The organism is Streptomyces sp. SCSIO 75703 (assembly GCF_036607905.1).
Lineage (GTDB): Bacteria > Actinomycetota > Actinomycetes > Streptomycetales > Streptomycetaceae > Streptomyces.
This window is the reverse complement of record NZ_CP144555.1, coordinates 2120742-2351427: the sequence shown is the minus strand read 5'-3', so window position 1 is coordinate 2351427 and position 230686 is coordinate 2120742. Positions and strand designations below refer to the sequence as shown.

Genomic DNA, 230686 nt, shown 5'->3' with positions numbered 1-230686 from the left:
AGAAGGACCTGGAGGACGCGCTCAAGCAGGCCGAGGAGGCCCAGGCCCAGGCCGCCCGCGGCGGTGAGGGCCAGAGCGACGGCAAGAGCGGCGAGAAGGCCGGCGACGGCAAGAACGCCTCCGATGGGTCCGCCTCCGGAAAACCGGCCTCCGACACCTCCGGTGACGGCGCGTCCGGAGGAGACAAGGACAAGGGCGGCGGCTGACACCGCGCCGCCCGGCAGGTCAAAGCCCCACCTCGCGCCGTGATACCGTGGTGAACACAACGGCGCGGGGTGGAGCAGCTCGGTAGCTCGCTGGGCTCATAACCCAGAGGTCGCAGGTTCAAATCCTGTCCCCGCTACTCGTCTCGTGGGCTCGGCTCACGAGGAGAAAGGGCCCGGATTCCTTACGGAATCCGGGCCCTTTCTCGTGTGCGGAGGGATACATCCGGGCGAGCGACGGCCGCGCCGCCGACGGGAGTTGGGCGATCTGTGTTTGACTTGTCTCCCTGTGGGCATGTCGACAAAACGCTGAAGTGACCTCACTGGCTGCGGTATACCAGGTGTACCCGGGTTGCGGGTGGTGCGACGATGGACGTTATGGGGGACATGGCAACTCTGTTCGAGACAGGCCGTTTTGCGCAGCCGTCCGGTCGGGAGGAGACCGGCGACGAGGCACAGGAAGCCGCCGAAGAGGTGCGCCGGCGCATCGCCGCCGAGGCCGGCGACGTCGAGGCGATGAGCGTCCTCGGTGCCCTGCTGCTGCGCCGGGGCGATCTCGACGGAGCCGAGTCCCACCTCCGCGCCGCCACCGCCGCCGGAGACCGCGCCGCCGCCAACAACCTCGGCGTCCTGCTGCACCAGCGCGGGTACGCCGACGAGGCCGCCGGCTGGTGGCGCATCGCCGCCGTCGCCGGTTCCGCCGCCGCCGCCCACGCCCTCGGCCGGCACTTCCGCGAGCGCGGCGACGAGCCCGCCGCCGAGTACTGGCTGCGCCAGTCCGCCGAACAGGGACACGTGCTCGGCGCCTACGCCCTCGCCGACCTGCTGGAACACCGCGGTGACAAGGACGGCGCCGCACGCTGGATGCGGGCCGCGGCCGAGCGCGGGCACCGCGAGGCCGCGTACCGGCTCGCCCGGATGCTGGACCGGCGGGCCGGCCGCGACGGTGACCGGGGCGCCGGCCCCTGCCTGATCGGCGGGGCCGGCCGCGCCCCGGACGCCGAGGACGACGGCGGCTCGGAGCAGTGGTACCGGCAGGCCGCCGCGCGCGGACACCGGCGGGCCGCGCTCCACCTCGGCGCCATCCTGGAGCGGCGGGGCGAGCTGAAGGAGGCCGGCCGCTGGTACCTGACCTCCGCCAAGGACGGCGAGCCGCGCGCCGCCTGCGCCCTGGGCTTCCTGCTGCGGGACGCGGGCGACACCGAGAGCGCCGCCATGTGGTGGCTGCGCGCCGCCCAGGAGGGCGACGGCAACGCGGCCAACGCGCTGGGCGCCCTGCACGCCGAGCGCGGCGAACCGCAGACCGCCGAGCGCTGGTACCGGGCCGCGATGGACGCCGGGGACGACAACGGCGCGTACAACCTCGGGCTGCTCTGCGCCGAACAGGGCCGCACCGCCCAGGCCGAGCAGTGGTACCGGCGGGCCGCCTACGCCGGACACCGCGAGGCCGCCAACGCGCTCGCCATCCTGCTGCTGCGCGGCGGCGACGAGACCGGCGCCGAGCCCTGGTTCTCCAAGGCCGCGGAGGCGGGCAGCGTCGACGCCGCCTTCAACCTCGGCATCCTGCACGCGGGCCGTCGCGAGGACACCGCGGCACTGCGCTGGTACGAGCGGGCCGCGGCGGCCGGACACACCGAGGCCGCGCTCCAGGTGGGCATGGCCCGGCTGCGCCGGGGCGACGAGCGGGGGGCCGAGCGCTTCCTGCGCTGCGCCGCGGGGGGCGGCAGCGCGGAGGCGGCGTACCGGCTGGCGACCCTGCTCGACGCGCGCCGGCCGCCGGCTCCCGCGCACGAGCTGGGCGAGCCGGCCCACCGGAAGACCGAGTGCGAGGAGTGGTACGAGCGGGCGGCCTCCCAGGGTCACCGCCGGGCCCAGGTGCGGGTCGGGATGCTGGCCGCGGCGCGCGGGGACGCGGGGGAGGCGGCCCGCTGGTACCGGGAGGCGGCCGAGGCGGGCTCCCGCAACGGCGCCTTCAACCTGGGGCTGCTGCTGGCCCGGGAGGGCAGCGAGCCCGAGGCCGTGGTGTGGTGGCGCAGGGCGGCCGAGGCCGGGCACGGGCGGGCCGCGCTGCGGCTCGCGCTGGTCTCCGCCCGGCGCGGCGAGCTGGACGAGGGCCAGCAGTGGGCCGACCTGGCGGTGTCGCTGGGCCCGCGGGAGGTCGGCGAGCGCGCGGCCCGGCTGCGGGACGCGCTGCGCCAGGAACTGTCCGCCTAGATGTATTGATCACGAGCGGTGGCCCGTATGGCCCCGCGGGGTCCGGCCCGGGGCTCGCGGCGGCCGTGCGGGGAGAGGCGATTTGCCTCCCGGTGACGGCGTGCCGTAACGTTGCGTTCATCGCCGCGGGGTGGAGCAGCTCGGTAGCTCGCTGGGCTCATAACCCAGAGGTCGCAGGTTCAAATCCTGTCCCCGCTACTGATGGCCGAGGGCCGGAATCCGACAGGGTTCCGGCCCTCGGCATGTTTCCGGCGCCCGAAGGCGACCCGCGGGCCCCGTACGGCACGGCGCGGCCCGGCACGGCGCGGGGACCCGGCGGGGTGCGGCGGCACGGGGTGGCACGGCATGGAGCCCGGCACTCTCAGGTGCCGGGCTCCATGCCGAGCGGATCAGGCCGTGGCGCAGGTCGGGCAGGTGCCCCGGTAGGTCACCTCGACGTCCGACACGGTGAAGCCGAAGCGCTCCGAGTCGGGGAGGTCGGCCAGCGGGTTACCGATGGGGTGCACGTCCCGGATCGCGCCGCAGCGCGCGCAGACCAGGTGGTGGTGGGGCTTGTGGGCGTTCGGGTCGTACCGCTTGGCGCGCTTGTCGGTCGCCACTTCCAGCACCTCGCCGAGCGAGACCAGCTCACCGAGCGTGTTGTACACGGTCGCGCGGGAGATCTCGGGCAGCTTGGCGACGGCCCGCGCGTGCACCTCGTCGGCCGTCAGATGGACGTGTTCGCCGTCGAGGACCTCGGCCACGACGCGCCGCTGCGCGGTCATGCGCCATCCGCGTCCGCGCAGCCGTTCCAGTAGGTCGCTCATGAAGACCAGCCTAACAGCAGGGGGACCAAGTCCCGAACGAGTGTGACTTTGGAGTGTTGCTTGACTTAGACATTGTCCATTGTAGGATTGCGATCGGCATTGGCAAGAGACAGGTTCGTGGATTGGCGCAGGAGGCGTACGTGACTGTGGGACCGCTGACGACCGAGGCCGGAGCTCCGGTAGCCGACAACCAGCAGAGCGAGACCGCCGGTGTCGGCGGCCCGGTGCTCGTCCAGGACCAGCACCTGCTGGAGAAGCTGGCGCACTTCAACCGTGAGCGCATCCCGGAGCGCGTGGTACACGCCCGCGGTGCCGGCGCCTACGGCACCTTCACGGTGACCGCCGACGTCACCCGGTACACGCGGGCCAAGTTCCTCTCCGAGGTCGGCAAGGAGACGGAGACCTTCCTCCGCTTCTCCACCGTGGCCGGCAACCTGGGCGCGCCGGACGCCGTGCGCGACCCGCGCGGTTTCGCCCTGAAGTTCTACACCGAGGAGGGCAACTACGACCTCGTCGGCAACAACACCCCGGTGTTCTTCGTCAAGGACGCCATCAAGTTCCCCGACTTCATCCACACCCAGAAGCGCGACCCGTACACGGGCTCGCAGGAGGCGGACAACGTCTGGGACTTCTGGGGCCTGTCGCCCGAGTCCACCCACCAGGTGACCTGGCTCTTCGGCGACCGCGGCATCCCGGCGTCCTACCGTCACATGGACGGCTTCGGCTCGCACACCTACCAGTGGAGCAACGAGGCGGGCGAGGCCTTCTGGGTCAAGTACCACTTCAAGACGGACCAGGGCATCAAGTGCCTGACCGCCGAGGAGGCCGCCAAGCTCGCCGGTGAGGACCCCGACTCCCACCAGCGCGACCTGCGCGAGGCCATCGAGCGCGGCGACTTCCCGAGCTGGACCGTCGGCGTGCAGATCATGCCCGTCGCGGACGCGGCGACCTACCGCTTCAACCCCTTCGACCTCACCAAGGTGTGGCCGCACGCGGACTACCCGGTCATCGAGTTCGGCAAGCTCGAACTCAACCGCAACCCGGAGAACATCTTCGCCGAGGTCGAGCAGTCGATCTTCTCCCCGGCGCACTTCGTGCCCGGTATCGGCCCCTCCCCGGACAAGATGCTCCAGGGCCGCCTCTTCGCCTACGGCGACGCCCACCGCTACCGCGTCGGCATCAACGCCGACCACCTGCCGGTGAACCGCCCGCACGCCACCGAGGCGCGCACCCACTCCCGTGACGGCTACCTGTACGACGGCCGTCACAAGGGCGCGAAGAACTACGAGCCGAACAGCTTCGGCGGTCCCTTCCAGACCGACCGCCCGCTGTGGGAGCCGGTCGCGGTCTCCGGTGTCACCGGCGACCACGTGGCCCCCTCGCACGCCGAGGACAACGACTTCGTCCAGGCGGGCAACCTGTACCGGCTGATGTCGGAGGACGAGAAGGAGCGCCTCGTCTCCAACCTGGCGGGCGCCATCTCCGGCGTCTCGCGGGACGACATCATCGAGCGCGCCATCGGCAACTTCCGCCAGGCGGACGCCGACTTCGGCAAGCGGCTGGAGGCCGCGGTCCAGGCCCTGCGCGGCTGACGACCGGCACCGGACCGCTCACCCGGCGGCGGGCCGGATCCCCGGGAACGGGGGTCCGGCCCGCCGTTCGTGTGCCGTCCGCCGTCCGCCGTGTGCCGTCCGCCGTGCGCGGTGCGCCGCACGGCGCCGCCGCATCGCCGGTCAGGCCGTGACGGCCGGGCTGGCGCGGCGCGCGCGGGCCGGAGCCCAGCAGCGGATGATGTCGCGCACCGAGACCACGCCGACCGGCTCGTCGCGGTCCAGGACGATCAGGTGGCGGAACCCGCCGTGCGCCATGGCCCGCGCCGCCTCCTCCACCGTCCAGGTGGGCGCGGCGAACACGACGTCGGTGGTGGTGTGCGCGTGCGCGTGCTCACCGTCCGGGTCCTGGCCCCGGCCGACGGAGTCGAGGATGTCCCGTTCGGTGAGGATGCCGATGCCCCCGGCGTCCGGGTCGTGGACCACGGCCGCGCCGACCCGGCGCGCGGACATCAGCGTGGCGGCCTGGCGCAGGGTGTGGGCGGGACCGATGGTGAGGACGACCTTGCTCATGGCGTCACGGACGAGCATGGGGTGAGCCACCTCCTGCCGGAGAGCCGGAATCCGGGGAGACCCGGGATTCACGAGTTCACAAATGGGGTTCCCCAGAGTGGCAGGTAAAGAGGGACCCAACAAGGGGGCGCGTAGGGGGAGAAAAGGGGCGCTCAGGAGCGTCGGCCGAGGTACCCCAGCAGTTCGTCGTGGAGCAGCCCGTTCGACGCCGCCGCGTTGCCGCCGTGCGGACCGGGACGGCCGTCGAGGCCCGTGAAGGAGCCCCCCGCCTCGGTGACGATGATCGCGTTGGCGGCCATGTCCCACAGCGACAGCTCGGGCTCGGCGCACAGGTCGACCGAGCCCTCGGCGACCATCATGTACGGCCAGAAGTCGCCGTACGCGCGCGTGCGCCACACCGAGCGGGACAGGTCGAGGAAACCGTCCAGCAGCCCGCGCTCCTCCCAGCCGCTCAGCGAGGAGTACGCGAAGGAGGCGTCGGACAGCCGCGACACGCTGGAGACGTGCAGCCGGGACGCCGAGGTCAGACTGCGTCCGGAGAAGGCGCCGTGGCCCAGCGCGGCCCACCAGCGGCGGCCCAGCGCCGGGGCGGAGACCACGCCCACGACCGGCCGGTAACCGCCCTCGGCGGCCTCCATCAGGGAGATGAGGGTGGCCCAGACGGGCACCCCGCGCACGTAGTTCTTGGTGCCGTCGATCGGGTCGATCACCCAGCGGCGCGGGCCGGTGCCCTCCACGCCGTACTCCTCGCCGAGGACGGCGTCGCGGGGCCGGGCGCGCTGGAGGTGACCGCGGATCAGCTCCTCCGCGGCCTTGTCGGCCTCCGTCACCGGCGTCATGTCCGGCTTGGTCTCGACCTTCAGATCGAGGGCCTTGAAGCGCTCCATCGTCGTGGCGTCGGCGGCGTCCGCGAGGACATGGGCGAGGCGGAGATCGTCGAGGTAGTCCGGCATGCCGTCACGGTATCGGCCGGACGAGGGGCGCGGCCACCAGGGTCGCCCCGCACGGCGTGGCACGGCGGCGCGAGGAGCCTTGACAGGGGTCCCGGGCGCGTCAAATCTGGGCGCACAGCCGCTCGGCCCGTCGGAGGCGCTGATGCCCGGAGCCCGGGAGTCCCTGCTCGACGCCGCGTCCGGGGCGTTGACCCGACGCCCCTGGTCCGCCGTGCGGATGGTGGAGGTGGCCGCGTCGGCCGGCGTGTCCCGGCAGACGCTGTACAACGAGTTCGGCAGCAAGGAGGGCGTCGCCCGCGCCCTCGTGCGCCGGGAGGCGGACGCCTACCTCCAGGGCGTCGACCGCGCCCTGTCCGGGGCCGGCGACGCCCGTGAGAGCCTCGCCGCGACCGCCCAGTGGACCGTGGCGGCGGCCCGGGGCAGCGCGTTGGCGCGGGCGCTGCTCACCGGCTGCTGGGACGCCCGGCTGCCCCGGGTGACGCTGCGCGCCGTCCCGTCCTCCGCCCTGGTGCCGGCGCAGCGCCGCGCCGACGGTCCGCTGCCCTCGCCCGCCGACCTGGTGGCCGTGGTCCGCGACCGCGCCGTCGCCGTGCTGTCCGGGCCCGGCACCTCCCGCGCGGAGGCCGCCGACCTCGCCCGTGCCGCGGAACTGACGGCGCGGCTCGCCCTGTCCTGCGTCGCGGCGCCGCCCGAGGGCGGGGTGACGGAACTGCTGCGGACCGCCCTGCCGCGGGGACTGGCGTGGTGAGGGACGCCCGAACTCAGTGCGCCGAGCCCGAGAGTTGCAGGCCGACCACGCCGACAATGACCAGGGTGATCGACACGATCTTCAGCGTGGAGACCAGGTCGCCGAGGAACACCATCCCGTAGATGGCGGTGCCCGCCGCGCCGATACCGGTCCACACCGCGTACGCCGGACCCACGTCCAGCTTCTTCAGCGCGAGCGTCAACAGGCCGAAACTGCCCAGCGCGAAGGCGCAGAAGGCGACGGTCGGCCAGAGCCGGGTGAAGCCGTGCGAGAGCTTGAGGCACACGGCGAAGCCGGTTTCGAGCACCCCGGCCACGATGAGCAGCAGCCACGCCATGTGTCGTCCTCCCGTAACCCCGTACCGTGACCGCTTCGTCAGGTTTTACTCGTGCTTGCATCCGGCTTGGTGCGATTATGCACTTACCGGTGGCGGGGCATGGCAAACCACGCGAGGTCAGTCGCCTTCCTTCCGCTCCCGCGTCGCCAGCAGCCGCCGCAGCGAGTACAGCCGCGCCGGGTCGGCGTGTCCCTCGGCGACCCACGCGTCCAGCGCGCAGTCCGGTTCGTCGTGGCCGCACGCGCGCGGGCAGCCCGCCGTGCCCGGCTCCAGGTCGGGGAAGGCGTGGATGACCCGGGACGGGTCGACGTGGGCCAGGCCGAACGACCGTACGCCCGGGGTGTCGACGACCCAGCCGCCCCCGTCCGGCAGCGGCAGCGCCAGCGCGGAGGTCGTGGTGTGCCGGCCGCGTCCGGTGACGGCGTTGACCCGGCCCGTGCTGCGCCGCCGGTCCTCGGCCACCAGGGCGTTGACGAGGGTGGTCTTGCCGACGCCGGAGTGCCCGACGAAGGCGGTGACCTTGCCGTCCAGGTGCTCGCGCACCAGGTCGGCGGCCTCGCCGTTCGCCAGCCCCTCGCGGCTGGTGACGACGTGCGGGATGTCCAGGGCGCCGTACAGCTCCAGGAGTTGTTCCGGAGGGGCGAGGTCCGACTTGGTCATCACCAGCAGCGGCGTCAGCCCGCCGTCGAACGCGGCGACCAGGCAGCGGTCGATGAGCCGGGGGCGCGGCTCGGGGTCGGCGAGGGCGGTGACGACGGCGAGCTGGTCGGCGTTGGCGACGACGACGCGTTCGTACGGGTCGTCGTCGTCCGCGGTGCGGCGCAGCACCGACGTGCGCTCCTCGATGCGGACGATCCGCGCGAGGGTGTCCTTCCTCCCGGACAGGTCGCCGACCAGCGCCACCCGGTCGCCCACGACCGCGGCCTTGCGGCCCAGTTCGCGGGCCTTCATCGCCACCACGACCCGGTCCCCTACGAGACAGGTCAGCCGGCCCCGGTCCACGGTCAGCACGAGGCCCTCGGAGGCGTCCTCGTGCTTGGGCCGCAGGTGCGTGCGCGGCCGGTTGCCCCTGCGGCTGGGCCGGGTGCGGATGTCGTCCTCGTCGGTGTGCTTGCCGTAGCGGCGCATGACGAACCGTCCCTACGCCCCGAGCATCCCGGTCCACAGGTCGGGGAAGTCGGGCAGTGTCTTCGCGGTGGTCGCCACGTTCTCGATCTCCACGCCCCCGACGGCGAGGCCGATGACCGTGCCGGCGGTGGCCATGCGGTGGTCCTCGTAGGTGTGGAAGACGCCGCCGTGCAGGGGGCGCGGGCGGATGTGCAGGCCGTCGGCGGTCTCGGTGACGTCGCCGCCCAGCGCGTTGATCTCCTTGGTGAGCGCGGCCAGGCGGTCCGTCTCGTGCAGGCGCAGGTGGGCGACCCCGCGCAGGGTGGAGGGGGAGTCCGCGAGGGCCGCGACGGCCGCGATGCCGGGGGTCAGCTCGCCGACCTCGCTCAGGTCGACGTCGATGCCGTGCACCCGGCCCGTGCCGGTGAAGACCAGGCCCCGGTCGGTCAGTTCGCAGGAGCCGCCCATCTCCGTGAAGATCTCGCGGAGCCGGTCGCCGGGCTGGGTGGTGCGCGCCGGCCAGTCCGGGACGACGACCTTGCCGCCGGTGATCAGGGCCGCCGCGAGGAAGGGCTGCGCGTTGGAGAGGTCGGGCTCGATCGTCAGGTCGCGGCCGAGCAGCGCGCCCGGCGTGACCCGCCAGACGTCGGGCTCGCCGCCGGACTCCGGGGTGTCCACCTGGGCGCCGGCCGCGCGCAGCATGTCGACGGTCATCCGGATGTGCGGCATCGACGGCAGCGCCGAACCGGTGTGGCGGACCTCGACGCCCTGGTTGAAGCGCGGGCCGGAGAGCAGCAGGGCGCTCACGAACTGTGAGGAGGAGGACGCGTCGACCTCGACCGGGCCGCCCTCCAGGGCACCGCCGCCGTGCACGGTCATCGGCAGGGCGCCGCGCCCGTCGTCGTCGATACGGGCGCCGAGGGCACGCAGCGCGTCGATCACGCCGTGCAGGGGGCGCTCGTAGGAACGGGGGTCGCCGTCGAAGCGGACGGGGCCGTCGGCGAGCGTGGTCACCGGCGGCAGGAAGCGCATGACCGTGCCGGCGTTGCCGACGTCGACGGTGGCCGGTCCGCGCAGCCCGGCCGGGATGACCCGCCAGAACTCGCCGGTGCCGTCCGGACCGACGCCCTCCTCGATCTCGACGCCCAGCGTGCGCAGGGCCTCGGCCATCAGCAGGGTGTCGCGCGAGCGCAGCGGGCGGCGCAGCCAGCCGGGCTCGGCGGCGAGGGCGGCCAGCACCAGTGCGCGGTTGGTGACCGATTTCGATCCCGGCACATGAACGGTGGCGTCGACGGCGCCGCTCGCGTGGGGAGCGGGCCAGAGGGCGGACTGCGCGGAATTCACGGTCATGGGCCCCACTTTAGTGGCTCCCCGGGAACGGAGATCTTGATCGAAGTTGGCGGAACCCGACCGAACCGCGAACACCTGGGAGGTACCGCGCGGATACACGTGAGCGTTCCCCTCTTTCGAGTGTGCTCGCCACGGGACCGTCGCCGTCCACCGGACGGGTCCGCCGCCCCGGGCGCGCGGGTACCTCCGTGAGACGGCTCACAGACCCAGCAGCCACCGTCCGCCGCCGAGCAGCGAGCACAGCGACACCGCGTGGAAGAGCAGGAACCACACCGCCGCCGGGGCGTGCGTCAGCCGGGCGAGCTGGTCCGCGTCCGAGTCGCCCGCGCCGCCCCGGGACCGCATCACCTGGAGCTCGAACGCCGGCCGCACCCCGCCGAGCAGCAGGAACCACACCACCGCGTACGCGAACGCCGCCTGCACCTGCGGACCGGTCAGCCACGACACCAGGACGAAGGCGCCGCCGCTCAGCAGCACCGTCAGCACCCCGTACGGATTGCGGATCATCACCAGCAGCGCCAGCAGCAGCGCCGTCGCCAGCCACAACAGCAGCGTGATCCGGCCCGAGGCCAGCAGCGCGGCCCCGCCCAGCCCCAGCAGCGGGGGAGCGGTGTACCCCGCCACGGCGGTGAGGATCATGCCGATCCCGTGCGGCTTGCCCCGGCTGACCGTGAGGCCGCTGGTGTCGGAGTGCAGCGTGATCCCGGTCAGGGTGCGGCCGGTGAGCAGCGCCACGAGCCCGTGGCCGCCCTCGTGCGCGATGGTGATCGCGTTGCGGGCCACCCGCCAGGACCCGCGCAGGGCGACCACCGCGAACGCGGCGGCCAGCGTCACGATCACCACCCACAGGTCGGGGCCGGGCTGGGTGCCGGAGACCTCGTCCCAGAGGGTGGCGAGCGAGGCGGATGCGCGGTGGTCCATGGGGGGCGGGGACTCCTCGGGTGCGCGGACGATCAGGTGGGGGTGCCGGGCCCTGCCGGGAGCCGGCGGCCCGGACAGGGGCGGGCCTGGCAGTGTGGCACGTCTGTGCGGACGGTGGGTGAGACGCCGGGGCGGCGGCGATCGTTCCCGCCGGCCGTGCGGTCCGCGGCACGCGGCGCGCGCTCGCGGGCTGCCGCCCGGCGCCTGGCCACGGCGGCGGTGCCCTCGCGGCCGGGCCCGCGGGCGCGTGGTGCGCGGGACGGGGCCGGCCGGGCGGTGGGGCCGGCGGGAGGGACCGCCCCGGCCCCGGCGGGCCCGGCCGCGGGGCCGGGGCCCCGCCCCCGGCGCACACCCGCCCGGCGCCGGGAGGTCACGGCCGGCCGGCCCACGGCCGCCGGCACCGGGTACGCCGCGGCCGTGCCCGGACACCGTCTGGCACCCTTGGTCGTCTCCCGGTGACGGGAGCGCGGGACCGGGAGCCGGGCGGACCCGGGCCGGCACCTCACCCCGGACACAGCGGGCCCGGCGGCCGGGGCGACGGACGCGGCGCGGGCCGGCGCCCCGCCGGCCGGGCCGGGGACCGCCCGGCCCGGTGTCCGCGCGGGTGCACGGTTCACGGGTTCACGGGTTCACGGGTTCACGAGGGGTGGTTTTCCAGCATGTGCGGACGGTACGCGGCCAGTCGGGGGCCCGAGGAGCTCGCGGGTGTCTTCGGGATAGAGACCTGGGAGCCCGAGGAGACCCTGGAGCCCGACTACAACGTGGCCCCGACCAAGGAGGTCTACGCGGTCCTGGACCGCCCCCTGAAGGGCAGCCCCGACCCCCGGCCCTCCCGGCAGCTGCGCCGGCTGCGCTGGGGGCTGGTGCCCTCCTGGTCCAGGACGCCCGAGGGCGCCGCCCGCATGATCAACGCCCGCGCGGAGACGGTCCACGAGAAGCCCTCCTTCCGCCAGGCCTTCGCCACCCGCCGCTGCCTGCTCCCCGCCGACGGCTACTACGAGTGGGTCACCGGCCGCCAGGAACGGGAACTGGAGGTCGAGGGGCGCCGCAAACGCCCCCGCAAGCAGCCCTACTTCGTCACCCCGGCCGACGGCTCGGTCTTCGCCATGGCGGGGCTGTACGAGTTCTGGCGGGACCCCACGCTGCGGGGCGGCCACCCCGGGGCCTGGTGGGTGACGTGCGCGGTGATCACCACCGAGGCGGAGGCCACCCCCCTCGCCGCCGCCCCGGCCGACGGCCCGGCCTCCCTCGCCGAGATCCACCCCCGGATGCCGCTGATGCTGACGCCGGACCGGTGGGACGACTGGCTCGACCCGGCGCGCACCGACCCCGGCGACCTGGCCGCGCTGCTGCTCCCGCCGCCCCCCGGGCTGCTGCGCGCCCACCCGGTCCCCACGGCCGTCAGCGACGTCCGCAACAACGGGCCGGAGCTGCTGACGGAGCTGGAGGCGCCGGAAGAGGGCACACTCTTCTGACGTGACGAGTGCGACCGGCGGGACCACGCAGACCCTGGAGACCGACGCGGGCACCGCCCGCCTCACCTGGCACCGGGCCCCGCGGCCCCGCCTCCTGCTGGCCCTCGGCCACGGCGCGGGCGGCGGCATCGAGGCGCGCGACCTGCGGGCGCTGGCCGGGGCGCTGCCCGCCCACGGCGTCACCGTCGTCCTCGTCGAACAGCCCTGGCGAGTGGCCGGAAGGAGACTGGCGCCCGCCCCGAAGACCCTGGACACCGGCTGGCGCGGCATCCGGCCCGCCCTGGCCGCGACCGGGCTGCCGGTGATCTCCGGCGGGCGCAGCGCCGGGGCCCGGGTCGCCTGCCGCACCGCCGCCGAACTGGGCGCCCGCGCCGTCCTCGCGCTCGCCTTCCCGCTGCACCCGCCCGGCAGGCCCGAACGGTCCCGCGCCGGGGAACTGCTCGCCGTCGGCGTGCCCACCCTCGTCGTCCAGGGCGCCAGGGACCCCTTCGGCCGCCCGGAGGAGTTCCCCGACGGACCGCACCGCCTCGTCGCCGTGCCCTCCGCCGACCACGGCTTCGCCGTTCCCCGACGGGCCGGAATCGGCCAGGACGAGGCCCTCTCCCTCGTCACCGACGCCGTCGCCGACTGGACCCGGTCGCTCGCCTGACGCCCCGGGAATGTCCGGGGCCCCGGCACTGTTGTGCCGTATGTACCGAGCTGACATCAGCGCCGACGCCGTAGGAGAGGAAGTCCGCCGCATGGGTTCGACCTTCTGCCCACCCGTCCCGCAGTCCCCGGTGGGCGGATCGCGCCCGGCGGGAGCGGAGACGGGCAAGGACGGCCGCTCCGGCCTCGACTGGACGGTGCTCCACGCGGCCCGGACCACCCCCGTTCGAGCGGCGGGCGGGACGGATCGTCGTCTATCCTCCGATTCGAGTGGGACCGTTTCCGGCTCCACGACGACACTGGAGGAGGTGGGTCCGGTCACTGGGACCGACGCAGGGACCGAACACGGCCAGGCGGAGCAGCCCGAGGGCCGGGGCACGGGCACGGAGTCGGCCGCCGAGCGCAGCGCGCGCTTCGAGCGGGACGCGCTCGAATTCCTCGACCAGATGTACTCGGCCGCGCTGCGCATGACGCGTAACCCTGCCGACGCGGAGGACCTGGTCCAGGAGACCTACGCCAAGGCGTACGCGTCCTTCCACCAGTTCCGCGAGGGCACCAACCTCAAGGCGTGGCTGTACCGGATCCTCACCAACACCTTCATCAACTCGTACCGCAAGAAGCAGCGCGAGCCCCAGCGCAGCGCGGCCGAGGACATCGAGGACTGGCAGCTCGCGCGCGCCGAGTCGCACATGTCGACGGGGCTGCGCTCCGCCGAGTCGCAGGCACTCGACCACCTGCCCGACTCGGACGTGAAGGAGGCCCTCCAGGCGATCCCGGAGGAGTTCCGGATCGCCGTGTACCTGGCGGACGTGGAGGGCTTTGCGTACAAGGAGATCGCGGACATCATGGGGACACCCATCGGTACGGTGATGTCCCGTCTGCACCGGGGCCGCCGTCAGCTCCGCGGGATGCTGGAGGACTACGCCCGCGACCGCGGACTGGTCCCGGCCGGCGCCGGAGAGTCGAACGAAGCGAAAGGCTCGGGGTCATGAGCTGCGGAGAGCCGCACGAGACGGATTGCAGCGAAATCCTCGATCATCTCTACGAGTTCCTCGACCGGGAGATGCCGGATTCCGACTGCGTGAAGTTCGAGCACCACTTCGAGGAGTGCTCGCCCTGCCTGGAGAAGTACGGGCTGGAGCAGGCCGTCAAGAAGCTGGTCAAGCGGTGCTGCGGCCAGGACGACGTGCCGGGTGACCTGCGCGCCAAGGTCATGGGCCGCATCGACCTGATCCGCTCGGGCCAGTCCGTGCCCGAACACGACGTCACCGCCGCGCCGCCGGCTCCCCAGGAGTCCTGAACCGGACGCCGCGCCCCGCGCCCCCGGACCCCGGGGGCCCGCGCGTCGCCTCCGACGAGCCCATCACTCGTCCGTGCTAATCCGAGGCTTATCGGCCCACACCGCCCCCCTGCCGTCCTAGGCTCCGAGCCTGACAGGCATGGCCGGGGGAGGGGCACATGGACGTGGTACCGGCACGGGCACGTGTCTACGTCGCCGGTGCCGCCCTCGCCGCCCTCCTCTGCCTCTGCCCGCTCGCCCCGCTCCCCCCGGCCCACCCGCACGGGTGGGCCGTCCTGCTGCTCGCCGGGCTCTACGCGGGCGGCGAGCGGATCGCCCGCTCCCGCTCCGTCGGCACCTGCTACCCCATCCTGCTCACCGGCGCCTTCCTGCTGCCGCCGCCCGCCGCGGCCTTCGTGGCGCTGCCCGGCGCGCTGCTCGCCCCGGCCGGGCCCCCCGCCGAGCGGGACTCCCGGCTGCGCCGGATCTGGCGGGCCGCGCAACTCGTCCTCGCCGTCTGCGCCGCCGCCCGCACCCACGACGCGTTCGGCGGGCAGGACGCCGTCCTCGGCCCCCGCTTCCCCTACGCGCTGCTGCCGGCCGGCGCCGCCGTCCTCGCCTTCTGCCTGGTGCTGACGCTCCTCGACGGCGGCATCCTCGCCCTGGCCGAGCGGGTCCCGGCCCGGCGCGCCTGGCGGGGGCACTTCCTGCGCTCGCTCGCCCCGATCACCGTGCACGGGCTCGCCGCGCTGATGATGGCCGTCCTGTGGCACAGCCCGTACGGGCCCGTCGCCGCACTGCTGGTACTGCCGCCGATGTGGGTGTCGTGGTGGGCCTTCGCCCAGTACGACCGCGAGCGCGCCGCCCACCAGGCCACCATCCGCGCCCTGGTGCAGGCCGTCGACATCAAGGACGGCTACACCCGCGGCCACAGCGAGCGGGTCGGCCGCGCCTCGATGATGATCGCCCGTGAGCTGGGCATGGACGACGAGCGGGTCGAGACGCTCCGCTTCGCCGGCATCCTGCACGACGTGGGCAAGCTCGGCGTGCCGACCCGGCTGCTGCGCAAGGAGGGACCGCTCACGCCCGAGGAGCGGCGCGTGATCGAACTGCACCCCGAGTACGGGCACGAGATGGTGCGCGGCATCCGCTTCCTGGGCGAGGCGCGCGCCGCCGTGCTCCACCACCACGAACGCCTCGACGGCAGCGGCTACCCCTACGGACTGGCCGGCGGCCAGATCCCCGAGTCGGCCCGGGTGGTCGCGGTCGCCGACGCCTTCGACGCGATGACCTCCACCCGCTCCTACCGCCGGGCCCGCCCGGTCCCCGCCGCCCTGGAGGAACTCCAGCGGTGCGCGGGCTCGCAGTTCGACCCGCGGATGGTCGGCGCCCTGGTCCGGGCGCTGGGCAGCCACGGCTGGCAGCCCGCGGTCACCTCCGACGCGGCCCCGCCCGCCGCCCCCTCGCCGCGGACCGCCGGGCCGGAGGACGCCGCCGCCCGCGACCGCGTCGGACGGGGCACCCGGTGACGCGGCCCGCCGCGCGCCCGCTTCCGCCGCGGGCGGCCCGCACCGCTCGCACGGCCGGCGCCGGAGCGCCGGCCCGCAGGGCAGGCCCCGGCAGCGCCGGAGCACCGGCACGCACGCGGGCGCGCGCCCACCGAGCCGTACGCCCCGGCGCTGCCACGCCTCCCGGGCCCGCCGGCCGGCAGGACGCCCGGTGACGGCGGCGCGGACGCCGGCCGTCCTCGTCCTCACCCGTGCCTGTGCCGTACTCACCGCCGCCGGCTGCCTCGCGCGCGTGCTGTGGACCGGAGTGGCCGACCGGCCCGTCGCCCTCGCGTTCGGGCTCCTCGTCGCCCTCGGCGAACTCACCCGCCGCACCGGCGCCGAGACCCGCGAGACCGCGCCCCTCGCCGCCGCCGGGGGCCTCGCCTACGCACTGCTCGGGGAGATCGGCGCGGAGCCCGCCCGGCACGGCGTCGCCCAGACCGTCACCGTCGTGCTCGCCGCCTCCCTGCTCGGCAGCGTGCCCTACATCGCCCGTGGCCGCGGCCCCCTGCTCGACCAGCTCACCCGCCGCGTCCTCACCGTGGCCTTCGCCGCCGTCTGCTTCCAGCCCCTCTCCCACCAGGGCGCCTTCCGCGACTGGGGCGGCCTGGGCCACGCCCTGCTGCTCATCGCCCTGCTCGCCCTCACCGCGCTCTGCGACGCCGTCCTCGCCGCGGCGCCCGCCCGCGCCCGCAGCGGCTGGCCCCTCGGCCCGCTGCTCCGCGAGGAACTGCGCGGCATGGCCGGCATCACCTCCGCCGTCTGCGCGACCGGCGCCGTGATGGCACTCGCGGTCGCCGTCGCGGGCCTGTGGGCGCTGCCCGTCCTCTCCGTGCCGCTGCTGCTCACCCAGCTCTCCTACCGGCGCTACGCCGCCGTCCGCGCCACCTACCGGCAGACCATCGCCTCGCTCGCCCGCGCCACCGAGATCGCCGGGTACACCCCGGCCGGGCACGCCCGGCGCGTCGCCGAGCTCAGCGGGGCCGTCGGCCGCGAGCTGGGCCTGTCCGGGGGCGCACTGACCGTCCTGGAGTACGCCGCCCTCATGCACGACATCGGACAGCTCAGCCTCGTCGACCCGGTCCCGGCCGGCGCCACCGCCGCCCTGCCGCTCGCGGAACAGCGGCGGATCGCGCTCCTCGGCGGCGCCGTCGTCCGCCAGACCGGCGTCGACGCCGCCGTCGCCGTCGTCGTCGAACGGCAGGCCGACCCCTGCCGCGACCAGCCCCTGGCCGCGCGGATCATACGGGCGGTCAACGCCTACGAGGAGAAGGCCCGGGACGCCGGACCCGGCGGCAGCCTCACCGCGCTCGAAGAGCTGCGCCTGGCCGCCGCGGGCGACTACGCTCCGGAAGTCGTGGAAGCGCTGGCCCGAGTGCTCTCCCGCGGCAGCCTGACCGTGCCCGCCGAGGGATAACCCATGGGTAATGAGCGCCCCCGCGGCCGTACATGGTTTGATGCGCAGGAGAGGGTGTCCGGGGGCACGGAAAGGCACGGCCAGCCCACCGTACGGAACTGGCAGGCGGGAATCGTGAGGATCTTCGGCAAGGGACGGCACCGGCCCTCCGCCTCCTGGCGGCAGGCCACCGACCGGGCGTTCACGCTGATCGGCGACGGTCGCTACGAGGACGCGGGGGCACTGCTCACGCGGGCCGCCGACCTGGAACCCTGGCTGTCGGAGTCGTGGTTCAACCTGGCCCTGCTGCACAAGTTCCGGCACGACTGGGAACAGGCCCGTGCCGCCGGGCTGCGGGCCGTCGCCCTGCTCGACCGGGACCTCGGCGCTCCCGACTGGTGGAACGTCGGCATCGCCGCCACCGCGCTCCAGGACTGGCCGCTGGCCCGCCGCGCCTGGCAGGCGTACGGGCTGCGCACCCCCGGCGAGGCGACCGACGCCGGCGAACCGCTCGGCATGGACCTCGGCAGCGCCGCCGTACGCCTCTCCCCGGAGGGCGAGGCCGAGGTGGTGTGGGGCCGGCGGCTGGACCCGGCCCGGATCGAGGTCCTCTCCATCCCGCTGCCCTCCTCCGGGCGGCGCTGGGGCGAGGTCGTCCTGCACGACGGGGTGCCGCACGGCGAACGCACCACCGCCGCCGGGCACGCCTACCCCGTCTTCGACGAGATCGAGCTGTGGGCGCCCTCGCCCGTGCCCACCTGGGTGGTGCTTCTGGAAGCCGCCACCGAGGCCGACCGGGACGCCCTGGAACAGCTCGCCGCCGACGCCGGTTTCGCCGCCGAGGACTGGTCCTCCTCGGTCCGGCTGCTGTGCCGGATGTGTTCCGAGTCCCGGATGCCCTCCGACGAGGGCGACGGCGAGCACCTCGACCCGCACGACCACAGCGAACCGGGACACCCGGGCCCGCTCGGCCACCGCACCGACGGCCAGCTCTGGGTGCCCGAGCGCGAGTGCGGGGTGGCCGCCCCGGCCGCGCTGGTGCGGGGGCTGCTGGACGGCTGGGTCGCCGACAGCCCCGACTCCCGGGACTGGCGGGACCTCGAAGAGGTCTGCTGACCCCACGGCACCCGCCCACGAGGACCCGCCGAGCCGATCCTCGCCCCACCGTGGCCGCCGGGGCCGGACCGTCTCCCGCCGGGGCCGGACCGTACGCCCGCCGGGGCCGCCGAGGCCCGGACCGAACCCCGCGGGGGCCGTGCGCCCGGACCGTGTCCCGCCGGGGCCCGGCCCCCGTACCCTGTATGCAGCATCGAAAAGGGTCACAGTTCAGGAAGGCGTTCGTCGGTCATGGCGCAGCAGGACACCGATCAGCAGCACGCGGGCGTGCTCCCCGTGGACGACGACGGCTATGTCGTCGACACCGACGACTGCGAGGAGCGCGAGACCGCCTGGCGTGAGCGCGGCACCTCGCGCCCGATCACCGTGGTCGGCCACCCGGCCCTGCACAAGGAGTGCCAGGACGTCACCGACTTCGGCGAGGAACTGCAGCAGCTCGTCGCCGACATGTTCGCCAGCCAGCGCACCGCCGAGGGCGTGGGCCTGGCCGCCAACCAGATCGGCGTCGACCGCAAGGTCTTCGTCTACGACTGCCCCGACGACCAGGGCGTCCGCCACGTCGGCGTGGTCTGCAACCCGAAGCTCGTCGAACTCCCCGCAGACCGGCGCCGCCTGGACGACAACAGCGAGGGCTGCCTGTCCGTGCCGACCGCCTACGCGCCGCTCGCCCGCCCCGACTACGCCGAGGTGACCGGGCAGGACGAGAAGGGCAACCCGGTCAAGGTGCGCGGCACCGGCTACTTCGCCCGCTGCCTCCAGCACGAGACCGACCACCTCTACGGCTACCTCTACATCGACCGGCTCTCCAAGCGCGAACGCAAGGACGCGCTGCGGCAGATGGCCGAGAACGAGCCGCGCTACCCCGTCGTCGCCAACGACTGAGGTACCCCGGGGCCCGGCCCCGCGCACGGCGCCCGTTCGGTATCGGCCGAACGGGCGCCGTCTTTTCTCCGTCACCTGTTCGAACCGTCCCCCCGGCCCCGATTCCGAAGCTGCCACACACCAGGAGAAGTCCGGCACCGACCGGTGATGGTTGAAGCAAATCCGTTCCCAGGACGGTCAGTTGTGGTGCTGAATGGGAAGTGCGGGGATACGCAACGGCGCACGCCCCGCTCAGTGGGAGGGTGCGCCACCGGCGGCTGAGAGGGGTTCAGTTCGTGCATGCTTTCTCACACGGCACCACAGCGACACCTACCGCGACCGCGGTAGTACCACCACGGCTCGCGCTCCCGGTGATCGAGGCGGAATTCCCCCGCCGGCTCCACCCGTATTGGCCCAGACTCCAGGAGAAGACCCGCACCTGGCTGCTGGAAAAGCGGCTCATGCCCGCGGACAAGGTCGAGGAGTATGCCGACGGGCTGCGCTACACCGATCTCATGGCGGGCTACTACCTGGGCGCCCCCGACGCGGTCCTCCAGGCGATAGCGGACTACAGTGCCTGGTTCTTCGTCTGGGACGACCGCCACGACCGCGACATCGTGCACGACCGCCCCGCCGCCTGGCGCCGGCTGCGCCGGCACCTCCACGCGGCACTCGACTCCCCGGCCGACCACCTGCACCACCGGGACACGCTGGTCGCCGGGTTCTCCGACAGCGTGCTGCGGCTGTACGCCTTCCTCCCGCAGACCTGGAACGACCGCTTCGCCCGGCACTTCCACGAAGTGATCGAGGCGTACGACCGCGAATTCCACAACCGCACCCGGGGAATCGTGCCCGGCGTCGAGGAATACCTCGCCCTGCGCCGTCTCACCTTCGCCCACTGGATATGGACCGATCTTCTGGAACCCAGCGCGGGATGTGAACTCCCGGACACCGTGAGGAAACATCCCGCATACCGGCGGGCCGCACTGCTCAGCCAGGAATTCGCCGCCTGGTACAACGACCTCTGTTCGCTGCCCAAGGAACTCGCCGGAAACGAGGTCCACAATCTCGGGATCAGTCTCGTGACGCACGAGGGGCTGACCCTCGACGAAGCGATCGACGAAGTCCGGCGGCGGGTCGAGGAATGCATATCCGAATTCCTCGCCGTGGAACAGGACGTCATCCGACTCGCCGGCACACTCGCCGACGGAACCGTCCGGGGAGAGGAACTGAGCGGCGCCGTGCGGACTCATGTGGCCAATATGCGGAACTGGTTCAGCTCTGTCTACTGGTTCCACCACGAATCCGGCCGCTACCGGGTCGAGAGCTGGGCCGACCGGTCCACGCCCCCGTACGTCAACAACGAAACGGCAGGTGACGCATGACCGTCGAGTCCGTCGACCCCGGCACCCCCCGCACGACCGGGAGCCCCGCGGCCGGACTGCGCGAACCGCCCGTCGCGGGCGGCGGCGTGCCGCTGCTCGGCCACGGCTGGCGGATGGCCCGCGACCCGCTCGCCTTCATGGCGCAACTGCGCGACCACGGCGACGTCGTCCGCATCAGGATCGGCCCGAAGACGGTGTACGCGGTCACCACCCCCGCGCTCACCGGCGCCCTCGCCCTCAGCCCCGACTACCACATCGCCGGCCCGCTGTGGGAGTCGCTGGAAGGACTGCTCGGCAAGGAGGGCGTGGCGACCGCCAACGGCCCGCTCCACCGGCGCCAGCGGCGCACCATCCAGCCCGCCTTCAAACTGGACGCCATCCCCGCCTACGGCCCGATCATGGAGGAGGAGGCGCACGCGCTCACCGAGCGCTGGGCCTCGGGACGGACCGTCGACTGCACCTCCGAGTCCTTCCGCGTCGCCGTGCGCGTCGCCGCCCGCTGCCTGCTGCGCGGTCAGTACATGGACGAGCGGGCCGAGCGGCTGTGCGTCTCCCTCGCCACCGTCTTCCGCGGCATGTACCGCCGGATGGTGGTCCCGCTGGGACCGCTGTACCGGCTGCCGCTGCCCGCCAACCGCGAGTTCAACAGCGCCCTGGCCGACCTGCACCTGCTGGTCGACGAGATCGTCGCCGAGCGCCGCGCCTCCGGCCGGCGGCCGGACGATTTGCTGACGGCATTGCTGGAGGCGAAGGACGACAATGGCGATCCCATCGGGGAACAGGAGATACACGACCAGGTCGTGGCCATCCTCACCCCGGGAAGCGAGACCATCGCCTCCACGATCATGTGGCTGTTGCAGGCGCTCGCCGCGCACCCCGAACAAGGCGACCGTATCCGCGACGAAGTCCGGGCGGTGACCGGCGGACGTCCCGTCGCATTCGAGGATGTCCGCAAGCTCACCCACACCAACAATGTCATCGTCGAGGCGATGCGTTTGCGTCCGGCCGTATGGGTATTGACCCGGCGGGCCGTGGTCGACACCGAACTCGGTGGCTATCGCATTCCAGCCGGTTCGGACATCATCTACAGTCCGTACGCGATCCAGCGCGATCCGAAGTCGTACGCGCGGCACCTGGAGTTCGACCCCGACCGGTGGCTTCCGGAACGCGTGACCGAGCTGCCGAAATACGCCATGCGGCCGTTCAGCGTCGGCAATCGCAAGTGCCCGAGCGACCACTTCTCGATGGCGCAGCTCACGCTGATCACCGCGGCGCTCGCCACCGCGTTCCGTTTCGAGCAGGTGGCCGGTTCGAAGGACGCCGTCCGCGTGGGCATCACCCTGCGCCCCGACGACCTGCGGGTGCGGCCCATACCCAGGTGACGGCGCCGGCCGGTGGCCCCCCGGCACCCTCGCGGGTCCGGGGGGCCACCGGCCGTGGTGGGGTCCGGTGTCGGACGGGAGCCTCAGAAGTCCTCGTCCAGGTCGACGGTGCCCTCCACCGCCACCTGGTACGCGGACGGACGGCGCTCGAAGAAGTTGGTCAGTTCCTGCACACCCTGCAGCTCCATGAAGGAGAACGGGTTCTCCGAGCCGAAGACCGGGGCGAAGCCCAGGCGGGTCAGGCGCTGGTCGGCGACGCACTCCAGGTACTGCCGCATGGACTCGGTGTTCATGCCGGGCAGGCCGTCACCGCACAGGTCGCGGGCGAACTGCAGCTCCGCCTCGACGGCCTCCTTCAGCATGTCGGTGACCTGGCGGCCCAGCTCCTCGTCGAAGAGGCCCGGCTCCTCCTTGCGCACGGTGTCCACCACGTCGAAGGCGAAGGACATGTGCATCGTCTCGTCCCGGAACACCCAGTTGGTGCCGGTGGCGAGCCCGTGCAGCAGGCCGCGGCTGCGGAACCAGTACACGTAGGCGAAGGCGCCGTAGAAGAACAGGCCCTCGATGCAGGCGGCGAAGCAGATGAGGTTGAGCAGGAAGCGGCGGCGGTCGGACCGGGTCTCCAGCCGGTCCAGCTTCTCGACCGAGTCCATCCACCTGAAGCAGAACTCGGCCTTCTCCCGGATCGAGGGGATGTTCTCCACCGCGGCGAACGCGGCGGCCCGGTCCTCGGGATCGGGCAGGTAGGTGTCGAGCAGCGTCAGGTAGAACTGGACGTGCACGGCCTCCTCGAAGAGCTGGCGGGACAGGTACAGCCGCGCCTCGGGGGAGTTGATGTGCTTGTACAGCGTCAGCACCAGGTTGTTCGCCACGATCGAGTCACCGGTGGCGAAGAAGGCCACCAGCCGCCCGATCAGGTGCTGCTCGGCGGGGCTCAGCCTGGCCAGGTCGGCGACGTCCGAGTGGAGGTCGACCTCCTCCACGGTCCAGGTGTTCTTGATGGCGTCCCGGTAGCGCTCGTAGAAGTCCGGGTAGCGCATCGGGCGCAGCGTCAGCTCGAAGCCGGGGTCGAGCAGGTTCTTGGTCTGGCTGGTCATCACTGGCAGGCCTCGCAGGACTCGGGGTTTTCCAGGGAGCAGGCGACCGCCTCGGGGTCGGGCGTCGCCTGGGCGGGGACGGCGGCGCGGGCGGCCCGCGCGATCCGGGTCGCGGGACGGGAGCGCAGGTAGTACGTGGTCTTCAGGCCCTGCTTCCAGGCGTACGCGTACATCGAGGAGAGCTTTCCGATGGTCGGCGTCTCCAGGAACAGGTTCAGCGACTGCGACTGGTCGAGGTACGGGGTGCGGGCGGCGGCCATGTCGATGAGGCCGCGCTGCGGGATCTCCCAGGCGGTGCGGTACAGCGCGCGCACCTCGTCCGGGACCCACGCGAAGCCCTGCACCGAGCCGTTGGCCTCCCGCAGCGCCTCACGGGTGCGCGCGTCCCAGACGCCGAGCCGCTTGAGGTCGTCCACCAGGTACGAGTTGACCTGGAGGAACTCGCCGGAGAGCGTCTCGCGCTTGAACAGGTTGGACACCTGCGGCTCGATGCACTCGTACACGCCCGCGATGGAGGCGATCGTGGCGGTCGGCGCGATCGCCAGCAGCAGCGAGTTGCGCAGGCCGGTGCGGGCGACGCGCTCGCGCAGCGCCTCCCACCGCTCGGGCCAGGCGTGCTCCACGCCGTAGTGGTCGGGGTGCAGCACGCCCCGGGCGGTACGGGTCTTCTCCCAGGCCGGCAGCGGGCCGTCGCGCTCGGCGAGGTCCGCGGAGGTCTCGTACGCCGTGAGCATGATCCGCTCGGCGATCCGGGTGGAGAGGGCCTTCGCCTCGGGGGAGTCGAAGGGCATGCGGAGCCGGAAGAAGACGTCCTGGAGGCCCATCGCACCCAGGCCCACCGGGCGCCAGCGGGTGTTGGAGCGGGCCGCCTGCTCGGTCGGGTAGAAGTTGATGTCGACGACCCGGTCGAGGAAGGTGACCGCGGTGCGGACGGTGGTGTCCAGCCGCTCCCAGTCGATGTCGTCGCCGCTCACGAAGGCGCCCAGGTTCACCGAGCCCAGGTTGCAGACCGCGCTCTCCCCGTCGCTGGTGACCTCCAGGATCTCCGTGCAGAGGTTGGAGGAGTGGATGACGTGGCCCGGTTCGGCGGTCTGGTTGGAGGTGCGGTTGGAGGTGTCCTTGAAGGTCATCCAGCCGTTGCCGGTCTGCGCCAGGGTGCGCATCATGCGGCCGTACAGCTCGCGGGCCGGCAGCGTCTTGCGGGCCAGGCCGGCCGCCTCCGCCGCGCGGTAGGCCGCGTCGAACTCCTCGCCGTACAGGTCCGGCAGCTCCGGCACGTCCGAGGGCGAGAACAGCGACCAGGTGCCGTCGGCGTCGACGCGCCGCATGAACTCGTCCGGGATCCAGTGCGCGAGGTTCAGGTTGTGGGTGCGGCGGGCGTCCTCGCCGGTGTTGTCCCGCAGCTCCAGGAACTCCTCGATGTCGGAGTGCCAGGTCTCCAGGTAGACCGCCGCCGCGCCCTTGCGCCGCCCGCCCTGGTTGACCGCGGCGACGGAGGCGTCGAGCGTCTTCAGGAAGGGGACGATGCCGTTGGAGTGCCCGTTGGTGCCGCGGATCAGCGAACCCCGGGAGCGGACGCGGGAGTAGGCGAGGCCGATGCCGCCGGCGTGCTTGGAGAGCCGGGCGACCTGGAGGTAGCGCTCGTAGATGGAGTCCAGCTCGTCCCTGGGGGCGTCCAGGAGGTAGCAGGACGACATCTGGGCGTGCCGGGTGCCGGAGTTGAAGAGGGTGGGGGAGGAGGGCAGGTAGTCGAGCCGGCTCATCAGCCCGTAGAGCGCGGCGACCTCGGCCACCGAGCGGTCCGAGTCGTCCGCGGCGAGACCGGCGGCGACGCGCAGCATGAAGTACTGGGGCGTCTCGACGACCTTGCGGGTGATCGGGTGCCGCAGCAGGTAGCGGCTGTGCAGGGTGCGCAGGCCGAAGTAGCCGAAGCGGTCGTCGGCGTCCGGGTCGACGAGCGCGTCCAGGCGCTCGGCGTGCAGCCGGACGAACGCGGCGGTGCGGTCCGCGATCAGCCCCTCGCGGTGACCGGTGGCGACCGACTCGGTGAAGGACGTGACGCCCTGGGAGGCCGCCTCGGCGCGGATGCCGAGGGTGAGCAGCCGGGCCGCCAGCCGGGAGTAGACCGGGTCCTCCGAGATCAGTCCGGCCGCCGCCTCCGTGGCGAGGTCCCGCAGCTCCGCCTCGTCGGCCCGCGCGGACCGGCCGCGCAGCGCGGCGGCGGCGACCCGGCCGGGGTCGGCGTCGGGGAGGTCGGCGGTCAGCGCGGTCAGGGTCCGCAGCAGCGCGGCACCGGGTCCGTCGGGTTCCGCGGACACGGGGGTCGCTGAGGCCGGATCGGCTGGCGCGATGGTCACGTGGGGCACTCCCTCGCTCGGCACGGGGCCTGGCGGAGGGCGGAGGCAGCTCACGAGCGCACGGGGGCGTCGCGTCCACCGGCCCATTCCACGAGGCCCGGACGTCATGGCACCCTGGCCGGACGGCCGGGGCGCACTGTCGGCAGGTCCTCGGACTGAAGCCTGTGCGGGCCACGCGAACACGCACAAGTACACCGTTGCGGGACAGTTCCGGATTCACACCGGATTCCCCTGCGGCGACAGCGAGCATGAGCATACATCTTGTGCCAGGCCCCGGGAGCACCCCCAGATGTTGTGTCAGGCTGGTATCGGAGGGGCGACGCGGGGTGAGTAGAGTGACCCCCGGACCGTGCGTCCGGGACACCCCCGGGCCCGCCGCCGGGCGGGCTTCGGACCGGGCCGACGGGCTTGCCCGGGCCCGGGCACGGGGCCTTCCGCGGGCGTCCGGCGGACGCGCCCGTACGGCCGTCGGCGCCCCGGGGACACGCCCGGCAGGCGCCCGTCCCCGCAGCACGGCGCCCCGGCACGCCGACCGCGTCGGGCCGGCACGCCGAACCGGCCCCGGAGGCGCCGGGCCGGTTCGCCGCGGACAACCCGAGGGGCCCGGCACGCCGAGCCGGCCCGCCCCGGGGCGTTCCGAAGGCCCCCCGACACGCCCGGCGGCCCTCGGCCCCGCCCTTCGTCTTGCCGTCAGCGTGTCGGTTCCGCCGTGGCCGGGGGCAGCTCCGCCTCGACGCCGGGATCGCCCACGTCCGCCGTGTAGTCGCCGGGGCGGGTCTCGTCGACGCCCTCGGGGGCACCCGCGGCCTTGAACAGGACCGTCGCCACCACGGTCACGAGGACGTTGAGCACGAACGCGGTGAGCCCGATGTAGCCGATCTCCCCGATGCCCGGGATCTCCTTCGCCGAGCCCCCGAAGTGCTTCTGCGTCGGCGAGGCCACCCCGTACGCGGCGACCGTGCCGTAGACCATGCCCACCGCCCATCCGGCGAGCAGCGCCCAGCGGTGGAACCAGCGGGTGAACAGGCCGCCGACCAGCGCCGGGAAGGTCTGCAGGATCCAGATGCCGCCGAGGAGCTGGAAGTTGATGGCGACCGTCTTGTCCATGCCCAGCACGAAGACCAGCGCGCCCACCTTCACCAGCAGCGACACCACCTTGGACACCCGCGTCTCCTGGTGCGGCGTGGCGTCCGGCCGGATGAAGTCCCGGTAGATGTTGCGGGTGAACAGGTTGGCCGCGGCGATGGACATGATGGCCGCCGGGACCAGCGCGCCGATGCCGATCGCCGCGAACGCCACGCCCGCGAACCAGTCCGGGAACATGTCCTCGAAGAGCTGCGGGATCGCCAGTTGCCCGTTGCTCACCCGGACCCCGGCGGCGATCGCCATGAAGCCGAGCAGGGCGAGCATGCCGAGCATCAGCGAGTACAGCGGCAGGATCGTGGTGTTGCGGCGGATCACCTCGCGGCTGCGCGAGGAGAGCGTCGCGGTGATCGAGTGCGGGTACATGAAGAGCGCGAGCGCCGAGCCGAGCGCCAGCGTGGCGTACGTCCACCGGCCCGCCTCGCCGGGTGCCAGCGCGCCCCGAGGCTGCCCGGTGGCCGGGTCGGTCTGCTCGAACGCCGCGCCCGCCTTGGCGAAGACGGCGTCGAAGCCGCCCAGCTTGACGGGGATGTAGATGATCGCCACCACGATCACCAGGTAGATCAGCGTGTCCTTGACGAAGGCGATCAGCGCGGGCGCCCGCAGCCCCGACGAGTAGGTGTACGCGGCCAGCACGCCGAAGGCGATCAGCAGCGGCAGGTCCTTCACGAACCAGTGGGTGTCCTCGCCGCCCCCGACGCCCATCACGTCCAGCACCGCCTGGATGCCGACGAGCTGGAGCGCGATGTACGGCATCGTCGCCAGGATGCCGGTGACGGCCACCGCCAGCGAGAGGCCCTTGGAGCCGAACCGGCCGCGCACGAAGTCCGAGGTCGTCACGTAGCCGTGCCGGTGGGAGACCGACCACAGCCGGGGCAGGAAGGTGAAGATCAGGGGGTAGACCAGGATCGTGTACGGCACCGCGAAGAAGCCCGCCGCGCCCGCCGCGTAGATCGCGGCGGGGACGGCCACGAAGGTGTAGGCCGTGTACAGGTCGCCGCCGAGCAGGAACCAGGTGACCCAGGTGCCGAACGACCGGCCGCCCAGTCCCCACTCGTCGAGGCTGTGCTCGTTCGCGGCCCGCCGCCAGCGCGCGGCGACGAAGCCGAGGACGGTGACGAGCGCGAAGAAGAAGACGAAGACGACGAGCGCGACGACGTTCACGCCGCCGTTCACCGCGGACCACCGCCCGTGCGGGCGCCCCGCGCGCGCTGGTCGCGCCGCCAGAGCGTGTACGCGGTCGCCGTCAGCGCCGTGGACAGGAGCACCCACGCCATCTGGTACCAGTAGAAGAACGGGATGCCGAAGAGGGCCGGGTCCACTCTCGCGTAGGAGCCGACCCACAGCATGGCGACGAACGGTGCGAGCAGGCACAGTCCGATGACGACGCGCGACGGTGTGACCGTCGGCGCGCGGTCGGTGTGCGGGGAATCTGGCATACGGTGGGCTCCGTCCCCTCGTGATCACCTGGTGCGGTGCGCACGAAAATGTAGGGGACGGCCCCGGGCCGGCGGAAGACCACGTCCGGGTGGGGGTGCGGACGGGCCCCGGACGGGTCGCCGGCCTGCCGGCGACAGGCGCCGGCCGGTCGAACTCCCTCAGTCCTGCGGGCGCTTGAGCCGGGCGACGAACTTGTAGCGGTCGCCCCGGTACACCGACCGCACCCACTCCACGGGGCGGCCGGAGCGGTCCAGCGAGTGCCGGGAGAGCATCAGCATCGGCAGCCCGACGTCGGTGCCGAGCAGCCCGGCCTCGCGCGGGGTGGCCAGCGAGGTCTCGATGGTCTCCTCGGCCTCGGCGAGATGGACGTCGTACACCTCGGCGAGCGCCGTGTAGAGGGAGGTGTACTTCGCCAGGGAGCGGCGCAGCGCGGGGAAGTGCTTCGCCGACAGGTGGGTCGTCTCGATGGCCATCGGCTCCCCGTTGGCCATGCGCAGCCGCTCGATGCGCAGCACCCGGCCGCCGGCGGTGATGTCCAGCAGCCCGGCGAGCCGGTCGTCGGCGGTGATGTAGCCGATGTCCAGCAACTGCGAGGTGGGTTCGAGGCCCTGCGCCCGCATGTCCTCGGTGTACGAGGTGAGCTGGAGCGCCTGGGAGACCTTGGGCTTGGCGACGAAGGTGCCCTTGCCCTGGATGCGCTCCAGGCGGCCCTCCACGACCAGTTCCTGGAGCGCCTGGCGCACGGTGGTGCGCGAGGTGTCGAACTCCGCGGCGAGCGTGCGCTCGGGCGGGACCGGGGTGCCCGGTGCCTGGGTCCGGACCATGTCGAGCAGGTGTTTCTTCAGTCGGTAGTACTTGGGCACGCGCGCGGTACGGACGCTCGCCCCGCCCTCGTTCTCCGCACTGCTGACGTCGGTGCTCATGGTCTGCCTTCCCGGCTCCGGGTCCCGAAACGACCGACGTCCCTCATCGGCCACGGTGCACATCGTGGCACGGCCGCGCACCGGCACGGTCCGGCACGCTCCGTGATCCCCTCTGTATACCCGCGCGCCCCCCGTTGGTCTAGTCCATATCACGGGCTTCCGGCTGTCGTTCCCGGTGGTGGGGAGGGCGGTGGTCCACCCGTCCGCCGCGGGGCCGACACGTGACCCCGGTCTGTCCGAACTGTCCCTTGGGGAATGAAAGGTCCCTGCATATCTCGGTCGCATCACGGACGCCCGGAGCGCGCCTGATCACCCTTGACAGCCCTATTGGTCTGGGCCAAGCTCCCCGTGCTGGTCTACACCATTGGTCCAGTCCCGGCCCCAGGAGCGGTACGCGTTCACGCTCGACCGCAGGGAGGCAGGGGGGTTTGTGGCATCCCTGAGGAGGGTGGCGTGAAGCGCAAGCTGATAGCCGCGATCGGTATCGCGGGCATGATGGCATCCATCGCGGCGTGCGGGGGCTCCGACGACAACGCGTCCAAGCAGGACCCCAAGGACCGCAAGGGCGACCTCACCGTCTGGCTGATGGTGGACGCCCAGAGCAGCTGGCCGGAGCTGGTCAAGCAGACCAACGCCGACTTCAACGCGAAGTACCCCGGGGTCAAGGTCAACGTCCAGTACCAGCAGTGGGGCGACAAGACCAAGAAGCTCGACGCCGCGCTGTCCGGCGACAAGTTCCCCGACGTGGTCGAGCTGGGCAACACCGAGACGATGACCTACATCCTCAACGGTGCCCTCGGCGAGATCGACGCCAAGAAGTACGACAACTCGGACACGTGGATCGAGGGCCTCAAGGACACCTGCTCCTACGAGGGCAAGCTCTACTGCGTCCCGTACTACGCCGGCGCCCGCGTCGCCATCTACAACAAGGACATGTTCAAGGAAGGCACCGGTTCCGACCAGTTGCCGGCCACCGAGGACGAACTGTTCAAGGCGCTCGACAAGGTCCAGGACAAGTACAAGAAGGACAACGCCTTCTCGTCGCTGTACCTGCCGGGCCGCTACTGGTACGCCGCCATGTCGTACGTCGCCGGGTACGGCGGCGAGATCGCCACCTACGACGAGGGCAGCAAGGAGTGGAAGGGCGCCCTCTCCACGCCGGAGGCGCAGAAGGGCATCCAGCACTTCGTCGACCTGGTCAAGAAGTACAACCACGGTGACCAGACGAAGGACGAGCAGGACCACGCCAACGTCATGGCCAACGAGAAGGCGGCCCTGCTCTACGGCAACGGCTGGGAGGCCGGCAGCGTCGTCGACTCCGAGAACAGCGGCAACCCGAAGCTGAAGGACAAGATCGCCACCGCGGGCATGCCCGGCCCGAACGGCAAGACCCTGCCCTCCTTCATCGGCGGCTCCGACCTCGCCACCATCGCCAAGTCCAAGAACCAGGACCTGGCGCAGGAGTGGATCTCCCTCTTCACCAACGAGAAGGCCCAGGCCGCCCTCGCCGAGAAGGACATCCTCCCCAACAACACCAAGCAGCTCGAACCGCTGAAGAACAAGCCGGAGACCGCCGCGAGCGCCAACGCGGTGCCCGACGCCTGGTTCACCCCGATCGCCCCCGGCTGGGCCGCGATCGAGAAGAAGGAAACGCTCGAGATCATGCTGCTCGACATCCTGAAGGGCAAGTCGGTCGCCGACGCCACCAAGGCTGCCGACGCGGAGATCAACTCGCTGATCAACGAGGTCTCCTGACCGAGGCGCACCACCCTCGCCGACCTCCGGTGCCCGGTCCGGCCCCCGGCCGGACCGGGCCGGTGAGGCGGCCGGCGGCCCTCGGGCCGCCGGCCGCCCGCCCGACGCAGAACCCTTCGAACGGAAGGCCCGCACAGTGAGTGCCGCCGACATCAAGACAGCCGGCCCGGAGGTGTCCGTACCGCGGGCGCCCGACGGCGACGGGCCGGCGCCGTCCGCACCCCGGAAGAGCGGGTGGGCCAACGGTCCACTCCTGCCCTACCTGCTGATCGCCCCGGCGGTCGTGGCCATCGCCGCGGTGTTCGTCTGGCCCCTGATCAAGACCGTGATCATGTCCTTCCAGGACGTGGGCCGGCGCGAACTGTGGAGTGGCGACGCCGCCGACTGGGTGGGCTTCGAGCAGTTCACCAACATCCTCGGCGACGGCGAGTTCTACGACGTCGTCTGGCGCACCGTCCTGTTCATGGTCGTCTGCGTCGTCACCACCCTGGCCATCGGGCTCTTCCTCGCCCACGCCATGCAGCGCATGAGCAAGGGCGTACGCCTGCTGCTGACCGGCGCCCTCATCGCCGCCTGGTCCCTGCCGCTGCTCGTCGCCACCTCGATCTTCCGCTGGTTCGCCGACTCCGACTACGGCGTGGCCAACATGGTGCTGACCAAGTACCTGGGCTTCGACTTCCAGGGCCACAACTGGTGGCTCGACCCCAAGCAGGGCTTCCTCATGATCGGCGCCGTGGTGGTGTGGGGCGCGATCCCGTTCGTCGCCGTCACCCTCTACGCCGCGCTCACCCAGGTCCCCTCCGAACTGGAGGAGGCCGCCAAGCTCGACGGCGCCGGACGGCTCGGCGTCTTCCGCTACGTGACCTGGCCGGTCATCAAGCCCGTCTTCCAGATGGTCGCCACGCTCTCCGTCATCTGGGACTTCAACGTCTTCGGCCAGGTCTTCCTGATGCGCGGCAACAAGCCCGAGAAGGAGTACAACCTGCTCGGCCTCTACTCCTACGAGAAGGCGTTCGAGTCCAACTCCTTCAGTCAGGGCGCCGCCATCGCCCTGATCACGGTGCTGCTCCTGTCCGGCGTGGCCGTCTACTACCTGCGCCAGCTGCTCAAGATCGGAGAGGTCGAGTGAGCCTCACGACCGCCCCCCGCGCCACGGCGCCCGGCTACCGCCCCGACCGCAAGAAGCGCAGTCGGCACCTGTACAACGCCGTCGGAGTCGTCGCCTTCCTCGTGATGGCCTTCCCGGTCTACTGGCTCGTCGTCAGCTCCCTGCGCCCCAACGCGGAGATCCGCTCCTACGACCAGAAGCTCTGGCCGACCTCCCTGACCTTCGACAACTTCAGCCGGGCCATCAACGCGCCGAACTTCGGCAGCGCCATCCAGTCCAGCCTCATCATCTGCGTGACCGCCGTGCTCGGCGCGATGGTGCTCTCCACGATCGCCGCCTTCGCCATCGGACGCTTCCGCTTCCGCGGCCGCAAGATCTTCATGATCGTGCTGCTGGTGGTGCAGCTCCTGCCGCCGACGGCCATGCTCATCCCCCTCTACATCCAGCTCAACGACCTCGGCGCCGTCAACGAGTACTGGGGCGTCATCGTCATCTACCTCGTCTCGACGCTGCCGTTCGCCACCTGGATGATCCGCGGCTTCGTGGTGAACATCCCCCTGGAGCTCGAAGAGGCCGCCATGGTCGACGGCTGCACCCGGATGGGCGCCTTCTGGCGCGTGATCTTCCCGCTGCTCGCCCCCGGCCTCGCCGCCGCCTCGATCTTCTCCCTGATCAACGCGTGGAACGAGTACCTGCTCGCCTACATCGTGTTGCAGGACAACGACAAGTACACGCTCAACGTCTGGCTCATGAACTTCACCACCTCGCGCGGCACCGACTACGGGGCGCTCATGGCCGCCTCGACGCTGATCGCGATCCCGGTCGTCGCGTTCTTCATGATCGTCCAGAAGAAGATGGCCGCTGGTCTCACCTCCGGCGCAGTGAAGGGATAACGCCACCGATGACGACGCTCGCCAGCGGTACCGACACGCTCACCCGCGACGCGCTGACCGTCCTCCAGCCCGGCTTCGAGGGCACCACCGCCCCCGACTGGCTGCTGCGCCGGCTGGGCGAGGGACTGGCCTCCGTCGGCCTGTTCGGGCGGAACATCACCTCGCCCGGACAACTGGCCGCGCTCACCGCGCAACTGCGCGCCGAACGCGAGGACGTGCTGGTCGCCATCGACGAGGAGGGGGGTGACGTCACGCGCCTGGAGGTCCGCGACGGCTCCTCCTTCCCCGGCAACCACGCCCTGGGCGCGGTGGACGACGTGGTCCTCACCCGGGAGGTGGCCGCCGAACTGGGCCGCCGGCTCGTGGCCTGCGGGGTCAACCTCGACTGGGCGCCGTCCGCCGACGTCAACTCCAACCCCGACAACCCGGTGATCGGCGTGCGCTCCTTCGGCGCCGACACCGACCTGGCGGCCCGCCACACCGCCGCCTACGTCACCGGGCTGCAGTCGGCGGGGGTGGCCGCCTGCACCAAGCACTTCCCCGGCCACGGCGACACCGCCGTCGACTCCCACCACGCGCTGCCCCGCATCGACGTGGACGCCGAGGTCCTCGCCGAGCGGGACCTCAAGCCCTTCCGCGCGGCCATCGCCGCCGGCAGCAGGGCCGTGATGAGCGCGCACATCCTGGTGCCCGCGCTCGACGCGGAGCGTCCGGCAACGTTGTCCCGCCGCATCCTGCTCGACCTGCTCCGCGGCGACCTCGGCTTCGACGGCCTGATCGTCACCGACGGCATGGAGATGCGGGCCATCGCCGACGCCTACGGCATCGAGCGCGGCAGCGTCCTGGCCATCGCGGCCGGCGCCGACGCCATCTGCGTGGGCGGCGGGCTCGCCGACGAGGACACCGTCCGGCGGCTGTGCGACGCCCTGGTCGCCGCCGTGCGCTCCGGCGAACTGCCCGAGGAGCGGCTGGCCGACGCGGCCCGGCGCGTGCGCGACCTCGCCGACTGGACCGCGCGGGCCGCGGCCGGCCGGACGGACACGGACGCCGGCGACCCGGAGGTGGGCCTGCGCGCGGCCCGCCGCGCCCTGCGCGTCACCGGCGCCGAGGGCTACACGCCGCTGACCGCGGCACCGTACGTGGCGGCCTTCACGCCGGTCGCCAACATCGCGGTCGGCCACGAGACGCCCTGGGGCGTCGCGGCCGAGCTGGGCCGGCTGGTCCCGGGCACGGAGACCGGCGGCTTCACCGGGCCGGACGCCGGACGCGAGGCGCTCGCGGCGGCCGGATCGCGCCGGGTGGTCGCCGTCGTCCGCGACGAGCACCGGCACCCGTGGATGACCCAGGCCCTGGAGGCCCTCCTGGCGGCCCGCCCCGACACCGTCGTGGTCGAGATGGGCGTGCCCCGGGCGGAGCCCCGTGGCGCGCTGTACGTGGCCACCCACGGTGCGGCCCGGGTGTGCGGCAGGGCGGCGGCGGAGGTCATCGCGGGGGTGTGACCCCCGTACGCCCGCGGCACGCGCGAAGGCGCCGGCCCCCTTGCGGAGGGGGCCGGCGCCTTCGGCCGTACCGGGCGCGGGGCGCCGGTCAGATGCCCTGCCAGTCGGGCTTGTGCGCGAAGGAGTACCGGAAGTAGCCGGCGTACGTCAGCTTGCTCGCCGCGGCCTCGTCGACGACGACCGTGGCGTGCGGGTGCAGTTGCAGCGCGGAGGCCGGGCAGACGGCCGCCAGCGGGCCCTCCACGCTCGCGGCGACCGCGTCGGCCTTGGACGCGCCGGTGGCCAGCAGCACCACGTGCCGGGCCTCCAGGATGGTGCCCACGCCCTGCGTGATGACGTGGTGCGGGACCTGCTCGACGTCGCCGTCGAAGAAGCGCGCGTTGTCGGCGCGGGTCTGCTCGGTCAGCGTCTTGATGCGGGTGCGCGAGGACAGCGAGGAGCAGGGCTCGTTGAAGCCGATGTGCCCGTCGGTGCCGATGCCCAGGAGCTGGAAGTCCACGCCGCCGGCGGCCGCCAGGGCCTTCTCGTACGACGCGCAGGCGCCCACCACGTCCTCGTCCGAGCCGTCGGGGCCGAGGAACGCGTCGGCCCCGAGCCCGAGCGGCTCCAGCACCTCGCGCCGGAGCACCGAGCGGTACGACTCGGGGTGGTCCACGGGCAGCCCGACGTACTCGTCGAGCTGCGCGATCCGCGCCTCGGAGACGTCCACCGCGCCCGAGCGCACCCGCGCCGCCAGCGCCTCGTACACCGGCAGCGGGGTCGAGCCGGTGGCCACCCCCAGCAGGGCGTCGGGCTTGCGCCTGAGCAACCGCGCCATGGCCTCGGCCACGAGTTCGCCGCCTGCCTTGGCGTCCGGAACGATGACAACTTCCACGCTGGCCTGCCGTTTCAAGAGAGGGACCCACCCGGTGCCCGGCCCCGGCGGTGCGGGTGCGGACCACGGATTCCGATGCCGTGCGTCCCGAGGGTAAAGGGCTCGGGGCGCCGGGCCCGGAGGCGGGGACCCGAGGACGATGTGGTTTAGACCAATCTAACAGAGGGGGCCACGGGAACACCGGGCTCCGACACCCCCGCGCACCGGCGCCGCCGGTGTTCCGCGCCCCGCCCCCACCCTGCCCTCGCGTCGACTGGGCCCGGCCCTGCCGCCCCGCCTTCCCGCTCCCTCCCTCGCGCCGTCCTCGCGCGCCTTCTCGCGCCGGCGCGCGCGGTGGCGTGGGGCGGCGTGGGGCGGCGCGGTGGCGCGGTGGCGCCCGCACGCGCTCCGGGCCGGCGCCGTCTCGCCGGACCTCTCGCAGGCCCCCTTTTCCGGGCCGGCGGGTTAGGCTTCTGCCGGACGTCCGGCCGTCGGAGAGCCGGGTCCGAAGGCGGCGCGGACAAAGAGGGTCCGCCGCATGGACACCCGCAGTGGTCTAGTCCACAATGGCCACGACGGCACGCACGCCGACCGCACACACCGAACATCGGACGTCCGCCTTCCCCGCACAGGAGGGCGGACCGAGGAACCGCGGCTCTCTGCCCTGACTGCCCGGCTCCTCACCCCTCGGCCGAACGGGACCGCACACCCCCGGCCGATGGTGCTCCGGGCTGCGGTGCCGGGAGGGTCGAGGGTCCCTCCCAGGCGCCGCGGCCCGCGGCTGTTCCCGCGTCCCCGGGCCGCGTCCGGGCCGCCTTCCCTTGCCGGGCCGCCTGCATCCTCGGGCCTCTCCTGCCGCCGGGCCGGCTCCGCTTCCGGCCGTCTCCCCTTGCCGGACCGCCGCCACGCCCAGGTCACCGCCCCACTGCCGGGCCGGCTCCGCACGGGCGCCCGGTCTCCGCGCCCCCGGACCCGGCTCGGCGCCGGCCCCGCCGCGCCGCCTGGCCGGAAACAGCCGCCGACCGGCCGGTTCCCGTCGCCGTTCCCGCCGGCGGGTACGCTCGGCCCGTGCCCTCCATGAACGAACTCGTACGCCAGCACACGCTCCTCGACGAATCCGACCTGGAGTGGCTGCACCTGCTGGTCTCGGAGTGGCAGCTCCTCTCCGACCTCTCCTTCGCCGACCTCGTGCTGTGGGTCCCCACCCGTGACGGCACCCGGTACGTCTCCGTCGCCCAGATGCGGCCCAACACCGGCCCCACCTCGTACCAGGACGACATGATCGGCCACCTCGTGCCGCGCGGCCGGCGGCCCCTGCTGGACGTCGCCCTGGACGAGGGCCGGATCGTGCGCGAGGGCGACCCGGAGTGGCGCGAGGAGGTCCCGGTCCGGGTCGAGTCCATCCCCGTGCGCCGCCAGGGACGCGTCCTCGGCGTCATCGCGCGCAACACCAACCTGCTCACCGTGCGCACCCCGAGCCGGCTGGAGCTGACATACCTCCAGAGCGCCTCCGACCTCGCCCAGATGATCGCGGCCGGCGCCTTCCCGTTCGAGAACCAGCAGGTCGACATGGACGCCTCGCCGCGCGTCGGCGACGGCCTCATCCGGCTCGACGCGGACGGCGTCGTCCAGTACGCCTCGCCCAACGCCCTCTCCGCCTACCACCGCCTCGGGCTCGCCGCCGACCTGGTCGGGCACCACCTCGGCGAGACCACGGCGGAACTCGCCCCGTCCCGGGTCCCGGTGGACGAGGCGCTCGCCAAGCTGGCCAGCGGCTGGGCGCCGCGCGACTTCGAGGTCGAGGCGCGCGGCGGGGTGATCCAGTTCCGCGCCATCCCGCTCAAGCCCAAGGGGACGCGCATCGGCTCCCTGGTCCTGCTGCGCGACGTCACGGAGCTGCGCCGCAGGGAACGCGAGCTGATCACCAAGGACGCCACCATCCGGGAGATCCACCACCGGGTGAAGAACAACCTCCAGACCGTCGCCGCGCTGCTGCGGCTGCAGGCCCGCCGCATCGAGTCCGAGCGGGGCCGCGCGGCGCTGGAGGAGGCGGTGCGCCGGGTCGGCTCGATCGCCATCGTGCACGAGACGCTGTCTCAGAACCTGGACGAGAGGGTGGAGTTCGACGAGATCGCCGACCGGGTGGTCGCGATGGTGGCCGAGATCTCGCCGGGCAAGGTCACGGGCCGGCGCTCCGGGCGCTTCGGCATCCTGGACGCCGAGGTCGCCACGCCGCTGTCGATGGTGCTGACCGAGGTGCTGCAGAACGCGCTGGAGCACGGCTTCCGCGAGGGCGACACCGGCACCGTCGAGGTCACCGCGGTCCGGGGCGGCACGAGCCGGGAGGCGCGGCTCCTCGTCACCGTCCAGGACGACGGGGTGGGCCTGCCCGCGGACTTCGACCCGCACCGCTCGGGCAACCTGGGGCTCCAGATCGTCCGCACCCTGGTCGAGGGCGAGCTGGGCGGCTCCTTCGACATGGTCCCGGCGCCGGAGCGCGGCACCCAGGTGATCCTCGACATCCCGGTGCCGCCGCGGAAATAGCGGGGGAGGGGCGGAGGCCCCGCACGTCGGCACTCGAGGGGTTCCCGGAGGGGCCGTGACCGGGCTCCCGGAGGGATTCCCGGCGGAAGAGGGCTCCTGACGGGAGGAAGCCCCCGACGGGCACGTGTCCCCGGACGAGCGAAAGGCCCCGGACCGTTGACGGTCCGGGGCCAGTTGCCCGTGCGTGGGTCCCCTGCTCGGACGAGACGAGAACTCGGGAGCATCGGGGATACTGCGCGCTGCGGCTCGGGGGCGGGAGTTGCGTACTCGCTGTACGCGCCGCCCAGCTCAGGCTGTCAGCAGGGGTGGTTGGTCAGGCGGAAGCCTGACGAGCCCGGTTGCGGGCGGCACGGCGCTTCATCGCGCGGCGCTCGTCCTCGCTGAGACCACCCCAGACGCCGGAGTCCTGACCGGACTCGAGCGCCCACTGCAGACACTGCTCGATCACCGGGCAGCGACGGCAGACGGCCTTGGCTTCCTCGATCTGCAGCAGCGCGGGACCGGTGTTGCCGATGGGGAAGAAGAGCTCGGGGTCTTCCTCGCGGCAAACGGCGCGGTGACGCCAGTCCATGGCTGCTACCTCTCCTTGGTATTACGTGCTGGGTGCTTGTGAATGTGAACGCTTTCACGAATCCCTCAACAAGTGAAGGGGCTACCGCCAGGTTCCCTGGCGTAGTCCTGTGGTTTGAAGAGGGGTTCTGGTGATCTGTGGGGGCCGGTGTTGCGGGCCGTCCCGATCGCCACGTAGAGACTCGCAAACCTCAGCGGCGGATACAACCCCTTCCGGAAAGTTTTTTTTGATTCTTCGGTGTCGACTAGGTCACAGCCGTACTTCCATGGGGTGGACCCTGGCCTAAACGTTCGAGTGAAAGGACTTTCGCCGCTTCTGCTCACACAATCACACGCAGTGCCCGGCGTACGCCTGTGAACGTCACGCTGGTACGCAGCCCCAGGTGGTCACCGTCCATCTGGAGGGGCAGTGGCGCCTTCGAATGCAAGGTGAACTCGGTCAGATCGTGCAGGGACACCGCATGCCGGCCCCGGGGTCCGCGCTCGGGGGACGAAGTGAGCAACTGGGTGCCATACCGGGCAACCGCGGCCGTCGACAGGCGGCTGAGGCCGAAGAGGTCAAGCCCGGTATCGAACGAGGCTTTAGGCGACGCGTAGATCGGGCGATTGCCCAGAAACGTCCAGGGGCACGTGTTCGAGACTATGGAGAGCACCAGATCGGTGACCGGCTCGGCACCGGCCCGCTCCAGCGTGATCATCCCCTGGCGGCGATGCGGCTCCCCGATGAGCTGACGCACCACCTGGCGCACGTACAGGGCGTGGGTGGACTTGCGGCCCTGCTCCCGGTGCTGCTCGACCCGGCCGACCACCCCGGCGTCGAAACCGAGCCCGGCGTTGAAGGTGAACCAGCGGGCCGGCACGCCCTCGTCGTCGGTGCCCGGGGTGCCGGAGGCCAGACCCAGTCCGACGGTGCGTTCCCGGCTCTCGCGCAGCGCGTCCAGCAGGGCGCCGGTGGCCTCCACGGCGTGGTTGGGCAGGCCGAGGGCGCGGGCGAAGACGTTGGTCGATCCGCCGGGGACCACGGCGAGGCCGGGCAGCCGGTCCGGATCGGGCCCGGCGTGCAGCAGGCCGTTGACGACCTCGTTGACGGTGCCGTCGCCGCCGAGGGCGACCACGAGGTCGATGTCGTCGCCGCGCGCCGCCTGCCGGGCGAGGTCGCGCGCGTGGCCGCGGTACTCGGTGGTGACGGCCTCCAGCTTCATCTCGCTGGCGAGCGCGTGGATCAGCACATCGCGCGTACGCGCGCTCGTGGTGGTTGCCGCCGGGTTGACCACGAGAAGTGCACGCATGGGGTGCAGGGTACCTACTGGGTGGTACCCCGGCCCAGCCCGAGGGCGGACCGGGGCCCGCGCCGGAGCGCGGGCGGGCCGGGCGCGGGGGCCGTGGCCCGCCGTGGGGCGGGGGCTACCCTTCAGGGGTGAGCAGTGAGCAGACCCCCAGCCCCGAAGCCGCCCCGGACGCCGCCGAGGGGGCCGCGGGCGCCGACGCCCGGCCCGGCCGGCTGACCGCCGCGGCGGCGCTCGCCGCGCTGGAGGGGCTCGCCCTGGTCGTCGGCGGCGCCTGGATGCTCGTGGGCGGCCTCGTCGGCCACCCCGACGACCGCACCTCGGCTCTCACCGGCGGTGTCACCCTGATCGTGCTCGCCCTGCTGCCGCTGCTCGCCGCCCGGGGGCTGCTCGCCCGGCGCGGCTGGAGCCGCGGCCCCGCCGTCATCACGCAGATCATGGCGCTGCCGGTCGCCTACAGCCTGCTCCAGGCGGACAGCGTGGCCATCCCGGCGGGCATCGCCCTCGCCGTGGTGTCCGTCACCGCGCTGGTCCTGCTGCTGAACCCGGCGACGACGAAGGCGCTCGGCATCCGGGGCCCCGGCAACGCGGACAGGTGAGCGCCGCGGCTCCCGGGCGACGCGGGGTGGGCGCCGGGGCCCGCCCGCACCGGGCCGCGTACCGGCCCGGAGCCCGGGGAAACCGCCCGCCGCTACTCCTCGACCAGCAGCTTCTCCCGTAGCTGCGCCAGCGTGCGGGCGAGCAGCCGCGACACGTGCATCTGGGAGATGCCGACCTCCTGCGCGATCTGCGACTGGGTCATGTTGCCGAAGAAGCGCAGCAGCAGGATGCGCTTCTCGCGCGGCGGCAGGTCCTCCAGGAGCGGCTTGAGCGACTCCCGGTACTCGACGCCCTCCAGCGCCTCGTCCTCGGCGCCGAGGGTGTCCGCGACCGCCGGCGACTCGTCGTCGGTGTCGGGCACGTCCAGGGACAGCGTGGAGTACGCGTTGGCGGACTCCAGGCCCTCCAGGACCTCCTCCTCCGAGATCGCCAGCCGCTCGGCCAGTTCGTGCACGGTGGGGGAGCGGCCGTGCAACTGGGACAGCTCCGCGGTCGCCGTCGTCAGCGACAGCCGCAGTTCCTGGAGCCGGCGCGGGACGCGCACCGCCCAGCCCTTGTCCCGGAAGTGCCGCTTGATCTCGCCGACGACCGTCGGGGTCGCGTAGGTGGAGAACTCCACCCCGCGCTCCGGATCGAAGCGGTCGACCGACTTGATCAGCCCGATGGTGGCGACCTGCGTGAGGTCGTCCAGCGGCTCGCCGCGGTTGCGGAAGCGGCGCGCGAGGTGCTCGACGAGCGGCAGGTGCATGCGGACGAGCCGGTTGCGCAGCTCCGCGTAGGCGGGGCTGTCCTTCTCCAGCGTGCGCAGCTCGGCGAAGAGCGCCCGCGCCCCGCTGCGGTCCTGCGGATCGTGCCGCGTGCCGCCGGCGCGTGCCGCCGGCGCCGCGTCCCCGGAGTGCCTCTCGTGCTCGCTCATCGTCCCGCCCGTCACCCTTTCCCGAGCCTCCGCCTCCGCGCGGACCGGCCGGACGGGGCCGCCCCCGTCGTGCCCGCCCGCGGGCGTGCTCGGTGCGGCGGCGTCCTCCGCCGCCCGTCCTCCGCCCGCTCCGACGGCCCCCGTGGAGGTGTCGTCCTCGGGATGCGGCCGGGCCTGCTCGGGGATGCCGTCGATGCCCTCCCCCATGCGCCGGGCCTCGTCCGGAGGGCGTGCGCCCCCGGCCGGAACCCCCCGTGTGCCGCGCTCTTCGTCCCGCACCGGCCCGTCCCCGTTCCTCACGTCGGCCCGGGTCCCGCGCCGCGCTGTTTGTAGAGGCTGATCGACACGGTCTTGTCCTCGTCCACGGCGGAGGAGACCTTGCCGGCGAGGGCGGACAGGACGGTCCAGGCGAACGTGTCCCGGGAAGGGGCGTGACCGTCCGTGGTCGGCGCCGATACGGTGACCTCCAGCGAGTCGTCGACGAGGCGGAAGACGCAACTGAGCACCGAGCCGGGCACGGCCTGCTGGAGCAGGATCGCGCAGGCCTCGTCGACCGCGATGCGCAAATCCTCGATCTCGTCGAGGGTGAAGTCCAAACGCGCCGCGAGACCGGCCGTCGCCGTACGCAGCACCGACAGGTAGGCACCCGCGGCCGGCAGCCGGACTTCGACGAAGTCCTGGGTCGCGGGCTCGCCTGCGATCTGGGACACCCTCACCTCCAAGGTGGAACAAGCGCTACGGAGCCGAGGGCCGCCCCCCGGGGTAACGCGATACGTGGTTCAGCGGTGACGTTATCGCGCTCCGAACGGTCCTGTCCGCGAGACCCCAACCCCGTGCCGTCACTCATGGTAAACACATGCGTACGCACAGTGGCTAGAGGTGTGGCGGGCCCAAATCGGAAGAGCGCGCGCCGCATTGACGTACCCAGCCCTCAGACGGTCGAACCGTCCCGGCCGGAGGTCACACGAGCACGTGGTCGACGAAGCACCAGCGCCAGCTCTCCCCGGGTTCGTGGGTGCGCATGACCGGGTGCCCGGTCTCCGTGAAGTGCGCGGTCGCGTGCCGCTGCGGCGAGGAGTCGCAGCAGCCGACGTGACCGCAGACCAGGCACAGCCGCAACTGCACCGGGTCCGTTCCCTCGGCCAGGCACTCCGGGCACGTCTCGGTCCGCGGCGCGGGTTCCGGGTGCGGCAGCGTGTCCGCGTGCGTGCACTGTCTCATGCTGGCCAGGTTACGACGGGTCCCCCGGTGACCGCGCGGAAGCGGGCGCCGCGTGGGGCGGCCGGGGGACCCGCCGGGGCCGGCCGGCGGGCGGGCCGGCCCGCCGGGACCCCGCCGGACGGGCGAGATCCGCGGACCGGGGACGGGACCGGCCGGGCGGGCGCACCGGACGGGAGCGGCGCGGAGGGCAGGATCGGCGGGGCGGCCCGGACGGTGCGGGCCCCGCCGGCGGTGCGGGCGGGGCCGGTGGCGCGGGACGGGCCGACGGGACCGGCAGGGATGGCGGGGCCGGCAGGGACGGCACGACGGGCGAGGGCGGGCGAGGACGATGGACGTGATGCCGCTGCTGTTGCTGGTGGCGGGCAGCGCGGCGGTCGCCGCGGCCGGCCGGCGCCTCCCGGTGCCGGTGCCGCTGCTCCTGGTGGCGGCCGGGCTCGCGGTCAGCTACCTGCCGGGCGTCCCCCGGTACACCCTCGACCCGCACGTGGTGCTCCCGCTGCTGCTGCCCCCGCTGCTGTACACGGCCGCCACCGACAGCTCCTACCTGGACCTCAGAGCCCAGTTCCGGCCGGTCGCGCTGCTCTCCGTGGGCTACGTCCTCTTCGCCACCTTCGTGGTCGGCTGGGCCGCCTACCTGATCGTGCCCGGCCTCCCGCTGACCGCGGCCCTGGTCTTCGGGGCCGTGGTGGCGCCGCCGGACGCCGTCGCCGCCACGGCGGTCGCCCGCCGGGTGGGCCTGCCCTCCCGGATCACCACGATCCTCCAGGGCGAGTCCCTGGTGAACGACGCGACCGCCATCACCGCCTTCCGGGTGGCCCTCGCCGCCGCCGTGGGGGAGGGCGCCACCTGGGCCGGCGGGATCGTGGAGTTCCTGCTCGCGGCGATCGGCGGGGTCGGCGTCGGACTGGTGCTGATGGTGCCGATCCACTGGCTGCGCACCCACGTCACGGACGCCCTGCCGCAGAACACCCTCTCCCTGCTCATCCCGTTCGTCGCCTACGCCGTCGCCGAGCAGGTGCACGCCTCCGGGGTGCTCGCCGTGGTCGTCGTCGCCCTGTACCTGGGCCACCGCGCGTGGGAGGTCGACTTCGCCACCCGCCTCCAGGAGGAGGCCGTGTGGAAGATGGTCGCCTTCCTGCTGGAGTCGGCCGTCTTCGCCCTCATCGGGCTCCAGCTCCCGGTGGTCCTCAGGGGGCTCGGCGCCTACCACGGGACCGACGCCGTCTGGTACGCGGTCGTCCTCTTCCTGATCGTCGCCGTGGCCCGGTTCGTGTGGGTGTTTCCGGCCACCCTGGTCCCGAGGCTGCTCTCCGCCCGGATCCGCGAACGGGAGGAGGACCCCGGCTGGAAGGTGCCCTTCGTCATCGGCTGGGCCGGCATGCGGGGCGTGGTCTCGCTGGCCATCGCCTTCTCCATCCCGCTCACCGTGCAGGGCGGCGGCCCCTTTCCCGAACGCAACCTCATCCTCTTCCTGACCTTCACCACGGTCATCGGCACCCTGGTGGTCCAGGGCGTGTCCCTGCCGCCGCTGATCCGCCTGCTGAACTTCCCCGGCCGGGACGTCCAGGCGGACACGCTTGCGGAGGCGAACGCCCAGGCACAGGCTTCCCGGGCCGCGGAACAGCGCCTGGACGACCTCCTCGCCGACGAGCGCAACGCACTCCCGGGGCCGCTCGCCGACCGGCTGCGCTCGGTCATGGAACAGCGCCGCAACGCCGTCTGGGAACGGCTCGGGCAGACCAATCCGGTCACCGGTGAGTCCGCCGACGACACCTACCGGCGGCTCGCCGGCGAGATGATCGGTGCCGAGCGGGACGTCTTCGTCCGGCTGCGGGACGCCCGCTACATCGACGACGAGATGCTCAGGACGCTGCTGCGCCGCCTCGACCTGGAGGAGGCGGCGGCGTACCGGGAGGCGGGATGAGGGCCCACGGGACGAGACGGGGGCTCATCGGCGCGGGCTCGTCCCGGCTGTGGCTCGGTCTCGTCCTGGCAGTGGCCCGGCCTTGTCCCGGCAGACGCTCGGCCCGGCCCCGGCCCCGGCCCCGGCAGCGGCTCGGTCCGGTCCGGTCCCGGCAGTGGCCTGGTGGCGGGGCTGTCAACGGGGGCTCTTCGGGGAGAGCGGGCCTCGTCGGGGGAAGGGTCCGCCCGTGACGACCGCCGCCAGCGACGTCCCGCGCGGGAAGGCGCCCTCGCGGGCCATTGTGAGCAGTCCGAGGAGCATCTTGGCGACGTAGACGCGCTCCAGGGGCACTCCGTGGCGCCGTTCGAAGTCGTCGGCGAAGGCGTCGAGCGCCAGGGTGGTCCGCGCGTAGCCGCCGCAGTGGAAACGCTCGTCCAGGCTCCAGTCGCCGCGCGGCCCGCCGAAGGCGTCCTCCTGGAGCCGCCGGACCTCCTCCCCCAGGAAACCGCCCCTGAGCACGGGCACGCCGATCACGCGCCCCGGGGTGAAGCCCGCCGCGAGCCCCGCGAGGGTGCCCCCGGTGCCGCAGGCCAGGGCGGCCACGTCGGCGTGGCCCGACAGTTCCTCGCCGAGGGCCCGGCAGCCGCGGACGGCGGCGGCGTTGCTGCCGCCCTCGGGGACGACCACGGCGTCCTCGGCGCCGGCCGCGCGCAACAGCGCCGCCAGCGTCCCGGGCTCGGCCTTGTGACGGTAGGCGGCGCGGTCGGCGAAGTGCAGCCGCATGCCGTCGGCCGCGCAGCGGGCCAGCGAGGGGTTGAGCGGGCGGCCGGCCAGCTCGTGCCCGCGCACCACGCCGACGGTGGCCAGGCCGAGCAGGCGCCCGGCGGCGGCCGTGGCGCGCAGGTGGTTGGAGTAGGCCCCGCCGAACGTGACGACCGGGCGGCCGTCGGCGGCGGCGAGGTTCGGGGCGAGTTTGCGCCACTTGTTGCCCACCAGCTCCGGGTGGATCAGGTCGTCCCGCTTCAGCAGCAGCCGCACGCCGTACCGCTCGAAGCGCTCGTCCACGACCTCCTCCAACGGGGAGGGCAGGCGGGGGCGCAGCGCGGCGAGGGGGCCGGGGGCGGCGGGCCCGCCGCTCGGGCGGGTGGCGCGGGTGCTGCCGGTGGCGGTGGGACCGGCGGCGGCGCGGGGGCTGCCGGGGTCGGCGGGGCCGCGGGAGGCGCCGGGGGCGGCGGTGGTCACCGCGCCATTGTCCGTCCCGCCCGTGCCACCGGGCCACCGGAGGCCCGTCCGGCGGCCCGGGGCGGATCAAATCCCCATCCCTGCCCCGCTCTTGGGCGATCCATTCCCGCTCATTCGGGTAATGGCGCCGACACGTTACGTGAGGAAGGCTGGGTCTCGCACATTGATGCCGGGCGCAGGCGCCCGGCATGACGGGAGGGCAATTCCATATGTCGGTAGGCGAAGAGGTCCGCACCGAGCAGTCCCGGCCGCAGCAGAGTCTCGGCACGGCGGCCGCGCGGAACCTGGCCACCACGACCAAGTCCGTACCTCAGATGCAGGAGATCAGCTCCCGCTGGCTGCTGCGCACGCTTCCCTGGGTGGACGTCCAGGGCGGCACGTACCGCGTCAACCGGCGCCTGTCCTTCGCCGTGGGCGACGGCCGGGTGACGTTCGTCAAGACCGGTGACCGCGTCGAGGTCATCCCCGCGGAGCTGGGCGAGCTGCCCGCCCTGCGGTCGTACGAGGACGAGGAAGTCCTCTCGGAGCTCGCGCAGCGCTGCGAGCAGCGGGAGTTCGCCCCCGGTGAGGTGATCGCGTCGTTCGGCTCCCCGGCCGACGAGGTCTACCTCCTCGCGCACGGCCGCGTCGAGAAGGTCGGCACCGGCCCGTACGGCGGCGACGCCGTCCTCGGGGTCCTCGCCGACGGCGCCTACTTCGGCGACCAGGCCCTGCTCTCCGGCGACGCCATCTGGGAGTACACCGCCCGCTCGGCCACCGCGTGCACCGTGCTGGTCCTGACCCGCCAGGAGGTGGAGCGGGTCGCGGAACGCTCCGACACCCTGCGCGAGCACCTGCACGGGCGCCGCTCGGTCCCCGCTCAGCGCACCAACAGGCACGGGGAGAAGGAGATCGACCTCGCCGCGGGCCACAGCGGCGAGCCCGACATCCCGCACACCTTCGTCGACTACGAGGCCCGCCCCCGCGAGTACGAACTGAGCGTCGCCCAGACGGTGCTGCGCATCCACTCGCGCGTGGCCGACCTCTACAACCAGCCGATGAACCAGACCGAGCAGCAGCTCCGGCTGACGGTCGAGGCGCTCAAGGAGCGCCAGGAGCACGAGCTGATCAACCACCGCGACTTCGGCCTCCTGCACAACTGCGAGTACGACCAGCGCATCCAGCCGCACGACGGCGTGCCCGGCCCGGACGACATGGACGAACTGCTCAGCCGGCGGCGCGGCACCAAGATGTTCCTCGCCCACCCACGCGCGATCGCCGCTTTCGGCCGCGAACTCAACAAGCGCGGGCTCGTCCCCGAGACGATCGACATCGGCGGCAACCGCATCCCCACCTGGCGCGGCGTCCCGATCTACCCGTGCAACAAGATCCCGGTCACCGAGGCGCGCACCTCGTCGATCATCGCGCTGCGCACCGGCGAGCAGGACCAGGGCGTCATCGGCCTGCGCGCCACCGGCATCCCGGACGAGATCGAGCCCAGCCTGTCGGTGCGCTTCATGGGCATCAACGAGCAGGCGATCATCAAGTATCTGGTCACCGCCTACTACTCGGCCGCCGTCCTCGTTCCCGACGCCCTCGGCGTCCTGGAGAACGTCGAGATCGGCCGCTGGCGGTGACGACCGCCGCGCACGCCGTGTTCCCGCCCGTCAGGGCGGGTACACCCCGGGGGTACGCCCACGATCACAGGGGGGATGCGAGCCGATGACGGAGACCCGGCACGGAGCCGTCGGGACCGGGGACCCCACGGGGACCCTCGACACACCGCCCCTCATCGGCGCCCAGCGCGACACGGGGCCCGGGGCGCCGCCCGGCCCGGCGTCACCGGCGGCGCCCGCCGCCCCCGAGCCGGGGCCGGCCGAGGGACAGGAGGCACCGGCCCTCCTGCGGCGCTCGCGGGAGTCGGTCGATCCCGAACTGCGGTCCGCGCTCGGGTCGCTGCCCCCGGCGATGCGCCGGGTCGCCCTGTACCACTTCGGCTGGCGGCACGCGGACGGCACCCCGGCCGCGGGCAATGCCGGCAAGGCGATCCGGCCCGCGCTGGTCCTCGCCTCGGCCGCCGCCCTCGGCGGACCCGGGGCCCGTGCCGCCGCCGTCCGGGCGGCGGCCGCGGTGGAACTGGTCCACAACTTCACGCTGCTCCACGACGACGTGATGGACCGCGACACCACCCGCCGCCACCGGCCCACCGCCTGGACGGTGTTCGGCGACGCCGACGCGATCCTCGCCGGGGACGCCCTCCAGGCGCTGGCCCTGCGGCTGATCGCCGCCGACCCGCACCCGGCGTCCGGGGCGGCGGCCGCCCGGCTCGCGGACTGCGTCGTGGAACTGTGCGAAGGGCAGCACGCGGACACCGCCATGGAGCGCCGCGCGCCGCACGAGGTCACCCTCGACGAGACGCTGGCCATGGCCGAGGCGAAGACCGGCGCGCTCCTCGGCTGCGCCTGTGCCCTGGGCGCGCTCTACGCCGGCGCGTCCGAGGAGGACGTCGAGGCCCTGGACGCCTTCGGCCGCCAGGCCGGGCTGGCCTTCCAGCTCATCGACGACGTGATCGGCATATGGGGGGACCCGGGCCACACCGGGAAGCCGGCCGGCGCCGACCTGGCCGCCCGCAAGAAGTCGTTGCCGGTGGTCGCCGCGCTGGCCTCCGGCACCCCGGAGGGCGCCGCCCTCGGCACGCTGTACGCGGTGCCCTACGAGGAGGGCGGGGAGGACCTGGAGCACACCGCCCTGACCGTGGAGCGGGCAGGCGGCCGGGACTGGGCGCAGGCCCAGGCGGCCGACCGGATGGCGCGGGCCGTGCAGGAACTGGCCCGCGCCGTGCCCGCCCCGGACGCGGCGGAGGGGCTGCTGGCCCTCGCCGAGTACGTGACCCGGCGCAGCACCTGAGACCGCCCCGCCCCGCAGGACCCCGGAGCCCGCGCCGGGCCGTACGGACCTGACCGACGTACGGACCGTGTCGCGGGCTCCGGCCCGGCGGGCCCCGCACTTCCCCACGGTGTGCGGGGCCCGTCCTCCTTCCTGACCCGCAAGGCTGCAACTTCCTTGTGTAAACGAGCAGTTGGGTGAGGAAGCACACAGCGGCGAACCGGCACGGCGGGCCGCCGAGGCGGACACGCGGGAACCAGGACGCGGAAGGGCGGGCAGGAGACGGGTGTGGCGATCCGCAGGGCGGGGGAGGGCGACCGGGAGCGGATCGTCCGGCTGCTGGACGAGGCGTTCCAGGACGATCCGGTGAGCAGGTGGGTCTTCCCGGACGCCGGGTACCGCCGCCGTACCCACCACCGCCTCATGGCCGCCTTCACCGACGCCGTGCTCGCCGAGGGCCGGATCGACCTCACCGAGGACGGCGCGGCCTGCGCGCTCTGGCTCTCGGCCCCGGTCCAACCGGCCCCGGACGACGCACTGGCCCAGCCGCCGACCCCGGCCGGCAGGCCGACGGAGGCGCCGATCCCGGCCGGTGCACCGGCGCGGGCCCGGACTACGCGCCGACCCCAGGCCCATGCGCGGGCCCGGCCGACGCACCCGACGACGCTCGCCGGGTCCGCGAGTACGTAGACCCGGACAACGCGCGCGTCGAGCGGATCGTCCGGCTCACCGAGGGCATCCACCCCGCCGGCCGTGCCCACGCCTACCTGTGGATGATCGGCGTGGCCCCCGGCCGCCAGGGCGAGGGCCTGGGCACGGCGTTGATGGCCGCCGCCCTCGACGACTGCGACCGCGAGGCACTCCCGGCCTACCTGGAGGCGAGCAACCCCCGAAGCCGCGGCCTGTACGAACGCCTCGGCTTCACCCTCACCGGCAGACCGCTCGACCTGCCCGACGGGCCCCGCATGTGGCCGATGTGGCGCGAACCGTCGGCCACCGCGCCCCCGCCGGACGGGCCGACGCCGTGACCGGCCTGTCCGGCGCGCCCGACGCCGCCGCCACCGACCGGGCCCGCCTGGTGGCGGGACGGTACGAGCAGGCGGCCCGGCCGACGCGAGCCGACCGGCGGCACCGGGCGCGTGGCAGCATCGGCGCGCGGTGGGCGAGCCCGGAGGCGACGGGCGCCGCCGACAGCCGGCGAGACAACAGGTGCGCCCGCTGCCTTGTCGGATGCCGAACGATCGCGCGAAGCGATCTCGGGTGGGGAGGAGGCACCGGGAGCCGTCGACTTCCCCGCGGCCAAGCAGTTCGCGTACGCCGGAACCACCCGCTTGGCGGTCCGCGGGCAGGGGCATGACCACGGGGCCATCGTCAGCGCGGAGGCGGCGATCCGCCTCTATCGCAGCGCGGACGGCGACGACCAGTCGGTCGGGGACCTGTTCGCCGCACCCCTCGATCTCGCCGGCGGGCACCTTCTCCTGGGGGGACCCGGACCGCGCGGAGCAGACGCTCGGCTTCGTTCCCCGGTCCTCTCCGGAGCGCATACGGGCCGGTATCGTGCGCCGACTCACCGTTCTGGGGCGGTGAGTCGGGAGGGACGCATTACCGTGGAGCCGCGCAGGCGGTGCACCTGCGTGACCGACTCCAGTACACGGTCGTCCGTGCGTCCCTGCCCGCCCACCCTCCGGAGTTGCCGACGTGACCGACCTGTCCGCCGCCCACGACGCCGCCGCCACCGACCGGGCCCGTCTGGTGGGCAGTGCCTACAACGGAGACCGGGACCTGGCCGCCCGGCAGTCGCTCTACCAGTGGCAGACGCCCCGGTACGACCTCCCTGGCCTCGTGGCCGAGCGGTTGGGCGGCGTACGTGGGCGGGTCGTCGACATCGGCTGCGGCAACGGCACGTTCCTCCAGCGGCTCCGACAGGACCGCCCGGACCTGTCCCTGCTCGGCCTCGACCTCGCGCCCGGCATCCTCGCCGGCGTCCCCGGCCCGGTCGCCGTGGCGGACGCCATGAGGCTTCCGCTGGCGACGGGCAGCGTCGACGCCGCTCTCGCGCTGCACATGCTGTACCACGTGCCTGACATTCCCCAGGCGGTCAGGGAGCTGGCCCGTGTCGTCGCCCGTGACGGACTGGTGGTCGCCTCCACCAACAGTGGCCGGGACAAGGCCGAACTCGACGACCTCTGGCAGCGGGCCGCCCGCGACATCCTCGGTATGGACCGGGGCCCTGCTCGCCTCACGCTCAGTGCTCGCTTCTCCCTGGAGAAGGCACCGGCGTTCCTGGGCGCGGAGTTCGGGCGCGTGGAAGTTGTCGAACTGCCGGGAACCATCACTGTCCACGACCCCGAGCCTGTCATTGCCCACATGGCTTCGTACCGTGCCTGGGCGGACCAGCACGAGGTGCCCTTCGACGCGACGATCGACCGCGCCCGCACGCTGGTGGCGGACCACATCGACCGGCACGGGGCGTACGAGATCACCTGCCTTGGCGGCCTCCTCATCTGCCGCCGGTGAGAACATCTCTGGGGCAGTCCAGTGCCCGGAGAGCAGCCGTCGTCTCTCCCCGGCGATGGAGTCCTTCAGGGATTCCCGCCCGCTGCCATTCGGCCCGACCCGCATCTCGGTCTACAGCCCGAGCGCCTGACCTAGGCCACGAGGTGGAGCGCTCAGATACAAGGAGGCCGGGCGCGCGGCCACCGCCCTGCTCCTGACCGACCCCGCCCTCGCCTCGGTCCGTACCCCGGTACGCGCCCGCCGTTCGCGAGGTCCCTGCCGTGAGCGCGGACTCGTACTACCGGTGGATCGCCCGGGAACGTCTGGCTGCCTGGGACGTCACAGAGGACTGGCTCGACCACCGCACAACACGGCCGGCAGCCCGGCGTACCACGTCGCCGGCGATCGAGGCGTCGCGGGTTGCGGCCGGCGGTCTCTGAGTGGGCGAGGGAGGTGGCCAGGACGGCCTGCCGAGGGCTGCGACGTCCCCGCGTGTGGTTCGGGTCGGTGAGGTTGTCGGTGGTGTGCTTCTCGCGCGTCTTGCCGTATGCCCGTCCAAGCAGTGGGGGTTCACGAGGGAGGCGGGGTTGCCGCTCGGGTACCGGCGGTGGTGGACCGAGTGGGGCGGGGCTCGCGAGGTGGTTCAGGCGGCCGGGAAGGGGGCCGTCGAGGGGGAAGGTCGAAGGCCGTCGGGTTGCCGTACGTCGTGACCCATGGCCTGCGGCGCTTCTACGCCCCTGCGTGCGTCGAGGGCGGCGCGGGTGTCAGGAGCGGGTGCGGTTGGTTCTCGGGCGCGTGTTCGGCGGCGTCGCGCCGCGGAGCCGTGCGCACGTGTGGTCGGGAGAACAGGACCGCACCCGGCCCCTGGCCGCCGTGTGGGGCGGGTGGGGCCGGGTGCGGGTGGGAGACCGGGGAGGTCGGGTGGACCGCCGGTCAAAGGGCCTGGGGCAAGATCAGGCCTTCTTCGTCTCCCAGAAGATCTTGTCGATCTGGGCGATGTAGTCCAGCGCCTTCTGGCCGGTGGCCGGGTCGGTCGAGCCCTTGGCGGCCGAGAGGGCCTTCAGGGTGTCGTTGACCAGCTGGTGCAGCTCCGGGTACTTCTCGAAGTGCGGGGGCTTGAAGTAGTCGCTCCACAGCACCGAGACGTGGTGCTTGGCCAGCTCGGCGCGCTGCTCCTTGATGTCCGTGGCGCGCATCTGGAAGTGCGGGTCGTCGTTTCCGGCCATCTTCTCCTGGACGGCCTTGACCGACTCCGCCTCGATGCGGGCCTGGGCCGGGTCGTACACGCCGCAGGGCAGGTCGCAGTGGGCGCTGACCGTGACCTTGGGGGCAAACAGGCGGGAAAGCATGAAGCGTTCCTTCCTCGTGATCGTCTTCTCAGGGTGGACATTACTCCCTGCGAGGCCCGATGACGCGGGTGCCCCCGTGGGCTTAGGACAAAAGTCCGGGGTGAAACTGACACTGGTGGAGGACAGACAGGGGAGGTGCCGGGTGATGCCGGAGCCGTCGCAGGAGGCCGAGCGGGTGTCGGGAACGCTGCCGTTCGGGCCCGCCGAGGTGAGCGGGCCCTCGATGGTGCCCACGCTGCACCACGGCGATCTGCTCGTGGTGCACTGGGGGGCGAGGGTCCGCCCGGGTGACGTCGTGGTGCTGCGCCACCCCTTCCAGCAGGACCTGCTGGTCGTCAAACGGGCCGTCGAACGGCGCGGGACCGGCTGGTGGGTGCTGGGGGACAACCCCTTCGCCGGTGGCGACAGCACCGACTACGGGGTCGTCCCCGGGGAGCTGGTCCTCGGCCGGGTGCGGCTGCGCTACCGGCGCCGGCGGGCCGATCAGCGCTCGGTGCTCGCCACCGTCGGCTGGGCGTTCTCGGCGCTGCGGCCGGTGACGGCCGACCGGTCCGCCTCCAGGCGTTTGCGGGCCCGGTAGGCGGCCACGTTGGCGCGGGTGGCGCAGCGGTCGGAGCAGTAGCGCCGGGAGCGGTTGGTGGAGGTGTCCAGGTAGGCGTTGCGGCAGGGGGGCGCCTCGCACAGGCCGAGGCGGTCGACGCCGTACTCGGTGAGGTGGAAGGCGAGGCCCATCGCGGCGATGGCGGCGAAGCCGGCGGTCGCGTTGGAGGGGTGGTCGGCGAGGTGCATGTGCCACAGGGGGCGGCCGTCGTCGTCCCGGTGGTCGTGGCCGGAGATCTGCGGGCTCACCGGGAACTCCAGCAGCAGCGAGTTCAACAGGTCCACGGCGAGGGTCTCGTCGCCGCCGTCCGCCGCCTCGAAGACCGCGCGCAGCCGTCCCCGCACCGACCGGAAGCGGGTCACGTCCGCCTCGGTGGCCCGGCGGCCGGCGGACCGGTTGACGCCGAAGAGTTCGCGGACGGCGTCCACCGACGTCAGCGAGTCCCGTCCCCGGCCCGGCTCCTCGGTGTTGACGAGACGTACGGCGTAATCCGAGTAATAGGCCAGTTCCACTTGTAGTCCTTACGAGGGGGCTCTAGGGTCGTGCCTGCGGTCAGGTAATGGCTGGTCGTGCTCACAGGGTATTACGTATGCGATGCGAGGGAGCCCCCGATGACGGACGCGGACACGGCCGCCGGCGGTACCGACTGGAACGCCTGGCAGGAGAGCTGGGACCGCCAGCAGGAGTGGTACATGCCGGACCGCGAGGAACGCTTCCGGGTCATGCTCGACATGGTCGAGGCCCTGGTCGGCCCCGCCCCGCGCGTGCTCGACCTCGCCTGCGGCACCGGCACCATCACCGCCCGCCTGCTCGCCCGCCTCCCCGGCGCCACCAGCACCGGCGTGGACCTCGACCCCGCGCTCCTCGCCATCGCCGCCGGCACCTTCGCCGGCGACGAGCGGGTCACCCTGGTCACCGCCGACCTCAAGGACCCCGGCTGGAGCGAGCGGCTGCCGCACGACACGTACGACGCCGTGCTCACCGCGACCGCCCTGCACTGGTTCCACGCCGAACCCCTCGCGGCGCTCTACGGCCGCCTCGCCGGGCTGGTCCGCGACGGCGGCGTCTTCATGAACGCCGACCGCATGATCGACCAGTCGACGCCCCGGATCAACGCCGCCGAGCGCGCCCGGCGCCACGCCCGGATGGACGAGGCCCGCGAGGCCGGTGCCCTCGACTGGGCCGACTGGTGGCGGCTGGCCGCCGAGGACCCGGTGCTCGCCGGACCCACCGCCCGGCGCTTCGAGATCTACGGAGAACACGCCGACGGCGAGATGCCCTCCGCCGAGTGGCACGCGCGCGTGCTGCGCGAGAAGGGCTTCGGGGAGGCGCGCCCCGTCTGGTGCTCGCCCTCCGACACGCTGCTGCTGGCGGTGAAGTAGCCCGCCACGCGCGAGGAGGGGCGGTACGGACCGGACCGTTCCGTACCGCCCCTCCCGGGTCCCCGCCCGTGCGGGCCGGTGTCAGAGCACCTTGGACAGGAACGCCTTGGTCCGCTCCTCCTTGGGGTCGGTCAGCACCTCGCGCGGGTCGCCCGACTCGACGACCACGCCGCCGTCCATGAAGACCAGGCTGTCGCCGACCTCGCGGGCGAAGCCCATCTCGTGGGTGACGACGACCATGGTCATGCCGGTCTGGGCCAGGTCGCGCATGACGTCGAGGACGTCGCCGACCAGTTCCGGGTCGAGCGCCGAGGTGGGCTCGTCGAACAGCATCAACTTCGGGTCCATCGCCAGCGCGCGGGCGATGGCCACCCGCTGCTGCTGGCCGCCGGAGAGCTGCGAGGGGTAGTTCGCCGCCTTGTCGGCCAGCCCCACCCGCTCCAGGAGCTGCATCGCGCGCTGCCAGGCCGCCTGCCGCGGCACGCCCCTGACCTGGACGGGCGCCTCCATCACGTTCTCCGCCGCGGTCTTGTGGGGGAACAGGTTGAAGCGCTGGAAGACCATGCCGATGTCCCGCCGCTTGAGCGCGACCTCGCTGTCCTTCAGCTCGTGGAGCCGGTCGCCCTTCTGCCGGTAGCCGACCAGTTCCCCGTCGACGTACAGCCGCCCGGCGTTGATCTTCTCCAGGTGGTTGATGCAGCGCAGGAACGTCGACTTGCCGGAGCCGGAGGGGCCGATGAGACAGAAGACCTCGCCGGACCTGACCTCCAGGTCGATGCCCTTGAGGACCTGGACCGCGCCGAAGGACTTGTGGACGCCCTCGGCCTTGACCATGGCGGGGGAGGACTCGGTCATGCCGCCACTCCCTTCGGACGGCGGGTGGGCAGGACCGCGGCCGAGAACCGCTGCCACGGCGTCGGCGGCAGGGCGCGGCTGGAGCCACGCGCGTAGTACCGCTCGATGTAGTACTGGCCGACGCTCAGCAGCGAGGTCATGATCAGGTACCAGGTGGCGGCCAGGAAGTACATCTCGACCGTGGAGCCGGCGTTCTGGCCGATGTCCTGCGAGTACTTGAAGAGGTCGTAGAACTGCACCGCCGAGACGAGCGACGTCGTCTTCAGCATGTTGATGACCTCGTTGCCGGTGGGCGGCACGATCACGCGCATCGCCTGCGGGATGACGATCCGGCGCAGCGTCTTGGCCTGGCTCATGCCGAGCGCGTGCGACGCCTCGGTCTGGCCCTCGTCCACCGAGAGCAGGCCGGCCCGGCAGATCTCGGCCATGTAGGCGGCCTCGTTGAGGCCCAGGCCGAGCAGCGCCGTCAGCAGCGGCGTCATGAAGGAGGACCAGTAGTCCTTGTAGACCGGGCCGAGGTTGATGTACTCGAAGACCAGGCCGAGGTTGAACCAGACGAAGAGCTGGACCAGGACCGGGGTGCCGCGGAAGAACCAGATGTAGAACCAGGCGATCGACGAGGTCACCGGGTTCTTCGACAGGCGCATCACGGCGAGCAGGACGCCGCCGGTGATGCCGATCAGCATCGACAGCACGGTGAGCAGCAAGGTCTTCCAGACGCCCGTGAGGATGCGCTGGTCGAAGAAGTACTCGGGGATCGCCGCCCAGTTGATGTCGCCTTGCGCGAAGGCGTAGACGACCGAGCCCAGCAGGACGAGCGCGACGGTGGCGGAGACGTAGCGCCACGGGTGCCGGACCGGAACGGCCTTGATGGCCTCCGGTCCGGCGGGTGGCGTCACGTCGGGGCCCGTCGTCTTGTTGACGTCGACAGTCACGGAGGAGCCTTTCGGACGGAGTCGAACGGTGCCGGGTCAGGAGCCGCCGTTGATCTTCGCCTCGGTGATGGCGCCGTCCTCGACGCCCCACTTCTCGACGATCTTCTGGTACTCGCCGCTGTCGATGACCGCCTGGACCGCCGCCAGCAGCGCGTCGCGGAGCTGCGTGTTGTCCTTGGCGACCGCGATGCCGTACGGGCCCGCCTCGACCTGCTCGCCGACGATCTCGAAGTACGCGCCGCCGCCGGAGTTCTTCACCGAGTAGGCCGCGATCGGGAAGTCGGCGGAGACGATGTTCGCGCCCTTGGACCGCATCCGGGTCTCGGCCTCGGGGTTGGTGCCGAAGTCCTCGACCTTGAGGGTCTTCTTGCCGTCCTTCTCGCACTTCTTCGCCTGTTCCCGGGCGAGGTCGTGGGAGAAGGTGTTGCGCTGGACCGCCATGGTCTTGCCGCACAGGTCGTCCCAGGTCTTGATGGCCTGGTCGTCGCCCTTGTTGGTGTAGAGCGAGACACCCGCGGTGAAGTAGTCGACGAAGTCGACGCCCGCGCCGACCTTCTTGCCGGTGTCGGCGTCGATGCCCTCCTGGCGGTCCTTGGTGTCGGTCATCGCCGACATGGCGATGTCATACCGCTTGGACGCCAGGCCGCCGATGAGACCGTCGAACGTGCCGTTCTGGAATTCGAACTTCACGCCGAGCTGCTTGCCCAGGGCCTCGGCGAGATCGGGGTCGATACCGACCGTCTTGCCGGAGTCGTCCTTGAATTCGACGGGGGCGTACGCGATGTCGGAGCCGACCTTGATGACACCCTTGTCGCGGATGGCCTGGGGCAGCTTGTCGGCCAGCGGGGCCGCCGCGTCCGAGCGGTCGGCGCCGTCGGAGCCGCCCTTCTCGGTCTGGTCTCCGCAGCCGGTGAGCAGCAGGGCGCCGGCGACCGCGATCGCACCGACCGCGGCTAGCCGGGACTGCGCCGTGGTGGGACGACGGGTGAAGCGTGCGGTCATGGTGGTTCCTCCGGCGGATGAGGGAGTAGCCGATGGGACGCGGCGCCGGCCGGGTGACCGGCCGACGCCGTGGGGCCGAGGTGAGAGCACACGTCTTCGAGTGCCGTCACCTCGTGTGATGACGGCATCTTGCCATTCGGACTCGGCCGTTCAGGGGGCCCGCCATGTCAAAATCGGATAACGGGTCACCCCCCGAACCGGACCAGGTCGGTACATCACGACCCAACCTTTCCGGGAATGCCGCGTTCCGGCCGGAAGATCTTCGGCGGACCCCGGTATACGAACACGCTTCACGCGTACGAACGTCGTCTGAACGTTCGTTTTCGCGATCTGTCAAGGGGATCCGCGAGGTTGACCGGAAGCGGCGTTATGAGCCATGTCACCGGCATGCGGGAACCGGGGTCCGGCATGTGAGCTTGCGCTGAACGGACTCGTCTCGGGGGCCGTCCGTCGGGTAAGAAGGTTCATTACACCCCTCATCAGGGGCTCAGGGTGCGTGTGCGGCGCACCCGTCGCGCAGGGAACCGTGTGCATCAACGGCCAAGGTCCCGCGCGGTGCCCGCTCGCTCCTCACCCGGAGCGGACAACCCTCAAACCATGAACATTTAAGGGGTAACAACAAGTGGCAGCGGAGATCGTCAATCCTCCCAGCGACAGCGACGTGCCCACGGAGCAGAAGGCGGGGGCGGAGCCCCTTGACGCCTTCGAGCCCGCGTTCGCCCTGCATCGCGGCGGCAAGATGGCCGTCCAGGCCACCGTGCCGGTCCGCGACCGGGACGACCTGTCGCTGGCGTACACGCCCGGCGTCGCGAAGGTGTGCAGCGCGATCGCCGAGCAGCCGGACCTCGTCCACGACTACACGTGGAAGTCGTCCGTCGTCGCCGTCGTCACCGACGGCACGGCCGTGCTCGGCCTCGGCGACATCGGCCCCGAGGCATCCCTCCCGGTGATGGAGGGCAAGGCCATCCTCTTCAAGCAGTTCGGCGGGGTCGACGCGGTGCCGATCGCGCTCGCCTGCACGGACGCCGACGAGATCGTCGACACCGTGGTCCGGCTCGCCCCCTCGTTCGGCGGCGTCAACCTGGAGGACATCTCCGCGCCGCGCTGCTTCGAGGTCGAGCGCAAGCTCCAGGAGCGGCTGGACATCCCGGTCTTCCACGACGACCAGCACGGCACGGCGATCGTGACCCTCGCGGCGCTGCGCAACGCGGCGCGGCTGAGCGGACGCTCGCTGGGCGAACTGCGCGCGGTGATCTCCGGCGCGGGCGCGGCCGGCGTGGCCATCGCCCGGATGCTGGTGGAGGCCGGCATCGGCGACGTCGCGGTCACCGACCGCAAGGGCGTCGTCTCGGCGGACCGGGACGACCTCACCGACATCAAGCGGGAAGTCGCCTCGTTCACCAACAAGGCGGGGCTGTCCGGCTCCCTGGAGGCGGCCCTCGACGGCGCCGACGTCTTCATCGGCGTCTCCGGCGGTACGGTGCCCGAGCCCGCGGTGGCCTCGATGGCCGAGGGCGCGTTCGTGTTCGCCATGGCCAACCCGAACCCCGAGGTGCACCCCGAGATCGCCCGGAAGTACGCGGCCGTCGTCGCCACCGGCCGCTCCGACTTCCCCAACCAGATCAACAACGTGCTGGCGTTCCCGGGGATCTTCGCGGGCGCGCTCCAGGTGCGGGCCTCCCGGATCACCGAGGGCATGAAGCTCGCCGCCGCGGAGGCGCTGGCCGGTGTGGTCGGCGACGACCTCGCCGCGGACTACGTCATCCCGTCCCCGTTCGACGAGCGCGTCGCCCCGGCCGTCACGGCCGCGGTGGCCGCGGCGGCCCGTGCGGAGGGCGTCGCCCGCCGCTGACGTCGTCGCTCCGAGCCGGCCGACGGCCCCGTTCCCTCGCGGACGGGGCCGTCGTCGTGTGCGGAGGGTTTCGGGGGTTCCGCAGCGGGCGGTGGGGCTCGGGGCAAGACGGGGACCGTGGTGCGGGTGCGGGTGCGGGTGCGGGTGCGGGTGCGGGTGCGGGCGGGGGCGGGACGGGCGGTCGGTTCCGGTGGTGTCCTGGCAAGAGGGTGTGTGTCACAGGGCCGCGTGGTTCCGGACCGCGGGCCGGGGACCCTATCGTCAGGGTCATGTTCGCTGTCTACGCCGCCAGAACCGACCGTGACCGGCCGCTCGACGGACTGGAGACCGGGGAGCGACCCGCCCCCGAGGCGCCGCCCGGCTGGAGCATCGTCGACGTCCGGGCCGCCTCCCTCAACCACCACGACCTGTGGTCCCTGCGCGGCGTCGGCCTCCCCGAGGAACGGCTGCCGATGATCCTCGGCTGCGACGCCGCCGGCGTCGACGCGGACGGCAACGAGGTCGTCCTGCACTCCGTGATCGGCCAGACCGGTCACGGGGTCGGCCCCCGGGAGCCCCGGTCCATCCTGACGGAGCGGTACCAGGGGACGTTCGCCGAGCGGGTGGCCGTGCCGACCTGGAACATCCTGCCCAAGCCGAAGGAACTCTCCTTCGAGGAGGCCGCCTGCCTGCCCACGGCCTGGCTGACGGCGTACCGGATGCTCTTCACCAACGCCGGGGTGCGGCCCGGCGACTCCGTGCTCGTGCAGGGCGCCGGGGGCGGGGTCGCCACGGCCGCCATCGTGCTGGGCCGGGCCGCTGGGCTGCGGGTCTTCGCCACCAGCCGGGACGAGGCGAAGCGGCGGCGGGCCCTGGAGCTGGGCGCGGTGGAGGCCGTCGAGCCGGGCGCGCGGCTGCCGCAGCGGGTCGACGCGGTCATCGAGACGGTGGGCGCCGCGACCTGGTCCCACTCGGTGAAGTCGCTGCGCCCCGGCGGCACGCTGGTCATCTCAGGCGCCACCAGCGGGGACCGGCCCTCGCACGCCGAACTGACCCGGATCTTCTTCCTCGAACTGCGGGTCGTCGGCTCCACCATGGGCACCAAGGACGAACTGGAGGACCTGCTCTCCTTCTGTGCGGCCACCGGGGTCCGCCCCGTCGTCGACGAGGTGCTGCCGATGGACCGGGCCCGTGAGGGCTTCGCGCGGATGGCGTCCGGGGAACTGTTCGGGAAGATCGTCCTCCGCGCCGCGCCCTGAGCGCTTTTCCGTCCCTCCTGCCGTCCCCCTTCCGTCTGTCTTCTCCTCGCGTACGGCGGGTCCGGTGCCACGGGCCCGGCGCGTTCCGGTGAGCGGGTGAACGGGCGGCGGGGCGGGCCGCCCGGTTCCGGCCGGGACGCGAAGGAGGTACTGGAGGAGACGCCGCGCGTGGCCCCCGCCCGGCGCGGACGGCACCTCGGTGACGAGCACCTCCTCCTCGCCCTGACCGCCCGCCCGGGGTGTCGGCCGAGGTTCCGGCCGATCACGCGGTGCCCCACGCCTCGCTGATCCGCCGCCCTCGACGAGGGCGGCGGACGGGCCCGCGCCTGACGAAGGGCACCCGGCGTGGCTTCGGGGGCGCCGGGTGCCGCCTCCCGCCGGTCAGCCCTTCGGGGTCCTCAGCAGTGCGCCGAGGTGGGCCGCCGCCGTCGACAGATGGCGCCGGGCCTCGCGGAGCTGCTCGGGGGTGACGCCGTGGTCGCGGGCCGCGTCGCGGACGTCGTCGCGGAAGCGGTCCAGCAGCCGGTCCAGGTCGCGCGCCGGATCGCCGGTGGACTCGGCCGCGTCCTGGTGGGACCAGGCCGGGGCGTACTCCGCCGGGAAGTCCGCGGGGGAGTGGGTGTACTCGGGCCGGGGGGCGGCCGGGTCGGCGGCCGGGCGGCCGAAGCCCCACTCCCTGCCGACCTCCTTCCCGAAGTCCTTGCCGAACTCGCCGACCTCCCGGGCCAGTTCGCTCAGTCCCTCGCGCAGTCCGGTCGGCCAGTCGCCTCGCGCGAAGTGGTCCTGCACCTGTTCCTGCACGCGCTGGGCGATGCGCTGCACCTCCTCCTGCGCCTGCGCGGTGGCCCGCTCCTGGGCCTCCTTGGCCTGGCGCCGCGCGCGCTGGGCCTCCTCGCGGGCCCGGCGGCTCTCGTCCTTGGCGCGGCGGGCCTGCTCCTTCCACTCCTGCTTGACGCGCCGCATCTCCTCCTTCGCGGCCCGCCACGCCTCCTTCTCGTCGGTGTCCGCACCGGCGTCGGCGGCGCCTCCAGGGCTCCTCGCGCCGGTGCCCCGGCGGGCCTCGCCGGCCGCGGCGCGCATCTCCCGGCGTAGATCGCCCGCCGCGCCGCGGACGTCGGCCCGGATCTCGGCGGCCAGCTCGGCGACCGACTCCCGGATCTCCAGCTCCAGGTCGGCCAGTTCACCGCTGCGGTCGGCCAGTTCGGCGCGTCCGGCGTCGGTGATCGAGTACACCTTGCGGCCGCCCTCGGTGGTGTGGGTGACCAGGCCCTCCGCCTCCAGCTTGGCCAGGCGCGGGTAGACCGTGCCGGCCGAGGGCGCGTACAGGCCCTGGAAGCGCTCCTCCAGGAGCCGGATCACCTCGTACCCGTGGCGGGGGGCCTCGTCCAGCAGCTTGAGCAGGTAGAGGCGGAGGCGGCCGTGGGCGAAGACGGGCGGCATGTCAGAGCACCTTCTTGTCGGTCGGGCCGTCGGGGGTGCCGTCGGCCGGGGTGCCGTCCGGGGCGTCGTCGGCGGACGGCCGGCGCAGCAGGGCGATCGAACCGGAGACCGTCGTGGCCCTCAGCCGGCCGCTGCCCGCGCCGAGCCGTCCGGTGATCCGCTTGGCGCCCCACTGGCCGGCCACGCGGAGATCCTCGAAGGCGTTGGAGACCGCTCCGCTCGCCGTGTTCGCCTCGACGTGCGCGTCGGCGGGCTGGGGCAGCCGGATGGCGATCTCACCGGAGACGCTGGTCAGCCCGACGTCGGTGGCGCCGCAGCCCGGATCGAGGTCGACGACCATGGAGCCGCTGACCGACTCCGCGCGGACGGAGGAGCCGGCCTCGACCACGGTCAGGTCGCCGGAGACGGAGTGGAAGCGCAGGTCACCGGTGAGCGCCTGGGCCTCCACGTTTCCCGAGACGGTGTCGGCGCGGACCGGGCCGGAGAGGCCGACCAGGGTCGTGTCCCCGCTGACTCCCCGGACCTCGGCCGGGCCCCCGATGCCGGAGACCGTCGCCGCCGCGCCGACCGCCCCCACCTCCACGCGGGTGCCGGAGGGCACGGCGAGCGAGACCACGGCGCTGCGCCGTCGTCCTCTCGGGTCGAGCCAGCTCAGGAGGTCTTTCCAGGGCAGGTCCTCGTACGCCACGGTGAGGGTGCCGTCCCGGTGGGTCACGACGAGGGGCGGGCCCTCCAGCTCGGTGACTTCCAGGCGTGCGGGACCCTCGTCCGTGCCCACGACGTTCACCGTCCCGCCGACGACGCGGACCCGGAGCGTGCTCACGGGGGCGTCGAAGGCGAGCTTTCCGGGCTCCGTGACGGACCACTCGGACATGGCGCAGACCTCCTCATCGAACGCGGCATATCGCGTCCATCCCTTCTCACGATATATCGCGGTCGCGGGAAGTCAAGGCACCCGTTCTGGTGATCAACGTGCGGCCGGGTGTACGGGATTGCCCTAGCTTGTGAGCATGTCGACGGAAGAGCCCCGCCCCGGCCGCCCCACGGGCCACACAGGCGATACAGGCCACACGGACCACAGGGAACACACAGGCCAGGCAGGCCAGGCAGGCCAGGCAGGGCACGCAGGTCACGCAGGGCACTCCACGGGGGGCCACCCCACCGGCCGTCCCGCCGGCCCCGGCTCCGCCGCCCCCTCCGCCCCCGCCGGTTCTTCCGGTCGTGCCTCCGGCGAGCCGGCCGCCTCCCCGGCCGGCCTCGCCGCGGCGGCGCCGGCGGACCGTGCCGCGGGCGCGCTGCTCCTGTGCCGGGCGGCACCGGAGGAGGTCGCCGCCGTCGCCGCGCTGCTCGGTGAGCCGATGCCGCTGGCCGCGGCCGGCCCCGGCTGGAGTGTCCTCGTACCGGAGGGCGGCCCCTGGCGGGACGGCGGCGAGCCGGTCGACCGCGTCGTCACCGGCTGGGCCGTCGCCCTCGGCGTCGGCGCCCCCTGGCCGGTGCTCGCCCTGTGGTGGGACGCCGACCGCGCCGGTTACGTGCTCGCCTCCGGATTCCGCCGGCCGGTCGGCTACGTGTGGCTCGCCGACGGCATCCCGGCGGGGGAGGACGAGGCGATGCGCACCTTCGCCGCCCGCCTGGGACTCGATCCGGTCCTGGACGTCCAGGCGCTGGACCGGCTGACCGCGCCGGACGCCGAGGCCGACGCCCCGGCCCGGCTGCGCGGGCTGCTGGCGGTGCTCGGCCGCGCCGGGGTCGCGCTGCCCGCCGTACTGTCCCCCGGGGAGCCCGCGGACCGGCTCGGCGCGGCGGCCCGGGCCCTCACCGGAGTCTGGCGGACCGGGACGGCCCACCCCCACGCGGTCGCCGACGTCGGGCCGCTCGCCCCCTGGATGCCCTGGGTGGGCGGCCCGGGGGCGCGCGCGCTGGCGCTCACCCAGGTGGCGGCGGGGCTGCCGCTGACGCTCTGGGGACTACGGCGGCGCAGCGGCGGCTGGATCGCCGCCGGTTCCCTGCTCACCGCCCACGGTGTGCTCGGACTGGCCTACGGCCTCGCGCCCCGCCGGGCCTGACCGCGCCCCGCCGCCACCGGACCGAAAGCCCCCGCCCGGCGCGGAGCGCCCCGTCCCGGCACGAGTGCCGCGCCCCCGCGCGCCGTTACTCGCCGTTACTCACCGTTATTCGTCGTCCTCGTCGTCCAGCCGGGCGAGCCAGGTCGCCAGGCGCTCCACCGGGACCTCGAAGTCCGGGTTCAGGTCGACGAAGGTGCGCAGTTGCTCGGCGAGCCACTCGAAGGTGACCTCCTCCTCGCCGCGCCGCTTTTCCAGCTCCTCGATGCCGCGGTCGGTGAAGTACACGGGGTGCTCCGCAAGGGGGGTAGACGGGGTGTTCACGAACGGCTCCAGGCTATCCGGCGCCCGGCCCCGCGCGGGCCGCCCCCACGTACGGACCGGGAGACGGCCGGGCGGGAGACGGCCGGCCCGGAGACGGCCCGGTCCGGGAAACGGCCGGGGCCCCGTCCCGAGCCGGTGGCTCGGGACGGGGCCCCGGGTGCGGGGTTCAGCGGCTCACGCCTCGAACACCTCGCGCACGAGCTGCTCCTGCTCGGCCTGGTGCCGCTTGGCGGAACCGACGGCCGGGGACGAGCTGTGCGGACGCGAGATGCGGCGCAGGCGCTCGCCGTGCGGGACGTCGGCGCCGACCGCCAGGTCCAGGTGGTCGATCAGGTTGAGCGCGATGAACGGCCAGGCACCCTGGTTCGCCGGCTCCTCCTGGGCCCACAGGTACTTCTCGGCGTTCGGGTACTTGGCGATCTCCGCCTGGAGCTCGGCACCCGGCAGCGGGTACAGGCGCTCGATGCGGATGATCGCCGTGTCCGTCACACCGCGCTTCTGCCGCTCGGCGTCGAGGTCGTAGTAGACCTTGCCCGCGCAGAAGACGACCTTGCGGACCGCGGCCGGGTCCACCGACTCGTCGCCGATGACCGGGCGGAACTGACCCGTCGTGAACTCCTCCGCCTTCGAGGCCGCCGCCTTCAGGCGCAGCATCGACTTCGGGGTGAAGACCACCAGCGGCTTGTGGTGCGGGTTGTGCACCTGCCAGCGCAGGAGGTGGAAGTAGTTCGACGGCAGGGTCGGCATGGCGACCGTCATGTTGTTCTGCGCGCAGAGCTGGAGGAAGCGCTCCGGGCGGGCGGACGAGTGGTCCGGGCCCTGGCCCTCGTAGCCGTGCGGCAGCAGCAGGACGACGCCGCTGGTCTGGTTCCACTTCTGCTCGGCCGAGGAGACGAACTCGTCCACGACCGTCTGCGAGCCGTTGACGAAGTCGCCGAACTGCGCCTCCCACATGACGAGCGCGTCCGGGCGGGCCAGCGAGTAGCCGTACTCGAAGCCCATCGCCGCGTACTCGGAGAGCAGGGAGTTGTAGACGTTCAGGCGGGCCTGGTCCTCGGACAGGTACAGCAGCGGCGTGTAGTCCTGGCCGGTGTTGCGGTCGATGATGACCGCGTGCCGCTGGCCGAAGGTGCCGCGCTGGGAGTCCTGGCCGGCCAGGCGGACCGGCACGCCCTCCAGCAGCAGGGAGCCGACGGCGAGGGTCTCGCCCATGCCCCAGTCGATGGTGCCGTCCTCGACCATCGCCGCCCGGCGCTGGAGCTGCGGGAGCAGCCGCGGGTGGACGGTGATGTGGTCGGGGATGTTGACCTGCGACTCGGCGATCCGCTTGACGACCTCGCTGCTCACCGCGGTGCTCACGGCGACCGGGAACTCGGCCTGCGGGTCGCTGGACTCCACGGAGGAGGGCTGCGAGGTGGCCTCGCGGACCTCGGTGAAGACCTTCTCCAACTGGCCCTGGTAGTCCTGGAGCGCCTGCTCGGCCTCCTCCAGGGTGATGTCGCCGCGACCGATGAGGGACTCGGTGTACAGCTTGCGCACCGAGCGCTTCTTGTCGATCAGGTCGTACATCAGCGGCTGGGTGAAGGCCGGGTTGTCCGACTCGTTGTGACCGCGGCGGCGGTAGCAGATGAGGTCGATCACCACGTCCTTGTTGAACGCCTGGCGGAACTCGAAGGCGAGCCGCGCCACGCGCACGACGGCCTCCGGGTCGTCGCCGTTCACGTGGAAGATCGGGGCCTCGATCATCCGGGCCACGTCCGTCGCGTACATGGAGGAGCGCGAGGACTCGGGCGCGGCGGTGAAACCGACCTGGTTGTTGATGACGATGTGGACGGTGCCGCCGGTGCGGTAGCCGCGCAGCTGCGACATGTTCAGCGTCTCGGCCACCACGCCCTGGCCCGCGAAGGCCGCGTCGCCGTGGATCGCCACCGGCAGGACGGTGAAGTCCGTGCCGCCCTTGTTGATGATGTCCTGCTTGGCGCGCGCGACGCCCTCCAGGACCGGGTCCACCGCCTCCAGGTGGGAGGGGTTGGCCACCAGCGAGACGCGGATCTGGTCGCCGTCCAGGCCGGTGAACGTGCCCTCGGCGCCCAGGTGGTACTTCACGTCGCCGGAGCCGTGCATCGACTTCGGGTCGAGGTTGCCCTCGAACTCGCGGAAGATCTGCGCGTAGGACTTGCCGACCACGTTGGCCAGGACGTTCAGCCGGCCGCGGTGGGCCATGCCGATGACGACCTCGTCCAGCCGCGACTCGGCGGCCGAGTCCAGCACGGCGTCCAGCAGCGGGATGACGGACTCGCCGCCCTCCAGGGAGAACCGCTTCTGGCCGACGTACTTGGTCTGCAGGAAGGTTTCGAACGCCTCGGCGGCGTTGAGGCGGCGCAGGATGCGCAGCTGCTCCTCGCGCTCCAGGCTGGAGTGCGAGCGCTCCACGCGGTCCTGGATCCACTTGCGCTGCTTCGGGTCCTGGATGTGCATGAACTCGATGCCGGTGGTGCGGCAGTACGAGTCGCGCAGCACCCCGAGGATGTCGCGCAGCTTCATCATCACCTTGCCGCCGAAACCGCCGACGGCGAAGTCGCGCTCCAGGTCCCACAGGGTGAGGCCGTGCTCGGTGATGTCCAGGTCGGGGTGCTTGCGCTGCTGGTACTCCAGGGGGTCGGTGTCGGCCATGACGTGGCCGCGGACCCGGTAGGAGTGGATCAGCTCGAAGACGCGGGCGGCCTTGGTGACGTCGTCGTCGTGGCTGGCGTCGATGTCCTTGAGCCAGCGGACCGGCTCGTAGGGGATGCGCAGCGCCTCGAAGATCTCGTCGTAGAAGCCGTTCTCGCCGAGCAGGAGGTTCGCGACCTGGCGCAGGAACTCGCCGGAGGCGGCGCCCTGGATGACCCGGTGGTCGTAGGTCGACGTCAGGGTCATGACCTTCGAGATGCCGAGCTTGTTCAGGGTGTCCTGGCTGGTGCCCTGGAACTCCGCCGGGTAGTCCATGGAGCCGACGCCCAGGATGACCGACTGGCCGGGCATCAGGCGCGGCACGGAGTGGACGGTGCCGAGGCCGCCCGGGTTGGTCAGGGAGACCGTGACGCCGGTGAAGTCGTCCATCGTCAGCTTGCCGTCGCGGGCGCGGCGGACGATGTCCTCGTAGGCCTGCCAGAACTCGAAGAAGTTCAGCGTCTCGGCCTTCTTGATGGCCGCGACGACGAGCTGGCGGTCGCCGTTGGGCTTGACGAGGTCGATGGCGAGGCCGAGGTTGATGTGCGCCGGCTTGACCAGTGTCGGCTTGCCGTCCTTCTCGCCGAAGGAGTGGTTCATCGCCGGCATCGCCTTGATGGCCTGCACCATCGCGTAGCCGATCAGGTGCGTGAAGGAGATCTTCCCGCCCCGGGCGCGCTTGAGGTGGTTGTTGATGACGATGCGGTTGTCGAAGAGCAGCTTCACCGGGACCGCGCGCACGGACGTGGCCGTGGGCAGCTCCAGGGAGGCGTTCATGTTCTTCACGACGGCGGCGGACGGGCCGCGCAGCGTCACCAGTTCGGGGCCCTCGGGCGCCGCGGCCGGCGCGGCCTTCGCCGGCGCCTTGGCGGCGGGCTTGGCAGCCGGCTTCGCGGCGGGCGCGGCGGGGGGCGCCGCCGGTGCGGCCGGGGCCGCGGCGGCGGGCTGCGCCGCCGGCTTCGCGGGGGCGGGCGGCGGCGGTGCCGCGGGGGCCGGGGCGGGAGCCTGCGCCGGGGTGGCCGGGGGAGCCTGCCGTGCGCCGTCGGCGCCGGCGGTCGCGGCACCCGACGCGGCCTGGGCGGCGGCCGCCCCCGGCTTGTAGTCGGCGAAGAAGTCCCACCAGGCACGATCCACGGAGTTCGGGTCCTGGAGGTACTGCTGATAGATCTCGTCGACGAGCCACTCGTTGGCACCGAACGCCGCCGCGGGGTTCTTGCCCGCTTGGTCGGTGTCGGTGGAGATGCTCGAGTTACTGGGGGACTGTGGCGACACGGCGAGAACCGCCCTCTTCCGCTTCACAAGATGGTGGACAGCGGAAATCAAGGCTACGCCCCCGCGGCCCGGAAGGTCAGGCCAGGCCGTTCATCGTCGCGTAAGTCACACCTCGGACCGCGTTTCGGTGCGTGAAATGGCGGGAAACAAGCGTGGTTCTCTTGTGTCGGGGAAGGCGAAAGCGCGGCCCGGCGCCCCGGGGACGCGGGCCTGGAGCTGATCACACGTGTCCGCCTGCGCGAACGCTCGTGGATCTTGATGTTCCGTTTCGAACCCTACGTCAACCTGTTGATGGCGAGACTCCCGGAAGAGTGATGAGAATGCGGCAGCCCCGTTCAGATTCGGCCACGCCGATCCGTCCGCCGTGCAGATCCACCGCCCAGCGCGCGATCGCCAGGCCGAGCCCGGTGCCGCCGTCGCTGCCCGGACCGTGCGGCCGGGAGACCGACCCCCGGTTGAACCGCTCGAAGACCCGCCGCCACTCCGAGCGCGGGATGCCCGGACCCTCGTCCATGACCTCCAGTTCGAGCGACTCGGGCTGCGCCCCGCGCCGGGCCCGGACGGTCACCCGGCCGTGCGGCGGGCTGTGCTTCACGGCGTTGTCGATGAGGTTGGCCACCACCTGGTGGATGCGCTCGGGGTCCGCGTGCGCGGTCAGGTCGGAGGGGAAGACGTCCAGGGCCAGGTGCACGTCGGTGCGGGTGTGGCTGCCGGAACCGGAGGCGATGGCCGCGCGCGCCGAGGCCACCATGTTGGCCTCCTTCAGCACACCCGACAGATAGGGCCACACCTCGAAGCGCCGCTTGCGCAGCGGGACGACGCCGTTGTCCAGCCGGGAGAGGTCCAGCAGCGTCTCCACCAGCCGGCCGAGCCGCTCCGTCTGGCGCAGCGCCGTCCGCATGGTCTCCGGGTCGGCCTCCGTGAGCCCGTCGACGATGTTCTCCAGCACCGCGCGCAGGCCCGCGATGGGCGTGCGCAGCTCGTGCGAGACGTTCGCCACCAGCTCCTTGCGCTGGAGGTCCTGGGCCTCCAGGTCGTCGGCCATGCGGTTGATGGTGACGGCGAGGTCGCCCAGTTCGTCGCGGCGGTTCTCGTGCACCCGGCGCGTGTAGTCGCCGTGCGAGATGGACCGGGCCACCGCGTTCATCTCGTCCAGCGGCGCGGTCAGCGAGTGCGCCACGAACTGCGTGATCAGCAGCGTGGCGATCATCGAGAAGACCGTGATGAAGCGCAGCTCCGTCTTGGTGTGCACGGCGATCACCGAGAGACCGGTGGTGATCAGCACCGACGTGACGACGAGAGCGCCCAGCTTGGTCTTGATGGAGAACGGGCGTACGCCGCCCCAGGGTTCCCCGGGGCTCCTCCGTGCGGCCTCCCGCCCCCGGCTCATGGCGCGGGCGTCTCCAGGGCGTAGCCCACGCCGTGCACGGTGCGGATGCGCTCGGCGCCGATCTTGCGGCGCAGCGCCTTGATGTGGCTGTCCACGGTGCGGGTGCCGGAGGCGTCCGCCCAGTCCCACACCTCGGCCAGGAGCTGCTCCCGGGAGAGCACGGCGCGCGGGGTGTTGGCCAGGCACACCAGCAGGTCGAACTCGGTGGGCGTCAGGTGGACGTCCTCGCCGCGCACCCGCACCCGGCGCTGGGCGTGGTCGATCTCCAGCTCGCCCAGGCGCAGGATGCCGCTGCGCGGCGTGGTCGCGGCGAGCGCGGCCCGCTCCACGCGGCGCAGCAGGACGTGGACCCGGGCCGCCAGTTCCCGCATGGAGAACGGCTTCGTCATGTAGTCGTCGGCACCGACGCCGAGCCCGACCAGCATGTCCGTCTCGTCGTCACGGGCCGTGAGCATCAGCACCGGCACCGGGCGCTGGGCCTGCACCCGCCGGCACACCTCCAGGCCGTCGAAGCCCGGCAGCATGATGTCGAGGATCAGCAGGTCGGGCTGCCACGCCTCGGCCGTGTCGACGGCGGACGGGCCGTCACCCGCGGTTTGCACCAGGAAACCCTCGGCGCGCAGACGGGTCGCGATGGCGTCCACGATCGTCTGGTCGTCCTCGACCACGAGCACCCGGCGCTGCGCGCCCTGCGCCGTCGCCGTGCCGTTGTGGGAGGTGTGTGTCTGCTCCATCGCCCGCCCCTGAGGTGTGCTTTCCGGAATCCGTGGGGTGATCCCATGACTGCGTCCGACGCGGTCGAAGCCGCGCCAGGGAAGCAGCGTACGGGGGATCACCGCGGCTTTTCTACGCAGGCCCGACGGCGAGGTGGACGACGTCCGGAACGCCTCGGGCAACGGGGATCTCTTCGGTACGCACCTGCCGGAATCCGGCATTACGCAAGGTTTCTTCGAAATCCGGTGAGGGCTGCGCCGACCATACGGCGAGCACCCCGCCGGGCCTCAACACCCGGGCGCAGTCGGCCAGTCCGGCCGGCGTGTACAGCCCGTCGTTGCCCTCCGTGACGGTCCAGTCGGGGCCGTTGTCGATGTCGAGGCAGAGTGCGTCGTACGTGGCGGACGTCTCACGCAGGTGCGCCACCAGGTCGGCCTCGACGATCTCCGCGCGCGGGTCGGCGAGGGCGGCCTCGGAGACCGCGGCCAGGGGGCCGTCGCGGTGCCAGTCGACGATGGCCCGCTCGCGCTCGACCACCGCGATGCGGCCCCAGCGGGGGTCGGCGGCGGCATGTGCGAGCGAGAACCCGACCCCGAGCCCGCCGATCAGCAGGTGCGGTGCCTCCCGGGCGTCGAGCGCCTCGGCCGCCGCGTCCACGAGCCGCCGCTCCGAGCGCCCGTCGGAGGTGTCCATCAGGAAGCAGCCGTTGGCGATGATCTGGAGCAGTGCCCCGTGGCGGCGCAGGACCACCTCGCCGTGCGGGCCCTCGCGGCGGTCCAGCACTTCGGGAGGCTCGTAGGAGTCGGAGGTGAAGGGCATCGCTCCATCCTGGCAGGGAATGGACGCCCCTCCACCGGCGCTCCTCATAGTCATACGGAATGGTCATACGGAGTTGCCGGTCGGGTGGAGCGACTGATAGAGGCGCCTCCGCTTGAGGGGATCGGGAGGAAACCGGACCAAGGGGACCGTCGGCGGTTCCGGCGCCGTCCGGGTGGTCCGTGATCGCTGGGAGCGAACACCCCTCAGGGCCGGGAACAATCACCGCCTCTCCTGCATTGAGTCGGCATAACTCAACTTGACTGCCGAAGGGGAGATCATGGCTGCTGAGTCCACTGCCTTCACACCGCTCACCCTGCCCGTGCTGCCGGTCGACGACGACGTCGTGCTGCCCGGGATGGTCGTCCCCCTGGACCTGAGCGACGCCGAGGTGCGGGCAGCGGTGGAGGCCGCCCAGGCCGCCGCCCGCTCCGAGCCCGGCAAGCCCCGGGTCCTGCTGGTGCCGCGGGTCGACGGGGCCTACGCCCACACCGGCGTCCTCGGCACGGTCGAGCAGGTCGGCCGCCTCGCCGACGGCGACCCGGGCGCGCTGGTCCGCGGCCGGCACCGGGTGCGCATCGGCGCCGGCACCACCGGCCCCGGCGCCGCCCTGTGGGTCGAGGGCACCCGCGTGGCGGAGGAACTGCCCGACCCCCTGCCCGGACACGCCGCCGAACTGGTCACCGAGTACAAGGCCCTCGCCACCGCCTGGCTGCGCAAGCGCGGCGCCTGGCAGGTGGTGGACCGCGTCCAGGCCATCGACGACGTCTCCGCGCTCGCCGACAACTCCGGCTACTCGCCCTTCCTCACCACCGAGCAGAAGACCGAGCTGCTGGAGACCGCCGACCCGGTGGCCCGGCTGCGGCTGGCCACCCGGCACCTGCGCGACCACCTCGCCGAGCAGGACGTCGCCGAGACCATCGCCAAGGACGTCCAGGAGGGCGTCGACAAGCAGCAGCGCGAGTTCCTGCTCCGCCGCCAGCTCGAGGCGGTCCGCAAGGAACTGCGCGAACTGAACGGCGACCCGGGTGGCGAGGAGTCCGACGACTACCGCACCCGTGTCGAGGCCGCCGACCTGCCCGAGGCGGTCCGCGAGGCCGCGCTCAAGGAGGTCGACAAGCTGGAGCGCTCCTCCGACCAGTCGCCCGAGGGCTCCTGGATCAGGACCTGGCTCGACACGGTGCTGGAGATGCCCTGGAACGAGCGGACCGAGGACGCCTACGACATCCGCGGCGCCCGCGCGGTCCTCGACGCCGAGCACTCCGGGCTGGACGACGTCAAGGAGCGGATCACCGAGTACCTGGCCGTGCGCAAGCGCCGCGTGGACCGGGGGCTGGGCGTCGTCGGCGGGCGGCGCGGGGGCGCGGTCCTCGCCCTGGTCGGCCCGCCCGGCGTCGGCAAGACCAGCCTCGGGGAGTCGGTGGCCCACGCCATGGGCCGCTCCTTCGTGCGGGTCGCCCTCGGCGGCGTCCGCGACGAGGCGGAGATCCGCGGCCACCGGCGCACCTACGTCGGGGCCCTGCCCGGCCGCATCGTCCGGGCGATCAAGGAGGCCGGCTCGATGAACCCGGTCGTCCTGCTCGACGAGATCGACAAGGTCGGCTCCGACTTCCGCGGCGACCCGGCCGCCGCCCTGCTCGAAGTCCTCGACCCGGCGCAGAACCACACCTTCCGGGACCACTACCTGGAGGTCGAGCTGGACCTCTCCGACGTGGTCTTCCTGGCCACCGCCAACGTCCTCGAGGCGATCCCGGAGGCGCTGCTCGACCGGATGGAGCTGGTCCGCCTGGACGGTTACACCGAGGACGAGAAGGTCGTCATCGCCCGCGACCACCTGCTCCCGCGTCAGCTCGAACGGGCCGGACTCGCGGCCGACGAGGTGCGCGTCGAGGAGGCGGCACTGCGCAGGCTGGCCGGCGAGTACACGCGCGAGGCCGGCGTGCGCAACCTGGAACGGTCCCTCGCGCGGCTGTTGCGCAAGGTGGCGGCACAGCACGAACTGGGAGAGCGGGAACTGCCGTTCACCGTCGCCGAGGGCGAGCTGCGCGGGCTGATCGGCCGGCCGCACCACGTGCCCGAGTCCGCCCAGGACCCGGCCGAGCGGCGCACCTCCGTGCCGGGCGTGGCCACCGGCCTCGCGGTCACCGGCGCCGGTGGCGACGTGCTCTTCGTGGAGGCGTCCCTCGCCGACCCGGAGACCGGCGCGGCGGGGCTGACGCTCACCGGCCAGCTCGGCGACGTGATGAAGGAGTCGGCGCGGATCGCGCTCAGCTTCCTGCGCAGCCACGGCGCCGAACTGGAGCTGCCGGTGGCCGACCTGAAGGACCGGGGCGTGCACGTCCACTTCCCGGCGGGCGCGGTGCCCAAGGACGGTCCGAGCGCCGGCATCACCATGACCACCGCCCTGGCCTCGCTGCTGTCGGGCCGCCTGGTCCGCACGGACGTGGCGATGACCGGCGAGGTCTCGCTGACCGGGCGGGTGCTGCCGATCGGCGGGGTGAAGCAGAAGCTGCTCGCGGCGCACCGGGCGGGCGTCACCACGGTGATCATCCCCAAGCGCAACGAGCCCGACCTGGACGACGTCCCCGCCGAGGTGCTGGACACCCTCGACGTGCACGCCGTGACGGACGTCCGCCAGGTCCTCGAGCTGGCGCTGGCGCCGGCCGCGGACGGCGCGGTGCCGGAGGTTCCGGTCGCAGCGTGACGGACGCGGCCGGAAGGAGGCGAGGGCCCGCCCCCCGGGAGGGGGCGCGGGCCCTCGTCGTACGGGGTCGACGTACCGGGGCCGTCAGCCGTTGGCGAGGGCCCGGACGCGGTCGAGCGCGCCGTTGAAGCGGTCGTGGTCCCCGACCGTGGGTCCGGTCGAGGTGTACTGCCACATGGTGTAGAAGGACCAGCCGGCCGGCAGGGTGCCCACCGTCGAGGCGTAGCGGGCGATCCACAGCGGGTTGGTCGAGGCGAATCCGGCGTAGTTGCCGGTGCACTCGGTCCACCAGCTCGTCGCCGTGTAGATGACGGCGTCGCGCCCGGTGCGGGCCCGGTAGGTGGCGAGGAAGTCCCTGATCCAGGCGACCATCTGGCTCTGCGTCTTGCCGTAGCAGGAAGCCCCGTACGGGTTCCACTCCATGTCCAGCGCGCCCGGCAGGGTCTTGCCGTCCTTGGACCAGCCGCCGCCGTGGTCGACGAAGTAGTTGGCCTGGGCGGCGCCGGAGGCGGTGTTCGGGGTGGCGAAGTGGTACGAGCCGCGGATCATGCCGACGTTGTACGAGCCGTTGTACTGCTGGGCGAAGGAGGGGTTGGTGAAGTAGGTCCCCTCGGTGGCCTTGACGTACGCCCACTTGACGCCGCTGTTCCACAGCCTGGGCCAGTCGACGTTGCCCTGGTGGCCGGAGACGTCGACGCCCTCGGTCTGGACGGCTGCGGCGGAGCGGGGGGTGCCCTCGCTCCCGTCGTGGGCGAGGACGCCCATGCCGAGGTGGGCGGAGCCGCGCGGCGGGGTGGGGTCCGCGGCGCCGGCGGAGTGGGCGGGGACGGCGGTGAGCAGCAAGGACGCGGTGAGCAGCGCTCCGCTGAGGGCGAGGCGCCGGGCGCGGGTGGTGCCGGGTCTGTGCACGGTCATGACGTGCCTCCGAAAGCTCGGTGGGGCTCGGTGGGGGGTCGGCGTGCGGGACGAGCCCCCGGTATGGCGTGGGCATGCCATGCGGGGGTTCACGAGGAACGCTACGCACGTAGAACGGCGGGGGGAAGGGGTGCTCGCGGCTGCCGATGGTCTAAGCCTGCGAAATACTTGCCGAGCTGCGGCGATGGCCGGCGATGGCGGAAAGTTTCCGCACCGGGAAAACGAGGCAGGGGACTGACGTGCGCGAAGTGGGAAACGGCGAGGACCGCGGTGCCGGGGCCGAGGGGCCCGCGAGTGGTGTGGACCAGCCCGGATTCCTCTCGCTGGAACGGGAGTTGACGCTGCTGCTGCGCCGGGCGCGGGCCAGCCAGGGGGAGATGGCCCGGGAGGTCCACCCCGACCTGGAGCCCTCGGCGTACGGACTGCTGGTCCGGCTCGGCGAGTGCGGGGGCCAGCGCGCCACCGAACTGGCCGGGTACATCGGCGTCGGCAAAGCGACCATGTCGCGCCAGCTCCGGGCGTTGGAGGAGCTGGGGCTCGTCGCCCGCGAACCCGACCCCGCCGACGGCCGCGCCTGGCTCGTCACGCTCACCCCCGAGGGCCGGGACCGGGTCGGCCGGGTGCGCGAGGCCCGCCGCGCCCGCTACGCCCGCCGGCTCGCCGACTGGGACCCGGGCGAGGTCACGGAGCTGGCCCGCCTGCTCCACGAACTCAACCGCAGCGTGGGCCGCTGACCCGCCGGACGCGCGCTCACAGCTCCGCGTAGACGACCGTCGCGTCGTCGTGCCGCTTGGCGCGGCCGAGGAACCTGCGGCCGGTGTCGGCGCGTTCGAGCCAGCGGACCCGGTCGACCAGGGCCCGCGCGCCCTCCTCGCGCACCACCGCGAGGCAGTCCGGCCAGTCGCCCTCGCGGAAGGTCTCCACCCACCGCGTCGCCCCGTCCGTCAGCGCCACCAGCGCCCGTACGTCGGAGCGGCGCAGCACCCCCGCCACCGCCCGCCGGGCCACCGACGGATCGGCCGCGGCCGTGAAGAAGCCGCCCTCCTTGTTGCGGTAGGTGCCGTCCGCCACCGCCTCCGAGGCCAGCGCGCCCGGCGGCAGCCGCTCCAGCCGGTCGTCGAGCAGCGCCGTGACGGTGCCGTCCGGTGCCTCGACCAGCAGCGCGGAGTCCGAGAGCACCAGGTATTCCACCGCCGCCGCCGACCAGCGGGCCAGGACCACGGTGGCCTGTGGCGTGCGGGGGTGAGAAAGGTCACAGGTTTCCGCGTGCGCGGCCGAGGTACGAGCGAGGGCGCGGGTCAGGACGCCGGCGAGGGGAACATCCGGGAGTGAAACGGTCAGTTCGGTCAGCGCGCCGCCGAGGCGCGCGGTGAACCAGGGCACGCTGTGCAGACACCCCGTCCCGGTCCGCGGCGGTGTCACGCCGTCCAGCACGACGAGCGCGCCACCCTGTCCCGAGGCCGGTAGCCCGACACTGGCGAAGTCCTCGTTGGGGCGGTCGGGGAGGCCGGGTTCGGAGACGATTTCCGTGCGCATCCGGCCAGTCTGCACGACCCCTTCACAGAGTCGGCGAAAGGCCGGCATCCGGCCCGCGACCGACCCGGACACGCGGGCGTACCGCCGGTTTTGGGGCGGATTGCCGCGCCCCCGCGGACCGGTGGCGGCACATAGTGCCACCGCCCGCCGCAGACGTCCAACCGGCTCACGGAGCGGTACGGTCGCACGAGCCACGGGAACTTGCCCCCCAACTCCCCTCCGGGGTTCACTCCTTCGGGTGGCGGGTCAGGTGATGCGCGCCCACCGCCCACCCGCGCTGGGAGGGTCGGGAACCGGTGGGGGGCCTGCCCTGCTCACCCGGTCCCCCCGCCCGACGCCCGGTCGGCGGCGGGGGAGCGGCCCAGAGCTGGGGAGAGGGTGCACGCGCCGGCCGGCCAGTTGACGGAGCGCCACCCGGGCCCACGGGTACACGAGTCAGGAATGCGAGCACCGGTGCAGAAGACGCGGCCTCGTCGTACAGGCAAGCAGACGGCTCCCGCGGAGAACGCGGAACCGGCCCCCGGCACCACCCCCCCGGCGGCCCCCGTCGGCAAGGGCCGGCCCACCCGCGTGCGCAACCGCCTCATCGTCGCCGTGGCGGTCGTCGCCGCGGCCGTGGCCGGCGCGGGGGCGCCCTCGGTGATCGCCGCCTCGGCGCAACTGCACGAGGCCCAGGAACTGGTGACGCTCGCCGAGCGGACCCAGAGCGCCCTGGCCCTCGCCCACGCCCTGGCCGACGAACGCGACGAGGTCACCCCCTACATCGCGGCCGGCCGCCCCAAGTCCAAGGCCCCCTCCGAACAGCGCGGCGCCCGCGTCGACCGGCAGGTCGAGGAGCTGCGCGCCGACGGCGGCACCCCCGCCGCCCTGCGCGAGGACCTGGACGCCGTCGCCGCCCTGCGCCGCTCCGCCCTCACCGGCAAGAGCACCGCGCTGGAGGCGCACGAGGCGTACACCGAGGCGATCGGCGAACTCCACGCCCTCGCCGAGGAACTGGCCGAGCAGTCGCCGCCCCGCGCGGGCTCCGGCGCCTACGCGCTCGCCGAGCTGGACACCGCCGTCCAGCAGGCCGCCGCCACCCGCGGGCTGCTCCTCGCCGCCTTCGGCGTGCCGAGCACCACCCGCACCGTCATCGACCCGGTCACCGGGCTGCCCGTGCAGTCCGTCGGCTCCACCGACGCCGACACCGAGCGGCGCGACGCGCTCACCGCCGCCGCCCAGCGGACCCGGGTCGCCTCCGACGCCGCTCTCGCCGGGTTCCGCGAGCGGGCCGCCAAACAGGCCCGGGACGGCTACGACACCACGGTCTCCGGCCCCGAGGTCAACGCCGCCGAGAAGTACCTCGCCGCGCTCACCGACGAGCCGTCCCTGTCCGACGAGGACCTCGCCACCGACGTCAAGAAGCTGGACGCCGCGCTCTCCGCCCGCATCGACGCCATGCGCGGCGCCGAGTCCGCCCTCTACGAGCGGCGCACCACCGCCCTGGAGAACCTCCGCGACGACGACGTCACCGCGCTGGAGATCCGCATCGCCGCCCTCGGCGCCGTCGTCCTGCTCGCCGTCGGCATCACCACCGCGCTGGCCCGCTCCCTGACCCGGCCGCTGTCGGTGCTGCGCCGCGGCTCGGCCCGGCTCGCCGAGGCCGAGGACCCGGCCGCCCAGGAGCCCATCGCCTTCACCGGCCGCAACGACGAGTTCGCCCAGGCCGTGCGCTCCGTCAACGCCCTGCACGCGCAGGCCGCCGCGCTCGCCGAGCGGGTCACCACCCTGGAGGCCGACCGCAAGCACCTGGTCGGCCAGCGGCAGAAGATGGCCGACGCCCGCGAGGAACTGCGCGCCGAACTCGACGAGGCCGCCGCCCGGCTGGACGTCGTGCGCAAGAGCATCGGCGGCACCTTCGTCAACCTCGCCCTGCGCACCCTCGGCCTGGTGGAGCGTCAGCTCGCCGTCATCGAGTCCCTGGAGGAGCGCGAGCAGGACCCGGAACGGCTCGCCACCCTCTTCAAGCTCGACCACTTCGCCACGGTCATGCGCCGGCACAGCGAGAACCTGCTCGTGCTGGCCGGCACCGAGCACGTCCAGCACAGCGCCGGACCGGTGCCGCTGGTCGACGTCGTCCGCGCCGCGGTCAGCGAGATCGAGCGGTACGAGCGGGTCCGCATCGCCGCGCTGCCGCCGCACGCGCACGTGGCCGGCTTCGCCGCCGACGACCTCTCGCACCTGCTCGCCGAACTGATGGAGAACGCCACCTCCTTCTCCCCGCCGGACCTGCCGGTGGAGGTCTCCGGCTGGCTGCTGGAGAACGGCGAGGTGATGCTCTCCGTCCAGGACGAGGGCATCGGCATGACCGCCGAGCGGCTCCAGCGCCTCAACGGCCGGCTGACCGACTTCGACCCGGAGGCGCCGTACGACCAGGAGGGCGAGGACGGTCTCGGCCTCGGCCTGTACGTGGTGGCCCGGCTCGCCCACCGGCACGGCGCGCGGGTGCGGCTGCGGGAGCAGAAGCAGGGCGGCGTCGCCTCCGTCGTGGTCCTGCCGGAGGCGCTGCTCGCGCCGTCGCCCCCCGCCGCCGTCGCCCCGTCCGCCGCGCCCCCGGCCGACGGCTCCACCGTCTCCCTGCCGGGCGCCGACGCCGAGGCCAACTCCAACGTCCTGCACGGCCGCGCCGAGTCGGACGCCGACCCGCTGGTCGCCTCGGCGGAGCGCGCGGTGCGCCGCGCGGAGGCGGAGGCAGCCGGCACCGGGGCGGACACCGCCGCCGCGGACGCCCCGGCCGAGGCCGCCGCCGCGGACCTCGCCGGGGGCCCGGAGCCCGAGGCCCCGGCTGCGGGGGACCCCGCCCCGGCGGACGCCCCCGAGGCCCCCGCCGCCCGGGACCTCCCCGACGACACGACGATGGCGCTCCTGCTCCCCGCGCCCTCCCCGGCGCCCGACGACGAGCCCGCCCCGGCCGCGCGGGCCCCCCGGGAGGAGGACGCCCCCGAGGACGACGCCCACGGGGGCGACGCCGTCGGCCTCGCGGTCCCCGAGCGCGCCGCCCGCGAGGCCGGCGTCGCGGACGCGGACGGCGGACCCGCCCGCGGGCACGACCCGGAGCGGCCCCCGGCCGCCACCGCCACCGCGCCCGACGGGACCGCGTCCGCCGAGGACGGCGCCCGCACCCGTACGGAGGCACCGGTCCCCGCCCGCGTGCCCGTCCAGGCGCAGGCCCCGGCGCCCGAGACCGAGACCACCACCCGGGAGAGCACCGCGGCGGCCTCCGCCCCCGAGTCCCGCGGCTCCCGGCCCGACGGCCCCTACGCCATCGGCCCCGACGCCCACGAACGCACCCCGGACGAGGGCACGGAACCGGACGACGATCCCGTCACCGACAAGGGACTCCCCAAGCGGACCCCGAAGATCAGCGCACCCGCGGCGGCCCCCAAGCCGCGCACGGGGTCCGTGGACGCCGAGTCGCTCCGCCGCCGCCTGGGAGGTTTCCGCCGGGGGGCGGAGGCCGGGCGGCGGGACGTCGAGGCCGAGATCGCGGACGAGACGGCCCAGAACCGGGCGCCGGACGCCCGGGACGGGACGACCGAAGAAGCCATGGGGGGCCCTGTCGAGGAGGCAAGCAGTTGACCGCTCCCAGTACCTTCGGACTGAGCAGTGAGGCACGCAATCTCCACTGGCTGCTGACCAACCTCGTGGAGGAGGTGCCCGGCATCGTCTCGGTGGCGGTCGTCTCCTCCGACGGCCTGCTGCTGCTCTCCTCCGACCCGGACCGCAACGAGGCGGCCCGGACCAAAGAGACCGGAAAGCCCAGCGGCCCGCGGGGCTCCGCCGCCGACCTGGCCACCGTCATCTCCGGCGTGGGCAGCCTGACCGTCGGCGCCGCTCGGCTGATGGACTACGGCAACGTCAAACACACCATGGTCGCCATGGAGGAGGGCAGCCTGTTCGTCATGTCCATCAGCGACGGCTCGCTGCTCGGCGTGCACGGCGCCGCGGACTGCGACATGAGCGTCATCGCGTACCACATGGCCCTGTTCGTCGGCCGCGCCGGACACGTCCTGACGCCCGAACTCCGCAGCGAGCTGCGCCAGTCCCTGGAGTCCGAGCCCACCGGGAGTGGCCGATGAGCAGCGCGCCGAAGGACCGGAAACAGCTCCCCACCCGGGGCGCGGACCGCAAGCCCGCCCGCGTCCGCCCCTACTCGCTCACCGGCGGCCGCACCCGCTTCGGCCACGTCCTGCTCGTCGAGACGTTCGTCGGCGCCACCGCGGGCACCGCCGCGCTCGAAGCCGCCGAGGAGCGCAGGGAACTGACCGGGGGCGACCCCGCCGCGCTCGGCGCCGGCGGGCTCAGCTCCCGGGTCATGCCCGAGATGCGGGCCATCGTCGAACTGTGCCGCCGGATGCGAACGGTGGCCGAGATCGCCGCGCTGCTGAAGATGCCGCTCGGCGTGGTCCGCGTGCTCATCAGCGACCTGGCGGACCAGGGAAAGATCCGTGTGTACGGCACGGGAACCGGACACGGCACCGGCCGTCCGGACCGCGCACTGCTCGAAAGGGTGCTCAGTGGACTCCGTCGTCTCTGACGTCGCCGGCTCCGGCGGCTCCTCGCTTGTCGAGCCCGACGAGCCCGACGAGACCGTGCAACCCTGGCAGACCGACCGCACCCGCGCCCCGATCGCCACCAAGATCGTGATCGCGGGCGGGTTCGGCGTCGGCAAGACCACGCTGGTCACCGCCGTCTCGGAGATCACGCCTTTGCAGACCGAGGCGCTGATGACCCAGGCGAGCGAGGAGACCGACGACCTCACCGCCACGCCGGGCAAGCTCACCACCACCGTGGCCATGGACTTCGGCCGCATCACGCTCGACGACGACCTGGTGCTCTACCTGTTCGGCACCCCGGGGCAGCAGCGCTTCTGGTTCATGTGGGACGACCTGGTGCGCGGCGCGATCGGCGCCGTGGTCATGGCCGACACCCGCCGCCTGAAGGACTGCTTCCCCGCGCTCGACTACTTCGAGAGCTGCGGGCTGCCGTACGTCGTCGCGGTCAACCACTTCGACGGGAGCGAGGTGTACGAGGTGGAGGACGTCCGTGAGGCCCTGACGATCCCGGCCCACATACCTGTCATGATCATGGATGCGCGCCGCCGGATCTCGGCCATCGAGACCCTCCTGTCCCTCGTGGGCCACGCGCTCGACGAAACACCCGAGTAGGAGACGTAACCCCGCATGCGGAAGATACTCGTCGTCGGGGCCGGACAGTCCGGCCTCCAACTCGCCCTCGGCCTCCAGTCGCACGGGTACGAGGTCACCCTGATGTCGAACCGGACGGCGGACGAGATCCGCACGGGCCGGGTCATGTCGACGCAGTGCATGTTCCACACCGCCCTCCAGCACGAGCGCGATCTCCAGCTGAACTTCTGGGAGTCCCAGGCCCCGAAGATCCGCGGACTCGGCATCTCGGTGGCGGTGCCCGGCTCGCACGACCCGGGCCCCTCGCAGCGCGCCATCGACTGGCTGGGACTGCTCGACGGCTTCGCCCAGTCGGTCGACCAGCGGGTCAAGATGGCCGGCTGGATGGAGACCTTCGCCCAGCGCGGCGGCCAACTGGTCATCCACGGCGTGGCCGTCGGCGACCTCGACTACTTCTCCCGCGCCTACGACCTCGTCCTGATCGCCGCAGGCAAGGGCGAGCTGGTCCAGATGTTCGGCCGGGACGCCTCCCGCTCCCCGTACTCCGCGCCCCAGCGCGCGCTCTCCGTCGCCTACGTGCACGGGATGGAGCCGCGCCCGGAGCACCCGGACACCGAGGCCGTCCGCTGCAACCTGGTGCCCGGCGTCGGCGAGATGTTCATCATGCCGACCGTCACCACCTCCGGCCGCGCCGACATCCTGTTCTGGGAGGGGATACCCGGCGGCCCGCTCGACGCCTTCAAGGACGTCAAGGACCCGGCGGAACACCTCTCCCTGACCCTGGAACTCATGGAGCGGTTCCTCCCCTGGGAGTACGCGCGGGCCACCAAGGTCGAGCTGACCGACGCCGGCGGCACGCTCGCCGGCCGCTACGCCCCCACCGTGCGCCAGCCCATCGGACGGCTGCCCGGCGGGGGAGCGGTCCTCGGCGTCGCCGACGTGGTCGTCGCCAACGACCCGATCACCGGCCAGGGCTCCAACTCCGCCTCCAAGTGCGCCGCCTCCTACCTCGCCTCGATCCTGGAGCACGGCGACCGGCCGTTCGACGAGACCTGGATGCAGCAGGCCTTCGACCGCTACTGGGAGACGGCCCGGCACGTCACCAAGTGGACGAACACCATGCTGGCCCCGCCGCCCCCGCACATCCTCGAACTGCTCGGCGCCGCCGGGCAGCACCAGGTGATCGCGGACCGCTTCGCCAACTGCTTCGACGACCCGTCCGACCTGGAGAACTTCTTCTTCGACCCGGACCGCAACGCGGCCTACCTCAAGGAGGTCGCCGAGGCCGCCGGCGCCTGAGCGGAGCCGTACCCCTCGTCGGAGCCGTCCGCCGCGCCGGCGGGCAGCTCCGGCGGCGCGTACGCCGCCAGCGGCCGGGCCCCCGGATCGGGCCGTACGGCGCCCAGCACCGGGTTGGCCGCGATCGGCGACACCTTCACCCGCGCGCCCGGCCGGGGTGCCTGCACCACCAGGCCGTCGCCGAGGTAGAGCGCCACGTGGGTCGCCTCGGGGAAGTAGACGACCAGGTCCCCGGGGCGCAGCTCGTCGAGCGGGACGCGCGCCAGGCGGGCCCACTGCTCCTGGCTGGTCCGCGGGATCGGGGTGCCCGCCCGCTGCCAGGCCCGCGCGGTCAGCCCCGAGCAGTCGTAGGCGGCCGGGCCCTCGGCGCCCCACTCGTAGGGCTTGCCGAGCTGGTCCACGGCGAAGCGCACCGCCCGCGCGCCGTCGGCCGAGGGCGCGCCGCCGGTGCCGAGCGCTCCGGAGGCGAGGAAGCGTTCCTGGGACGCCTGCTCGCCCGCGCCCTCCAGGGCGGCCAGCGCGGCGATCTGGCCGGCGCTGAGGGAGGCGAGGAGTTCCTCGACGGCGCCGAGCCGCCGCCGTACGTCGTCGCGCTGCTCCTTCTGCCGTTCGGCGAGGGCGGCCTCGGCGGCCAGCGCCCGGTGCGCCCGGCGGGCGAGCTCGTCGGCCTTGCGTTCGGCCCCGGCGACCCGGCCCACCGCCGTGGCCCGCTGCGCCGCCAGCCGGCCGATGACGTGCCCCTGGTCGAGGGCGCGGCGGGCGTCGGGGGCGAGCAGCAGGCCGAGGTAGGGGGAGAGGCCGGTGCCGCTGTCGCGGTACTGCTCGCGGGCGAGGCGGCCGGCCGCGCCGCGGCTGTCGCTCAGGCTGCGGCGGCTGCGGGCGAGTTCGGCGTCCAGGCGCCGCACCTCGGCCTGCCGGCGGCGCAGCAGCTCGCGGGTGCCGTTGTACTCCTCGGTGGCCTTCTCGGCGTCCCGGTAGCGCCGCTGAAGATCCGTCAGCAGCTCCGCCACGGACGGCGCGGGCGCGGGGCCGGCCGCGGCGGGCAGGGGCGCGAGGGCGGTGCCGGCGGCCACCGCCGCGGCGCACACCAGGCGCAGGAGCCGTCCTGACACGTCATCACCTCCCGTGCGGGGCGGCCGGTCCGCTCCGCAGGGCGAGCATGGGGCGTGTCCGCGCGGTCCGCGCGCCGGGTGTGCGCGGTTCGGCGCAACCCGGTCACCCGTGGGTGGCGTCCGGATCGTCGCCCGGCGCGGCGTCCCGCCCGCCGGGCGGTTTCGACCAGGGCCACCTCGGGCGGGAGCGCGGGCCGCCCCCGGGGTCGTGCACGTACTTCCAGCGGGCGAAGCCGAGCCGGGGGCCGGTGCGGGGCTCGCGCCGGTAGACCAGCACGGTCGGGGGACCGCCGTCCGGGGCGGGCACGGGGATGCGGTAGGTCTTCGGCGGGTGCCCGGTCATGCCGACCAGCACGGGCAGCACCCGGCCGTCCATGGGGCCGCCCTCGAAGGGGGTGTCCTGGCTCTTCACCCGACCAGTGTCAGGCATCCTCCGCGAGCGTCCCGGCCAGCGCGGCGGTCTGCGGGTCGCGGCGGGCGGTGACGGAGAGCACGGCGAGGAACTGTTCGACGAGCCAGTCCCGCAACTCGTCCACCGGCGGCTGCTTGCCCTCGTCGAGCCAGATCAGGGAGGCCGCCTCCACCGCGGTGATCCACATCCGGACGGTCATCCGCAGCCGGGGCCCGGGGTCCGCGACGTCCAGGTGGCGCATGATGTGCTCGGCGGCGGCCCGCCGCACCCCGTCCACGATCGCGGTGGTCCGGGAGGTGGCGGCGACGCTGCCGCCGCGCAGCAGGGCGCTGAAGCCGGTGTCGTGCCCGTCGACGAAGGCCAGGTAGCGGTCGAGCGCCCGGGAGAGCCGGGTGAGCAGCGGGCCCTCGCGCGGTTCGTCGAAGCACAGGCGCAGCTCGTCGGCGGCCGAGCGCAGCGCGGCCTCGTAGAGCTGCTGCTTGCCGCCGGGGAAGTAGCGGTAGACCAGCGGGCGGGAGACCCCGGCCTGCTCGGCCACGTCGTCGAGGGTGACCTCCTCGGGCGCCCGGTGGGCGAAGAGGGCGAGGGCGGCGTCGAGGAGCTGGTTGCGGCGCTCCTCGACGCTGAGCCGTCGGTAGGCGGGGGTGGCGGCCTGCGGGGTCATGCCCCGCAGGGTATCCGGTGACCTCCGCGGGGTCCGGTCTAGGCCAGCAGCCCCGACGACTTCCACAGCCGGCGCCCGACGCCCCGCAGCACGCCGATGTCGTCCAGGAAGTCGGTGAGCCGCTTCGCCCCGGTCTGCATCACCTCGCGGCGGTGACCGCTCGCCCTGGCCTGCGCCACCGCCTCCCGCCTGTCCAGGCCGACGTTGGTGTAGACCTCGGGGTTGACGAAGGCGACCGAGAAGACCCGGGCGAACTCGCCGGAGGTGACCCGGGTGAACTCCTGGGACCACTTCGGGGCCGTCAGCATCTGGCGGCGCAGCTCCTCGCGGGCGTAGCGGACGTGGCGGGCCTCCTCCACCACGTGGATGCGCGTGACGCCCCGGATCAGCGGCTGGACCCGCTCGTCGGGGAAGGTCAGGCGCTGCATCCAGTCCAGCACCTCCTCGCCCAGGAGCGTGGCGGTGAAGGAGCCGGGGGTGGTGGAGATGGTCTTGAACAGGCGCCCGAGCTGCTGGTGGAGCGGGCTGACCGGGTACCAGGGGGTGTCGCCGCGGGTGATGAGCCGGGCGAACATCTTCGAGTGACGGCACTCGTCCTCGATCTCGGTCAGCGCGTAGCGCACGTGGGCGCTCGTCGCCGACTTGTCGTAGACGTGCCGGAGCAGGAGCTGCATGAGGATCAGCTCGAACCAGATGCCGAGCGAGGCGAGCGCGGCGGCCTCGTGCCGGGAGAGCAGGATGCGCTGTTCCTCGCCCATCCGCTTCCACAGGGGGGTGTCGTAGAGCGACACCAGCTCCGGCGGCCAGAACCACTTGCCGTCCTCGAAGGGCGCGTCCCAGTCCAGTTCCTTGTCGGGGTCGAACGAGTGCTTGGCGGAAGAGTCGAGCAGCCGTTCGGCCACCTGCTCCCGGTCCTTGAGCAGGCCGAGCGCGTCGCGCAGGCCGCTGAGCGCGTCGGCTTCCGTCAGGGTCGTCATGGCTGTCCCACCTCGTGTACGGCGGCGTCCGGAGGGTGTCCGGAGCGCGTCGGGTTACCCGCGGTCACTCACTGGTCTTATGAGACTGCCTGTCAGCAAGGCCGTCAATCCCCCGCGCACGACTTGTTGACCGCGAGTAAGGGGCCTGCCGCCCCGCGCCGCCCCCGAACCGCGACAACGGGCGACAATCCGCCCACCCGCACCCCATCCCGCCCCCGTCCCCCCTTCGTCCGCCCCGACGCGTGGCTCCCCCGCTCAGGAGCCGAGCACCGCCTCCATCACCGCCCGCGCGACCGGCGCCGCCAGCCCGCCGCCGCTGATCTCCTCCCGGTCCGCCGCCCGGCCCTCCACCACCACCGCGACCGCGACCCGCGGCTCCGCGTCCCGCCCGCCCCGCGCCCACGAGACGAACCAGGCGTACGGCGTGCCGGAGTTGCCCACCCCGTGCTGCGCGGTCCCCGTCTTGCCGCCGACCACCGCGCCCGGGATCGCCGCGTTGGCGCCCGTGCCGTTCTCCACCACGCCCCGCATCAGCTCCGCCAGCCGCGCCGCGGTCGCCGGGCTCATCACCTCCCGCGCCGGGCTCGAACCGGCCGTCGCCACCACCGCGCCGCCCGCCCGCACCGTCCGCTCCACCAGGTACGGCGACCGCGCCTGCCCCCCGTTCGCCACCGCCGCCGCCACCCGCGCCATCTGGAGCGGCGTCGCCCGGGTGTTGTACTGCCCGATCGACGACAGCCCGAGCTGCGCCCGGTCCACCGAGGTGTCGAAGGTGCTCCGCGCCACCGAGAACGGCACCCGCAGCCCGTCGTCGTCGAAGCCGAACGCCTCCGCCGTGGCCGCCATGCCCGCCACCCCCACGTCCACGCCCAGCTTGGCGAACACCGTGTTGCAGGACCACTCGAACGCCTCCCGCAGCGAGGCGTCCCGGCACCCCTCGGACTCGTTCGTCAGCCTCGTCCGCGTCCCCGGCAGCGTGTACGGGTCCGGGGAGACGGTCGGCGCGTCCAGATCGGAGACCACCCCCGCCTCCAGCGCCGCCGCCGCGGTGACCACCTTGAACGTCGACCCCGGCGGATAGGTCTGGCGCACCGCCCGGTTGAGCATCGGCTTGTCCGGGTCGGCCGTGAGCCGCTCCCAGGTCCGCCGCACGGAGGACCCGTTGCCCGACAGGAGCTGCGGGTCGTAGGACGGGGTGGACACCAGGGCGAGGATCCGGCCGGTCGCCGGCTCGATCGCCGCCACCGCCCCCTTGTGGTCGCCGAGCCCCTCGAAAGCGGCCCGCTGCGCGCCGGGGTGGATCGTCGTCTCCACGCTGCCACCGGCGTTGCGGAAGCCCGTCACGTCGTTCCACAGGGGCAGCGGCGCCAGCATCGGGTCGGCGCCGGACAGCAGCCCGTCCTCCGCGTGCTCCAGCAGCGTCGTCCCGTACGCCTGCGAGGCGAAGCCGGTGACCGGCGCGTACAACGGCCCCTCGGCGTACGTCCGTTCGTACCGCAGGTGCTCCCCGGTGTCCCGGGAGCCGGTGACCGGTTCGCCGCCGACCCGGATGTCCCCGCGCGGCTGCCCGTAGCGGGCGATGTCGGGCCGCCGGTTGGCCGGGTTCCCGTCGAACTCGGGTCCCCGGACGAGCTGCACCCGGGCGGCGTTCACCACCAGCGCGACCAGCAGCAGGGCGCAGAAGACCGCCGCGTGCCGGATGTTCCGGGTCACGGCCGCGGCTCCGGGACCGGGGCGCCCTGGACGCGGGCCGCGTGGCTGATCCGGATCAGCAGGGCCACGATCGCCCAGTTGGTGACGACCGAGGAGCCGCCCTGGGCCAGGAACGGCATCGCCATGCCGGTCAGCGGGATCAGCCCGGTCACCCCGCCCGCGATGACGAACACCTGGAGCGCCACCAGCGAGGACAGGCCGACCGCCAGCAGCCGGCCGAAGGGGTCGCGCACGGCGAGACCGGCCCGCAGCCCCCGCTCCACCAGCAGCCCGTAGAGCAGGAAGAGCGCGGTCAGACCGAGGAAGCCCAGCTCCTCGCCGGCCGTGGCGAGGATGAAGTCCGACTTGCCGGCGAAGCCGATCAGCACCGAGTGGCCGAGGCCGAGCCCCGTCCCGGTCACCCCGCCCGCCGCGAACGCGAACAGCGACTGCGCGAGCTGGTTCGGCCCCCGGCCGGCCTCGATGGAGGCGAAGGGGTGGAGCCAGTCCTCGACCCGGCTGTGCACGTGCGGTTCCAGCCAGCCCACCGCGACCGCGCCCAGCGCGGCGAGCACCAGGCCCACCGCGATCCAGCCGGTGCGGCCGGTGGCGACGTACAGCAGGACGACGAAGAGGCCGAAGAAGAGCAGCGAGGTGCCGAGGTCGCGCTCCAGCACCAGCACACCCACGCTGACCAGCCAGACGGCGACGATCGGGCCGAGCACCCGCCCGGTCGGCACCTGGAGCCGCCACACCCGGCGCCCCGCGTACGCCAGCGCGCCCCGGTTCGCCGCCAGGTACGCGGCGAAGAACACGGCGAGCAGCACCTTGGCGAACTCGCCGGGCTGGATGGAGAAGCCCGCGATCCGCAGCCAGATCCGGGCGCCGTTGACCGCCGGGAACAGGATCGGCAGCGTGAGCAGCACGAGGGCGGCGGCCACCGAGACGTAGGCGTAACGCTGGAGCACCCGGTGGTCGCGCAGCAGCAGCACGACGACCGTGAACAGCCCCACGCCCAGCGTCGACCACACCAGTTGGGTGGGTGCCGCGGCGTCGCCCGGGGTCTCCAGGTCGAGCCGGTAGATGAGCACCAGGCCGAGGCCGTTGAGCAGCACCCCGATCGGCAGCAGCAGCGGATCGGCGTACGGGGCGCGCAGCCGCACCGCCGCGTGCGCGAGCAGCGCCAGCACACCGAGCCCGGCGCCGTACCCGGCGGCGCCCCGCGGCACGGCACCGTCGACGGCGAGGCCGACGTTGCAGTAGCCGCAGACCGAGAGCAGCACGGCGAGGACGATCAGGGCGAGTTCGACGCCGCGACGCCGGGGGAGCCGGGCGGCGGGCGGGGCCGCGTCGGCCGCCGCCACGATGATCCCGGGGCCGGGACCGGTCTCGTTCATGCCCGCGCCGGGGCCGGGGAACAAGGTCCCCCGTCCCTCACCACCGGCGCCCTCGCGGCCCCGGCCCGCCGTACCGGGCGCCGGCGGCCGTGCCGGGACGGCGGCCGGGCGGCCCCGGCGGGGCGGCGGGACGCGAGAGCAGCAGCGGCATGGGGACCTCCCGGGGGCCGGACGCCGGGCAGGCGGCCTGCCGGACACGACTGAGCGCCACCCTAGGAGCGCCCGCCGCGTCGCGCCCGCCCCGCTGCTCCGTCCGGGGGGCGGGCCCCAGGCGAAGGGGACGGCGTCGGCCGGGACGGTGTGCCAGTCGGTGACGACCGGGAGAAGCCGGTGCCCCGGATGCGCGCGGACCGCCCCCGCCCGCCCCCGGACGCGGCTCCCGCCGGCCCCGGCGCACGCGGTTTCCCCGTCCCGGCGCGCTGGTTGTGGCGTCCCCGGCACACGGCGCGCGGCGCCGCCCCGACGACCCGGGGCCCGGCGCCGCCCCGGCACAGGGGTCCGGCCGCCCCGGCATACGGGCGCCGGCCGCCCCGGCGCGCGGGGTTCGGTCCCCCCCGCCCCCGCGTCCCGGTGTCGCCCGGGGCCCGGGACGGGAGGGCCGGGTCAGGGCCGGTCCGGCAGGGTCAGCGTGGCCTCGGCACCCCCGTCCGGCGGGTTGGCGAAGGCGAGCCGGGCGCCCAGCACCTCGGCCTGGCCCCGGGCGATCGTGAGGCCCAGCCCGTGACCCGTCGCCCCGCCCTCGGTGCGGAACCGCTGCGGCCCGTGCGCCGGCAGGTACGCCGGATACCCGCCCCCGTGGTCCCGTACGGTGATCACCGGGCCCTCCACCGTCACCACCACCGGCGGCCGACCGTGCCGGTGCGCGTTGGCGACCAGATTGCCGAGGACCCGCTCCAGCCGCCGCCGGTCGGTCTCCACCCGCGCGTCCCGGACCACCTCCACCCGGGTGTCCGTGCCCGAACCGCGCACCACCCGCCGGGCCAGCGCGCCCAGTTCCTCCGGGGCCGTCTCCAGCCGCTCCCGGCCCGAGTCCAGCCGGGAGATCTCCAGCAGGTCCTCGGTGAGCGTGCGCAGCGCCGCCACCCGGTCCCGCACCAGCTCCGTGGGACGGCCCGGCGGCAGCAGTTCGGCCGCCGCGTGCAGACCGGTCAGCGGCGTCCGCAACTCGTGCGCCACATCCGCCGTGAAGCGCCGCTCGGCCAGCAGCCTGCCCTGCAGGGACGCCGCCATCGAGTCCAGCGCGACGGCCACCGACGCCACCTCGTCCTGCGGGCGCGTCGGGTCCTTCGCCCGGGGATCGTCGACCCGCGCGTCCAGGTCCCCGGCGCTGATCCGCCGCGCCACCCGTGCCGTCGCGTGCAGCCGGCGCGTCACCCGGGTCACCGCGAACGCGCCCACCAGCAGCGTCGCCCCGATGGCCAGCGCCGAGGACCACACGATCGCCCGGTCCAGCCCGTCGATGGTCCGCTCCCCCTGGGAATGGTCGACGGCGACCGCGAGCACCCGGCCCCCGTCCGCCGGGGCCGCCGCCCACACCGTCGGGCGCCCCCGGTACTCGGCGACCATCGTGCCGCGCCGGCCCGAGGCGGCCAGCTCCCGCAGCTCCCCGGGCAGCCCCGGCGGGTCCACCGCCGCGCCCGGCCCGAGCGCGTCGCCGGCCTCGTACGCCTCGGTCGCCCGCACCAGCCGGGCCAGCGCCGCCTCCCGGGCCTGTCCCACGGTCTGGTCGGTCACCGAGACGTGCACCAGGACGCCGAGCAGCGCGGCGAGGGCGCAGCACATCACGGTGATGAAGGCCGCGGCCCGGACCGCGAGCGTCCCCGTCCACCGGGGCGGCGCCCACCTCACCGGCCGTTCCCCGCCGGCGACGGTGTCCGCCCCGCGGCCCCGCCGTCGGCGGTGCGCAGCATCTCGTCGTGGGTCAGCAGCATCGCCCGCTGCCGCGGGTCCCAGCTCCAGCGCAGGCGGTACTCGTACCCCGCCACCTCCGACGGCGAGCGCACCACGAGCGAGCGGCCGGCCACCTCGACGCCGCTCACCGCGTCCTCGTAGGACATGATCCGCACCAGCCGGTCCCGCTCGACGGTGTAGACCCGCACGGCGGTCATGCCCTGGGGCAGCAGCCGGAAGCCGAGGACCATCTCGGCCCGCCCGTCCCCGGTCAGGTCCCGGTGGTAGGGCCGCAGCACGGGGCACCGGCCGCCCTCGCCGGCCACCCGGCAGTCCCCGATCCGCCGGGCGGTCTCGCGGTACGGGGCGCCGTCCCGGGTGTAGTCGCCGGGGCTCGCCGCGATCTCCGCCCGGACGACGGCGACCGGGTCGGCCGCGCGGACGTCGCCGCCGGGCAGGGAGACGCCCTCGACCACCTCGTGGTCCACCTCGCCGATGTCGTAGGCCGGCCGGGACGCCGGGGTCAGCTCCGGCCAGAGCCGGGACGGGCTCACCGCGGCGGAGGCGGGGCCCGCGCCGCGCGGCTCGCCGGTGTCACCGCAGCCGGCCGCCGTCACGGCGGTCGCCGCGGCGGCCAGGAGCAGCGCGCACGGGGCGGTGAGCCGGACGGTGCGCCGGCACGGGCTGGGGGGCACGGCACTCCACGGGTCTCGGTCGTCCTCGGAGCCCCCGGGCCGGGCCCGTGAAGTCGGACCGGCCCGCACGCCCACCGCGGCCTCGGGACGGCCCCGTACACCGGTACCGGGCGGCCCTCCGCCGTGCCCTCACCCGCGCGCCCCGCACGGGGGCGGGGACGGCGGCCACTTCACGGACGCGGCCGGGGGCCCCGTTCGTCACGGACGTCCATTCTGCCCGTGCCCTCCGGCGGCGGGCTACTCGGCCAGTTCCTCCAGCAGCCGCGCCGTGGCCAGCCCGGCCCGCAGGTAGGCGGTGAACAACTCGTTGTGCAGTGCCCAGGGCGAGCGGCGGGACCGGATCAGCCGGATCGCGTCCTCGGCGCTGCCGCCCCGCCGGATGAGCACCTGGGCGACGACCAGGCCGGAGCGGTTGTAGCCGTGGTAGCAGCGGACCAGTACCCGGCGGCCCTCCTCCAGGGCCTCGTCGGCGGCCTGTGCCAGCCGGATCACGCCCGCGAGCTGGGTGCCGTCCAGCGGCCCGTCCGGGATCGGCCACACCTGGTGCCCCACGCCCGGGGAGGGGCCGTGTCCGGGCAGCCGCAGCAGGCTCTGCACCAGGTCGAACTCGTCCCGCACCACGGCGAACTCCAGCCGCCCCGCTCGCCGCCGGAACTCGTGCCCGCCCATCCACAGGCCCGGCACGATCTCGTTCCAGGGGCCGGCCGGGGCCGGCACCTCAGGACCCTTGCCAGGGGTACGCACCGGCACCTCCGCATCCGCGTCCGCCCGGGACCCGCCCGGCGGCCCACCTCGCGCACCGACGCCCAACTCCTCACCACGGTAGCCCGGTTCCCGCTTCCGCAGCACCCCGCGCGACGGGCCCGGGGAGGGCTCCGCGCCCCGCCGGGCCCCGCTCAGGGCAGGGTGGCGGCCCGCTCGCGGTCCAGCAGCGGGGCCAGCAGGTCCCCGTGGTCCCGCAGCCGGTCCGGGACGTCCCGCGTCCGGAAGACCAGCTCCCCGGGGCTGCGGCACGCGGCCACCTCCGCCCAGGTCACCGGGGTGGAGACGGCCGGCTCGGCGCGGGCCCGCGCGGTGTAGGGGGCGGCCGTCGTCTTGCGGGCCGCGTTCTGGCTCCAGTCGACGAAGACCTTCCCCGGCCGCAGGCGCCGGGTCATCCGGTGCACCACCAGCTCCGGAAGGGCCCGCTCCGCCGCCACGGCCAGCTCCTTCGCGTACTCGCTGACCCGCCGCGGCGAGGACCCGCGCACCCCCGCCAGCAGGTGCAGCCCCTTCGCGCCGGAGGTCTTGGCGTACGTCTCGACGCCGTCCGCCGCCAGCCGCTCCCGCAGCCAGAGCGCTACCTCACAGCAGTCCACGACGGTGGCCGGCGGGCCGGGGTCGAGGTCGAGGACGAGCCGGTCCGCCTCGCCGGGTTCGTCCGCGACCCACTGGTGGGTGTGGAACTCGGTCACCAGGTTCGCCGCCCACATCAGGCTCGCCAGGTCCTGCACCAGCACCATCCGCGCCGGGCCGTCCGAACGGGCGACCCGCGTCGTGGTGACCCAGTCGGGCGTACCGGGCGGCACGTTCTTGGTGAAGAACAGCTCGCCGTCGGGACCGTCCGGGTAGCGCAGGAAGGACAGCGGCCGGTCGCGCAGGTGCGGCAGGAGGGCCCCGGCGGCCGTCGCGTAGTAGTGCAGCAGTTCGCCCTTGGTGAGGCCGGTCGCCGGGTACACCACCTTGTCCAGATTGCTGAGGGCCACCCGTCGCCCCTCCACCTCCGTGATAGGCGCCATACCATAAGAATCTCACGGAACCCGGACAAAACACCCCGAGGTGCGGGAAGGGACAGGTGCTCCACGTGCGATCGATCTGGAACGGCGCCATCTCGTTCGGCCTGGTCAGCATCCCGATCAAGCTGGTCAACGCGACGGAGAGCCACACGATCTCCTTCCGCCAGATCCACACGGAGGACGGCGGGCGCATCCGGTACCGCAAGGTCTGCGAGCTGGAGGACCGCGAGGTCGCCCAGAGCGAGATCGGCAAGGCGTACGAGGACGCCGACGGCACGATGGTCCCCATCACCGACGAGGACCTCTCCCACCTGCCCATCCCCACGGCCCGCACGATCGAGATCGTCGCCTTCGTGCCGGGCGACCGCATCGACCCGCTCCAGATGGGCTCCGCGTACTACCTCGCCGCGAGCGGCGCCCCGGCCGCCAAGCCGTACACGCTGCTGCGCGAGGCGCTCAAACGGAGCAACCGCGTCGCCATCGCCAAGTTCGCCCTGCGCGGCCGGGAGCGCCTCGGCATGCTGCGGGTGGTCGGCGACGCCATCGCCATGCACGGACTGCTCTGGCCCGACGAGGTCCGCGCGCCCGAGGGCGTGGCCCCGGAGACCGACGTCACCGTGCGCGACCAGGAGCTGGACCTCGCGGACGCCCTGATGGACACCCTCGGCGAGATCGACCTCGACGACCTGCACGACGAGTACCGGGAGGCGCTGGAGGAGGTCATCGCCGCGAAGGCGGCCGGCGAGACGCCCCCCGAGGCGCCGGAGCCCCCCCGCTCCGGCAAGGTGCTGGACCTGATGGCGGCGCTGGAGAACAGCGTCCGCGCGGCCCGCGAGTCCCGGGGCGAGGAGGGCCCGGGGGACGCCGAGGTGCACCCCCTGCCCGAACGCGAGGAGCCCTCCCGCCGGGGGGCCGGCGCGAAGAAGGCGTCCGGCGGCGGGAAGGCGGCGGCGAAGAAGCCGGCGAAGAAGGCGGAGCCGGGGAAGACGGAGCCGAGGAAGCGGACCGCGAAGAAGAGCGCCGCCAAGTCCGCCCCCGTCAAGTCCGCCGCCGGAAAGAGCGGCACCGGACGCAAGGCCGCGGCCGGGGAGTCCGGCACCAAGGCCCCCGCGAAGAAGGCGGCCTCCCGGCGCCGCAGCGCCTGACGCCCGCCCGCGGCCGGCGCGCCGTCAGGGCGCGGCGACCGGCTCGGCGGCGGGGTCGGCCGCGTCGCCGGGACCGGCGGGCGCCCCCACCGCCCCGGCGGCCCCGGCCGGCCCGGCCGCCCCGGCGCCGTCCGGGGCCTGCGGGGCCGGGGGTGCCGGCGTGGGCGTGGGCGCCGCGGTGTCGACGTTCAGGTCGGGCCGCTGCCTCAGCACGAGGGGCTGCTCGCCCGGCTGCGGCGGGGGCGGGGTCACCCGGTCCCGGGGGAGCTTGGCCGGACCCGTCTGCCGGAAGGTCACCTCGTCGTAGCGGACCAGGCCGGTCTGCTCCAGGACGGTGATGTGATCCAGGACGGTGTCGTTGGCGAGGTCGGCGAGCTGCCGCACCAGCGTGTTCTTGGTGCTGGCGCGGATCTTGGCGATCACCGAGAAGATCTGCCCGTGGGTGACACGCATGATGTTGACCGCGGTCTCGTCGAACTCGGCGCCGCGCCGGGAGCTGATCGTCCTCACGAACCCCTCCTGCTGCGGGGACGCCCTGTTGGGCAGGGTGATGCCCAGCTCGGGCGCGATCTCCCGGCACATCGCGTCGAGCCCGGCGTGCCCGACGACCAGGTGCCGGCCGGCCGTCTTCATCTCCTTCGTCGTGCCCCGCTCGATCGCCAGTTCCCCGAGCGGGTACTCCCAGAGCCCGGCGGCCCGCACCTTGACCACGAAGTCCCGGTCCGCCTCGGTGAGCGGCCCGTACTCGGTGGCGGCGATGACCCGGTCCTGGTCGCCGTCGGGTCGCTCGACACCGATGAGGGCCGGGAAGGCCAGCGCGGCCAGGGTCAGGGTCATCACCCCGAACAGGACGAGGACTCCGATCCTGCTGCGGGACAGCCGCATGATGCCTCCAGGGGCGACGCGAGAGGGCTCGTACGTCCCCGCGCTCGGGGGAGTGACGTACGCGTACGCGGAGGAGTACGGAAACGGGGGCCGGATCGATCACCGTTTCCGGGGGAATCCCGCGACGCCCGGGAGGCGGCCCCTCAGCCGATCGCCGCGCCGTACACGTGTTCGATCTCCAGGGTGAGCAGCACCCGGCGCTCGGCGACCATCGCCGCCCGGTACGCGTCCCAGTCGGGGTGCTCCCCGGCGGCGGCGCGGTAGTACGCCACCAGCGCCTCCACCTCCGGCCCGTGCGGGTCGGCGCCCGGCCCGGTGAGGGTGACGGTGCCCTCGGCGGTGGCCCAGGAACGGCCGTCCGGCGCGGTCACCTGCAGCGAGGCGCGCGGGTCCCGGCGCAGGTTGGCGGTCTTGGCCAGCCCCTCGCGGGTGGAGACGCGCAGCACGCCGGCGCCGGCGTCGTAGGCGGGCACGACGGGGGAGAGCTGCGGGCGCCCGTCGGACTTGATGGTCGCCAGGACGCCGAGGCGGGCGCCGGCCAGCAGGGCGCGGGGGTCGAAGCGGGATGTCGTCATGCCGGGATCATCGCGCCGCGCCCGCCGGATGTCCCGGGGACGGGCCGCGCGGGGCGTGTCCTCACCCGTCCCGGCGGCCCGGCCGATGCCGTCCGGGCCGGCGCGGGCACCGGTTCAGGGGACCGGCGGGCCGCCCAGGCAGCGGCCGTCACGGTCGTGGGGCCAGGCGTTGGCGACGCAGCCCCGGAGCCCCTCGACCTGCTGCATCATCGCCGGGGCGGGCAGGCCCGGCCCGGGCACGGCGTCCGCCGCGGCACGGCGTTCCGACGGGACGGGCGGGCTGGGGGTCGGCCCACGAGACGCGTCCTCTCCGGTGGTCGGCGGGCGCGTGGGAGGACGGGGAGCCGGCCCGCGGGCACGGCCCCCTCCCCGCGCCGGTCCAGCCGAGAGCGAACCCGACCCCCGCGGGAAACCGAGGCGGCGCGCCAAGTGCCGCTCGACACAAGCGAGTCGGCGTATCCGGCGGACGCGTGCCGGGGCCGCACGGCAGCAGCCGCGCGGCCCCGACGGTGCGGGAGCGAGGACGCCGTCAGCCGGCGCCGGACCGCTCCCAGCGGTAGAAGCGGCGGGCCATCGCGTCCTGCGGACTGCGCCAGGTCGCCGGGTCGTACGCCGCGACGTACGGCTCCAGCCGCTCGCTGACCTCACGGAACTCCGGATGGCCGGTCAGCCGGGCGATACGCGGCGCCGGGTCGTCCTCGCTCTCGATCAGATGCAGGTACACATCGCCGAAGGAGAAGAGGCTGCGCCCGGTCACCCCCACCAGGTGGGGCAGTTCACCGCGGTCGGACTCGGCGAACACCTTGGCGATGTCCGGCGCCGCGCCGGGGGTCATCCGGGCGACGATCAGGGTGTGGTGCATGGGGAGGCCCTTCGTCGGGTGTCGGTCGGCCCGCCGTCAGTCGGCGAGCGCCGGGGCGGTCCGCCGCTCGCCCGCCGCCTGCTCGATCCGGTCCCGGATCAGCGCCATCTGCGTACGGGAGTTGCGGTTGATGTTGTCCGTCATCCCGGCGTCGTCCACCGGCGCGTCCGGCTTCATCGCGAAGTCCTGCACCCAGCGCATCCGGGTGCCCTCCGCGGTCTCGGCGTACTCCCAGACGATGTTCATGTACTGGAAGGGGCCGGTCTCGACCCGGTGGGCGCGCACCGTGCGGGCCGCCGGGTCGGCGGTGCGCTCGGAGACCCAGCTCCACACCCGGCCCTGGTCGTCCGGGTGCATGGTGAGCCGGAAGGTGACGCGGTTCCCGTCGCGCTCCAGCACGTCCACCGAGGCGTACTCGCTGAACAGCCGGGGCCAGTTGTCGACGTCGTTGGTCATGTCCCAGACCAGGTCCATCGGCGCGGCGATGGTGATCTCGTTGTCGGTGTGCCCTGCCATGTCACACTCCCGTCTTCAGGGCGCCGTTGACCAGCGCGAGGAAAGCGGCGGGCGTCTTGCAGCGCTCGGCCTGCTCGGGCAGGCCCAGCCCGTACTGCTTCTCCAACTCGGCCACGATGCCCAGCAGGCCGAGCGAGTCCAGGCCGAAGCTCTCGAAGCCGGCGTCGGACTGCTGCCTCAGCGCGGCCGGGTCGACCTGCACCCCGGCGGTGCGCTTCATCAGCGCGGCCAGTTCCTCGACGCTCACCTGGTAGTCCGTCTGTTCGCTCATGCGAGGCTGCTCCTTCGTTCGGTCGGCGCGCGCCCGGCGGCGGCGCCTGCTCGGGGAGGGCGCGGGGCGGCCGGCGTGGCCGCCCCGCACGGTGGTGGTGGGGGGAGGGAGGGGAGGGGTCAGGCGCCCTTGCGCAGCACGAGCGCCGAGTTGCCGCCCATCAGGCCCCGGGAGAGGACCAGGACGGTGCGCGGTTCGGCGGCGCGCGCCCGGCCGGCCACCACGTCCAGGTCGTGGCAGACGTCGAACACGTGCGGGGTCGGCGGGATCAGCCCGTGCTCCATGGCGAGCACCGCCGTCGCCACGTCCAGTACCGGCGCCGCGCAGTAGGCCCGCCCGGTCCCGGTCTTCGGCGCGGTGACCGGCACCCGCCGGGCGTGCGCGCCCAGCGCGTCGGCGAGCGCGAGCGCCTCGGCCCGGTCCGCCTCCGGCACCCCGAGGGCGTCCGCGAAGACCACGTCGACCTCCTCGGGCCGGCAGCCGGCCTCCGCGAGAGCGCCCTCGATCGCCCGCGCCAGCCCGGCCCGGGACTCCGCCCAGCGCGAGGCGCCGGTGAAGGTCGCCGCGTGTCCGGCCACCGTCGCCCGCGGTTCGGCCCCGCGTTCCCGGGCCGCCGTCTCCTCCTCCACCACGAGCATCGCCCCGCCCTCGGCGGGCGCGAACCCGCAGGCGGCGCCGGTGAACGGACGGTAGGCGCGGTCCGGTTCGTCCGCCCGGCTCAGCTCCGGGTAACCGAGCTGGCAGACCACCGAGTACGGGGCGAGCGGCGCCTCCGTCGCCCCGCAGACGACCCGTTCGGTACCGCCGCGCACGGTCAGCGCCGCGTGCGCCAGCGCGTCCAGCCCGCCCGCCTCGTCGGCGGCCACGACCCCGCAGGGCCCCTTGAAGTCGTTGCGGATGGAGATCTGGCCGGTGCTGGCCGCGTAGAACCAGGCGATCGACTGGTAGGGGCCCACGTACCGCGAGCCCTTGCCCCACAGGTTCTGCAGCTCCCGCTGGCCGAACTCGCCGCCGCCGGACCCGGCCGCGGTCACCACCCCCACGGAGTACGGCGATGCGATGTCGGCGCGACCGAACCGCGCGTCCTCCATGGCCAGTTGGGCGGCGGCCAGCGCGAAGTGCGTGAACCGGTCCGTCTGGACGAGGTACCGCTCCTCCACGGTCTCCACCGCGTCGAAGCCGCGGACCTCGCCCGCGACCCGCAGCGGCAGATGACCGCAGCCCTCCCGGGTGACCGGACCGAGACTGCTGGTGCCGTCCGCGACCGCCTTCCAGAAGGTCTCGGCACCGACGCCGTGCGGGGACACCACGCCGAGGCCGGTGACCACCGCCCGGGGCCGACGTCCTGCGCTCATCGCCGTCCTCCTTCACAGCCGCTCAGCACGACCGCCGACTGGAAGCCGCCGAAGCCGCTGCCCACCGACAGCACGTGCCGCAGCGCGCGCTCGCGTGCCTGGCGCGGCACGTAGTCGAGGTCGCACTCCGGGTCGGGCGTCTCGTAGTTGGCCGTCGGCGGCACCACCTGGCGGTCCAGCGCCAGGACGCACGCGGCCAGTTCGATGGAGCCGATGGCCCCCAGCGAGTGGCCCACCATCGACTTGATCGAGCTCATCGGCGTCGCGTACGCGTGCTCGCCCAGCGACCGTTTGACGGCCGCCGTCTCGTGCCGGTCGTTCTGCACCGTGCCCGAGCCGTGCGCGTTGACGTAGTCGACCGCCGTGCCGTCCAGGCGGGCCATGCCGAGCGCGGTGTCGATCGCCCGCGCCATCTCCAGGCCCTCCTTGGTGAGCCCGGTCATGTGGTAGGCGTTGCCGAAGGTCGCGTAGCCGCTGATCTCGCAGTACACGTCGGCACCCCGGGCCCGCGCGTGCTCCAGGTCCTCCAGGACCAGCACCGCCGCGCCCTCGCCCATGACGAAGCCGTTGCGGTCGGCGTCGAAGGGGCGGGAGGCGTGCGCGGGGTCGTCGTTGTTCGGCGAGGTCGCCTTGATCGCGTCGAAGCACGCCATGGTGATCGGCGAGATCGGCGAGTCGGAGGCGCCCGCGAGGCACACGTCGACGCGGCCCTCGGCTATCGCGTGGAAGGCGTACCCCACCGCGTCCAGTCCCGAGGTGCACCCCGTCGACACGGTCTGCACCGGCCCGTGCACCCCGAACTCCTCGGCCACCGCCGAGGCCAGCGTGGCCGGGGTGAAGGCCCGCTGCAGATGCGGTTCGGCCCGCCGGTCGTCGACGTCCCAGCGCGCGCCGCGCTCGCTGACCAGCACGTAGTCGTGCTCCAGCCGGGTGGTGCCGCCGACCGCCGTGCCCAGCGTGGCCCCGGCCCGCCACGGGTCGAGCCGGCCGAGGTCCAGCTCCGCGTCCCGCACCGCCTGCGCGGCGGCGACCAGCGCGAACTGCACGTACCGGTCGCTGCGCTGGACCGTGGCGAGGTCCAGCCCGTGGTCGGACGGTTCGAAATCGCACTCGGCGGCGATCTGCGAACGCAGCCCGGCCGGGTCGAAGAGGGAGATCCGGCGCGTCGCCGTGCGGCCCTCGGACAGCAGGCCCCAGAACCGGGGCACGCCGATCCCGCCCGGGGCGACGACGCCTATGCCCGTGACGGCGACCCGGCGCCGGTTCATGACACCGCCTCGGCCGCGGCGGCGGGCCGGCCGTCACCGGGGTGGGCGCATCCGTCGTGGTCGTGGACGAGCGGGTTGCCCTGCGCGTCCTCCGTGTCGACGTGGCCCAGTTCGGGCCGGGGGGCCAGCGGGCCCAGGTGGAAGACCATCCGGGCCTCGGCGTCACCGACGTTGCGGAAGCGGTGGCGCATGTCCTGCGGGATCAGCAGGCCCTGCCCGGTGGCCAGGGAGTGGGTCACGCCGTCCAGGTCCACCTCCAGCGCTCCGTCCGTGACGTACACGAACTCCTCGGAGTACGGGTGGTAGTGCTCGGCGATGCGCTCGCCGGGCTGCATCAGGGCCACGCCCATGAAACCGCTGGTCGAGCCCGCGGTGGTGGGCGTCAGGAGGGCACGGAGGTCGCCGCCGCGGCGGCGGTTGGGCGCGATGTCGCCGAGGGAGACGATGCGAACCTGCTGGTCTGTCATGTCGGTCACTCCGGGGGAGGCGGGGGGACGGGGAGGAGGTACGTCTGCGGCGGACCGGCGCGCACGGGGGCGGACCGGACCGCGCCACAGGGGTCAGGAACCGGCCGATCGCCGGTCGGTCAGGGGCGTCATCCGGGCGTGCGCGAGCAGCCGGGCCGGCGCGTCCGCGTCGGTCAGCGGCCCGTCCACACCGGCGGCGGCCGTCTCCAGCAGCCGCGCGGCCTCGGGGGCGCCGGCCAGGTCGTGCAGGCCCAGCACCGCCGCGGGCGCCGCGTCCGGGTCGCCGTCCACGTCGACGAGGCGGACGACCAGGTCGTCACGGTGGAAGACGGTGGCCGCCAGCACCGGTCCGCGCGCGTCCCGCACGGCGGCGGCGTCCTGGCGGGCCAGCAGCCGGGCCAGCTCCGGACCGGCACCGGGCCGGACCGGGTAGATCAGCGCGCACCGCGCGGTCCGGTCGTCCACCGGGGCGCCCGACGCCACGTGGTGCACGGCAGGCATCGCCGCCAGCGTGAAGAACCGCCGCGCGGAGTGCGGGTCGTCCAGGTCGCGGCTCTGCTCCAGGTACGGGTCGAGCGCCCGCTCGACCGCCCGCACCCCGGGCTGCCGGGCGACGTGGCGCAGCGCCGTCTGCAACTCGCCGCGCACCTCCACCGCCCGCACCACCCGGTTGCCGTGCAGGAACAGGGAGGTGCGCAGCAGCCGGGTGGTGTCGTCGACGTGCGCCTCGGGGGAGACGTAGTCCGACAGCAGTTCGGCCACCTTCGCCTCGCTGCCCGGCCGGACCGTGAAGGTCAGGGCGTGCCGGACGAGGTTGCCGCCGATCCGGGGGGCCCCGTGGGGCACCTCCACGGTCGCCGGCTCACCGGCCGGGCCGTCGCCCGAGGTCTCGCGCAGCACGCTGTAGCGCAGCGAGCGCGTGTCGCGGACGCAGTCCTGCAACGGCTCGACCGTCTCCAGGTGCTCGGCGCTGTTCACCCAGGCGAGGAAGGGCGCCGCGCTCTCCCACTCGCTGGTGAGCAGCCACTGCGTCGGGTTCTCCAGGGACTGGCACAACTGGTCGCTGACATGGCCCTCGACGGCGGCGACCCGGCCGCGGATGCGCTCGTAGGCGTTCAGGAACTCCTGCTGCATACCGTCGTGGACGTCCAGCATCAGCACGACCCGCACGCGGGAGCCGTCGAAGGCGGACGTCGTCACGCCGGGCGCCGCGGCCTGCCCGGCGGACGCCGGCGGGCGGGCCGCCGGCCCGGTATCGGCCGGGCCCGCTTCCCGGGAGCCCGGTTCCGCCGCGGCGTCCCGGACCGGGCGAGCGCCCGCCGGCCCGGAACCCGTCGGCGCGGTGTCCGTCGATGTGACGGGAGAGACCGTCATCCGGCCCACCTCTTCTCGGGGGAAATCCTCGTGGACTGGGGGAGAGAACGGCCGTCGGGGCGCTCTCCACGCGGAGCGGGGGCGCCTCGGCCGCACAAGGACGATCGTGCGGCGTGCCCGCGGGCACCGCGAACCAGGCGTGTTAAGTGGGTGAAGCCTGAGCCACGGTGGGCCTCACGGGGCATGAATGAGTCCTCGACCGCAACCCGTCACGCGACCGGCGAACCCCCTCCCGCGGAACCGGACCCGTACCGACGCCGCACCGGCACCGGCCACGACGGTCCGCCCCCGGGCCCCGGGGCGCCGCACCCGGGCCGGTCCGAACGGCCCCCGACCCCCTCCCCCCACCCACGAAGGCCCGTGAGCCCCGCGAAGGCCCCCACGAGCCCGCGCCACGGAGGCACGAGATGTACGACACGCACGAGACGTACGAGACGAGGGACGCACAATGAACGACAGCACCGCCCGAACGGAAACCGGGGCCCACCACGTCCCCGTGCTCATCGTCGGAGGATCCCTGGTCGGCCTGTCGACCTCGGTGTTCCTGGGCCGGCTGGGCATCCGCCACACCCTGGTGGAACGGCACACCGGCACCTCCCTCCACCCCCGCGGACGCGGCAACAACGTCCGTACGATGGAGCTGTTCCGCGTCTCCGGCACCGAACCCGGGATCCGCCGGGCCGCCGCCACCCTCGCCGGCAACCACGGCATCCTCCAGACGCCCACCCTGGCCGGCGACGCGGGCGAATGGCTCTTCCGCCGGATCGACGCGGGCGGCGACCTGGACCGCATCAGCCCCAGCAACTGGTGCCTGTGCAGCCAGAACGACCTGGAGCCCCAACTCCTGCGGCACGCGGGCGAACTCGGCGGCGACCTGCGCTTCGCCACCGAACTCCTCTCCTTCGACGCCGACCCCGACGGCGTCACCGCCCTCGTCAAGAGCCGCGACACCGGCGAACACACCACCATCCGCGCCGACTACCTGGTCGCCGCCGACGGCCCCCGCAGCCCCGTCCGCGAACAACTCGGCATCGGCCAGAGCGGTCCCGGCGACCTCTTCCACAACATCAGCGTCACCTTCCGCTCCCGCCGCCTCGCCGACGTCGTCGGCGACCGCCGCTTCATCGTCTGCTACCTGACCACCCCCGACGCCGACGGCGCCCTGCTGCCCGTCGACAACCGGGAGAACTGGGTCTTCCACGCCCCCTGGCACCCCGAACAGGGGGAAACCCTGGAGGACTTCACCGACGAACGGTGCGCCGAGCACATCCGCCGCGCCGTCGGCGACGACGCCCTCGACATCGAGATCACCGGCCGCGCCCCCTGGCACGCCGCCCAGCGCGTCGCCCGCGCCTACCGCTCCGGCCGCGTCTTCCTCGCCGGCGACTCCGCCCACGAGATGTCGCCCACCGGCGCGTTCGGCTCCAACACCGGCATCCAGGACGCCCACAACCTCGCCTGGAAACTCGCCGCGGTCCTCGACGGCTGGGCCGGCGACGGCCTCCTCGACACCTACGACGCCGAACGCCGCCCGGTCGCCGAGGCGACCAGCGCCCGCGCCGCCGCCCGCTCGGCCGAACACAGCCACCCCGGCTTCGCCCCGCCCCCCACCCCGGGCGGCACCGGCCCGCAACGCGGCATCCTCAACGTCGCCCTCGGCTACCGCTACCCCCGGGGCGCCGTGGTCGGCGCCGACCCGGCCACGCCCGTCGTCCCCGAGGACCTCCGGCTCGGCGGCGCCCCCGGCAGCCGGGCCCCCCACCTGTGGATGCGCCGCGCCGGCACCCGCCTGTCCACCCTCGACCTGTACGAACGCTCCCTCGTCCTGCTCAGCGACGCCGCGGAGCCCGCCGGCTGGCACGAGGCGGCGCTGCGCCTCGCGGCGGAGACCGGAGTGCCGCTGACGCCGTACCGCGTCGGCGCCAACGGCGCCCCGGAGGCCGACCTCACCGTCGAGGACGACGACACGGGCACCGCCCCGGACTGGGCACGGGCCCACGGCGTCTCGCGCGGCGGCGCGGTGCTGGTCCGCCCCGACGGCTTCGTCGCCTGGCGCTCCCCGGGCCCCGCGACGGACCCGGAGCCCGTGCTGCGCGACGTGCTGGGGGAGGTGCTGTCCCGCGAGTGAGGAGCCGGACCCCGTCCGGGGCGGGGCGGGCGCCGTCCGGGCCGGGGCGGCGGGGCGGCGAAAGCGGCCGTATCCGCCGTCCCCGCCGACGAGGCGGTGGGGCGGCCGTACGCCCGCCGCGCACCCGCTGGGCGAGGGCGGCGGGAGCGGCCGTATGCCCGCCGTCCCCGCCGGCGTGCGAAGGTGGAGGGGTGACCCTGGAGGACCTCGTCCGGCTGCGCCGGGCCCGCGACGCGATGGACCGCGACTACGCCGAGCCCCTCGACGTGCCGGCGCTGGCCCGGATCGCCCTGATGTCCCCGGGCCACTTCTCCCGCTGCTTCCGCGCCGCCTTCGGGGAGACGCCGTACGGCTACCTCATGACCCGGCGCATCGAACGGGCGAAGGCCCTGCTCAGACGGGGCGACCTCACCGTGACGGAGGTCTGTCACGCGGTCGGCTGCACCTCGCTCGGCTCGTTCAGCTCACGCTTCACCGAACTGGTCGGGGAGACCCCCAGCGCGTACCGGGCCCGCGCCCACGAGGCGGCGGCCGTCGTCCCGCCCTGCTACGCCAGGATCTACTCCCGACCGGTCAGGACCCGACCGGTCAGGAACGGAGAAGCGAAAGCCCGCCGGCGTCCGTAGCGTGAACGCCATGGACATCAGATTCTCGCAGTGCTTCATCGCCGTCGACGACCACGACAAGGCCCTCGCCTTCTACCGGGACATCCTCGGCCTGGAGGTACGCAACGACGTCGGCTTCGAGAACATGCGCTGGGTGACGGTCGGCCCGCCCTCGCAGCCGGACGTGAACATCGTCCTGGAGCCCCCGCTGGCCGACCCGAACGCCTCGCCCGCCGACCAGCGGGCCATGGCGGAACTCCTCGCCAAGGGCCTGCTGCGCGGCGTCATCTTCACCACCGACGACTGCGACGCCACCTTCGAGCACATCCGCGCCGCCGGCGGCGAGGTCCTTCAGGAACCCATGGACCAGCACTACGGCGTCCGCGACTGCGCCTTCCGCGACCCCGCCGGCAACATGATCCGCTTCAACCAGCCCCGCGAGGGCTGAGGCACCAGCCCACCACGCGGCCGGCCCCTCACCACCGCAGACGAGGGCCGCGACGGCGCCGGTCCTTACGCGGACAGCCCGGAGGGGCCAATCCACCGCAAGCCTTGGCGGCGTCGGCGACGCCCTCCGGTCCACCTGCGGTCAGGGCTTCGCCGCATTTCGGCCGCGTGCCGTCGGCCGTTGGTTGCCGGCCGCACCCGCCGCGTCGTCCTCCGTCCCCGTGCTCCCCGTCTACCGCAGACGTTTCGTCCGGTTCGCGCTCTACGCCCGGGCTGCCGGACTGGCGACCCTCACGGTATGGGGCCTGTGGAGAAGGAACCGCGGCGGCTGAGTGGTGGGCGATCCCGTTGCCCTGACTGCGGGCTGCCGCAGGACCGGGTCGCGACGCTCGACCATGACTGGGTACTGCTGGAGCCGGACATGAAGCCACTGGCCCATACGGTGCCGGCGGACCACCGGTGGATCGAACTGTCCGATGGGCGGGTGACGGTCTACGGAGTGTGCCCGCCGGAGCAGTTCCAGCGGTGCCGCGTCGAGCACCGCCTCGCCTGCCCCGCACAACCCCTGCCGGATCTGTGGCCATGGCTGACCACCCTCCGGGAGGAGAACGCGCGACAGGCGGAACGACACAACGCCCCCGAGCCGCCTCCGCCTCCCGCAGAGTGGCCGGACACCGGCTGACGGACGGTCGCACGGTCTTCCGAGAACACGCCGACATGCTCGGCCTCCCCGACCAGGGCGCGTGCTCGGGGTGGGCCGGCGCGTCAGAGAGGGACGATGTGGGCCTGGTTTCCGCAGAGTTTGGCCATGTCGCCGCTGTCTGAGGCCATGAGGGCGACGGGTTTCGGCTGACGCAGGGCGACCTCGGCGACCGTGGCATCGATGGCGTACTCGTGTCCGTGCAGCCCGGCGCCCCGTAGTGCCTCGGGACTAGGGTCTTTCGTTGGGATCACGCCGGGCTCGCGGGGCCCGCGGCGCCGGTGCGGCGGGCGCAGAAGGCGGCACGGGAGAGGAAACACAAGGCATTCGGCGGCACTATCCAGTTCCTGTCCGCACCGGACGGCACCCCGCTGTGGGTCTCCGACGTCGATCCCGGCTCCACTTCCCAGACATCACCGCCGCCCACACCCGCGTGCTGCCCGCGCTGTACAAAGCGGCGGCCGACGGCCTGCCGGCCCTGGCCGACAAGGGCTACATCGGCGCGGGCATCGGCATCCGCATCCCCGTCCGTCGCCCAAGAGTCAAGGCCGAACAGGCACTTCACCTCCACACCCGCATGTTCAACACCCTGCTGCGACACGTGCGAGCCCTCGGAGAACGCACCGCCGCCGAACTCAAGCAGCGCTGGCGCACGCTGCAACACATCACGCTCAGCCCCAGCCGGATCGGCGACACCACCCGAGCCGCCCTCGTCCTCAACGGAATCGGGAAGTGATCAACGTCGAGAAACCTCACTGGGGGTCGGCGCTGATCCACCAGACTCGTCCGTCCGTCGGCAAAGGGTGGACGGAGTCGGGGGAGACCCACGACGACCGCGGGCGCAGGAATCGGTCGACTGAGGAGGTTCGGCGCGTTCCTGTTCCGACTCAGCTCGTCGCCGGGCTGCGAGAGCACCTGGCCACGTTCGGCACGGCGGAAGACGGGCGGCTCTTCTGCAGTGAGAAGGGTTCGGTCGTCCCCTCCTCGACCTACTCCGCGTGTGGCAGGAAGCTCGGCTCCTGGCGCTTCCGTCGGCCATCGCGGCCTCGCCGCTCGCCAGTAGGCCGTACGACCTCCGTCACTCGGCGCTGTCGACGTGGCGTTGAAGACCTGCTGCGCGAATACGAGTGACAAGACCTGATCATTTGCCAGGCCCCTGAGGGTCATGCCCGGGGCCTCGGCGTCTGGTTCGTGCGTTATGGGGACCGGCTGGTCTGGGCCTGTTCTGCATCGAGTTGGCGTTCAAGAGCTCTTCGTTCAATGTCGAGGGCCGCGAGAGCTCGCATGCGCGAGCGCTCGAAGTCAGGCTGCACTTCGACGCCGAGGTCATGTCGCAAAGTGACGCGTAGTAGGTACACGCCGTCGGACAGTGGGCCGCTGAACCAAGCATTCGCCCGGCTGTAAGCGGCATCTGGGCTGAGACTGCTCGGCAACTGCTTTACAACGGCGTATCCGACACCCAGAGCCCTGTTCAGGGCCGAGGTCACTTCCAGGACGTCCTTCGACAGTGCCATCTGCGCCTGAGAATATTCCTCTGCCCAGGCCTCTTTAGCAGCTTCGAGGACTGCTGACTCGACGTCTTCACCCCGCTCGGTTGCGCGGACTGCATCTCGGGCAGCGACCCGATATGCGCGAGCGGTGGCGTTCAGACGGGCATAGAGGTCACGTCTTGCTTGCTGGGCTCTGTCATCGCGTTCCCGTATTCGTTGTTGATCAGCACGCTTTTCGCGCTTCTGGCTGGCGAACTCGTTGAACATCGCCCCACCCAGAGTTCCTGCAGCGGTGATCAGCCCAACGGCCACAGCGGATAGATCCATGAGTCCCCCAACTCGTCTGTTCGTCTGTCCGGAGCCGGCGACTCAGGGCGGCTGCGACAGCTCGCGCCGCCAGCCTGATGTCCTCGCCGCGGCGGACCTCATGACGATAGCGAGGAGCAGGCCTGCTCGGCTCGGATCAGGCCCATTACCTGCGACGATGCTCGAAGATCCCGTCCACGCCTCGTCCACAGACCTCGACGTACGGCGGCTCCGGGCGGCATCCGCCTGCGCCAACACAAAGACCCCGCACTCAGCGTTTCCGCTGGTCACGGGGTCTTTGGGCACTTCCTGCGAAGTGCCCCCGGCAGGATTCGAACCTGCGCACACGGCTCCGGAGGCCGTTGCTCTATCCCCTGAGCTACGGGGGCGTGTCGGTCGCGGTGGTGTTGCTCGCGGCGACGGGTAGAACACTACCAGCTTCGCCGGGGTGGTCCTGAACGGGTTTCCGTGCGTCGCCGGCGGCGTCAGCGTCCTGGTCCGATGTCCCCCGCACGGGGTGGAAGTGGGGAAAACCCGGACGCGGTGGCCGTTGCCGACCTACTCTCGAGTTGTGCCAAGGGCGTCTGGCCGGATTCTCGTTGTGGACGACAACAAGGTCATCCGGCAGTTGATCAGGGTCAACCTCGAGCTTGAGGGCTTCGAGGTCGTGACCGCGGCCGATGGTGCCGAGTGTCTGGAAGTCGTCCATCAGGTGTGCCCCGACGCCGTGACGCTGGATGTCGTCATGCCCCGGCTCGACGGGATCGGTACCGCCGCCCGGCTCCGGGCCGATCCGCGCACCCGTGATCTTCCGCTCGCCATCGTCAGTGCCTGTACCCAGGGTGAGGTGGACGCCGGTTTCGCCGCCGGCGCCGACGCCTTCCTGCCCAAGCCGTTCGAGCCCGCGGAACTGGTTGTCCTCGTACGGCAGTTGGTCGCGTGGAAGTCCCGCGGCGGGCGGAGGCCGACCGAAGGGGGTGGGGGAGCCGTCCGGTATCGGCACCACGGGTTCGGCGGGTTGGGGGAGAGCGGTTCCACCGCCCACGCGGAGCCTGCCGGATAGCCGTCGGTGGCTGTGCGGTCACCCACCGGTGGCCGCGGGGGGATGTAGATCGGGGAGTGGCTGTGCGCGCGTCCACATCTCGGGACGTCGGCAAACCCGTTCGCCTGCCCACCCCCCTCCTCGCCTACGCTTGAGCCGTGACCCCCGTCGAGCTCTCCCGTACCGTCCTGCACGCGGTGCGGCGTGCCGTCGACGCCGGGCAGCTCACGGTGAGCGTTCCCGAGCGGGCCGTCGTCGCCCCGCCGGGCCCCGGGGGGTGCGGCGACTACGCCACCACCATCGCGCTCCAGCTCGCGCGACCGGCCGGGCGCACGCCCCGGTACGTCGCCGAAGTGCTCCGGCCCTATCTCCTCGACGCCGATCACGTCGCCGACGTCGTCCTCACCGGGCCCGGGTTCCTCAACATCAGCCTCCATCGCACCGCCCCCGCCGACCTCGTCCGGCGGATCCTGGTCCTCGGCCCGCGCTACGGCCACCGCGCCCCCGACCCCGCCGCCGGTCACGCCCCCACCGCGCGCCTGCACTGCGCCCCCGAGCCCCGCGCCCTCGTCGTCCTGGACGCCGCCGCCCGCCTGCTGCGTTCCCAGGGCGCCGTCGTCCGCACGAGCTGCGACGCCCCGCCCGGGGCCGGCTGGAGCCGCGTGCTCGGCGTCCACGTGGACGCGGTGGGTCCGCCTCCGGAAGGCCCCGACGTCACCCTCGTCCGGCCCGTGCCCGCCGCCTGCGACGACCCCGTCCGCCTCGGCGACCTCACGAGCCTCGGGCGGAGCGCGGGACGCTGGGCCCTGCTCCTCCCCGCCGCCCACGACCGGCCCCACCTCGACGACGAGCAGCGCCGCGCACACCTCGTCCAGCACGAGCGCAATCCCCTCTTCCGGGTCCGTTACGCCCACGCCCGCACCCGCGCCCTCGTCCGCAACGCCGCCGACCTGGGCTTCACCGCCGACCCGGCCGCCCTCACCGCCCCGGCCCCCGGCCCCGCCAGCCTCACCGGCCACACAAGCCCCACCGGCCACGCAAGCCACACCATCCCCGCCGCCACGAACCCCCCCGCCCTCCTCGCCTCCCTCGCCGATCACCCCCGTGTGCTCGCGGCCGCCGCCGCGCAGCGGGCGCCCGACCGGCTCGCCCGGCACCTCGTCACCGTCGCCGACGTCACGCTGCCGTTCCTGCCGACCGTGCTCCCGCGCGGCGCGGAGAAACCCTCGGCCGCCCACCGGGCCCGGCTCGCCCTCGCCGAAGCCGCCGGGACGGTGCTGGCCGGCGGCCTGTCCCTGCTCGGCATCGACGCACCCGACCACCTCTGAAGAGAGCCACCGCAGCAATGAGCCGTTCCGCACACCCCGCCGGGCCCCGCCACGCCGACGTCCTCCCGGAGGGCCGTTCCGCCTACCCGCCCGCCGACCTGAACGCCCTCGACCCCAAGGTCTGGGCGCGGACCGTCGGCCGGGACGAGGACGGCGCCGTCACCGTCGGCGGCATCCCCGTCACCCGGCTCGCCGAGGAGCACGGCACCCCCGCCTACGTCCTGGACGAGGCCGACTTCCGCGCCCGCGCCCGCGCCTGGCGGACCGCCTTCGGACCCGACGCCGACGTGTTCTACGCCGGGAAGGCGTTCCTGTCCCGGGCCGTGGTGCGCTGGCTGGACGAGGAGGGGCTCAACCTCGACGTGTGCTCCGGCGGCGAACTCGCCACCGCCCTGTCCGCCGGGATGCCCGCCGAGCGCATCGCCCTGCACGGCAACAACAAGTCCCCCGAGGAGATCCGCCGGGCCGTCGGGGCCGGGGTCGGGCGGATCGTGCTCGACTCCTTCCAGGAGATCGTCCGCGTCGCCCACATCGCCCGCGAGCTGGGCGTCCGCCAGCGGGTCCAGATCCGTGTCACCGTCGGCGTCGAGGCGCACACCCACGAGTTCATCGCCACCGCCCACGAGGACCAGAAGTTCGGCATCCCGCTGGCCGGCGGGCAGGCCGCCGAGGCGGTGCGCCGCGCCCTCCAGCTCGACGGCATCGAGCTGATCGGCATCCACTCGCACATCGGCTCGCAGATCTTCGACATGTCCGGCTTCGAGGTCGCCGCCCACCGGGTCGTCGGCCTGCTCAAGGAGGTCCGCGACGAGCACGGCGTCGAACTGCCCGAGATCGACCTCGGCGGCGGCCTCGGCATCGCCTACACCAGTGACGACGACCCGCGCGAACCGCACGAGATCGCCAAGGCGCTCACCGAGATCGTCACCCGCGAGTGCGAGTCGGCCCGGCTGCGCACCCCGCGGATCTCCGTCGAGCCCGGTCGCGCCATCGCCGGCCCCACCGCCTTCACGCTCTACGAGGTCGGCACGGTCAAGCCCCTGGACGGGCTGCGCACCTACGTCTCCGTAGACGGCGGCATGTCCGACAACATCCGTACCGCGCTCTACGACGCCGAGTACAGCGTGGCGCTGGCCTCCCGGGTCTCCGAGGCCGAGCCGATGCTCGTGCGCGTGGTCGGCAAGCACTGTGAGAGCGGTGACATCGTGGTCAAGGACGCGTTCCTGCCGGCCGACCTGGCGCCGGGCGACCTCGTCGCCGTGCCCGCCACGGGGGCGTACTGCCGCTCCATGGCGAGCAACTACAACCACGTGCCGCGCCCGCCGGTCGTCGCGGTGCGCGACGGCGAGGCGCGGGTGATCGTCCGCCGCGAGACGGAGGAGGACCTGCTGCGTCTCGACGTCGGATGAGCCGCGTGGCGGGCGGCCCGGTGCGCGTGCGCCGGGCCCCCGCGCGCAGGATCTCCGCCCCCACCCCCGGAAAATGAAATAAATGTCTCACGATCCGGACGAAAGGCCGAAAATCCCGTCCGTTGAGTGAGACTGGTGCAACCGCTGACGGTATGAGGAAACGAGGTCGGATGATGCGTACGCGTCCGCTGAAGGTGGCGCTGCTGGGCTGTGGAGTGGTCGGCTCAGAGGTGGCGCGCATCATGACGACGCACGCCGACGACCTCGCCGCCCGGATCGGGGCCCCCGTCGAGCTGGTCGGCGTCGCCGTGCGCAGGCCGGACAAGGTCCGCGAGGGCATCGAAGCGGACCTCGTCACCACCGACGCCACCGCCCTGGTCAAGCGCGGCGACCTCGACGTCGTCGTCGAGGTCATCGGCGGCATCGAGCCCGCCCGCGCCCTCATCACCACCGCCTTCGAGCACGGCGCCTCCGTCGTCTCGGCCAACAAGGCGCTCATCGCCCAGGACGGCGCAGCCCTGCACGCCGCCGCCGAGGAGCACGGCCGGGACCTCTACTACGAGGCCGCCGTGGCCGGCGCCATCCCGCTGATCCGCCCGCTGCGCGAGTCGCTCGCCGGCGACAAGGTCAACCGGGTGCTCGGCATCGTCAACGGCACCACCAACTTCATCCTCGACAAGATGGACTCCACCGGCGCCGGATACCAGGAGGCGCTGGACGAGGCCACCGCGCTCGGATACGCGGAGGCCGACCCGACCGCCGACGTGGAGGGCTTCGACGCCGCCGCCAAGGCCGCGATCCTCGCCGGGATCGCCTTCCACACCCGGGTCCGCCTCGACGACGTGCACCGCGAGGGCATGACCGAGGTCACCGCGGCGGACTTCGCCTCCGCCAAGGAGATGGGCTGCACCATCAAACTGCTCGCCATCTGCGAGCGGGCCGCGGACGGCGCCTCCGTCACGGCACGCGTGCACCCGGCGATGATCCCGCTCGACCACCCGCTGGCCGGCGTCCGCGGCGCCTACAACGCGGTGTTCGTCGAGTCCGACGCGGCCGGGCAGCTCATGTTCTACGGCCCCGGCGCGGGCGGCGCCCCGACCGCCTCCGCGGTCCTCGGCGACATCGTCGCCGTCTGCCGCAACCGGCTCGCCGGCGCGCGGGGTCCGGGCGAGTCCGCCTACGCGGCCCTGCCGGTCTCGCCGATGGGCGAGGTCGTCACGCGCTACCACATCAGCCTCGACGTCGCCGACAAGCCGGGCGTGCTCGCCCAGGTGGCGACCGTGTTCGCGGAGCACGGGGTCTCCATCGACACCGTCCGCCAGCAGGGCAAGGACGGCGAGGCATCCCTCGTCGTCGTCACGCACCGCGCGTCCGACGCCGCCCTCGGCGGTACCGTCGAGGCGCTGCGCAAGCTCGACACCGTGCGGGGTGTCGCCAGCATCATGCGGGTTGAAGGAGAGTAACCAGCAATGACCCACCAGTGGCGCGGAATCATCGAGGAGTACCGGGACAGGCTGCCGGTCTCCGACAGCACGCCGGTCGTGACGCTCCGCGAGGGCGGCACGCCGCTCGTGCCCGCGCAGGTGCTCTCCGAGCGCACGGGCTGCGAGGTCCACCTCAAGGTGGAGGGCGCGAACCCGACCGGCTCCTTCAAGGACCGCGGGATGACCATGGCCATCAGCAAGGCCAAGGAGGAGGGGGCGCAGGCCGTCATCTGCGCCTCCACCGGGAACACCTCGGCCTCGGCCGCCGCGTACGGCGTGCGGGCCGGGATGGTCTCCGCCGTCCTGGTGCCCCAGGGCAAGATCGCGCTCGGCAAGATGGGCCAGGCCCTCGTGCACGGCGCCAAGATCCTCCAGGTCGACGGCAACTTCGACGACTGCCTCACGCTGGCCCGCGCGCTCAGTGACAACTACCCGGTGGCGCTGGTCAATTCGGTCAACCCGGTACGGATCGAGGGCCAGAAGACGGCCGCCTTCGAGATCGTGGACATGCTCGGCGACGCCCCCGACATCCACGTCCTGCCGGTCGGCAACGCGGGCAACATCACCGCGTACTGGAAGGGGTACAAGGAGTACGCCGCCGACGGGGTCTCCTCCAAGACGCCCCGCATGTGGGGTTTCCAGGCCTCCGGCAGCGCCCCGATCGTGCGCGGCGAGGTGGTGAAGGACCCGTCGACCATCGCCACCGCCATCCGCATCGGCAACCCGGCCTCCTGGCAGCACGCGCTGGCCGCCCGGGACGAGTCCGGCGGCGCCATCGACGAGGTGACGGACCGTGAGATCCTGCGCGCCTACCGGCTGTTGGCCTCGCAGGAGGGCGTCTTCGTGGAGCCCGCCTCCGCCGCGTCGGTGGCCGGTCTGCTGAAGGCCGCCGAACAGGGCAAGGTCGACCCGGGGCAGCGCGTCGTGTGCACCGTCACCGGCAACGGGCTCAAGGACCCCGACTGGGCCGTGGCCGGTGCCCCGCAGCCGGTGACCGTGCCGGTCGACGCGGCCGCCGCCGCCGAGCGCCTCGGTCTCGCCTGAGCGACGGCCGCCCGACCGTGGGGCGGCGCGCGCCCGCTCCCGGAGCGAAGGCGGCGCCGTCTCACCGGCGTGTGGGGGCGTAAGCGCCGCTCACCTGGGAATGAGCTGCACAGGGGGTGCATAGGGGGCTTGCGACACGCATCGTGCGCCTCCTGTGCGCCCTATGTCGCCACAGAACCTTCCTTCGATAGGCTGTACCGAACCCGCCCGCCGCATATGCCGCGGTACCGCGTCGTCTCCGCGGTCGCACAGCACGTGCGGGTGGCCCGGGAGGCCGCCCGTTCGGCAGGCAGCGGCGGCGCCCCCGGTTCCGTACGTCATCCCCTGTCATTCGACAACCACGCAGCTCAAGGAGAGTCATCGAGAGATGGCCGGTCCAGCGTTCCGCGCCGCCGCCGTCCGGGTGCGCGTCCCCGCCACCAGCGCCAACCTCGGTCCGGGCTTCGACGCCCTCGGCCTGGCGCTGGGCTTGTACGACGACGTGGTCGTCCGGGTGGCCGACTCCGGGCTGCACGTCGACATCGCGGGTGAGGGCGGCGAGACGCTGCCGCGCGACGAGAAACACCTGCTCGTGCGCACCCTGCGCACCGCCTTCGACCTCCTGGGCGGACAGCCGCGCGGACTGGAGATCGTCTGCGCCAACCGCATCCCGCACGGCCGCGGACTGGGCTCCTCCTCCGCCGCCATCTGCGCCGGCATCGTCGCCGCGCGGGCGGTGACCATAGGTGCCGAGGCCCGGCTCGACGACGCCGCGATGCTGGACCTCGCCACCGAGATCGAAGGTCACCCGGACAACGTCGCCGCCTGTCTGCTGGGCGGGTTCACCGTCTCCTGGATGGACTCCGGGGCGGCGCGGGCGATCAGGATGGACCCCGCCGATTCCATCGTTCCGGTGGTTTTCGTACCGGGCAAGCCGGTTCTGACGGAGACGGCCCGCGGACTGCTGCCGCGCACCGTGCCGCACGTCGACGCCGCGGCCAACGCGGGCCGGGCCGCGCTGCTCGTCGAGGCGCTGACCCGGCGGCCCGAACTGCTGCTGCCCGCCACCGAGGACCGTCTGCACCAGGAGTACCGGGCACCGGCGATGCCGGAGAGCGCGGCGCTGGTGGAGCGGCTGCGCGCGGACGGCGTGCCCGCGGTCATCTCGGGCGCCGGGCCGACGGTGATGGCACTGGCCGACGCCGACACGGCCGACAAGGTCGAGGCGCTGGCCGGCGAGGACTGGGCCGCGAACCGGCTGAGCCTGGACCAGCGGGGAGCCAGCGTGCTCCCGCTCGGGACCTGACACACGGTTGCCGGATGAGGAGAGGGGGAATGTTTGCTGTATCCGGTAGTGTTAACCTCAAGTCTGCACCCGACCCCACCATGGCGAGGTGCCTCGTGTCCCCGTCCGGGACAGACATTCTTCCGGAAGCCCCCGGCCGCCACGTGCGGTGAACGCCGTACGTCACCAGTACGGCCGCCACGGACACTGAGCGGTTCCACGGGCATGCTTCGGAACCGGTGCGACCACGCCGCGTGACACCGATCCCGGGTGCCACGGCACGAGGAAGCGCCATCACCAGATATCTCTTCCGCCGTTCAGGCGGACCACCGCCCCGGCACGGTCCACACAGCAAGGACCGAAGCCGGACAGCACAACCGGTCGCCGAGCCAGACAGGCCGACGTCCGCTCCAGGGAAGGACCCTTCGTGAGCGACACCACCGATCTGATGGGCGCACGTGTCGAGGAGACCGCTGCCGCGCCCGCCACGGACGCTTCCGCGCCTGCCACCGGTGCCGGCTCCCGGCGGCGCCGCGGTACCGGCCTCGAGGGCATGGTGCTGGCCGAGCTGCAACAGGTCGCATCCGGCCTCGGCATCAGGGGCACGGCGCGCATGCGCAAGAGCCAGCTGATCGAGGTCATCAAGGAGGCGCAGGCCGCGGGGGGTGCCCCCGCCAAGGCCGCGCCCGCCGCCGACGAGGCCGGCGAGACCAAGCCGAAGCGTCGCACCACCTCCCGCACCCGCACGGGCGACGAGACGCCCGCCGCCGAGAAGGCCGACAAGGCCGACAGGACCGACAAGGCCGAGAAGGCCGACACGGCCGGGAAGCCGGTCAAGGCCGACGGTGCGGAGAAGGCCGCGAAGGCCGAGAAGAAGGCCGAGGACGCCGGCCAGTCCGCCGCGCAGCAGCAGATCGACATCCCCGGTCAGCCCTCGCCGAAGGCCGCGGCCGGCGAGCAGCCGGCCGGCGACGACGGCCCGGCCGAGCGCCGCCGGCGTCGCGCCACCGCCGACGCGGGCAGCCCCTCCGCCGCCACCGACACGGCGGTCGAGACCCGGACCGAGCAGAAGACGGAGACGTCCGGGAACTCCGGTCAGCAGCAGTCCTCGCAGTCCCAGGGCCACCACGGCGACGCGGACGGCGAGGGCCGCCGCCGCGACCGCGACCGCGATCGCGGCCGGGACCGCGGGCGCGACCGCGACCGCCGCGGCAAGGGCGACGACCAGCAGCAGGGCGGCGGCCAGAACGGCGGCCAGCAGCGCCAGCAGCAGGGCGGGGGCCGCCAGGACCGCCAGCAGCAGGACGACGGCTACGACGACGACGGCAGCGGCCGTCGCGGACGCCGCGGGCGCTACCGCGACCGCCGGGGCCGCCGCGGGCGCGACGACGTCCAGGAGCCGCAGATCACCGAGGACGACGTCCTGATCCCGGTCGCGGGCATCCTCGACATCCTCGACAACTACGCCTTCATCCGCACCTCGGGCTACCTGCCCGGCCCGAACGACGTGTACGTCTCCCTCGCCCAGGTCCGCAAGAACGGCCTGCGCAAGGGCGACCACCTCACCGGTGCCGTGCGCCAGCCGAAGGAGGGCGAGCGCCGCGAGAAGTTCAACGCGCTGGTGCGCCTGGACTCCGTCAACGGCATGGCGCCCGAACACGGCCGCGGACGCCCGGAGTTCAACAAGCTGACGCCGCTGTACCCGCAGGACCGCCTCCGGCTGGAGACGGACCCGGGCGTGCTGACGACCCGGATCATCGACCTGGTCTCGCCCATCGGCAAGGGCCAGCGCGGTCTGATCGTGGCCCCGCCGAAGACCGGCAAGACCATGATCATGCAGGCGGTCGCCAACGCGATCACCCACAACAACCCCGAGTGCCACCTGATGGTCGTCCTCGTCGACGAGCGTCCGGAGGAGGTCACCGACATGCAGCGGTCGGTGAAGGGCGAGGTCATCTCCTCGACCTTCGACCGTCCCGCCGAGGACCACACCACGGTCGCGGAGCTCGCCATCGAGCGCGCCAAGCGGCTGGTGGAACTGGGTCACGACGTCGTCGTGCTGCTCGACTCGATCACCCGGCTGGGCCGCGCGTACAACCTCGCCGCCCCGGCCTCCGGCCGCATCCTGTCCGGTGGTGTCGACTCGACGGCCCTGTACCCGCCGAAGCGCTTCTTCGGCGCGGCCCGCAACATCGAGGACGGCGGTTCGCTGACCATCCTCGCCACCGCCCTGGTGGACACCGGGTCCCGCATGGACGAGGTGATCTTCGAGGAGTTCAAGGGCACCGGCAACATGGAGCTCAAGCTCGACCGGAAGCTCGCCGACAAGCGCATCTTCCCGGCGGTGGACGTGGACGCGTCCGGCACCCGCAAGGAGGAGATCCTGCTCGGCAACGAGGAACTGGCCGTCGTCTGGAAGCTGCGCCGGGTGCTGCACGCCCTGGACCAGCAGCAGGCGATCGAACTGCTCCTCGACAAGATGAAGCAGACCAAGTCGAACGTCGAGTTCCTGATGCAGATCCAGAAGACGACCCCGACGCCGGGCAACGGCGACTGAGTCCGGTCTTCCGCCGCGAAAGGGCCGCCCCCGCACGGGGGCGGCCCTTTCGCGTTCCCCCGTACGGGCCGCCGTCACGGAGCGCGACCCGGCTGACACCTTCGGGTGAAACGGGAGGGTGGCTCCGGAGCCGGGCGCGCGGGCCTCGCGTCGTCACGCTCCGTGGCGGAGCCTGCGGGCGAGGGTGACCGTCGGTCGGTGACGGACGGCTTCCGCTTTCTCCGTCCGGCCGACCGGGGGACGATAGGGCGAAACCGGTCGAATCCGGCCGGACCGCAGCCGGCTCCGAGCGCAGGAGGCAGCCGACCGGACCCGAACCGAGGAGCGCATGTCCGCCGAGAGCACGCCACCAGAACCCGGCATACCCCGCGACCCCCGCCCCGGCGGGCGGCGCCGACGCCGCGGTCCGCGACGCCGGGCGCTGTTCGTCACGGCCTGGGTCGCCGCCGGCGTCCTGCTGCTCGGCGGCACCGGCGCCACCGTCCTGTACCTCAAGCTCAACGGCAACCTGCGCAGCGTCGACATCGACGCCCTCCTCGGCCGCGACCGGCCCGAGAAGGGCGCCGAGGGCTCCCGCAACCTGCTGATCCTCGGCTCCGACAGCCGCTCCGGCGGCAACCGCGAACTGGGCGGCGGCCGGGACGACGGCAGCTCCCGCTCCGACACCGCGATGGTGGTGCACGTCTACCGGGACCACCGCCGGGCCGCCGTGGTCTCCATCCCGCGCGACACCCTGGTCGACCGCCCCGAGTGCACCGGCCCCGACGGCCGCGAGCACCCCGCAGCCCGCGACGTGATGTTCAACACCGCGTACGCCACCGGCGGCGCCGTCTGCGCCGTCAAGACCGTCGAGTCCCTGTCCGGGCTGCGCATGGACCACTACCTGGAGATCGACTTCAGCGGTTTCCAGCGGCTCGTCGACGCCCTCGGCGGCGTCCGGGTCACCACCGCCCGGGACATCCGGGACCCCGAGAGCCACCTCGACCTCACGGCCGGCACCCACACCCTCGACGGCCGCCAGGCGCTCGGCCTGGTCCGCACCCGGCACGGCGTCGGCGACGGCAGCGACCTCGGCCGCATCCAGCTCCAGCAGTCCTTCGTCAAGGCCCTGGCGACCCAGATCCAGGACGTCGGCCTGCTCGGCAACCCCAAGAAGCTCTACGACCTCGCCGACACCGCCACCAGGAGCGTGACCACCGACTCGGGCCTGGGCTCGGTCAACTCCCTGATGTCCTTCGCCTCCGACCTCCGGGACATCGACGCGGACAGGCTGCGCATGGTCACCATGCCGGTCGTCTACGACCCGGCCGACGGCAACCGGGTGCTGGTCGAGAAGGCCAAGGCGCGGCAGGTGTGGGACGCCCTGAAGGGCGACCGGGCCATCCCGCCCGACGCGGTCGAGGGCACCGCGACCGGCGAGGCCGACGGCGTGGTCGGCGGCCCGCAGGCCCCCGCGGCGCCCTGACGCTCCGGGCCCTCGCGCCCCGGCACCTGGCGCCTCGGGCCCTCGGCCCTGGCGCTCCCCGCCCCGAAGCCCGTCCCGCCCCCGTCCCGGGCGCGTACGCCGCCCCGGGCGCGGCCCCCGGGCATCCGCCCGCACGCCCCGCGTCCCCGGGGCCCCCGCACGCCCCCGCGGCCCCTGGTGCCCGCCTCACGCCCGCGCGTGGCCGGCGGGCGCCCGGCGGGCACCGACCGCCGTGCCGGGGCGCCGCGGGCCGCGTGAGGGCGCCGTACGCGCCCGCCGGGGTCCCGGCGGGGCCGTCGGGAATGCGGGGCCCCACCCCCCGGTTTTGGGAGAGGGCCCCAGTCCTGGCAGACTGGTCCGTCGGCTCCGGTTCACGTCCCCGCATCCCGCGGCGGCGACCCGGCGCCCTCTTGAACCAAGGAGACACCGTGAAGCGTGACATCCACCCCGAGTACGTCGAGACGCAGGTGAGCTGCACCTGTGGCGCGTCGTTCACGACCCGGAGCACCATCCAGTCCGGCACCGTCCGCGCCGAGGTCTGCTCCGAGTGCCACCCGTTCTACACGGGCAAGCAGAAGATCCTCGACACCGGTGGCCGCGTCGCCCGCTTCGAGGCCCGCTTCGGCAAGGCGTCCGCCGGCTCCAAGAAGTAGCGAGCCTCCAACCGCCGGTCCACGGCCGCGTCCCCCAGCCGGGGGGCCGCCGGGACCGGCGTTTTTGGTCGCCCGTCCTTCACCTTCGTCCGCACCGCAGGAGCCCCAAGATGTTCGAGGCCGTCGAGGAACTCGTCGCCGAACACGCCGACCTGGAGAAACGGCTCGCCGATCCGTCGGTCCACGCCGACCAGGCCAACGCGCGCAAGCTGAACAAGCGCTACGCCGAGCTGACCCCGATCGTCGCCACGTACCGCTCCTGGAGGCAGTCGGGCGAGGACCTGGAGACCGCACGAGAACTGGCCGCCGACGACCCGGACTTCGCCGCCGAGGTCAAGGAGCTGGAACAGAGCGGGGAGGAGCTGACCGAGAAGCTCCGCCTGCTGCTCGTCCCCCGCGACCCCAGCGACGACAAGGACGTCATCCTGGAGATCAAGGCCGGGGCGGGCGGCGACGAATCCGCCCTCTTCGCCGGCGACCTGCTGCGCATGTACCTGCGCTACGCCGAGCGCGTCGGCTGGAAGACCGAGATCATCGACGCCACCGAGTCCGAGCTGGGCGGCTACAAGGACGTCCAGGTCGCCGTGAAGACCAAGGGCGGCCAGGGCGCCACCGAGCCCGGCCAGGGCGTGTGGGCGCGGCTGAAGTACGAGGGCGGCGTGCACCGCGTGCAGCGCGTGCCCGCGACCGAGTCCCAGGGCCGCATCCACACCTCCGCCGCCGGCGTGCTGGTCACGCCCGAGGCCGAGGAGATCGACGTCGAGATCAACCCCAACGATCTGCGCGTCGACGTCTACCGCTCCTCCGGGCCGGGCGGCCAGTCCGTCAACACCACCGACTCCGCCGTGCGCATCACGCACCTGCCCACCGGCGTCGTCGCCTCCTGCCAGAACGAGAAGAGCCAGCTCCAGAACAAGGAGCAGGCGCTGCGCATCCTGCGCTCCCGGCTGCTCGCCGCGGCGCAGGAGGAGGCGGAGAGCAAGGCCGCCGACGCCCGCCGCAGCCAGGTCCGCACCGTCGACCGGTCCGAGAAGATCCGCACGTACAACTACCCGGAGAACCGGATCTCCGACCACCGCGTCGGCTTCAAGGCGTACAACCTGGACCAGGTCCTGGACGGCGACCTCGACGCCGTGATCCAGGCGTGCGTCGACGCCGACTCGGCGGCCAAGCTGGCAGCCGCATAACCTGCCCAGCACCCGGAACACCGCTCATCCCGGAGGACCAGCGTGAACCTGCTGCTCGCGGAGGTGGCCCAGGCCACCCAGCGGCTGGCCGACGCAGGCGTGCCCTCGCCGCGCACCGACGCGGAGGAACTCGCCGCGTACCTGCACGGCGTCAAGCGGGGTGAGCTGCACACCGTGCCGGACGCCGACTTCGACGCCCGGTACTGGGAGGTCGTCGCCCGCCGCGAGGCGCGCGAGCCGCTCCAGCACATCACCGGCCGCGCCTACTTCCGCTACCTGGAGCTCCAGGTCGGACCCGGCGTCTTCGTCCCCCGGCCCGAGACCGAGTCGGTGGTCGGCTGGGCCATAGACGCGGTCCGCGCCATGGACGTCGTGGAGCCCTGCATCGTCGACCTGTGCACGGGTTCGGGCGCCATCGCGCTCGCGCTCGCCCAGGAGGTCCCGCGCTCGCGCGTGCACGCCGTGGAGCTGTCCGAGGACGCCCTCGTGTGGACCCGCAGGAACATGGAGGGCTCCCGCGTCGACCTGCGCCAGGGCGACGCCCTGGCCGCCTTCCCGGACCTCGACGGCCAGGTCGACCTGGTGATCTCCAACCCGCCGTACATCCCGCTCACCGAGTGGGAGTACGTCGCCCCGGAGGCCCGGGACCACGATCCGCAGCTCGCGCTGTTCTCCGGCGAGGACGGCCTCGACCTCATCCGGGGCCTGGAACGCACCGCCCACCGCCTGCTGCGTCCCGGCGGCGTCGTCGTCGTCGAGCACGCCGACACCCAGGGCGGCCAGGTGCCGTGGATCTTCGCCGAGGAGCGGGGCTGGGCCGACGCGGCCGACCACCCCGACCTCAACAACCGCCCGCGGTTCGCCACCGCCCGCAAGGCGCTGCCGTGAGCCCGCCCCAGACAACGATCCCGCAGCACCTGTACGAGGAGGCCCGCCCGATGGCACGGCGATACGACACCAACGACGCGACCGACCGCCAGACCGGTCTGCGCGAGGCCGCGTCCGCCGTCCGCCGTGGCGAGCTGGTGGTCCTGCCCACCGACACCGTGTACGGCGTCGGCGCCGACGCCTTCACCGGGGAGGCCGTCGCCGACCTGCTGGAGGCCAAGGGCCGGGGCCGCAACATGCCCACCCCCGTCCTCATCGGCTCCCCGAACACCCTGCACGGGCTGGTCACGGACTTCTCCGAGAAGGCGTGGGAACTGGTCGACGCCTTCTGGCCGGGCGCGCTCACCCTCGTCGCCCGCCACCAGCCCTCCCTGCAGTGGGACCTCGGCGACACCCGGGGCACGGTCGCCGTGCGGATGCCGCTGCACCCGGTCGCCATCGAACTGCTCACCGAGGTCGGCCCGATGGCCGTCTCCTCCGCCAACCTGACCGGGCACCCGGCGCCGGAGGACTGCGACTCCGCCCAGCGCATGCTCGGCGACGCCGTCTCCGTCTACCTCGACGGCGGCCCCACCCCCGGCAACGTGCCCTCCTCCATCGTCGACGTCTCGCGCGAGGTGCCGGTGCTGCTGCGCGCGGGCGCCCTGTCGGCGGAGGAGCTGCGCAAGGTCGTACCCGACCTCGAGGTGGCGAATTGACGGCCCCTGAGACGGGGCGTGGCATAGGCAACGGGGTTCGTGTCGCGGAGGAGACGACGACGTTCGGCTTCCCGCGCGACAGTTTCCGCATCCTCCACGTCAGCACCGGCAACGTCTGCCGCTCGCCCATCACCGAGCGGCTGACCCGGCACTTCGTGACGGAGCGGCTGGGCATCCTGGGCGGCGGGCTCATCGTGGAGAGCGCCGGCACCTGGGGCCACGAGGGCGCCCGCATGGAGGCCCACGCCGAGACCGTGCTCGCCGACTTCGGCGCGGACGCCGACGGCTTCACGGGGCGCGAACTGCTCGACGAGCACGTGATCCGGGCCGACCTGGTGCTGACCGCGACCCGCGACCACCGCGCCCAGGTGATCTCCATGGGGCACTCGGCGGGGCTGCGCACCTTCACCCTCAAAGAGTTCACCCGCCTGGTGAACGCCATCGACCCGGCCACCCTGCCGCCCCTGGACGACGGTCTGGTCGCCCGCTCCCGCGCCCTGGTGCGCGCCGCCGCCGCCCTGCGCGGCTGGCTGCTGGCGCCCACGGCCGAGGCCGACGAGGTCCACGACCCCTACGGCGCCCCGCTGACCTTCTTCCGGTCCATCGGGGACGAGATACACCAGGCCCTGGACCCCGTGGTCACCGCGCTGACCGGCGTCCCCGCGCACTCCTGAGCGGCCTTCGGGCGCCTCCCCCGGGGGCGCACCGCCGAGCGCGCCCCCGCGCCGTGCGGCGCGGGCCGCGGCCGGTTCCCGGGCGCCCCGGGCCCGCCGGGCCTACGCTTGGTCGTACGTCACCGCCGACGCAGCCCGGAGCGCACCATGCCGGTCACCCACACCCTCGCCGCCGATGCCGGCGTCCTGCGCCGGCAGGACCCCGAACTCGCCGACATCCTGCTCGCCGAGGAACACCGGCAGTCGACGACGCTCCAGCTCACCGCCGCGGAGAACTTCGCCTCCCCGGCGGTGCTGGCCGCGCTCGGCTCCCCGCTCGCCAACAAGTACGCCGAGGGCTACCCCGGCGCCCGCCACCACGGCGGCTGCGAGATCGTGGACGCCGCCGAGCGGCTGGCAGCGGACCGGGCCCGGGAACTGTTCGGCGCCGAGCACGTCAACGTGCAGCCGCACTCCGGCTCCTCGGCCGTGCTGGCCGCCTACGCCGCCCTGCTGCGCCCCGGGGACACGGTCCTCGCCCTCTCCCTCGCCCACGGCGGCCACCTCACCCACGGCTCCCCGGCCAACTTCTCCGGCCGCTGGTTCGACTTCGTCGGCTACGGCGTCGACGCGGAGACCGGCCTCGTCGACCACGCCCAGGTGCGCGCCCTGGCCCGCGCCCACCGGCCCAAGGCGATCGTGTGCGGCTCCATCGCCTACCCGCGCCACCTCGACCACGCCTTCTTCCGGGAGGTCGCCGACGAGACGGGCGCCTACCTGATCGCGGACGCCGCCCACCCCATCGGCCTGGTCGCGGGCGGGGCGGCGCCCAGTCCGGTGCCGTACGCCGACGTGGTCTGCGCCACCACGCACAAGGTGCTGCGCGGGCCGCGCGGCGGCATGATCCTGTGCGGGCGGGAGCTGGCCGAGCGGGTGGACCGGGCGGTCTTCCCGTTCACCCAGGGCGGCGCGCAGATGCACACCGTCGCCGCCAAGGCGGTCGCCTTCGGCGAGGCCCGGACGCCCGCCTTCGCCGTCTACGCCCACCGGGTGGTCGCCAACGCCCGCGCCCTCGCCGGCCACCTGGCGGACGAGGGCCTGGCCGTCACCACCGGGGGCACCGACACCCACCTGATCACCGCCGACCCGGGGCCGCTCGGCGTGGACGGCCGGACGGGCCGCCGGCTGCTGGCGGCGGCCGGGATGGTGCTGGACTGCTGTCCGCTGCCGCACGGCGACGCCCGCGGGCTGCGGCTGGGCACCGCGGCGGTGACCACGCAGGGCATGGGGGAGGGGGAGATGCACACGGTGGGCGCGCTGCTCGCCGGGGTGCTGCGGGGCACGGCGGACCCGGCCGGGGCGCGCGAGGCGGTACGGGAGCTGGCGGAGGCGTTCCCCCCGTATCCGGGCTGACACGGGGTAGGCGGTCCGGGTGCGCCGCCGTTCGTGCAACCATCGTCGCTACCCGGAAGTCCTCACACATATGCGTGCCTCGCTAGGGTGTGGGGCTGGGAATGGCCAGCGAGACCTGTGGGGAAGCCCGTGCGTGAATACCTGCTGACGCTCTGCATCACGGCCGCGGTGACGTATCTGCTGACAGGGCCGGTACGGAAGTTCGCGATCGTGGCGGGGGCGATGCCGGAGATCCGGGCACGTGACGTGCACCGGGAACCCACTCCGCGGCTCGGCGGGATCGCGATGTTCATCGGGCTGTGCGCGGGGCTGCTGGTCGCCGACCACCTGCCCAACCTCAACGAGGTCTTCGAGAAGTCCAACGAGCCGCGGGCGCTGCTCTCCGGCGCCGCCCTGATCTGGCTGATCGGCGTGCTGGACGACAAGTTCGAGATCGACGCCCTGATCAAGCTCGGCGGGCAGATGATCGCGGCCGGCGTGATGGTGGTCCAGGGCCTGACCATCCTGTGGATCCCGGTGCCGGGCGTCGGCACGGTGGCGCTCACCCAGTGGCAGAGCACCCTGCTCACGGTGGCGCTGGTGGTGATCACCATCAACGCGGTGAACTTCGTGGACGGCCTCGACGGGCTGGCCTCCGGCATGGTCTGCATCGCGGCGGCGGCGTTCTTCATGTACGCCTACCGGGTCTGGTACTCGTACGGCATCGAGGCCGCCGCCCCGGCCTCGCTGTTCGCGGCGATCCTGATGGGCATGTGCCTCGGGTTCCTGCCGCACAACATGCACCCGGCGCGGATCTTCATGGGGGACTCCGGCTCGATGCTGATCGGGCTGGTGCTGGCGGCGGGCGCGATCTCGGTCACCGGCCAGGTCGACCCGGACGTGATGAACCTGTTCTCCGGTTCCGAGCGGAACACGGTGCACCAGATGGTGCCGGTCTACATCCCGCTGCTGATGCCGCTGACGATCATCGCCATCCCGGCGGCCGACCTGATCCTCGCCATCGTGCGGCGCACCTGGCGCGGCCAGTCGCCGTTCGCCGCCGACCGGGGGCACCTGCACCACCGGCTGCTGGAGGTCGGGCACTCGCACAGCCGCGCGGTGCTGATCATGTATTTCTGGGCGGCGTTGATCGCTTTCGGCGCCCTGGCCTACTCGGTCAACTCGGCGTCCATGTGGATCGTGCTGGGCGTGGTCTTCCTCAGCGCGGTCGGCCTGGTGCTGCTCCTGCTGCCGCGCTTCACGCCCCGCGCCCCGCGCTGGGCCGAGCGCTTCGTGCCGCCGCGCTACCGGCGCCGCGGGACCCCCGCGGCGGTCGCCGGGCAGGCCGCCCTCGCCGGCGCCCCGGCGCCGGCCGGAGCGGAGCCCCTGGGCGCCCCAGGAGCCCCGCAGGAGCCGTCCGGCGCCCCGGTCCGGTCGGGCGCCGCCCAGGCCAACGGAGCGACCGCCCTGGGGGCCCGTACGCGCCTTCTGGACGACCGCCGGGCGGGCTCGTCGCGTTGACGCGGAGACCGCCAACGGGCGAATCGCGCCGATGCGTTGTTCGATCACCGCACCGTGAATACCGCCAATAACGGACATAATTCCCGGAATTACCCACGGAATAGTGAAAGCCCGTCAGGTGTGAGCGTGCGCACACCTGACGGGTAAAGACCTCATCAAATAGTTTGTGATACCGTTCACGAGTATCCCCGGACAGAGTCGAAGGGCCTGAAGACCACGGCCCTTTGGGGCCGAGGTTCCTCTCTCGACGCCGGGTCTACGCTCGTCCACTGACGACACCCTGCCCCCAGTTATTTGCGGAGTTGCCGCCATGCCCTCCAGTGACGCCCGGATCCTCGTCCAGGCTGCCGCGCCCACCGCTGCCGTAGGCGCGGTCGCCGTCGGAATCGGCGGCGCCGTCGAAGGCGGCCAGGGGGCGATCGGGGCGGGCATTGGAGCGCTGCTCGTGCTCCTGCTCATGGGGGTCGGGCTGTACGCCCTCCAGCAGAGCGCCAAGGCCCTGCCCCACCTGTTCCAGGCCATGGGGCTGATGATGTACCTGGCCCAGATCCTGCTGATGTTCACCTTCCTCGCGCTGTTCAAGAACACGACGCTGTTCCACCCCCAGGTCTTCGCCCTCGCGCTCCTCGCCTGCACCCTGACCTGGGTCGGCGCGCAGGCGCGCGCCACCGTGAAGGCCAAGATCCCGTACGTGGAGCCCGATTCGACGACGGGCGAGAAGAAGGAGACGCAGGGGCTCACGTCGTGAGGCGTAGGGCCGGGATAAGGGCGTGCGAGAGATCCTGCTATCGTCCGGTGCCAACTGCGGCATCGCGGGCGCGGGCATCCGATTCGAGGTCCGCCACCTCACGAGGCATGCCCCACCGTCGCCCCCACATCCGTAACACCAGTCCCGTGCCGATCCGTGGCTCCGTGCCGCGCCGACACCACGAGGTTGCCGTATCCATGCGTCACGCCGAAGGAGCCCGCGGTGAGTGCTGACCCGACGCGGGTGCTTGCCTTCGAGACCGACTGCCACATCTTCGCGGACTGTGGCTTCCCGTCTCCCGGGCTGCACTCGTTCCTGTTCGAGCCCCTTTGGGGCGATGGCGACAGCAACATCTACTTCAACAAGCCGATGCTGCTGGCCCTTCTCGGCTCGATCGTCGTGGTCGGCTTCTTCTGGGCGGCCTTCGGCCGGCCCAAGGTCGTCCCCGGCAAGCTCCAGATGGTCGCCGAGGCCGGCTACGACTTCATCCGCCGCGGCATCGTCTACGAGACGATGGGCAAGCGCGAGGGGGAGAAGTACGTCCCCCTGGTCGTCGCCCTGTTCTTCTTCGTCTGGATGTTGAACCTCTGGGCGATCGTGCCGTTCGCCCAGTTCCCCGTGACGTCGGTCATCGCGTACCCGATGGTGCTCGCGCTGATCGTCTACATCGTGTGGGTCTCGCTGACCTTCAAGCGGCACGGTTTCGTCGGCGCCCTCAAGAACTTCACCGGCTACGACAAGTCGCTCGGCGGGGCCCTGCCGGTCGTCATGCTGATCGAGGCCTTCTCGAACCTGCTGGTCCGGCCGTTCACCCACGCCGTCCGGCTCTTCGCGAACATGTTCGCGGGCCACATCCTGCTGGTGCTCTTCATGATCGCCAGCTGGTACCTGCTGAACGGCATCGGAATCGCCTATGCCGGCGTCTCGTTCATCATGGCCATCGTGATGACCGCCTTCGAGCTGTTCATCCAGGCCCTGCAGGCGTACGTCTTCGTCCTGCTGACCTGCACCTACATCCAGGGCGCGCTCGCCGAGCAGCACTGAGCAGCCCGCACCCGCCCCAGTCGTCCGGTGGCCCACCCCCACCGGCTCGTGAAGAAAAGGAAGAACTGGCATGTCCCAGACCCTCGCCGCCGTCACCGGCTCGATCGCTTCCATCGGCTACGGCATCGCCGCCTTCGGCCCCGGCATCGGCGTCGGCATCATCTTCGGTAAGGGCACCGAAGCCATCGCCCGCCAGCCCGAGGCGGCCGGCCTGATCCGCGCCAACCAGATCCTCGGCTTCGCCTTCTGTGAGGCGCTCGCCCTGATCGGTCTGGTCATGCCGTTCGTCTACGGCAAGTGATCAACTGATCCGCGACCGGCTCACTGGACGAAAGGCACCCTGACATGAGCCAACTGCTCAATCTCGCGGCCGAGGAGGCGCAGAACCCCCTCCTCCCGCCGGTTCCCGAGATCGTCGTCGGCCTGCTCGCCTTCGTCATCGTCTTCGGCTTCCTCGCCAAGAAGCTCCTCCCGAACATCAACAAGGTTCTGGAGGAGCGCCGGGAGGCGATCGAGGGCGGGATCGAGAAGGCCGAAGCCGCGCAGACCGAGGCCCAGAGCGTGCTCGAGCAGTACAAGGCTCAGCTCGCCGAGGCCCGTCACGAGGCCGCGCGCCTGCGCCAGGAGGCACAGGAGCAGGGCGCCGCGCTCATCGCCGAGATGCGCGCGGAAGGCCAGCGGCAGCGTGAGGAGATCATCGCCGCCGGTCACACCCAGGTCGAGGCCGACCGCAAGGCCGCCTCGGCGGCGCTGCGCCAGGACATCGGCCGGCTCGCCACCGACCTGGCGGGCAAGCTCGTCGGCGAGTCCCTGGAGGACCACGCCCGGCAGAGCCGTGTGATCGACCGCTTCCTCGACGAGCTCGAGGAGAAGGCCGAGGCGGCTCGATGACCATGCACGGAGCGAGCCGCGAGGCTCTGACCGCTGCACGTGAGCGCCTGGACGCGCTGACGGACTCCACCTCCGTGGACGCCGCCGCACTCGCCGAGGAGCTGGCGGCCGTCACGGCGCTGCTCCAGCGCGAGGTCGGTCTGCGCCGGGTCCTCACCGACCCGGCGCAGGCCGGCGAGGCCAAGGCCACCCTGGTGCAGCGCCTGCTCGGCGGCCAGGTCGGCGGCACCACGGCCGACCTGGTGTCCGGCATGGTGCGTTCCCGCTGGTCGCAGCCCCGCGACCTGGTGGACGCGCTGGAGGAGCTGGCGAACACCGCCGACCTCACCGCGGCGCAGCGGGCCGGCGCGCTGGACGGCGTCGAGGACGAGCTGTTCCGCTTCGGGCGGATCGTCGCCTCGGACACCGGACTGCGCGCGGCCCTCACCGACCAGAGCGCGACGACCGCCGCCAAGACGGAGCTGCTGCGCAGCCTGCTCGGCGGCCGGGCCCACGCGGTCACGGTGCGCCTGGTGACGCGCCTGGTGACCGCTCCGCGGGGACGTAGTCTTGAAGCGGGACTGGAGTCCCTCGGCAAGCTCGCCGCGGACCGGCGCAACCGCCTGGTCGCCGTCGTCACCTCGGCGGTGCCGCTGAGCGACGGCCAGAAGCAGCGCCTCGGCGCCGCTCTCGCCAAGCTCTACGGCCGGCCGATGCACCTCAACCTGGACGTGGACCCCGGCGTCGTCGGAGGCATCCGGGTGCAGGTCGGGGACGAGGTCATCAACGGCTCGCTGGCCGACCGGCTCGACGACGCCGCGCGCCGCATGGCGAGCTAGCAGCAACGCAACAGAAGACGTATACGACGGCCCTGGTTGGGCCGTGCAAGAGGATTCACCTCTCATTGGGGGGAGTCCCGACTCGTGGAATACCCCCCAAGTGAAACTTCGGGCCCAACAAGGAGAGCAGGGAACTCAGATGGCGGAGCTCACGATCCGGCCGGAGGAGATCCGGGATGCGCTGGAGAACTTCGTCCAGTCGTACAAGCCGGACGCGGCCTCGCGCGAGGAGGTCGGTACGGTCACCCTTGCCGGCGACGGCATCGCCAAGGTCGAGGGCCTGCCCTCGGCCATGGCCAACGAGCTGCTGAAGTTCGAGGACGGCACCCTCGGCCTCGCCCTCAACCTCGAGGAGCGCGAGATCGGTGCCATCGTCCTCGGTGAGTTCAGCGGCATCGAGGAGGGCCAGCCGGTGCAGCGCACCGGAGAGGTCCTGTCGGTCGCCGTGGGCGAGGGCTACCTCGGCCGCGTCGTCGACCCGCTCGGCAACCCGATCGACGGCCTCGGCGAGATCGAGACCGAGGGCCGCCGCGCCCTCGAACTGCAGGCCCCCACGGTCATGCAGCGCAAGTCGGTGCACGAGTCGATGGAGACGGGCTACAAGGCCGTCGACGCCATGACCCCGATCGGCCGCGGCCAGCGCCAGCTCATCATCGGCGACCGTCAGACGGGCAAGACCGCCCTGGCCGTCGACACGATCATCAACCAGCGTGACAACTGGCGCACCGGCGACCCCAGCAAGCAGGTCCGCTGCATCTACGTCGCCATCGGCCAGAAGGGCTCCACCATCGCGTCGGTCCGCCGCGCGCTGGAGGAGAACGGCGCGCTGGAGTACACGACCATCGTGGCCGCCCCGGCGTCCGACCCGGCCGGCTTCAAGTACCTGGCGCCGTACACCGGCTCGGCCATCGGCCAGCAGTGGATGTACAACGGCAAGCACGTCCTGATCATCTTCGACGACCTGTCGAAGCAGGCCGACGCCTACCGCGCCGTGTCGCTGCTGCTGCGTCGCCCGCCGGGCCGCGAGGCCTACCCGGGTGACGTCTTCTACCTGCACTCCCGCCTGCTGGAGCGCTGCGCCAAGCTCTCCGACGCCGAGGGCGCCGGTTCGATGACCGGTCTGCCGATCGTCGAGACCAAGGCCAACGACGTCTCGGCGTTCATCCCGACCAACGTCATCTCCATCACCGACGGCCAGTGCTTCCTGGAGTCCGACCTGTTCAACGCCGGCCAGCGCCCGGCCCTGAACGTCGGTATCTCGGTCTCCCGCGTCGGTGGCTCCGCCCAGCACAAGGCCATGCGGCAGGTCTCCGGCCGGCTCCGCGTGGACCTGGCCCAGTTCCGCGAGCTGGAGGCGTTCGCCGCCTTCGGTTCCGACCTGGACGCCGCCTCGAAGTCCCAGCTCGAGCGGGGCCAGCGCATGGTCGAGCTGCTGAAGCAGGACCAGTACCAGCCGATGGCCACCGAGGACCAGGTCGTCTCCGTCTGGGCCGGCACCACCGGCCGCATGGACGACGTCCCGGTCGCGGACATCCGCCGCTTCGAGAAGGAACTGCTGGAGTACCTGCACCGCAAGGAGCAGGGCCTCATGACCTCCATCAAGGAGGGCGGCAAGATGTCCGACGACACCCTCCAGGCCGTCGGCGAGGCGATCGCCGAGTTCAAGAAGCAGTTCGAGACGGGCGACGGAAAGCTGCTCGGCGAGGACGCTCCGGCCGCCGCCAAGTGACGTAAGGAAGGGACCTGACTCATGGGAGCTCAGCTCCGGGTCTACAAGCGTCGCATCCGATCCGTCACCGCGACCAAGAAGATCACCAAGGCGATGGAGATGATCGCCGCCTCGCGTGTCGTCAAGGCGATGCGCAAGGTGTCGGCCTCCACGCCGTACGCGCAGGAGCTGACCCGCGCGGTCACGGCGGTCGGTTCCGGGTCCGACATCAAGCACCCGTTGACGACGGAGGCGGAGAACCCGACCCGCGCCGCGGTCCTGCTGCTCACCAGCGACCGCGGCCTGGCAGGCGCCTTCAACTCCAACGCGATCAAGGAGGCGGAGCAGCTCACCGCGCGCCTCGAGGCGGACGGCCGCGAGGTCGACGTGTACGTCGTCGGCCGGCGCGGGCTCGCCCACTACAACTTCCGCGAGCGCACCGTCGCGGAGTCGTGGACCGGTTTCACCGACGAGCCGTCGTACGCCGACGCCAAGACGGTCGCCGGTCCGCTGATCGAGGCGCTGGAGAGGGACACCGCGGACGGCGGCGTGGACGAACTCCACATCGTCTACACGGAGTTCGTCTCGATGATGACGCAGACGGCGGTCGGTTCCCGGCTGCTGCCGCTGCGCCTCGACGAGGTGGCGAAGGAGGAGCAGCCGAAGGACGAGGTCCTTCCGCTGTACGACTTCGAGCCGTCGGCGGAGGACGTCCTCGACGCCCTCCTGCCGCGCTACGTGGAGAGCCGCATCTACAACGCGCTGCTCCAGTCGGCCGCTTCCAAGCACGCCGCCACGCGGCGCGCGATGAAGTCGGCCACCGACAACGCGGGTGAGCTGATCAACACGCTCTCCCGGCTTGCCAACGCGGCCCGCCAGGCCGAAATCACCCAGGAAATCAGCGAGATCGTCGGTGGCGCCAGCGCTCTGGCCGACGCGAACGCGGGGAGTGACAACTGATGACCACCACTGTTGAGACCGCGACGGCCACGGGCCGCGTCGCCCGGGTCATCGGCCCGGTCGTCGACGTGGAGTTCCCCGTCGACGCCATGCCGGAGATCTACAACGCCCTGCACGTCGAGGTCGCCGACCCGGCGAACGCGGGCGAGCTCAAGACGCTGACGCTGGAGGTCGCCCAGCACCTCGGCGACGGCCTGGTCCGCACCATCTCCATGCAGCCCACCGACGGTCTGGTCCGCCAGGCCGCGGTGCTCGACACGGGCGCCGCCATCTCGGTGCCGGTCGGCGACTTCACCAAGGGCAAGGTGTTCAACACCCTCGGTGAGGTGCTGAACGTCGACGCCGAGTACGACGGCGAGCGCTGGCCGATCCACCGCAAGGCGCCCAACTTCGACGAGCTCGAGTCGAAGACCGAGATGTTCGAGACCGGCGTCAAGGTCATCGACCTGCTGACCCCGTACGTCAAGGGCGGCAAGATCGGTCTGTTCGGCGGTGCCGGTGTCGGCAAGACGGTGCTCATCCAGGAGATGATCTACCGCGTCGCCAACAACCACGACGGTGTCTCCGTGTTCGCCGGTGTCGGCGAGCGCACCCGTGAGGGCAACGACCTCATCGACGAGATGAGCGAGTCCGGCGTCATCGACAAGACGGCGCTGGTCTTCGGCCAGATGGACGAGCCCCCGGGCACCCGTCTGCGCGTCGCGCTGGCCGGCCTGACCATGGCCGAGTACTTCCGCGACGTCCAGAAGCAGGACGTGCTGTTCTTCATCGACAACATCTTCCGCTTCACGCAGGCCGGTTCCGAGGTGTCGACCCTGCTCGGCCGCATGCCCTCCGCGGTGGGCTACCAGCCGAACCTGGCCGACGAGATGGGTCTCCTCCAGGAGCGCATCACCTCGACCCGCGGTCACTCGATCACCTCGATGCAGGCGATCTACGTCCCCGCGGACGACCTGACGGACCCGGCCCCGGCCACCACCTTCGCCCACCTCGACGCGACGACGGTGCTCTCCCGTCCGATCTCGGAGAAGGGCATCTACCCGGCCGTGGACCCGCTGGACTCCACGTCCCGCATCCTGGACCCGCGGTACATCGCGCAGGACCACTACAGCGCGGCCATGCGCGTGAAGAACATCCTGCAGAAGTACAAGGACCTCCAGGACATCATCGCGATCCTCGGTATCGACGAGCTGGGCGAGGAGGACAAGCTCGTCGTCCACCGTGCCCGTCGCGTGGAGCGCTTCCTGTCCCAGAACACCCACGTCGCCAAGCAGTTCACCGGCGTGGACGGTTCGGACGTGCCGCTGGACGAGTCGATCGCCGCCTTCAACGCGATCTGCGACGGCGAGTACGACCACTTCCCGGAGCAGGCGTTCTTCATGTGCGGTGGTATCGAGGACCTGAAGAAGAACGCGAAGGAGCTGGGCGTCTCCTGAGCCACGCGCTCACCCGAGGGGGCGGGTGCGGTCCCGCCCCCTCGGTCACGCCCCTTAGAATCGACCCCAACACCCGGCAGTCCCGCCGGGTGGTGACCCGAGGAGCCACCCTTGGCTGCTGAGCTGCACGTCGAGCTCGTCGCCGCCGACCGCCAGGTCTGGTCCGGCGAGGCCACCCTGGTCGTCGCGCGCACCACGTCCGGCGACATCGGCGTCATGCCCGGTCACCAGCCGCTGCTCGGTGTGCTGGAATCGGGCCCCGTGACCATCCGTACGAGTGAAGGTGAGACGGTCGTCGCCGCGGTGCACGGCGGTTTCATCTCGTTCGCGGACAACAAGCTGTCGCTGCTGGCGGAGACCGCCGAACTCGCCGACGAGATCGACGCCAAGCGGATCGAGCAGGAACTGCAGCGCGCGAAGGCGGAGGGCGACGTGCCCGCCGCCCGCCGCGCGGAGGTGCGACTGCGCGCTGTGACGGCGAGCTGAACCAGCCGGCCGTGCGATGACGTCACTCAGCCGCGGCCGGTACCGGAGCAATCCGGTACCGGCCGCGGCTGAGGTGAATGCGGGTGTTTTTTCCGTTCCGTTACCTAGGAGACGAGGAGGGCGGTGCCGATGGTCCTCGCTCTGACCGTGTGCGGAATCGTCGTCGCCCTGGTGGTGACGGGACTGTTCGTCTTCGGTCTGCGCCGCCGGCTGATCCAGCGCTCGGGGGGCACCTTCGACTGCTCCCTGCGCTGGGAGGCCCCCGAGGAGGGGGACGCCGGCGGCAAGGGCTGGGCCTACGGTGTGGCCCGCTACAACGGCGACCGCGTCGAGTGGTACCGCGTCTTCTCGTACTCGTTCCGGCCGCGCCGGGTGCTGGAGCGCTCCGCGATCGAGGTGGCGGGCCGCCGGGTCCCCGACGGGGAGGAGGAGCTGGCGCTCCTGTCCGACGCGGTGATCCTCGCCTGTCTGCACCGGGGTGTCCGGCTCGAACTGGCGATGAGCGAGGACGCGCTGACCGGTTTCCTCGCCTGGCTGGAAGCGGCCCCGCCCGGGCAGAGGGTGAACGTCGCGTAGCGATGTCCAGGGCGGCGCCGGAGGTGTGCGCCGCTTACGGGCAGGGGAATCCCCCCGGACCGGGGGTCCGGGGGGATCCGGGTACCGCGGTTCGTCTACTTCAGGCCGCTGTCGATGGCGCCGACCAGCTCGCCGTCGGTGGTGTCACCGCTGAACTCCCAGAAGAACGCGCCGCCCAGGCCCTGCTGCTTGGACCAGGCCATCTTGGACTTCACGGTGGCGGGGGTGTCGTAGGACCACCAGTTGGTGCCGCAGTGGGCGTAGGCCGTGCCGGCGATGGTGCCGGTGGACGGGCAGGTGTTCTTGAGGATCTTGTAGTCCTCGATGCCGGCCTCGTAGGCGCCGGCCGCCGGGCCGGTGGCGGTGCCGCCCGGGGCGGCCTGGGTCACGCCGGTCCAGCCGCGGCCGTAGAAGCCGATGCCGAGCAGGAGCTTCTCGGCGGGCACGCCCTTGGACTTGAACTTGGCGATCGCGTCGGCCGAGGTGAAGCCGGACTGCGGGATGCCGGAGTACGAGGTCAGCGGCGAGTGGGGAGCGGTCGGGCCGTTCTTCTCCCAGGCGCCGAAGAAGTCGTACGTCATCACGTTGTACCAGTCGAGGTACTGGGCGGCGCCGCCGTAGTCGGCCGCGTCGATCTTGCCGCCGCTGGAGCCGTCCGCCGTGACGGCGGCGGTGACCAGGTCGTTGCCGAACTCGGCGCGCATGGCCTTCATCATCGCGGTGATGGTGTTCGGGCCGCTGGTGTCACAGGTCAGGCCGCAGGCGTTGGGGTACTCCCAGTCCAGGTCGATGCCGTCGAAGACGTCGGCCCAGCGCGGGTCCTCGACCAGGTCGTGGCAGGACTTCGCGAAGGCGGCCGGGTTCTTCACCGCGTCGGGGAAGCCACCGGACCAGGTCCAGCCGCCGAAGGAGTACAGCACCTTGATGTGCGGGTACTTGGCCTTGAGCTTGCGGAGCTGGTTGAAGTTGCCGCGCAGCGGCTGGTCCCAGGTGTCGGCGACGCCGTCGACGGACTGTTCGGCGGTGTACGCCTTCTCGTAGTCGGCGTAGGAGTCGCCGATGGTGCACTTGCCGCCCTGGACGTTGCCGAAGGCGTAGTTGATGTGCGTGATCTTCTCGGCGGAGCCGGAGGTGACCAGGTTCTTCACGTGGTAGTCGCGCCCGTAGACGCCCCAGTTGGTGAAGTAGCCCAGCTTGACCTTGTCGCCGCCGCCCGGGTTGCCCCCGTCGTCGCCACCGGTGGTGCGCACGGAGACGGCGCCGCTGACCGGACCGGTCTGGTCGGCGGTGTCGCGGGCCTGGACGGCGTAGGAGTAGTCGGTGCCCTTGGTGAGGCCGGTGTCGGTGTACGTGGTGCCGGTCACGGTGGCGACCTTGGCGCCGTCGCGCAGCACGTCGTAGTTCTTGATGCCCTTGTCGTCGGTGGCGGCCGACCAGGTGAGCTTCACCGAGGTGTCCGTGATGTCCGAGGCGACCGGGGTGCCGGGGGCGGAGGGGGCCTCGTCGCCGGGGACGGAACCGCCGTCGCAGCTACCGCCGTTGATCTTGCAGCCCGAGGGGGAGCCGGGGCCGCTGCCGTTGAAGCCGAAGGAGACCGTGGCCCCGGGGGCCAGGGTGCCGTTCCAGCCGACGTTCTTGGCGGTCCAGTGGTCGCCCGAGTTGGTGACCGTGGCGTCCCAGGCGGAGGTGACCTTGGTGCCCGAGGGGAAGTCCCACTCGACGGTCCAGGAGTTGATCGTGGTGGTGCCGGTGTTCTTCACCGTCCAGCTTCCGCCGAAGCCGGTGCCCCAGTCGGAGCTCTTGGTGAAGGTCGCCGTCGCGCTCGTGGCGGCCTGGGCGGGGCTGGCGAGCCCGACCAGACCGGCCAGGGGAAGGGCCAGGGTCGCGGCCAGTGCCGCGGCTCTGTGTCTGAAGCGCATCCTGCGCCTCCTCTTCGTCTGCGCCGCAGGGAGCTGCCGGCCGGCGGGGGAGACGCGTCCCCGCTCAGCCCTCCGGGCCCTGCGCGTTCGCGGTCTCACCACCGTCGCGTCCCTCCGGCTGTGGGGATGTTGCTGTGGACATGACTGAGCCGCATGCCCGCAGTGCCGCGAGAATAGAAAGGTCTGGACCAGAGGTCAATAGGTCTGGACCAGTGAGGGACGGAGCGTGACTAGACGCCCAATTCCCGGGCCAGCACCGCCGCTTGGACCCGGCTGCGCAGTCCCAGCTTGGCCAGCAGGCGGCTGACGTGCGTCTTCACCGTGGCCTCGGCCATGTCCAGGCGCCCGCCGATCGCCGCGTTGGACAGCCCTTCGCCGAGACAGGACAGCACCTCGCGCTCACGCCGCGTCAACTCCCGGAGCACCGCGGGATCGACGGCCGGACCCGGCGCGGGGCGCGCGGCGAACTCGGCGATCAGGCGCCGGGTGACGGCGGGGGCGACGATCCCCTCGCCGGCCGCCACCGTGCGCACGGCGCCGATCAGGGCGGCGGCCTCGGTGTTCTTCAGCAGGAACCCGGCGGCCCCGGCCCGCAGCGCCCCGAAGACGTACTCGTCCAGGTCGAAGGTGGTCAGCACCAGGACGTCCGCCAGCCCCTCGCCGACGACCAGCCGCGTCGCCGACACCCCGTCCAGCCGGGGCATCTGCACGTCCATCAGCACCACGTCCGGCCTCAGTTCCCGGGCGAGCGCCACCGCCCGCTCGCCGTCCGCCGCCTCCGCGACGACCTCGATGTCGGGCGCGCTGCCCAGGATGAGGATCAGCCCGGCACGGACGGCCGACTGGTCCTCGGCGACCAGGACGCGGATCACGGGAGGTCTCCTTCGGTGAGGGGGAGCACGGCGCGCACGGACCAGACCGTGCCGCCCGGCGCCGGGACCGGTCCGGCCGCGAAGGCGCCGTGCAACAGGGCGGCCCGCTCCCGCATGCCGACCAGTCCGGCCCCGGAGCCGGGGGCGCGCGGGGCGCCGTCGCCCGCGTAGGGGCTGGTCACCTCGACGCGCAGCGCGCCGTCCCGGCGGCGCAGCACCACCTCGACCCGGCCCGGCGCGGCATGCTTGAGCGCGTTGGTGAGCGACTCCTGCACGATCCGGTACGCGGCCAGTCCGACCGGCGCCGGCAGCCCCTCGCCGTGGTCCGCGGTCAGGGCGACGTCCAGTCCGTTGGCGCGGGCGGCGGCGGCCAGCGCGCCGAGCCCGTCCAGGGTGGGGGCGACCGCGTCGGCCTCGGGGACCGGCGTGGCGCCGCCGCCGGGTTCGCGCAGGATGCCGATGAGGCGGCGCATCTCGGCCAGGCCCGCCACGCTGTTCTCCCGGATGACGCCGAGCGCCCGGCGGGAGGTCGCCGGATCCTCCAGGGAGAGCGCGGCGGTGGAGTGGATGGCGATCGCCGAGAGGTGGTTGGCGACCAGGTCGTGCAACTCGCGGGCCATCCGGGAGCGTTCCGCGGTCACCGCCTGGACGCGGTCCATCTCCGCCAGCAGCGCGGTCTGTTCGGCGCGCAGCGCGGCCGCCTCGGCGGCCTCCCGGTGGTTGCGCACGATCAGACCGGTGGAGGCCGGCGCGAAGGTGAGGACGCCGACGAGCACGCCCACCAGCAGCGCCTCGGGCATCCGCCACACGGCGTACGGCACGACCGTCGCGGCCACCGTCAGCAGTCCGGTGATCCACGGGAGGCGGCGGGCCGGGCCGGGCGGGCCGTAGAGCACCGCGGAGTACATCAGGTCGGTGTACATCACCACCGTCGCCAGGCTGCCCTGGGTCGTGGTGTCCGCGGCCAGCGCGGCCGTTCCGACCAGCAGCCCGGTGCGCGGCGCGGTGCGGCGCAGCAGTTCGCAGCCGGCCGTCACGGCGAGCGGGAGCAGCAGCGGCCAGGCGCCGGGGAAGTACACCAGCGGTTCGGTCGAGCGCCGCACCCCCAGCCCGAGGCCGGCCAGCAGCAGGCCGCCGAGCAGCCCGGCGACCGCGGCACACACGTCGAAGCGGTGCGGGCGGGGGAGTCGTACGGGCATGTCTCCCATCCAACACGGCCCCCGGGCGGTGCGCCTGCTGCCCAGGGAGGGTCGCCGGCTGCGACTTTCGATGTACCGCGAGTTCGTCACCGCCGACGACGTCCGGACCCGGACGGCAGGGGAGGCTGGAACGGTGACCGAGAGGAGCGGACCGTGATCGTCGCGCTGATCATCGCCTGTGAGATCGGCTTCTGGGTGCTGCTGGCGGCGGGCCTGGCCTGCCGCTACCTGCTGCGGATGCCCCGCACGGGCCTGGCGCTGCTGCTGTGCGAGCCGCTGCTGGAGGTCGTGCTGCTGGTGGCCACCGCGCTGGACCTGCGGGCGGGCGCCGCACCGGACTGGGCGCACGGCCTCGCCGCGCTGTACATCGGCTACACCGTCGGCCACGGCCACCGCACCGTGCGCTGGCTGGACGGCCACGCCGCCCACCGGCTGGGCGGGCGGCCGAGGCCCGCCGGCCCGCCCCGGTACGGCATGCCCCGGGCCCGCCACGAGGGCGCGGTCTGGCTGGGCACCCTGCTCGGCGCCGTCACGGCGACCGTGCTGCTCCAGGCCGCGATGTGGTACGTGGACGACCCCGCCCGCACCGGCCCGCTGGAGAGCTGGCAGGCGATGGCCTGGCGGGTGACCCTCCTCCACGGCCTGATCGCGCTGACCTACCTGATCTGGCCGAAGAAGGCCCCCGCGGGGGCGTCCCCGGCCGCCCGGGAGCGGGACGGGGAGGACGCCCGCCGCTGACGCCCCGGGCGGGCGCCTGCCTCAGCGCTCCCCGCCGGGCACCCACAGCACGTCGCCGGCCTCCTTGTTGGCGGTGCGGGCGAGGATGAAGAGCAGGTCCGACAGGCGGTTGAGGTACGTCGCCGTCAGCGGGTTCATCGTCTCGCCGTGCGCCTCCAGCGCCGCCCAGGTGGAGCGCTCCGCGCGCCGCACCACCGTGCACGCCTGGTGCAGCAGCGCCGCGCCCGGGGTGCCGCCGGGCAGGATGAAGGAGCGCAGCTTCTCCAGTCCGGCCAGGAAGCGGTCGCAGTCGGCCTCCAGCCTGTCGACGTAGAACTGCTCCACCCGCAGCGGCGGGTACGGCGGGTCCTCCGCCACCGGCGTGGAGAGGTCCGCGCCGACGTCGAACAGGTCGTTCTGGACGCGGACGAGGACCTCGACGACCTCCTCGGGCAGCGCGCCGAGGGCGACGGCCGTGCCGATCACCGCGTTGGCCTCGTTGGCGTCGGCGTACGCGGAGATCCTGAGGTCGGTCTTGGGTACCCGGCTCATGTCCCCGAGGGCGGTGGTGCCCTGGTCGCCGGTCCGGGTGTAGATGCGCGTCAGCTTGACCATGGCCCCAGCGTAGTGGGCCCGCCCTCACCCCCTCGCGGCGGCGAAGGCCCGCTCGCCGACGGCCACGGCGACCGCGGCCAGCGCGACGGCGACGAGGACGCCGTACGCCATGGCGGCGGTCGCGTACGAGCCGGCGTAGGCGTCCCGCATCGCGTCCACCAGGTACCGGAACGGCGTCAGGTGGGACAGCGCGTCCAGCCAGGAGGGGCCGAGCGTCATCGGCAGCATCAGCCCGGACAGCAGCATCGACGGGATGGTCAGCGCGTTGACGAGGGGCCCGAAGCCCTGCGGGGTGCCGACCCGGAGCGCCACGGCGTACGACAGCGAGGCCAGCGCGACCGTGAGCAGCACGACGAAGCCGAAGCCGACGAGCACGCCGGTCAGCGGCGCCCGCAGGCCCATCACCAGGGCGGCGAGCACCAGCAGCACCGCCTGGAAGAGGAAGAGGGTGGCGTCCCGCAGGACTCGGCCCAGCAGCAGCGCCAGGCGGCTGACGGGGGTGGCCCGCATGCGCTCGACGACGCCCTGGCCGTTTTCGAGGATGACCGAGAACCCGGCGAACGAGGCTCCGAACAAGCCGAGTTGGAGCAGGAGGCCGGGGACGAGCACCTGCCAGGAGCTGCCCCGCCCGCCGAGCGGCAGCCCGGTCAGCAGCGGGCCGAAGAGGACCAGGTACAGCAGGGGTGTGAGGACGCCGAAGAACAGGGCGAAGCGGGAGCGGAGGATCTGGCGCAGGTAGCGGCCGTAGAGCAGGGCGGTGTCGTGGAGCAGCACGGTTCGGTCCTCTCGGGGATGGGCGTGCGGGCCCGGTCGTGGCAGCGGGCCGCGGTGGCTAGACGGCGGTGGGCGTGGTGTCGGCGGGGGCCGGGACCCGGCCGGTGACGGCGAGGAAGGCGTCCTGCAGGGACGAGGTGGCCGAGCCCGTGTGGCGCAGCTTCAGTTCCCGCGGGGTGCCCTCGGCGGCCACCTCGCCCCCGTCCACGACGACCAGGCGGTCGGAGAGGGCGTCGGCCTCGTCCAGGTAGTGGGTGGTCAGGAACACGGTGGTGCCGTGGCGGTCGCGCAGCCGGCGGACCAGATCCCACAGGGCGACGCGGCTCGCGGGGTCGAGTCCCGTGGTCGGCTCGTCCAGGAAGAGCACCTTCGGGCGGTGGGTGAGCGCCATGGCGATCTCCAGCCGGCGCCGCCGGCCGCCGGACAGCTCCCCGCAGTCGCGGTCCAGCAGGCCGGTCAGGTCCAGGTCGCGGGCGAGCTGGACGGCGCGCTCGGCGGCCCGGCGCCGGGACAGCCGGTGCAGGCGGCCCTGGGTGACCAGTTCCTCCCGGACCGGGACCCGCGGGTCCAGGCCGCCGGACTGGGCCACGTACCCGCAGGCGCGGCGCACCGCGGCGGGGTCGGCGACGAGGTCGTGGCCGGCGACGGTGGCCGCCCCGCGGGTCGGCGCGAGCAGCGTCGTGAGCATGCGCAGGGTGGTCGTCTTGCCGGCGCCGTTGGGGCCCAGGAAGCCGAGGATCTCGCCTTCGCGGACGGTGAGGTCGATACCGCGCACCGCCTCCACGGGGCCGTGCGGGGTCGTGAAGGTACGGGCCAGCCCGGCCGTGCTGATGAGGGTCGTCATGCCCTACAGAAAAACAGAGTCACTGAAAGTTTGCAATGTCCCCAAGTTTTGGATCGCCCCAGCGAAGTTACGATGGGGGCATGGCCGAGGGACTCAGGGAACGGAAGAAGCGGCAGACCCGGCAGCACCTCTCGGATGTGGCCACGGGTCTGTTCCTCGAACGCGGCTTCGACGCGGTGACCGTCGCGGAGGTCGCGGAGGCCGCCGACGTCTCCGTGAACACCGTGTACAACTACTTCCCGGCCAAGGAGGACCTCTTCCTCGACCGCTCCCGGGGCGTCGTCGACCGGCTCTCGCGCTGGGTGCGCGGGCGGCGGCGCGGGGAGTCGGCCGCCGGCGCCGTCCTGCGCGAACTGCGCGAGGAGGTCGAGTCCGTCTCGCCCCGGGTCGGCCTGATGGAGGGCTACGCCGCCTTCATGCGGGTCATCCAGGACTCGCCCGCGCTCCGGTCCCGGATGTGGGCCATCGGCCAGGAGGTGGTCGCCGACCTCGTGGCGACCCTGCGCGAGGAGACCGCCGCGTCCGAGGACGACCCGATGCCCGATCTGATCGCCGGTCAGATCGACTGGCTGCACGCGACGCTGATGGCGGCCGTCGGGCGCCGCATGCTCGACGGCGGCCGGCCCGCCGACGTGTCCCGGGAGATGCTGGGGCTCCTGGACGCGATGGAGGAACTGCTGGGGGAGAGGGTGCTCAACTACGCCGTACGTGGCGCGGAATGACACTCGCCGGTGTGATGTCCGTCATGTGAGACGTGACGCGCGTTACTAACCGGTCACACAGGGCCTCTCGCCCGCTAATGTCCGGCCGAGAGAGGAGATCCCTCCGCCGCCTCTCGTCCGCACCCACCGCGCCGCCCCGCGTGCGCGACCGTGCCGTGAAGGCACCCCGGGCCCCGCCACCGTACGGGCCGGGCGCCGCCGGGCGTCGCCGGGAGCCGCGGTGCCGGCGTGCGGAGCACGGGCGGCGGCGGGGTCTCGGGAGCGCGTATCAGGGGAGTCGCACAGTGGCACGGAAGCTCGCCGTCATCGGGGCCGGTCTCATGGGGTCCGGCATCGCCCAGGTCTCCGCGCAGGCGGGCTGGGAGGTCGTCCTGCGGGACGTCACCGACGAGGCGCTCAGGCGCGGCACCGACGGCATCCGGGCCTCGTACGACAAGTTCGTGGCCAAGGGGAAGCTGTCGGCCGCCGACGCCGAGGCCGCCCTCGCCCGCATCACCGCGACCACCGAGCTGGAGGCCGTCGCCGACGCGGACGTCGTCGTCGAGGCGGTCTTCGAAAAGCTGGAGGTCAAGCACGAGATCTTCCGCGCCCTCGACAAGCTGGTGAAGGACGGGGCGATCCTCGCGTCCAACACCTCCGCCATCCCCATCACCAAGATCGCGGCCGTGACGGAACGCCCGGAGGCGGTCGTCGGCACCCACTTCTTCTCGCCGGTGCCCATGATGGGCCTGTGCGAGCTGGTACGCGGCTACAAGACCGGCGACGAAACCCTCGCCACCGCACGGGAGTTCGCCGAGTCCACCGGCAAGACCTGCATCGTCGTCAACCGCGACGTCGCCGGTTTCGTGACCACCCGTCTGATCTCGGCCCTCGTGGTCGAGGCCGCCAAGCTCTACGAGTCGGGCGTCGCCACCGCCGAGGACATCGACCTCGCCTGCAAGCTGGGCTTCGGCCACGCCATGGGGCCGCTGGCCACCGCCGACCTCACCGGCGTGGACATCCTGCTGCACGCCACGAGCAACATCTACACCGAGTCCCAGGACGAGAAGTTCGCCCCGCCGGAGCTGATGCGCCGGATGGTGGACGCCGGTGACATCGGCCGCAAGAGCGGGCAGGGCTTCTACACCCACTGAGGCGCCCTTCGCCCCGGGGGACATCACACGGCGGGGTGAATTCGGTATCGGTTCGCTTACAGGTGGCAACCCTCGGTCGTTTCGGCCAGTCAGAGGGTGCGTCACCTGGTATCGCCGAGAGACCACCTCTCTCACTGACCACATCACGGAGCACGAAACGCACGCCGGGGAGCGCATATGCACATCAGGGGCGACCACGTCGAGCTGGTCGTCGGGGGCCGCCTCGACGTCCGCAGCGCGGCGGACGCCCGTACGGTCCTGCACTCGGCCGTCGACGACGGAGTCGGCGATCTGGTCCTCGACCTGTCAGAACTGGACTCCTGGGACGCCACCGGACTCGGTGTGATCATGGGGGCCCACCGGCGGGCCGGCCGCTGCGGCCGGCGCCTGGTGCTGCGCGGCGTCCCGCCGCAGATGCAGCGCCTGCTGGTGGCCACCCGGCTGCACCGCATCCTGGCCATCGAGGGCGGCCTCGGCGTGGAGAGCCTGCCCAGGGTGTGACCCCCGCTCCGGGGCGGCGCCCGCGCGCCGCCGGCCGGGGCGCCGCGGGCCGGAGGGGCGCCGCGCGCCGGAAGGATACGGACACCCTTCGGCGAAAGGGCCCGACGCGCGCAATCCCCACGAGACCATGACGTTGCGGTCCGGCCGGTACCCCGGACTGTCGAAGACACCGAGCGACGGTCTAGGGTCTGGCTGCCCGCCGCCTTGCGAAACCCACTGGGCGGGCCCGGACCAGAGGCGACAGCGCGGAGTGCGGCACGGCCGGGAGGGTGGTCCCGACCGGGGGAACCGGCACACGACGCTTTTGGGGGCTTGGACCTATGGACCCGATCGACCGGGGACCCGAGGAGTACGGCCAGGGCGGCGACGGCCACACGCCACGCCCCCGCCCGCCCAGGGACCCCCTCACCTCCGATTTCGGACAGCCGCCGGTGCCCGCCCGCACCGCGCGGCTGGTCTGCGGCGACCTCCTGCTCACCGTGAACCCCGTCGACGGCAGCGAGATCGAGGTCTGCCCGCCGGCCGAGCTGCCGGTGGGCCCCGAGAAGCGCACCGCGGCCGACCGCGCCGCCGTCGAACAGGCCGCCCGGCCGCCCGCCCCGCCGGGCCCCTCCCGGCCCGCGCTCTCCCTCCTGGCCCGCCAGGACGAACGCGAGCGCCTGGTACGGCTGCTCGCCCGCGGACGCTCCGTCCGGCTCACCGGCCCGGCCGGCTCCGGCCGCACCAGCCTCCTCGACCTCGTCGCCGAGGACTGCGCCGACCTCGCCCCCGACGGCGTGGTCCGCCTCAGCGGTTTCCACCGCACCGCCGACGAACTGCTGCACGACCTCTTCCACGCCGTCCACCGCGCCCCGGACCACCGCCCCGACCGGGACGAACTCCTCGGCCGGCTGCGGGAGACCGGCGCGGTCGTGGTCCTGGACGACGCCGAGATCGGCGGCGCCGCCCTCGACGAACTGCTGGACGCCACCCCCGAGTGCGCCTTCCTCGTCGCCGCCACCCCCGACGTGCCCGGCCCCTCCGCCGACTCCGCCGTCGAGGAGGTCTTCCTCACCGGACTGGACCGCGCGGACAGCGTGGAACTGCTGGAGCGCGCCGCCGGACGCGCCCTGACCGAGGCCGAGTCCAACTGGGCCGGTGACCTCTGGTTCGAGTCCGAGGGGCTGCCGCTGCGCTTCGTGCAGGCCGGCGCCCTGCTGCGCCGGCGCGACCGGCTGCGGGCCGACGCGGAGGCCGTCGACGAGTACGGCGTCTTCGCCGACGCCCGGCCCGAGGCGCGCGGCGACGCCCGGCCCGGCGAGGACCCGGCCGGTGAGCCCGCCGAGGCCGACGAGGCGCCCCTGCCCTCGCTCGGCGAGGCCGCCGCCCCCGCCCCGCTGCTCGCCTCCCGGCTCAGCTCCCCGGCCCGCGCCACGCTGGAGTTCGCCGTCGCCCTCGGCGGCGAGGTGCCCCACCAGGCGCACCTGCCCGCACTGGTCGGCGACACCCACGCCGACGCGGCCCTCGGCGAACTGGCCGACTGCGGACTCGTCTCGCCGGTCGGCTCCCGCTACCGCCTGGCCGCCGGGGTCCTCGCCCAACTGGAGAACGCCGGGTACGCCGACGAGGCCCCGGCCCGCGCCCTGACCGCCGCCCGGCACTACGCCTGGTGGGCCGGCCACCCCTCGGTCACCCCGGCGCGCGTCGCGGCCGAGGCCGACGCCGTGCTCGCCGCCCTCGCCCCGCTGGTGCCGGAGACGGTGCCGCCCGCGGAGGACGAGGAGAGCCCCGCCGTCAGGCTCGCCCGCGCCGCCGCGCCCGCCTTCGCCGCCGGGCAGCACTGGGGCGCCTGGGAGCGGGCGCTGCGCTCCGGCGCCGAGGCCGCCCGCCTCGCCGGGGACGTCGCCGAACAGGCCTACTTCCACCACGAACTGGGCGTCCTCGCGCTGTGCGGGGGACACCTCGACCGGGCCCGCGCCGAACTGGAGGCGTCCATCGGCCTGCGCGGCGCCCTCGCCGACAAGCGCGGGGCCGTCGCGGGCCGCCGGGCCCTCGCCCTGGTCGCCGACCGCTCCGGGGACACCCCGGGCCCCGGCACCGGCACCGCCGTCCTCGGAGCCGCCGCCATCGGAGCCGCCGCCTTCCCGGCCCCGGCCGCGGACGAGGCGGTGACGCTGCCGCAGGAGCCGGTGCTGCCGGCGCCGGGCACGGCCGCGCCGTTCCCGCCGCTGCGCCCCGCACCGCACTCCCCGGCGCTCGTCACCCGCCAGGAGGCCGAGGGACCCGCCCACAGGACGGCGGGCGGCGGCATCAAGGGCTTCGCCCGCCGCAACCTGGTCGCCGCCGGCGCGGGCGCCCTGCTCGTCGCGGTCCTCGGCACCGTGGTGACGCTGGGCGCCACCTCCGACAACGACGCCGACCCCTCCGAGCGGGTCGGCGTCAACCCGTCGGCCAGCCAGGGCATCGACGACGACCCGCTCGGCGCCGACCGGCCGGCCGAGGACGGCGACGGCGGCGCCGGCCCCGCGACCGGCGGCCCCGCGGAGCCCGGCGACGACGCCACCACCACCTCCGGCGATCCGTCGCCGAGCGGGTCCACCGAGCCCTCCCCCGAGGAGAGCACCCCCGACGGCGGCGGGGAGGACGGGGAGGGGTCCCCGGGCGGCACGACGTCCCGGCCGCCCCACACGCCATCCTCGCCCCCGCCGTCCTCGCCGAAGCCCGCCCCGAGCGACTCCACCGACCCGGGCACGTCCCCCGACCCCGACCCGACCGGCTCCGGCGCGCCCAGCGAGAGCGCGTCCGAGCCGCCGCCGGAGACGTCGACCAGCGCGAGCGGTCCCGCGCCGAGCGGAGTCCCGGAGAGCGCGGGCGCCTCGCAGAGCGCCACCGCGAGCGAGGGCCCGCCGGAACCGGCCCCGGATCAGGTCATCTGAGGCAGCGGCCGGCCGGCCCGCACGGGCTCCGCGGAACCCCCGGACGGCACGAGGGCCGGGTCCGTCGCACGGACCCGGCCCCCGGAGTCGCCGGCCCGCCCCGGAACGTCAGAACAGCCGCAGCTTGTCGTCCTCGATGCCCCGCAGGGCGTCGTAGTCCAGCACCTGGCAGCCGATGCCGCGGTCGGTGGCGAGCACACGGGCCTGCGGTTTGATCTCCTGGGCCGCGAAGACCCCGCGTACCGGGGCGAGATGGGGGTCGCGGTTGAGCAGGTCGAGGTAGCGCGTGAGCTGCTCCACGCCGTCGATCTCACCGCGCCGCTTGATCTCCACGGCGACGGTGCGCCCCTCGGCGTCCCGGCACAGGATGTCGACCGGCCCGATGGCGGTGGGGTACTCGCGGCGGATCAGCGTGTAGCCCTCGCCGAGGGTCTCGATGCGGTCGGCGAGCAGTTCCTGGAGGTGTGCTTCCACGCCGTCCTTGATCAGGCCGGGATCGACGCCGAGTTCGTGCGAGGAGTCGTGCAGGACCTCCTCCATGGTGATGATGAGCTTCTCGCCCGCCTTGTTCACGACGGTCCAGACGCCCGCTTCGTCCCCCGCGCCCTCCTTCAACGTGCACGGCGGCGACATCCAGTTGAGGGGCTTGTAGGCCCGGTCGTCGGCATGGATCGAGACGCTGCCGTCCGCCTTGACCAGGATCAGCCGGGGTGCCGAGGGCAGATGGGCGGTGAGCCGCCCAGCGTAGTCGACGGAGCAGCGGGCAATGACGAGACGCATGGTCGGCAACGCTACTGGACGTCCCCGTCCCGGCGCGATCCGCCTCCGCCGGGACCGCTCCCGGGGGCGTCCCACTTCTCCCATTGGCCCCATGATGCGCACTGGCCGATTGTGTGCCTACCGGATGGTGCCCATCTCGGCAATCTCCTGGTGCGGTCACGTTCGGTTGCTTACGGTAGTGAACGGGAGGTCGCGGTTCGTGTACGCAGCGTGTTCGACATCGCGCGCTCCCTTTACTGTCCGGCAACCCCTGCTGGTCGGGGGTGCGAGAGGAGAACTCATGTCGCTCGACGTCTCACCGGCCCTACTCGAACAGGCCGAGCGAGGCGAGGTCGACGAAGCAGACTTCGTCGACTGCGTCCGGACCTCCCTGCCTTTCGCATGGGAGATGATCAGTTCCCTGGTGGCGCAGCTGAAGGTGGACGGCGGACAGTTCGCCGACAACCAGACGCCCCCGCCGGACGAGCACGCGCGTGGCCAACTGCTGCGCGCCCTGGCGAGTGACGCCATCCGCGGCGCACTGCAACGGCACTTCGGTGTGCGGCTGGCCTTCCAGAACTGCCACCGGGTGGCGGTGTTCCCGTTGGACTCCTCCGTCGACGAGACGCTGGCCCGCTTCACCTCGGCGCGCAACCAGTTGCTGAACCAGTCGCCGGAGCTGCGGGACTGCTGACGCCCATGATCGCCCGCCTGCCGCTCCGTGCGCCGCACAACGACGCGCACCGGGGCGGCAGGCCCTTCGCCCCGGCCGTCCCGCCCGACCGGGCGGGACGGCCGGGGTCCGCTCAGCGCAGGTGGGGGAGGACCTCGGTGCCGAGACGCCGGACGTTCTCCTCGGTGGCCGCGAGGTCCCCTGAGCCTTCGACGAGGAGGGCGAAGCGGGAGATGCCGGTGCGTTCGCTGGTCGCGGCGAGCCGGTCGGCGCAGAGCCGGGGGGTGCCCACCGGGTGCAGTCCGCAGAGCAGTTCGGTGTACGCGTACGGGTCGCGCATCCGCCGGGCGCGGCCGTCCACCGTGACATGGGCGCCCAGGCCCTGGCGCAGCCAGCCCGGCATCGCCTTGAGCAGCGTCTCGGCGGCGTCCGTGCGCCGGTCGGCGATCTGGCAGACGCCGGCCGAGACGTGGGCCGCGCCGTCGATCTCCTCGGCGGGGCGTCCGGCCGCCCGCGCGTCGCGCCGCCACCGGGCGACCATCTCGGCCTTCTCCTCGTCCCCGACGTGCATGCCGAGCAGCATCGGCAGGCCCCGTTCGGCGGCCAGGCGCACGCTCGCCGGGGAGGTGCAGGCGACGACGACCTCGGGTCCCGCGCTCTGCGTCAGCGACTCCGAGGGCCGTGGCACGACCGGCACCTCGCGGAACCGGAAGCGGTCCCCCGCGGAGCCGACGGCCGGCTCGCGCAGCCAGCGCAGCAGCAGGTCGAGGGAGTCGGGGAAGCCCTCCTCGTACGCCGCGAGCCCGGTGCCGAACACCTCCAGGTCGATCCAGGGGCCGCCCCGGCCCACGCCCAGCGAGAACCGGCCGCCGCTGGTGACGTGCAGCAGCGCCGCCTGCTCGCCGAGGGCGACGGGATGGACGGTGGGCAGCACGCTCACCGCCGTGCCGACCCGGATACGGCGGGTGCGGCCCAGCAGCAGCGCGGCCAGGGTGACGGCCGACGGACAGGTGCCGTACGGCACGAAGTGGTGCTCGGCCAGCCAGACCGAGTCGAGCCCCGACTCCTCGGCGACCTCCGCCGAGCGGACCGCGCGGTGCAGCGCCTCTCCCTGGCCCTGGCCCGGGAACTGGGCGCCCAACACGAAACTTCCAACGCGCATTGCTCTTCCTGCTTCCTCGGCTCCGACACGGAGCTCCCCCGCAGGGCATAACCGTCTGACACGTGCCGAGGACACGGTGCGGCGAAGGGATTTACCGATTGTCTGTTGAACGCCCGGTCCGGTGCCCCCTCATGGGCCCCGACGGCACCCGAAGGAGACCGCGGCGGGGCGCGTCGCGGCGGCGGGCGGGGTCCGCGTCGTCCCCGGACCCGGGTGCGCGCCGCGTACGCTGGACGCGGCCCGTTCCGTCCCGCAGAGCTTCCGTGAGGTGTCCCGTGTCCCCGCGCCGCAACCGACCCAAGGGACCCCGCCAGGCCGCCCGCGGCGACGGGGACGAGGACGCGAGCCGGTACGGGGGGTGGCAGACCTCGACCGGCTGGCGCGGCGAGGAGTGGAGCGTACGGCACGTGGCCGGCGCCAGCGCCCGCGGCAAGTCCTACCGCTGCCCCGGCTGCGACCAGTCGATCCCGGACGGTGTCCCGCACGTCGTGGCCTGGCCACAGCACTCCGGCGTGGACGACCGCAGGCACTGGCACACCTCCTGCTGGAACGCGCGGGACCGCCGCACCACGCGGGTGCAGCGGTCCCGTAACGCGCCCCGGTTCTGAGCGACCGGTCAGACGTCCCGTTTCTCCAGCAGGGCGAAGGCGCCCGCGTAGACGGCGACCGTCACCCCGAGCATGATCCACAGCGGGTCCCAGCCGGACGGGCCGGTGGTGGAGAGGGAGTTCGCGTAGAAGATGCTCATCTGGTTCGGGATCGAGTACTCGAACAGGGCCATCCGCACGTTCTCCAGGGACTCCGCGAACATGAAGAGCGCGATCACCAGCGGGGCCAGCACGGCGCCGATCATGATGGTGATGGCGCCCGCCGAGTGCCGCACCACCGAGCCGACGGCGAGCGAGAGCAGCCCGAGCAACGCCATGTAGAGCGAGACGCCGACGGTGGCCTTCAGCCACTCCGCGCCGGTCGGCTCCACCGCGCCGTTGTCCCGCGTCATCGCCACGTGCGTGAGCGCGACGAGGGTGGTGGAGACCAGCGTCACCACGAACGCCACCAGGAAGAAGACGATCCCCTTCGCCGCGAGCACCCGGCCGCGGCTCGGGCAGGCGGTCATCGTGGTGCGCACCATGCCGGTGCCGTACTCGGAGGCGGTCGTCATGACGCCGAGCGTGATCAGGCACATGCCGCCCAGCAGCAGGCCGAAGAAGCCGAGGCCGAGCGCGTTCTCGCCGTCCAGGCTCGACGAGGACGCGGAGACCACGAGGCCGGTCAGCAGTCCGATGCCGACGACCAGCAGGACGAAGATGCCGAGCGTCCACACGGTCGAGCGCACCGAGCGGATCTTGGTCCACTCGGAGGCGACGGCGTGCCCGAGGTGGGTGCGCACCACCGGGATCGGCGAGGTGTAGGCGGGGTGGGGCTGACCGGGCGCGGCCGGTGCCGCCGGGGGCTGGGGCGTGCTCATCGGACGTCCTCGGGCGTGGTCGGGTCGGTGGCGGGCGCGGGCGCGGGCGCGGGGGCGGCGGGGGCGGGGCCGGAGGACGGCGGGGCCGGTGCGGCGGGCGGGGCGCCCGGGGCGGCGTACGGGTTCTGCGGGACCGGGGCGGGCGCCGGGGCCATGCCGTTCGGCTGCGGCGGGGGCGGTGCGTACCAGCCGGGCTGGCCCTGGCCGGGCACCGGCATCGGCGGCTGTGCGCCGGGCGGCAGCGGCTCCCGGAGGCCGGCCTTCTCGTCGATGGTCGAGCGGTAGTCGACGGCGCCCTGCGTCATCCGCATGTACGCCTCCTCCAGCGACGCCTGGTGCGGGGACAGCTCCCACAGCCGGACACCGCTCTCGTGCGCCACGTCGCTGATACGCGGGAGCGGCAGCCCGGTCACGCGCAGCGCGCCGTCCTGCTCGGGCAGGACGTGGCCGCCGGCCTCGGTCAGCGCGGCGGTCAGCTTCTCGCGCAGCGGCGGCTCGCCGTCGGGGGTGCGGACCCGGGCGAAGTCGGCGGAGTTCGCCGAGATGAACCGGGTCACGCTCATGTCGGCGAGCAGCCGGCCGCGGCCGATGACGATCAGGTGGTCGGCGGTGAGCGCCATCTCGCTCATCAGGTGGGAGGAGACGAAGACGGTGCGTCCCTCGGCCGCGAGCGCCTTCATCAGGTTGCGCACCCAGAGGATGCCCTCGGGGTCGAGGCCGTTGACCGGCTCGTCGAAGAGGAGCACCTGGGGGTCGCCGAGCAGGGCGGCGGCGATGCCGAGCCGCTGGCCCATGCCGAGGGAGAAGCCCTTGGAACGGCGCCGGGCCACGTGCTGGAGGCCGACCACGCCGAGCACCTCGTCGACCCGGCGGTCGGGGATGCCGGAGAGCTGGGCGAGGCTCAGCAGGTGGTTGCGGGCGGTGCGTCCGCCGTGCACGGCCTTGGCGTCGAGCAGCGCGCCGACCTGGCGGGGCGCGTTGGGCAGCGTGCGGTACGGGTAGCCGCCGATCGTCACGTGTCCCGCGGTGGGGTTGTCCAGGCCGAGGATCATCCGCATCGTCGTGGACTTGCCCGAGCCGTTCGGGCCCAGGAAGCCGGTGACGGTGCCGGGCCGCACCTGGAAGGACAGGTCGTCCACAGCGGTCTTGTCGCCGTAGCGCTTGGTCAGGCCGACTGCTTCGATCATGCTCCGCACCCATCGGAAGGTTCAGGACAGCGGGGCATACGCCCCCCGTAAGGGTTAGGAGGATATCGAGCGGCTGACGGTTCCGTTCAAGTCCGAGCAAAATCCCGTCGTGTCCGAAGTGATCCGGAAGCGGCGCCGGCGCAGCATCGGGGAGGCCCCGGAAACAGGATCAGTCGGGCGTCGATCCTTCCCCGATCGGACTCTGACCAGCTCGGGTCGTTCCTGCGTGCTGTCCGAACCGGACTCGGTCCGCGTCGATCGATTCCGGACGGGTTAGGGACGCCGGGGTGCCGAGCCGTCGCGGCGCGCTCCCCGCGCGCCCCCGGCGTGGTCCCCGGGCGCCTCCCGACCCGCCCGGGGACCGTCCTCGGCCGGGCGCGGCCAGGGTCTTTGGTTTGGATCCGGCCGGATCCAAACCAAAGACCCTACGCGTCCCGCTGCCGCAGGACCAGGTAGCCGCCGATCAGCGCCGCGAGCACCCACAGCGCCATGATCCCGAGGCCGCCCCAGGGTCCGTACGGCGTGTCGTCACCGACCGGCGTGACCACCTGCATGATCTTGCTGCCCGCCTGGTCCGGCAGGAACCGGCCGACCTTCTTCGTCGCCGAGACGGCGCCCAGGATGCCGGAGATCAGGAAGAAGAACGGCATCAGGATGCCCAGGGAGAGCATCGGCGAGCGCAGCATCGCCGCCACGCCCATCGAGAACATGGCGATGAGGGTCATGTACAGGCCCCCGCCCAGGACCGCGCGCAGCACACCCGGGTCCCCGATCGACGCCCGCAGGTCGCCCAGCATCGCCTGGCCCAGGAAGAAGGTGACGAAACTCGTCGCCATCCCCACCACCAGCGCGAGCGCCGTGGCCACCGCGACCTTGCTGAACAGGAAGGTCGCCCGCTGCGGCACGGCCGCCAGTGAGGTGCGGATCATGCCCGAGCCGTACTCGTTGGCGACCACCAGCACGCCGAACACGATCATGGCGAGCTGGCCGAGGCTCATCCCGGCGAAGCTGATGTACGTCGGGTCGAAGGAGAGCCGGTCCCGTGCGCCGAGGTTGCCGAACTCGCTCTTCGACAACGCCGAGATCAGCATGCCGAGGGCGACCGTGACGACCACGGCGAGGGAGAGCGTCCACACCGTGGACGCCACCGAACGGATCTTGGTCCACTCGGACCGGACGACCTGCGCCGGCGCCGTGCTCATCGCTGCCTCCACTCGCTGCCCCACTGCTGCTGTCCCGCTCCGGGTCCCGGTGGCCCCGGGACCACCGCGGCCTGCTCCGGCCCCGCTCCCGCCGGCGGCTGCCCGCCGTGGGCGTGGTACTCGACCGACCCCGCCGTCAGCCCCATGAACGCCTCCTCCAGCGAGGCCCGCTGCGGGCTCAGCTCGTGGAGCACCAGGCCCTTGCGCGCGGCCAGTTCACCGACCGCCCGCGCCGCGTCCCCCTCGACCTCCAGCACCTCGCCCGCCTCGGTGGCGGTGAGCCCCGCCTCGTGCAGCGCGTCCAGCAGCCGCTCCCGCTCCGGGGCGCGGACCCGCACGTAGCTGCGCGAGTTGCGCTCGATGAAGTCGGCCATCGACGTGTCCGCCAGCAGCCGGCCCTGGCCGATGACCACCAGGTGGTCCGCGGTGAGCGCCATCTCGCTCATCAGGTGGGAGGAGACGAAGACCGTCCGGCCCTGGCCGGCCAGCGTCTTCATCAGGTTGCGGATCCAGTGGATGCCCTCCGGGTCCAGTCCGTTGACCGGCTCGTCGAACATCAGGATGCGCGGATCTCCGAGCAGCGCGCCGGCGATGCCCAGCCGCTGCCCCATGCCCAGGGAGAACCCCTTGGCCTTCTTCTTCGCCACCGGCGTCAGACCCACCGTGTCCAGCACCTCGCCGACCCGGCGGGACGGGATGCCGTTGGCCTGCGCCAGGCACAGCAGATGGTTGTACGCGCTGCGCCCGCCGTGCACCGCCTTGGCGTCCAGCAGCGCGCCGACGACGGTGAGCGGGTCCTTCAACTGGTCATAGCGCCTGCCGTCGATCCGGACCCGGCCGGCGGTGGGCCGGTCCAGTCCGAGCACCATCCGCATGGTGGTCGACTTGCCCGCGCCGTTGGGCCCGAGGAAGCCGGTGATGATCCCCGGGCGTACGGTGAACGTCAGGTTGTTCACCGCCATCTTCTCGCCGTACCGCTTCGTCAGCCCCTCGATCTCGATCATGCGTCCACGCTAGAACGCGGCGAGGTCCTCTGCCACCCCAGTGACAGAGGACCTCGCCGCCTGTTCCGACGTCGTCCGGCCGCTGGACGCCGCGCGTCAGCGCGACTGCTGGGCCGGGACCCCGAGGCCGGCCGACTCGTCGTCGGCCGGAGCGCCGGCCGCGGCCACCGCGGCGCCCGTGAGGGTCGCCAGCATCTCGCGCACGTTGGTGAGCTGCGCGTTGATGGAGTCGCGGCGGTTGGTGAGCGCCGCCAGCTCGCGCTCCGACTCGGAACGGACCCGGTCCGCCTTGGCGTTGGCGTCGGCGACGATGTCCTCGGCCTGGCGCTGCGCCGTCTCCACGGTCTGGCGGGCGCGGCGGTCGGCGTCGGTGCGCAGCTTCTCCGCCTCCAGGCGGAGCTGCTCGGCGCGGTGCTCGATCTCCGCGAGCCGCTTCTCGGCCTTCGCCTGACGCGAGGCGAGGTCGCGCTCGGACTGCTCGCGGCGCTTGGCGAGGTTGGTCTCGAAGTCGGCGGCGGCCTGGGCGGCCTTGGCGCGGGTCTCCTCGAAGAGCGCGTCCGCCTCCTCCCGCTTGGACTGCGCGTCCTTCTGGGCCTCGGCGCGCAGCTGCGACGCGTCGCTCTTGGCCTTCTCCACGATCCGGACGCCCTCGTCCTCGGCCTTGGCCTTGCGGTCCGTGGCGTAGGACTCGGCGTCGTTGCGCACCTGCTGGGCCGCGGACTCGGCCAGCTCGCGGTGCTGCTCGGCGGCGCGGCGGGCCTCCTCGCGCAGGTCCTTGGCCTCCTCCTCGGCGAGGCGCAGGATCTTCTCGACCCGCGCGCCGAGACCGGCGTACGACGGCTCGGCGTCGTTGACCTGGGCCTGGGCGTTCTGAGTCTCGAGGTGGAGCTCCTCGATGCGCTTCTCCAGGGCGGTGATGCGGGAGAGAGCGCTGTCACGGTCGGAGACGAGCTTGGAGATACGTTCGTCCACCTGAGCGCGGTCGTACCCACGCCGCACAAGCTCGAAGCCGTAGGGGGAAGTGTCGCTCATGGGGTTCCTGTCCGAAAGAGACCGGTGAGGTAGTGAGGTGATAGGGGGAATCCTAGGCGCCAATGCGGTGTGTCATCGAGCGGATGCACGTTTGATCTGGAGAATGACACCCCTTTTGGGTGGCGGACCCGCGCACGGCTTGCCAAGGTACGGGCCAAAGGTCACAAGAAGACACGTAACTGGCCCCCAAGGCTACCCGTCTGACGACTTGCCACCCGAACGTGGGGCCCCCACTGTCGCGCCCGCCTTGACCCCGTTGTCCTTGCCGCCCGTCGGGGCCTCGAAGGACTCCAGCGCCTCCAGCACGTCCTGGACCCGGGAGATCTCGGCGTTGATGTCCTCGCGGCGCCGCACCAGGATCTCCAGCTCCCGCCTGCCCTCCTCGACCGAGCGCCGGGCCTCGCGGATCGCCTCGGCCTTCAGCTCCTCGGCCTCCTTGATGAGCTTGGCCTTCTTCTGCTCGGCCTCCTTCAGCAGGCCCTCGGCCTTCTTGACCGCGGCGATGCGCACCTTGCCCGCCTCGGAGTTGGCCTCCGAGACGATCTCCTTCGACTTCGTCTGCGCCTTGGCGAGCTGCTCCTCGGCCGCCTTCACCAGCGCGTCGCAGCGGTCGCCCGCCGACTTCATGGTCTCGGCCGCCTCGCGGCGGGCCCGCTCGTGCAGCTCCTCGATCTCCGAGGTGAGCCGGTCGCGCAGCTCCTCCGCCCGCTCCCTTATGGCGGTGGCGTCCCGGCGCGCGCCGACCAGCAGCTCGTCCGCGTCGGTCCGGGCCTTCTCCACCCGGGCGTTGCCCTCCAGGGTCGCCTCGGACACGATCCGGTCGGCCTCGGTGCGGGCCGCGCCCACCATCGAGTCCGCCTGCGCCTCTGCGTCCACGGTCGTCTTCAGCGCCTGCTGCTGTGCCTCCGTCAGGAGCTTGTCCGCCTCCGAGGCGGTCTCGTTGATGAGGGTGTCGACCTGCTCGGCCGCCTCCGAACGCCGCTTGTTGGCGTCCTTGCGCGCCTCGTCGAGGGTCTGCCCGGCCTCCTCGCGGGCGGCGGCGGTGACCCGCTCGGCCTCCCGCTCCGCCTCGGCCCGCAGCCGCTCGGACTCGGTGCGCACCCGCTCGGCGTGCTGGCGCGCGGAACCGACCGTCTCGGCGGCCTCGGCCCGCAGCCGCTCCGCCTCGCCGGCCGCCTCCGACACCAGCCGCTCGGCCTCGGCCGCCGTCTCCGCGCGCAGCCGCTCGGCCTCGGCCGCCGTCTCGGTGCGCAGCCGCTCCGTCTCGGCGGCCGTCTCGGCCGTCAGCCGCTCGGCCTCCGACCGCGCCTCGGTGATCAGGGTGTCGGCCTGCGCCGCCGCGTCGGACCGGATGCGGTTGGCGTCCTCGCGAGCGTCCGCCCGGGTGCGGGAGGCGTTCTGCTCGGCCTCGGCGATGGCGTCGGACGCCTCGGTGCGCACCCGCTGGGCGTGCTCGGCGACGTCGGCGCGGACCCGGTCGGCCTCGGCGATCGCCTCGGTGACCGTCCGCTCGGCCAGCGCCGCCGCCGCCTCGCTCTCCTCGCGGGCCTCGCGGCGCAGCCGTGCGGCGTCCTCGCCGGCGCGCTCCCGCTCCGCGTAGGCGTCGGCGCGGACCCGGTCCGCCTCCTCGCCGGCCTCGCGGCGGGCGCGCTCCGCGGCGTGCTCGGCGGCGCTGCGCAGCCCGGCGATCTCCTCCTGGGCCTGCTCGTGCAGCCCGGCGACGGACTCCCGTACCTGCTGGGCGTGCTGCTCGGCGGCGGAGACCATCTCGGTCGCGCGCCGGTCGGCCTCCTCGACCAGCCGTACCGCCTCGGCCTGCGCCTCCTCGACCCGGGTCCGCGCGGAGGCGAGCAGTTCCTCGCTCTGCTCGCGGGCCCGCTCGCGCTCGCGGCCGGCCTCCTCACGGGCGGAGCCGAGCACCTCCTCGGCCTCGCGGCGGCGCCGGGCCGCCTCCTCCTGCGCGGCGGCCAGCGTCTCGGACGCCTCGGCGGCGAGGCGCTCGGCGGCGGTCTGCGCCTCGGCCCGGACCCGGTCCGCGCTCTCCTGCGCCTCCGTCTTCAGCCGCTCCGCCTCGCTCGCGGCCTCCGAACGCAGGCGTACGGCGACGGCCTCGCCCTCGGCGCGGGAGGCGGACGCGTCGGCGGCGGCCTCGGTGCGCAGCCGCTCGGCCTCGGTCTCGGCCTGCTGCTGGAGCGTACGGACGCGCTCCGCGGCATCGGCGCGCAGCCGCTCGCCCTCCTCGCCGGCCTCCCGGCGGATGCGCTCGGCCTCCTCGCGGGCCTCGGCCAGCGCCTGCTCGGCGGTGGCGAGCCGCTCCTCGGCCTCGGACTGGAGCCGCGTCAGCTCCTCGGCGGCCTCCTCCTGGCGGGCCCGCATGGCCCGCTCGGCTTCCTCGCGCAGTTCGCGGGCGGCCTTCTCGGCCTCCTCCTGGAGCGCCTCGGCCCGCTCGGCGGCCTCCGTGCGCTGGCGCTCGGTCTCGGCGCGGGTGCGCTCCAGCGTCTCCTCGGCCTGCCGGCGCAGGGCGGTGGCCCGCTCGATGGCCTCGGTGCGGACCTTCTCGCTGTCGGCGGTCGCGGACTGGCGCAGCTCGTCGGCGTCGGCCTTGGCCTTGGCGAGCAGTTCCTCCGCGGTCCGGGCGGCCTCCTCGATCTGCGCCACGGCCTCCTTGCGGGCCTCGGCGCGGATCTTCTCGCCCTCGGCGACCGCGTCGGCCCGCAACTGCTCGGCCTCGCCGCGCAGCCGGCGGGCCTCCTCCTGCAGCTCGACCGTCTTGGCGCGGTACTCCTTGGTGTCGTCCTTCGCCGCGCCCTTGAGCTGCGCGGCGATGTCGTGCGCCTCGGCCCGCAGCCGGTCGGCCTCCGCCTCGGCCTCGGCGCGGATGCGCTCGGCCTCCTCGGCGGCGGCCCGGGTGGTCCGCTTCGCCTCCTCCGACGCCTTGTCCAGCACCTCCTCGGCCGTCTTGGCGGCCTTGGAGAGCTGGGTCGCGGACTCCTCCGCGGTGAGCGCACGGGCCTTCTCGGCGGCCTCGGCGACGATCTTCTCGGCCTCGGCGCGGGCGTCCGCGACGAGCTGCTCGGCCTCGGCCTTGGTGCTCTCGGCGTCCTTCGTGGCCTCGCTGACCAGCCGGGCGACCTGTTCCTTGGCGGTGCGGGTGCGCTGCTCGTTGGCCGACTCGGCGCCGGCGAGGGCCTTGGCGGCGGACTCCTCGGCCTCGGCGACCAGCTTCTCGGCCTCGGCACGCGCCTTGCGCAGCGCCTCGTCGGCCTCGGTCATGCGCTGTTCGGCGGCCCGGCTCAGCTCCTGGGCCTGACGGCGGGCGGACTCCGACTCGGTCGCCGTGGAGGTGCGCAGCCGCTCGGCGTGGTCGGTGGCCTCCTGGGCCTGGCTGGAGGCGGCGTTCAGCAGGCGTTCGGCGTCCGCGCGGGCCCGGCGCAGGAGCTGTTCGGCCTCGGCGCGGGCGCTCTCCGCGTCGTTCTGGAGGCGCTGGCGGGCCTCGGCGGTCAGCCGCTCGGCCTCGGCGCGGGCGGCGGCCATGGCCTGCTCGGCCTCGGCGCGGGACTCGTCCAGCAGCCGCCGGGCCTGCTGCTCGGTGCGGGCGCGCAACTGCTCGGCCCAGGCCACGTTCTCGTTGACGTGCGACTCGACGGTCTGCCGGCGCTCGGCCAGCTCCTGGTCGAGCTGCTGGCGCCGGGTCACCGCCTCCTGGTGCAGTTCGGCCTGGAGCCGGGCGGCCTGCTCGGCGTGCTCCTGGAGGATGCGCTGCGTCTGCGCCCGGGCCTGGCTCAGCTCCCGCTCGGCGTCGGCGCGCAACTGGTCGGCCTGCATCTGCGCGTTGCGCATCAACTGCTCGGCCTGGTAGCCGAGATCGCCACCGTCGAAGGCGGGCCGGGACATGATGGTGCGCCGCGCCTCGTGCAGCTTGGCGCGCAGCACCTCGACCTGGTAGCCGAGGTCCTCGGCGTGCTGGATCGCCTTTTCCCGGTCGGTCTTCAGCCGCTTCATCTCGGCCTCGAACCGAGAGAGGTGGTCGACGTCAGCCGCCGGCTCTCGCTCCTGGCTCTCGTAGCCCCGCACTGCGCGGTCCCATCCGTCCCCTGGTCGCAAACAACTCCGAAAGAGCGCCGTCCGCCCGCCCGACGGTGCCCCCGGGGAATGGTGTCAGATCAACGGCGGAGCATGGGCTGCTGCCCCGTCGCCCGCCCCCCGAAACACGACCCCGGCGGTCCCGGCGCCGACGACGACAGGACCGGGTCACCCCGGACTGAGCGGCGACCGCACCCAACCCTACCGGCCCTTATGTACGGAGGTCAGTGCTCAGGTGACTCAACGGCCGCCGAAGTGACCAGTTCTGTCAGGACGCCGTGGCAGTCCTTCGGGTGCAGGAAGGTGATCCTCGACCCCATGGAACCCCGCCGGGGCTCGTCGTACAGAACGCGTACCCCGCGCTCCCGGATCTCCGCCGCGTCGGCGTCCACGTCCGCCGTGCCGAAGGCGATGTGGTGGACGCCCTCGCCGTTCTTCGCGAGCCACTTCGCGACGGTGGAGTCCTCGCGGACCGGTTCGAGGAGCTGGAGGTAGGTCGAACCGCCGTCCGACGTATCGTTGATCTTGAGCATGGCCTCGCGCACGCCCTGCTCCTCGTTGACCTCCGTGTGGAACACCTCGAAGCCGTAGGTGGCACGGTAGAAGGCGACGGTCGCGTCCAGGTCGTGGCAGGCGATTCCGATGTGGTCGATTCGCGTCAGCATGGTTTCAGTGCAGCGCTCCGGAGGTGGTTACGCAACGTGCGCGCGATCACACCGACGGCACGATGACGGGCGGGGTACCGCTCAGTACATTCGAGTAAACCCTCGTTCACTCCTCGGCCTGTGCGGGCCGGAAAAGGGGATCGCACCTCATGTCTTCTGCAACGAACGGCACGACCTCCGTCATCGTCGCGGGTGCCCGCACCCCGATGGGGCGGCTGCTCGGCTCGCTGAAGTCCTTCTCCGGGGCCGACCTCGGCGGCTTCGCCATCAAGGCAGCCCTGGACCGCGCGGGGATCGGCGGCGACCAGGTCCAGTACGTGATCATGGGGCAGGTGCTCCAGGCGGGCGCGGGCCAGATCCCCGCCCGGCAGGCCGCCGTGAAGGCCGGCATCCCCATGAACGTCCCGGCGCTCACCGTCAACAAGGTGTGCCTGTCCGGGCTCGACGCCATCGCCCTGGCCGACCAGCTCATTCGCGCCGGTGAATTCGACATCGTCGTCGCCGGCGGCCAGGAGTCCATGACCAACGCGCCCCACCTGCTGCCCAAGTCCCGCGAGGGCTTCAAGTACGGCGCCGTCGGGATGCTGGACGCGATGGCCCACGACGGCCTGACCGACCCCTTCGAGAGCATCGCCATGGGCGAGTCGACCGAGAAGCACAACACGCGGCTCGGCATCGCCCGCCCCGAGCAGGACGAGATCGCCGCGCTCTCCCACCAGCGGGCCGCCGCCGCCCAGAAGAACGGTCTCTTCGAGGCGGAGATCACCCCCGTCGAGGTGCCGCAGCGCAAGGGCGACCCGGTGCTGTTCAGCAAGGACGAGGGCATCCGCGGCGACACCACCGCCGAATCGCTGGGCCGGCTGCGCCCGGCCTTCGCCAAGGACGGCACGATCACCGCGGGTACCTCCTCGCAGATCTCCGACGGCGCGGCGGCCGTGGTCGTCATGAGCAAGGCCAAGGCCGAGGAACTGGGCCTGGCCTGGATCGCGGAGATCGGCGCCCACGGCAACGTCGCGGGTCCGGACAACTCTTTGCAGTCGCAGCCCTCCAACGCGATCCGCCACGCCCTCGACAAGGAGGGCCTCGACGTCGCGGACCTGGACCTCATCGAGATCAACGAGGCGTTCGCCGCGGTCGCCGTGCAGTCCATGAAGGATCTCGGCGTGTCCACCGAAAAGGTGAACGTCAACGGGGGCGCCATCGCCCTCGGCCACCCCATCGGCATGTCCGGCGCCCGGCTGGTGCTGCACCTGGCGCTGGAGCTGAAGCGGCGCGGCGGCGGGGTCGGCGCGGCGGCGCTGTGCGGCGGCGGCGGACAGGGCGACGCGCTGATCGTGCGCGTGCCGAAGTCCTGACCCGCGCCGTCCCCCTCGACCCGTCCCCCACGGACGTGACCCACCCCGCTCTCCACGGAACGGAGCTGTGATGCAGGACGTCTCCTCACTGGTCGCCCAGGCCAGGGAAGGCCGGCCCCGGGCCGTGGCCCGGCTGATCTCCCTGGTGGAGGGGGCGTCCGCCCAGCTCCGGGAGGTGATGGCGGCCCTCGCCCCGCTGACCGGCGGGGCCTACGTGGTCGGGCTGACCGGGTCGCCGGGCGTGGGCAAGTCGACGTCCACGTCGGCGCTGGTCACCGCCTACCGCAAGCAGGGCCGGCGGGTCGGCGTGCTCGCGGTCGACCCCTCCTCGCCGTTCTCGGGCGGGGCCCTGCTCGGCGACCGCGTGCGGATGTCCGAGCACGCCTCCGACCCGGGCGTCTACATCCGCTCCATGGCGACCCGCGGCCACCTCGGCGGGCTCGCCTGGGCGGCGCCGCAGGCCATCCGGGTGCTGGACGCGGCGGGCTGCGAGGTGATCCTCGTGGAGACGGTCGGCGTGGGGCAGTCGGAGGTGGACATCGCCTCCCAGGCGGACACCTCCGTCGTCCTGCTCGCCCCGGGCATGGGCGACGGCATCCAGGCCGCCAAGGCGGGCATCCTGGAGATCGGCGACGTGTACGTGGTCAACAAGGCCGACCGGGACGGCGCGGACGCGACGGCCCGGGAGCTGAACCACATGCTGGGCCTCGGCGAGGCCCGCGCGCCCGGCGACTGGCGCCCGCCCATCGTGAAGACGGTCGCCTCGCGCGCCGAGGGCGTCGACGAGGTCGTCGAGGCGCTGGAGAAGCACCGCGCCTGGATGGAGGAGCGCGGCGTGCTCGCCGAGCGGCGCCGGGTGCGGGCGGCCCGCGAGGTGGAGGCCATCGCGGTCACCGCCCTGCGCGAACGCATCGGCGACCTGCGCGGCGACAGCCGCCTGGACGCCCTCGCGGAGCGCATCGTCGCCGGGGAACTGGACCCGTACCGCGCCGCCGACGAACTGGTGGCGGGCCTCACGAAGAGCTGAGGGCCGAGGGCGCCGGGCCCCGGCCGGAGGCCGCCCGCCCGCCGGGGCACCGCACGCCGGGGCACCGCACGCCGGGGCACCGCCGGACGCGCGGCCCGCGGCGTCGCGGCGGTCCCGGCGCCCGCCGCGTCAGTCGTCGTCGCGGTCGTCGTCCGTGTGGTCGCGGGTCACCTCGCCCGTGCGGAGGTCGACGCGCCAGTCGCGGTCGTCGTGGCCCGGGGCGCGGGTCTCGACCTCCCAGGCGGGCACGCGGCCGTCCTCGTCCAGTTCGACCGAGGTCACCGTGCCCTCGCCGGCCGCCGCCCGCGCCGCGTCCGCCGCGTCCACCAGGGCGCCCTTCAGGGCGGCCCGCACCTCGGCCGTGTCGTCCTCGTGCTCCCGGTGCGAGCCGAGCACCCGGCCGTCCGCCGGGTCGACCAGGACGCGGCGCCAGTCCCCGCCGCCGGTCAGCACGTCGACCTCCCAGACCGGCCGCCCGCCCGCGTCGTCCTCGTCGTCCAGCTCGGCCGCGACGGCCGTGCCCGGCGTGTGGCGCAGCGCCGCGGCGACGGCCCCGGCCGCGTCCACCCGCCCGGAGCCGCCCCCGCGGTCCTCCGGCGCGCGGTCGGCGCTCCCCCGGGCGTCCGCGGCCCGCACCTCGGCCCGCCGCGCGGCGGACCCGTCGTCGCCGGTCGCCAGGGCCGTCGCGGCACCGCCTCCGATCACGACGGCGGCGGCCACGGCGGCGATCACGATGTTGCGCTTCATCCTGTTTCTCCCCGAGTCGGTCGGATTCCCGCGCTCTACTGTCCCCGGCCGACGCTGAGGGGAACCTGAAGCCTCCTGAAGAGTTCTTCAGGCCGGCTTTGCCACCCTCTACCCATGCGCCCACCCGTGAGCCCCCGCCATCCCGCCCCCGGCGTCCCGCGCCGCCCGCCGCGCCTCCTGATCGTCGAGGACGAGCGGCGCCTCGCCGTCTCCCTCGCCCGGGGCCTGACCGCCGAGGGGTACGCGGTGGACGTCGTCCACGACGGGCGCGAGGGGCTGCGCCGGGCCGCGGAGGGCGCGTACGACCTGGTGCTGCTCGACATCATGCTGCCCGGCCTCGACGGCTACCGGGTCTGCGCCGCCCTGCGCGCCGCCGGACACGGTGTGCCGATCCTCATGCTCACCGCCAAGGACGGCGAGTACGACGAGGCCGAGGGGCTCGACACCGGCGCCGACGACTACCTGACGAAGCCCTTCTCGTACGTCGTCCTGGTCGCCCGGGTGAAGGCGCTGCTGCGGCGCGGGGAGGCGTCCGGCGTCCGCGCGGTCCACGTCGTGGGCGGTCTGCGGGTCGACACCGCGGCCCGCCGCGTCCTCCTGGACGGCACCGAGGCCGCCCTCACCGCCAAGGAGTTCGCCGTCCTGGAGGAACTGGTGCTGCGCGCCGGGCAGGTGGTGTCCAAGGCGGAGATCCTGGAACAGGTCTGGGACTTCGCCTACGAGGGCGACCCCAACATCGTCGAGGTGTACGTCAGCGCCCTGCGCCGCAAGCTGCGCCCCGGGCTGATCCGCACGGTGCGCGGCGCCGGGTACCGGCTGGAGGCCGGGGGATGAGCCGGCTCCTCGGCTCGGTGCGGGCGCGGGCCACGCTCGGCGCCACCCTCGTGGTCGCGGTCGCCCTGTGCGCCGCCGGGGCCGCCGTGCTGCTCTCCCTGCGCACCAGCCTGCTCGGGGAGGCGGGCGTCCGGGCGGAGCGCACGGCGCGGGAGGTCGCCGCCGAACTGGCGGTCGGGACGGCGTACGACCGGCTGTCGCTGGACGCGGACGACCGGCCGGTGCAGGTCGTCGACGAGGACGGCCGGCTGGTCGCCGCCAGCGAGGACCTGGAGGCGGTCGAGGGCACCGGGGTCGCCGAGGTCCGCCCGCACCGGTCCGCGGGCGCCGGCGCCCGCGACGGCGCGTTCGGCGACCGCGACGACGACCGCGACGGCGACGACGATGACGACGACGATGACGACGATGACGATGACGACGACCGCGCCGCCGCCCGGCAGCCGCTCGCCCCCGGGGAGATCGGCACGCGCACCGGCGTCCGGGACGGCCGGGCGACCGTCGACGGGGACACGGAGGACTACCGGTTCGTCGCCGTGCCCGTCGAGACCGGGGACCGGGGCCGCCTCACCGTGCACGCCGGTGCCCCGCTCGCCGCGGCACGGGGCGCGGTGCGCACCGCGCTGACCGTCATGCTGATCGGCTTCCCGCTGCTGCTCGCCGTCGTCGCGGGCGTGACCTGGCTGGTCACCCGGCGCGCGCTGCGCCCGGTGGAGGGCATCCGCCGGGAGATGGCGGCGATCACCGCCTCGGCGGACCTGACCCGCCGGGTCCCCGTGCCCGTCACCCGCGACGAGGTGGCCCGGCTCGCCCTGACGACCAACGAGACCCTGGCCGCGCTGGAGACCTCGGTGGAGCGCCAGCGGCGTTTCGTCGCCGACGCCTCCCACGAACTGCGCAGCCCCATCGCCTCGCTCCGCACCCAGTTGGAGGTCGCCGCCGCGCACCCGGCGCTGCTCGACCTGGACGCGGCGGTGGAGGACACCGTACGGCTCCAGCGGCTCGCCGCCGACCTGCTGCTGCTCGCCCGGCTCGACGCGGGGGAGCGGCCCGCCGCAGTCCCCGTCGACCTCGCCGCCCTGGCCCGCGAGGAGGCCCGGGGCCGGACCGGGGTCACGGTGCGCGGCGAGGAGGCGGTGGCGGTGTCCGGCTCGCGCGGGCAGCTCGGGCGGGTGCTCGCCAACCTGCTCGACAACGCCGCCCGGCACGCCCGCACGGCGGTGGAGGTGTCGGTACGGCGGGAGGGCGGCGCGGCGGTGGTCGGCGTCGCCGACGACGGGGCGGGGGTGCCCGAGGCCGACCGGGAGCGGATCTTCGCGCGCTTCGTCCGGCTCGACGAGGCCCGCGGCCGGGACGAGGGCGGGGCCGGGCTGGGGCTGGCCATCGCCCGCGACGTGGCTCTCCGGCACGGGGGCACGCTCACCGTGGGGGACGCGCCGTCGGGCGGAGCCCTGTTCGAGCTCCGCCTGCCGCTCGGTCAGCCGGCTTGAGTCAGGGGCGTCCGCGCTGCCCGCGCAGGTGCTCCGCGATGGGCTTCAGCGCCTTGTCCAGCTCGGTCAGCGCCTCGGGGTCCAGCAGGTCGATGAAGTGCCTGCGGACCGAGGCGACGTGATGTGGGGCCACCTTCCGCATGGTCTCCCGGCCGTGCTCGGTGAGGACGGCGTACAGCCCCCGGCGGTCGGACTCGCAGTTCTCGCGGCGGACCAGGTTCGCGTTCTCCATGCGGGTGATCTGGTGCGAGAGGCGGCTCTTGGACTGGAGGGTGGCGGAGGCGAGGTCGCTCATCCGCATCCGGTCGTCCTCCGACTCGGAGAGGTTCACCAGGATCTCGTAGTCGTTCATCGTCAGGCCGAACGGCTGCAGATCCTTTTCGAGCTGGTACGTCAACAGCCTGTTGACCTCCAGGTGGGTGCGCCACGCACACTGCTCGGTGTCGGTCAGCCAGCGGGTGGCCGTCTCGGTCTCCATGAATGAAGTCTACCTAAAAGGTTGAATGACGAACTAGTGAGGTCGGTCCGTGACGCGGACGGTGCGCACGCGTTCGAGGTCACACTCCGCAGATTACCGCTCACGGCCCGCAGTGGCGGCGGTGCTCTCCCGGCTGTCCGGGAAGGCCCGGTACCCCGTCCCGCCCAGGCGGACGTGCCGGGGGTACCCCCTTCGAGTATGCCCCCGCTACTCCGGGGCGCCCCCCACGGGACGTTCCGGCACCAGTTCCTCGCTCGACTGCAGCAGGATCGTCCCGGCCCCCGTGAACTCCAGTTGGTGCTCCTCGCCGGAGGCCCCGCCGAGGCCCGTCAGCGCACGTAGACCGCCCAGTACGCCGCTGAGGTACCCGTGGTCGTAGTGGTGGCACGGAGAGGGGCAGTCGGCCCAGCCGACCAGTGCCCGCGGGTCCACCCGCAGCGGGGGTTCCATGAACACCACGGGGCCGTTCGAGGCGGCCACGAACCGCCCCGTTCCCAGCAGGGTCAGGAATCCCGGCACGATCGACTGTTTGAGCGTGAGACTTGGCTGAAAAGCGAGCAGGTTGCCGGAGCGAATGGTCAGGTTGCCCTCATCCAGGTCGTACGAGTTCACGTCGAAGGCCCGGTCGGCGAGGAGCATCTTGCCCGAGCCCTCGGCCACCACCCAGTCGCTCGCGTGCAGAGGCGAATGGAACGAACCCCGCACCAGGGGCTCCAGCGGGCCGTGCCCGATGCCGTTGAACGCCACCGTCCCGTAGTAGGCGATCATCTTGCCCTTCTGGAGGAACCACGGGTTCCCCTCGAGTTCCACACAGAAGGTGTACTCGTCGACGTTGTCGTCGCCCGGCAGGGTGACCGGGTCGTGGACGACCGGACCGGTGCCCGGGGTTCCGGGGACGCTCACAGCTTCTCCTCCGACGCCTGGACGTAGACCGTGCCGCTGCCCTCGAAGGCGAGCCGGAACGCCTCCCCGGAGCCGCGCCCCACCATGTCCCGCCAGCCCAGCGCGGCGGTCAGCCGGTCCCGGACGTCCCCGTGGTGGGCGACGTAGGCCCGCGGGTCCACGTGCACCGGCCGCCCCGGCACCACCGGGACCTCCAGGACGCCCCCGTGGGCCAGCACCGCGAGCGAGCCGTGCCCCGTGAGCGTCGTGGTGAACAGCCCCTGCCCGCCGACCTGGCCGCGGACCACGCCCCGCAGCCCGTCCCTCGAGCCGAGGAAGACCGTGCCCCGCTCCAGCGTCGCCTCGAAGACGAGGAGCCGGTCCGCCTCCACGCAGAGGGTGTCGCCGCAGAGGTGGATCACCTGCACGTGGTGGCCGCCGTGCCCGAAGAACACCGTGCCGCTGCCCTCGACCGCCATCAGCGGCACGTCCTCGTCGGCCAGCCGGCGCCCCACCACCGGCATCACCCGGTTCCCGCCGTCGCGCACCAGCGGGGTGAAGGACACCTCGCCCCGGTAGGCGAGCATCGCGCCGCGCCGGGCGAGCAGCCGCCGGCCGGGGGAGACGGCGGCCCGGATCATCCGCGGGTTGATCTCCTCGAAGGCCATCTCAGAGGTCCCCCGCGATCGTCCGCCGCTCGCTGGGCTGGACGTACACCAGACCGTCGCCCTCGAAGCGGATCTGGAACGCCTCCCCGCCGCCCTCGCCGAGGAAGGTGCGGTACGTCACGCCCGACTGGAAGGTCTGCCGCAGGTCCCCCTGGTGGGCGACGTAGGCGCCCGGGTCGACGGTGAGCGGGTACCGGTGGCTGACCCGCAGCACCACCGCAGGGCCGGCCGACAGGATCGCCGCCTGCCCGTGCCCCTCCAGGGTCGTGGTGAACAGTCCGTTGCCCTGCGCGGCCCCGCGCACCCCGGTGAAGTCGGTGCCGGTGCGCAGCCCCGCCTCGGCGGCGAGGAAGTTCTCCGACTCCACGCGGAGCCGGTCGCCGTGGAGCCGCACGAGGTTGATCTCGGCCGCGCGGTCGGCGAACCAGCACGTGCCCCGCCCGCGCACCTCCATCACGGTCATCCGCTCGCCGGTCAGGCGCCGGCCCACCACCCCCCGCAGCCCCTCGCCCCCGCCCGTCAGCCTCTTGAAGGTCATCTCCCCGTCGTACGCCACCATCGACCCGTTCTTCGCCTTCACGGCGTCCCCGGTCAGGTCGACGGCGAGCACCTTGCTGCCCTGCAGTCGGAACATCGCCACGGGGGCGACGGTATCCGCCGGACGGACACGCGGGGAATGCCGCCGGGCGACCCCCGGCGCCGGACGCGGCGGGGGTTTGCCACAATGGGGGAGCTTGTGCGCGCGTTCACAAAGCGTCGCCGCACCGGCGCACCCCCCGATCCGTCCCGTCTCTCCACCGAAGGTGACCCGTGGACCTCAAGACCGCCACCGCCCTCCGCCGACTCCGCCTGGTCTCGGGCCCCGAGGCGATCTCCTTCCTGCTGCTGCTCGTCTGCTCCGTGCTGAAGCGGACCACGGACTTCAACGCGGTGCCGGCCATGGGAATGATCCACGGCGTCCTCTTCGTGCTCTACGTCGTCTTCTGGGCCGACGCCTGGAACCGCGCCAAGTGGTCCCTGGGCACCGCCGGCCTGTACTTCGCCCTCTCCGTGCTGCCGGGCGGCGGCTTCTACGCCGAGCGCCGCCTCAAGCGCGAGGCCGAGAGCGCGGTCATCGCCTCCCGCGCCCGCCAGGAAGGGGTCGTCGGCGCATGATCGTCGCCTTCTCCGTGACGCCGCTGGGCGTCGGCGAGGACGTCGGCGAGTACGTGGCCGACGCGGTCCGGGTGGTGCGCGAGTCGGGGCTGCCGCACCGCACCGACGCGATGTTCACCTCCGTCGAGGGCGAGTGGGACGAGGTCATGGACGTCGTCCGGCGGGCCGTCGCCGCGGTCGAACGCCGGGCGCCGCGCGTCTCCCTCGTCCTCAAGGCGGACCTGCGCCCCGGGGTGACGGACGGCCTCACCTCGAAGGTCGAGACGGTCGAACGCCACCTCGCCGGATGACCGGCGCGGGCGCCGGTACCGAAAGGCGAGACGACAGGGCCCGGCATATGACCGGCCGGTAAGGTCTGGTGCCGTGCCGAAGCCGCTCAGTCTCTCCTTCGATCCGATCGCCCGCGCCGACGAACTGTGGAAGCAGCGCTGGGGCGGTGTCCCGTCCATGGCCGCGATCACCTCGATCATGCGGGCGCACCAGATCCTGCTGGCCGAGGTCGACGCCGTGGTCAAGCCGTACGGGCTGACCTTCGCGCGCTACGAGGCCCTGGTGCTGCTCACCTTCTCCAAATCGGGCGAGCTGCCGATGTCCAAGATCGGCGAACGGCTCATGGTGCACCCCACGTCCGTGACGAACACCGTGGACCGCCTGGTCCGCTCCGGCCTGGTGGCCAAGCGCCCCAACCCCAACGACGGCCGCGGCACCCTCGCCACCATCACCGACAGGGGCCGCGAGGTCGTCGAGTCCGCCACCCGCGACCTGATGGCCATGGACTTCGGCCTGAGCGCCTACGACGCCCAGGAGTGCACCGACATCTTCACCATGCTCCGCCCCCTGCGGGTGGCGGCGGGCGACTTCGAAGACGACTGACCACCGGCCGGCGCGCCCGTCGCAGGCCGCCGCCGGCGGCACCGCGGCGGCGTCGGCCGGTCCGTTCACAGGGGGACGCCATGCGCATGGGGATCACCGGGCATCGGGGGCTCGGTGGGGATGTGGAGCGGTGGGTGCGGGAGAGGCTCGGGGTGGCCGTGCGGGCGTGTGACGCCGCCGGGCTGGTCGGGGTCTCGTGCGTCGCGGACGGGCCCGACGCCTGGTTCGCCGAAGCCGTACTGGCGCACGGGGGCCGTCTGGAGGTGGTCATCCCGGCGGCCGGGTACCGCGCGGCTCTTCCGGAGTGGCACCACGCCACCTACGACGCCCTGCTGGAGCGGGCGTGCGAGGTGCACGGGACCGGCATGGAGGAGTCGACGTCCGAGGCGCACATGGCGGGCTCGGAGATCCTCGTGGGCCTGTCCGACGCGCTCCTCGCGGTGTGGGACGGCGAGCCCGCCCGGGGCTTCGGCGGCACCGCCGACGTGGTCGCGTACGCGGAGCGCAGTGGTGTGCCCGTACGGGTCCTGTGGCCGGAGGAGGCCACCCGCTGACCAGGGCCGCGAGCCCGGCCTGATCCAAACGAAAGACCCTGGCGCTCCCCGCCGTCGCGGGGGTTTTCCGGGAGGTTACGCTCGTGTCCATGAAGCGAAGCGTGTTGACCCGCTACCGGATCATGGCCTATGTGACCGGTGTCCTGCTCGTCGCGCTGACCATCGGCATGATCGGCAAGTACGCGCTCAAGATGGACGGCGCGGCCGACTTCACGCAGGTCGTCAGCATCGCCCACGGCTGGCTGTACGTCGTGTACCTGATCTTCGCGTTCGACCTCGGCTCCAAGCTGAAGTGGCCGGTCAAGAAGCAGATCTGGGTGCTGCTGGCCGGCACCGTGCCCACGGCCGCCTTCTTCGTGGAGCGCCGGATCACCCGCGAGCTGGACGCGGCTGCCGCCGCCGGGACGCCCGTGGCCGCCGAGGCGTAGCCCCGCCCGCTCCGGCACCGCCGCACGGAGCAGCGCGCGGCGGTGAGCGATCGCCCCCTGCCGGGACACCCCGGTAAATTCGGGTGTATGGACGCTGATGCCGTGGAGGAGGGCCGCCGCCGCTGGCAGGCCCGGTACGACGCCGCGCGCAAGCGGGAGGCGGACTTCGGCACGCTCTCCGGCGACCCGGTGGAGCCGGTCTACGGACCGCGGCCGGGGGACCGGTACCAGGGGTTCGAGCGGATCGGCTGGCCGGGGGAGTACCCCTTCACCCGGGGCCTGTACGCGACCGGGTACCGGGGGCGCACCTGGACCATCCGGCAGTTCGCCGGCTTCGGGAACGCGGCGCAGACCAACGAGCGGTACCGGACCATCCTGCGCAACGGCGGCGGCGGGCTCTCCGTCGCCTTCGACATGCCGACGCTGATGGGCCGCGACTCCGACGACCCGCGCTCGCTCGGCGAGGTCGGCCACTGCGGGGTCGCGGTCGACTCCGCCGCCGACATGGAGGTGCTGTTCGACGGCATCCCGCTCGGCGACGTCACCACGTCCATGACGATCAGCGGGCCCGCCGTCCCCGTCTTCTGCATGTACCTCGTCGCCGCCGAACGCCAGGGCGTCGACCCCGCCGTGCTCGACGGCACCCTCCAGACGGACATCTTCAAGGAGTACATCGCCCAGAAGGAGTGGCTCTTCCCGCCCGAGCCCCACCTGCGGCTCATCGGCGACCTCATGGAGTACTGCACGGAGGGCATCCCCGCCTACAAGCCGCTCTCCGTCTCCGGCTACCACATCCGCGAGGCCGGGGCGACGGCCGCGCAGGAGCTGGCGTACACCCTCGCGGACGGCTTCGGGTACGTGGAGCTGGGACTCAGCCGCGGACTGGACGTGGACGTCTTCGCACCGGGCCTGTCCTTCTTCTTCGACGCGCACGTCGACTTCTTCGAGGAGATCGCCAAGTTCCGCGCCGCCCGCCGCGTCTGGGCCCGCTGGATGCGCGACACCTACGGCGCGCGCGGGGAGCGGGCTCAGCGGCTGCGCTTCCACACCCAGACCGCCGGCGTCTCGCTCACCGCCCAGCAGCCGTACAACAACGTGGTGCGCACCGCCGTGGAGGCGCTGGCCGCGGTCCTCGGCGGCACCAACTCCCTGCACACCAACGCCCTGGACGAGACGCTGGCGCTCCCCGGCGAGCAGGCCGCCGAGATCGCCCTGCGCACCCAGCAGGTGCTGATGGAGGAGACCGGCGTCGCCAACGTCGCCGACCCGCTCGGCGGCTCCTGGTACGTCGAGCGGCTCACGGACCGGATCGAGGCCGACGCCGAGCGGATCTTCGAACGGATCCTGGAACTCGGCAGGCGGGCCCGCCCCGACGGACGGCACCCCGTCGGCCCCGTCACCTCCGGCATCCTGCGCGGCATCGAGGAGGGCTGGTTCACCGGCGAGATCGCCGAGTCCGCCTTCCGCCACCAGCGGGCCCTGGAGAAGGGCGAGCGGAAGGTCGTCGGCGTCAACGTCCACACCGGGTCCGTCACCGGCGACCTGGAGATCCTCCGGGTCGGCCACGAGGTCGAGCGCGAGCAGGTGCGCGCGCTCGGCGCCCGCCGCGCCGCCCGCGACGACCGGTCCGTACGGGGCGCCCTAAACGCCCTGACCGGCGCCGTCCGCTCCGGCGCGCACACGATCGGGCCGATGCTCGACGCGGCCCGCGCGGAGGCGACCCTCGGGGAGATCTGCGGGGTGCTGCGCGCGGAGTGGGGCGAGTACACCGAGCCCCCGGTCTTCTGACGGGCCGCCGGCGAGGCGCGCGGGCCGCCCGTCGCCGGCCCCCCGCCTCACGCCTCCCGCAGCCCCCGGATCAGCAGGCGGGTGAAGCCGCGTATCCACGTCTCGTCGGCCGGCTCCCCGCTGACCAGGGTGCGGTGCACCACGGCGCCCGCCACCACGTCGAAGACCAGGTCGGCGGTGCGGCCCGCCTCGGCCGGATCGGTCTGCGGCGGCAGTTCGCCGCGCGCCCGCGCGCGGGCCTTGCCCTCCACCACCAGCCGTTTCTGCCGCTCCACGATGGAGGCCCGGATGCGTTCGCGCAGCGCCTCGTCCCGGGTCGACTCGGCCACCACCGCCATCAGCCCGCTCCGCGCCTCCGGCCGGGCCAGGATCTCCGCGAACTGCCAGACGACGCCCTCGACGTCGGCGGCGAGGCTGCCCCGGTCGGGCAGCCGCAGTTCGTCGAAGAGTTCGGCGACCGCGTCCACGACCAGCTCGTTCTTGCCCGACCAGCGGCGGTAGAGCGTCGTCTTGGCGACCCCGGCGCGCGCCGCCACGTCCCCCAGGGTCAGCTTCGACCAGCCCAGATCCACCAGGGCCGCCCGGGTCGCGGCCAGGATCGCGGCGTCGGCCGCGGCACTGCGCGGACGCCCGGCGCTCCTCCCGCGCGTGCTGCTCTGCATCCACGGACCATATCCGGCCGTTCCCGGGCCGCCCGTGAGGGAGATCACCGGGGCCGGCCGCCACGGCGGCCCGCTGTGCCATTACGCTACGGGTCGTAGCGAAAGCGCGGGCGTGCCCGTGCCCGAGCGACGACCACCGGCGCGGGTGGGGACCCGGCGCCACACGGCGCACCGCCGAACGGCACACATCCGGGCGGCCTTTCACGCCGCTTTTCACACCTGCGCGGGGGACGGGGGAGGATGGACCCATGCAGCCACGGAACATGTCCATGAGCGGGGTCGTCGACCTCGCCGCGGTGAAGGCGGCCCAGGAGGCCAAGGCGAAGGCGGAGCAGGCGCGCGCGGAGGCGGCCCGGCACGGCGGCCCGGGGGCCGTCTCCCCGGCCGACCTCGTCATCGACGTCGACGAGGCGGGCTTCGAGGCCGACGTCCTGCAGCGGTCCACCGAGGTCCCGGTCGTCATCGACTTCTGGGCCGAGTGGTGCGAGCCCTGCAAGCAGCTCAGCCCGGTCCTGGAACGCCTCGCCGTCGAGTACGCCGGCCGCTTCCTCCTCGCCAAGATCGACGTCGACGCCAACCAGATGCTGATGCAGCAGTTCGGCGTCCAGGGCATCCCGGCGGTGTTCGCGGTGGTCGCCGGACAGGCGCTGCCGCTCTTCCAGGGCGCCGCCGGCGAGGCCCAGATCCGCCAGACCCTGGACCAGTTGGTGCAGGTCGCCGAGGAGCGCTTCGGCCTGACCGGTCTGGTCGTCGACCCCGAGGCGGAGCCGGGCGCCGCGCGCCCCGCCGCCCCCGAGCGCCCCGCCGGACCGCACGACGCCGCGCTGGAGGCCGCCGTCCGCGCGCTGGACGCGGGCGATCTGGCCGGCGCCGTCCAGGCGTACAAGAACGTACTGGCCGAGGAGCCGGCCAACACCGAGGCCAAGCTCGGCCTCGCCCAGGCGGAACTGCTCCAGAGGGTGCAGGACGCCGATCCGCAGCGGGTGCGCCAGGAGGCCGCCGAGCGTCCGGGCGACGCCCAGGCGCAGATCGCCGCGGCCGACCTGGACCTGGTCGGCGGTCACGTCGAGGACGCCTTCTCGCGCCTCGTCGACACCGTGCGGGTGACCGCCGGGGAGGACCGGGACGCGGTGCGGCTGCGGCTGCTGGAGCTGTTCGAGGTCGTCGGCGCCGACGACCCCCGGGTGGCCGCGGCGCGCAGGGCGCTCGCCCGCGCGCTGTACTGAGGACCGGACGGGCCCCGGCCGGTCGCCGACCGGAGGGGCCCGTGGGAAACAGCCGTCGAAGAGACGGCGATGCGGCCGCGGTTTGCCAAATCTTGGCAATCGCGGCCGCTGTTACTGTCGGTAAGTCGGGCTCGTCGGTCTGTCGGGGTCCGTCCGGTTAGGCGCCTCTTTGTTCCGGCCCCGTGAGGCACCCAGCGTCGCCGTCCGGCGGCGGCGTGTCGTGTTGCGGACAGATGGCCGTTACCAGCGAGTAACGAACCCCCTTGTGCGGGCGGCGAGAATGCACCACGATCGGCGACGCTCGGTCCATTCCCCGCAGCCCGAGAGCCAGTCGGGTCGCGGGGCTCCCTGGGTCCCCACCGAGCGGTTCCGGCGGCAGGTGCGCCGGTTCCTGGGCAGGGGGGTCTTCGCCCACCCGGTGAAGCCTGCCCAGCAGGGTTGTGCGTGATGTGCGTCAGGCGCGACCAGTGGTTGTCGCTCGGGGGTGAACGCCGGTGATTCGGGCGCGTTGTCGCGTGCCGCCGAGCGCGGGCGCTCTCCTTCCCGAGGACGTAGCACTTCTCCCATCCCTGCCCGGCCGAGCCGCCGAACCGGGGCGAGCCGAGGCCAGGGGATGTACGTCCGAGAAGGAGGAAATATGGAGTCCCAGGTGCGTGGCGGGACCAGATGGAAGCGGTTCGCCGTGGTCATGGTGCCCAGCGTGGCCGCCACGGCCGCGATAGGCGTCGCGCTGGCACAGGGCGCGCTCGCCGCCTCGTTCAGCGTCTCCGGCCAGTCGTTCAAGGTGACGGCGGACCGGCTCGAGGGCACGGGCTTCTCCCAGTACGGCGCCATCGACTCGGGTTACACGCTGGACGGCAAGCAGACGGCTCACCCCGTCGCCGTCTCGGCGTTCCAGTCGGCGACGATCAAGGGCATGTGCCAGTCCGTGGTCACCCCGGACATCCCGCTGCTCGGCTCGGTCAGCCTCATGCTGACGGCCGGCGGGGGCAAGAACCCGGTCGAGGCCAAGAACCTGTACATCGACGTCGAGGACCTGCAGGCCGACGCCACCTTCCACGGCATCGACATCGGTGTCGCCGCGAAGGACGCGAACAAGGGTCCCGGCATCAAGAAGGGCGACACCGCGAACCCGTACGGATTCGCGCAGCAGGCCGACTCGGCCACGCTGACCGACGTGAAGCAGACGGCGTGGGCGACCACCGCCGGAACCTTCAAGCTCAGCGGACTGAAGATGTCCCTGTCCACGGGTGTCAAGGAGTGCTACTAGGCACTCGCTGACGGGCGGGGGAGCCGAGGCGCCCCCGCCCGTCACCTCTCCGGCCGCGCCCTGGCGCGCGGCCGTCTCTCCACCAGAGCAACGCCGTACCAGGGAGCTGTTTTCCATGAGCGCCGAGACCCCTGCCGCCTCAGGCCAGTTCGTCCGCCGAAGGCAGCAGTTCCGCGTCTGGCGAGGCACGCGGCCGTTCTGGGCCGGACTGTTCGTCGCGCTCGCCGGACTCCCCATCGCCTACTTCCCCTACGCCCACCTCCAGATCGGCCATCTGACACTGGCGATGGCCACCACGGCGGGCGCGGGGTCCCTGATCATCGGCGTGCTGCTGATCGTCCTGGGCATCAGCCTCTGGTTCCAGAAGCACGTCCAGGTCTTCGCGGGCGTGGCGGCGATCCTGCTGGCACTCGTCTCCCTCCCCGTCTCCAACCTCGGCGGCTTCCTCATCGGCTTCCTGCTGGCGCTCATCGGCGGGGCGATGGCCGTCTCGTGGGCGCCGGGCACGCCGTCCGGGGACCCGGGCCGGGAGGGCGTGGCGGCCGGGCGCGCCCCGCGGGAGGAGGCGCCGGCGGCGCCCGCCGCCGCGAAGGCCCCGGAGCCGCTGCCGGAGGACGGGACGGGAGACGGGGCTCCCTCGCCGGCCGCCGAGGCGCCGCAGGACAACGATCTGTCAGGAACGAGCCCGGCCAACGGGGCGAACGGGAGGCACAGTGCCGGCTGACGAGGAGACCCGCGGGACTGACGCGGGCACGTCCCGTGCGAGAAACGGGCCGCGCCACGCGGCACCCAGAAAGCCGCTGTTCACCAGGTTCCACATGCCGGCCGGGAAGGCGATAGCCCTGGCGGCGATGCCCACCGCGGTCCTCATGGGCATGGGGTTCACGCCCACGCTGGCGCTCGCCGACGGCAACGACGCGAACCCGGCGGCCAAGAGCCTGACCGCCGACGAGTACAAGGAGTGCGTGGCCGCCCTGGAGGGGGCGGAGCAGGACGGCACCCCGTCCCCGACGCCCTCCGCGACCGGCGCGGCGGACCGGGAGGACGAGGCCGGGGACGGCGGTGACGGCGGACCGCGGGACGGGGCCGCAGACCAGGGAGCGCAGGGCGGCACGGGCGCCGACGGCGCCGGCAAGGACACGGGCACGGGCGGGAGTTCGCCCTCTTCGCCGGATTCAGGTTCCGGCGACGAGGCGGGCTCCGCGCCCGGCGCCCCGCAGGCCGGGGGGCAGGAGAAGGCGGGCGGCGCCGAGACGTCCCCGGCTGCCCCGGCGCCCTCCGCCTCGGAGAGCGGCGGCGGGCTGCTGACGGACATCGGCGACGCGCTGGAGGACTTCTTCACCGGCGGTGCCAAGGCCGGCGAGACCCCGGCCCCCGGCGCCTCGGCCTCCGGCGGCCCCGCCCAGGACGCCTCCGCCCCGGCGAAGGACACGGCGAAGGACACGGGGAAGGCCACGGGCGAGGACGCCGGCGCGGACGGCGGCGCGGAGAGCGGCAAGGACCCGGCCGGGAAGACCGGCGGCGGGCCCACCGCCCCCGCGCAGGACCCCGCCGCCGAGGAGCCGGCCGAGGAGGCCACCCCCTCGCCGACCCCGACCCCCAGCGCCACCGAGACCCCGGGCAAGGACCTCGACGACTGCCCGGTCGCCACCGACGCGCGGGGCGGCGTCGACAACACCGTCCCGCTGCCGGACGACCCGTGGTACCTCAACGCCAGCTCCCTGCTGCTGAAGGGAGCCTCCTACGAGGGCATCGTCGAGGTGCGCACCGCCAACGGCACCACCAAGAAGGTGCTCAAGTACGTGATCTCCCAGGGCACCGACATCGGCGACCTGCACCAGACCGTCAAGGACGACCAGTCCGGCCGCACCTACCACGTGCAGGCGGCCAAGGGCTCGACGTCCACGATCCGCGACGGCCGCACGGTGATGTACACGGAGCGCATCTCGGGCAACCTGCTCGGGCTGATCCCGGTCACCTTCGACCCGGAGCACCCGCCCCCGCTGGACATCCCGCTGATCTACTTCACCAAGGTGACGGTCGTCCAGGCCGGCCAGTTCGGCGGCACGCTGCACATCCCCGGGCTGCACCAGTACACGAGCTGAGCGGGCACCCCGCGTACGGCCGGAGGGCGCCCCCCGCCCGTGCGGGGAGCGCCCTCCGGCGCCGCTGCGGTCGTCCCGGCCGCGCCTCAGGCGCGGCGGGCCTCGCCCAGGTGGTGCACCCGGACCATGTTGGTGGTGCCGGGGACGCCGGGGGGCGAACCGGCCGTGATCACGACGATGTCCCCGTCGTTGAAGCGGCTCAGCCGGACCATCTCCTGGTCGACCAGGTCCACCATCTCGTCCGTGCTGTTGACGAACGGCACCACGTGCGGCTCCACGCCCCAGCTCAGCGCGAGCTGGTTGCGGGTGGACTCGTCGGTGGTGAAGGCGAGGATCGGCTGCGTGGCGCGGTAGCGCGAGAGGCGGCGCGCGGTGTCGCCGGACTGGGTGAAGGCCACCAGGCCCTTGGCGCCCAGGAAGTCGGCGATCTCGGCGGCGGCACGGGCCACCGAACCGCCCTGCGTACGCGGCTTCTTGCCCGGCACCAGCGGCTGCAGGCCCTTGGAGAGCAGCTCCTGCTCGGCGGCCCGGACGATCTTCGACATGGTCTTGACCGTCTCGACCGGGTAGGCGCCCACGCTCGACTCGGCGGAGAGCATCACCGCGTCGGCGCCGTCCAGGATGGCGTTGGCGACGTCGGACGCCTCGGCGCGGGTCGGGCGCGAGTTGGTGATCATCGACTCCATCATCTGGGTCGCCACGATCACCGGCTTGGCGTTGCGACGGCACAGCTCGATCAGCCGCTTCTGCACCATCGGGACCTTTTCGAGCGGGTACTCGACGGCCAGGTCGCCGCGGGCGACCATGACGCCGTCGAAGGCCATGACGACGTCCGCCATGTTCTCCACCGCCTGCGGCTTCTCCACCTTGGCGATGACGGGCACCCGGCGGCCCTCCTCGTCCATCACCCGGTGCACGTCGGCGATGTCCGCCGCGTTCCGGACGAAGGAGAGGGCGACCAGGTCGCAGCCCATGCGCAGGGCGAACCGCAGGTCCTCGACGTCCTTCTCGGACAGCGCGGGGACGTTCACCGCGGCGCCGGGCAGGTTGATGCCCTTGTGGTCGGAGATGACCCCGCCCTCGATGACCATGGTCCGCACCCGCGGACCGTCGACCTCGGTGACCCTCAGCTCGACGTTGCCGTCGTTGATGAGCACCTGGTCGCCCTTGGCGACGTCGGCGGGCAGGCCCTTGTAGGTGGTACCGCAGATCGTCCGGTCGCCCGGCACGTCCTCGGTGGTGATGGTGAACTCGTCGCCGCGCACCAACTCGACGGGGCCCTCGGCGAAGGTCTCCAGACGGATCTTGGGCCCCTGGAGGTCGGCCAGGACGCCGATCGCCCGGCCCGTCTCCTTGGCCGCGGCCCGGACGCGGTCGTACCGCCCCTGGTGCTCGGCGTGGGTGCCGTGGCTGAAATTGAAGCGGGCCACGTTCATGCCCGCCTCGGTCAGCGCGACGAGCTGCTCGTGGGAGTCGACCGCGGGGCCGAGAGTACAGACGATTTTCGAACGGCGCATGGGGCGATCCTATCTGTTTGTTTCGCTGCGGAATATTCCGTCTGGCGGAAGGTACAGATGGGCGCCGGGGTGCTCACTCGTGAATTCCCGCTCCGGGCCCCGGCGCTTCCTCAGCCGTCCTTTCCGACCAGCTCGTAGGTCTGTGTGGCGATCTCCAATTCCTCGTCCGTGGGAACCACGGCGACCGCCACGCGGGCGTGCGCGGGCGAGATGAGCCGCGCCCCGTCGCCGGGCGCGGTGTTCAGCCCGCCGTCCACCTCCAGGCCCAGGGTCTCCAGGCCGGCGAGGGCAGCCTCGCGCACCGGGGCGGAGTTCTCGCCCACCCCCGCCGTGAAGGCGACCGCGTCCACCCGTCCGAGGACGGCGTAATAGGCCCCGACGTACTTCTTCAGCCGGTGGACGTAGATGTCGAACGCGAGCCGCGCCCGTTCGTCACCGGCCCGCTTCCGGCGGAGGATCTCGCGCATGTCGTTGTCACCGCAGAGTCCGGTCAGACCGCTCCTCTTGTTGAGGAGTTCGTCGATCTCGTCGGCGGACATTCCGCCGACCCGCATCAAATGGAAGATGACGGCAGGGTCCATGTCTCCCGAGCGCGTACCCATCACCAGCCCCTCCAAAGGCGTCAGCCCCATGGAGGTGTCCACGCACCGGCCGCCGCGCACCGCGGAGGCCGAGGCGCCGTTGCCCAGGTGGAGCACGATCACGTTGACGTCCGCGGGTTCCTTGCCCAGCAGGCGCGCGGTGGCCCGGGAGACGTAGGCGTGCGAGGTGCCGTGGAAGCCGTAGCGGCGGACGCGGTGCCGGTCGGCGGTCTCGGTGTCGATCGCGTAGCGGGCGGCCGACTCGGGCATCGTCGTGTGGAACGCGGTGTCGAAGACGGCGACCTGCGGCAGGTCCGGGCGGAGCCCGCGGGCGACGCGGATGCCGGTCAGGTTGGCCGGGTTGTGCAGCGGGGCGACCGGGATCAGGCGTTCGATCTCGGCGAGCACGGCGTCGTCCACCACGGTCGGCTCGGTGAAGCGCCGGCCGCCGTGCACCACCCGGTGCCCGATCGCGGCCAGTTCCGGGGAGTCGAGGCCGAGCCCGTCCTTGGCCAGTTCCTGCGCCACGGCCTCCAGGGCCGCGTCGTGGTCGGCGATGGCGCCCTCGCGCTCCCGGTCCCCGCCGCCCGCCCACAGCGGCCGGTGCCGCAGCCGCGAGGTCTCCTCGCCGATCCGCTCGACCAGGCCCACCGCCAGCCGGCTGTGGTCGCGCATGTCCAGCAACTGGTACTTCACCGACGAGGAGCCGGAGTTGAGGACCAGGACACGGGTGGGGCTCACGGGGCGGACGCCTCCTCGGCGGGGGACTGCTGGGCCTGGATCGCCGTGATGGCGACGGTGTTGACGATGTCCTGGACGAGGGCGCCCCGGGACAGGTCGTTGACCGGCTTGCGCAGCCCCTGGAGGACCGGGCCCACCGCGATGGCCCCGGCCGAACGCTGCACGGCCTTGTAGGTGTTGTTGCCGGTGTTGAGGTCGGGGAAGATCAGCACGGTCGCCTGGCCGGCGACCTCGGAGCCGGGCAGCTTGGTCGCGGCGACCGACGGCTCGACCGCGGCGTCGTACTGGATCGGGCCCTCGATCCGCAGGTCCGGGCGGCGCTCGCGCACCAGCTCGGTCGCCCGGCGGACCTTGTCCACGTCGGCGCCGGAGCCCGAGGTGCCGGTCGAGTACGACAGCATCGCGATCCTCGGCTCCACCCCGAAGCGCGCGGCCGTCTCGGCCGACTGCACGGCGATGTCGGCGAGCTGCTCGGCGTCCGGGGCCGGGTTGACCGCGCAGTCGCCGTAGACGAGGACCTTGTCGGCCAGGCACATGAAGAAGACCGAGGAGACGATCGACGCCTCCGGGGTGGTCTTGATGATCTCGAAGGCCGGGCGGATCGTCGCCGCCGTCGAGTGCGCCGAACCGGACACCATGCCGTCGGCCAGCCCCTCCTCGACCATCAGCGTGCCGAAGTAGGTCACGTCGGAGACCACGTCGTACGCCAGCTCCACGGTGACGCCCCGGTGGGCGCGCAGCGCGGCGTACCGCTCGGCGAAGGCGTCGCGCAGTTCGCTGGTGGCCGGGTCGATCAGGGTGGTGTCGCCCAGGTCGATGCCGAGGTCGGCGGCCTTCTTGCGGATCTGCTCGACCGGACCGAGGAGGATCAGCTCGCACACGCCCCGGCGCAGCAGCACCTCGGCGGCGTGCAGCACGCGCTCCTCGGTGCCCTCGGGCAGGACGACCCGGCGCAGTCTGCTTCGCGCCTGTTCCAGGAGCTGGTGCTCGAACATCATCGGCGTGACCCGGTCGCCGCTGGGCGCGGAGACGCGGCTGCTGAGGGCGGTGGTGTCGACGTACCGCTCGAAGAGGCCGAGGGCGGTCTCCGCCTTGCGGGGCGTGGCCGCGTTGAGCTTGCCCTCCAAGGAGAAGAGCCGCTCGGCGGTGGGGAAGCTGTTGGCCGGCACGGAGAGCACCGGGGTGCCGGGGGCGAGGCGGGCGGCCAGGGTGAGGATGGCCTCGCCGGGCACCTCGTCCAGGGTGAGCAGCACCCCGGCGATCGGCGGGGTGCCGGCGCTGTGCGCGGCGAGGGCGCCGATCACCAGGTCGGCGCGGTCGCCGGGGGTGACCACCAGGCAGCCCGGGGTCAGCGCGGCCAGCAGGTTGGGCAGCATGGCCCCGCCGAAGACGAAGTCCATGGTGTCGCGGGCCAGGCCGGAGTCGTCGCCGAGGACCACCTTCGCGCCGAGCGCGTGCACGATCTGGGAGACGGGCGGCGCGGACAGGGCCGGCTCGTCGGGCACCACCCAGCACGGCACCGGCAGCCGGTCGGCGAGCCGGGCGGCGATCTCGTCCCGGTCCTCGCGGGCCACCCGGTTGGTGACCATGGCGAGCACGTCGCAGCCGAGGCCGTCGTAGGCGCGGAAGGCGTTGCGGGTCTCGGCGAGCACCGATTCGGCGGACTGCCCGCGGCCGCCGACCACGGGGAGGACGGAGGCGCCGAACTCGTTGGCGAGGCGGGCGTTGAGCGCCAGCTCGTCCGGGAACTGGGTCTCCGCGTAGTCGGTGCCGAGCACCAGCACCACGTCGTAGTCGCGGGCGACCCGGTGGAAGCGGTCGACCAGGGCGGAGACCAGCTCGTCGGTGCCCCGCTCGGCCTGGAGCGCGGACGCCTCCTCGTAGCCCAGTCCGTAGACGGTGGCCGGGTCCTGGGCGAGGCGGTAGCGGGCCCGCAGCAGCTCGAAGAGCCGGTCGGGCCCGTCGTGCACCAGGGGGCGGAAGACGCCGACGCGGTCGACCTGCCGGGTCAGGAGTTCCATGACCCCCAGCTCGACGATCTGCCGGCCGTCGCCGCGGTCGATGCCGGTCACGTACACGCTGCGCGTCACGCGGACTCTCCGTTTCGTCTGAGGCGGCGGGTCCCGCGCCCAGAATTCACCCGCGAAGGTGAGCGGAACCCACTTGACAGTACCTTCTCCTGCGGATAGGACGCCCTTCTGTGCGGGGGGCCGGCCGGGCCGGTTCCCGGGGGCCGGAAGGGGTCGGGCGGCTCCCCGGGGGACGTGAAAGAATCGAATCTGGCTCACCGGCGTCAACAGCGAGCAGGAGACACAGCACGATGCGTATCGGAGTTCTCACCGCAGGCGGCGACTGCCCCGGCCTGAACGCAGTGATCCGGTCGGTCGTGCACCGAGCGGTCGACAACTACGGCGACGAGGTCATCGGCTTCGAGGACGGGTACGCCGGTCTGCTGGAGGGCCGCTACCGCGGCCTCGACCTGAACGCGGTCAGCGGCATCCTGGCCCGCGGCGGCACCATCCTCGGCTCCTCCCGGCTGGAGCGCGACCGGCTGCGCGAGGCGTGCGAGAACGCGGCGGACATCGCCCGCGACTTCGGCATCGACGCGCTGATCCCGATCGGCGGCGAGGGCACGCTCACCGCGGCCCGGATGCTCTCCGACGCCGGCCTGCCGGTGGTCGGCGTGCCCAAGACGATCGACAACGACATCTCGTCCACCGACCGCACCTTCGGCTTCGACACCGCGGTCGGCGTGGCCACGGAGGCGATGGACCGCCTCAAGACCACCGCCGAGTCCCACCAGCGGGTCATGGTCGTCGAGGTCATGGGACGGCACGCCGGGTGGATCGCCCTGGAGTCCGGCATGGCGGCCGGCGCCCACGGCATCTGCCTGCCCGAGCGGCCCTTCGACCCGGGCGATCTGGTCAAGATGGTCGAGGCGCGCTTCGCCCGCGGCAAGAAGTTCGCCGTGGTCTGCGTCGCCGAGGGCGCCCACCCCGCCGAGGGCACCATGGACTACGGCAAGGGCGAGATCGACCAGTACGGCCACGAGCGCTTCCAGGGCATCGGCACCGCCCTCGCCCACGAACTGGAGCGCCGCCTCGGCAAGGAGGCCAAGCCGGTCATCCTCGGCCACGTCCAGCGCGGCGGCACGCCGACGGCGTACGACCGGGTCCTCGCCACCCGCTTCGGCTGGCACGCGGTGGAGGCCGCGCACCGGGGCGAGTTCGGCCGGATGACGGCGCTGCGCGGCACCGACGTGGTCATGGTGCCGCTGGCCGAGGCCGTCACCGAGCTGAAGACCGTGCCGAAGGACCGGATGGACGAGGCGGAGTCCGTCTTCTAGCCGCCCCCCCCGCCTCTTTCCGGCGGCCTGGCGTCGTCGGCCGGGGCCTCTCCGGCCGTCTGGGCGTCGCCGGCCGGGGTTCTTTCCGGGCACCCCGCGCCGCCGGCCGGGCCCGCGGGACCTCCCGCGGGCCCGGTCAGCGGGTGGGGATCCAGCGGTAGACCAGTTCCGGCCGCCCCACCTGCCCGTAGAGCGGACTGCGCACCGCCCGCCCGCTCTCCACCAGGTGCTCCAGATAGCGCCGGGCGGTGATCCGCGAGATGCCCACGGTCTCGCCCACCCGCGCGGCCGTCAGCCCCTCCGCCTCCTCGCGCAGCGCGCCCGTCACCCGCTCCAGGGTCGGCCCGCTCAGCCCTTTCGGCAGGTCCGCCGGGGCCGGCGCCCGCAGCGTGGCGAGCGCCCGGTCCACCTCGGCCTGCCCGCTCGCCTCCCCGGCGGTGCCCCGGAACTGCGCGTACCGCACCAGCCGGTCCCGCAGCGTGCCGAAGGTGAACGGCTTCAGCACGTACTGGACCACGCCCAGGGACACGCCCTCGCGCACCACGGCCAGGTCCCGCGCCGAGGTCACCGCGATCACGTCGGCCCGGTGCCCGGCCGCCCGCAGCGAACGCGCCAGCCGCAGCCCGTGCACGTCCGGCAGGTGCAGGTCGAGCAGGAGCAGGTCGACCGGCGTGCGCTCCAGCGTCCGCCGCGCCTCCGCCCCCGAGTGGGCCGTGCCCACGCAGACGAACCCGGGCACCCGGCCCACGTACATCGCGTGCGCGTCCGCGGCGACCGGATCGTCCTCGACGACCAGGACCCGGATCGGCTGCCCGGCGCTCACTGCCCACCCCCGGTCGCGGCCGGCCCGGCCACGGCGGGTGCCGCGCCGCCCGTCGGCGCCAGCGGCAGCCGCGCCTCGAAGCGGGCCCCGCCGTCCTCGGCCCGCGTCACCGTCAGCGCGCCCCCGTGGCGCCGCACCGCCTGGCGGGCCAGCGCCAGCCCGAAGCCGCGCCCGCCGGGGCCGGCCGGTTTGGTCGAGAAGCCCCGCTCGAAGAGCCGGTCGGCGTGGGCCGGGTCGACGCCCTCGCCGGTGTCGGAGACCCGCAGCACCAGCTCCGGGACGGGGCCGCCGGTGTCCGTGTAGGCGGCCACGGTGACCCGCGAGGGCGTGCCGCGCTGTGCCGCGTCCACGGCGTTGTCGATCAGGTTGCCCAGGATCGTGACCAGGTCCCGGGCGGGCAGGGAGGGCGGCAGCAGACCGTCGTCCAGCCGGTTCTCCCGGGACACCACCAGCTCCACCCCCCGTTCGTTGGCCTGGGTCGTCTTGCCCAGCAGCAGGGCCGCCAGCACCGGTTCGCCCACCGCCGCCACCACCTGGTCGGTGAGGGCCTGGGCCAGCTCCAGTTCGGCCGTGGCGAACTCCACGGCCTCCTCGGCGCGGCCCAGTTCGATCAGCGAGACCACCGTGTGCAGCCGGTTGGCGGCCTCGTGCGCCTGCGAGCGCAGCGCCTGGGTGAAACCGCGCTCGGAGTCCAGCTCGCCCATGAGGGAGCGCAGTTCCGTGACGTCGCGCAGGGTCACCACCGTGCCGCGCCGCTCCCCGCCGGAGACCGGCGAGGTGTTCACCACCAGCACCCGGTCCGCCGCCAGGTGCACCTCGTCCCTGCGCTGCTCGCAGGCGAGCAGCGCCCCGGTCAGCGGCGCGGGCAGCCCGAGGCTCACCACCGGCGCGCCCACCACGTCGCCGTCGAGGCCCAGCAGCTCCCGCCCGCCGTCGTTGATCAGCGCGACCCGGTGCCGCCCGTCCAGCATCAGCAGCCCTTCCCGCACCGCGTGCAGCGTGGCCTGGTGGTAGTCGTGCATCCGGCTCAGCTCGTCGGCGTTCATGCCGTGGGTGTGACGGCGTAGCCGGGCGTTGATCACGTAGGTGCCGACCGCGCCGAGCAGCAGCGCGCCGCCGGCGACCAGGAGGAGCGCGGCCACCTGCTCCTGGACCTGCTTGCTGATCTCCTCCACCCGGATGCCGGCGCTGACCAGGCCGACCACCCGGTCGCCGTCGAGGACCGGGGTGACCGCGCGCACCGAGGGGCCGAGGGTGCCGGTGTAGGTCTCGGTGAACGTCGCGCCGCGCTGGGCGCGCTCGATGTGCCCCCGGAAGGGGTGGCCGATCTGCCGGGGGTCGGGGTGGGTCCAGCGGATGCCGTCCGGATCCATGATCGTCACGAAGTCGACCCGGGCGTCCCGCATGACCCGCACCGCGTACGGCTGGAGCCGGGCGGTCGGGTCGGCGGTGCCGATGGCCTCGGTCACGGACGGCGAATCGGCGATGGTCAGCGCCACCGACCTGGCCTGACGGCCCGCCGCGGCCTCCGCCTGCTGCCGGTCGCCGACGTAGGTGAACAGCGCGCATCCGGCGACGACGACCGCGATCAGCACGGCCTGCATGGCGAAGAGCTGGCCCGCCAGGCTGCGGGGTCTCGGGACGCGGAAGGGCATGCCTGCCAGTCTCCCTCGTGGCTGATTGTGAACTAAATGAACGCAAGGGTGACCGCGCTCACAGCTTTGGAGATAGTCGCCCCGTTCCCCTGAATCCGGACGTGAGCCGCACGCCGGTGACAACCGACGACGACGTCAAGGAGGGCCGCCGTGACCACCCCTGCCGATACGGCACCTGCCGCACCCAGAGCCAAGCGGGACCGCACGCACTACCTGTACATAGCGGTGATCATCGCGGTGGCCCTCGGTATCGCCGTCGGTCTGGCCGCGCCCGACTTCGCGATGGAGCTGAAGCCGATCGGGACCGGCTTCGTCAACCTGATCAAGATGATGATCTCGCCGATCATCTTCTGCACGATCGTGCTCGGCATCGGCTCGGTGCGCAAGGCCGCGAAGGTCGGCGCCGTCGGCGGTATCGCGCTGGCCTACTTCCTCGTCATGTCGCTGGTGGCGCTCTCCATCGGCCTGCTGGTCGGCAACATCCTCGACCCCGGCACGGGCCTCGCGGTCACGGACGCCGTGAAGGAGACCGGCCAGGCGCAGGTCGACGCCGAGGCGAAGGACACCACCGCCTTCCTGCTGGGCATCATCCCCACCACGATCGTCTCCGCCTTCACCCAGGGCGAGGTCCTCCAGACCCTGCTGATCGCGCTGCTGTGCGGCTTCGCGCTCCAGGCCATGGGGGCCGCCGGGCAGCCGGTGCTGCGCGGCATCGAGCACATCCAGCGGCTCGTCTTCCGCGTCCTGGCGATGATCATGTGGGCCGCCCCCATCGGTGCCTTCGGCGCGATGGCCGCCGTCACCGGCTCGGCCGGACTGGAGGCGCTCAAGAGCCTCGCCGTGCTGATGCTCGGCTTCTACCTCACCTGTTTCCTCTTCGTCTTCCTGGTGCTGGGCGCGCTGCTGCGCCTGATCTCCGGGGTGAACGTCCTCTCGCTCTTCAAGTACCTGGGCCGTGAGTTCCTGCTGATCCTGTCCACCTCGTCCTCCGAGTCGGCGCTGCCGCGCCTGATCGCCAAGATGGAGCACCTGGGGGTCAGCAAGCCGGTGGTCGGCATCACCGTCCCGACCGGCTACTCCTTCAACCTCGACGGCACCATGATCTACATGACCATGGCCTCGCTGTTCATCGCCGACGCGATGGGCACCCCGATGTCGATCGGCGAGCAGGTGCCGCTGCTGCTCTTCCTGCTGGTCGCCTCCAAGGGCGCGGCGGGGGTCACCGGCGCCGGTCTGGCGACGCTGGCGGGCGGACTCCAGTCGCACAAGCCGGCCCTGGTGGACGGCATCGGCCTGATCGTCGGCATCGACCGCTTCATGAGCGAGGCCCGTGCCCTGACGAACTTCGCGGGCAACGCCGTCGCCACGGTCCTGGTCGGCACCTGGACCAAGGAGATCGACAAGGCCCGCGTGGAGGAGGTGCTCGCCGGCCGGGCGCCGTTCGACGAGACGACGCTGCTGGACGACGGCCCCGGCGCCCACGACGGCCCCGGCGGCGCGGACGGCGCCGGGGACCGGGCCGCCGCGCCCGGCGGCGGTGAGAAGGAGCCGGCCCGGGCCTGATCCGGCCGCTCCGCCCGACCCCGGGCGGCCGAGGTGCTCCCCCGTCCCTCGGCCGCCCGGTGCGACCGCCGGTCCCGCCGCTCGGCCGGCCGGTCGGCACAGAGAAAGAAATCCCCCGGCCGCAATTGCGGCCGGGGGATTTCCCTGCGTATATTGAATGGTTCACGACTTCCGGAAAAAGGGTCGTGAGGAAGTCCACTGATCTCAGTATATCCGGGCGGGAGCAGAATTGTCAAACGTGCCTCACACCGAATTGCCCGACGAGGAATTGCGGTACGAGCAGGAATTCGTCGACGGCCTGTACGCCCGGGTGGACGCGCTGCGCGCGGACACCGAGGACTCGGTCACCGACGCGCTCGCCCAGGGCAACACCCCCATGCAGGCCCGGCTGGAACGGGACATCCTGGTCGCCGAGCGCTCCGGGCTGCTCGCCGCGCTCGACTCCGTCGACGGCTCCCTCTGCTTCGGCCGGATCGACCTCGCCGACGGGGACAGCCACCACATCGGCCGCATCGGGCTGCGCGCCGAGGACGCCGAGCGCACCCCGGTCCTCATCGACTGGCGGGCCGACGTCGCCCGCCCCTTCTACCTGGCCACCGGCCACACCCCGATGGGCCTGCGCCGCCGCCGGCACATCGCCAGTGAGGGCCGCCGCGTCACCGCCCTGCACGACGAGATCCTCGACCTCGGCGACGAGACCCGCACCGGCCACGAGGACCCCTCCGGCGACGCCGTGCTGCTCGCCGCGGTGAACGCGGCGCGCACCGGCCGCATGGGCGACATCGTGCAGACCATCCAGGCCGACCAGGACCGCGTCATCCGCGCCCCGCACCGAGGCGTGCTGGTCGTCGAGGGCGGGCCGGGCACCGGCAAGACCGCCGTCGCCCTGCACCGCGCCGCCTACCTGCTCTACGAACACCGCGACCTGCTCGCCAAGCGCGCCGTCCTCATCGTCGGCCCCAACCCGGCGTTCCTCGGCTACATCGGCGAGGTGCTGCCCTCCCTCGGCGAGACCGGCGTGCTCCTGTCCACCGTCGGCGAACTGTTCCCCGGCGTACGGGCCACGGCGGCGGACACCCCCGAGGCGGCGGCGGTCAAGGGCCGGGCGGAGATGGCCGACGTCCTCGCCCGGGCCGTCCGGGCCCGGCAGGCACTGCCCGACCCGGTGATCGCGATCGAGCACGACCGGGAGGTCCTGCTCCTCGACGACGACCTCGCGCGGGTCGCCCGGGACCGCACCCGCGCCGTGGGGCTGCCGCACAACGCGGCCCGCGAGCACTTCGAGGGCCATCTGCTCAACACCCTCACCGACATGGTCGCCGAGCGCATCGGCACCGACCCCTACGACGGCTCGAACCTGCTCGACCCGAGCGACATCACGCAGATCCGGGACGAACTCGCCGAGAACCCGGAGGTCTGGGCGGCCATCGACCGGCTCTGGCCGCGCCTGACGGCCCGGCGCCTGGTCGCCGACCTCCTCGCCGCGCCGGAGGAGTTCCTGCCCCCGGAGGACGCCGCCGCGATCCGGCGCCCGGTGACCCGGCACTGGACCGTGGGGGACGTGCCGCTGCTGGACGAGGCCGCCGAACTCCTCGGCGAGGACGACCGGGTGGCCCGTACGCGCGCCGAACGGGAGCGGGCCGAGCAGATCGCCTACGCGCAGGGCGTGCTGGACGTCTCCTACGCCTCGCGCACCTACGAGTTCGAGGGACTGGACGACGAGGACGCGGAGGTGCTCTCCGCGCACGACATCATCGACGCCGAGCGGTTCGCCGAACGGCAGGAGGAGGACGACCACCGCAGCGCCGCCGAGCGCGCGGCGGCCGACCGCACCTGGGCCTTCGGGCACATCATCGTCGACGAGGCGCAGGAGTTGTCGCCGATGGCCTGGCGGCTGCTGATGCGGCGCTGCCCGACCCGGTCGATGACCCTGGTCGGCGACCCCGCGCAGACCGCCGAGGCGGCGGGCGTCGGCTCCTGGTCGAAGATCCTCGCCCCGTACGTGGAGGACCGCTGGGTCCACGCCCGGCTCGGCGTCAACTACCGCACCCCGGCCGAGATCATGGAGCTGGCGGCGGGCGTGGTCCGGGCCGCGGACCCCTCCTTCGACCCGCCGAGTTCGGTCCGGTCGACGGGGACCGCGCCCTGGGTGCGGGCCACCGCCGACCTGCCGTCCGCCGTGGCCGGGGCGGTGCGGGAGCTGACGCCCGAGGAGGGCCGGCTCGCGGTGATCGCCCCGCGTGAACTGCACCGCGCCCTCGCCGCCCGGCTGGACGGCGTCACGGCGGGCGCCGAGCCCGACCTCACGCGGGACGTCGTCCTGCTCGACCCGCGTCAGGCCAAGGGGCTGGAGTTCGACTCGGTGCTGGTGGTCGAGCCCGGCCGGTACGGCACGAGCGACCTGTACGTGGCGCTCACCCGGGCCACCCAGCGGCTCGGCGTGCTGCACACCGGCCCCCTGCCCGAGGGGCTCGTCGCCTGACGGCGGTCCCGGGTGACGGGCGGACGGGCGGCGCCGTGGCGGCCCCGCGCCGGACCGGGTCCCGGGCGCGGCCGGCGGTAGCGCGTGCCGCCTCCCGGCCGGGGCGACCGGGCGGGGACGCGCAGGTGCGGCCCCGCGGCCCGACGGGCTCGCCGCCGCCCCGGCGGAGGCCGGCGGGATGGCGGACGGTGGCAGGCCGGGGGCGGCGGGCGTCCCCGGCGCCCCGTGGCGGGCCCGTCCCGAGCGGGGGCCGGGCGGCGGTGCCGGCTCCCCGGGGAGCCGTATGCGGTCCCGTGGCCCGGAGCCCGGAGCGTGGCGGGGAGGCGGGGCAGGCGGCGCTCGCCGGGGGATGGTTCAGGAGGTCAGGCCGGCCGGTTCCGGACCGGCTCCGGGGCGGCCAGGCGGCGCACGGCGGCCAGCGGCACCGGCAGCCAGTCCGGGCGGTGGCGGGCCTCGTACACCACCTCGTAGACCGCCTTGTCCGTCTCGTAGGCGCGCAGCAGCACCGGGTCGGTGCGCGGGTCGTGGCCGGCGACCCGGGCGTACCCGGAGCAGTACGCGGCCCGGCAGGTCTCGGCCCAGCCGGGCGCCGGGGCGTCCGCCGACCGCTCCGCGTAGTCGAAGGAGCGCAGCATCCCCGCGACGTCGCGCGCCACCGGCTGCGGCATCCGGCGCTCCTCGGGCGGCCGGTCCGGCTCGCCCTCGAAGTCGATCACCGACCACCGTCCGTCCGGCGACCGCAGGCACTGGCCGAGGTGGAGGTCGCCGTGGACGCGCTGCGCGGTCCAGGTGCGGCCCTGCCCGGCCAGATCGCCGAGGGCGGTGAACGCCGTGCGCAGTCCGGGCGCGTACGGCAGCAGCGCGGGCACCGTCCGGACGGCCGCCGCCAGCCGCCCGGTCATGCCGTCGACGATGCGGGCCATGGCGTGGTGCCCGAGGGTGACCGTGGGCAGGGCGCGGGCCAGCGCGGTGTGCACCTCGGCGGTGGCCCGGCCCAGCGCCCGCGCCTCGGCGGCGAAGTCCTCCCCCTTGGCCAGTTCGCGCAGGGCCAGTTCCCAGCCGTCGTCCGCACCCTGAAGGTACGGCTGGAGAACCCCCAACAGCCAGGGCCCGCCGGGAAGTCCGGCCGTGATCCAGCCGGCGGGGGCGGGTACCCGGGCGCAGCCGGCGCGGGTCAGGGTGAGCGGGAGTTCCAGGTCGGGGTGGGTGCCGGGGCCGATCCGGCGCAGCACCTTGAGCACGAGGGAGTCGCCGTAGACCACGGACGAGTTGGACTGCTCGGCCGTCATCACCCGGGGCACCAGAGCCGCGCGGATCTCGTGGTCCGGGTCCCGCTCGAAGCGGAGCGGGCCGAGGCGGGCCCCGGAGCGCAGCGCCTCCAGCAGGGTGCCGGCGGGCCCGGGGTCGTCCAGGGCGTCGTAGACGACGTACCCGGCGAGCGGCCCCCCGGTGACGTGCCCGATCAGCGAGGGGGCCAGCCGGGGCGGCAGCACCTCGCGGACGCCCACGACCAACTGGTAGCAGTCGCCGCGCTGTTCGGGCGCCCCGGGCGCGGGCGGCTGGTGGACGCGGACCAGCAGGTGGTACAGCGCGGCGGGTGCGCCGGGGGCGCCTTCGGGGGAGGGCGGCAGGCCGGTGACGGCGACGGGGGACAGGCCGGTGACGGGACGGCCCTTGCCCGCGAACCAGCGCCGCCCCGGCAGCCACGCGCGCAGCAGCGGGTCGAGGGAGGCCAGCAGCGCGGTCGGGCTCGGGACGGTGCTGATGACGGCTTCCGGCATGGCGTCGCGTCCTTTCCCCGGGGCGTCGCGGGGTGTGATGGTTGCGTGCCCGGGGCGGGACGGGGAAAACCGCCCCGCCCCGAGCCCTGGCGTGATCCGGCCGGACCGGGGGCCTGCGCGGCGTCCGCGCGCAGCCGGACCAGGAGAAGCCGTGGCCCCGAGGGGCGGCGGGTACGGCAGCTCGCCGATGGCCGGGAAGCGGACCCCGCCGGACGGCTCCACAGGGTACCGGCCTTCGAAGCCGCGCAGATCCACTTCCGTGGGCTGGGTGAACCGCGCGAAGGTGTGGACGCGGAGCACGAGATGGTCCTCTTGCGCGCGGAGGAAGCCGAGGACGGCGGGGTGGGAGGAGGGCCGCCCGGCCCGTGCCCGGTCGCGGCGGACCCCGGCGGCGGCGCGGAGGCCGCGCCGCGTGGAGGAGGCGGGGTCCGCCGCCGGTCCGGTGCGTCACTCCGCCGGACGGCCGGGTCCGGGTGGCGGCCTTCCCCGCGCGAGCCGCGCGCGCCCCGGGCGGCGTCTGCCTCCGGGCCCGCGCCGAGCGTGTCCGGCACGGTGACCGCGGCCGGCGGGTGCCGCGGCACCGTGGACGTCTTCCCCGCGGTCCCGGCGCCGCGCGACGGGGGTCTGCGACGGGGGCTGCGGCGGAGGGCCGTCCGCGCCGAAGGCGCCGGGCCCCGGGTGGCCCGTGGCCCCGCGTCCGGGCCAAGAGGTCCGGCGCCACGTCGGCCGTGCGGCGGGATTAGCCCGTCCGGTGTCCGGCGGCGGGTCCGTTCAGGCCGACACGGACGGATGCGGACGATCTGCCCCATACGTCCCGCTTCCGCCGGTACCGTCGCACCCGGCGAGGTGACGCCCACCCCGTCCAATCGAGCGAACGCGCTGAGGTGGAGTGTGAAGGCGATCCGTCGACTGACCGTCCGTCCCGTTCTCCCCGACCCCCTCCGGCCGCTCAGTGATCTGGCACGCAACCTGCGCTGGTCCTGGCACACGGAGACCCGCGAACTGTTCCGGTCCGTCGACCCCGGGTGCTGGTCCGCGTGCGGCGCCGACCCCGTACGGCTGCTCGGCACCGTCCCGCCCGCCCGGCTCGCCGAACTGGCCGCCGACCCCGGCTTCCTGGAGCGGCTGACGGCGGCGGCCGACGACCTCGCCCGCTACACGGGGGGCGACCGCTGGTACCAGGAGCAGCCCGGCCGGCTGCCCGCCGCCGTCGCCTACTTCTCCCCGGAGTTCGGCATCACCGCCGCGCTGCCCCAGTACTCCGGCGGCCTCGGCATCCTCGCCGGCGACCACCTCAAGTCCGCCAGCGACCTCGGGGTGCCGCTCGTCGGCGTCGGCCTGCTCTACCGGCACGGCTACTTCCGGCAGAGCCTGTCCCGCGACGGCTGGCAGCAGGAGACCTACCCCGTCCTCGACCCCCACGAGCTGCCGCTCACCCTCCTGGAGGAGGCCGACGGCACCCCCGCCCGGGTCGCCCTCGCCCTGCCCGGCGGACGGGAACTGCGCGCCCGGATCTGGCTCGCCCAGGTCGGCCGCGTCCCACTGCTGCTCCTCGACTCCGACGTGGAGGAGAACGGCCCCGGCGAACGCGGCGTCACCGACCGGCTCTACGGCGGCGGCAGCGAGCACCGGCTCCACCAGGAGATGCTGCTCGGCATGGGCGGCGTCCGGGCGGTGCGCGCGTACTGCCGGCTCACCGGGCACCCCGCGCCCGAGGTGTTCCACACCAACGAGGGCCACGCCGGCTTCCTCGGCCTGGAGCGCATCGCCGAACTCTGCGACGAGGGGCTGGATTTCGACCCCGCGCTGGAGGCGGTCCGGGCCGGCACCGTCTTCACCACGCACACCCCCGTGCCGGCCGGCATCGACCGCTTCGACCGCGCCCTGGTCGCCCGCCACTTCGGGCCCGGCGCCGAACTGCCCCGTATCGACGTCGACCGCGTCCTGCGGCTCGGCACCGAGACCTACCCGGGCGGCGAACCGCAGCTCTTCAACATGGCCGTGATGGGACTGCGCCTGGCCCAGCGCGCCAACGGCGTCTCCCTGCTGCACGGCCAGGTCAGCCGCGAGATGTTCCGGGGGCTGTGGCCGGGCTTCGACGCCGCCGAGGTCCCCATCACCTCCGTCACCAACGGGGTGCACGCGCCGACCTGGGTCGCCCCCGAGGTGCTGCGGCTCGGCGTCCGGCAGGCCGGCCCGCGGCGGGCCGGGGAAGCGCTCACCGTCGGCGGCTCCGAGCGCTGGGACGCGCTCGCCGACCTGCCCGCCGGGGACGTGTGGGAGCTGCGGCGCACGCTGCGGGCGCAGTTGGTGACCGAGGTGCGGGAACGGCTGCGGGCCTCCTGGCGGCAGCGCGGCGCCGGCACCGCCGAACTGGGCTGGATCGACGAGGCCCTCGACCCGGACGTCCTCACCATCGGCTTCGCCCGCCGGGTCCCCTCGTACAAGCGGCTCACGCTGATGCTGCACGACCGGGAACGGCTGACGAACCTGCTGCTGCACCCGGAGCGGCCGGTGCAGATCGTGGTCGCCGGCAAGGCGCACCCGGCCGACGACGGCGGCAAGCGGCTCATCCAGGACCTGGTGCGCTTCGCCGACGACGCGCGGGTGCGGCACCGGATCGTCTTCCTGCCGGACTACGGCATGGGGATGGCCCGGAAGCTGTACCCGGGGTGCGACATCTGGCTCAACAACCCGCTGCGGCCGCTGGAGGCGTGCGGCACCAGCGGGATGAAGGCCGCGCTCAACGGCTGCCTCAACCTGTCGGTGCTGGACGGCTGGTGGGACGAGTGGTTCCGGCCCGACTTCGGCTGGGCGATCCCGACCGCCGACGGCCCCGGCACCGATCCCGACCGCCGGGACGCGATGGAGGCCGCCGCCCTCTACGACCTGCTGGAGCAGCGGGTGGCCCCGCGCTTCTACGAGCGCGGCGAGAGCGGTCTGCCCGACCGCTGGATCGAGATGGTCCGCCGCACCCTGAGCCTGCTCGGGCCCAAGGTGCTGGCCGGGCGGATGGTCCGCGAGTACGTGGAACGGCTCTACACCCCGGCCGCCGAGGCGCACCGGGCGATGGACGCCGACGCCGCCCGCGAACTCGCCGAGTGGAAGGCGCGGGTGCGGGCGGCCTGGCCCGCGGTGCGCGTCGAGCACGTGGAGACGTCCGCGGCGACGGCCACGGCGGAGCTGGGCACGACGCTCGGGCTGCGGGTGCGCGTCGGGCTCGGCGACCTCGTCCCCGACGACGTCGAGGTGCAGGCGGTCTCCGGCCGGGTCGACTCCGAGGACGGCATCACCGACGCGGCCTGCGTGCCGCTGAAACCGGCGGGCGGTCCCGACCTGGACGGCCGGTGGGTCTACGAGGGCCCCCTCGCCCTGGACCGGACCGGGCCCTTCGGCTACACGGTGCGCGTCCTGCCCGCCCACCGGCTGCTGGCCTCCGGCGCCGAACCGGGGCTCGTCGCGCTGCCGGCCGGCGAGCAGGGCGAGGCGGCCGGGATGCTGATGCGGTGAACGGCACCGGCCCCGCCGCGGGGTGCTTGCGGGCGGGGCCGGCGGGGGCCTCGGCCCGCGGGGTGCCCACGGGCGGGGCAGGGGCTCAGTCCTCGGCGACCTCGTCGCAGATGCGCCGCAGGACGGTTCCGCAGCGGCGGGCGTAGGCGTGCTGGAAGCCCCGGGCCGCGGGGCCGCCGGCGCGGGCGAACCAGGTGGCCGGGCGGCTGAAGGAACGGACCGTCAGCCACACCGTGCCGTCACCGGTGCGGTCCACGACGAACGCCTCCTCGCCCGACTCGGGGTGGCCGGGCAGCGTCCCGTAGGCCCAGCCGGCCCGGCGGTGCTCCTCCAGCGTCCACACGACCCGGCACGGCGCCTTGATCACCCCGGCCAGGGTGACGGTGACGTCGGTGCCGGGCTCCGCCCGAGCGGTGCTCGCCGCGAAGCCGATGCCGAGGGCCCGGTGCATCTCCCAGCCGAAGACGGCCTCGACCGCCCGGCGGAACACGGCCTCTCCCTCCCCGAGGCGGGCGCGGACGTGCAGCGGGCGGAAGCCGGGCGGGCAGTTTCCCTCGTCACGGGTGGCCCCGACGTCGTCGTACGTGAAGGACATGGGCTCAGCCTAGGGGCCGGTGTGTGGATCTTGACAGGTCCGTCCCGGCCTGATCCGCACACCGTCCCCCGGCCTCTTCGGTCAGGTGACGTTGATCGCGGTCCAGGCCGCGGCCACCCTCTGGTACTCGGTGCTGGAGGCGCCGTAGAGGGCGGACGCCGCGTTCAGGGTCGCGGTGCGGGCGCCCTTGTAGTTGGTGGTGGAGGTCATGTACGTGGTCAGTGCCTTGTACCAGATCTGGAGCGCCTTGGCGCGGCCGATGCCGGTGACCGTGGAGCCGTCGTAGGTCGGGGAGTTGTAGCTGACCCCGTTGACGGTCTTCGCGCCGCTGCCCTCGGCGAGCAGGTAGAAGAAGTGGTTGGCCGGGCCGGACGAGTAGTGCACGTCGACGCCGCCGAGGCCGGAGGACCAGTAGTCCTTGGACGCGCCGTCCTTGCTCGGCTTGTCCATGTAGCGCAGCGGCGTGCCGTTGCCGTTGATGTTGATCTTCTCGCCGATGAGGTAGTCGCCCGGGTCGGAGGCGTTGTTGGCGTAGAACTCGGCGCCGGTGCCGAAGATGTCGCTGGTCGCCTCGTTGAGGCCGCCGGACTCGCCGCTGTAGACGAGGCCCGCCGTGTTCGAGGTGACGCCGTGGCTCATCTCGTGGCCGGCGACGTCCAGCGAGGTCAGCGGGCGGACGTTGCCGGCGCCGTCGCCGTAGGTCATGCAGAAGCAGCCGTCGGACCAGAAGGCGTTGATGTACTGGTTCCCGTAGTGGACGCGGGAGTAGGCCGCCTTGCCGTCGTTGCGGATGCCATTGCGGCCGAAGGTGTTCTTGTAGAAGTCCCAGGTGACCTGGGCGCCGTAGGCGGCGTCGACGGCGGCCGTCTGGTCGGTGGCCGAGCTGGAGGCGGTGCCGGTGCCCCAGACGTCGTCCGCGTCGGTGAACAGGGTGCCGGTGCCGGAGGTGCCGCGGGCCAGGTTGTACGTCTTGTGGCCGCCGCGAGAGGCGTCGGTGAGCTGGTAGGTCGATCCCGACAGGGTGGTGCCGAGGGTGACGGTGCCGGAGTACAGGCTCTTGCCGGTGCCGGTCTCGATGGCCTGGTACTCGTAGAGCTTGGCGCCGGTGGCCGCGTCGGTGACGACGTGCAGCTCGTTGGGGGTGCCGTCCTCCTGGAAGCCGCCGACGACCGTCTCGTAGGCCAGGACGGGGGTGCCGTTCGCCGCCCAGATCACCTTGCGCGGGGCGGCGTCGGCCTCGGCCGCGCTGGAGCCGGCCGCCTCGGCGGCGGACAGCGCCTGCCGCTCGGCGGTGGCCGCGGCGACCTTCGGCGTCACGGTGGCGACCTTGATCGTGGCGTCGGTCGCTCTCGTCACGCCCTGGGTGGCGCCGGTCGCACCGCGGTGGACGACGAGGTCGCCGCCGAGGACGGGCAGCCCGTCGTAGGTGCGCTCGTAGCGGGTGTGCACGGTGCCGTCGGCGTCCTTGACGACGTCCTTGACGACCAGCTTCTCCTTGGCGCCGAGGCCGATCTCGCCGGCGGTGCGGGCCGCCCCGCCCTGCTGCTCCGCGATGAGCGCGGCGCGCGCGGTGACGGACAGCGGGACCGGTGCCGCGCCGAGGACGGGCTGTGCGCTCGGGCCGGCGCTGGCGCTGCCGGCGGTCAGGCCGGTGGTGAGCAGGGCGCCGGCGGCGACCGCGGTGGCGAGGGCCAGCGTGGTGCGCTTGTGGCGCGAGAAGAGGGGGGTCACACGAACTCCTTCGGTGGGGGAGTCCGGTCGGCGTGGGGCGCTCCGGCCGGAGGACTGCGAAGTTGTGCGGCGGGTGAGGGAAGGGTGGCACCGCTGCCGCGTACATGTCAGGAGGGCGTGGCGGGGTTGACCGAAAACCGTCGTCCGGATGACAGGCGCGTGCCGCCGGACGCCTCTGACCTCGGCAATGTCACAGCAAGGCGGGTGCCATCGCTCGGCAAAGAGCGGAGGGCCGGTGGTCTCGCCCGGAGCCGGGGTCGCCGGGGGTGCGGGCGTGTCGGGCGGTGTCGCGGAGGGTGCCGGGCGGGTGGGGGGCTCCGTGAGCCCCCCACCGGGGTGGTGGGGGGCTCCGGCGGGCCGGGGAGCGGTTCGCGCCAGGCGGGGGTCGGCAATTTGGCCGAAATTCGTTCGGTCTTCGGCGGGGTGAGTCCGCTATCCGGACGCGCGCCTCGGAGGGCGCGCCCGGCCGACAGCCCCGGTCCCGGCCGGCTGCCCGGCCCTGCCCGGACGTTCCGCCCCGCCCGGCGGCCCCGGCCCCGGCCGGCCGCCGGGCCGTGCGCTCAGCCGTCCGGCGGGGCGGAGCCGGACCCGCCGTGCCAGGAGGACCACAGCGCCGCGTACGCCCCGCCCGCCGTCACCAGCTCCTCGTGCGTGCCGAGTTCGGTCAGCCGGCCCTCCTCCATCACCGCCACCCGGTCGGCGTCGTGCGCGGTGTGCAGCCGGTGCGCGATGGCGATCACCGTCCGCCCGGACAGCACCGCCGCCAGCGCCCGTTCGGTGTGCCGGGCCGTCGCCGGGTCCAGCAGGGCGGTGGCCTCGTCCAGGACCAGCGTGTGCGGGTCCGCCAGCACCACCCGGGCCAGCGCGAGCCGCTGCGCCTCGGAGCCGTCCGGCCGGACGCCGTCCCCGCCCAGCGCCGTGCCGAGCCCGTCCGGCAGCTCCCGCACCCACCCCGCCGCGCCCACGGCCTCCAGCGCCTGCCACAACTCCCCGTCCGAGGCATCCGGTTCGGCGATGAGGAGGTTGTCGCGGACCGTGCCGAGGAAGACGTGGTGCTCCTGGGTGACCAGCACCACCTGGCGCCGCAGCCGCTCCGGGCCGAGGTCCGCCACCGGCACCCCGCCCACCGTCACCGACCCCCCGGTCGGCGCGTCCACCCCCGCCAGCAGCCGGCTCAGCGTCGTCTTGCCGGCCCCCGACGGGCCCACCACGGCCAGCCGCTCGCCCGGACGGACCGTCAGGTCCACCCCGCGCAGCACCTCGCCGCCCCGGTCGTAGGCGTACCGTGCCCCCGCCACGTCGATCCGGTCGTCCGCCGGCACCCCGGCACCGGGCCCGCCCGCCGCCGGCACCCCGGCCAGCCCCTCCACCCGGGCGAAGGAGGCGCCGCCGCTCTGCAACCGCTCCACGTGCATCAGCACCGTGTCCAGCGGACCCACCAACTGCTGGAGGTACACGGCCCCCGCCACCACCGCGCCCACGCTCACCGCGCCGCGGGAGTGCAGCACCCCGCCCACCAACAGCACGCCCGCCACCGGCAGGACGTACGACAGCTCCACCACCGGGAAGAAGACGCAGCGCAGGAAGAGCGTGCGCATCCGGGTGCGCCGCGAGACCTCCAGCGCCGCACGGCTCGCCGCGATCCGCCGCCCGCCCAGCCGGAACGCCTCGACGGTCCGCGCCCCGTCCGCCGTCGCCGCCAGCACCTCCGCCACCTCCGACGTGGCCGCCCCCTCCGCGAGGTACGCCTCCCGCGCGCTGCGCAGGTACCAGCGCAGCGCCCACCAGACCGGCAGCAGCCCCAGCACCGCGACCGCCCCGAAGAGCGGGTCGAGCACGAACACCGCGCCCGCCAGGAACAGCGCCTGCACCCCGCTGACCAGCAAATCCGGCCCGACGTCGCGCACGGTGGCGCCCACCGCGGTCACGTCCGCCGTGCCCCGTGTCGTCAGGTCCCCGGTGCCGGCCCGCTCCACCACCGCCGCCGGCAGCGCCAGCGCCCGGTCCACGAACCGCTCCCGCACCCGGGCCAGGGCGCGTTCGCCGAGGCGGTGCCCCGCGTACCGCGCCCAGCGGGACAGCAGCAACTGCGCCGCCGAACAGAGCAGGATGCCCAGCGCCATCCGGTCCACCGCGCCGACCCCGCCCCCGGCGCGCACCTCGTCCACGATCCGGCCCAGCAGCCACGGCCCGGCCAGCCCCGCCAGCGCCGCCAGCGCGTTGAGCAGCAGCACCCCGGTGAAGGCCCGCCCGTCGGCGCGGACCAGTCCGGCCGCCGCCCGCCGCACCTCGGCCCGGTCCGCCACGGGCAGCGCGCCCGCCTCCGCGGCCGTCATCGCACGCCCTCCGTTTCCCCCGCGTCCCGCGCGACTTCCCCCGCGTCCCGCGCGACCAGGGCCCGGTACCCGGGCTCCCGCGCCAGCAGTTCCCGGTGCCGGCCCTCCGCCACCACCTTGCCGTCCACCAGGTGGCAGACCCGGTCCGCCCGGTCCAGGACCAGCGGGGACGTACTGCACACCACCGTCGTCCGGCCCGACCGCGCCGCCCTCAGCCGGTCCGCGACCAGCGCCTCGGTGTGCGCGTCCAGCGCCGAGGTCGGCTCCACCGCGATCAGCACCTCCGGATCGGCCAGCAACGCCCGTGCCAGCCGCACCCGTTGGCGCTGCCCGCCGGAGAGACCGCGGCCCTGTGCCGTGACGGCCGTGTCCAGTCCCTCGGGCAGCCCCCGGACGACGTCCTCGGCCGCGGCGGCGCGCACCGCGCGCATCAGCTCCGCCTCCGCGGCCTCGCCCCGGCCGGCGAGCAGCGCGCGCAGCGGGCCGGCGAACAGATCGGCCTCCGCCTCGGCGACGAGGACGCGCTCGCGCACCCGGGCGAGCGGCACGTCCTCCAGCGGCACCCCGCCCCACGTCGCCTCCGTGGGCGCGTACCGGCCCAGCCGGTCGGCCACGGCCGCCGCGTCGGCGGGCCGCGCTCCCGCCAGCACCGTGAGCCGGCCGGGCGCCACCCGCACCCCGGAGGCCGGGTCGTACAGTACCGACGGCTCCGCCGGGGCCTCGCGGACGCCGTCGTCGGGCTCCGGCTCCAGAGCCAGGAAGTCCACCACCCGCCGGGCCGCCACCACCGCCCGGCTGATCTGGTGACCGCCCTCGATGAGGAAGGCCACCGGCCAGGTCAGCGCCACCACGTAGCCGTACACCGCCACCAGTTCGCCCACGCTGATGTGGCCCCGCACGGCCTGCCGGGCCGCCAGCCAGGTCACCAGGGCGAGGAACAGGGTCGGCAGCCCCACGCCGAGCGCCTGGATCCAGCTCGTCACCGCGCCGACCCGGTAGCCCTGCCCGCGCAGCCGCGCCGAGTCCCGGCGGAAGGCGTCCGCCACCAGGCCCTTGCCGCCGAGGCCGCCCAGCACCCGCAGCCCGGCCGCCAGGTCCCCGATCCGCGCCGTCAGCAGCGACTGGCCCTCGCGGTACTCCGTCTCCCGTCCCCTCAGCCGCCCCATCAGCGGGCCGACCAGCAGCCCGAGCACCGGCACCCCGAGCAGCACCACCAGCGCCAGGTGGACGGAGACCGACAGCAGCAGTCCGGCGACCACGGCGCACGCCACCAGGGCGCCCACCCCGGGCCCCAGCACCGTCAGCGAGGTGCCGAGGGTCTGCACGTCGCCGACCCCGATGGTGACGATCTCGCCGGTGCCGGTCTGCCGCCGCAGCGCGGCCCCCAGCCGCACCGCCTGCCCGACGACGACCTTGACCGTGCGGAAGTTGGCGTCCATCCGCACCAGCGTCATGGTGCGGTGGCGCAGCATGCCGAGCCAGGCGTTGAGCGCGCCCGCCGCCACCAGGGCGCCCGTCCAGAGGGCCAGCGCCCCGAGGTCGCCCCGCTCCAGCCCCTCGTCGACCGCCCGCGCCGTCAGGTACGGGGTCGCCGCCAGCAGTACCATCCAGGCGCTGGAGAGCACCGCCCCCCAGGCGCAGCGATGCCACTGCCGCAGGGCCAGCCACCCCAGGTAGCGCACGGGAGAGCGCGCGTCCGGCGTGCCCGGGTCCTCGTGGGCGTCGACCACCACGCCGGCGCGGGCCCGCTCATGCCGCGGCGCCCTCACGCCAGGCCGTCCCGCCAGGTGCGGTGCAGCTCGGCGAACCGGCCCCGTCCCGCGACGAGTTCCGCCGGGGTGCCGTCCTCCACGATCCGCCCCCGCTCCATCACCAGCACCCGGTCGGCGATCTCCACCGTGGACAGCCGGTGCGCGATCACCACCGCCGTACGTCCCTTCAGCACCGTCGTCATGGCCCGCTGCACGTCCCGCTCGCCGGGGATGTCCAGCGAACTCGTCGCCTCGTCCAGGATCAGCACCGCCGGATCGGCCAGCAACGCCCGTGCGAACGCGACGAGTTGCCGTTGACCGGCCGAGATGCGGCCGCCGCGGCGGCGGACGTCGGTGTCGTAGCCGTCGGGCAGCGCGGCGATGAAGTCGTGGGCGCCGATCGCCTTCGCGGCCCGCGCGATCTCCTCCCGGGAGGCGTCGGGGCGGCCGATGGCGATGTTCTCGGCGACCGTCCCGGAGAACAGGAACGCCTCCTGCGTCACCATCACCACCCCGCGCCGCAGTTCGGGCACCGCGAGGTCGCGCAGGTCGGTGCCGTCCAGCAGCACCCGGCCGCCGGAGGGGTCGTAGAAGCGGGCGAGCAGTTTGGCCAGCGTCGACTTGCCCGCGCCGGTCGAGCCGACCACCGCGACGGTCTGCCCGGCCGGGATCGTCAGGCCGAAGCGGGGCAGCACCTCGCCGCCGGTGCGGTAGCCGAAGCGCACGTCCTCGAAGACGACCCGCCGGCCCGGCTGCGTGCCCTCGCGGGCGGGCAGTGCCCGCGGCCGGGCCGGTTCGGGCACCGACGGCGTCTGGGCGAGCAGGCCGGCGATCTTCTGGAGGGAGGCGGCCGCCGACTCGTAGGAGTTGAGGAACATGCCGAGCCGGTCGATCGGGTCGTACAGGCGGCGCAGGTAGAGGACGGCCGCCGCCAGCACGCCGAGCGCCAGCGTGCCGTCGGCGACCCGGTAGCCGCCCCACAGCACGATCCCGGCGACCGCGGTGTTGGCGACCAGCCGGGAGCCGACCACGTAGCGGGCCATCTCCAGCAGGGCGTCGCCGTTGGTGCGCTCGTGCCGCTCGTTGAGGACGGCGAACTCGGCGTCGTTGGCGGCCTCCCGGCGGAAGGCGCGCACCGGCCGGATGCCGTTCAGCGTCTCCACGAACTTCACGATGACCGCCGCGATCGTCGTCGACCGCTTCGCGTAGACCCGCCCCGCGCGCCGCCGGTAGTCCCGGATCAGCGCGTACAGCGGGACGAAGGAGGCCACCGCGACGGCCCCGAGGCCCAGGTCCAGCCAGAGCAGCATCGCCGCGATCCACACGAAGGAGAGCAGGACCGTGATCAGCTCCTGCAGCCCCTCGCTGAGCAGTTCGCGCAGCGACTCCACGTCCGTGGTGGAGCGGGAGATGAGCCGGCCCGAGGTGTAGCGCTCGTGGAAGTCGACGCTCAACGCCTGGGCGTGCCGGAAGATCCGGCCCCGCAGGTCCAGCAGCACGTCCTGGTTGATCCGGGCGGACACCGCGATGAAGGCGTACTGGAGGCCGCCCGCGGCCAGCGCGCAGAACAGGTAGCCGGTGGCCACCGCGAGCAGCGGGCCGGTGTCGTGGGCGCGCAGCGCGGGCACCCCCCGGTCGATGGCGTACGCCACCAGCAGCGGGCCGGCCTGCACGGCCGCCTGCTGGAGCAGCAGGACCAGGACCGCGCACCCGACCCGGGCCCGCAGGGGGGCGAGCAGGGAGCGCAGCAGCGCGGCGGTGGCCCCGGGCGGGCTGGGCAGCACGTCCCGGTCGAACCCGTCGTCCACGGGCGCGTCCGGGCGGGCCTCGCCGTCCGGCTCCCGGTCCGGTGCGGTGGTCGCGGGCGCCGTCATCGGCGGGTCCCCTCCTCGCGGTCCCCGGGCTCTTCGCGCCCGGACATCAGGTGGGCGTACTCGGCGTGGGTGCGCAGCAGTTCGTGGTGGGTGCCGACGGCGGCGATCCGCCCGCCGGAGAGCAGGGCCACCCGGTCGGCGAGCAGCACCGTGGACGGGCGGTGGGCCACGATCAGGGCGGTGGTGTCCGCGAGGACCTCGCGCAGCGCGGCCTCGACGGCGGCCTCGGTGTGCACGTCCAGCGCGGACAGCGGGTCGTCCAGGACGAGGAAGCGGGGCCGGCCGACCACGGCGCGGGCCAGCGCGAGCCGCTGCCGCTGGCCGCCGGAGAGGCTGAGCCCCTGCTCGCCGACCTGGGTGGCGGTGCCCTCGGGCAGTTCGTGCGCGAAGCCGGCGTGGGCCACTGCCAGGGCGCGGTCCAGCGCGTCCGGGTCCGCTCCGTCGCCGGCGCCCATCAGGACGTTCTCGCCGACGCTGGCGGAGAAGAGGGTGGGTTCCTCGAAGGCGACGGCGACCAGGGAGCGCAGCTCGGCACGGGGCAGGGCGGTGATGTCCCGGCCGTCCAGGGTGATGCGCCCGGCGGTCACCTCGTGCAGCCGGGGGACGAGCGCGGTCAGCGTGGTCTTGCCGCTGCCGGTGGCGCCGACCAGGGCGAGGGACTCGCCGGGACGGACGTGCAGGTCGACGTGGTCGAGGAGGGGCGGGGAGCCGGGCGGTGCGTCGGGGAAGCGGAACCGGACGCCCTCGAAGCGCAGCCCACCGCCTCGCGTGAGGGCACCGGCGCTCCGCCCGGGGCGGCGGCCCTCCGTCGCGGCGGGGGGCCGCATCGCAACGGCTGCCGTCACGGCGTCCGCCGCCCGGCCGGACGCCCGCGCCGCGCCCGCCGTCTCCGTATCCGTCCCCGTCCCCGTCCCCGTATCCGTCTCCGTCCCCGTATCCGTCTCCGGCGGTGCGTCCATCACCTCGAAGTACCGGTCCGTCGCGGTGGCCGCCTCCTGGCTCATCGCCAGCAGGAAGCCGATCGACTCCACCGGCCACCGCAGCGCCAGCGCCGTCGACAGGAAGGCCACCAGCGTCCCCGCCGACAGCGTCCCGTCGGCGACCCGCACCGCGCCGGCCACCAGCGCCGCGCCCACGGCCAGTTCCGGCAGCGTCACGATCACCGCCCAGATCGCCGCCAGCAGCCGTGCCTTGCGCAGCTCCGTGCCGCGCAGCTTCCCCGCGAGCCTCCGGAACGCCCGCGCCTGGCTGCGGTGCCGCCCGAAGCCCTTGACGATGCGGATGCCGAGGACGCTCTCCTCCACCACCGTCGTCAGGTCCCCGACCTGGTCCTGGGCGAGCCGCGCGACCTCGGCGTACTTCCGCTCGAAGACCATGCAGGTGACCATCACCGGGAGGGCGGCCCCGAGGACCACCAGGCCCAGGACCCAGTCCTGCACCAGCATGATCACCACGCCGACGAGGATCGTGACCCCGTTGACCAGCAGGAAGGTCATCGGGAAGGCGAAGAAGAGGCGCAGCAGCATCAGGTCGGTCGTCCCGCGCGAGAGCAACTGCCCCGAGGCCCACCGGTCGTGGAAGGCGACCGGCAGCCGCTGGAGGTGCCCGTACAGGTCCGCGCGCATCCGCGCCTCGACGTGCGAGAGGGGCCGCGCCACCAGCCACCGCCGCAGCCCGAAGAGCAGCGCCTCCCCCACGCCGAGCAGCAGCAGGAAGAGCGCCCCGAGCCACACCCCCGCCGGGTCCCGGCCCGCGACCGGACCGTCGACCATCCACTTCAGCACCAGCGGGATCACCAGACCCACCAGGGAGGCGGTGACGGCCACACCCGCCGCGGTCGCCAGCCGGGCCCGCACCGGGCGGATGTACGGCCAGAGCCGGAGCAGGGAACGCACGGCGGAACGGTCCTGGGCGGGCGGCGTCGGTGTCGTGGGCATCGTCAGGAGCCTACGGTCCCGCACCCGCCCTGCCCAGCGAGTTTCCGCCCGGCCGGGGGTCGTACGGGGGCACCCCCCGCACCGCCGGTGCGCCGCCCGGCGCCGCGCCCCGCACGCCCCCGCCCCGGGCGCGCGGCCGGGGCAGGGGGGAGCGGGAGGGCCCGGTCGCCGACTCCCGGCCCCGCCCCCTCGTCCGCTCGGGGCCTCCGCACGGCCCGCACGGACGTTTCCCTGGGGCGGACCGGTCGTTACGGGTGACTATGAGGCACGTACACGGGCGCGCTCGGCGCGCGGGGGCCGCGCTGGCCGCGGTGACGACATGGGCGGTGCTCCTGGCCTGGCTGCGCCGCGGGCGGCTCCGGATTCGGCGGGATGTCCGGCGGACCGGCCGACCCCGACGACGTCATCCGGATCACCCCGGACGACGCCCGCGAGAACGTGCGCCCCGACCGGGAACTGTCGGTGCGGGTGCCGGACGGGCGCCTGGAGTCGGTGCGGGTGGTCCGCTCCCAGGACGCGCGGGAGACCCCGGTGCCCGGCCGGATCTCCGCCGACGGGCGGAGCTGGAAGCCCGCCGGGGACCGGCTCGCGCTCGCCGCCAAGTACACCGTGGACGCGGTGGCGTTCGACGGGGACGGCCGCCGCGTCGCCCGCCGCACCACCTTCACCACGTACGTCCCGGAGGAGCGCTTCATCGCCTACGTTGCCCCCGAGAACCGTTCGGTGGTCGGCACCGGCATGATCGTCTCCCTGGAGTTCAACCGGGAGATCACCGACCGCGCCGCCGTCGAACGCGCCGTCTCCGTCACCGCCCGGCCCGCCACCGAGATCCGCCCGCACTGGTTCGGCGCCGACCGCCTCGACTTCCGCCCCGAGCGCTACTGGAAGCCCGGCACCGAGGTCACCGTCGCGCTCGGCCTCCAGGACGTGGAGGGGGCGCCCGGCGTCTACGGGCTCCAGGACAAGACGTTCTCCTTCACCGTCGGCCGCAGCCAGGTCTCCGTCGTCGACGCCGCCGCCCGCACGCTGCGGGTGAGCCGCGACGGCACTCCCCTCGCGACCGTGCCGATCACCGCCGGGGCCCGCAAGACGCCCACCTACAACGGCAAGATGGTCATCACCGAACTGCTCGACGTCACCCGCATGAACAGCCGCACGGTGGGCTTCGGCGGCGAGTACGACATCCCCGACGTGCCGCACGCCGTCCGGCTGACCGACTCCGGCACCTTCCTGCACGGCAACTACTGGTCGCCCGCCGACACCTTCGGCCGCGAGAACGTCAGCCACGGCTGCGTGGGACTGCGCGACGTCAAGGGCGGCGGGTCCGAGACCCCGGCGGGCTGGTTCTTCGACCGCAGTCTGATCGGGGACGTGGTCGAGGTGGTCGGCAGCGACGACGCCGTGGTGGCCCCGGACAACGGCCTCGGCGGCTGGAACATGAGCTGGGAGCGGTGGCGGGCGGGCAGCGCGCTGCGGTGAGCCGGGGACAGCGCCCGCGCCCCCGGCCCGCGCTGACGGGGCGCCGGCCCCCGGCAAGCGCTCCGTGACCATCCCGCCGCTCCCCGCGACCGGAACACACCCTTCCGTCAACTCGGTACGCAACGGTGACAATCCCCCCGTCCCCGACGCCCCTGGCCTGCGGTTACGATGCGCCCGAGCGCCTCGTGGCGCCGTGGGGAGCGGGCCCCGTCGGGCCCGGCGAGGGGAGACATCGTGAACGTGCGTCCGATATCCGGGCAGTCGACGTCCGGTATACGGGGCGGGCGCGGGAGGCGACTGCAGGCACTGGCGCTGGGGGCGCTGCTGCTGACCGTGACCGCGTGCGGAGGGGGCGGCGCCGGGGGCGCGGGCAAGGAACGGGCGGACGCCACCGCCGCCCAGAGCACCCAGTCCGAGGCGGTCGTGACCATCGCGCCCCAGGACGGCGCCAAGGCCGTCGACACCAGCGGGGTGCTGCGGGTCGGGGCCGCCAAGGGCAAGCTGACCGAGGTCGTCGTCGAGGACGGCGACGGCAAGCGCGTCGAGGGCGCGATATCCGGGGACGGCGCCACCTGGACGCCGTCCACCCACCTGGCGGCCAAGACCGGCTACACCGTCCGCGCCGTCGCGAAGGACGCGGCCGGCCGCGCCGCCACCGAGACCTCCCGCTTCACCACCCTGACGCCCAAGGCGACCTTCCTCGGCACCTTCACCCCCGAGGACGGCAGCACCGTCGGCGTCGGGATGCCGTTCTCGGTCCGCTTCGACCGGGGCATCACCGACCCCGCCGCCGTCGAGAAGGCCATCACCGTCACCACCGAACCGGCCGTCGAGGTCGCCGGCCACTGGTTCGGCAACGACCGCCTCGACTTCCGCCCCGAGAAGTACTGGAAGGCCGGCACCAAGGTCACCGTCGGCCTCGACCTCGACGGCGTCGAGGGCCGCGAGGGCGTCTACGGCAAGCAGTCCAAGACCGTCTCCTTCACCATCGGCCGCGACCAGGTCTCCGTCGTCGACGCGCGCGAGCACACCATGGAGGTCACCCGGGAGGGCAAGGTCGTCCGCACCATCCCGATCACCGCGGGCGCCCCCGGCACCGCCACCTGGAACGGCCAGATGGTCGTCACCGAGAAGTTCAAGGTGACCCGGATGAACGGCGAGACGGTCGGCTTCGGCGGCGAGTACGACATCCACGACGTGCCGCACGCCATGCGCCTGTCCACCTCCGGCACCTTCATCCACGGCAACTACTGGGGCGGCGACGCCTTCGGCAACCGCAACTCCAGTCACGGCTGCGTCGGCCTGCGCGACGTGCGCGGCGGCTGGGACAAGAAGACGCCGGCCGCCTGGTTCTACGAGAACTCGATGGTGGGCGACGTGGTCGTCGTCAAGAACTCCAAGGACGCCACCATCGCCCCGGACAACGGCCTCAACGGCTGGAACATGTCCTGGCAGGAGTGGAAGTCCTGACCGCACGGCCGGGCCCCGGGAAGCCCCCGGCGCCGGCCCGCGCGACCTCGCGCCCGCCCGGGGAGCACCCCGGGCGGGCGCGCCGTCACCGGGGCGGTCCCCCCGGACCGCCACCGCGCCGGGGCCGCCCGCGTTAATCACCGTTAACCTGCTGGCATGACCGTACATCTCGAAGTCGCGGAGGGCGTCGGCACGCTGCGCCTGGACCGTCCGCCCATGAACGCCCTGGACGCCGCCATGCAGGACCGGCTCAAGGAACTCGCCGAGGAGGTCACGCGCCGCGAGGACGTGCGCGCCGTCGTGATCCACGGCGGCGAGAAGGTGTTCGCCGCGGGCGCCGACATCAAGGAGATGCAGGTGATGGACCACGCGGCGATGGTGCTGCGGGCCCGTTCCCTGCAGGACTCCTTCACGGCGGTGGCCCGCATCCCCAAGCCGGTCGTCGCCGCCGTCACCGGCTACGCGCTCGGCGGCGGCTGCGAACTCGCCCTCTGCGCCGACTACCGCATCGCCGGGGAGAACGCCAAGCTGGGCCAGCCCGAGATCCTGCTCGGCCTGATCCCCGGCGCCGGCGGCACCCAGCGCCTGTCCCGGCTGATCGGCCCCTCCCGGGCCAAGGACCTCATCTTCACCGGCCGCCAGGTCAAGGCCGACGAGGCCCTGGCCCTCGGCCTGGTCGACCGGGTCGTCCCGGCCGGCGAGGTTCACGAACAGGCCCACGCCTGGGCGGCCCGGCTCGCGAAGGGGCCCGCGATCGCGCTGCGCGCGGCGAAGGAGGCCGTCGACGCCGGACTGGAGACCGACCTCGACACCGGGCTCGCCCTGGAGCGGAACTGGTTCGCGGGCCTGTTCGCCACCGAGGACCGCGAGCGGGGCATGCGCAGCTTCGTCGAGGAGGGGCCCGGGAAGGCCAAGTTCCTCTGATCCGCTTGCAATTGACGTGATGTCTCATCCGGGCCCCTCGGCAGGGGCGTTTGTGGCAGCCTTGACGGACCACTGAGCGCGTCCTGTCGAGGGAGTCCGTCGATTGTCTCCGGCCCAGCCGTCCGCGCAGGTCAACGGGGCTGTTCGCGGTCCTGAAGTGCCCATGGCACATGCCAGACGTCCCGTGCGGGCTCCGGACTTCGCGGGGGCGCATTCCCCGGGAACGGCCCCGGAGCCCCGCCGGGGCGGCCATGATGGGGCAATGGCGGGGCTGGAGGGTACGGGGCAGCCGCGGGGGGCCGGCCGTGCGATCACGGCGCGCTGGACGCCCGCGGTCGAGGACGAGCACGGGGTCAGGGCGCTGGAGACCTTCGGCAACCCGGCCGACCGCGAGGTGCGCCTGCCCTCCCTGCCCGGGGCCGCCGCCACCGCGCGGCGCATGGTCCAGGTGGTGGCCCTGCGCCAGTGGAAGGTCGGCCCCAAGGTGACCGAGGACGCCGTCCTCCTCGCCTCCGAGCTCGTCGGCAACGCCGTCCGGCACACCGGCGCCCGCGCCTTCGGCCTCCACATGCGCCGCCGCCCCGGCCGCATCCGCGTCGAGGTCCGCGACCCCTCCCGAGGACTGCCCTGCCTGCTGCCCGTCCAGGAGACGGACGTCAGCGGGCGCGGTCTCTTCCTCGTCGACAAGCTCTCCGACCGCTGGGGGGCCGACCTGTTGCCGCGCGGGAAGACCACCTGGTTCGAGATCCGCGTCACCGACCGCTGACCGGGCTCGCCGCGGGGAGCATCACCCGCCGGTGGCAAGGGCGTTCACCCAACACGCCGCCTACGGGTGACGTTGCGCGCCGGGACGCCGGGCAGCCGGGATCGTACGCGCATGATCCTCACTCGTCTGCGGCGCCGGGTCGCCGCCGCCGTCCTGTCGTTGTCCGCCGTCCTCGCCACCACGGCCGCCACCTCGCCCCAGAGCGCCGCCGCGTCCGCGCCCGCGGGCACCACCGCGGCGGCGCCCGCGCGGGCCGCCGCACCGAGCTGTCCCCTGTTCGAGGACAAGCTCAAGGCCGCCGCCGACCGCGGGGTCGCGCTCGCCCGCATCACGCCCGACCCGGTCTGGCGCACCGCCTGCGGCACCCTCTACCGCAGCGACAGCCGGGGCCCCGCGATCGTCTTCGAGGAGGGCTTCCACGCCAAGGACGTGCTGACCGGCCAGTACGACGTCGAGCAGTACGTCCTCGTCAACCAGCCCTCGCCGTACGTCTCGACGACCTACGACCACGACCTCTACAAGACCTGGTACAAGTCCGGCTTCAACTACTACATCGACGCGCCCGGCGGCATCGACGTCAACAAGACGATCGGTGACACCCACAAGTGGGCCGACCAGGTCGAGGTGGCCTTCCCCGGCGGTATCCAGCGCCAGTACATCATCGGCGTCTGCCCGGTCGACAAGCAGACCAAGACCGAGATCATGAGCGAGTGCGAGGACAACCCGCACTACCGTCCCTGGCACTGATCCGCCGGCCCGCGCCCGCGCCCTCGGCGGGCGGGCGCCCCGGGGCGGACCCGGGCCGGCGGGCCTTTGGCTCAGCCGCCGCCGGCCCACCTCCGCAGGGCGTCCCCCGAGGGGAAGTCCGCCACGTTGGTGTCCAACGGCTCGTCGGTGTACTGGTGGAAGCGCCACTTCGCCTTGACGCGGGGTTTGCCCGCCGTCACGTAGTCCGCGATCCACAGCCCGTCGCCGGCGTACGAACTGGTGTCGACGTCGAGCCAGAAGGAACGGTTGCAGTAGAGCAGCACCCGGTGGTGCGGGCGCAGCTCCTTCACCTCGCGGAGGAACCGGTCCTTCTCGGCGGTGCTCGCCCGGGTGCCCTCGCCGGTGGTCTCCCAGTCGACGGCGAGCAGGTCGCCGGAGCGCTCGGGGGCCCGGGAGACGAAGTGCTCGGCCTGGGCCGTGAGGTCACCGGGCCACAGGAAGTGGTAGAAGCCGACGACGAGTCCGGCGTCCCGGCCCCGCTTCGTCTGGCCGGCGAGGCGGGGGTTGACGTACGAACGGCCCTCGGTCGCCTTCACGAAGACGAAGGAGTGGCCGTCGGTGGCGTAGTCGGCGGGCTGGTAGGCGCTGACGTCGATGCCGCGCAGCATGGGGCCTCCTGACGTGCCGTGGGGGGATGGAGACAGTGGTCATTCCCCGCCGGGGTACGGGCGATCCGCCACGGAAGGGGGAACCGGGAGCACGCCTTCCCCCGGTGTGCTCCCGCAACCGCCGTCCCGCGCCGGTGTGTGCCCGGTGCACCTCCCCACCACCGGAGGCGTCCGGCCACAGTGAGAACACCGCTGCGAGGCCGACGAGTTGGGGGAGATCACCGGGGCCATGACCACGACGACCGCGACCTCGATCACCACGAAGCCGGAGCCGGCCACGGCCACCGTCCGGACCGCGCCCACGGTCAGGACCATGACGGTCGTGTCCGGTGACCACGCGGGCCACCGTCCTTCGCGCCGTACGCTCCGGGGACGCGGTCCCCGCGGCGGCCCCGCCCTCGCCGACGGCGACGAGATCTGCGCCGTGCTCTTCGCCTCGTTACGCCGCAGCGACCAGCGACAGCGGGCCCGGCACTACCTGAGCGGCCTGCTGGAGGCGCAGGGCCGCAAGACGATCCGGAACATCGCCGCCCTGACCGACGGGGCCCCGGGGGAGCAGAGCCTGCACCACTTCATCAGCGACTCCACCTGGGACTGGGCCCCCATCCGCGCGGCCCTCGCCGACCACGTCGCCCGCGTCCTGCGGCCCCGCGCCTGGGTGGTCCGGCCGCTCTTCATCCCCAAGGCCGGCGAACACTCGGTGGGGGTGGGGCGGCAGCCGGCCCCCGACGGCGGACCGGCCCTCAACGGCCAACTGGCCTACGGGACCTGGGCCTCCTCGGAGGAGACCAGCGTGCCCGTCCAGTGGCGGCTGCACCTGCCGGACCCCTGGCTCGCCGACGCCGGCCGGCGGCACCGGGCGGAGATCCCCGACAGCGCCGCCGCCGAGACCCCCGACGAATGCGCCGCCGTCGCGGCGCTCTCCGTCGTCGGCCGCGTGGAAGGGCCGCCGCGCCCCGTCGTGCTGGACGTGCCCGTGACCGATCTCGCCGCGAGCGTCCGGCGGTTCACCGCGGCACGGGTTCCGCTGGTCGTGCGCATCGGGGCCCACGACCGGGTGGCCGTGGACGACCGGGCCCTGCCCGGTCACCGGTCGGGGACGGTCCCCGCCCGCCGTCTCATGGAGTCCGTGCGGCACCTGCGCCGGCCCGTGGAGTCCGGCGCGGGCCCGGGGCGGCTCGCGGCGGCGGCGCTGCGGGTACGGCTCCCGGGACCGGGCGCCGGGCCCGAACTGCTCCTGGTCGGCGAGTGGCGGCCCGGCGGCAGGGCTCCGGCGGCGCTGTGGCTGGCGGCCCCGGCGACCGCCTCCGCCCGCGACGTCCTGCGGTCGGCCCGGTGCGCCGGGCGGGCGGAGCTGGACGAGCGGCAGACCGGTGAACGGGTCGGCGTCCGCGACTTCGAGGGGCGGTCCTTCCGCGGCTGGCACCGCCACATGACCCTCGCCTCCGTCGCGCACGCCGTGACGGCCCTGGACGGCGCCGACGGCCCGCCCACCGGCGGCGGACTGCTCTCCGCCTGACCCCGCTCAGACCGGGGGGCGGCCGGCGTCCCGCGGCGGGCCGGCCGTGGGACGCCGGTGCTGGAGGGTGCGCCGGGTGCGGTGCAGCCGCAGGGCGAGCTGGATCTCCAGGGACCGTTCCGGCGACTGCCAGTCCGGGCCGAGGAGTTCGGTGATCCGCTCCAGCCGCCGGGAGACCGTGTTCGGGTGCACGTGCAGGTCCGAGGCGGCCCGGGTCGGACTCGCGGAGGAGGCGAAGTACGCGTCCAGCGTGTGCGTCAGCTCGGTGAACCGCGCCGCGTCGTAGTCCAGGACCGGGCCGATCACCGAGGCGATGTAGTCGTCGACGCCGTGGGTCTCGGAGAGCAGCACCCCGAGGAACCCCATCTGCTGAGGGGTGGCCGCGCAGCCGAGGTTGCCCAGTTCGGTCAGCGCGTCCAGGCAGCTCGCCGCCTCCCGGTGGGCCCTGGCCACCCCGTCCGGGTTCGCCACCGGGCCCGCCGCCCCGACGGTGACGGGATGCCCGGCGAGCGGTGTCAGCTCCCGGGACACCGCGTGGGCCGCGGCGAGGGGGTCGTCCCCGGGCACCAGGAGCGTCGCCCGCCCCTCGCGGAACCGGGCCAGCCCGCGGACCCGGTGCGCGTACGAGGAGGCCCACGCGGCGGCCCGGCCCCCCGGCCCGCCCTCGGGCCGGGCGACCACCACCACGTGCGGCGTGTCCAGGGCGATGCCCAGGCGCCGGGCCCGGTGCGTCAGCCGGCGCGGCTGCGGGATGACGTCGCTCAGCAACTCCTCGAACAACTCGTCGCGGATCTGGTCGTGCGCGACGGCCGAGGTGCGCTGGAGCAGCAGGATCAGGGCGACGGCCCGCGCGGTGAGCTGGAGCAGCCGCACCCCGAAACCGTCCGTCAGCGCCTCCGGGGTGACCAGCACGACCGAGCCGAGGTTCTCGCCGCCCGCGGTGACGGGTGCGACCCAGCCCCCGGGCACCGGCACCGGGCGGCCCGCCGCGTGGGCGTCGTACGTCCAGCGCAGGAACTCCTCCTCGGGCAGTTCCGGCGCGGTGCCCGTGACCACCACGGTCCGCCCGACGCAGTCGCGCACCACCAGCACACCCGACAACTCGCGGGCCGCGGCCTCGGCGAGGGGCTGGGGGTCGCAGCCGCTGAGCACCAGATCGATCAGCCGGATGTAGGCGGCCTCCACCCGGCGCTGCTCGCTGAGGCTGCTGCGCGCCCGGGAGGTGTCCCGTTCCAGCTCGGTCACCTCGGCGCGAGCGTCCTCCAGCAGCCGGGCCCGTTCGAAGGCGACCCCGGCGAGCTTGCCGAGGGAGCGCATGAGGCTGATCTCGTCGGGCGTGAAGTGGCGGACCTTGCGGTCGGCGCCGTAGAGGGTCCCGAAGACGCGGGTGCCGTGCCCGAGCGGCACCGCCAGCATGGCGCGCAGCCCCTCGGCCCGGACCACCCCGTCGATCTCGGCGGAGTGCGGGATGTCCCGGTCGGCCCGGTAGTCGGGGGTCCAAGCGGGGGCGCCGGTGCGCTGGACGAGGCTGCCGAGACCGGCGTCCGCGGTGGTCTTGAGGCCCACGCTGCGCGAGGTGGTCTCCCCCTCGGCGACCCGGATGGCGGCGGTGTCGCCGCCCCGCGAGTCCAGCAGCCCGATGTAGGCCATGTCCAGGTTGAGTAATCGCCGGGCCCGCCGGGTGATCTCGTGCAGCAGGGCGTCCACCCCGTGCACGAGGGTGAGGTCGTGCGCGGTGTCGACGAGCACCGAGAGCCCGGCCTCGCGCCGCTGGGCATGGCCGATGAGGGCCTGGACGCGGGCGGCGAGGCGGACCGCCCGGTCGAGTTCCGCGAGGTCCGCGCCGGGGTTCGCCTGCCGTGCGCAGCCGAGCAGTTCCTCGAAGCGCTCCGGCGCCGCTCCCTCGGCGAGCAGTTCCAGCACGGACATGGCGTCGGACACGGCAGTCTCCGGTCCCCCTGTCATCATCCCCCCGTGATCGCGCAGGTCGGCCCCAGGGAGCCTAGGACGGGGCCCCCGCCACGGCAACCGAGCCTCCCGCGCCGCGCCCCATGGTGGCCGAACCACCACCCCACCCGTGCGATCCGGTGCCGGGGCCACCTGTCGCCCCGCCCCGGACCGCGAAAGGATCAGGCCACGACGGTGAAAACGGGACGGAAACGGTGTCCGGTGCCCACGTGACGGGGCCCGGGACACAGGAGGGGGACGTCGGGCGGCATGTCCGAGATCACCAGTTACCTGCGGTCGATCGAGCGCAGTCGTGACTCCATGCGGCCGGAACACCGGCCCGGGGTCTTCAGCCTGCGCGGGCGCCAGTGGGACCTGCTCGACACGGTGTTCTCACCCCCGCACGCGGGCACCACGGAGATCGTGCTCGACCTGCTGGGCCTCGGCACCCCGGCCGCCCCGCCCTGGCGCGGCGCCTTCTGCGAGATCGGCTCCGGCACCGGCGTCGTCGCGGTCACCGCCGCCCTCGCCGGCTGCGAACGGGTCGTCGCCTGCGACATCAACCCGGAGGCCGTGGCCAACACCGCGCGCAACGCGCGCCGTCACGGCGTCGGCCACCGCGTCCACTGCGTGCACAGCGACCTCTTCGCCGGGCTGCCCGACGAGTCGTACGACACCATCGTGTGGAGCTCCCCCTACGTGCGGGCGCCCGAGGACCACCGGTTCGGCTCACCGCTGGAACGGGCCTACGTCGATCCCGGGTACGCGGCCCACCGCCGCTACGTGGAGGAGGCGCCGCGCCGGCTGACCCGCGGCGGGCGGGCCCTGCTGCACTTCAGCAGCCGGGGGGACCTCGACGCGCTGGCCCGGATCGCCGCGGAGGCGGGGCGGCGGCTGAGCGTGCGGGAACGGCACGCGGTCGTCGACCGGGGGGACCCGGTCGAGCACTACCTGCTGGAGATCAGCCCCGGCGCGGTCGCGGGGACGTGGCCGTGGGACGTGGACGCCGGCGGTGTGCCGGAGCAGGCCGGGGCGCCGTCCGGGACGTGACCCGGCCGGGTCGGGGGGCCCGGCCGGGCCGCGGAAGCGGTCGGCGGCGGGGGCGCGCTACCGCGTCCCCACCGCCGACAACAGGGCTTCCCAGGCGGCCAGTTCACGGTCCAGCGCCGCCTGTTCCAGATGGCGGGCGACCGAGTCGAGGAGGACGCCCGTGCGCTCCAGCCCGTCCAGGACGCGGCAGGCGGGGCCGTGCCGCCCGCTCACGGTGTCCCCGTGGAACCCGGAGCGGCGCTCCAGCGCGCCCAGGGCGCCCTCGGGCAGGGCGTGCAGGGTCATCCAGGCGATCAGCCGTTCCACCCGGTCCAGCGCCGCCCGCGGTTCCTCCGGTGTGTGCTCCGAGGTCCACAGCAGGCGCTGGGGGAGGGCGCCACCGGCCGCGAGGGTACGCCACTGGGGGCAGCCGAGGCTCTCCTCGTAGCGCCGGTACAGCAGTTGGGCCGTCGCCGTGCCGGCGGTGCCGCGCAGTCCGGCGGCAAAGGGGTCCCCCGAGGCGTCCAGCAGGGCGTCGACCCCGGCGTCGAGGTGGCCGACGTCCACGGAGACCAGGGAGGTGACGGCGGAGTGCGGGGCGCCGGTGGCCGCGGCGCGTTCCAGGCCCCGGAAGTAGACGTCCACGGCCTCCGCGTAGCGCCGCACGGAGAACACGGACGTGAGGTGCACGCCGACGCCGCGGGCGAGCAGGTCGCCGGCGGCGGCCATGCCCCGGCCCGCGGCGGGCACCCGGACCAGCAGGTTCGGCCGCCCCACCGTCCGCGCGAGACGCAGGGCGTGGCCGACGGTGGCCCCGGCGTCCGAGGCGAGGCGGGGCGCGAGCCCCACGGAGACCCAGCCGTGCATGCCCCGCGTCGACCGGAACACCGGCTCCAGCGCGGCACAGGCCGCACGGGCGTCCTCGGCGATCAGCGCGTAGGCCCGCTCCTCGGCCGGCACCCCGGACCGCTGGAGATCCTCCAACTGGCCGCGGTAGGCGGTGCCGTCGGCGAGCGCCCGCACCACGGCCGCCGGCCGGGACACGGCGCCGCGCACCAGCCCGGCCTCGACCAGTCTCCCCAGACCGCCCCCGGCCGCCCGGCCGCGGTGCCAGTCGTCCAGCCAGAGCGCGACCCCCTCCGCCGTGAGCTGGGCCAGGGCACCGCCACCGGCCGGGCACGTCCCCATGGTCATCGATTGCCTCCGCTCCGGAATCGGCGCAAGACGTCGTGGACCGTCGAGTCCCGGGCCAGACATTACACTCGCGTCCCCGTGGGGATAACGTCGGCGTTACCCCCCGATCGAATTCCGGACACGTGACAAAGTATTCCGCGCCGCGTTGCGTTCCGGACCCGGAGCTGCTCTCCGGAAGGCAGGGGAACCGCACCTGACAAACTATTCCGGCGCGCGTTGCGAGCGGTCCCGGCGGCATGTGAGGCTCCCGTCGAACTGGTGAGTGGAACATGGCAGAGCGCGCTCGGGAGGGGTCTTGACCGCAGAACTGGGCGGACGGTCGCCGCTGATCCGCCGCGACGGCGAGGGGGTGTCCCGGCTCTGGGGGAAGGGGTCGGTGGTCACCACCAAGCTCTCCGCCGAGGAGACCGGCGGCATGCTGGGAATCACGCACTTCAGCGCGGTGAAGGGGGAACGCGCTCCGCGGCACACGCACACCCTCGAGGACGAGATCTTCATCGTCGAGGGCGGCGAGGTCGTCCTCACCGCGGGCGAGCGCACCGAGGTCGTCAACGGCGCGGGCGTGCTGTTCCTGCCGCGCGGGATACCGCATTCCTACCTCGTGGAGAGCGATACCGCCCGTTTCTACGTCATCACCACACCCGGTGGATTCGAACGGTTCTTCTCGGAGACCGGATATCCGACCCACCACGGAAAGTCGGCTCCGGTCGGTGCGGCGTGGTCCGTCGACCGCACCAGGGAATTCGCGGAGAAACTCGGACTGGGGGTCGTCTGGGGCGACTGACCGCTCGGCGCATTCCGGCTCCTGGTGCATGTCATGTCGCCACCGCTCATCGACACCTACACAGAGAGAACGCGAGTTCCATGAGAAGACGAAGCGTCCTGACCGGTACGGCCGTCGCGATAGCCGCCACGACCCTGGAGGCGGGTCCCGCCGCCGCCTCGCCCGCCGCACCCGCCGGCTCCGCCGCCGGCGGCGACGCGGTCACGGTCCTCCCGGGCGACCCCCGCTACGCCGACCTCGTCGTCGGCAACAACGCCCGCTGGGTCTCCCGTCCCGACGCCGTCCGGCTGGTGCGGACCACCGAGCAGACGGTGCGCGCCGTCCAGGAGGCCGTCGACGCCGGCAAGCGCATATCCGTGCGCGGCGGCGGCCACTGCTACGCGGACTTCGTCCACCACCCCGAGGCACGGGTGGTCATCGACACCTCCCTGCTCGACACCGTGACCTACGACCGTCGCCGCCGGGCCTTCGCCGTCGGCGCGGGCGCCACGCTGCTCCACGTGTACGAGTCGCTGTTCAAGGGCTGGGGAGTCACCATCCCCGGCGGCATGTGCTACTCGGTGGGCGCCGGCGGCCACATCAGCGGCGGCGGCTACGGCATGCTGTCGCGGCGCCACGGACTGACCGTCGACCACCTGTACGCCGTCGAGGTGGTCGTCGTCGGCGCGAACGGCAAGGCCCGCAGCGTCGTGGCCACCCGCGAGGCCGACGACCCCCACCGGGACCTGTGGTGGGCCCACACCGGCGGGGGCGGCGGCAACTTCGGCGTGATCACGCGGTACTGGTTCCGCAGCCCCGGCGCCACCGGCACCGACCCCTCCGCGCTGCTGCCCCGGCCCCCCCGCGAGGTCCTGGTCAGCGCGCTGGGCCTGCCGTGGAGCGCGCTCGGCAAGGACGCCTTCACCGCCGTGGTGCGCGCCTTCGGCGCCTGGCACGAGCGCAACGCCACCCCCTCGGCGGCCGAGGCGTCCCTGTGCAGCTTCCTGATGATGAACCACCGGGCGAACGGCAGCATCGGACTCCTCACCCAGGTCGACGCGACCCTGCCCGGAGCCGAGGACGCGCTGCGCGACTTCCTCGCCGAGGTGACCGCCCCCCTGTCCGCCACGGCCCTGCGCCCGCTCGCCGGCAACGTCGGCGAACTGGGGCCGCTGCCCGAGCTGTTCACCCCGCAGCGACTGCCCTGGCTGCATTCCGTACGGCTGCTGGGCACCAGCAACCCGACGCTGACCGACCCGACGCTGCGCGGCCACCACAAGTCCGCCTACCTGCGCCGGAACGTGACGACGGCGCAGGCGGCGTCCATGTACCGGCACCTGACCCGCACCGACCACGAGAACCCGGCCTCCATGGTCGTCCTGCTCTCCTACGGCGGGAAGATCAACACGGTGGGCGCGGGCGACACCGCGTCGGCGCAGCGCGACTCGATCTTCAAGGGCCTGTTCCAGAGCTTCTGGCCGGACGCCGACGGCGACGACGCCAACATCGGGTGGACCCGCGACGTGTACGGCGAGGTGTTCTCCGCCACCGGCGGCTACCCCGTCCCCGGCGCGGCCACGGACGGCTGCTACATCAACTACCCGGACGCCGACATCACCGACCCGCAGGTCAACACCACCGGCGTGCCGTGGCACACCCTGTACTACAAGGACAACTACCCGCGGCTCCAGCGTGCCAAGGCCGCGTACGACCCCCGGAACACGTTCCGGCACTCGCAGTCCATCACCCTCCCCGACACCACGTGAGGCGAGCCGTGCGGCAGCAGGACACCGTCGCGAACCAGCGGACGACACCGTCCGGAACGACCGCGGGCGCCGCGGCCGGCAGACACCGGGGCGCGGCGTTCGCGCTGCTCGCCTCGGTGCAGTTCGTGCTCATCCTCGCGATGAGCATGCTCAACGTGGTGCTGCCGCAGATCCAGGAGGAGTTCGGCACCAGCCGCGGCGAACTCGTCCTGCTCGGCGCCTCGTACGGCATGTCCTTCAGCGGTCTGCTGCTGCTCGGCGGACGCCTGTCCGACCTGTACGGCAGCCGGCGGGTGTTCCTGCTCGGCACGCTGGTCTTCGGTCTCAGCTCGGCGCTGGCGGCGTTCTCGCCCGGTCTGTGGACGCTGCTCGCGGCCCGCTTCGCGCAGGGGGCCGGCGCCGCCCTCGCGGTACCCGCCGCGATGGCGCTGGTCAGCGCCGTCCACCCGGAACCCGCGCGGCACGCCCGCGCCATGGCGGTGTGGGGCGGGCTCGCGGCCTCCGGCGGGACCGCGGGGATGCTGCTGTCGGGCGTGGTGGCCTCGGCGGACTCCTGGCGCTGGGCGTTCGCCGCCCCGGTCGCGGTGGCGGCGGTGGTCCTCGCCGTCGCCCCGCGGCTGCTGCCGCAGGGCGCGGCCTCGCGGGGCGGCCGGCTCGACGTGCTCGGCGCGGCCCTGGTCACCGCCGGCATCGGCCTGCTCGGATACGGGCTGGTGGAGGCGCCCGAGTACGGCTGGACCTCGCCGGTCGCGCTCGGCCCGCTGGTGGCCGGCGCCGTCCTGCTGCTGGGCTTCGTGGTCACCGAGGCCCGGGTGGAGCAGCCGCTGCTGCCGCTGTCCTTCCCCGCCTCGCCCCGCCGGGCGACGGCGCTGCTGGCGGTCTTCCTGGGCGCCGCGGGCATCACCACGATCTTCTTCCTGCTCGCCCTGTACCTCCAGCAGGTACGGGGCTACACCCCGCTGCAGACCTCGGCGGCCTTCCTGCCGTTCGGCCTGACCCTGGTCCTCGGCGGCCTGGGCGTGGGCCGGATGGTGCAGCGCTTCGGCCCGCGCGTGGTGCTCGTCACCGGACTGACGCTCGCCGGGCTCGGCATGGCCGCGCTGGGCAGGGCCGGCACCGACAGCCCGTACGCGGGCGCCCTCCTCGCCGGGCTGGTGCTCTTCCCCGCCGGGGCGGCCCTGGTCTTCGCCGGGGCCACCGTCACCGCGACCACCGACGTGCCGCCGGAGCAGGCCGGCCTCGCCGGGGCCGTGGTCAACACCGCCCTGGAGGCGGGCCCGGCCATCGGCCTCGCCGTGCTGGTCACGCTGGCCACCGCCCGCACCGACGCCCTGGAACGCGCCGGCACCGCCGCGGCCTCCGCCCAGTCCTCCGGTTACGGCTTCGCGTTCACCGTCGGGGCCGTGGCCTTCGGCGTCGCCGCCCTGGGCACGCTCGTCCTGCTGCGTCCCCGTCCCGGCCGCGACGCCGCCTGACCCTCCGTCCGCCCCCCGGGGCATCCCGTCTCCATCCGCACCGACACGTACCAAGGAGCCCCCATGACCGCCCGATTCAAGGACAAGGTCGTCATCGTCACCGGCGCCGGCGCCGGCATCGGCCGGGCCACCGCCAGGGCCTTCGCCCGGGAGGGAGCCACGGTGGTCGCCGCGGGCGTCCGCCCCGAGTCCGTCGAGCAGACCGTCCGGCTGATCGAGGAGGACGGTTCCGCCGCCGCCACCTCCTGCGTCGCCGACGTCACCCGCCCCGAGGACGTCGAACGCCTGGTGCGCTCGACGGTGGAGCGCCACGGGGGCCTGCACGTCGCGCACAACAACGCGGGCGTCTTCGGGAAGCCCGGACCCGTCGCCGACCTGGACCCGTCCGTCTGGCACTCGGTGCTCGACATCAACCTCAACGGCGTCCTGCACTGCCTGCGCCAGGAGATCGCGCACATGCGGGAGAACGGGGGCGGCGTCATCGTCAACACCTCCTCCAACATCGGTTACCACGGGCGCCGTCCCGGCATGGCCGCCTACGCCGCTTCCAAGGCCGCCGTCAGCACCCTGACCCGGGTCGCGGCGCTGGACCACATCAAGGACGGCGTGCGCATCAACGCGGTGAGCCCCGGCGCCACCGACACCACCATGTCGCTGCGCCCCGGGGAGACCGACGCCGACCGCGCGGCCCGGCTGGCCACCACCGTGCCGATCGCCCGCGTCGCGACCACCGACGAGATCGCGGCCGCGGTCCTGTGGCTCGCCTCCGAGGAGTCGAGCTTCGTCGTCGGCCAGGACCTCGTCGTCGACGGCGGCGTCACGAGCTGACCCGGTGCCGGGCCGCCCCGCCCGGCACCGGCGTCCCGGTCTCCTCGCCCCGCCCCTTGCCGGGAGACCGGGGCGCACGCCTGCCCCATCCCGCGTTCCCGTTTCCCCGCCGTGGTTCTCCCGTGCTTGCCGCGGCCTATTCCCCTGCCCTTTTCCCGTCGGATTCCCGCCGGTTTCCCGCCGGGTTCCCGTCTGTTTCCGGGTGAATGCGAGCGGGCCGCCGCATGAATGCGCAACCGGTCTCGCCGACCTGACGAAGTAACGATTCCCCACTTCCCGGGAATTCCCTCCGTACGCAGAATCGATGCAAGCACCTCACGAGTTCAGCCGAGCAAGTCCTTCTTCATCCCCATGAGAGGAACCGTGTTGAACAGCGAGCCGGCTCACATCGCATCGCTCCCCACCCTTCAGCAGCCCGCGTGGGAGGAGCATCCGGAGACCGCGCGGGTGAGGCGCGAACTGGCCGCGCTGCCCGCGCTGGTCTCGGCGGAGCACGTGGCCCAGTTGCACGAGCACCTGGCGGCGGTCGCCGGGGGCCGCGCCCAGGTCGTCCAGGCCGGCGACTGCGCGGAGGACTGGGCGGAGTGCGGCCCCGTCGACGTCGCCCGCAAGGCGGCCGTGCTGGACCTGCTGGCCGGGGTCATGCGCGTGAACGCGGGCCGGCCCGTGATCCGCGTGGGGCGGCTCGCCGGCCAGTACGCCAAACCACGCTCCCGCCCCACGGAGACCGTCCTCGGCGTCGAACTGCCCGTCTACCGCGGGCACATGGTCAACGACCCGAACCCCGACCCCGCGCTGCGGCGGCCCGACCCCCGGCGCCTGCTGACCGGCTACCGGGCCGCCCGCGAGGTCATGGGACACCTCGGCTGGACCAGCACCGCCCCGCTCGCCCAGGCCCCGGTGTGGACCAGCCACGAGGCGCTCCTCCTCGACTACGAACTGCCCCTGGTGCGCCGCCAGGCCGACGGGGGGCTGCTGCTCGCCTCCACGCACTGGCCCTGGATCGGCGAGCGCACCCGCCAGGTGGACGGTGCCCACGTGGCGCTCCTCGCGGCCGTCTCCAACCCGGTGGCCTGCAAGGTGGGCCCGGCGATGACCCCCGGGGAACTGCTCCGGCTGGCCGAGCGCCTGGACCCCGGCCGCGTGCCCGGGCGCCTCACGCTCATCGCGCGGATGGGGGCCGGAGCGGGGCCCGCGAGGCTTCCCGCCCTGGTCGCCGCCGTCCGCGACGCCGGGCATCCGGCGATCTGGCTCTGCGACCCGATGCACGGCAACACCGTCTCCGGTCCCGACGGACTGAAAACCCGTCTCGTGAAGGACGTCGTGCGCGAGGTCGAGGAATTCCATGAAGCCGTCGTGGCGCACCAGGGAATTCCCGGCGGCCTCCATCTGGAAACGACCCCGGACGATGTGACGGAATGCGTCGCCGACACGGATCTCATGCATTCCGTCGGAGTCAAGTACACGAGTTTCTGCGATCCGCGCCTCAACCCCGGGCAGGCCGTCGAGGTCGCCTCGGCCTGGCGCCGCTGACCGTGGGCGCACCGGCCCGCGCACCCGCCCGTCCGACACCCCCACCCGCCGGCACCCCGGCCCGCCCCCAGGGAGGACGACCGTCGTGAAAGGAAGCACCGCACTGGTCACCGGAGCCGCCGGCGGCATAGGAGAGGCGGTCGTCCGCGCCCTCGGCGAACGCGGAGCGGCCGTCGCCGCCGTCGACAAGGACCGCCGCAGGCTGGACGAGGTGGCCGGCCGGCTCGCCGCCGACGGGCTGCGCGTCCGGGCGTTCCCCGCCGACGTCACCACGGGCGCCGCCGCCGAACGCCTCACCGCCGAGGTCGAGGAGGCCCTGGGACCCGTGGGCCACCTGGTCAACGGCGCGGGCGTGCTCCGCCTCGGCCGGGCCACCGACCTCACCGAGGAGGACTGGGCGCAGACCCTCGCGGTCAACGCCACCGGCGTGTTCCTCATGTCCCGCGCCGTGGTCGGCCGCATGATCCCGCGCCGCCGCGGGGCCGTCGTCACCATCGCCTCCAACGCGGCCGGCACCGCCCGCACCGAGATGGCCGCCTACGCGGCGTCCAAGGCCGCGGCGTCCATGTTCACCAAGTGCCTCGGGCTGGAGGTCGCCCGGTACGGCATCCGCTGCAACGTGGTCGCCCCCGGCTCCACCGAGACCCCGATGCTCACGTCCATGTGGCGGGACGAGAACGGCCCCGCCGCCACCCTGGAGGGCTCACCCGGCGCCTACCGCGTCGGCATCCCGCTCGGCAAGCTGGCCCGCCCCTCGGACGTCGCCGACGCCGTGGCCTTCCTCCTCTCGGACCGGGCCTCGCACATCACGATGCACGACCTCACCGTCGACGGCGGCGCGACCCTCGGCGTCTGACACCACCCCTAGTCACTGGAGGACGACCATGCCCGGGATACCCCCCATCCAGGCGTACCCCATGCCCCAGGAAGGCGACCTGCCCGCCAACACCGCCGCCTGGCAGGCCGACCCGGACCGGGCGGTCCTGCTCGTGCACGACATGCAGCGCTACTTCCTCCGGCACCTCCCCGCCGACCGGTCGCCGGGCGCCGACCTCGTCCGCAACGCGCGTCAGCTCCGCGAACAGGCCGCCGCCCGCGGCGTCCCCGTCGCCTACACGGCCCAGCCCGGCGGCATGAGCGACGAGGAACGCGGACTGCTCAAGGACTTCTGGGGGCCGGGCATGCGCCTCGACCCCGCCGACCGCGAGATCGTCGAACCGCTCGCGCCGGGCCCCGACGACTGGCGGCTCACCAAGTGGCGCTACAGCGCCTTCTTCCGCACCGACCTGCTGGAGCGCATGCGCGCCGCGGGCCGCGACCAGGTGATCCTGTGCGGCGTCTACGCCCACATCGGCGTACTGGCCAGCGCCGTGGACGCCTTCACCCACGACCTGGAGACCTTCCTGGTGGCCGACGCCGTCGCCGACTTCACCGAGGCGTACCACCGGCTCGCCCTCGACTACGCCGCCGAACGCTGCGCCGTGGTCACCACCGCGAAGACCGTCGTCGAGGAGCTGGGCCGATGACCGCGCCCCGCCCGGCCGGCACCCTCCTGGACCGGGTCCTCGCCCAGGAGCCGCCCGTCTTCGCGCTGCTGCACCGCCCCGAGACCACCGGGCCCGACACCCTGGAGGTCCTGACCGGCACCGCCGCCGCCGTGGACACCCTGGCCGACATCCCCCTGGACGAGGCCCCCGGCCCCGCCGCCGGGGCCCGCGAGCAGGTCCTGGCGCTCGTCCCCTACCGCCAGATCGCCGAGCGCGGCTACGCCTGCGCCGACGACGGCGAACCGCTGATCGCGATCACCGTGCGGGAGCAGACGGCCGTCCCCCTCGGCGAGGCCCTGCGCCGGCTGCCGGACGGGCCGGTCGTCCTCGACGGCGGCGCCTTCGACCTGGACGACGACGAGTACGCCGGCATCGTCGCCAAGGTGATCGCCGACGAGATCGGCACCGGCGAGGGCGCCAACTTCGTCGTCAAACGGTCCTTCGTCGCCGACATCACCGACTACACCGTGCACAGCGCCCTCGCCTTCTTCCGGCGGCTCCTGGAACGGGAGCAGGGCGCGTACTGGACCTTCCTCGTGCACACGGGGGAGCGCACCCTCGTCGGCGCCACCCCCGAGCGGCACGTCAGCCTGCGCGGCGGGCGGGCCGTGATGAACCCGATCAGCGGCACCTACCGCTACCCGCCCACCGGCCCGACCCTCCCCGGCGTGCTCGACTTCCTCGCCGACCGCAAGGAGACCGACGAGCTGTACATGGTCGTCGACGAGGAACTCAAGATGATGGCCCGGATCTGCGACCCCGCCCCCAGGGTCGTCGGCCCCGGGCTCAAGGAGATGGCCCGGCTCGCGCACACCGAGTACCTCATCGAGGGCACCAGCGACCGCGACCCCCGCGCCATCCTGCGGGAGACCCTGTTCGCGCCGACGGTGACGGGCAGCCCGCTGGAGAGCGCCTGCCGGGTCATCAGCCGCTACGAACCCCGCGGGCGCGGCTACTACAGCGGGGTCGCCGCCCTGATCGGGCGGGACGCCGAGGGCGGGCGCACCCTCGACTCCGCCATCCTCATCCGCACCGCCGACATCGGCGCGGGCGGACGCCTGAGCATCGGTGTCGGCGCCACCCTGGTGCGCCACTCCGACCCGGCCTCGGAGGTCGAGGAGACCCGTGCCAAGGCGTCCGGACTGCTCGCCGCCCTCGGCGCGGGCGGCGCACCGCGCCTCGCCGGGCACCCGAGCGTGCGCCGGGCCCTGGAACGCCGCAACGGCCAGATCGCCGGCTTCTGGATCGGCGAGCGCACCGCGGACGGCGTCGTACGGCCCGAACTGACCGGCCGCAGCGTCCTGGTGGTCGACGCCGAGGACACCTTCACCGCCATGCTCGGCCACCAGCTCCGCGCCCTCGGCCTGGTCCCCACCGTCCGGCGCTACGACGAGCCCCACTCCTTCGACGGCCACGACCTCGTCGTGATGGGCCCCGGCCCCGGCGACCCGCGCGCCGCCGGAGACCCGAAGATCGCCCACCTGCGGGCCGCGCTCGGCACCCTCCTGACGGAGCGCCGCCCCTTCCTCGCGGTCTGCCTCAGCCACCAGGTGCTGGGCTCCCTGCTCGGCCTCGAACTGGTGCGCCGACCGGTGCCCCACCAGGGATTCCAGCGGGAGATCGAGCTGTTCGGCAGGCGCGAACGGGTCGGCTTCTACAACACGTTCGCCGCCCGCTGCGCCGGTCCCGCCGTCGACGTGCCCGGCGTGGGCACCGTCGAGGCGAGCCGCGACGAGGAGAGCGGCGAGGTGCACGCGCTGCGCGGGCCGGGCTTCGCCTCCCTGCAGTTCCACCCCGAGTCCGTGCTCACCCGGGACGGCGTCCGCATCACCGGCGACGCGCTCGCGGGGGTGCTGCGCCGATGAGGGTGGTGATCGTGTGGTGGGACCTCGGACGGTCCGAGCAGACCATCGCCTCCCTGCGCGCCTTCCTGCGGGACGAGGCCGTGGACCGCTACGCCCGGATGCCGGGGCTGCGCCTGAAGGTGTGGATCGCCGACGAGACCACCGACCGCTGGGGCGCGGTGTTCCTGTGGGAGTCGGCGCGGGCGGCGGAGGCGCCGCTGCCGCCCGGCGCCGCCGCGCTCATCGGCTACGCGCCCACCGAGCGGTACGCCTTCGACGTCGAGGCGACCACCGAGGGCGCCTACGACACCGCCGGACTGGCCCGCCTCGGCCGCGCCTTCACCGGCTGAGCCGCCCTCCGCGACGGCCCGGGGACCGGCCGGACCCGACGGTCCCCGGCCCGGCACCCGGCACCCAACCGACCAGCGACAAGGAGCACCATGAAGGTACTCATAGCCGGGGGCGGCATCGGGGGCCTCGCGGCGGCCCTGAGCATCGCCCGCAACGGCCACCGCGCCGTCGTACTCGAACGCGCGGCGGCCTTCACCGAACTGGGCGCGGGCATCCAGCTCGGCCCCAACGCCTTCCACGCCCTGGACCGCCTCGGCATCGGCCCGGCCGCCCGCGCGTGCGCCGTCCACGTCGACGCGCTGCGCTTCATGGACGGCACGACCGGGGAACAGGTCGTGAGCATGCCGCTGACCGGCGCCTACCGCGCCCGCTTCGGCAACCCGTACGCCGTCGTGCACCGCGGCGACCTCTACCAGGCGCTCCTCGACGGCTGCGCCGCCCACCCGGGCGTCACACTGAGCGCGAACCGCTCCGTGACCGGGTACGAGCAGACCCCGGCGGGCGTCACCGCCCTCCTCGACGGCGGGGAGCGCGTCACCGGGGCGGTGCTCGTCGGCGCGGACGGCATCCGCTCCGCCGTCCGGGAACGGCTGCTCGGCGACGGCCCGCCGCGCGTCTGCGGCCACACCATCTACCGGTCCGTCATCCCCATGGAACGCGTCCCGGCCGAGCTGCGCTGGAACAGCGTCACCCTGTGGGCCGGGCCACGGTGGCACTTCGTGCACTACCCCATCGGCAGGGGCGAACTGTTCAACCTCGCCATCACCCTGGACGACGGCGCGCCCGAGGTGGTGACCGGCCGGCCCGCCGGGCGCGGACACGTCCTCGCCCGCTTCCCGGGGCTGAGCGGCACCGCCCGGCGGCTGCTGGAACTGGGGACCGACTGGAAGGAGTGGGTCCTGTGCGACCGGGACCCCGTCGACCGCTGGACGGACGGCCGGGTCGCCCTCCTCGGCGACGCCGCGCATCCCATGCTCCAGTACGCGGCCCAGGGCGCCTGCATGGCACTGGAGGACGCCGTGCTCCTCGGCGATCTGCTCGCCGGGGCCGGCGACGACGTGCCCCAGCGCCTGGAGAAGTACCAGGCCGAGCGCCGGGAACGCGCCGCCGGGGCGCAGCGGGTCGCCCGCGCCCTGGGCGAGCGGCTCTACCACCCGGCGGGGGAGGAGGCCGTCGCCCGCAACGCCATGCTGTCCTCCCTCACCGTCGACGACCTCCACGACAAGGTCGCCTGGCTGCACGGGGCGCGCGTCGGCGGGACGGGGGAACCGCGTTGAGCGGGTTGCGCTGGCTGACCGCGGGGGAGTCCCACGGTCCCGCACTCGTCGCGACGCTGGAGGGTCTGCCCGCCGGCGTGCCGGTCACGACGGAGATGGTGGCGGATCATCTGGCGCGGCGGCGGCTGGGGTACGGGCGCGGTGCCCGGATGAGGTTCGAGCGGGACGAGGTGACCTTCCTCGGCGGTGTCCGGCACGGTCTGACCCTGGGTTCCCCGGTCGCGGTGATGGTCGGCAACACCGAGTGGCCGAAGTGGGAGCAGGTGATGGCCGCCGACCCGGTCGATCCGCGGGTGCTGGCCGGTCTGGCGCGGAACGCTCCGCTGACGCGTCCGCGGCCGGGACACGCGGACCTGGCCGGGATGCAGAAGTACGGGTTCGACGAGGCGCGGCCGGTGCTGGAACGTGCCTCGGCGCGGGAGACCGCGGCGCGGGTCGCGCTGGGCGCCGTCGCCCGCTCGTACCTGAAGGAGACGGCTGGCATCGAGATCGTCAGCCACGTGGTGGAACTGGCCGCGGCGAAGGCCCCGTACGGCGTGTACCCGGTGCCGGGGGACGTGGAGCGGCTCGACGCGGACCCGGTGCGCTGTCTGGACGCGGACGCCTCGAAGGCGATGGTCGCGGAGATCGACCAGGCCCACAAGGACGGGGACACCCTGGGCGGCGTGGTCGAGGTGCTGGCCTACGGGGTGCCCGTGGGACTGGGCTCGCACGTGCACTGGGACCGGCGGCTGGACGCGCGGCTGGCGGCGGCGCTGATGGGCATCCAGGCGATCAAGGGCGTCGAGATCGGGGACGGCTTCGGGCTGGCCCGAGTGCCCGGATCGCGGGCGCACGACGAGATCGTGGCGGACGACGACGGCATCCGGCGCGCCACCGGGCGCGCGGGCGGCACGGAGGGCGGCCTGTCGACGGGCGAGGCGCTGCGGGTACGCGCGGCGATGAAGCCGATCGCGACGGTGCCGCGGGCGCTGCGCACGGTCGACGTGGTGACCGGAGAGGCGGCGCAGGCACACCACCAGCGTTCGGACGTGTGCGCGGTGCCGGCGGCCGGGATCGTGGCGGAGGCCATGGTCGCGCTGGTGCTCGCGGACGCGGTCGCGGAGAAGTTCGGGGGCGACAGCGTCACCGAGACCCGCCGCAACGTCCGCTCCTACCTCGACGCCCTGGCCGTACCGTGCCCCGCCCGCCGGGAGGCGCCGCTCAGCACTCGATGATGTTCACCGCGAGGCCGCCGCGGGCCGTCTCCTTGTACTTCACGGACATGTCCGCGCCGGTCTCCTTCATCGTCTTGATGACCTTGTCCAGGGAGACCTTGTGCGAGCCGTCGCCGCGCAGCGCCATCCGCGCGGCGGTGACGGCCTTGACCGCCGCCATGCCGTTGCGCTCGATGCACGGGATCTGGACCAGGCCGCCGACCGGGTCGCAGGTCAGGCCGAGGTTGTGCTCCATGCCGATCTCGGCCGCGTTCTCCACCTGCTCCGGCGATCCGCCCATCACCTCGGCCAGCGCGCCCGCCGCCATCGAGCAGGCGGAGCCGACCTCGCCCTGGCAGCCGACCTCGGCGCCGGAGATCGAGGCGTTCTCCTTGAAGAGCATGCCGATCGCGCCCGCGGCGAGCAGGAAGCGGACCACGCCGTCCTCGTCGGCGCCGGGCACGAAGTTCACGTAGTAGTGCAGGACCGCCGGGATGATGCCGGCCGCGCCGTTGGTCGGGGCCGTCACGACCCGGCCGCCGGCCGCGTTCTCCTCGTTGACGGCCATCGCGTAGAGGGTGATCCACTCCATCGCGAGGGCCTGGGCGTCGCCCTCCGAGCGCAGCTTGCGCGCGGTGGTGGCGGCCCGGCGGCGGACCTTCAGCCCGCCCGGCAGGATGCCCTCGCGGGACATGCCGCGGTCGACGCAGGCCCGCATCACGCCCCAGATCTCCAGCAGGCCCGCGCGGACCTCGTCCTCGTCGCGCCAGGCCCGCTCGTTCTC

The 230686-nt window shown here is 73.5% G+C and carries 198 protein-coding genes, 3 tRNA genes, 6 pseudogenes and 1 riboswitch (2 of these 208 only partly in view); of the genes and pseudogenes, 114 read left to right on the top strand and 93 right to left on the bottom strand.

What is annotated here, in order from left to right; genetic code table 11:
* The 4 genes from VM636_RS10145 to VM636_RS10130 all read left to right on the top strand — a co-directional run.
* Positions 1-206: the 3' portion of a UPF0182 family protein gene (locus VM636_RS10145; RefSeq protein WP_053914584.1), read on the top strand. 2797 nt of this gene lie to the left of the window's left edge; 206 of the gene's 3003 nt are visible here — the last part of the coding sequence; its start codon lies off the left edge, out of view; the stop codon is at positions 204-206.
* Positions 207-269: 63 nt separating this feature from the next.
* Positions 270-343: transfer RNA gene (locus VM636_RS10140), tRNA-Met, on the top strand.
* Between the two features lie 229 nt (positions 344-572).
* On the top strand, positions 573-2417 hold the full coding sequence (locus VM636_RS10135; RefSeq protein ID WP_199825517.1) for a tetratricopeptide repeat protein: 1845 nt from the start codon (positions 573-575) through the stop codon (positions 2415-2417).
* Between the two features lie 124 nt (positions 2418-2541).
* Positions 2542-2615 (top strand) — tRNA-Met (locus tag VM636_RS10130).
* Between the two features lie 191 nt (positions 2616-2806).
* Here the strand turns inward: VM636_RS10130 and VM636_RS10125 are convergent.
* Positions 2807-3223 (bottom strand): Fur family transcriptional regulator, encoded by a 417-nt coding sequence (locus VM636_RS10125; RefSeq protein WP_053914582.1) that lies wholly within the window; start codon positions 3221-3223, stop codon positions 2807-2809.
* 140 nt (positions 3224-3363) lie between these two features.
* Here VM636_RS10125 and VM636_RS10120 point away from each other — a divergent pair, with 140 nt between their 5' ends.
* The gene (locus VM636_RS10120; protein ID WP_030421718.1) at positions 3364-4815 is read left to right on the top strand and encodes a catalase; all 1452 of its coding nucleotides are present in this window, start codon (positions 3364-3366) and stop codon (positions 4813-4815) included.
* A 141-nt stretch (positions 4816-4956) separates the two neighbouring features.
* On the opposite strand, the gene VM636_RS10115 is transcribed toward VM636_RS10120, so the two are convergent.
* On the bottom strand, positions 4957-5364 hold the full coding sequence (locus VM636_RS10115; protein ID WP_030421717.1) for a CBS domain-containing protein: 408 nt from the start codon (positions 5362-5364) through the stop codon (positions 4957-4959).
* 134 nt (positions 5365-5498) lie between these two features.
* Positions 5499-6299, bottom strand: coding sequence for a histidinol-phosphatase (hisN, locus tag VM636_RS10110; protein WP_030421716.1), 801 nt, complete (start codon positions 6297-6299; stop codon positions 5499-5501).
* Positions 6300-6441: 142 nt separating this feature from the next.
* Here hisN and VM636_RS10105 point away from each other — a divergent pair, with 142 nt between their 5' ends.
* The gene (locus VM636_RS10105; RefSeq protein WP_030421715.1) at positions 6442-7047 is read left to right on the top strand and encodes a TetR/AcrR family transcriptional regulator; all 606 of its coding nucleotides are present in this window, start codon (positions 6442-6444) and stop codon (positions 7045-7047) included.
* A 13-nt stretch (positions 7048-7060) separates the two neighbouring features.
* Here VM636_RS10105 and VM636_RS10100 read toward each other — a convergent pair whose 3' ends face one another.
* From VM636_RS10100 to VM636_RS10085, 4 genes are all read right to left on the bottom strand, one after another.
* Positions 7061-7384, bottom strand: coding sequence for a multidrug efflux SMR transporter (locus VM636_RS10100; RefSeq protein WP_030421714.1), 324 nt, complete (start codon positions 7382-7384; stop codon positions 7061-7063).
* A 117-nt stretch (positions 7385-7501) separates the two neighbouring features.
* Positions 7502-8512 carry a ribosome small subunit-dependent GTPase A gene (gene rsgA, locus VM636_RS10095; RefSeq protein WP_053914581.1) on the bottom strand — a complete coding sequence of 337 codons (1011 nt, stop codon included), beginning with the start codon at positions 8510-8512 and terminating at the stop codon, positions 7502-7504.
* 12 nt (positions 8513-8524) lie between these two features.
* A complete protein-coding gene (aroA, locus tag VM636_RS10090; RefSeq protein ID WP_030421712.1) occupies positions 8525-9841 on the bottom strand; it encodes a 3-phosphoshikimate 1-carboxyvinyltransferase in 1317 nt (438 codons plus the stop codon).
* Between the two features lie 198 nt (positions 9842-10039).
* Positions 10040-10762, bottom strand: coding sequence for a M50 family metallopeptidase (locus VM636_RS10085; protein ID WP_030421711.1), 723 nt, complete (start codon positions 10760-10762; stop codon positions 10040-10042).
* A 659-nt stretch (positions 10763-11421) separates the two neighbouring features.
* On the opposite strand from VM636_RS10085, the gene VM636_RS10080 reads away from it, so the two are divergent.
* The 10 genes from VM636_RS10080 (at position 11422) to VM636_RS10035 (ending at position 21854) form a co-directional block, all read left to right on the top strand.
* Positions 11422-12237, top strand: coding sequence for an SOS response-associated peptidase (locus VM636_RS10080; RefSeq protein WP_030421710.1), 816 nt, complete (start codon positions 11422-11424; stop codon positions 12235-12237).
* A gap of 1 nt (position 12238) precedes the next feature.
* On the top strand, positions 12239-12886 hold the full coding sequence (locus VM636_RS10075; protein WP_338484283.1) for an alpha/beta family hydrolase: 648 nt from the start codon (positions 12239-12241) through the stop codon (positions 12884-12886).
* Positions 12887-13193: 307 nt separating this feature from the next.
* Positions 13194-13877 carry an RNA polymerase sigma factor SigR gene (gene sigR / locus VM636_RS10070; RefSeq protein ID WP_030421708.1) on the top strand — a complete coding sequence of 228 codons (684 nt, stop codon included), beginning with the start codon at positions 13194-13196 and terminating at the stop codon, positions 13875-13877.
* On the top strand, positions 13874-14185 hold the full coding sequence (gene rsrA, locus VM636_RS10065) for a mycothiol system anti-sigma-R factor (RefSeq protein ID WP_030421707.1): 312 nt from the start codon (positions 13874-13876) through the stop codon (positions 14183-14185). Before sigR ends, rsrA begins: the two co-directional genes overlap by 4 nt.
* A 158-nt stretch (positions 14186-14343) precedes the next feature.
* On the top strand, positions 14344-15693 hold the full coding sequence (locus VM636_RS10060) for an HD-GYP domain-containing protein (RefSeq protein WP_030421706.1): 1350 nt from the start codon (positions 14344-14346) through the stop codon (positions 15691-15693).
* A 190-nt stretch (positions 15694-15883) separates the two neighbouring features.
* A complete protein-coding gene (locus VM636_RS10055; RefSeq protein ID WP_053914579.1) occupies positions 15884-17131 on the top strand; it encodes a metal-dependent phosphohydrolase in 1248 nt (415 codons plus the stop codon).
* A gap of 114 nt (positions 17132-17245) precedes the next feature.
* Entirely contained in the window at positions 17246-18226 is a 981-nt protein-coding gene (locus tag VM636_RS10050; RefSeq protein WP_030421704.1) for a hypothetical protein, read from the top strand.
* Positions 18227-18457: 231 nt separating this feature from the next.
* Positions 18458-19108, top strand: coding sequence for a peptide deformylase (gene def / locus VM636_RS10045; RefSeq protein WP_030421703.1), 651 nt, complete (start codon positions 18458-18460; stop codon positions 19106-19108).
* Positions 19109-19383: 275 nt separating this feature from the next.
* Complete coding sequence (cyc1, locus tag VM636_RS10040) at positions 19384-20472, top strand: epi-isozizaene synthase (RefSeq protein ID WP_030421702.1); 1089 nt, start codon at positions 19384-19386, stop codon at positions 20470-20472.
* Entirely contained in the window at positions 20469-21854 is a 1386-nt protein-coding gene (locus VM636_RS10035; RefSeq protein ID WP_338484282.1) for a cytochrome P450, read from the top strand. Before cyc1 ends, VM636_RS10035 begins: the two co-directional genes overlap by 4 nt.
* An 83-nt stretch (positions 21855-21937) precedes the next feature.
* On the opposite strand, the gene VM636_RS10030 is transcribed toward VM636_RS10035, so the two are convergent.
* From VM636_RS10030 to VM636_RS10010, 5 genes are all read right to left on the bottom strand, one after another.
* Complete coding sequence (locus tag VM636_RS10030; RefSeq protein ID WP_030421700.1) at positions 21938-22951, bottom strand: ribonucleotide-diphosphate reductase subunit beta; 1014 nt, start codon at positions 22949-22951, stop codon at positions 21938-21940.
* Positions 22951-25308, bottom strand: coding sequence for a ribonucleoside-diphosphate reductase subunit alpha (locus VM636_RS10025; RefSeq protein ID WP_030421699.1), 2358 nt, complete (start codon positions 25306-25308; stop codon positions 22951-22953). The genes VM636_RS10030 and VM636_RS10025 overlap by 1 nt, the downstream gene beginning before the upstream one ends.
* 123 nt (positions 25309-25431) lie before the next feature.
* Positions 25432-25571: riboswitch (cobalamin riboswitch) on the bottom strand.
* 427 nt (positions 25572-25998) lie between these two features.
* The gene (locus tag VM636_RS10020) at positions 25999-27627 is read right to left on the bottom strand and encodes a sodium:solute symporter family protein (protein WP_107091426.1); all 1629 of its coding nucleotides are present in this window, start codon (positions 27625-27627) and stop codon (positions 25999-26001) included.
* Positions 27624-27890: a DUF3311 domain-containing protein gene (locus tag VM636_RS10015; protein ID WP_030421697.1), complete on the bottom strand. Its 267-nt coding sequence runs from the start codon at positions 27888-27890 to the stop codon at positions 27624-27626. The genes VM636_RS10020 and VM636_RS10015 overlap by 4 nt, the downstream gene beginning before the upstream one ends.
* 159 nt (positions 27891-28049) lie before the next feature.
* Complete coding sequence (locus VM636_RS10010) at positions 28050-28814, bottom strand: GntR family transcriptional regulator (protein WP_030421696.1); 765 nt, start codon at positions 28812-28814, stop codon at positions 28050-28052.
* Between the two features lie 453 nt (positions 28815-29267).
* On the opposite strand from VM636_RS10010, the gene VM636_RS10005 reads away from it, so the two are divergent.
* The 4 genes from VM636_RS10005 to VM636_RS09990 all read left to right on the top strand — a co-directional run bounded on the left by VM636_RS10005 (position 29268) and on the right by VM636_RS09990 (position 34069).
* Positions 29268-30569, top strand: coding sequence for a sugar ABC transporter substrate-binding protein (locus VM636_RS10005; RefSeq protein ID WP_030421695.1), 1302 nt, complete (start codon positions 29268-29270; stop codon positions 30567-30569).
* 136 nt (positions 30570-30705) lie between these two features.
* On the top strand, positions 30706-31698 hold the full coding sequence (locus VM636_RS10000; protein ID WP_030421694.1) for a sugar ABC transporter permease: 993 nt from the start codon (positions 30706-30708) through the stop codon (positions 31696-31698).
* On the top strand, positions 31695-32570 hold the full coding sequence (locus VM636_RS09995; RefSeq protein WP_030421693.1) for a carbohydrate ABC transporter permease: 876 nt from the start codon (positions 31695-31697) through the stop codon (positions 32568-32570). Before VM636_RS10000 ends, VM636_RS09995 begins: the two co-directional genes overlap by 4 nt.
* An 8-nt stretch (positions 32571-32578) precedes the next feature.
* Positions 32579-34069: a glycoside hydrolase family 3 N-terminal domain-containing protein gene (locus VM636_RS09990; RefSeq protein ID WP_030421692.1), complete on the top strand. Its 1491-nt coding sequence runs from the start codon at positions 32579-32581 to the stop codon at positions 34067-34069.
* 88 nt (positions 34070-34157) lie between these two features.
* Here the strand turns inward: VM636_RS09990 and nagB are convergent, their stop codons facing one another.
* The gene (gene nagB / locus VM636_RS09985; protein ID WP_053914577.1) at positions 34158-34943 is read right to left on the bottom strand and encodes a glucosamine-6-phosphate deaminase; all 786 of its coding nucleotides are present in this window, start codon (positions 34941-34943) and stop codon (positions 34158-34160) included.
* 1056 nt (positions 34944-35999) lie between these two features.
* Here nagB and VM636_RS09980 point away from each other — a divergent pair.
* Positions 36000-37466: a PAS domain-containing sensor histidine kinase gene (locus VM636_RS09980; RefSeq protein ID WP_030421690.1), complete on the top strand. Its 1467-nt coding sequence runs from the start codon at positions 36000-36002 to the stop codon at positions 37464-37466.
* Positions 37467-37779: 313 nt separating this feature from the next.
* Here the strand turns inward: VM636_RS09980 and VM636_RS09975 are convergent, their stop codons facing one another.
* Complete coding sequence (locus tag VM636_RS09975; RefSeq protein ID WP_029383210.1) at positions 37780-38037, bottom strand: WhiB family transcriptional regulator; 258 nt, start codon at positions 38035-38037, stop codon at positions 37780-37782.
* A 319-nt stretch (positions 38038-38356) separates the two neighbouring features.
* Complete coding sequence (locus VM636_RS09970; protein ID WP_030421689.1) at positions 38357-39325, bottom strand: diacylglycerol kinase family protein; 969 nt, start codon at positions 39323-39325, stop codon at positions 38357-38359.
* A gap of 128 nt (positions 39326-39453) precedes the next feature.
* Here VM636_RS09970 and VM636_RS09965 point away from each other — a divergent pair, with 128 nt between their 5' ends.
* Positions 39454-39921, top strand: coding sequence for a hypothetical protein (locus tag VM636_RS09965; RefSeq protein ID WP_053914576.1), 468 nt, complete (start codon positions 39454-39456; stop codon positions 39919-39921).
* Between the two features lie 92 nt (positions 39922-40013).
* Here VM636_RS09965 and VM636_RS09960 read toward each other — a convergent pair whose 3' ends face one another.
* The 3 genes from VM636_RS09960 to VM636_RS09950 all read right to left on the bottom strand — a co-directional run bounded on the left by VM636_RS09960 (position 40014) and on the right by VM636_RS09950 (position 42059).
* Complete coding sequence (locus tag VM636_RS09960) at positions 40014-41117, bottom strand: RNA polymerase sigma factor SigF (RefSeq protein ID WP_199809418.1); 1104 nt, start codon at positions 41115-41117, stop codon at positions 40014-40016.
* A 17-nt stretch (positions 41118-41134) separates the two neighbouring features.
* A complete protein-coding gene (locus tag VM636_RS09955; protein WP_003973726.1) occupies positions 41135-41548 on the bottom strand; it encodes an anti-sigma regulatory factor in 414 nt (137 codons plus the stop codon).
* 250 nt (positions 41549-41798) lie between these two features.
* Complete coding sequence (locus tag VM636_RS09950) at positions 41799-42059, bottom strand: UBP-type zinc finger domain-containing protein (RefSeq protein ID WP_030421686.1); 261 nt, start codon at positions 42057-42059, stop codon at positions 41799-41801.
* A 328-nt stretch (positions 42060-42387) separates the two neighbouring features.
* Here VM636_RS09950 and VM636_RS09945 point away from each other — a divergent pair, with 328 nt between their 5' ends.
* Complete coding sequence (locus VM636_RS09945) at positions 42388-43983, top strand: Na+/H+ antiporter (RefSeq protein WP_053914575.1); 1596 nt, start codon at positions 42388-42390, stop codon at positions 43981-43983.
* A 174-nt stretch (positions 43984-44157) separates the two neighbouring features.
* Here the strand turns inward: VM636_RS09945 and VM636_RS09940 are convergent, their stop codons facing one another.
* The gene (locus tag VM636_RS09940; RefSeq protein ID WP_053914605.1) at positions 44158-45063 is read right to left on the bottom strand and encodes a pyridoxal-phosphate dependent enzyme; all 906 of its coding nucleotides are present in this window, start codon (positions 45061-45063) and stop codon (positions 44158-44160) included.
* A gap of 350 nt (positions 45064-45413) precedes the next feature.
* On the opposite strand from VM636_RS09940, the gene VM636_RS09935 reads away from it, so the two are divergent.
* The 4 genes and pseudogenes from VM636_RS09935 to VM636_RS09920 all read left to right on the top strand — a co-directional run bounded on the left by VM636_RS09935 (position 45414) and on the right by VM636_RS09920 (position 50586).
* Positions 45414-46820 carry a family 2B encapsulin nanocompartment shell protein gene (locus VM636_RS09935; protein ID WP_030421683.1) on the top strand — a complete coding sequence of 469 codons (1407 nt, stop codon included), beginning with the start codon at positions 45414-45416 and terminating at the stop codon, positions 46818-46820.
* An 85-nt stretch (positions 46821-46905) separates the two neighbouring features.
* Positions 46906-48090, top strand: coding sequence for a family 2 encapsulin nanocompartment cargo protein polyprenyl transferase (locus VM636_RS09930; RefSeq protein WP_053914574.1), 1185 nt, complete (start codon positions 46906-46908; stop codon positions 48088-48090).
* 267 nt (positions 48091-48357) lie between these two features.
* A pseudogene (locus tag VM636_RS09925) lies at positions 48358-49097 on the top strand (GNAT family N-acetyltransferase).
* 670 nt (positions 49098-49767) lie between these two features.
* On the top strand, positions 49768-50586 hold the full coding sequence (locus VM636_RS09920; RefSeq protein WP_053914573.1) for a class I SAM-dependent methyltransferase: 819 nt from the start codon (positions 49768-49770) through the stop codon (positions 50584-50586).
* A gap of 932 nt (positions 50587-51518) precedes the next feature.
* On the opposite strand, the gene sodN is transcribed toward VM636_RS09920, so the two are convergent.
* Positions 51519-51914, bottom strand: a complete 396-nt coding sequence (sodN, locus tag VM636_RS09915; protein WP_030421021.1) for a superoxide dismutase, Ni — start codon at positions 51912-51914, stop codon at positions 51519-51521.
* 145 nt (positions 51915-52059) lie between these two features.
* Here sodN and sodX point away from each other — a divergent pair, with 145 nt between their 5' ends.
* A complete protein-coding gene (gene sodX, locus VM636_RS09910; protein WP_199809398.1) occupies positions 52060-52494 on the top strand; it encodes a nickel-type superoxide dismutase maturation protease in 435 nt (144 codons plus the stop codon).
* Here sodX and VM636_RS09905 read toward each other — a convergent pair.
* Positions 52398-53027, bottom strand: a complete 630-nt coding sequence (locus VM636_RS09905) for a CGNR zinc finger domain-containing protein (protein WP_030421020.1) — start codon at positions 53025-53027, stop codon at positions 52398-52400. The genes sodX and VM636_RS09905 overlap by 97 nt on opposite strands.
* A gap of 99 nt (positions 53028-53126) precedes the next feature.
* On the opposite strand from VM636_RS09905, the gene VM636_RS09900 reads away from it, so the two are divergent.
* The gene (locus tag VM636_RS09900; protein ID WP_030421019.1) at positions 53127-53897 is read left to right on the top strand and encodes a class I SAM-dependent methyltransferase; all 771 of its coding nucleotides are present in this window, start codon (positions 53127-53129) and stop codon (positions 53895-53897) included.
* Positions 53898-53978: 81 nt separating this feature from the next.
* Here the strand turns inward: VM636_RS09900 and VM636_RS09895 are convergent, their stop codons facing one another.
* Genes VM636_RS09895 through VM636_RS09885 form a run of 3 tightly spaced genes read right to left on the bottom strand, consistent with a single transcriptional unit; the run spans position 53979 to position 56689 of the window.
* On the bottom strand, positions 53979-54752 hold the full coding sequence (locus VM636_RS09895) for an amino acid ABC transporter ATP-binding protein (protein ID WP_030421018.1): 774 nt from the start codon (positions 54750-54752) through the stop codon (positions 53979-53981).
* Positions 54749-55687 carry an amino acid ABC transporter permease gene (locus VM636_RS09890; RefSeq protein ID WP_030421017.1) on the bottom strand — a complete coding sequence of 313 codons (939 nt, stop codon included), beginning with the start codon at positions 55685-55687 and terminating at the stop codon, positions 54749-54751. The genes VM636_RS09895 and VM636_RS09890 overlap by 4 nt, the downstream gene beginning before the upstream one ends.
* Before the next feature lie 36 nt (positions 55688-55723).
* Complete coding sequence (locus tag VM636_RS09885; protein WP_030421016.1) at positions 55724-56689, bottom strand: ABC transporter substrate-binding protein; 966 nt, start codon at positions 56687-56689, stop codon at positions 55724-55726.
* Between the two features lie 622 nt (positions 56690-57311).
* Between VM636_RS09885 and VM636_RS09880 the strand changes: the two genes are divergently transcribed.
* Entirely contained in the window at positions 57312-58541 is a 1230-nt protein-coding gene (locus tag VM636_RS09880; RefSeq protein ID WP_030421015.1) for an NADP-dependent malic enzyme, read from the top strand.
* A 269-nt stretch (positions 58542-58810) separates the two neighbouring features.
* Positions 58811-59779 (top strand): quinone oxidoreductase, encoded by a 969-nt coding sequence (locus VM636_RS09875; RefSeq protein ID WP_053914571.1) that lies wholly within the window; start codon positions 58811-58813, stop codon positions 59777-59779.
* Between the two features lie 381 nt (positions 59780-60160).
* Here the strand turns inward: VM636_RS09875 and VM636_RS09870 are convergent, their stop codons facing one another.
* Positions 60161-61219, bottom strand: a complete 1059-nt coding sequence (locus tag VM636_RS09870) for a PadR family transcriptional regulator (RefSeq protein ID WP_030421013.1) — start codon at positions 61217-61219, stop codon at positions 60161-60163.
* Between the two features lies 1 nt (position 61220).
* Positions 61221-62093: a DUF4097 family beta strand repeat-containing protein gene (locus tag VM636_RS09865; RefSeq protein ID WP_053914570.1), complete on the bottom strand. Its 873-nt coding sequence runs from the start codon at positions 62091-62093 to the stop codon at positions 61221-61223.
* A 484-nt stretch (positions 62094-62577) separates the two neighbouring features.
* Here VM636_RS09865 and VM636_RS09860 point away from each other — a divergent pair, with 484 nt between their 5' ends.
* On the top strand, positions 62578-63285 hold the full coding sequence (locus VM636_RS09860) for a hypothetical protein (RefSeq protein WP_338484281.1): 708 nt from the start codon (positions 62578-62580) through the stop codon (positions 63283-63285).
* 105 nt (positions 63286-63390) lie between these two features.
* On the opposite strand, the gene VM636_RS09855 is transcribed toward VM636_RS09860, so the two are convergent.
* The 5 genes from VM636_RS09855 to VM636_RS09835 form a co-directional block, all read right to left on the bottom strand.
* Positions 63391-63570 carry a DUF6104 family protein gene (locus VM636_RS09855; protein WP_003992906.1) on the bottom strand — a complete coding sequence of 60 codons (180 nt, stop codon included), beginning with the start codon at positions 63568-63570 and terminating at the stop codon, positions 63391-63393.
* Positions 63571-63780: 210 nt separating this feature from the next.
* Positions 63781-67590: a multifunctional oxoglutarate decarboxylase/oxoglutarate dehydrogenase thiamine pyrophosphate-binding subunit/dihydrolipoyllysine-residue succinyltransferase subunit gene (locus VM636_RS09850; protein ID WP_030421010.1), complete on the bottom strand. Its 3810-nt coding sequence runs from the start codon at positions 67588-67590 to the stop codon at positions 63781-63783.
* 280 nt (positions 67591-67870) lie between these two features.
* Positions 67871-68980: an ATP-binding protein gene (locus tag VM636_RS09845; protein ID WP_030421009.1), complete on the bottom strand. Its 1110-nt coding sequence runs from the start codon at positions 68978-68980 to the stop codon at positions 67871-67873.
* Positions 68977-69714 (bottom strand): response regulator transcription factor, encoded by a 738-nt coding sequence (locus VM636_RS09840; protein ID WP_030421008.1) that lies wholly within the window; start codon positions 69712-69714, stop codon positions 68977-68979. The genes VM636_RS09845 and VM636_RS09840 overlap by 4 nt, the downstream gene beginning before the upstream one ends.
* A 112-nt stretch (positions 69715-69826) precedes the next feature.
* Positions 69827-70513 carry a spermidine synthase gene (locus VM636_RS09835; RefSeq protein ID WP_030421007.1) on the bottom strand — a complete coding sequence of 229 codons (687 nt, stop codon included), beginning with the start codon at positions 70511-70513 and terminating at the stop codon, positions 69827-69829.
* 277 nt (positions 70514-70790) lie between these two features.
* On the opposite strand from VM636_RS09835, the gene lon reads away from it, so the two are divergent.
* The gene (lon, locus tag VM636_RS09830; protein ID WP_030421006.1) at positions 70791-73214 is read left to right on the top strand and encodes an endopeptidase La; all 2424 of its coding nucleotides are present in this window, start codon (positions 70791-70793) and stop codon (positions 73212-73214) included.
* An 84-nt stretch (positions 73215-73298) separates the two neighbouring features.
* On the opposite strand, the gene VM636_RS09825 is transcribed toward lon, so the two are convergent.
* On the bottom strand, positions 73299-74129 hold the full coding sequence (locus VM636_RS09825; protein WP_030421005.1) for a lysozyme: 831 nt from the start codon (positions 74127-74129) through the stop codon (positions 73299-73301).
* Between the two features lie 239 nt (positions 74130-74368).
* On the opposite strand from VM636_RS09825, the gene VM636_RS09820 reads away from it, so the two are divergent.
* Positions 74369-74863, top strand: coding sequence for a MarR family transcriptional regulator (locus VM636_RS09820; RefSeq protein ID WP_030421004.1), 495 nt, complete (start codon positions 74369-74371; stop codon positions 74861-74863).
* A gap of 16 nt (positions 74864-74879) precedes the next feature.
* Here VM636_RS09820 and VM636_RS09815 read toward each other — a convergent pair whose 3' ends face one another.
* On the bottom strand, positions 74880-75665 hold the full coding sequence (locus tag VM636_RS09815) for a protein phosphatase 2C domain-containing protein (RefSeq protein ID WP_030421003.1): 786 nt from the start codon (positions 75663-75665) through the stop codon (positions 74880-74882).
* Positions 75666-76118: 453 nt separating this feature from the next.
* Here VM636_RS09815 and VM636_RS09810 point away from each other — a divergent pair, with 453 nt between their 5' ends.
* The 5 genes from VM636_RS09810 to VM636_RS09790 are packed head-to-tail and all read left to right on the top strand — an operon-like array spanning position 76119 to position 82150.
* Positions 76119-79283, top strand: a complete 3165-nt coding sequence (locus VM636_RS09810) for a nitrate- and nitrite sensing domain-containing protein (protein WP_338484280.1) — start codon at positions 76119-76121, stop codon at positions 79281-79283.
* Positions 79280-79783, top strand: coding sequence for a roadblock/LC7 domain-containing protein (locus tag VM636_RS09805; RefSeq protein ID WP_030421001.1), 504 nt, complete (start codon positions 79280-79282; stop codon positions 79781-79783). The genes VM636_RS09810 and VM636_RS09805 overlap by 4 nt, the downstream gene beginning before the upstream one ends.
* Positions 79780-80241 carry a DUF742 domain-containing protein gene (locus VM636_RS09800; protein ID WP_338484279.1) on the top strand — a complete coding sequence of 154 codons (462 nt, stop codon included), beginning with the start codon at positions 79780-79782 and terminating at the stop codon, positions 80239-80241. The genes VM636_RS09805 and VM636_RS09800 overlap by 4 nt, the downstream gene beginning before the upstream one ends.
* On the top strand, positions 80222-80872 hold the full coding sequence (locus tag VM636_RS09795; protein ID WP_030420999.1) for an ATP/GTP-binding protein: 651 nt from the start codon (positions 80222-80224) through the stop codon (positions 80870-80872). Before VM636_RS09800 ends, VM636_RS09795 begins: the two co-directional genes overlap by 20 nt.
* A gap of 15 nt (positions 80873-80887) precedes the next feature.
* The gene (locus tag VM636_RS09790; RefSeq protein ID WP_030420998.1) at positions 80888-82150 is read left to right on the top strand and encodes a styrene monooxygenase/indole monooxygenase family protein; all 1263 of its coding nucleotides are present in this window, start codon (positions 80888-80890) and stop codon (positions 82148-82150) included.
* On the opposite strand, the gene VM636_RS09785 is transcribed toward VM636_RS09790, so the two are convergent.
* The 10 genes from VM636_RS09785 to ligD all read right to left on the bottom strand — a co-directional run bounded on the left by VM636_RS09785 (position 82114) and on the right by ligD (position 92767).
* A complete protein-coding gene (locus VM636_RS09785; protein WP_030420997.1) occupies positions 82114-83262 on the bottom strand; it encodes a C40 family peptidase in 1149 nt (382 codons plus the stop codon). The two genes, VM636_RS09790 and VM636_RS09785, sit on opposite strands and share 37 nt — an antisense overlap.
* Before the next feature lie 103 nt (positions 83263-83365).
* Positions 83366-83674, bottom strand: a complete 309-nt coding sequence (locus tag VM636_RS09780) for a hypothetical protein (protein WP_053914568.1) — start codon at positions 83672-83674, stop codon at positions 83366-83368.
* Between the two features lie 10 nt (positions 83675-83684).
* The gene (locus tag VM636_RS09775) at positions 83685-84338 is read right to left on the bottom strand and encodes a TetR/AcrR family transcriptional regulator (protein WP_030420995.1); all 654 of its coding nucleotides are present in this window, start codon (positions 84336-84338) and stop codon (positions 83685-83687) included.
* 38 nt (positions 84339-84376) lie between these two features.
* Positions 84377-85315 carry a diiron oxygenase gene (locus VM636_RS09770; protein ID WP_030420994.1) on the bottom strand — a complete coding sequence of 313 codons (939 nt, stop codon included), beginning with the start codon at positions 85313-85315 and terminating at the stop codon, positions 84377-84379.
* Between the two features lie 255 nt (positions 85316-85570).
* A complete protein-coding gene (locus tag VM636_RS09765) occupies positions 85571-87028 on the bottom strand; it encodes a penicillin-binding protein 2 (RefSeq protein ID WP_030420993.1) in 1458 nt (485 codons plus the stop codon).
* The gene (locus VM636_RS09760) at positions 87025-88404 is read right to left on the bottom strand and encodes an FtsW/RodA/SpoVE family cell cycle protein (RefSeq protein WP_030420992.1); all 1380 of its coding nucleotides are present in this window, start codon (positions 88402-88404) and stop codon (positions 87025-87027) included. Before VM636_RS09760 ends, VM636_RS09765 begins: the two co-directional genes overlap by 4 nt.
* 603 nt (positions 88405-89007) lie before the next feature.
* Entirely contained in the window at positions 89008-90252 is a 1245-nt protein-coding gene (locus VM636_RS09755; RefSeq protein WP_053913582.1) for a HAMP domain-containing sensor histidine kinase, read from the bottom strand.
* Entirely contained in the window at positions 90249-90989 is a 741-nt protein-coding gene (locus tag VM636_RS09750) for a hypothetical protein (RefSeq protein ID WP_338484278.1), read from the bottom strand. Before VM636_RS09750 ends, VM636_RS09755 begins: the two co-directional genes overlap by 4 nt.
* 237 nt (positions 90990-91226) lie before the next feature.
* Positions 91227-91733 carry a dual specificity protein phosphatase family protein gene (locus tag VM636_RS09745; protein WP_037858483.1) on the bottom strand — a complete coding sequence of 169 codons (507 nt, stop codon included), beginning with the start codon at positions 91731-91733 and terminating at the stop codon, positions 91227-91229.
* A 152-nt stretch (positions 91734-91885) separates the two neighbouring features.
* On the bottom strand, positions 91886-92767 hold the full coding sequence (ligD, locus tag VM636_RS09740) for a non-homologous end-joining DNA ligase (RefSeq protein ID WP_030420988.1): 882 nt from the start codon (positions 92765-92767) through the stop codon (positions 91886-91888).
* A 65-nt stretch (positions 92768-92832) separates the two neighbouring features.
* Between ligD and VM636_RS09735 the strand changes: the two genes are divergently transcribed.
* Positions 92833-93909 carry a Ku protein gene (locus VM636_RS09735; protein ID WP_053913718.1) on the top strand — a complete coding sequence of 359 codons (1077 nt, stop codon included), beginning with the start codon at positions 92833-92835 and terminating at the stop codon, positions 93907-93909.
* 24 nt (positions 93910-93933) lie between these two features.
* Here the strand turns inward: VM636_RS09735 and VM636_RS09730 are convergent, their stop codons facing one another.
* The 10 genes and pseudogenes from VM636_RS09730 to VM636_RS09685 all read right to left on the bottom strand — a co-directional run bounded on the left by VM636_RS09730 (position 93934) and on the right by VM636_RS09685 (position 101308).
* On the bottom strand, positions 93934-94794 hold the full coding sequence (locus VM636_RS09730) for a DUF4142 domain-containing protein (protein ID WP_338484277.1): 861 nt from the start codon (positions 94792-94794) through the stop codon (positions 93934-93936).
* A gap of 143 nt (positions 94795-94937) precedes the next feature.
* Positions 94938-95369, bottom strand: coding sequence for a PPOX class F420-dependent oxidoreductase (locus VM636_RS09725; protein WP_030420985.1), 432 nt, complete (start codon positions 95367-95369; stop codon positions 94938-94940).
* A gap of 114 nt (positions 95370-95483) precedes the next feature.
* Positions 95484-95609 carry a hypothetical protein gene (locus tag VM636_RS09720; protein ID WP_338486489.1) on the bottom strand — a complete coding sequence of 42 codons (126 nt, stop codon included), beginning with the start codon at positions 95607-95609 and terminating at the stop codon, positions 95484-95486.
* Between the two features lie 289 nt (positions 95610-95898).
* Complete coding sequence (locus VM636_RS09715; RefSeq protein ID WP_030420984.1) at positions 95899-96231, bottom strand: TcmI family type II polyketide cyclase; 333 nt, start codon at positions 96229-96231, stop codon at positions 95899-95901.
* A gap of 36 nt (positions 96232-96267) precedes the next feature.
* Positions 96268-96747, bottom strand: a complete 480-nt coding sequence (locus VM636_RS09710; protein ID WP_053913585.1) for an SRPBCC family protein — start codon at positions 96745-96747, stop codon at positions 96268-96270.
* 1 nt (position 96748) lies between these two features.
* Positions 96749-97018 carry an acyl carrier protein gene (locus tag VM636_RS09705; protein ID WP_338484276.1) on the bottom strand — a complete coding sequence of 90 codons (270 nt, stop codon included), beginning with the start codon at positions 97016-97018 and terminating at the stop codon, positions 96749-96751.
* 119 nt (positions 97019-97137) lie between these two features.
* Positions 97138-98373, bottom strand: a complete 1236-nt coding sequence (locus VM636_RS09700) for a ketosynthase chain-length factor (RefSeq protein ID WP_338484275.1) — start codon at positions 98371-98373, stop codon at positions 97138-97140.
* Complete coding sequence (locus VM636_RS09695; protein ID WP_030420980.1) at positions 98370-99641, bottom strand: beta-ketoacyl-[acyl-carrier-protein] synthase family protein; 1272 nt, start codon at positions 99639-99641, stop codon at positions 98370-98372. The genes VM636_RS09700 and VM636_RS09695 overlap by 4 nt, the downstream gene beginning before the upstream one ends.
* A 74-nt stretch (positions 99642-99715) precedes the next feature.
* Positions 99716-100108 (bottom strand): annotated as a pseudogene (locus tag VM636_RS09690) (cupin domain-containing protein); the annotation flags it as partial.
* 93 nt (positions 100109-100201) lie between these two features.
* On the bottom strand, positions 100202-101308 hold the full coding sequence (locus VM636_RS09685; protein ID WP_338484274.1) for a SchA/CurD-like domain-containing protein: 1107 nt from the start codon (positions 101306-101308) through the stop codon (positions 100202-100204).
* A gap of 622 nt (positions 101309-101930) precedes the next feature.
* Here VM636_RS09685 and VM636_RS09680 point away from each other — a divergent pair.
* From VM636_RS09680 to VM636_RS09665, 4 genes are all read left to right on the top strand, one after another.
* On the top strand, positions 101931-103610 hold the full coding sequence (locus VM636_RS09680) for an FAD-dependent monooxygenase (RefSeq protein ID WP_338484273.1): 1680 nt from the start codon (positions 101931-101933) through the stop codon (positions 103608-103610).
* 191 nt (positions 103611-103801) lie between these two features.
* Entirely contained in the window at positions 103802-104236 is a 435-nt protein-coding gene (locus VM636_RS09675) for a helix-turn-helix transcriptional regulator (RefSeq protein ID WP_338484272.1), read from the top strand.
* Between the two features lie 10 nt (positions 104237-104246).
* Positions 104247-104663, top strand: a complete 417-nt coding sequence (locus VM636_RS09670; RefSeq protein ID WP_030420975.1) for a VOC family protein — start codon at positions 104247-104249, stop codon at positions 104661-104663.
* Positions 104664-104960: 297 nt separating this feature from the next.
* Positions 104961-105344, top strand: a complete 384-nt coding sequence (locus VM636_RS09665; protein WP_338484271.1) for a DUF6083 domain-containing protein — start codon at positions 104961-104963, stop codon at positions 105342-105344.
* Between the two features lie 83 nt (positions 105345-105427).
* Here VM636_RS09665 and VM636_RS09660 read toward each other — a convergent pair.
* Positions 105428-105583, bottom strand: a pseudogene (locus tag VM636_RS09660) (DNA-binding protein); the annotation flags it as partial.
* A gap of 152 nt (positions 105584-105735) precedes the next feature.
* Between VM636_RS09660 and VM636_RS09655 the strand changes: the two are divergent.
* On the top strand, positions 105736-106098 hold the full coding sequence (locus tag VM636_RS09655; RefSeq protein ID WP_199809397.1) for a transposase family protein: 363 nt from the start codon (positions 105736-105738) through the stop codon (positions 106096-106098).
* 20 nt (positions 106099-106118) lie between these two features.
* A pseudogene (locus VM636_RS09650) lies at positions 106119-106462 on the top strand (site-specific integrase); the annotation flags it as partial.
* Between the two features lie 96 nt (positions 106463-106558).
* Here the strand turns inward: VM636_RS09650 and VM636_RS09645 are convergent.
* Together VM636_RS09645 and VM636_RS09640 are read right to left on the bottom strand one after the other, a co-directional pair.
* The gene (locus VM636_RS09645) at positions 106559-107164 is read right to left on the bottom strand and encodes a hypothetical protein (protein ID WP_234312626.1); all 606 of its coding nucleotides are present in this window, start codon (positions 107162-107164) and stop codon (positions 106559-106561) included.
* 311 nt (positions 107165-107475) lie between these two features.
* Positions 107476-107547 (bottom strand) — tRNA-Arg (locus VM636_RS09640).
* Positions 107548-107729: 182 nt separating this feature from the next.
* Here VM636_RS09640 and VM636_RS09635 point away from each other — a divergent pair.
* From VM636_RS09635 to VM636_RS09515, 25 genes are all read left to right on the top strand, one after another.
* Entirely contained in the window at positions 107730-108221 is a 492-nt protein-coding gene (locus tag VM636_RS09635) for a response regulator (protein ID WP_234312624.1), read from the top strand.
* Between the two features lie 137 nt (positions 108222-108358).
* The gene (locus VM636_RS09630) at positions 108359-109528 is read left to right on the top strand and encodes a DALR anticodon-binding domain-containing protein (RefSeq protein WP_053913588.1); all 1170 of its coding nucleotides are present in this window, start codon (positions 108359-108361) and stop codon (positions 109526-109528) included.
* A gap of 17 nt (positions 109529-109545) precedes the next feature.
* Positions 109546-110937, top strand: coding sequence for a diaminopimelate decarboxylase (lysA, locus tag VM636_RS09625; protein ID WP_030420972.1), 1392 nt, complete (start codon positions 109546-109548; stop codon positions 110935-110937).
* 170 nt (positions 110938-111107) lie between these two features.
* Positions 111108-112400: a homoserine dehydrogenase gene (locus VM636_RS09620; protein WP_030420971.1), complete on the top strand. Its 1293-nt coding sequence runs from the start codon at positions 111108-111110 to the stop codon at positions 112398-112400.
* A gap of 6 nt (positions 112401-112406) precedes the next feature.
* A complete protein-coding gene (gene thrC, locus VM636_RS09615; protein WP_030420970.1) occupies positions 112407-113465 on the top strand; it encodes a threonine synthase in 1059 nt (352 codons plus the stop codon).
* 367 nt (positions 113466-113832) lie between these two features.
* Entirely contained in the window at positions 113833-114750 is a 918-nt protein-coding gene (gene thrB, locus VM636_RS09610) for a homoserine kinase (protein ID WP_030420969.1), read from the top strand.
* Between the two features lie 406 nt (positions 114751-115156).
* Positions 115157-117286, top strand: a complete 2130-nt coding sequence (gene rho / locus VM636_RS09605; RefSeq protein ID WP_338484270.1) for a transcription termination factor Rho — start codon at positions 115157-115159, stop codon at positions 117284-117286.
* Positions 117287-117614: 328 nt separating this feature from the next.
* The gene (locus VM636_RS09600) at positions 117615-118751 is read left to right on the top strand and encodes an LCP family protein (protein ID WP_030420967.1); all 1137 of its coding nucleotides are present in this window, start codon (positions 117615-117617) and stop codon (positions 118749-118751) included.
* A 428-nt stretch (positions 118752-119179) separates the two neighbouring features.
* Positions 119180-119404, top strand: a complete 225-nt coding sequence (rpmE, locus tag VM636_RS09595; protein ID WP_030420966.1) for a 50S ribosomal protein L31 — start codon at positions 119180-119182, stop codon at positions 119402-119404.
* A gap of 110 nt (positions 119405-119514) precedes the next feature.
* Positions 119515-120591 carry a peptide chain release factor 1 gene (gene prfA / locus VM636_RS09590; protein ID WP_030420965.1) on the top strand — a complete coding sequence of 359 codons (1077 nt, stop codon included), beginning with the start codon at positions 119515-119517 and terminating at the stop codon, positions 120589-120591.
* 42 nt (positions 120592-120633) lie between these two features.
* Positions 120634-121479 (top strand): peptide chain release factor N(5)-glutamine methyltransferase, encoded by an 846-nt coding sequence (prmC, locus tag VM636_RS09585; RefSeq protein ID WP_030420964.1) that lies wholly within the window; start codon positions 120634-120636, stop codon positions 121477-121479.
* A gap of 50 nt (positions 121480-121529) precedes the next feature.
* The gene (locus VM636_RS09580) at positions 121530-122177 is read left to right on the top strand and encodes an L-threonylcarbamoyladenylate synthase (RefSeq protein WP_030420963.1); all 648 of its coding nucleotides are present in this window, start codon (positions 121530-121532) and stop codon (positions 122175-122177) included.
* Entirely contained in the window at positions 122174-122851 is a 678-nt protein-coding gene (locus VM636_RS09575) for a low molecular weight phosphatase family protein (protein ID WP_030420962.1), read from the top strand. Before VM636_RS09580 ends, VM636_RS09575 begins: the two co-directional genes overlap by 4 nt.
* A gap of 147 nt (positions 122852-122998) precedes the next feature.
* On the top strand, positions 122999-124243 hold the full coding sequence (gene glyA / locus VM636_RS09570; RefSeq protein WP_030420961.1) for a serine hydroxymethyltransferase: 1245 nt from the start codon (positions 122999-123001) through the stop codon (positions 124241-124243).
* A 129-nt stretch (positions 124244-124372) separates the two neighbouring features.
* A complete protein-coding gene (locus VM636_RS09565; RefSeq protein WP_030420960.1) occupies positions 124373-125743 on the top strand; it encodes an MraY family glycosyltransferase in 1371 nt (456 codons plus the stop codon).
* A 310-nt stretch (positions 125744-126053) separates the two neighbouring features.
* The gene (locus VM636_RS09560; protein WP_030420959.1) at positions 126054-126491 is read left to right on the top strand and encodes a hypothetical protein; all 438 of its coding nucleotides are present in this window, start codon (positions 126054-126056) and stop codon (positions 126489-126491) included.
* Positions 126492-126713: 222 nt separating this feature from the next.
* Positions 126714-127535 carry a F0F1 ATP synthase subunit A gene (gene atpB / locus VM636_RS09555; RefSeq protein WP_030420958.1) on the top strand — a complete coding sequence of 274 codons (822 nt, stop codon included), beginning with the start codon at positions 126714-126716 and terminating at the stop codon, positions 127533-127535.
* Between the two features lie 70 nt (positions 127536-127605).
* The gene (atpE, locus tag VM636_RS09550) at positions 127606-127836 is read left to right on the top strand and encodes an ATP synthase F0 subunit C (RefSeq protein ID WP_030420957.1); all 231 of its coding nucleotides are present in this window, start codon (positions 127606-127608) and stop codon (positions 127834-127836) included.
* 44 nt (positions 127837-127880) lie between these two features.
* Positions 127881-128426 carry a F0F1 ATP synthase subunit B gene (locus tag VM636_RS09545; protein ID WP_030420956.1) on the top strand — a complete coding sequence of 182 codons (546 nt, stop codon included), beginning with the start codon at positions 127881-127883 and terminating at the stop codon, positions 128424-128426.
* Between the two features lie 2 nt (positions 128427-128428).
* Positions 128429-129244 (top strand): F0F1 ATP synthase subunit delta, encoded by an 816-nt coding sequence (locus tag VM636_RS09540; protein ID WP_030420955.1) that lies wholly within the window; start codon positions 128429-128431, stop codon positions 129242-129244.
* Positions 129245-129383: 139 nt separating this feature from the next.
* On the top strand, positions 129384-130973 hold the full coding sequence (gene atpA / locus VM636_RS09535; protein WP_030420954.1) for a F0F1 ATP synthase subunit alpha: 1590 nt from the start codon (positions 129384-129386) through the stop codon (positions 130971-130973).
* Positions 130974-130994: 21 nt separating this feature from the next.
* Complete coding sequence (locus VM636_RS09530; RefSeq protein WP_030420953.1) at positions 130995-131912, top strand: F0F1 ATP synthase subunit gamma; 918 nt, start codon at positions 130995-130997, stop codon at positions 131910-131912.
* The gene (gene atpD / locus VM636_RS09525) at positions 131912-133348 is read left to right on the top strand and encodes a F0F1 ATP synthase subunit beta (protein ID WP_030420952.1); all 1437 of its coding nucleotides are present in this window, start codon (positions 131912-131914) and stop codon (positions 133346-133348) included. The genes VM636_RS09530 and atpD overlap by 1 nt, the downstream gene beginning before the upstream one ends.
* Before the next feature lie 111 nt (positions 133349-133459).
* The gene (locus tag VM636_RS09520) at positions 133460-133834 is read left to right on the top strand and encodes a F0F1 ATP synthase subunit epsilon (protein WP_030420951.1); all 375 of its coding nucleotides are present in this window, start codon (positions 133460-133462) and stop codon (positions 133832-133834) included.
* A 129-nt stretch (positions 133835-133963) separates the two neighbouring features.
* The gene (locus VM636_RS09515; protein ID WP_030420950.1) at positions 133964-134410 is read left to right on the top strand and encodes a DUF2550 domain-containing protein; all 447 of its coding nucleotides are present in this window, start codon (positions 133964-133966) and stop codon (positions 134408-134410) included.
* A gap of 95 nt (positions 134411-134505) precedes the next feature.
* On the opposite strand, the gene VM636_RS09510 is transcribed toward VM636_RS09515, so the two are convergent.
* From VM636_RS09510 to VM636_RS09500, 3 genes are all read right to left on the bottom strand, one after another.
* Positions 134506-136329, bottom strand: a complete 1824-nt coding sequence (locus VM636_RS09510; RefSeq protein ID WP_030420949.1) for a glycoside hydrolase family 18 chitinase — start codon at positions 136327-136329, stop codon at positions 134506-134508.
* Positions 136330-136559: 230 nt separating this feature from the next.
* Positions 136560-137201, bottom strand: coding sequence for a response regulator transcription factor (locus VM636_RS09505; protein ID WP_053913590.1), 642 nt, complete (start codon positions 137199-137201; stop codon positions 136560-136562).
* Positions 137198-138400, bottom strand: a complete 1203-nt coding sequence (locus VM636_RS09500) for a histidine kinase (RefSeq protein WP_053913591.1) — start codon at positions 138398-138400, stop codon at positions 137198-137200. Before VM636_RS09500 ends, VM636_RS09505 begins: the two co-directional genes overlap by 4 nt.
* A gap of 153 nt (positions 138401-138553) precedes the next feature.
* On the opposite strand from VM636_RS09500, the gene VM636_RS09495 reads away from it, so the two are divergent.
* A complete protein-coding gene (locus VM636_RS09495) occupies positions 138554-139138 on the top strand; it encodes a hypothetical protein (RefSeq protein WP_053913592.1) in 585 nt (194 codons plus the stop codon).
* Positions 139139-139159: 21 nt separating this feature from the next.
* On the opposite strand, the gene VM636_RS09490 is transcribed toward VM636_RS09495, so the two are convergent.
* The 3 genes from VM636_RS09490 to VM636_RS09480 are packed head-to-tail and all read right to left on the bottom strand — an operon-like array spanning position 139160 to position 141350.
* A complete protein-coding gene (locus tag VM636_RS09490; protein WP_030420945.1) occupies positions 139160-139732 on the bottom strand; it encodes a cob(I)yrinic acid a,c-diamide adenosyltransferase in 573 nt (190 codons plus the stop codon).
* Positions 139733-139756: 24 nt separating this feature from the next.
* Entirely contained in the window at positions 139757-140506 is a 750-nt protein-coding gene (locus VM636_RS09485; RefSeq protein WP_030420944.1) for an ABC transporter permease, read from the bottom strand.
* Positions 140507-140564: 58 nt separating this feature from the next.
* Positions 140565-141350, bottom strand: coding sequence for an ATP-binding cassette domain-containing protein (locus tag VM636_RS09480; RefSeq protein ID WP_030420943.1), 786 nt, complete (start codon positions 141348-141350; stop codon positions 140565-140567).
* A gap of 80 nt (positions 141351-141430) precedes the next feature.
* On the opposite strand from VM636_RS09480, the gene VM636_RS09475 reads away from it, so the two are divergent.
* The 4 genes from VM636_RS09475 (at position 141431) to VM636_RS09460 (ending at position 146621) form a co-directional block, all read left to right on the top strand.
* The gene (locus VM636_RS09475) at positions 141431-142072 is read left to right on the top strand and encodes a TetR family transcriptional regulator (RefSeq protein WP_053913593.1); all 642 of its coding nucleotides are present in this window, start codon (positions 141431-141433) and stop codon (positions 142070-142072) included.
* A 284-nt stretch (positions 142073-142356) separates the two neighbouring features.
* Positions 142357-143205: a 3-hydroxyacyl-CoA dehydrogenase family protein gene (locus VM636_RS09470; protein ID WP_030420941.1), complete on the top strand. Its 849-nt coding sequence runs from the start codon at positions 142357-142359 to the stop codon at positions 143203-143205.
* A gap of 177 nt (positions 143206-143382) precedes the next feature.
* Complete coding sequence (locus tag VM636_RS09465; RefSeq protein WP_030420940.1) at positions 143383-143706, top strand: STAS domain-containing protein; 324 nt, start codon at positions 143383-143385, stop codon at positions 143704-143706.
* A gap of 320 nt (positions 143707-144026) precedes the next feature.
* Positions 144027-146621: an ATP-binding protein gene (locus tag VM636_RS09460; protein ID WP_030420939.1), complete on the top strand. Its 2595-nt coding sequence runs from the start codon at positions 144027-144029 to the stop codon at positions 146619-146621.
* Positions 146622-146729: 108 nt separating this feature from the next.
* Here VM636_RS09460 and nucS read toward each other — a convergent pair whose 3' ends face one another.
* Positions 146730-147401, bottom strand: coding sequence for an endonuclease NucS (gene nucS / locus VM636_RS09455; protein ID WP_030420938.1), 672 nt, complete (start codon positions 147399-147401; stop codon positions 146730-146732).
* 280 nt (positions 147402-147681) lie between these two features.
* On the opposite strand from nucS, the gene VM636_RS09450 reads away from it, so the two are divergent.
* Complete coding sequence (locus VM636_RS09450; RefSeq protein ID WP_030420937.1) at positions 147682-148074, top strand: SCO5389 family protein; 393 nt, start codon at positions 147682-147684, stop codon at positions 148072-148074.
* A 112-nt stretch (positions 148075-148186) separates the two neighbouring features.
* Here VM636_RS09450 and VM636_RS09445 read toward each other — a convergent pair whose 3' ends face one another.
* A complete protein-coding gene (locus tag VM636_RS09445; RefSeq protein WP_030420936.1) occupies positions 148187-149215 on the bottom strand; it encodes an LLM class flavin-dependent oxidoreductase in 1029 nt (342 codons plus the stop codon).
* A gap of 275 nt (positions 149216-149490) precedes the next feature.
* Between VM636_RS09445 and VM636_RS09440 the strand changes: the two genes are divergently transcribed.
* Positions 149491-149823 (top strand): hypothetical protein, encoded by a 333-nt coding sequence (locus VM636_RS09440; protein ID WP_030420935.1) that lies wholly within the window; start codon positions 149491-149493, stop codon positions 149821-149823.
* A gap of 8 nt (positions 149824-149831) precedes the next feature.
* Here the strand turns inward: VM636_RS09440 and VM636_RS09435 are convergent, their stop codons facing one another.
* From VM636_RS09435 to mce, 7 genes are all read right to left on the bottom strand, one after another.
* Complete coding sequence (locus VM636_RS09435; protein ID WP_053913594.1) at positions 149832-150683, bottom strand: ABC transporter permease subunit; 852 nt, start codon at positions 150681-150683, stop codon at positions 149832-149834.
* Positions 150680-151870 (bottom strand): ABC transporter ATP-binding protein, encoded by a 1191-nt coding sequence (locus VM636_RS09430; protein WP_053913595.1) that lies wholly within the window; start codon positions 151868-151870, stop codon positions 150680-150682. The genes VM636_RS09435 and VM636_RS09430 overlap by 4 nt, the downstream gene beginning before the upstream one ends.
* 425 nt (positions 151871-152295) lie before the next feature.
* Positions 152296-153072: an ABC transporter permease gene (locus VM636_RS09425; protein WP_030421395.1), complete on the bottom strand. Its 777-nt coding sequence runs from the start codon at positions 153070-153072 to the stop codon at positions 152296-152298.
* The gene (locus VM636_RS09420) at positions 153069-154076 is read right to left on the bottom strand and encodes an ATP-binding cassette domain-containing protein (protein ID WP_030421394.1); all 1008 of its coding nucleotides are present in this window, start codon (positions 154074-154076) and stop codon (positions 153069-153071) included. Before VM636_RS09420 ends, VM636_RS09425 begins: the two co-directional genes overlap by 4 nt.
* A gap of 96 nt (positions 154077-154172) precedes the next feature.
* Positions 154173-155108 (bottom strand): cellulose-binding protein, encoded by a 936-nt coding sequence (locus tag VM636_RS09415; protein ID WP_030421393.1) that lies wholly within the window; start codon positions 155106-155108, stop codon positions 154173-154175.
* Between the two features lie 192 nt (positions 155109-155300).
* On the bottom strand, positions 155301-159182 hold the full coding sequence (gene scy / locus VM636_RS09410) for a polarized growth protein Scy (protein ID WP_030421392.1): 3882 nt from the start codon (positions 159180-159182) through the stop codon (positions 155301-155303).
* A 233-nt stretch (positions 159183-159415) separates the two neighbouring features.
* Positions 159416-159856, bottom strand: a complete 441-nt coding sequence (gene mce / locus VM636_RS09405; RefSeq protein WP_030421391.1) for a methylmalonyl-CoA epimerase — start codon at positions 159854-159856, stop codon at positions 159416-159418.
* 149 nt (positions 159857-160005) lie between these two features.
* Between mce and VM636_RS09400 the strand changes: the two genes are divergently transcribed.
* A complete protein-coding gene (locus VM636_RS09400; RefSeq protein WP_030421390.1) occupies positions 160006-161211 on the top strand; it encodes an acetyl-CoA C-acetyltransferase in 1206 nt (401 codons plus the stop codon).
* Positions 161212-161281: 70 nt separating this feature from the next.
* Positions 161282-162238, top strand: coding sequence for a methylmalonyl Co-A mutase-associated GTPase MeaB (meaB, locus tag VM636_RS09395; RefSeq protein WP_030421389.1), 957 nt, complete (start codon positions 161282-161284; stop codon positions 162236-162238).
* 129 nt (positions 162239-162367) lie between these two features.
* Here the strand turns inward: meaB and VM636_RS09390 are convergent, their stop codons facing one another.
* A complete protein-coding gene (locus tag VM636_RS09390; protein ID WP_030421388.1) occupies positions 162368-162985 on the bottom strand; it encodes a PepSY domain-containing protein in 618 nt (205 codons plus the stop codon).
* Between the two features lie 114 nt (positions 162986-163099).
* Between VM636_RS09390 and VM636_RS09385 the strand changes: the two genes are divergently transcribed.
* Both VM636_RS09385 and VM636_RS09380 read left to right on the top strand, forming a co-directional pair.
* Complete coding sequence (locus VM636_RS09385; protein ID WP_051821419.1) at positions 163100-163819, top strand: response regulator transcription factor; 720 nt, start codon at positions 163100-163102, stop codon at positions 163817-163819.
* Positions 163816-165306 (top strand): HAMP domain-containing sensor histidine kinase, encoded by a 1491-nt coding sequence (locus tag VM636_RS09380; protein ID WP_053913596.1) that lies wholly within the window; start codon positions 163816-163818, stop codon positions 165304-165306. Before VM636_RS09385 ends, VM636_RS09380 begins: the two co-directional genes overlap by 4 nt.
* 1 nt (position 165307) lies before the next feature.
* Here the strand turns inward: VM636_RS09380 and VM636_RS09375 are convergent, their stop codons facing one another.
* The 4 genes and pseudogenes from VM636_RS09375 to VM636_RS09360 form a co-directional block, all read right to left on the bottom strand.
* Positions 165308-165784 carry a MarR family transcriptional regulator gene (locus VM636_RS09375; RefSeq protein ID WP_030421385.1) on the bottom strand — a complete coding sequence of 159 codons (477 nt, stop codon included), beginning with the start codon at positions 165782-165784 and terminating at the stop codon, positions 165308-165310.
* 100 nt (positions 165785-165884) lie between these two features.
* Positions 165885-166687: pseudogene (locus VM636_RS09370) on the bottom strand (AIM24 family protein).
* Positions 166684-167334, bottom strand: coding sequence for an AIM24 family protein (locus tag VM636_RS09365; protein ID WP_030421384.1), 651 nt, complete (start codon positions 167332-167334; stop codon positions 166684-166686). Before VM636_RS09365 ends, VM636_RS09370 begins: the two are co-directional and overlap by 4 nt.
* Position 167335: 1 nt before the next feature.
* A complete protein-coding gene (locus VM636_RS09360) occupies positions 167336-167968 on the bottom strand; it encodes an AIM24 family protein (RefSeq protein ID WP_338486343.1) in 633 nt (210 codons plus the stop codon).
* A 176-nt stretch (positions 167969-168144) separates the two neighbouring features.
* Here VM636_RS09360 and VM636_RS09355 point away from each other — a divergent pair, with 176 nt between their 5' ends.
* The 6 genes from VM636_RS09355 to VM636_RS09330 all read left to right on the top strand — a co-directional run bounded on the left by VM636_RS09355 (position 168145) and on the right by VM636_RS09330 (position 172132).
* On the top strand, positions 168145-168489 hold the full coding sequence (locus VM636_RS09355; RefSeq protein ID WP_030421382.1) for a DUF3817 domain-containing protein: 345 nt from the start codon (positions 168145-168147) through the stop codon (positions 168487-168489).
* Entirely contained in the window at positions 168486-168779 is a 294-nt protein-coding gene (locus VM636_RS09350; RefSeq protein WP_030421381.1) for an MTH1187 family thiamine-binding protein, read from the top strand. Before VM636_RS09355 ends, VM636_RS09350 begins: the two co-directional genes overlap by 4 nt.
* 73 nt (positions 168780-168852) lie before the next feature.
* Positions 168853-169362 carry a MarR family transcriptional regulator gene (locus VM636_RS09345; protein WP_053913597.1) on the top strand — a complete coding sequence of 170 codons (510 nt, stop codon included), beginning with the start codon at positions 168853-168855 and terminating at the stop codon, positions 169360-169362.
* 80 nt (positions 169363-169442) lie between these two features.
* On the top strand, positions 169443-169916 hold the full coding sequence (locus VM636_RS09340; protein WP_338484269.1) for a hypothetical protein: 474 nt from the start codon (positions 169443-169445) through the stop codon (positions 169914-169916).
* An 89-nt stretch (positions 169917-170005) separates the two neighbouring features.
* On the top strand, positions 170006-170344 hold the full coding sequence (locus VM636_RS09335) for a DUF3817 domain-containing protein (protein WP_030421378.1): 339 nt from the start codon (positions 170006-170008) through the stop codon (positions 170342-170344).
* Between the two features lie 87 nt (positions 170345-170431).
* The gene (locus VM636_RS09330; RefSeq protein WP_338484268.1) at positions 170432-172132 is read left to right on the top strand and encodes a methylmalonyl-CoA mutase family protein; all 1701 of its coding nucleotides are present in this window, start codon (positions 170432-170434) and stop codon (positions 172130-172132) included.
* 47 nt (positions 172133-172179) lie between these two features.
* Here the strand turns inward: VM636_RS09330 and VM636_RS09325 are convergent, their stop codons facing one another.
* Positions 172180-172794 carry a TetR/AcrR family transcriptional regulator gene (locus tag VM636_RS09325; protein ID WP_053913599.1) on the bottom strand — a complete coding sequence of 205 codons (615 nt, stop codon included), beginning with the start codon at positions 172792-172794 and terminating at the stop codon, positions 172180-172182.
* A gap of 248 nt (positions 172795-173042) precedes the next feature.
* On the opposite strand from VM636_RS09325, the gene VM636_RS09320 reads away from it, so the two are divergent.
* The 4 genes from VM636_RS09320 to VM636_RS09305 all read left to right on the top strand — a co-directional run bounded on the left by VM636_RS09320 (position 173043) and on the right by VM636_RS09305 (position 177395).
* Positions 173043-174020: a tetratricopeptide repeat protein gene (locus VM636_RS09320; RefSeq protein WP_199809407.1), complete on the top strand. Its 978-nt coding sequence runs from the start codon at positions 173043-173045 to the stop codon at positions 174018-174020.
* A gap of 637 nt (positions 174021-174657) precedes the next feature.
* On the top strand, positions 174658-175290 hold the full coding sequence (locus VM636_RS09315) for a DUF6230 family protein (RefSeq protein WP_030421374.1): 633 nt from the start codon (positions 174658-174660) through the stop codon (positions 175288-175290).
* A 115-nt stretch (positions 175291-175405) separates the two neighbouring features.
* Complete coding sequence (locus VM636_RS09310; protein WP_030421373.1) at positions 175406-176014, top strand: DUF6114 domain-containing protein; 609 nt, start codon at positions 175406-175408, stop codon at positions 176012-176014.
* The gene (locus tag VM636_RS09305; protein WP_338484267.1) at positions 176004-177395 is read left to right on the top strand and encodes a hypothetical protein; all 1392 of its coding nucleotides are present in this window, start codon (positions 176004-176006) and stop codon (positions 177393-177395) included. Before VM636_RS09310 ends, VM636_RS09305 begins: the two co-directional genes overlap by 11 nt.
* Before the next feature lie 86 nt (positions 177396-177481).
* Here the strand turns inward: VM636_RS09305 and pyk are convergent, their stop codons facing one another.
* From pyk to pta, 3 genes are all read right to left on the bottom strand, one after another.
* The gene (gene pyk / locus VM636_RS09300; RefSeq protein ID WP_030421371.1) at positions 177482-178912 is read right to left on the bottom strand and encodes a pyruvate kinase; all 1431 of its coding nucleotides are present in this window, start codon (positions 178910-178912) and stop codon (positions 177482-177484) included.
* A gap of 110 nt (positions 178913-179022) precedes the next feature.
* Positions 179023-180234, bottom strand: coding sequence for an acetate kinase (locus VM636_RS09295; RefSeq protein WP_338484266.1), 1212 nt, complete (start codon positions 180232-180234; stop codon positions 179023-179025).
* On the bottom strand, positions 180231-182324 hold the full coding sequence (gene pta / locus VM636_RS09290) for a phosphate acetyltransferase (RefSeq protein WP_030421369.1): 2094 nt from the start codon (positions 182322-182324) through the stop codon (positions 180231-180233). The genes VM636_RS09295 and pta overlap by 4 nt, the downstream gene beginning before the upstream one ends.
* 230 nt (positions 182325-182554) lie before the next feature.
* On the opposite strand from pta, the gene VM636_RS09285 reads away from it, so the two are divergent.
* Positions 182555-183580 carry an ATP-dependent 6-phosphofructokinase gene (locus tag VM636_RS09285; RefSeq protein WP_030421368.1) on the top strand — a complete coding sequence of 342 codons (1026 nt, stop codon included), beginning with the start codon at positions 182555-182557 and terminating at the stop codon, positions 183578-183580.
* Between the two features lie 136 nt (positions 183581-183716).
* Here VM636_RS09285 and VM636_RS09280 read toward each other — a convergent pair whose 3' ends face one another.
* Positions 183717-184403, bottom strand: a complete 687-nt coding sequence (locus VM636_RS09280) for a response regulator (protein ID WP_030421367.1) — start codon at positions 184401-184403, stop codon at positions 183717-183719.
* On the bottom strand, positions 184400-186058 hold the full coding sequence (locus VM636_RS09275; RefSeq protein ID WP_338484265.1) for a sensor histidine kinase: 1659 nt from the start codon (positions 186056-186058) through the stop codon (positions 184400-184402). The genes VM636_RS09280 and VM636_RS09275 overlap by 4 nt, the downstream gene beginning before the upstream one ends.
* A gap of 150 nt (positions 186059-186208) precedes the next feature.
* Between VM636_RS09275 and VM636_RS09270 the strand changes: the two genes are divergently transcribed.
* Positions 186209-187621 (top strand): cation:dicarboxylase symporter family transporter, encoded by a 1413-nt coding sequence (locus VM636_RS09270; RefSeq protein WP_030421365.1) that lies wholly within the window; start codon positions 186209-186211, stop codon positions 187619-187621.
* A gap of 238 nt (positions 187622-187859) precedes the next feature.
* Positions 187860-190103, top strand: a complete 2244-nt coding sequence (locus VM636_RS09265) for an ATP-dependent DNA helicase (RefSeq protein WP_338484264.1) — start codon at positions 187860-187862, stop codon at positions 190101-190103.
* Between the two features lie 362 nt (positions 190104-190465).
* Here the strand turns inward: VM636_RS09265 and VM636_RS09260 are convergent, their stop codons facing one another.
* Complete coding sequence (locus VM636_RS09260; protein WP_338484263.1) at positions 190466-191884, bottom strand: maltokinase; 1419 nt, start codon at positions 191882-191884, stop codon at positions 190466-190468.
* Positions 191885-192775: 891 nt separating this feature from the next.
* On the opposite strand from VM636_RS09260, the gene VM636_RS09255 reads away from it, so the two are divergent.
* A complete protein-coding gene (locus VM636_RS09255; RefSeq protein WP_030421362.1) occupies positions 192776-195394 on the top strand; it encodes a glycosyltransferase family 1 protein in 2619 nt (872 codons plus the stop codon).
* Positions 195395-195479: 85 nt separating this feature from the next.
* On the opposite strand, the gene VM636_RS09250 is transcribed toward VM636_RS09255, so the two are convergent.
* The 6 genes from VM636_RS09250 to VM636_RS09225 form a co-directional block, all read right to left on the bottom strand.
* Entirely contained in the window at positions 195480-195989 is a 510-nt protein-coding gene (locus VM636_RS09250; protein WP_030421361.1) for a DUF1990 domain-containing protein, read from the bottom strand.
* 81 nt (positions 195990-196070) lie between these two features.
* Positions 196071-197720 carry a M4 family metallopeptidase gene (locus tag VM636_RS09245; protein ID WP_030421360.1) on the bottom strand — a complete coding sequence of 550 codons (1650 nt, stop codon included), beginning with the start codon at positions 197718-197720 and terminating at the stop codon, positions 196071-196073.
* A 560-nt stretch (positions 197721-198280) separates the two neighbouring features.
* Positions 198281-200056 carry an ABC transporter ATP-binding protein gene (locus VM636_RS09240; protein WP_053913605.1) on the bottom strand — a complete coding sequence of 592 codons (1776 nt, stop codon included), beginning with the start codon at positions 200054-200056 and terminating at the stop codon, positions 198281-198283.
* A complete protein-coding gene (locus tag VM636_RS09235) occupies positions 200053-201786 on the bottom strand; it encodes an ABC transporter ATP-binding protein (protein ID WP_338486341.1) in 1734 nt (577 codons plus the stop codon). Before VM636_RS09235 ends, VM636_RS09240 begins: the two co-directional genes overlap by 4 nt.
* 35 nt (positions 201787-201821) lie before the next feature.
* Entirely contained in the window at positions 201822-203681 is a 1860-nt protein-coding gene (locus tag VM636_RS09230) for an ABC transporter ATP-binding protein (protein WP_338484262.1), read from the bottom strand.
* Positions 203678-205618: an ABC transporter ATP-binding protein gene (locus VM636_RS09225; protein WP_338484261.1), complete on the bottom strand. Its 1941-nt coding sequence runs from the start codon at positions 205616-205618 to the stop codon at positions 203678-203680. Before VM636_RS09225 ends, VM636_RS09230 begins: the two co-directional genes overlap by 4 nt.
* A 260-nt stretch (positions 205619-205878) precedes the next feature.
* Here VM636_RS09225 and VM636_RS09220 point away from each other — a divergent pair.
* The 5 genes and pseudogenes from VM636_RS09220 to VM636_RS09200 all read left to right on the top strand — a co-directional run bounded on the left by VM636_RS09220 (position 205879) and on the right by VM636_RS09200 (position 211004).
* A pseudogene (locus VM636_RS09220) lies at positions 205879-207097 on the top strand (Ig-like domain-containing protein).
* 234 nt (positions 207098-207331) lie between these two features.
* Entirely contained in the window at positions 207332-208567 is a 1236-nt protein-coding gene (locus tag VM636_RS09215; protein WP_234312659.1) for an Ig-like domain-containing protein, read from the top strand.
* 156 nt (positions 208568-208723) lie between these two features.
* Positions 208724-209491, top strand: a complete 768-nt coding sequence (locus tag VM636_RS09210) for an enoyl-CoA hydratase-related protein (protein ID WP_030421353.1) — start codon at positions 208724-208726, stop codon at positions 209489-209491.
* A gap of 262 nt (positions 209492-209753) precedes the next feature.
* Positions 209754-210257 (top strand): ATP-binding protein, encoded by a 504-nt coding sequence (locus tag VM636_RS09205; protein WP_030421352.1) that lies wholly within the window; start codon positions 209754-209756, stop codon positions 210255-210257.
* Between the two features lie 111 nt (positions 210258-210368).
* Entirely contained in the window at positions 210369-211004 is a 636-nt protein-coding gene (locus VM636_RS09200; RefSeq protein ID WP_053913608.1) for an ADP-ribosyltransferase, read from the top strand.
* Between the two features lie 71 nt (positions 211005-211075).
* Here VM636_RS09200 and VM636_RS09195 read toward each other — a convergent pair whose 3' ends face one another.
* Positions 211076-211633 (bottom strand): glycoside hydrolase family 25 protein, encoded by a 558-nt coding sequence (locus tag VM636_RS09195; RefSeq protein WP_030421350.1) that lies wholly within the window; start codon positions 211631-211633, stop codon positions 211076-211078.
* 229 nt (positions 211634-211862) lie between these two features.
* Here VM636_RS09195 and VM636_RS09190 point away from each other — a divergent pair, with 229 nt between their 5' ends.
* Positions 211863-213152: a transposase gene (locus VM636_RS09190; RefSeq protein ID WP_234312657.1), complete on the top strand. Its 1290-nt coding sequence runs from the start codon at positions 211863-211865 to the stop codon at positions 213150-213152.
* Between the two features lie 6 nt (positions 213153-213158).
* On the opposite strand, the gene VM636_RS09185 is transcribed toward VM636_RS09190, so the two are convergent.
* Positions 213159-215093 carry a helix-turn-helix domain-containing protein gene (locus tag VM636_RS09185; protein WP_338484260.1) on the bottom strand — a complete coding sequence of 645 codons (1935 nt, stop codon included), beginning with the start codon at positions 215091-215093 and terminating at the stop codon, positions 213159-213161.
* A gap of 276 nt (positions 215094-215369) precedes the next feature.
* Between VM636_RS09185 and VM636_RS09180 the strand changes: the two genes are divergently transcribed.
* A complete protein-coding gene (locus tag VM636_RS09180) occupies positions 215370-216149 on the top strand; it encodes a methyltransferase (protein ID WP_078856043.1) in 780 nt (259 codons plus the stop codon).
* A 57-nt stretch (positions 216150-216206) separates the two neighbouring features.
* Here the strand turns inward: VM636_RS09180 and VM636_RS09175 are convergent, their stop codons facing one another.
* Positions 216207-217322: a transaldolase family protein gene (locus tag VM636_RS09175; RefSeq protein WP_030421346.1), complete on the bottom strand. Its 1116-nt coding sequence runs from the start codon at positions 217320-217322 to the stop codon at positions 216207-216209.
* 295 nt (positions 217323-217617) lie between these two features.
* Here VM636_RS09175 and VM636_RS09170 point away from each other — a divergent pair, with 295 nt between their 5' ends.
* From VM636_RS09170 to aroC, 11 genes are all read left to right on the top strand, one after another.
* Positions 217618-218106 carry a cupin domain-containing protein gene (locus tag VM636_RS09170; RefSeq protein WP_234312654.1) on the top strand — a complete coding sequence of 163 codons (489 nt, stop codon included), beginning with the start codon at positions 217618-217620 and terminating at the stop codon, positions 218104-218106.
* A gap of 80 nt (positions 218107-218186) precedes the next feature.
* Complete coding sequence (locus tag VM636_RS09165; protein ID WP_030421344.1) at positions 218187-219851, top strand: FAD-binding oxidoreductase; 1665 nt, start codon at positions 218187-218189, stop codon at positions 219849-219851.
* Between the two features lie 8 nt (positions 219852-219859).
* Complete coding sequence (locus VM636_RS09160; protein ID WP_078856042.1) at positions 219860-221326, top strand: MFS transporter; 1467 nt, start codon at positions 219860-219862, stop codon at positions 221324-221326.
* A 63-nt stretch (positions 221327-221389) separates the two neighbouring features.
* Positions 221390-222154, top strand: a complete 765-nt coding sequence (locus VM636_RS09155; protein ID WP_030421342.1) for a glucose 1-dehydrogenase — start codon at positions 221390-221392, stop codon at positions 222152-222154.
* 366 nt (positions 222155-222520) lie between these two features.
* On the top strand, positions 222521-223687 hold the full coding sequence (locus tag VM636_RS09150; RefSeq protein ID WP_338484259.1) for a 3-deoxy-7-phosphoheptulonate synthase: 1167 nt from the start codon (positions 222521-222523) through the stop codon (positions 223685-223687).
* An 85-nt stretch (positions 223688-223772) separates the two neighbouring features.
* Entirely contained in the window at positions 223773-224543 is a 771-nt protein-coding gene (locus VM636_RS09145; RefSeq protein WP_030421340.1) for a 2,3-dihydro-2,3-dihydroxybenzoate dehydrogenase, read from the top strand.
* Positions 224544-224571: 28 nt separating this feature from the next.
* Positions 224572-225213, top strand: coding sequence for an isochorismatase family protein (locus tag VM636_RS09140; RefSeq protein ID WP_030421339.1), 642 nt, complete (start codon positions 224572-224574; stop codon positions 225211-225213).
* Positions 225210-227099 carry a chorismate-binding protein gene (locus VM636_RS09135; RefSeq protein ID WP_030421338.1) on the top strand — a complete coding sequence of 630 codons (1890 nt, stop codon included), beginning with the start codon at positions 225210-225212 and terminating at the stop codon, positions 227097-227099. The genes VM636_RS09140 and VM636_RS09135 overlap by 4 nt, the downstream gene beginning before the upstream one ends.
* A complete protein-coding gene (locus VM636_RS09130) occupies positions 227096-227428 on the top strand; it encodes a hypothetical protein (RefSeq protein ID WP_030421337.1) in 333 nt (110 codons plus the stop codon). Before VM636_RS09135 ends, VM636_RS09130 begins: the two co-directional genes overlap by 4 nt.
* A 90-nt stretch (positions 227429-227518) precedes the next feature.
* Complete coding sequence (locus VM636_RS09125; RefSeq protein ID WP_030421336.1) at positions 227519-228706, top strand: 3-hydroxybenzoate 6-monooxygenase; 1188 nt, start codon at positions 227519-227521, stop codon at positions 228704-228706.
* The gene (gene aroC / locus VM636_RS09120) at positions 228703-229923 is read left to right on the top strand and encodes a chorismate synthase (protein ID WP_338484258.1); all 1221 of its coding nucleotides are present in this window, start codon (positions 228703-228705) and stop codon (positions 229921-229923) included. The genes VM636_RS09125 and aroC overlap by 4 nt, the downstream gene beginning before the upstream one ends.
* Here the strand turns inward: aroC and VM636_RS09115 are convergent.
* A protein-coding gene (locus VM636_RS09115) for an L-serine ammonia-lyase (RefSeq protein WP_030421628.1) crosses the window boundary here: on the bottom strand, positions 229910-230686 show its 3' portion. The gene runs 591 nt beyond the window's last position; 777 of the gene's 1368 nt are visible here — the last part of the coding sequence; its start codon lies off the right edge, out of view; its stop codon occupies positions 229910-229912. The two genes, aroC and VM636_RS09115, sit on opposite strands and share 14 nt — an antisense overlap.

Bases quoted from the DNA above. Each gene is read 5' to 3' on its own strand.
- VM636_RS10135 (WP_199825517.1), top strand. From the start codon at position 573: ATGGACGTTATGGGGGACATGGCAACTCTGTTCGAGACAGGCCGTTTT.
- VM636_RS10125 (WP_053914582.1), bottom strand. From the start codon at position 3,223: ATGAGCGACCTACTGGAACGGCTGCGCGGACGCGGATGGCGCATGACC.
- VM636_RS10115 (WP_030421717.1), bottom strand. From the start codon at position 5,364: ATGCTCGTCCGTGACGCCATGAGCAAGGTCGTCCTCACCATCGGTCCC.
- hisN (WP_030421716.1), bottom strand. From the start codon at position 6,299: ATGCCGGACTACCTCGACGATCTCCGCCTCGCCCATGTCCTCGCGGAC.
- VM636_RS10105 (WP_030421715.1), top strand. From the start codon at position 6,442: ATGCCCGGAGCCCGGGAGTCCCTGCTCGACGCCGCGTCCGGGGCGTTG.
- VM636_RS10100 (WP_030421714.1), bottom strand. From the start codon at position 7,384: ATGGCGTGGCTGCTGCTCATCGTGGCCGGGGTGCTCGAAACCGGCTTC.
- rsgA (WP_053914581.1), bottom strand. From the start codon at position 8,512: ATGCGCCGCTACGGCAAGCACACCGACGAGGACGACATCCGCACCCGG.
- aroA (WP_030421712.1), bottom strand. From the start codon at position 9,841: ATGACCGTGAATTCCGCGCAGTCCGCCCTCTGGCCCGCTCCCCACGCG.
- VM636_RS10085 (WP_030421711.1), bottom strand. From the start codon at position 10,762: ATGGACCACCGCGCATCCGCCTCGCTCGCCACCCTCTGGGACGAGGTC.
- VM636_RS10080 (WP_030421710.1), top strand. From the start codon at position 11,422: ATGTGCGGACGGTACGCGGCCAGTCGGGGGCCCGAGGAGCTCGCGGGT.
- rsrA (WP_030421707.1), top strand. From the start codon at position 13,874: ATGAGCTGCGGAGAGCCGCACGAGACGGATTGCAGCGAAATCCTCGAT.
- VM636_RS10060 (WP_030421706.1), top strand. From the start codon at position 14,344: ATGGACGTGGTACCGGCACGGGCACGTGTCTACGTCGCCGGTGCCGCC.
- def (WP_030421703.1), top strand. From the start codon at position 18,458: ATGGCGCAGCAGGACACCGATCAGCAGCACGCGGGCGTGCTCCCCGTG.
- VM636_RS10035 (WP_338484282.1), top strand. From the start codon at position 20,469: ATGACCGTCGAGTCCGTCGACCCCGGCACCCCCCGCACGACCGGGAGC.
- VM636_RS10030 (WP_030421700.1), bottom strand. From the start codon at position 22,951: ATGACCAGCCAGACCAAGAACCTGCTCGACCCCGGCTTCGAGCTGACG.
- VM636_RS10015 (WP_030421697.1), bottom strand. From the start codon at position 27,890: ATGCCAGATTCCCCGCACACCGACCGCGCGCCGACGGTCACACCGTCG.
- VM636_RS10010 (WP_030421696.1), bottom strand. From the start codon at position 28,814: ATGAGCACCGACGTCAGCAGTGCGGAGAACGAGGGCGGGGCGAGCGTC.
- VM636_RS09990 (WP_030421692.1), top strand. From the start codon at position 32,579: ATGACGACGCTCGCCAGCGGTACCGACACGCTCACCCGCGACGCGCTG.
- VM636_RS09980 (WP_030421690.1), top strand. From the start codon at position 36,000: ATGAACGAACTCGTACGCCAGCACACGCTCCTCGACGAATCCGACCTG.
- VM636_RS09975 (WP_029383210.1), bottom strand. From the start codon at position 38,037: ATGGACTGGCGTCACCGCGCCGTTTGCCGCGAGGAAGACCCCGAGCTC.
- VM636_RS09970 (WP_030421689.1), bottom strand. From the start codon at position 39,325: ATGCGTGCACTTCTCGTGGTCAACCCGGCGGCAACCACCACGAGCGCG.
- VM636_RS09950 (WP_030421686.1), bottom strand. From the start codon at position 42,059: ATGAGACAGTGCACGCACGCGGACACGCTGCCGCACCCGGAACCCGCG.
- VM636_RS09945 (WP_053914575.1), top strand. From the start codon at position 42,388: ATGGACGTGATGCCGCTGCTGTTGCTGGTGGCGGGCAGCGCGGCGGTC.
- VM636_RS09935 (WP_030421683.1), top strand. From the start codon at position 45,414: ATGTCGGTAGGCGAAGAGGTCCGCACCGAGCAGTCCCGGCCGCAGCAG.
- VM636_RS09930 (WP_053914574.1), top strand. From the start codon at position 46,906: ATGACGGAGACCCGGCACGGAGCCGTCGGGACCGGGGACCCCACGGGG.
- sodN (WP_030421021.1), bottom strand. From the start codon at position 51,914: ATGCTTTCCCGCCTGTTTGCCCCCAAGGTCACGGTCAGCGCCCACTGC.
- sodX (WP_199809398.1), top strand. From the start codon at position 52,060: ATGCCGGAGCCGTCGCAGGAGGCCGAGCGGGTGTCGGGAACGCTGCCG.
- VM636_RS09900 (WP_030421019.1), top strand. From the start codon at position 53,127: ATGACGGACGCGGACACGGCCGCCGGCGGTACCGACTGGAACGCCTGG.
- VM636_RS09895 (WP_030421018.1), bottom strand. From the start codon at position 54,752: ATGACCGAGTCCTCCCCCGCCATGGTCAAGGCCGAGGGCGTCCACAAG.
- VM636_RS09885 (WP_030421016.1), bottom strand. From the start codon at position 56,689: ATGACCGCACGCTTCACCCGTCGTCCCACCACGGCGCAGTCCCGGCTA.
- VM636_RS09875 (WP_053914571.1), top strand. From the start codon at position 58,811: ATGTTCGCTGTCTACGCCGCCAGAACCGACCGTGACCGGCCGCTCGAC.
- VM636_RS09870 (WP_030421013.1), bottom strand. From the start codon at position 61,219: ATGCCGCCCGTCTTCGCCCACGGCCGCCTCCGCCTCTACCTGCTCAAG.
- VM636_RS09865 (WP_053914570.1), bottom strand. From the start codon at position 62,093: ATGTCCGAGTGGTCCGTCACGGAGCCCGGAAAGCTCGCCTTCGACGCC.
- VM636_RS09860 (WP_338484281.1), top strand. From the start codon at position 62,578: ATGCCGCTGGCCGCGGCCGGCCCCGGCTGGAGTGTCCTCGTACCGGAG.
- VM636_RS09845 (WP_030421009.1), bottom strand. From the start codon at position 68,980: ATGAGCCGGGGGCGGGAGGCCGCACGGAGGAGCCCCGGGGAACCCTGG.
- VM636_RS09840 (WP_030421008.1), bottom strand. From the start codon at position 69,714: ATGGAGCAGACACACACCTCCCACAACGGCACGGCGACGGCGCAGGGC.
- VM636_RS09835 (WP_030421007.1), bottom strand. From the start codon at position 70,513: ATGCCCTTCACCTCCGACTCCTACGAGCCTCCCGAAGTGCTGGACCGC.
- lon (WP_030421006.1), top strand. From the start codon at position 70,791: ATGGCTGCTGAGTCCACTGCCTTCACACCGCTCACCCTGCCCGTGCTG.
- VM636_RS09825 (WP_030421005.1), bottom strand. From the start codon at position 74,129: ATGACCGTGCACAGACCCGGCACCACCCGCGCCCGGCGCCTCGCCCTC.
- VM636_RS09815 (WP_030421003.1), bottom strand. From the start codon at position 75,665: ATGCGCACGGAAATCGTCTCCGAACCCGGCCTCCCCGACCGCCCCAAC.
- VM636_RS09800 (WP_338484279.1), top strand. From the start codon at position 79,780: ATGAGCAGCGCGCCGAAGGACCGGAAACAGCTCCCCACCCGGGGCGCG.
- VM636_RS09790 (WP_030420998.1), top strand. From the start codon at position 80,888: ATGCGGAAGATACTCGTCGTCGGGGCCGGACAGTCCGGCCTCCAACTC.
- VM636_RS09775 (WP_030420995.1), bottom strand. From the start codon at position 84,338: ATGACCCCGCAGGCCGCCACCCCCGCCTACCGACGGCTCAGCGTCGAG.
- VM636_RS09770 (WP_030420994.1), bottom strand. From the start codon at position 85,315: ATGACGACCCTGACGGAAGCCGACGCGCTCAGCGGCCTGCGCGACGCG.
- VM636_RS09760 (WP_030420992.1), bottom strand. From the start codon at position 88,404: ATGAACGAGACCGGTCCCGGCCCCGGGATCATCGTGGCGGCGGCCGAC.
- ligD (WP_030420988.1), bottom strand. From the start codon at position 92,767: ATGGCGCCTATCACGGAGGTGGAGGGGCGACGGGTGGCCCTCAGCAAT.
- VM636_RS09730 (WP_338484277.1), bottom strand. From the start codon at position 94,794: ATGCGGCTGTCCCGCAGCAGGATCGGAGTCCTCGTCCTGTTCGGGGTG.
- VM636_RS09725 (WP_030420985.1), bottom strand. From the start codon at position 95,369: ATGACGACATCCCGCTTCGACCCCCGCGCCCTGCTGGCCGGCGCCCGC.
- VM636_RS09715 (WP_030420984.1), bottom strand. From the start codon at position 96,231: ATGCACCACACCCTGATCGTCGCCCGGATGACCCCCGGCGCGGCGCCG.
- VM636_RS09710 (WP_053913585.1), bottom strand. From the start codon at position 96,747: ATGGCAGGGCACACCGACAACGAGATCACCATCGCCGCGCCGATGGAC.
- VM636_RS09705 (WP_338484276.1), bottom strand. From the start codon at position 97,018: ATGAGCGAACAGACGGACTACCAGGTGAGCGTCGAGGAACTGGCCGCG.
- VM636_RS09700 (WP_338484275.1), bottom strand. From the start codon at position 98,373: ATGAGCGCAGGACGTCGGCCCCGGGCGGTGGTCACCGGCCTCGGCGTG.
- VM636_RS09695 (WP_030420980.1), bottom strand. From the start codon at position 99,641: ATGAACCGGCGCCGGGTCGCCGTCACGGGCATAGGCGTCGTCGCCCCG.
- VM636_RS09680 (WP_338484273.1), top strand. From the start codon at position 101,931: ATGAACGACAGCACCGCCCGAACGGAAACCGGGGCCCACCACGTCCCC.
- VM636_RS09670 (WP_030420975.1), top strand. From the start codon at position 104,247: ATGGACATCAGATTCTCGCAGTGCTTCATCGCCGTCGACGACCACGAC.
- VM636_RS09665 (WP_338484271.1), top strand. From the start codon at position 104,961: ATGGGGCCTGTGGAGAAGGAACCGCGGCGGCTGAGTGGTGGGCGATCC.
- lysA (WP_030420972.1), top strand. From the start codon at position 109,546: ATGAGCCGTTCCGCACACCCCGCCGGGCCCCGCCACGCCGACGTCCTC.
- VM636_RS09620 (WP_030420971.1), top strand. From the start codon at position 111,108: ATGATGCGTACGCGTCCGCTGAAGGTGGCGCTGCTGGGCTGTGGAGTG.
- thrC (WP_030420970.1), top strand. From the start codon at position 112,407: ATGACCCACCAGTGGCGCGGAATCATCGAGGAGTACCGGGACAGGCTG.
- thrB (WP_030420969.1), top strand. From the start codon at position 113,833: ATGGCCGGTCCAGCGTTCCGCGCCGCCGCCGTCCGGGTGCGCGTCCCC.
- VM636_RS09600 (WP_030420967.1), top strand. From the start codon at position 117,615: ATGTCCGCCGAGAGCACGCCACCAGAACCCGGCATACCCCGCGACCCC.
- prfA (WP_030420965.1), top strand. From the start codon at position 119,515: ATGTTCGAGGCCGTCGAGGAACTCGTCGCCGAACACGCCGACCTGGAG.
- VM636_RS09580 (WP_030420963.1), top strand. From the start codon at position 121,530: ATGGCACGGCGATACGACACCAACGACGCGACCGACCGCCAGACCGGT.
- glyA (WP_030420961.1), top strand. From the start codon at position 122,999: ATGCCGGTCACCCACACCCTCGCCGCCGATGCCGGCGTCCTGCGCCGG.
- VM636_RS09560 (WP_030420959.1), top strand. From the start codon at position 126,054: ATGCCCTCCAGTGACGCCCGGATCCTCGTCCAGGCTGCCGCGCCCACC.
- atpE (WP_030420957.1), top strand. From the start codon at position 127,606: ATGTCCCAGACCCTCGCCGCCGTCACCGGCTCGATCGCTTCCATCGGC.
- VM636_RS09545 (WP_030420956.1), top strand. From the start codon at position 127,881: ATGAGCCAACTGCTCAATCTCGCGGCCGAGGAGGCGCAGAACCCCCTC.
- VM636_RS09540 (WP_030420955.1), top strand. From the start codon at position 128,429: ATGCACGGAGCGAGCCGCGAGGCTCTGACCGCTGCACGTGAGCGCCTG.
- atpA (WP_030420954.1), top strand. From the start codon at position 129,384: ATGGCGGAGCTCACGATCCGGCCGGAGGAGATCCGGGATGCGCTGGAG.
- VM636_RS09530 (WP_030420953.1), top strand. From the start codon at position 130,995: ATGGGAGCTCAGCTCCGGGTCTACAAGCGTCGCATCCGATCCGTCACC.
- atpD (WP_030420952.1), top strand. From the start codon at position 131,912: ATGACCACCACTGTTGAGACCGCGACGGCCACGGGCCGCGTCGCCCGG.
- VM636_RS09515 (WP_030420950.1), top strand. From the start codon at position 133,964: ATGGTCCTCGCTCTGACCGTGTGCGGAATCGTCGTCGCCCTGGTGGTG.
- VM636_RS09510 (WP_030420949.1), bottom strand. From the start codon at position 136,329: ATGCGCTTCAGACACAGAGCCGCGGCACTGGCCGCGACCCTGGCCCTT.
- VM636_RS09500 (WP_053913591.1), bottom strand. From the start codon at position 138,400: ATGCCCGTACGACTCCCCCGCCCGCACCGCTTCGACGTGTGTGCCGCG.
- VM636_RS09490 (WP_030420945.1), bottom strand. From the start codon at position 139,732: ATGGTCAAGCTGACGCGCATCTACACCCGGACCGGCGACCAGGGCACC.
- VM636_RS09480 (WP_030420943.1), bottom strand. From the start codon at position 141,350: ATGACGACCCTCATCAGCACGGCCGGGCTGGCCCGTACCTTCACGACC.
- VM636_RS09475 (WP_053913593.1), top strand. From the start codon at position 141,431: ATGGCCGAGGGACTCAGGGAACGGAAGAAGCGGCAGACCCGGCAGCAC.
- VM636_RS09465 (WP_030420940.1), top strand. From the start codon at position 143,383: ATGCACATCAGGGGCGACCACGTCGAGCTGGTCGTCGGGGGCCGCCTC.
- VM636_RS09460 (WP_030420939.1), top strand. From the start codon at position 144,027: ATGGACCCGATCGACCGGGGACCCGAGGAGTACGGCCAGGGCGGCGAC.
- nucS (WP_030420938.1), bottom strand. From the start codon at position 147,401: ATGCGTCTCGTCATTGCCCGCTGCTCCGTCGACTACGCTGGGCGGCTC.
- VM636_RS09450 (WP_030420937.1), top strand. From the start codon at position 147,682: ATGTCGCTCGACGTCTCACCGGCCCTACTCGAACAGGCCGAGCGAGGC.
- VM636_RS09445 (WP_030420936.1), bottom strand. From the start codon at position 149,215: ATGCGCGTTGGAAGTTTCGTGTTGGGCGCCCAGTTCCCGGGCCAGGGC.
- VM636_RS09435 (WP_053913594.1), bottom strand. From the start codon at position 150,683: ATGAGCACGCCCCAGCCCCCGGCGGCACCGGCCGCGCCCGGTCAGCCC.
- VM636_RS09430 (WP_053913595.1), bottom strand. From the start codon at position 151,870: ATGATCGAAGCAGTCGGCCTGACCAAGCGCTACGGCGACAAGACCGCT.
- VM636_RS09425 (WP_030421395.1), bottom strand. From the start codon at position 153,072: ATGAGCACGGCGCCGGCGCAGGTCGTCCGGTCCGAGTGGACCAAGATC.
- VM636_RS09420 (WP_030421394.1), bottom strand. From the start codon at position 154,076: ATGATCGAGATCGAGGGGCTGACGAAGCGGTACGGCGAGAAGATGGCG.
- VM636_RS09415 (WP_030421393.1), bottom strand. From the start codon at position 155,108: ATGAGCGACACTTCCCCCTACGGCTTCGAGCTTGTGCGGCGTGGGTAC.
- mce (WP_030421391.1), bottom strand. From the start codon at position 159,856: ATGCTGACGCGAATCGACCACATCGGAATCGCCTGCCACGACCTGGAC.
- VM636_RS09400 (WP_030421390.1), top strand. From the start codon at position 160,006: ATGTCTTCTGCAACGAACGGCACGACCTCCGTCATCGTCGCGGGTGCC.
- meaB (WP_030421389.1), top strand. From the start codon at position 161,282: ATGCAGGACGTCTCCTCACTGGTCGCCCAGGCCAGGGAAGGCCGGCCC.
- VM636_RS09390 (WP_030421388.1), bottom strand. From the start codon at position 162,985: ATGAAGCGCAACATCGTGATCGCCGCCGTGGCCGCCGCCGTCGTGATC.
- VM636_RS09385 (WP_051821419.1), top strand. From the start codon at position 163,100: ATGCGCCCACCCGTGAGCCCCCGCCATCCCGCCCCCGGCGTCCCGCGC.
- VM636_RS09380 (WP_053913596.1), top strand. From the start codon at position 163,816: ATGAGCCGGCTCCTCGGCTCGGTGCGGGCGCGGGCCACGCTCGGCGCC.
- VM636_RS09375 (WP_030421385.1), bottom strand. From the start codon at position 165,784: ATGGAGACCGAGACGGCCACCCGCTGGCTGACCGACACCGAGCAGTGT.
- VM636_RS09365 (WP_030421384.1), bottom strand. From the start codon at position 167,334: ATGGCCTTCGAGGAGATCAACCCGCGGATGATCCGGGCCGCCGTCTCC.
- VM636_RS09360 (WP_338486343.1), bottom strand. From the start codon at position 167,968: ATGTTCCGACTGCAGGGCAGCAAGGTGCTCGCCGTCGACCTGACCGGG.
- VM636_RS09350 (WP_030421381.1), top strand. From the start codon at position 168,486: ATGATCGTCGCCTTCTCCGTGACGCCGCTGGGCGTCGGCGAGGACGTC.
- VM636_RS09340 (WP_338484269.1), top strand. From the start codon at position 169,443: ATGCGCATGGGGATCACCGGGCATCGGGGGCTCGGTGGGGATGTGGAG.
- VM636_RS09335 (WP_030421378.1), top strand. From the start codon at position 170,006: ATGAAGCGAAGCGTGTTGACCCGCTACCGGATCATGGCCTATGTGACC.
- VM636_RS09330 (WP_338484268.1), top strand. From the start codon at position 170,432: ATGGACGCTGATGCCGTGGAGGAGGGCCGCCGCCGCTGGCAGGCCCGG.
- VM636_RS09325 (WP_053913599.1), bottom strand. From the start codon at position 172,794: ATGCAGAGCAGCACGCGCGGGAGGAGCGCCGGGCGTCCGCGCAGTGCC.
- VM636_RS09320 (WP_199809407.1), top strand. From the start codon at position 173,043: ATGCAGCCACGGAACATGTCCATGAGCGGGGTCGTCGACCTCGCCGCG.
- VM636_RS09315 (WP_030421374.1), top strand. From the start codon at position 174,658: ATGGAGTCCCAGGTGCGTGGCGGGACCAGATGGAAGCGGTTCGCCGTG.
- VM636_RS09310 (WP_030421373.1), top strand. From the start codon at position 175,406: ATGAGCGCCGAGACCCCTGCCGCCTCAGGCCAGTTCGTCCGCCGAAGG.
- pyk (WP_030421371.1), bottom strand. From the start codon at position 178,912: ATGCGCCGTTCGAAAATCGTCTGTACTCTCGGCCCCGCGGTCGACTCC.
- VM636_RS09285 (WP_030421368.1), top strand. From the start codon at position 182,555: ATGCGTATCGGAGTTCTCACCGCAGGCGGCGACTGCCCCGGCCTGAAC.
- VM636_RS09275 (WP_338484265.1), bottom strand. From the start codon at position 186,058: ATGCCCTTCCGCGTCCCGAGACCCCGCAGCCTGGCGGGCCAGCTCTTC.
- VM636_RS09260 (WP_338484263.1), bottom strand. From the start codon at position 191,884: ATGCCGGAAGCCGTCATCAGCACCGTCCCGAGCCCGACCGCGCTGCTG.
- VM636_RS09250 (WP_030421361.1), bottom strand. From the start codon at position 195,989: ATGTCCTTCACGTACGACGACGTCGGGGCCACCCGTGACGAGGGAAAC.
- VM636_RS09240 (WP_053913605.1), bottom strand. From the start codon at position 200,056: ATGACGGCCGCGGAGGCGGGCGCGCTGCCCGTGGCGGACCGGGCCGAG.
- VM636_RS09230 (WP_338484262.1), bottom strand. From the start codon at position 203,681: ATGACGGCGCCCGCGACCACCGCACCGGACCGGGAGCCGGACGGCGAG.
- VM636_RS09225 (WP_338484261.1), bottom strand. From the start codon at position 205,618: ATGCCCACGACACCGACGCCGCCCGCCCAGGACCGTTCCGCCGTGCGT.
- VM636_RS09210 (WP_030421353.1), top strand. From the start codon at position 208,724: ATGACCGTACATCTCGAAGTCGCGGAGGGCGTCGGCACGCTGCGCCTG.
- VM636_RS09205 (WP_030421352.1), top strand. From the start codon at position 209,754: ATGGCGGGGCTGGAGGGTACGGGGCAGCCGCGGGGGGCCGGCCGTGCG.
- VM636_RS09200 (WP_053913608.1), top strand. From the start codon at position 210,369: ATGATCCTCACTCGTCTGCGGCGCCGGGTCGCCGCCGCCGTCCTGTCG.
- VM636_RS09195 (WP_030421350.1), bottom strand. From the start codon at position 211,633: ATGCTGCGCGGCATCGACGTCAGCGCCTACCAGCCCGCCGACTACGCC.
- VM636_RS09190 (WP_234312657.1), top strand. From the start codon at position 211,863: ATGACCACGACGACCGCGACCTCGATCACCACGAAGCCGGAGCCGGCC.
- VM636_RS09180 (WP_078856043.1), top strand. From the start codon at position 215,370: ATGTCCGAGATCACCAGTTACCTGCGGTCGATCGAGCGCAGTCGTGAC.
- VM636_RS09175 (WP_030421346.1), bottom strand. From the start codon at position 217,322: ATGACCATGGGGACGTGCCCGGCCGGTGGCGGTGCCCTGGCCCAGCTC.
- VM636_RS09165 (WP_030421344.1), top strand. From the start codon at position 218,187: ATGAGAAGACGAAGCGTCCTGACCGGTACGGCCGTCGCGATAGCCGCC.
- VM636_RS09155 (WP_030421342.1), top strand. From the start codon at position 221,390: ATGACCGCCCGATTCAAGGACAAGGTCGTCATCGTCACCGGCGCCGGC.
- VM636_RS09140 (WP_030421339.1), top strand. From the start codon at position 224,572: ATGCCCGGGATACCCCCCATCCAGGCGTACCCCATGCCCCAGGAAGGC.
- VM636_RS09135 (WP_030421338.1), top strand. From the start codon at position 225,210: ATGACCGCGCCCCGCCCGGCCGGCACCCTCCTGGACCGGGTCCTCGCC.
- VM636_RS09130 (WP_030421337.1), top strand. From the start codon at position 227,096: ATGAGGGTGGTGATCGTGTGGTGGGACCTCGGACGGTCCGAGCAGACC.
- VM636_RS09125 (WP_030421336.1), top strand. From the start codon at position 227,519: ATGAAGGTACTCATAGCCGGGGGCGGCATCGGGGGCCTCGCGGCGGCC.